This is a genomic window from Pseudomonas sp. LBUM1652, assembly GCF_059716105.1.
The window spans coordinates 5943630-6167129 of the sequence record NZ_CP166804.1 but is presented as its reverse complement, the minus strand read 5'-3'; the positions used below and the strand labels follow the sequence as shown (position 1 = coordinate 6167129).

General features: G+C 59.9%; 215 protein-coding genes, 1 other RNA gene and 1 pseudogene (2 of these 217 running past the window's edge). 122 read left to right on the top strand and 95 right to left on the bottom strand.

All coding sequences use genetic code 11. The features are described 5' to 3' along the window. Positions 1 to 411: the 3' portion of an SDR family oxidoreductase gene (locus ACA069_RS27980; RefSeq protein WP_497615610.1), read on the top strand. Its footprint begins 447 nt before the window's first position; 411 of the gene's 858 nt are visible here — the last part of the coding sequence; its start codon lies off the left edge, out of view; its stop codon occupies positions 409 to 411. Between the two features lie 137 nt (positions 412 to 548). On the opposite strand, the gene ACA069_RS27975 is transcribed toward ACA069_RS27980, so the two are convergent. The 6 genes from ACA069_RS27975 to ACA069_RS27950 all read right to left on the bottom strand — a co-directional run bounded on the left by ACA069_RS27975 (position 549) and on the right by ACA069_RS27950 (position 5854). Then, positions 549 to 1289, bottom strand: coding sequence for a putative periplasmic lipoprotein (locus tag ACA069_RS27975; RefSeq protein WP_401269773.1), 741 nt, complete (start codon positions 1287 to 1289; stop codon positions 549 to 551). A 69-nt stretch (positions 1290 to 1358) separates the two neighbouring features. Next, a complete protein-coding gene (locus tag ACA069_RS27970; RefSeq protein WP_003229509.1) occupies positions 1359 to 1739 on the bottom strand; it encodes a RidA family protein in 381 nt (126 codons plus the stop codon). A 24-nt stretch (positions 1740 to 1763) separates the two neighbouring features. Next, positions 1764 to 3869 (bottom strand): bifunctional GTP diphosphokinase/guanosine-3',5'-bis pyrophosphate 3'-pyrophosphohydrolase, encoded by a 2106-nt coding sequence (spoT, locus tag ACA069_RS27965; RefSeq protein WP_187680340.1) that lies wholly within the window; start codon positions 3867 to 3869, stop codon positions 1764 to 1766. Between the two features lie 57 nt (positions 3870 to 3926). Further along, entirely contained in the window at positions 3927 to 4190 is a 264-nt protein-coding gene (rpoZ, locus tag ACA069_RS27960; RefSeq protein ID WP_007894670.1) for a DNA-directed RNA polymerase subunit omega, read from the bottom strand. A gap of 167 nt (positions 4191 to 4357) precedes the next feature. Beyond that, positions 4358 to 4978, bottom strand: coding sequence for a guanylate kinase (gmk, locus tag ACA069_RS27955; protein WP_187680341.1), 621 nt, complete (start codon positions 4976 to 4978; stop codon positions 4358 to 4360). Positions 4979 to 4990: 12 nt separating this feature from the next. After that, positions 4991 to 5854: a YicC/YloC family endoribonuclease gene (locus tag ACA069_RS27950; protein ID WP_187680376.1), complete on the bottom strand. Its 864-nt coding sequence runs from the start codon at positions 5852 to 5854 to the stop codon at positions 4991 to 4993. A gap of 270 nt (positions 5855 to 6124) precedes the next feature. Between ACA069_RS27950 and rph the strand changes: the two genes are divergently transcribed. From rph to gltS, 3 genes are all read left to right on the top strand, one after another. Beyond that, positions 6125 to 6847: a ribonuclease PH gene (rph, locus tag ACA069_RS27945; protein ID WP_095187917.1), complete on the top strand. Its 723-nt coding sequence runs from the start codon at positions 6125 to 6127 to the stop codon at positions 6845 to 6847. A 28-nt stretch (positions 6848 to 6875) separates the two neighbouring features. Beyond that, positions 6876 to 7244: a DUF4870 domain-containing protein gene (locus tag ACA069_RS27940; protein ID WP_401272182.1), complete on the top strand. Its 369-nt coding sequence runs from the start codon at positions 6876 to 6878 to the stop codon at positions 7242 to 7244. Between the two features lie 391 nt (positions 7245 to 7635). Next, the gene (gene gltS / locus ACA069_RS27935) at positions 7636 to 8844 is read left to right on the top strand and encodes a sodium/glutamate symporter (RefSeq protein WP_187680343.1); all 1209 of its coding nucleotides are present in this window, start codon (positions 7636 to 7638) and stop codon (positions 8842 to 8844) included. A 95-nt stretch (positions 8845 to 8939) separates the two neighbouring features. On the opposite strand, the gene crc is transcribed toward gltS, so the two are convergent. Then, entirely contained in the window at positions 8940 to 9719 is a 780-nt protein-coding gene (gene crc, locus ACA069_RS27930; RefSeq protein WP_007920349.1) for a catabolite repression control protein Crc, read from the bottom strand. An 82-nt stretch (positions 9720 to 9801) separates the two neighbouring features. Between crc and pyrE the strand changes: the two genes are divergently transcribed. Next, positions 9802 to 10446 carry an orotate phosphoribosyltransferase gene (pyrE, locus tag ACA069_RS27925; protein ID WP_187680344.1) on the top strand — a complete coding sequence of 215 codons (645 nt, stop codon included), beginning with the start codon at positions 9802 to 9804 and terminating at the stop codon, positions 10444 to 10446. A 67-nt stretch (positions 10447 to 10513) separates the two neighbouring features. On the opposite strand, the gene argB is transcribed toward pyrE, so the two are convergent. The 4 genes and pseudogenes from argB to coaBC all read right to left on the bottom strand — a co-directional run bounded on the left by argB (position 10514) and on the right by coaBC (position 14738). After that, positions 10514 to 11419, bottom strand: a complete 906-nt coding sequence (gene argB, locus ACA069_RS27920; protein ID WP_003229488.1) for an acetylglutamate kinase — start codon at positions 11417 to 11419, stop codon at positions 10514 to 10516. A 17-nt stretch (positions 11420 to 11436) separates the two neighbouring features. Next, positions 11437 to 12840: pseudogene (locus ACA069_RS27915) on the bottom strand (phosphomannomutase/phosphoglucomutase); the annotation flags it as partial. A 228-nt stretch (positions 12841 to 13068) separates the two neighbouring features. Then, the gene (gene dut / locus ACA069_RS27910; protein WP_016985816.1) at positions 13069 to 13524 is read right to left on the bottom strand and encodes a dUTP diphosphatase; all 456 of its coding nucleotides are present in this window, start codon (positions 13522 to 13524) and stop codon (positions 13069 to 13071) included. A 5-nt stretch (positions 13525 to 13529) separates the two neighbouring features. Further along, positions 13530 to 14738: a bifunctional phosphopantothenoylcysteine decarboxylase/phosphopantothenate--cysteine ligase CoaBC gene (coaBC, locus tag ACA069_RS27905; protein ID WP_187680377.1), complete on the bottom strand. Its 1209-nt coding sequence runs from the start codon at positions 14736 to 14738 to the stop codon at positions 13530 to 13532. A 134-nt stretch (positions 14739 to 14872) separates the two neighbouring features. On the opposite strand from coaBC, the gene radC reads away from it, so the two are divergent. Then, positions 14873 to 15547 carry a RadC family protein gene (radC, locus tag ACA069_RS27900; RefSeq protein ID WP_489881440.1) on the top strand — a complete coding sequence of 225 codons (675 nt, stop codon included), beginning with the start codon at positions 14873 to 14875 and terminating at the stop codon, positions 15545 to 15547. Between the two features lie 130 nt (positions 15548 to 15677). Here radC and ACA069_RS27895 read toward each other — a convergent pair whose 3' ends face one another. Further along, entirely contained in the window at positions 15678 to 17264 is a 1587-nt protein-coding gene (locus ACA069_RS27895) for an ABC transporter substrate-binding protein (RefSeq protein ID WP_187680351.1), read from the bottom strand. Positions 17265 to 17712: 448 nt separating this feature from the next. On the opposite strand from ACA069_RS27895, the gene rpmB reads away from it, so the two are divergent. Continuing rightward, positions 17713 to 17946, top strand: coding sequence for a 50S ribosomal protein L28 (rpmB, locus tag ACA069_RS27890; protein WP_007920377.1), 234 nt, complete (start codon positions 17713 to 17715; stop codon positions 17944 to 17946). Between the two features lie 11 nt (positions 17947 to 17957). After that, positions 17958 to 18113, top strand: coding sequence for a 50S ribosomal protein L33 (rpmG, locus tag ACA069_RS27885; RefSeq protein WP_016772554.1), 156 nt, complete (start codon positions 17958 to 17960; stop codon positions 18111 to 18113). Positions 18114 to 18222: 109 nt separating this feature from the next. On the opposite strand, the gene ACA069_RS27880 is transcribed toward rpmG, so the two are convergent. Together ACA069_RS27880 and ACA069_RS27875 are read right to left on the bottom strand one after the other, a co-directional pair. Beyond that, positions 18223 to 18423 carry a hypothetical protein gene (locus ACA069_RS27880; RefSeq protein WP_401271974.1) on the bottom strand — a complete coding sequence of 67 codons (201 nt, stop codon included), beginning with the start codon at positions 18421 to 18423 and terminating at the stop codon, positions 18223 to 18225. Positions 18424 to 18509: 86 nt separating this feature from the next. After that, on the bottom strand, positions 18510 to 18869 hold the full coding sequence (locus ACA069_RS27875; protein ID WP_401271973.1) for a cupin domain-containing protein: 360 nt from the start codon (positions 18867 to 18869) through the stop codon (positions 18510 to 18512). A 236-nt stretch (positions 18870 to 19105) separates the two neighbouring features. Between ACA069_RS27875 and ACA069_RS27870 the strand changes: the two genes are divergently transcribed. Beyond that, complete coding sequence (locus ACA069_RS27870; protein ID WP_187680354.1) at positions 19106 to 20599, top strand: aldehyde dehydrogenase; 1494 nt, start codon at positions 19106 to 19108, stop codon at positions 20597 to 20599. A 261-nt stretch (positions 20600 to 20860) separates the two neighbouring features. Continuing rightward, positions 20861 to 22006, top strand: coding sequence for an MFS transporter (locus ACA069_RS27865; RefSeq protein WP_497615609.1), 1146 nt, complete (start codon positions 20861 to 20863; stop codon positions 22004 to 22006). 16 nt (positions 22007 to 22022) lie between these two features. Here ACA069_RS27865 and ACA069_RS27860 read toward each other — a convergent pair whose 3' ends face one another. Beyond that, the gene (locus tag ACA069_RS27860) at positions 22023 to 23591 is read right to left on the bottom strand and encodes a phospholipase D family protein (protein ID WP_497615608.1); all 1569 of its coding nucleotides are present in this window, start codon (positions 23589 to 23591) and stop codon (positions 22023 to 22025) included. 60 nt (positions 23592 to 23651) lie between these two features. Then, complete coding sequence (locus ACA069_RS27855) at positions 23652 to 25073, bottom strand: aminotransferase-like domain-containing protein (RefSeq protein WP_489880567.1); 1422 nt, start codon at positions 25071 to 25073, stop codon at positions 23652 to 23654. A 179-nt stretch (positions 25074 to 25252) separates the two neighbouring features. Between ACA069_RS27855 and ACA069_RS27850 the strand changes: the two genes are divergently transcribed. Then, positions 25253 to 25498: a DUF1127 domain-containing protein gene (locus ACA069_RS27850; protein WP_187680358.1), complete on the top strand. Its 246-nt coding sequence runs from the start codon at positions 25253 to 25255 to the stop codon at positions 25496 to 25498. A 60-nt stretch (positions 25499 to 25558) separates the two neighbouring features. Here ACA069_RS27850 and ACA069_RS27845 read toward each other — a convergent pair whose 3' ends face one another. Then, positions 25559 to 26848: an NAD(P)/FAD-dependent oxidoreductase gene (locus tag ACA069_RS27845; RefSeq protein WP_187680378.1), complete on the bottom strand. Its 1290-nt coding sequence runs from the start codon at positions 26846 to 26848 to the stop codon at positions 25559 to 25561. A gap of 138 nt (positions 26849 to 26986) precedes the next feature. Here ACA069_RS27845 and ACA069_RS27840 point away from each other — a divergent pair, with 138 nt between their 5' ends. Next, positions 26987 to 27340, top strand: coding sequence for a YkgJ family cysteine cluster protein (locus tag ACA069_RS27840; protein ID WP_187680379.1), 354 nt, complete (start codon positions 26987 to 26989; stop codon positions 27338 to 27340). 69 nt (positions 27341 to 27409) lie between these two features. Here the strand turns inward: ACA069_RS27840 and ACA069_RS27835 are convergent, their stop codons facing one another. Continuing rightward, on the bottom strand, positions 27410 to 27898 hold the full coding sequence (locus ACA069_RS27835) for an Lrp/AsnC ligand binding domain-containing protein (RefSeq protein WP_003177284.1): 489 nt from the start codon (positions 27896 to 27898) through the stop codon (positions 27410 to 27412). Between the two features lie 153 nt (positions 27899 to 28051). Between ACA069_RS27835 and dadA the strand changes: the two genes are divergently transcribed. The 6 genes from dadA to ACA069_RS27805 all read left to right on the top strand — a co-directional run bounded on the left by dadA (position 28052) and on the right by ACA069_RS27805 (position 34145). Next, positions 28052 to 29356 carry a D-amino acid dehydrogenase gene (gene dadA, locus ACA069_RS27830; protein ID WP_401271969.1) on the top strand — a complete coding sequence of 435 codons (1305 nt, stop codon included), beginning with the start codon at positions 28052 to 28054 and terminating at the stop codon, positions 29354 to 29356. Further along, complete coding sequence (locus ACA069_RS27825) at positions 29328 to 29681, top strand: RidA family protein (RefSeq protein ID WP_187680360.1); 354 nt, start codon at positions 29328 to 29330, stop codon at positions 29679 to 29681. The genes dadA and ACA069_RS27825 overlap by 29 nt, the downstream gene beginning before the upstream one ends. Positions 29682 to 29777: 96 nt before the next feature. Further along, positions 29778 to 30851: an alanine racemase gene (gene alr / locus ACA069_RS27820; RefSeq protein WP_497615607.1), complete on the top strand. Its 1074-nt coding sequence runs from the start codon at positions 29778 to 29780 to the stop codon at positions 30849 to 30851. Between the two features lie 88 nt (positions 30852 to 30939). Then, positions 30940 to 31488, top strand: a complete 549-nt coding sequence (locus ACA069_RS27815; RefSeq protein WP_187680362.1) for a cupin domain-containing protein — start codon at positions 30940 to 30942, stop codon at positions 31486 to 31488. A 182-nt stretch (positions 31489 to 31670) separates the two neighbouring features. Then, positions 31671 to 32087 carry a c-type cytochrome gene (locus ACA069_RS27810; RefSeq protein ID WP_187680380.1) on the top strand — a complete coding sequence of 139 codons (417 nt, stop codon included), beginning with the start codon at positions 31671 to 31673 and terminating at the stop codon, positions 32085 to 32087. Between the two features lie 135 nt (positions 32088 to 32222). Continuing rightward, positions 32223 to 34145: an acetyl-CoA hydrolase/transferase C-terminal domain-containing protein gene (locus ACA069_RS27805; RefSeq protein WP_497615606.1), complete on the top strand. Its 1923-nt coding sequence runs from the start codon at positions 32223 to 32225 to the stop codon at positions 34143 to 34145. A 124-nt stretch (positions 34146 to 34269) separates the two neighbouring features. On the opposite strand, the gene ACA069_RS27800 is transcribed toward ACA069_RS27805, so the two are convergent. Then, a complete protein-coding gene (locus tag ACA069_RS27800) occupies positions 34270 to 34842 on the bottom strand; it encodes a xanthine phosphoribosyltransferase (RefSeq protein ID WP_007920398.1) in 573 nt (190 codons plus the stop codon). A gap of 57 nt (positions 34843 to 34899) precedes the next feature. Further along, on the bottom strand, positions 34900 to 36909 hold the full coding sequence (gene rep, locus ACA069_RS27795; RefSeq protein WP_038359196.1) for a DNA helicase Rep: 2010 nt from the start codon (positions 36907 to 36909) through the stop codon (positions 34900 to 34902). A gap of 262 nt (positions 36910 to 37171) precedes the next feature. Here rep and ACA069_RS27790 point away from each other — a divergent pair, with 262 nt between their 5' ends. Continuing rightward, positions 37172 to 38845: a putative bifunctional diguanylate cyclase/phosphodiesterase gene (locus ACA069_RS27790; protein ID WP_497615605.1), complete on the top strand. Its 1674-nt coding sequence runs from the start codon at positions 37172 to 37174 to the stop codon at positions 38843 to 38845. A 182-nt stretch (positions 38846 to 39027) separates the two neighbouring features. Here the strand turns inward: ACA069_RS27790 and ACA069_RS27785 are convergent, their stop codons facing one another. Continuing rightward, positions 39028 to 40425, bottom strand: a complete 1398-nt coding sequence (locus ACA069_RS27785) for a NorM family multidrug efflux MATE transporter (RefSeq protein ID WP_497615604.1) — start codon at positions 40423 to 40425, stop codon at positions 39028 to 39030. 158 nt (positions 40426 to 40583) lie between these two features. Between ACA069_RS27785 and ACA069_RS27780 the strand changes: the two genes are divergently transcribed. From ACA069_RS27780 to ACA069_RS27770, 3 genes are all read left to right on the top strand, one after another. After that, positions 40584 to 41504, top strand: coding sequence for a LysR substrate-binding domain-containing protein (locus tag ACA069_RS27780; RefSeq protein WP_497615603.1), 921 nt, complete (start codon positions 40584 to 40586; stop codon positions 41502 to 41504). A gap of 181 nt (positions 41505 to 41685) precedes the next feature. After that, positions 41686 to 43662 (top strand): methyl-accepting chemotaxis protein, encoded by a 1977-nt coding sequence (locus ACA069_RS27775; RefSeq protein WP_497615602.1) that lies wholly within the window; start codon positions 41686 to 41688, stop codon positions 43660 to 43662. Positions 43663 to 43881: 219 nt separating this feature from the next. Then, positions 43882 to 45096 (top strand): aldose 1-epimerase family protein, encoded by a 1215-nt coding sequence (locus ACA069_RS27770; RefSeq protein ID WP_497615601.1) that lies wholly within the window; start codon positions 43882 to 43884, stop codon positions 45094 to 45096. Here the strand turns inward: ACA069_RS27770 and ACA069_RS27765 are convergent. Then, on the bottom strand, positions 45093 to 46586 hold the full coding sequence (locus tag ACA069_RS27765; RefSeq protein WP_497615600.1) for a YifB family Mg chelatase-like AAA ATPase: 1494 nt from the start codon (positions 46584 to 46586) through the stop codon (positions 45093 to 45095). The two genes, ACA069_RS27770 and ACA069_RS27765, sit on opposite strands and share 4 nt — an antisense overlap. 409 nt (positions 46587 to 46995) lie before the next feature. On the opposite strand from ACA069_RS27765, the gene ACA069_RS27760 reads away from it, so the two are divergent. The 5 genes from ACA069_RS27760 (at position 46996) to ACA069_RS27740 (ending at position 51010) form a co-directional block, all read left to right on the top strand. Then, the gene (locus ACA069_RS27760; RefSeq protein ID WP_497615599.1) at positions 46996 to 47316 is read left to right on the top strand and encodes a helix-turn-helix domain-containing protein; all 321 of its coding nucleotides are present in this window, start codon (positions 46996 to 46998) and stop codon (positions 47314 to 47316) included. Between the two features lie 30 nt (positions 47317 to 47346). Next, positions 47347 to 48327 (top strand): ABC-three component system protein, encoded by a 981-nt coding sequence (locus ACA069_RS27755; protein WP_497615598.1) that lies wholly within the window; start codon positions 47347 to 47349, stop codon positions 48325 to 48327. Between the two features lie 55 nt (positions 48328 to 48382). Then, the gene (locus ACA069_RS27750; protein ID WP_497615597.1) at positions 48383 to 48544 is read left to right on the top strand and encodes an ABC-three component system middle component 8; all 162 of its coding nucleotides are present in this window, start codon (positions 48383 to 48385) and stop codon (positions 48542 to 48544) included. Next, complete coding sequence (locus ACA069_RS27745) at positions 48531 to 50327, top strand: DUF2326 domain-containing protein (protein WP_497615596.1); 1797 nt, start codon at positions 48531 to 48533, stop codon at positions 50325 to 50327. Before ACA069_RS27750 ends, ACA069_RS27745 begins: the two co-directional genes overlap by 14 nt. Positions 50328 to 50740: 413 nt before the next feature. Continuing rightward, positions 50741 to 51010 carry a HigA family addiction module antitoxin gene (locus ACA069_RS27740; protein ID WP_401264569.1) on the top strand — a complete coding sequence of 90 codons (270 nt, stop codon included), beginning with the start codon at positions 50741 to 50743 and terminating at the stop codon, positions 51008 to 51010. On the opposite strand, the gene ACA069_RS27735 is transcribed toward ACA069_RS27740, so the two are convergent. Then, a complete protein-coding gene (locus ACA069_RS27735; protein WP_497615595.1) occupies positions 51005 to 51526 on the bottom strand; it encodes a BRO-N domain-containing protein in 522 nt (173 codons plus the stop codon). The genes ACA069_RS27740 and ACA069_RS27735 overlap by 6 nt on opposite strands. A 364-nt stretch (positions 51527 to 51890) precedes the next feature. Next, positions 51891 to 52151, bottom strand: coding sequence for an accessory factor UbiK family protein (locus ACA069_RS27730; RefSeq protein WP_497615594.1), 261 nt, complete (start codon positions 52149 to 52151; stop codon positions 51891 to 51893). 413 nt (positions 52152 to 52564) lie between these two features. On the opposite strand from ACA069_RS27730, the gene glnK reads away from it, so the two are divergent. The 4 genes from glnK to sutA all read left to right on the top strand — a co-directional run bounded on the left by glnK (position 52565) and on the right by sutA (position 55347). Continuing rightward, positions 52565 to 52903, top strand: coding sequence for a P-II family nitrogen regulator (gene glnK, locus ACA069_RS27725; protein ID WP_002555808.1), 339 nt, complete (start codon positions 52565 to 52567; stop codon positions 52901 to 52903). A 37-nt stretch (positions 52904 to 52940) separates the two neighbouring features. Further along, entirely contained in the window at positions 52941 to 54278 is a 1338-nt protein-coding gene (locus tag ACA069_RS27720; RefSeq protein WP_100846852.1) for an ammonium transporter, read from the top strand. Between the two features lie 215 nt (positions 54279 to 54493). Then, positions 54494 to 54919 carry a secondary thiamine-phosphate synthase enzyme YjbQ gene (locus tag ACA069_RS27715; RefSeq protein ID WP_100846853.1) on the top strand — a complete coding sequence of 142 codons (426 nt, stop codon included), beginning with the start codon at positions 54494 to 54496 and terminating at the stop codon, positions 54917 to 54919. A gap of 101 nt (positions 54920 to 55020) precedes the next feature. Further along, entirely contained in the window at positions 55021 to 55347 is a 327-nt protein-coding gene (gene sutA, locus ACA069_RS27710) for a dormancy-specific transcriptional regulator SutA (RefSeq protein ID WP_187678258.1), read from the top strand. 239 nt (positions 55348 to 55586) lie between these two features. Here sutA and ACA069_RS27705 read toward each other — a convergent pair whose 3' ends face one another. Genes ACA069_RS27705 through lptM form a run of 6 tightly spaced genes read right to left on the bottom strand, consistent with a single transcriptional unit; the run spans position 55587 to position 60196 of the window. Further along, on the bottom strand, positions 55587 to 56294 hold the full coding sequence (locus ACA069_RS27705; protein ID WP_497615593.1) for an HAD family hydrolase: 708 nt from the start codon (positions 56292 to 56294) through the stop codon (positions 55587 to 55589). Continuing rightward, positions 56291 to 57190 carry a tyrosine recombinase XerC gene (xerC, locus tag ACA069_RS27700; protein ID WP_497615592.1) on the bottom strand — a complete coding sequence of 300 codons (900 nt, stop codon included), beginning with the start codon at positions 57188 to 57190 and terminating at the stop codon, positions 56291 to 56293. The genes ACA069_RS27705 and xerC overlap by 4 nt, the downstream gene beginning before the upstream one ends. A 2-nt stretch (positions 57191 to 57192) precedes the next feature. Further along, a complete protein-coding gene (locus ACA069_RS27695) occupies positions 57193 to 57918 on the bottom strand; it encodes a DUF484 family protein (RefSeq protein WP_305440452.1) in 726 nt (241 codons plus the stop codon). 13 nt (positions 57919 to 57931) lie between these two features. Further along, positions 57932 to 58762: a diaminopimelate epimerase gene (dapF, locus tag ACA069_RS27690; protein ID WP_497615591.1), complete on the bottom strand. Its 831-nt coding sequence runs from the start codon at positions 58760 to 58762 to the stop codon at positions 57932 to 57934. Between the two features lie 3 nt (positions 58763 to 58765). Continuing rightward, the gene (lysA, locus tag ACA069_RS27685) at positions 58766 to 60013 is read right to left on the bottom strand and encodes a diaminopimelate decarboxylase (RefSeq protein WP_187678253.1); all 1248 of its coding nucleotides are present in this window, start codon (positions 60011 to 60013) and stop codon (positions 58766 to 58768) included. Positions 60014 to 60022: 9 nt separating this feature from the next. Next, on the bottom strand, positions 60023 to 60196 hold the full coding sequence (gene lptM / locus ACA069_RS27680; RefSeq protein ID WP_042561715.1) for an LPS translocon maturation chaperone LptM: 174 nt from the start codon (positions 60194 to 60196) through the stop codon (positions 60023 to 60025). Positions 60197 to 60516: 320 nt separating this feature from the next. Between lptM and cyaY the strand changes: the two genes are divergently transcribed. From cyaY to rnk, 3 genes are all read left to right on the top strand, one after another. Next, positions 60517 to 60849: an iron donor protein CyaY gene (gene cyaY / locus ACA069_RS27675; RefSeq protein WP_187678252.1), complete on the top strand. Its 333-nt coding sequence runs from the start codon at positions 60517 to 60519 to the stop codon at positions 60847 to 60849. Positions 60850 to 60853: 4 nt separating this feature from the next. Beyond that, positions 60854 to 61075, top strand: coding sequence for a DUF1289 domain-containing protein (locus ACA069_RS27670; RefSeq protein WP_497615590.1), 222 nt, complete (start codon positions 60854 to 60856; stop codon positions 61073 to 61075). Between the two features lie 128 nt (positions 61076 to 61203). Then, entirely contained in the window at positions 61204 to 61614 is a 411-nt protein-coding gene (gene rnk, locus ACA069_RS27665; RefSeq protein WP_187678250.1) for a nucleoside diphosphate kinase regulator, read from the top strand. 7 nt (positions 61615 to 61621) lie between these two features. Here rnk and ACA069_RS27660 read toward each other — a convergent pair whose 3' ends face one another. The 3 genes from ACA069_RS27660 to ACA069_RS27650 all read right to left on the bottom strand — a co-directional run bounded on the left by ACA069_RS27660 (position 61622) and on the right by ACA069_RS27650 (position 65388). Beyond that, on the bottom strand, positions 61622 to 64465 hold the full coding sequence (locus ACA069_RS27660) for a class I adenylate cyclase (RefSeq protein WP_497615589.1): 2844 nt from the start codon (positions 64463 to 64465) through the stop codon (positions 61622 to 61624). Between the two features lie 194 nt (positions 64466 to 64659). After that, entirely contained in the window at positions 64660 to 64905 is a 246-nt protein-coding gene (locus ACA069_RS27655; protein WP_401264557.1) for a TIGR02647 family protein, read from the bottom strand. Between the two features lie 192 nt (positions 64906 to 65097). Next, entirely contained in the window at positions 65098 to 65388 is a 291-nt protein-coding gene (locus ACA069_RS27650) for a hypothetical protein (RefSeq protein ID WP_489880577.1), read from the bottom strand. Between the two features lie 123 nt (positions 65389 to 65511). Between ACA069_RS27650 and ACA069_RS27645 the strand changes: the two genes are divergently transcribed. After that, positions 65512 to 66171: a glutathione S-transferase family protein gene (locus ACA069_RS27645; protein WP_497615588.1), complete on the top strand. Its 660-nt coding sequence runs from the start codon at positions 65512 to 65514 to the stop codon at positions 66169 to 66171. A 118-nt stretch (positions 66172 to 66289) separates the two neighbouring features. On the opposite strand, the gene argH is transcribed toward ACA069_RS27645, so the two are convergent. Beyond that, a complete protein-coding gene (argH, locus tag ACA069_RS27640; protein WP_187678246.1) occupies positions 66290 to 67684 on the bottom strand; it encodes an argininosuccinate lyase in 1395 nt (464 codons plus the stop codon). A 470-nt stretch (positions 67685 to 68154) separates the two neighbouring features. On the opposite strand from argH, the gene ACA069_RS27635 reads away from it, so the two are divergent. From ACA069_RS27635 to rsd, 7 genes are all read left to right on the top strand, one after another. Further along, positions 68155 to 68901: a LytR/AlgR family response regulator transcription factor gene (locus tag ACA069_RS27635; protein ID WP_187678245.1), complete on the top strand. Its 747-nt coding sequence runs from the start codon at positions 68155 to 68157 to the stop codon at positions 68899 to 68901. Between the two features lie 136 nt (positions 68902 to 69037). Beyond that, complete coding sequence (gene hemC / locus ACA069_RS27630) at positions 69038 to 69979, top strand: hydroxymethylbilane synthase (protein ID WP_401264548.1); 942 nt, start codon at positions 69038 to 69040, stop codon at positions 69977 to 69979. Then, on the top strand, positions 69976 to 70743 hold the full coding sequence (locus ACA069_RS27625; RefSeq protein ID WP_497615587.1) for a uroporphyrinogen-III synthase: 768 nt from the start codon (positions 69976 to 69978) through the stop codon (positions 70741 to 70743). The genes hemC and ACA069_RS27625 overlap by 4 nt, the downstream gene beginning before the upstream one ends. Positions 70744 to 70759: 16 nt before the next feature. Then, a complete protein-coding gene (locus ACA069_RS27620; protein WP_497615586.1) occupies positions 70760 to 71902 on the top strand; it encodes a uroporphyrinogen-III C-methyltransferase in 1143 nt (380 codons plus the stop codon). Then, positions 71899 to 73137, top strand: coding sequence for a heme biosynthesis protein HemY (locus tag ACA069_RS27615; RefSeq protein ID WP_497615585.1), 1239 nt, complete (start codon positions 71899 to 71901; stop codon positions 73135 to 73137). Before ACA069_RS27620 ends, ACA069_RS27615 begins: the two co-directional genes overlap by 4 nt. 218 nt (positions 73138 to 73355) lie before the next feature. Beyond that, the gene (locus ACA069_RS27610; protein WP_497615584.1) at positions 73356 to 73907 is read left to right on the top strand and encodes a disulfide bond formation protein B; all 552 of its coding nucleotides are present in this window, start codon (positions 73356 to 73358) and stop codon (positions 73905 to 73907) included. A gap of 182 nt (positions 73908 to 74089) precedes the next feature. Beyond that, positions 74090 to 74548: a sigma D regulator gene (gene rsd, locus ACA069_RS27605; protein ID WP_497618318.1), complete on the top strand. Its 459-nt coding sequence runs from the start codon at positions 74090 to 74092 to the stop codon at positions 74546 to 74548. Positions 74549 to 74603: 55 nt separating this feature from the next. On the opposite strand, the gene ACA069_RS27600 is transcribed toward rsd, so the two are convergent. Next, entirely contained in the window at positions 74604 to 75269 is a 666-nt protein-coding gene (locus tag ACA069_RS27600) for an FKBP-type peptidyl-prolyl cis-trans isomerase (RefSeq protein WP_187678239.1), read from the bottom strand. A 192-nt stretch (positions 75270 to 75461) separates the two neighbouring features. On the opposite strand from ACA069_RS27600, the gene ACA069_RS27595 reads away from it, so the two are divergent. Further along, positions 75462 to 76649, top strand: coding sequence for an AlgP family protein (locus tag ACA069_RS27595; protein ID WP_497615583.1), 1188 nt, complete (start codon positions 75462 to 75464; stop codon positions 76647 to 76649). Here the strand turns inward: ACA069_RS27595 and ACA069_RS27590 are convergent. Continuing rightward, a complete protein-coding gene (locus tag ACA069_RS27590; RefSeq protein ID WP_497615582.1) occupies positions 76646 to 77107 on the bottom strand; it encodes a TIGR02444 family protein in 462 nt (153 codons plus the stop codon). The genes ACA069_RS27595 and ACA069_RS27590 overlap by 4 nt on opposite strands. 50 nt (positions 77108 to 77157) lie before the next feature. On the opposite strand from ACA069_RS27590, the gene ACA069_RS27585 reads away from it, so the two are divergent. From ACA069_RS27585 to ACA069_RS27575, 3 genes are all read left to right on the top strand, one after another. Further along, on the top strand, positions 77158 to 79068 hold the full coding sequence (locus ACA069_RS27585) for an ATP-binding cassette domain-containing protein (RefSeq protein ID WP_497615581.1): 1911 nt from the start codon (positions 77158 to 77160) through the stop codon (positions 79066 to 79068). Further along, on the top strand, positions 79068 to 79649 hold the full coding sequence (locus ACA069_RS27580) for a mechanosensitive ion channel family protein (protein WP_187678235.1): 582 nt from the start codon (positions 79068 to 79070) through the stop codon (positions 79647 to 79649). Before ACA069_RS27585 ends, ACA069_RS27580 begins: the two co-directional genes overlap by 1 nt. Positions 79650 to 79715: 66 nt before the next feature. Then, positions 79716 to 80348, top strand: a complete 633-nt coding sequence (locus ACA069_RS27575; protein WP_187678234.1) for a LysE family transporter — start codon at positions 79716 to 79718, stop codon at positions 80346 to 80348. A 203-nt stretch (positions 80349 to 80551) separates the two neighbouring features. On the opposite strand, the gene ACA069_RS27570 is transcribed toward ACA069_RS27575, so the two are convergent. The 5 genes from ACA069_RS27570 to ACA069_RS27550 all read right to left on the bottom strand — a co-directional run bounded on the left by ACA069_RS27570 (position 80552) and on the right by ACA069_RS27550 (position 85323). Then, complete coding sequence (locus ACA069_RS27570) at positions 80552 to 81295, bottom strand: penicillin-binding protein activator LpoB (protein ID WP_401264528.1); 744 nt, start codon at positions 81293 to 81295, stop codon at positions 80552 to 80554. Positions 81296 to 81298: 3 nt separating this feature from the next. After that, positions 81299 to 81886 carry a penicillin-binding protein activator LpoB gene (lpoB, locus tag ACA069_RS27565; protein WP_016772610.1) on the bottom strand — a complete coding sequence of 196 codons (588 nt, stop codon included), beginning with the start codon at positions 81884 to 81886 and terminating at the stop codon, positions 81299 to 81301. A gap of 38 nt (positions 81887 to 81924) precedes the next feature. Further along, positions 81925 to 82299 carry a YcfL family putative periplasmic lipoprotein gene (locus tag ACA069_RS27560; RefSeq protein ID WP_497615580.1) on the bottom strand — a complete coding sequence of 125 codons (375 nt, stop codon included), beginning with the start codon at positions 82297 to 82299 and terminating at the stop codon, positions 81925 to 81927. Positions 82300 to 82314: 15 nt separating this feature from the next. After that, complete coding sequence (locus ACA069_RS27555) at positions 82315 to 83709, bottom strand: COG3014 family protein (RefSeq protein WP_401264524.1); 1395 nt, start codon at positions 83707 to 83709, stop codon at positions 82315 to 82317. A gap of 204 nt (positions 83710 to 83913) precedes the next feature. Further along, entirely contained in the window at positions 83914 to 85323 is a 1410-nt protein-coding gene (locus ACA069_RS27550) for a COG3014 family protein (protein WP_497615579.1), read from the bottom strand. A gap of 233 nt (positions 85324 to 85556) precedes the next feature. On the opposite strand from ACA069_RS27550, the gene ACA069_RS27545 reads away from it, so the two are divergent. After that, positions 85557 to 87452, top strand: coding sequence for an FTR1 family protein (locus ACA069_RS27545; protein WP_497615578.1), 1896 nt, complete (start codon positions 85557 to 85559; stop codon positions 87450 to 87452). Positions 87453 to 87553: 101 nt separating this feature from the next. After that, positions 87554 to 88009: a YaiI/YqxD family protein gene (locus tag ACA069_RS27540; protein ID WP_187678228.1), complete on the top strand. Its 456-nt coding sequence runs from the start codon at positions 87554 to 87556 to the stop codon at positions 88007 to 88009. Between the two features lie 154 nt (positions 88010 to 88163). Here ACA069_RS27540 and elbB read toward each other — a convergent pair whose 3' ends face one another. Then, positions 88164 to 88832, bottom strand: coding sequence for an isoprenoid biosynthesis glyoxalase ElbB (gene elbB / locus ACA069_RS27535; RefSeq protein WP_187678227.1), 669 nt, complete (start codon positions 88830 to 88832; stop codon positions 88164 to 88166). Between the two features lie 115 nt (positions 88833 to 88947). On the opposite strand from elbB, the gene ACA069_RS27530 reads away from it, so the two are divergent. Beyond that, the gene (locus ACA069_RS27530; protein WP_401264516.1) at positions 88948 to 90183 is read left to right on the top strand and encodes a sterol desaturase family protein; all 1236 of its coding nucleotides are present in this window, start codon (positions 88948 to 88950) and stop codon (positions 90181 to 90183) included. Here the strand turns inward: ACA069_RS27530 and ACA069_RS27525 are convergent. Continuing rightward, positions 90164 to 90814: a DedA family protein gene (locus tag ACA069_RS27525; protein ID WP_401264513.1), complete on the bottom strand. Its 651-nt coding sequence runs from the start codon at positions 90812 to 90814 to the stop codon at positions 90164 to 90166. The two genes, ACA069_RS27530 and ACA069_RS27525, sit on opposite strands and share 20 nt — an antisense overlap. A 207-nt stretch (positions 90815 to 91021) precedes the next feature. Here ACA069_RS27525 and hemB point away from each other — a divergent pair, with 207 nt between their 5' ends. Together hemB and ppk1 are read left to right on the top strand one after the other, a co-directional pair. Continuing rightward, positions 91022 to 92035: a porphobilinogen synthase gene (gene hemB, locus ACA069_RS27520; RefSeq protein ID WP_497615577.1), complete on the top strand. Its 1014-nt coding sequence runs from the start codon at positions 91022 to 91024 to the stop codon at positions 92033 to 92035. An 18-nt stretch (positions 92036 to 92053) separates the two neighbouring features. Then, positions 92054 to 94279 carry a polyphosphate kinase 1 gene (gene ppk1, locus ACA069_RS27515; RefSeq protein ID WP_187678223.1) on the top strand — a complete coding sequence of 742 codons (2226 nt, stop codon included), beginning with the start codon at positions 92054 to 92056 and terminating at the stop codon, positions 94277 to 94279. A gap of 45 nt (positions 94280 to 94324) precedes the next feature. On the opposite strand, the gene ACA069_RS27510 is transcribed toward ppk1, so the two are convergent. The 6 genes from ACA069_RS27510 to ACA069_RS27485 all read right to left on the bottom strand — a co-directional run bounded on the left by ACA069_RS27510 (position 94325) and on the right by ACA069_RS27485 (position 100251). Beyond that, positions 94325 to 95547 (bottom strand): IS3 family transposase gene (locus tag ACA069_RS27510; protein ID WP_497615576.1). Its coding sequence is split into 2 segments (ribosomal slippage): positions 94325 to 95196 and positions 95196 to 95547, totalling 1224 coding nucleotides; the frame shifts between segments, so codons are not numbered across the junction. Between the two features lie 226 nt (positions 95548 to 95773). Next, complete coding sequence (gene ppx / locus ACA069_RS27505) at positions 95774 to 97276, bottom strand: exopolyphosphatase (RefSeq protein ID WP_489880589.1); 1503 nt, start codon at positions 97274 to 97276, stop codon at positions 95774 to 95776. A gap of 128 nt (positions 97277 to 97404) precedes the next feature. Further along, complete coding sequence (locus tag ACA069_RS27500; protein WP_489880590.1) at positions 97405 to 98142, bottom strand: amino acid ABC transporter ATP-binding protein; 738 nt, start codon at positions 98140 to 98142, stop codon at positions 97405 to 97407. Beyond that, a complete protein-coding gene (locus ACA069_RS27495; RefSeq protein ID WP_187678220.1) occupies positions 98129 to 98779 on the bottom strand; it encodes an amino acid ABC transporter permease in 651 nt (216 codons plus the stop codon). Before ACA069_RS27495 ends, ACA069_RS27500 begins: the two co-directional genes overlap by 14 nt. Beyond that, positions 98776 to 99444, bottom strand: coding sequence for an amino acid ABC transporter permease (locus ACA069_RS27490; RefSeq protein WP_497615575.1), 669 nt, complete (start codon positions 99442 to 99444; stop codon positions 98776 to 98778). The genes ACA069_RS27495 and ACA069_RS27490 overlap by 4 nt, the downstream gene beginning before the upstream one ends. A 21-nt stretch (positions 99445 to 99465) precedes the next feature. Then, positions 99466 to 100251 (bottom strand): transporter substrate-binding domain-containing protein, encoded by a 786-nt coding sequence (locus tag ACA069_RS27485; protein ID WP_083353795.1) that lies wholly within the window; start codon positions 100249 to 100251, stop codon positions 99466 to 99468. Positions 100252 to 100507: 256 nt separating this feature from the next. Here ACA069_RS27485 and ACA069_RS27480 point away from each other — a divergent pair, with 256 nt between their 5' ends. The 7 genes from ACA069_RS27480 (at position 100508) to ACA069_RS27450 (ending at position 108670) form a co-directional block, all read left to right on the top strand. Continuing rightward, on the top strand, positions 100508 to 101215 hold the full coding sequence (locus ACA069_RS27480; protein WP_489880591.1) for a FadR/GntR family transcriptional regulator: 708 nt from the start codon (positions 100508 to 100510) through the stop codon (positions 101213 to 101215). A gap of 120 nt (positions 101216 to 101335) precedes the next feature. Next, complete coding sequence (trxA, locus tag ACA069_RS27475) at positions 101336 to 101665, top strand: thioredoxin TrxA (RefSeq protein ID WP_003206727.1); 330 nt, start codon at positions 101336 to 101338, stop codon at positions 101663 to 101665. A 249-nt stretch (positions 101666 to 101914) separates the two neighbouring features. Then, positions 101915 to 103174, top strand: coding sequence for a transcription termination factor Rho (rho, locus tag ACA069_RS27470; protein WP_042561678.1), 1260 nt, complete (start codon positions 101915 to 101917; stop codon positions 103172 to 103174). A gap of 141 nt (positions 103175 to 103315) precedes the next feature. After that, the gene (locus ACA069_RS27465) at positions 103316 to 105277 is read left to right on the top strand and encodes an acyltransferase family protein (protein ID WP_497615574.1); all 1962 of its coding nucleotides are present in this window, start codon (positions 103316 to 103318) and stop codon (positions 105275 to 105277) included. 80 nt (positions 105278 to 105357) lie between these two features. Further along, the gene (ubiD, locus tag ACA069_RS27460) at positions 105358 to 106824 is read left to right on the top strand and encodes a 4-hydroxy-3-polyprenylbenzoate decarboxylase (protein ID WP_187678215.1); all 1467 of its coding nucleotides are present in this window, start codon (positions 105358 to 105360) and stop codon (positions 106822 to 106824) included. Then, positions 106824 to 107792: a CDP-6-deoxy-delta-3,4-glucoseen reductase gene (locus ACA069_RS27455; protein ID WP_497615573.1), complete on the top strand. Its 969-nt coding sequence runs from the start codon at positions 106824 to 106826 to the stop codon at positions 107790 to 107792. Before ubiD ends, ACA069_RS27455 begins: the two co-directional genes overlap by 1 nt. Positions 107793 to 108001: 209 nt before the next feature. Next, positions 108002 to 108670, top strand: a complete 669-nt coding sequence (locus ACA069_RS27450) for a gamma-glutamylcyclotransferase (RefSeq protein WP_187678213.1) — start codon at positions 108002 to 108004, stop codon at positions 108668 to 108670. On the opposite strand, the gene glpT is transcribed toward ACA069_RS27450, so the two are convergent. After that, a complete protein-coding gene (gene glpT / locus ACA069_RS27445) occupies positions 108646 to 109995 on the bottom strand; it encodes a glycerol-3-phosphate transporter (protein ID WP_187678212.1) in 1350 nt (449 codons plus the stop codon). The two genes, ACA069_RS27450 and glpT, sit on opposite strands and share 25 nt — an antisense overlap. Before the next feature lie 226 nt (positions 109996 to 110221). Here glpT and ACA069_RS27440 point away from each other — a divergent pair, with 226 nt between their 5' ends. Further along, positions 110222 to 110851, top strand: a complete 630-nt coding sequence (locus tag ACA069_RS27440; protein WP_497615572.1) for a flagellar basal body-associated protein FliL — start codon at positions 110222 to 110224, stop codon at positions 110849 to 110851. A gap of 179 nt (positions 110852 to 111030) precedes the next feature. Then, entirely contained in the window at positions 111031 to 111645 is a 615-nt protein-coding gene (locus tag ACA069_RS27435) for an energy transducer TonB (protein ID WP_497615571.1), read from the top strand. A 72-nt stretch (positions 111646 to 111717) separates the two neighbouring features. Here ACA069_RS27435 and ACA069_RS27430 read toward each other — a convergent pair whose 3' ends face one another. Then, complete coding sequence (locus tag ACA069_RS27430) at positions 111718 to 112695, bottom strand: NADPH:quinone oxidoreductase family protein (RefSeq protein WP_162440464.1); 978 nt, start codon at positions 112693 to 112695, stop codon at positions 111718 to 111720. 150 nt (positions 112696 to 112845) lie between these two features. Here ACA069_RS27430 and ACA069_RS27425 point away from each other — a divergent pair, with 150 nt between their 5' ends. Further along, positions 112846 to 113253, top strand: a complete 408-nt coding sequence (locus ACA069_RS27425; protein WP_187678208.1) for a flagellar basal body-associated protein FliL — start codon at positions 112846 to 112848, stop codon at positions 113251 to 113253. A gap of 102 nt (positions 113254 to 113355) precedes the next feature. Here the strand turns inward: ACA069_RS27425 and ACA069_RS27420 are convergent, their stop codons facing one another. Continuing rightward, the gene (locus ACA069_RS27420; protein ID WP_187678207.1) at positions 113356 to 113805 is read right to left on the bottom strand and encodes an EVE domain-containing protein; all 450 of its coding nucleotides are present in this window, start codon (positions 113803 to 113805) and stop codon (positions 113356 to 113358) included. Positions 113806 to 114002: 197 nt separating this feature from the next. On the opposite strand from ACA069_RS27420, the gene ACA069_RS27415 reads away from it, so the two are divergent. Continuing rightward, a complete protein-coding gene (locus tag ACA069_RS27415; RefSeq protein ID WP_095186895.1) occupies positions 114003 to 114158 on the top strand; it encodes a hypothetical protein in 156 nt (51 codons plus the stop codon). A gap of 35 nt (positions 114159 to 114193) precedes the next feature. On the opposite strand, the gene ACA069_RS27410 is transcribed toward ACA069_RS27415, so the two are convergent. From ACA069_RS27410 to ACA069_RS27395, 4 genes are all read right to left on the bottom strand, one after another. Beyond that, positions 114194 to 114799 carry a 5-formyltetrahydrofolate cyclo-ligase gene (locus ACA069_RS27410; protein ID WP_401264492.1) on the bottom strand — a complete coding sequence of 202 codons (606 nt, stop codon included), beginning with the start codon at positions 114797 to 114799 and terminating at the stop codon, positions 114194 to 114196. Between the two features lie 81 nt (positions 114800 to 114880). Further along, positions 114881 to 115059: non-coding RNA, 6S RNA (gene ssrS / locus ACA069_RS27405), on the bottom strand. A gap of 30 nt (positions 115060 to 115089) precedes the next feature. Continuing rightward, positions 115090 to 115407, bottom strand: a complete 318-nt coding sequence (locus tag ACA069_RS27400) for a cell division protein ZapA (protein WP_007967943.1) — start codon at positions 115405 to 115407, stop codon at positions 115090 to 115092. Then, positions 115404 to 115613: a TIGR02449 family protein gene (locus tag ACA069_RS27395; RefSeq protein WP_016985919.1), complete on the bottom strand. Its 210-nt coding sequence runs from the start codon at positions 115611 to 115613 to the stop codon at positions 115404 to 115406. Before ACA069_RS27395 ends, ACA069_RS27400 begins: the two co-directional genes overlap by 4 nt. A 118-nt stretch (positions 115614 to 115731) precedes the next feature. Between ACA069_RS27395 and ACA069_RS27390 the strand changes: the two genes are divergently transcribed. From ACA069_RS27390 to gcvH, 9 genes are all read left to right on the top strand, one after another. Continuing rightward, positions 115732 to 116292 carry a YecA/YgfB family protein gene (locus ACA069_RS27390; protein WP_187678204.1) on the top strand — a complete coding sequence of 187 codons (561 nt, stop codon included), beginning with the start codon at positions 115732 to 115734 and terminating at the stop codon, positions 116290 to 116292. Between the two features lie 27 nt (positions 116293 to 116319). Further along, positions 116320 to 117654, top strand: coding sequence for a Xaa-Pro aminopeptidase (gene pepP / locus ACA069_RS27385; protein ID WP_489880598.1), 1335 nt, complete (start codon positions 116320 to 116322; stop codon positions 117652 to 117654). Then, on the top strand, positions 117651 to 118838 hold the full coding sequence (ubiH, locus tag ACA069_RS27380) for a 2-octaprenyl-6-methoxyphenyl hydroxylase (RefSeq protein ID WP_497615570.1): 1188 nt from the start codon (positions 117651 to 117653) through the stop codon (positions 118836 to 118838). Before pepP ends, ubiH begins: the two co-directional genes overlap by 4 nt. Then, entirely contained in the window at positions 118831 to 119316 is a 486-nt protein-coding gene (locus tag ACA069_RS27375) for a DUF4442 domain-containing protein (RefSeq protein ID WP_497615569.1), read from the top strand. Before ubiH ends, ACA069_RS27375 begins: the two co-directional genes overlap by 8 nt. Before the next feature lie 9 nt (positions 119317 to 119325). Next, positions 119326 to 120543, top strand: a complete 1218-nt coding sequence (locus ACA069_RS27370) for a 2-octaprenyl-3-methyl-6-methoxy-1,4-benzoquinol hydroxylase (protein WP_497618316.1) — start codon at positions 119326 to 119328, stop codon at positions 120541 to 120543. 110 nt (positions 120544 to 120653) lie between these two features. Beyond that, a complete protein-coding gene (locus ACA069_RS27365) occupies positions 120654 to 121658 on the top strand; it encodes an extracellular solute-binding protein (RefSeq protein WP_489880600.1) in 1005 nt (334 codons plus the stop codon). 151 nt (positions 121659 to 121809) lie between these two features. Continuing rightward, complete coding sequence (locus ACA069_RS27360) at positions 121810 to 123426, top strand: ABC transporter permease (RefSeq protein WP_489880601.1); 1617 nt, start codon at positions 121810 to 121812, stop codon at positions 123424 to 123426. Positions 123427 to 123581: 155 nt separating this feature from the next. After that, a complete protein-coding gene (gene gcvT, locus ACA069_RS27355) occupies positions 123582 to 124664 on the top strand; it encodes a glycine cleavage system aminomethyltransferase GcvT (protein ID WP_497615568.1) in 1083 nt (360 codons plus the stop codon). A 48-nt stretch (positions 124665 to 124712) separates the two neighbouring features. Beyond that, positions 124713 to 125096, top strand: a complete 384-nt coding sequence (gcvH, locus tag ACA069_RS27350; protein ID WP_401264480.1) for a glycine cleavage system protein GcvH — start codon at positions 124713 to 124715, stop codon at positions 125094 to 125096. Positions 125097 to 125246: 150 nt separating this feature from the next. Here gcvH and ACA069_RS27345 read toward each other — a convergent pair whose 3' ends face one another. Continuing rightward, the gene (locus ACA069_RS27345) at positions 125247 to 126389 is read right to left on the bottom strand and encodes a DegT/DnrJ/EryC1/StrS family aminotransferase (RefSeq protein ID WP_489880602.1); all 1143 of its coding nucleotides are present in this window, start codon (positions 126387 to 126389) and stop codon (positions 125247 to 125249) included. A 158-nt stretch (positions 126390 to 126547) separates the two neighbouring features. Here ACA069_RS27345 and gcvP point away from each other — a divergent pair, with 158 nt between their 5' ends. Continuing rightward, the gene (gene gcvP, locus ACA069_RS27340) at positions 126548 to 129421 is read left to right on the top strand and encodes an aminomethyl-transferring glycine dehydrogenase (protein WP_497615567.1); all 2874 of its coding nucleotides are present in this window, start codon (positions 126548 to 126550) and stop codon (positions 129419 to 129421) included. 66 nt (positions 129422 to 129487) lie between these two features. On the opposite strand, the gene ACA069_RS27335 is transcribed toward gcvP, so the two are convergent. The 4 genes from ACA069_RS27335 to ACA069_RS27320 form a co-directional block, all read right to left on the bottom strand. Continuing rightward, a complete protein-coding gene (locus ACA069_RS27335; protein WP_169843014.1) occupies positions 129488 to 129808 on the bottom strand; it encodes a DUF2388 domain-containing protein in 321 nt (106 codons plus the stop codon). 65 nt (positions 129809 to 129873) lie between these two features. Further along, the gene (locus ACA069_RS27330) at positions 129874 to 130254 is read right to left on the bottom strand and encodes an NfeD family protein (RefSeq protein WP_497615566.1); all 381 of its coding nucleotides are present in this window, start codon (positions 130252 to 130254) and stop codon (positions 129874 to 129876) included. Positions 130255 to 130319: 65 nt separating this feature from the next. Next, positions 130320 to 132104: a type IV pilus assembly ATPase TfpB gene (gene tfpB / locus ACA069_RS27325; protein WP_497615565.1), complete on the bottom strand. Its 1785-nt coding sequence runs from the start codon at positions 132102 to 132104 to the stop codon at positions 130320 to 130322. A 91-nt stretch (positions 132105 to 132195) separates the two neighbouring features. After that, entirely contained in the window at positions 132196 to 132534 is a 339-nt protein-coding gene (locus ACA069_RS27320) for an ACT-like domain-containing protein (RefSeq protein ID WP_497615564.1), read from the bottom strand. A gap of 126 nt (positions 132535 to 132660) precedes the next feature. On the opposite strand from ACA069_RS27320, the gene ACA069_RS27315 reads away from it, so the two are divergent. Beyond that, positions 132661 to 133131, top strand: coding sequence for an Lrp/AsnC family transcriptional regulator (locus tag ACA069_RS27315; RefSeq protein ID WP_007913818.1), 471 nt, complete (start codon positions 132661 to 132663; stop codon positions 133129 to 133131). 148 nt (positions 133132 to 133279) lie between these two features. On the opposite strand, the gene ACA069_RS27310 is transcribed toward ACA069_RS27315, so the two are convergent. Continuing rightward, positions 133280 to 134650: a CYTH domain-containing protein gene (locus tag ACA069_RS27310; RefSeq protein WP_489880605.1), complete on the bottom strand. Its 1371-nt coding sequence runs from the start codon at positions 134648 to 134650 to the stop codon at positions 133280 to 133282. A gap of 156 nt (positions 134651 to 134806) precedes the next feature. Here ACA069_RS27310 and argE point away from each other — a divergent pair, with 156 nt between their 5' ends. Together argE and argA are read left to right on the top strand one after the other, a co-directional pair. Then, the gene (gene argE / locus ACA069_RS27305) at positions 134807 to 135952 is read left to right on the top strand and encodes an acetylornithine deacetylase (protein WP_489880606.1); all 1146 of its coding nucleotides are present in this window, start codon (positions 134807 to 134809) and stop codon (positions 135950 to 135952) included. A 239-nt stretch (positions 135953 to 136191) separates the two neighbouring features. Further along, positions 136192 to 137493 (top strand): amino-acid N-acetyltransferase, encoded by a 1302-nt coding sequence (gene argA, locus ACA069_RS27300; protein WP_095186912.1) that lies wholly within the window; start codon positions 136192 to 136194, stop codon positions 137491 to 137493. 116 nt (positions 137494 to 137609) lie between these two features. Here argA and tauA read toward each other — a convergent pair whose 3' ends face one another. Further along, on the bottom strand, positions 137610 to 138599 hold the full coding sequence (gene tauA / locus ACA069_RS27295) for a taurine ABC transporter substrate-binding protein (RefSeq protein WP_497615563.1): 990 nt from the start codon (positions 138597 to 138599) through the stop codon (positions 137610 to 137612). 364 nt (positions 138600 to 138963) lie between these two features. Here tauA and ACA069_RS27290 point away from each other — a divergent pair, with 364 nt between their 5' ends. From ACA069_RS27290 to ACA069_RS27255, 8 genes are all read left to right on the top strand, one after another. Continuing rightward, positions 138964 to 140298, top strand: coding sequence for an OprD family porin (locus tag ACA069_RS27290; protein WP_497615562.1), 1335 nt, complete (start codon positions 138964 to 138966; stop codon positions 140296 to 140298). Between the two features lie 294 nt (positions 140299 to 140592). Next, entirely contained in the window at positions 140593 to 141231 is a 639-nt protein-coding gene (locus tag ACA069_RS27285; protein ID WP_187681058.1) for a peroxiredoxin, read from the top strand. Positions 141232 to 141564: 333 nt separating this feature from the next. Beyond that, the gene (gene ssuE, locus ACA069_RS27280; protein ID WP_187681057.1) at positions 141565 to 142158 is read left to right on the top strand and encodes an NADPH-dependent FMN reductase; all 594 of its coding nucleotides are present in this window, start codon (positions 141565 to 141567) and stop codon (positions 142156 to 142158) included. Positions 142159 to 142260: 102 nt separating this feature from the next. Beyond that, positions 142261 to 143241 (top strand): sulfonate ABC transporter substrate-binding protein, encoded by a 981-nt coding sequence (locus tag ACA069_RS27275; protein WP_497615561.1) that lies wholly within the window; start codon positions 142261 to 142263, stop codon positions 143239 to 143241. A gap of 25 nt (positions 143242 to 143266) precedes the next feature. Beyond that, complete coding sequence (gene ssuD, locus ACA069_RS27270; protein ID WP_187681055.1) at positions 143267 to 144415, top strand: FMNH2-dependent alkanesulfonate monooxygenase; 1149 nt, start codon at positions 143267 to 143269, stop codon at positions 144413 to 144415. 8 nt (positions 144416 to 144423) lie between these two features. Continuing rightward, complete coding sequence (gene ssuC / locus ACA069_RS27265; RefSeq protein WP_401264462.1) at positions 144424 to 145206, top strand: aliphatic sulfonate ABC transporter permease SsuC; 783 nt, start codon at positions 144424 to 144426, stop codon at positions 145204 to 145206. Next, positions 145203 to 146009 (top strand): aliphatic sulfonates ABC transporter ATP-binding protein, encoded by an 807-nt coding sequence (gene ssuB / locus ACA069_RS27260; RefSeq protein WP_401264460.1) that lies wholly within the window; start codon positions 145203 to 145205, stop codon positions 146007 to 146009. The genes ssuC and ssuB overlap by 4 nt, the downstream gene beginning before the upstream one ends. A 27-nt stretch (positions 146010 to 146036) precedes the next feature. Next, positions 146037 to 146252 (top strand): TOBE domain-containing protein, encoded by a 216-nt coding sequence (locus ACA069_RS27255; RefSeq protein ID WP_003229256.1) that lies wholly within the window; start codon positions 146037 to 146039, stop codon positions 146250 to 146252. A gap of 96 nt (positions 146253 to 146348) precedes the next feature. Here the strand turns inward: ACA069_RS27255 and ACA069_RS27250 are convergent, their stop codons facing one another. Then, complete coding sequence (locus ACA069_RS27250) at positions 146349 to 146975, bottom strand: TetR/AcrR family transcriptional regulator (protein WP_497615560.1); 627 nt, start codon at positions 146973 to 146975, stop codon at positions 146349 to 146351. Between the two features lie 258 nt (positions 146976 to 147233). Then, complete coding sequence (locus ACA069_RS27245) at positions 147234 to 148610, bottom strand: glutamine synthetase family protein (protein ID WP_007913842.1); 1377 nt, start codon at positions 148608 to 148610, stop codon at positions 147234 to 147236. Between the two features lie 278 nt (positions 148611 to 148888). Between ACA069_RS27245 and ACA069_RS27240 the strand changes: the two genes are divergently transcribed. The 8 genes from ACA069_RS27240 (at position 148889) to ACA069_RS27205 (ending at position 157702) form a co-directional block, all read left to right on the top strand. Next, positions 148889 to 149245: a gamma-glutamyl-gamma-aminobutyrate hydrolase family protein gene (locus tag ACA069_RS27240; RefSeq protein ID WP_489880611.1), complete on the top strand. Its 357-nt coding sequence runs from the start codon at positions 148889 to 148891 to the stop codon at positions 149243 to 149245. A gap of 95 nt (positions 149246 to 149340) precedes the next feature. Beyond that, positions 149341 to 150699 (top strand): glutamine synthetase family protein, encoded by a 1359-nt coding sequence (locus tag ACA069_RS27235; RefSeq protein WP_034151968.1) that lies wholly within the window; start codon positions 149341 to 149343, stop codon positions 150697 to 150699. A gap of 56 nt (positions 150700 to 150755) precedes the next feature. Further along, complete coding sequence (locus tag ACA069_RS27230; protein ID WP_401271620.1) at positions 150756 to 152120, top strand: aspartate aminotransferase family protein; 1365 nt, start codon at positions 150756 to 150758, stop codon at positions 152118 to 152120. Positions 152121 to 152291: 171 nt separating this feature from the next. Further along, positions 152292 to 153404 (top strand): polyamine ABC transporter substrate-binding protein, encoded by a 1113-nt coding sequence (locus ACA069_RS27225; RefSeq protein WP_187681049.1) that lies wholly within the window; start codon positions 152292 to 152294, stop codon positions 153402 to 153404. A gap of 187 nt (positions 153405 to 153591) precedes the next feature. Then, positions 153592 to 154689 carry a polyamine ABC transporter substrate-binding protein gene (locus tag ACA069_RS27220; protein ID WP_187681048.1) on the top strand — a complete coding sequence of 366 codons (1098 nt, stop codon included), beginning with the start codon at positions 153592 to 153594 and terminating at the stop codon, positions 154687 to 154689. 66 nt (positions 154690 to 154755) lie between these two features. Then, entirely contained in the window at positions 154756 to 155898 is a 1143-nt protein-coding gene (locus ACA069_RS27215; RefSeq protein WP_100846904.1) for an ABC transporter ATP-binding protein, read from the top strand. A 35-nt stretch (positions 155899 to 155933) separates the two neighbouring features. Continuing rightward, positions 155934 to 156815, top strand: coding sequence for an ABC transporter permease subunit (locus ACA069_RS27210; protein ID WP_401271625.1), 882 nt, complete (start codon positions 155934 to 155936; stop codon positions 156813 to 156815). After that, the gene (locus tag ACA069_RS27205) at positions 156812 to 157702 is read left to right on the top strand and encodes an ABC transporter permease subunit (RefSeq protein WP_187681046.1); all 891 of its coding nucleotides are present in this window, start codon (positions 156812 to 156814) and stop codon (positions 157700 to 157702) included. The genes ACA069_RS27210 and ACA069_RS27205 overlap by 4 nt, the downstream gene beginning before the upstream one ends. A gap of 144 nt (positions 157703 to 157846) precedes the next feature. Here the strand turns inward: ACA069_RS27205 and ACA069_RS27200 are convergent, their stop codons facing one another. Next, positions 157847 to 158488 carry an HD domain-containing protein gene (locus tag ACA069_RS27200; protein WP_489880613.1) on the bottom strand — a complete coding sequence of 214 codons (642 nt, stop codon included), beginning with the start codon at positions 158486 to 158488 and terminating at the stop codon, positions 157847 to 157849. 310 nt (positions 158489 to 158798) lie between these two features. Between ACA069_RS27200 and ACA069_RS27195 the strand changes: the two genes are divergently transcribed. Further along, a complete protein-coding gene (locus tag ACA069_RS27195; protein ID WP_497615559.1) occupies positions 158799 to 159764 on the top strand; it encodes a GlxA family transcriptional regulator in 966 nt (321 codons plus the stop codon). A gap of 69 nt (positions 159765 to 159833) precedes the next feature. Here ACA069_RS27195 and ACA069_RS27190 read toward each other — a convergent pair whose 3' ends face one another. Then, positions 159834 to 162242 carry a penicillin acylase family protein gene (locus ACA069_RS27190; protein WP_497615558.1) on the bottom strand — a complete coding sequence of 803 codons (2409 nt, stop codon included), beginning with the start codon at positions 162240 to 162242 and terminating at the stop codon, positions 159834 to 159836. Positions 162243 to 162345: 103 nt separating this feature from the next. Further along, positions 162346 to 162924 (bottom strand): DUF6436 domain-containing protein, encoded by a 579-nt coding sequence (locus tag ACA069_RS27185; RefSeq protein ID WP_187681042.1) that lies wholly within the window; start codon positions 162922 to 162924, stop codon positions 162346 to 162348. Between the two features lie 98 nt (positions 162925 to 163022). On the opposite strand from ACA069_RS27185, the gene bipL reads away from it, so the two are divergent. Next, positions 163023 to 163970: a phospholipase BipL gene (gene bipL, locus ACA069_RS27180; protein ID WP_497615557.1), complete on the top strand. Its 948-nt coding sequence runs from the start codon at positions 163023 to 163025 to the stop codon at positions 163968 to 163970. Between the two features lie 104 nt (positions 163971 to 164074). Here bipL and ACA069_RS27175 read toward each other — a convergent pair whose 3' ends face one another. Further along, positions 164075 to 164827 carry a DUF2059 domain-containing protein gene (locus ACA069_RS27175; RefSeq protein ID WP_401271600.1) on the bottom strand — a complete coding sequence of 251 codons (753 nt, stop codon included), beginning with the start codon at positions 164825 to 164827 and terminating at the stop codon, positions 164075 to 164077. A gap of 108 nt (positions 164828 to 164935) precedes the next feature. Here ACA069_RS27175 and ACA069_RS27170 point away from each other — a divergent pair, with 108 nt between their 5' ends. Continuing rightward, complete coding sequence (locus ACA069_RS27170) at positions 164936 to 165568, top strand: 2OG-Fe(II) oxygenase (RefSeq protein ID WP_187681039.1); 633 nt, start codon at positions 164936 to 164938, stop codon at positions 165566 to 165568. A 2-nt stretch (positions 165569 to 165570) separates the two neighbouring features. Beyond that, on the top strand, positions 165571 to 166056 hold the full coding sequence (locus ACA069_RS27165) for a 2-thiouracil desulfurase family protein (protein ID WP_497615556.1): 486 nt from the start codon (positions 165571 to 165573) through the stop codon (positions 166054 to 166056). 16 nt (positions 166057 to 166072) lie between these two features. Here ACA069_RS27165 and ACA069_RS27160 read toward each other — a convergent pair whose 3' ends face one another. Continuing rightward, a complete protein-coding gene (locus tag ACA069_RS27160) occupies positions 166073 to 166642 on the bottom strand; it encodes a transporter substrate-binding domain-containing protein (RefSeq protein WP_497615555.1) in 570 nt (189 codons plus the stop codon). Positions 166643 to 166776: 134 nt separating this feature from the next. Here ACA069_RS27160 and ACA069_RS27155 point away from each other — a divergent pair, with 134 nt between their 5' ends. Further along, positions 166777 to 167202 (top strand): DUF4399 domain-containing protein, encoded by a 426-nt coding sequence (locus tag ACA069_RS27155; protein WP_187681036.1) that lies wholly within the window; start codon positions 166777 to 166779, stop codon positions 167200 to 167202. A gap of 60 nt (positions 167203 to 167262) precedes the next feature. On the opposite strand, the gene serA is transcribed toward ACA069_RS27155, so the two are convergent. After that, positions 167263 to 168492: a phosphoglycerate dehydrogenase gene (gene serA / locus ACA069_RS27150; protein WP_064116317.1), complete on the bottom strand. Its 1230-nt coding sequence runs from the start codon at positions 168490 to 168492 to the stop codon at positions 167263 to 167265. A 206-nt stretch (positions 168493 to 168698) separates the two neighbouring features. On the opposite strand from serA, the gene ACA069_RS27145 reads away from it, so the two are divergent. The 4 genes from ACA069_RS27145 (at position 168699) to ACA069_RS27130 (ending at position 173045) form a co-directional block, all read left to right on the top strand. After that, entirely contained in the window at positions 168699 to 170093 is a 1395-nt protein-coding gene (locus ACA069_RS27145; RefSeq protein WP_305440361.1) for a D-2-hydroxyglutarate dehydrogenase, read from the top strand. Between the two features lie 41 nt (positions 170094 to 170134). After that, positions 170135 to 170800 carry a fumarylacetoacetate hydrolase family protein gene (locus ACA069_RS27140; RefSeq protein WP_497615554.1) on the top strand — a complete coding sequence of 222 codons (666 nt, stop codon included), beginning with the start codon at positions 170135 to 170137 and terminating at the stop codon, positions 170798 to 170800. Between the two features lie 286 nt (positions 170801 to 171086). After that, positions 171087 to 172010: an SdiA-regulated domain-containing protein gene (locus ACA069_RS27135; RefSeq protein ID WP_187679086.1), complete on the top strand. Its 924-nt coding sequence runs from the start codon at positions 171087 to 171089 to the stop codon at positions 172008 to 172010. Between the two features lie 117 nt (positions 172011 to 172127). Next, positions 172128 to 173045: an SdiA-regulated domain-containing protein gene (locus tag ACA069_RS27130; RefSeq protein ID WP_497615553.1), complete on the top strand. Its 918-nt coding sequence runs from the start codon at positions 172128 to 172130 to the stop codon at positions 173043 to 173045. An 84-nt stretch (positions 173046 to 173129) separates the two neighbouring features. Here the strand turns inward: ACA069_RS27130 and rpiA are convergent, their stop codons facing one another. After that, on the bottom strand, positions 173130 to 173804 hold the full coding sequence (rpiA, locus tag ACA069_RS27125) for a ribose-5-phosphate isomerase RpiA (RefSeq protein WP_100846912.1): 675 nt from the start codon (positions 173802 to 173804) through the stop codon (positions 173130 to 173132). 308 nt (positions 173805 to 174112) lie between these two features. On the opposite strand from rpiA, the gene ilvA reads away from it, so the two are divergent. Continuing rightward, positions 174113 to 175627 carry a threonine ammonia-lyase, biosynthetic gene (gene ilvA / locus ACA069_RS27120; RefSeq protein ID WP_497615552.1) on the top strand — a complete coding sequence of 505 codons (1515 nt, stop codon included), beginning with the start codon at positions 174113 to 174115 and terminating at the stop codon, positions 175625 to 175627. Between the two features lie 40 nt (positions 175628 to 175667). Then, positions 175668 to 176081, top strand: a complete 414-nt coding sequence (locus tag ACA069_RS27115) for a DUF2269 family protein (protein ID WP_187679083.1) — start codon at positions 175668 to 175670, stop codon at positions 176079 to 176081. 105 nt (positions 176082 to 176186) lie between these two features. On the opposite strand, the gene ACA069_RS27110 is transcribed toward ACA069_RS27115, so the two are convergent. Continuing rightward, complete coding sequence (locus ACA069_RS27110; protein WP_401271569.1) at positions 176187 to 176843, bottom strand: histidinol-phosphatase; 657 nt, start codon at positions 176841 to 176843, stop codon at positions 176187 to 176189. Positions 176844 to 176986: 143 nt separating this feature from the next. Between ACA069_RS27110 and ACA069_RS27105 the strand changes: the two genes are divergently transcribed. Both ACA069_RS27105 and ptsP read left to right on the top strand, forming a co-directional pair. Continuing rightward, the gene (locus ACA069_RS27105) at positions 176987 to 177466 is read left to right on the top strand and encodes an RNA pyrophosphohydrolase (RefSeq protein WP_003229203.1); all 480 of its coding nucleotides are present in this window, start codon (positions 176987 to 176989) and stop codon (positions 177464 to 177466) included. A 22-nt stretch (positions 177467 to 177488) separates the two neighbouring features. Beyond that, complete coding sequence (ptsP, locus tag ACA069_RS27100; protein ID WP_489879288.1) at positions 177489 to 179768, top strand: phosphoenolpyruvate--protein phosphotransferase; 2280 nt, start codon at positions 177489 to 177491, stop codon at positions 179766 to 179768. Positions 179769 to 179877: 109 nt separating this feature from the next. Here ptsP and ACA069_RS27095 read toward each other — a convergent pair whose 3' ends face one another. Continuing rightward, on the bottom strand, positions 179878 to 180624 hold the full coding sequence (locus ACA069_RS27095) for an NRDE family protein (protein WP_497615551.1): 747 nt from the start codon (positions 180622 to 180624) through the stop codon (positions 179878 to 179880). Positions 180625 to 180754: 130 nt separating this feature from the next. Here ACA069_RS27095 and ACA069_RS27090 point away from each other — a divergent pair, with 130 nt between their 5' ends. The 3 genes from ACA069_RS27090 (at position 180755) to ACA069_RS27080 (ending at position 183454) form a co-directional block, all read left to right on the top strand. Continuing rightward, positions 180755 to 181537 (top strand): sulfite exporter TauE/SafE family protein, encoded by a 783-nt coding sequence (locus tag ACA069_RS27090; protein ID WP_187679079.1) that lies wholly within the window; start codon positions 180755 to 180757, stop codon positions 181535 to 181537. Positions 181538 to 181616: 79 nt separating this feature from the next. After that, positions 181617 to 182432, top strand: a complete 816-nt coding sequence (gene lgt, locus ACA069_RS27085; protein WP_103304351.1) for a prolipoprotein diacylglyceryl transferase — start codon at positions 181617 to 181619, stop codon at positions 182430 to 182432. Between the two features lie 50 nt (positions 182433 to 182482). After that, positions 182483 to 183454: a thymidylate synthase gene (locus ACA069_RS27080; protein ID WP_187679078.1), complete on the top strand. Its 972-nt coding sequence runs from the start codon at positions 182483 to 182485 to the stop codon at positions 183452 to 183454. 125 nt (positions 183455 to 183579) lie between these two features. Here the strand turns inward: ACA069_RS27080 and cadR are convergent, their stop codons facing one another. Continuing rightward, positions 183580 to 184029, bottom strand: a complete 450-nt coding sequence (gene cadR, locus ACA069_RS27075; protein WP_008088440.1) for a Cd(II)/Pb(II)-responsive transcriptional regulator — start codon at positions 184027 to 184029, stop codon at positions 183580 to 183582. A gap of 84 nt (positions 184030 to 184113) precedes the next feature. Between cadR and ACA069_RS27070 the strand changes: the two genes are divergently transcribed. From ACA069_RS27070 to ACA069_RS27035, 8 genes are all read left to right on the top strand, one after another. Beyond that, on the top strand, positions 184114 to 186429 hold the full coding sequence (locus tag ACA069_RS27070) for a heavy metal translocating P-type ATPase (RefSeq protein ID WP_497615550.1): 2316 nt from the start codon (positions 184114 to 184116) through the stop codon (positions 186427 to 186429). A gap of 15 nt (positions 186430 to 186444) precedes the next feature. Next, complete coding sequence (locus ACA069_RS27065; protein WP_497615549.1) at positions 186445 to 187308, top strand: LysR family transcriptional regulator; 864 nt, start codon at positions 186445 to 186447, stop codon at positions 187306 to 187308. 528 nt (positions 187309 to 187836) lie between these two features. Further along, entirely contained in the window at positions 187837 to 188202 is a 366-nt protein-coding gene (locus ACA069_RS27060; protein ID WP_187679075.1) for a DUF6124 family protein, read from the top strand. Between the two features lie 194 nt (positions 188203 to 188396). Then, complete coding sequence (locus ACA069_RS27055) at positions 188397 to 189473, top strand: putative 2-aminoethylphosphonate ABC transporter ATP-binding protein (protein WP_401270348.1); 1077 nt, start codon at positions 188397 to 188399, stop codon at positions 189471 to 189473. Beyond that, positions 189473 to 191197: a putative 2-aminoethylphosphonate ABC transporter permease subunit gene (locus tag ACA069_RS27050; protein WP_497615548.1), complete on the top strand. Its 1725-nt coding sequence runs from the start codon at positions 189473 to 189475 to the stop codon at positions 191195 to 191197. Before ACA069_RS27055 ends, ACA069_RS27050 begins: the two co-directional genes overlap by 1 nt. Before the next feature lie 46 nt (positions 191198 to 191243). Beyond that, positions 191244 to 192269, top strand: coding sequence for a putative 2-aminoethylphosphonate ABC transporter substrate-binding protein (locus ACA069_RS27045; protein WP_093429804.1), 1026 nt, complete (start codon positions 191244 to 191246; stop codon positions 192267 to 192269). A 146-nt stretch (positions 192270 to 192415) separates the two neighbouring features. After that, complete coding sequence (locus tag ACA069_RS27040; RefSeq protein ID WP_497615547.1) at positions 192416 to 193549, top strand: TIGR03364 family FAD-dependent oxidoreductase; 1134 nt, start codon at positions 192416 to 192418, stop codon at positions 193547 to 193549. Next, entirely contained in the window at positions 193549 to 194106 is a 558-nt protein-coding gene (locus tag ACA069_RS27035; RefSeq protein WP_497615546.1) for a phosphonate degradation HD-domain oxygenase, read from the top strand. Before ACA069_RS27040 ends, ACA069_RS27035 begins: the two co-directional genes overlap by 1 nt. A gap of 103 nt (positions 194107 to 194209) precedes the next feature. Here ACA069_RS27035 and ACA069_RS27030 read toward each other — a convergent pair whose 3' ends face one another. Both ACA069_RS27030 and ACA069_RS27025 read right to left on the bottom strand, forming a co-directional pair. Continuing rightward, positions 194210 to 195586, bottom strand: a complete 1377-nt coding sequence (locus ACA069_RS27030) for a GTPase/DUF3482 domain-containing protein (RefSeq protein WP_497615545.1) — start codon at positions 195584 to 195586, stop codon at positions 194210 to 194212. Beyond that, the gene (locus tag ACA069_RS27025) at positions 195579 to 196952 is read right to left on the bottom strand and encodes a DUF2868 domain-containing protein (protein WP_497615544.1); all 1374 of its coding nucleotides are present in this window, start codon (positions 196950 to 196952) and stop codon (positions 195579 to 195581) included. The genes ACA069_RS27030 and ACA069_RS27025 overlap by 8 nt, the downstream gene beginning before the upstream one ends. Before the next feature lie 85 nt (positions 196953 to 197037). Between ACA069_RS27025 and ACA069_RS27020 the strand changes: the two genes are divergently transcribed. Further along, on the top strand, positions 197038 to 197550 hold the full coding sequence (locus ACA069_RS27020) for a dihydrofolate reductase (RefSeq protein WP_497615543.1): 513 nt from the start codon (positions 197038 to 197040) through the stop codon (positions 197548 to 197550). Between the two features lie 113 nt (positions 197551 to 197663). Here the strand turns inward: ACA069_RS27020 and ACA069_RS27015 are convergent, their stop codons facing one another. Continuing rightward, complete coding sequence (locus ACA069_RS27015; RefSeq protein ID WP_187679066.1) at positions 197664 to 199055, bottom strand: L-cystine transporter; 1392 nt, start codon at positions 199053 to 199055, stop codon at positions 197664 to 197666. A 241-nt stretch (positions 199056 to 199296) separates the two neighbouring features. Here ACA069_RS27015 and ACA069_RS27010 point away from each other — a divergent pair, with 241 nt between their 5' ends. Then, positions 199297 to 200358: an HAD family hydrolase gene (locus ACA069_RS27010; protein WP_497615542.1), complete on the top strand. Its 1062-nt coding sequence runs from the start codon at positions 199297 to 199299 to the stop codon at positions 200356 to 200358. 189 nt (positions 200359 to 200547) lie between these two features. Here the strand turns inward: ACA069_RS27010 and ilvD are convergent, their stop codons facing one another. From ilvD to ACA069_RS26980, 6 genes are all read right to left on the bottom strand, one after another. After that, entirely contained in the window at positions 200548 to 202389 is a 1842-nt protein-coding gene (gene ilvD, locus ACA069_RS27005; RefSeq protein WP_187679064.1) for a dihydroxy-acid dehydratase, read from the bottom strand. A 256-nt stretch (positions 202390 to 202645) separates the two neighbouring features. Further along, a complete protein-coding gene (locus ACA069_RS27000; RefSeq protein ID WP_497615541.1) occupies positions 202646 to 203878 on the bottom strand; it encodes an MFS transporter in 1233 nt (410 codons plus the stop codon). Further along, positions 203871 to 204848, bottom strand: a complete 978-nt coding sequence (locus tag ACA069_RS26995) for a diiron oxygenase (protein ID WP_497615540.1) — start codon at positions 204846 to 204848, stop codon at positions 203871 to 203873. The genes ACA069_RS27000 and ACA069_RS26995 overlap by 8 nt, the downstream gene beginning before the upstream one ends. Further along, on the bottom strand, positions 204845 to 205918 hold the full coding sequence (locus ACA069_RS26990; protein WP_497615539.1) for a SagB family peptide dehydrogenase: 1074 nt from the start codon (positions 205916 to 205918) through the stop codon (positions 204845 to 204847). Before ACA069_RS26990 ends, ACA069_RS26995 begins: the two co-directional genes overlap by 4 nt. 451 nt (positions 205919 to 206369) lie before the next feature. Beyond that, positions 206370 to 207566, bottom strand: coding sequence for a class I SAM-dependent rRNA methyltransferase (locus tag ACA069_RS26985; RefSeq protein ID WP_007913577.1), 1197 nt, complete (start codon positions 207564 to 207566; stop codon positions 206370 to 206372). 242 nt (positions 207567 to 207808) lie between these two features. Further along, positions 207809 to 208348: a type 1 glutamine amidotransferase domain-containing protein gene (locus ACA069_RS26980; protein WP_497615538.1), complete on the bottom strand. Its 540-nt coding sequence runs from the start codon at positions 208346 to 208348 to the stop codon at positions 207809 to 207811. A 228-nt stretch (positions 208349 to 208576) separates the two neighbouring features. Here ACA069_RS26980 and ACA069_RS26975 point away from each other — a divergent pair, with 228 nt between their 5' ends. The 3 genes from ACA069_RS26975 to ACA069_RS26965 all read left to right on the top strand — a co-directional run bounded on the left by ACA069_RS26975 (position 208577) and on the right by ACA069_RS26965 (position 210607). Further along, positions 208577 to 209389 (top strand): HDOD domain-containing protein, encoded by an 813-nt coding sequence (locus ACA069_RS26975; RefSeq protein ID WP_187679091.1) that lies wholly within the window; start codon positions 208577 to 208579, stop codon positions 209387 to 209389. A 12-nt stretch (positions 209390 to 209401) separates the two neighbouring features. Next, positions 209402 to 210214 carry a bifunctional DNA-formamidopyrimidine glycosylase/DNA-(apurinic or apyrimidinic site) lyase gene (gene mutM / locus ACA069_RS26970; protein ID WP_497615537.1) on the top strand — a complete coding sequence of 271 codons (813 nt, stop codon included), beginning with the start codon at positions 209402 to 209404 and terminating at the stop codon, positions 210212 to 210214. A 69-nt stretch (positions 210215 to 210283) separates the two neighbouring features. Next, entirely contained in the window at positions 210284 to 210607 is a 324-nt protein-coding gene (locus ACA069_RS26965; protein ID WP_497615536.1) for a multidrug transporter, read from the top strand. A gap of 135 nt (positions 210608 to 210742) precedes the next feature. Here the strand turns inward: ACA069_RS26965 and ACA069_RS26960 are convergent, their stop codons facing one another. The 5 genes from ACA069_RS26960 to ACA069_RS26940 form a co-directional block, all read right to left on the bottom strand. Next, positions 210743 to 210994 carry a YfhL family 4Fe-4S dicluster ferredoxin gene (locus ACA069_RS26960; protein WP_003195146.1) on the bottom strand — a complete coding sequence of 84 codons (252 nt, stop codon included), beginning with the start codon at positions 210992 to 210994 and terminating at the stop codon, positions 210743 to 210745. Positions 210995 to 211096: 102 nt separating this feature from the next. Next, positions 211097 to 211576 (bottom strand): pantetheine-phosphate adenylyltransferase, encoded by a 480-nt coding sequence (coaD, locus tag ACA069_RS26955; protein WP_003229157.1) that lies wholly within the window; start codon positions 211574 to 211576, stop codon positions 211097 to 211099. A gap of 115 nt (positions 211577 to 211691) precedes the next feature. After that, on the bottom strand, positions 211692 to 213287 hold the full coding sequence (locus ACA069_RS26950) for a GMC family oxidoreductase (protein ID WP_497615535.1): 1596 nt from the start codon (positions 213285 to 213287) through the stop codon (positions 211692 to 211694). A 117-nt stretch (positions 213288 to 213404) separates the two neighbouring features. Continuing rightward, a complete protein-coding gene (locus ACA069_RS26945) occupies positions 213405 to 213950 on the bottom strand; it encodes a twin-arginine translocation pathway signal protein (RefSeq protein WP_497615534.1) in 546 nt (181 codons plus the stop codon). Positions 213951 to 213982: 32 nt separating this feature from the next. Continuing rightward, the gene (locus ACA069_RS26940) at positions 213983 to 215413 is read right to left on the bottom strand and encodes a coniferyl aldehyde dehydrogenase (RefSeq protein ID WP_497615533.1); all 1431 of its coding nucleotides are present in this window, start codon (positions 215411 to 215413) and stop codon (positions 213983 to 213985) included. Positions 215414 to 215559: 146 nt separating this feature from the next. Here ACA069_RS26940 and ACA069_RS26935 point away from each other — a divergent pair, with 146 nt between their 5' ends. Next, a complete protein-coding gene (locus ACA069_RS26935) occupies positions 215560 to 216231 on the top strand; it encodes a TetR/AcrR family transcriptional regulator (RefSeq protein ID WP_187679053.1) in 672 nt (223 codons plus the stop codon). Positions 216232 to 216263: 32 nt separating this feature from the next. Further along, entirely contained in the window at positions 216264 to 217118 is an 855-nt protein-coding gene (locus ACA069_RS26930; protein ID WP_187679052.1) for a sulfurtransferase, read from the top strand. A gap of 33 nt (positions 217119 to 217151) precedes the next feature. Here the strand turns inward: ACA069_RS26930 and ACA069_RS26925 are convergent, their stop codons facing one another. The 6 genes from ACA069_RS26925 to ACA069_RS26900 all read right to left on the bottom strand — a co-directional run. Further along, complete coding sequence (locus ACA069_RS26925; RefSeq protein WP_497618313.1) at positions 217152 to 218150, bottom strand: hydrolase; 999 nt, start codon at positions 218148 to 218150, stop codon at positions 217152 to 217154. Positions 218151 to 218229: 79 nt separating this feature from the next. Further along, positions 218230 to 219735: a M16 family metallopeptidase gene (locus tag ACA069_RS26920; protein ID WP_497615532.1), complete on the bottom strand. Its 1506-nt coding sequence runs from the start codon at positions 219733 to 219735 to the stop codon at positions 218230 to 218232. After that, the gene (locus tag ACA069_RS26915; RefSeq protein WP_497615531.1) at positions 219728 to 221071 is read right to left on the bottom strand and encodes a M16 family metallopeptidase; all 1344 of its coding nucleotides are present in this window, start codon (positions 221069 to 221071) and stop codon (positions 219728 to 219730) included. The genes ACA069_RS26920 and ACA069_RS26915 overlap by 8 nt, the downstream gene beginning before the upstream one ends. 116 nt (positions 221072 to 221187) lie before the next feature. Continuing rightward, positions 221188 to 221790 (bottom strand): 16S rRNA (guanine(966)-N(2))-methyltransferase RsmD, encoded by a 603-nt coding sequence (gene rsmD / locus ACA069_RS26910; protein ID WP_401270302.1) that lies wholly within the window; start codon positions 221788 to 221790, stop codon positions 221188 to 221190. After that, positions 221790 to 223277: a M16 family metallopeptidase gene (locus ACA069_RS26905; RefSeq protein ID WP_497615530.1), complete on the bottom strand. Its 1488-nt coding sequence runs from the start codon at positions 223275 to 223277 to the stop codon at positions 221790 to 221792. Before ACA069_RS26905 ends, rsmD begins: the two co-directional genes overlap by 1 nt. Beyond that, positions 223270 to 223500, bottom strand: the 3' end of a protein-coding gene (locus ACA069_RS26900) for a M16 family metallopeptidase (RefSeq protein WP_489879315.1). The gene runs 1125 nt beyond the window's last position; the window shows 231 of its 1356 coding nt (coding positions 1126–1356); its start codon lies beyond the right edge, outside the window — the gene reads right to left on this strand; it ends in the stop codon at positions 223270 to 223272. The genes ACA069_RS26905 and ACA069_RS26900 overlap by 8 nt, the downstream gene beginning before the upstream one ends.

Sequence of the window (223500 nt, the reverse complement as noted above, 5' to 3'; positions counted from 1 at the left end):
GGTATCCCGGCGAGCGTCCTGCGTCTGACCGGTATCTACGGTCCGGGCCGTGAATGGCTGCTGACTCAGGTACGTCGTGGTTATCGGGTTGCAGTTGATCCGCCGCTGTATGGCAATCGCATACATGCCGATGACGCGGCGGGATTGCTGGCGTTCCTGCTGGATGCTGATCATCGAGGTGTGGCGCTGGAACAGTTCTATATTGGCGTCGATGATGCACCGGCACCGTTGGCCGAAGTGGTGGGCTGGTTGCGTGAGTACCTCGGTGTGACCGAGTGGGCGGAGGATGCCAGTGTGCGGCGTACCGGTAGCAAGCGGTGCAGCAATGCCCGGGCGAAGGCCTTGGGTTGGACGCCGAAATACCCGAGTTACCGCGAAGGTTACGCGGCGATCCTTGAAGGAAAATGCTGACTTAAAGACGCCAAAAACACCTGTGGGAGCGAGCTTGCTCGCGAAGGGGCAGGCACATCCAACATCATCGTTGACTGTTAAGCCGCCTTCGCGAGCAAGCTCGCTCCCACAGTGCTATGTGTTGCTCTCAGGAACGTTTACTGCTTCTCAAGCAACCACTTTCGTTCGCCTGGCGTGTACTGCGGCATTTCATCCGCCAACGCCGTGTTCACGGCCTGGAAGATTTCCAGTTCCTTGCCCTTGCGCGCAAAGATATAGGCATTGCCCTGACCGTTGAGTTGCAGCCACATGTTGTCATTGGTGCTGCTCATCGACGCGCAATCGCCCGCCAGGCACAACGCATAGCGATCGGCACCCGGCAAACCGGAGACCTGGCCATCGGCCTGGAACTGCACGGTGCCGCCTTCGCCTTGACCACTGGCAATTGTCCAGCTGCCGCCCATGTAGGCCGAATACAGTGCCCGTTCGAAACTGGCCCCGATCGGTGCGCCTTCCGGCACCGGAATCTGTGCGCGGTCGAAGACCTGTTCCGGTTCGTTTTCGCTGGCGGCTTGCTGCAGTTGCCCGCCGTCGCGTTTCAGCTCGCTGGCGGAGCTGCCATAGAAGTCGACTTTCCAGGCGCCGGACTGTTCGCCCAGCAGCCGTCCTTCGACGTTCTCAAAACCGTTGGTATAGCGGGCCTGACCGGCCTTGGTGTTGACGTCCCACTCCAGGTTCGGGCCGTAGGCCTGAAGCGCTTCGCGCAGGGGGCCGCCCTTGGCTGCAGCATCGATCGCCACCTGGTTGATCCAGGTGCCGCTGATGTCACGGTCGGCAGGGTTGCTGGCGCAGCCGCCGAGGAAAATGGCGAGCAGCGGGAGAGCTAGCGCTTTGCGCATGGTGGAATCCTTTCAAAACCTTTTCTTGCTGAGCAGTCGGCGCGGCGTCTTAAGGCCGCGCCGTGCGCATCACTCGATGACCAGAATGGCATCCATTTCAACCTGCGAACCCTTTGGCAGGGCTGCCACGCCGATGGCGGCGCGCGCCGGGTATGGCTGGTCGAAGTACTTGCCCATGATCTCGTTGACCTTGGCGAAGTGGCTCAGGTCGGTGAGGAAGATGTTCAGTTTGACGATGTCCTTGAACGAACCGCCGGCGGCTTCGGCCACGGCCTTGAGGTTCTCGAACACCTGGACGGTCTGGGCTTCGAAGCCTTCCACCAGTTCCATGGTTTTTGGGTCCAGAGGAATCTGGCCCGACATGTAAACGGTGTTGCCAGCCTTGATTGCCTGGGAGTAGGTGCCGATGGCAGCCGGGGCCTTGTCGCTGGTGATAACAGTCTTGGTCATGTATGACTCCTTGTAATGGTGGGCTCAGGCACGCATGCGGGTGATGCGGATCACTCCGGTCAGGGCGCGCAGTTTCTTGATCACACGGGCCAGGTGCACACGGTCGTGGACGCTGACCACCAACTGGACGACGCTGATGCGACCATCGCGTTCGTCCATGCTGATTTTCTCGATATTGCCGTCGGCTGCGTTGACGCTGCTGGCGAGCAGCGCAATCAGGCCGCGCTGATGTTCCAGCTCGACGCGCAGCTCGACGTTGAATTCGCCGGTGACATCCTTGGCCCAGGAGAGCTGAATGCATTTTTCCGGGTTGTGCCGGATTTCGCTGATGTTGCGGCAGTTGTCCAGGTGCACGACCATGCCTTTGCCCGCCGACAGGTGCCCGACAATCGGGTCGCCCGGGATCGGCGTGCAGCATTTGGCGTAGCTGAGTACCAGGCCTTCGGTGCCGCGAATCGCCAGCGGACCTTCAGGGCTTGGTAGTTGTTCGCCTTCGCCAAGCAGACGACGGGCGACCACGTAAGCCATGCGATTGCCCAGGCCAATGTCTTCCAGCAGGTCTTCGATCAGTTCGAGGCGATATTCGGCGAGCATCGCCGCGACGCGTTCGGCCGGAATTTTTTCCAGCGCGCTGTCGAAGCCGTTGAGCACCTTGTTCAGCAGGCGTTCGCCAAGGCTGATCGACTCGGAGCGGCGTTGCAGTTTCAGCGCATGGCGAATGTGCGTTCGCGCCTTGCCGGTGACCACAAAGTTGAGCCACGCCGGGTTCGGCCGTGCGCCGGGAGCGCTGACGATCTCGACCGTGGAGCCGCTTTGCAGCGGCTCGGACAGCGGTGCGAGACGGCGGTTGATCCGGCAGGCGATGCAACTGTTGCCAACATCGGTGTGCACCGCGTAGGCGAAGTCGACCGCCGTGGAGCCTTTGGGCAGCTCCATGATCCGGCCTTTGGGCGTGAACACGTAGACCTCGTCCGGGAACAGGTCGATCTTCACGCTTTCGATGAATTCCAGCGAGTTGCCAGCACGTTGCTGCATTTCCAGCACGCCCTTGACCCACTGACGGGCGCGGGCATGAGTGCCTTTCGGTTGCTCATCCCCACTGGATTTGTACAGCCAATGGGCGGCGATGCCGTTGTTGGCCATCTCTTCCATTTCGCGGGTGCGGATCTGGATCTCGATCGGCACACCGTGCATGCCGAACAGCGTGGTGTGCAGCGACTGATAGCCGTTGGCCTTGGGAATCGCGATGTAATCCTTGAAACGTCCCGGCAACGGTTTGTACAAATTATGTACAGCGCCCAGCACGCGGTAGCAGGTATCGACCTTGTCGACGATGATCCGGAACGCGTAGACGTCCATGATCTCGTTGAAGGCCCGACGCTTGCCGCGCATTTTCTTGTAGATGCCGTAGAGGTGTTTCTGGCGACCGCTGACTTCGCCCTGAATGCCGTCGATGGCGAGGCAATGCCCCAGGGATTCTTCGATCTTGTTGACGATTTCCTTGCGGTTGCCCCGGGCGCGTTTGACTGCCTGGTAGATCCGCGCGGAACGCATCGGGTGCATCGCCTTGAAACCGAGGTCTTCGAACTCGATACGAATGGCGTGCATGCCCAGCCGGTTGGCGATGGGCGCGTAGATTTCGAGGGTTTCCTTGGCGATGCGCCGGCGCTTTTCGCCGGACAGCACTTCCAGCGTGCGCATGTTGTGCAGGCGGTCGGCAAGCTTGACCAGGATCACACGAATGTCGCGTGCCATGGCCATGGCCATTTTCTGGAAGTTTTCAGCCTGGGCTTCGGCCTTGGTCTCGAAATTCATCTGGGTCAGTTTGCTGACCCCGTCGACCAGTTCGGCCACGGTTTCACCGAACTGCGCTTGCAGCGCTTCTTTGGCGATACCGGTGTCTTCGATCACGTCATGCAGCATCGCTGCCATCAGGCTCTGATGGTCCATGTGCATGTCGGCAAGAATATTCGCCACCGCAAGAGGATGCGTGACGTACGCCTCGCCGCTGCGACGGCGTTGACCGTCATGGGCTTGTTCGGCGTAGAAATACGCTCGGCGGACCAGGTTGACCTGGTCATTGCCGAGGTAGGTCGATAAGCGATCGGCGAGGGCGTCTATGCTCGGCATGATGACTCCTGCCGTTCGCTGTGACCCCGCGCCGTGCTACGTCGACCAGGCATAGGCTTAGACGGCCTCGTTGGACTCGTCCTCGAACGCTGCGAACAGCGGTTCGTCTTCGACGATTTCAGCGTTGGCGATGAACTCATAGCTCATCAGGCCTTCCGCGATTTCACGCAGCGCTACAACGGTAGGCTTGTCGTTTTCCCACTGAACCAGAGGCTCTTTGCCGCCGGTGGCCAGTTGACGGGCACGTTTGGTAGAGAGCATGACCAGCTCAAAACGGTTTTCCACGTGGTTCAGGCAGTCTTCAACGGTTACGCGGGCCATGGTATTCCTCGGAGCGAATGCAATATGCGCGCTGCCCGGTTGGGCGAGCGGACTCAACAGTTTAAAAAATCACCAGCGATTAGGGAAGCGCTGATTTTTTAACCAGACTCTTCAACGCGCTGCAAGTGCCAATGTAAAGCGCTTGCAGCGGTTTTGGGAAGTGCTGATTAGCCGAGCAATTCGGCCAGTAATTTACCGTGACGCTGTTGCTGACGCTTCTGGATCAGCTGATTGGCGCGGAAAATCGCCTGCAGATCGTCCAGCGCGTGGGCGAAATCGTCGTTGATGATCAGGTAGTCATAGTCGACGTAGTGGCTCATCTCGCTGACGGCTTCGCGCATGCGGCCATCAATGATTTCGTCGCTGTCCTGGCCGCGATTGGTCAGGCGCTGGTGCAGAGCCTGCAAGGACGGCGGCAGGATGAAGATCGAACGTGCCTGCGGCATCAGCTTGCGCACTTGCTCGGCGCCTTGCCAATCGATTTCCAGAATCAGGTCGTGGCCTTCGTCCAGGGTTTGTTGCAGGTGGCTTTGCGAGGTGCCGTAGAGGTTGCCGAAGACTTCGGCGCGCTCGAGGAAATCACCGTGCTCGATCATCTTCACGAACTCGTTGCGCTCTACGAAGTGATAGTTCACGCCGTTCACCTCACCCGGGCGCATGGCGCGGGTGGTGTGGGAGATCGACACACGGATCTCCGGGTTGGCGTCGGTCAAAGCCTTGACCAGACTGCTTTTGCCCGCGCCCGATGGCGCGGAAATGATGTACAGGGTGCCGGTGCTGTGGGTCATGTCGGGGTAGCCTTACTCAATATTCTGCACTTGTTCGCGCATCTGCTCGATCAACACCTTGAGGTTGACGGCGGCTTGGGTGCTGCGCGGGTCAAAGGCCTTGGAGCCCAGTGTGTTGGCTTCGCGGTTGAGTTCCTGCATCAGGAAGTCCAGGCGACGTCCGGCCGCACCACCGGACTTGAGCACCCGGCGAACTTCAATGATGTGGGTGCTCAGGCGATCCAGTTCTTCGGCCACATCGCTTTTTTGCGCGAGCATGACCATTTCCTGTTCAAGGCGCTGCGGATCCAGCTCGGCCTTCATGTCGGCGAAGCGGTCGAGAACCTTCTGGCGCTGTGTGGCGAGCATCTGCGGAACCAGTTCACGCAGGGTCACAACGTCTTCTTCGATGGAAGTCAGGCGATCGTTGATCAGTCGCGCCAGTTCTGCGCCTTCACGCTCGCGACCGGCCTTGAGTTCTTTCAGTCCTTGATTGAACAGAGCCAGGGCTTCGGCATTCAAGGCTTGCGGGTCACTTGCGTCAGCGACCAGAACCCCGGGCCAAGCCAGCACTTCCAGAGGGTTGAGGGCGGCAGGGTTCTTGATCAGGCCGGCAACGGTCTCTGCGGCGGCGACCAATTGTGCGGCGCGCTCACGATCGACTTGCAGCGGCTTGCCGGTGCTTTCTTCGGTGAACCGCAGGGTGCATTCCAGTTTGCCCCGCGACAGGCCCTGACGCAGCGCTTCACGTACGGCGCCCTCGAGCTCGCGAAAAGACTCCGGCAGGCGCAGATGCGGCTCCAGATAGCGGCTGTTGACCGAGCGCAGTTCCCAGCTCAGGGTGCCTTGGGCGCCGGCTTTTTCGACGCGGGCGAAGGCGGTCATGCTGTGCACCATGGCGGTGACCTCGCAATGCAGATCGGCGCAGAACATGTGTCCCGCAGGCGCGATATGAATGAATTTAAGCCGACTGGCAGCAAAGGCGCAGGATTGTAGCGCAGTGCGGCGAAGGCGCCCAAACACACGGTGTGACAAAGGGCTGCAGCCCGTCGGTAATGCGTGTTTCAGGGCTTTCGGTCGTCGGCCTGTTTTTTTAACGAGTGCCCAGTGGCGGTGCAGCGCTCTATAATGCTCCGCAGTTTTCCGTCCCCAGTACAGGTATCTCCTATGAAACGTCCAAGTGGTCGCGCTGCCGATCAGCTCCGCTCGATCCGCATTACCCGCAACTACACCAAGCACGCCGAAGGATCGGTACTGGTCGAATTCGGTGATACCAAAGTCATCTGCACCGTCAGCGTCGAAAACGGCGTGCCGCGCTTCCTCAAGGGTCAGGGCCAAGGCTGGTTGACCGCTGAATACGGCATGCTGCCGCGCGCCACCGGCGAGCGTAACCAGCGTGAAGCGAGCCGTGGCAAGCAGGGCGGTCGCACCCTGGAAATCCAGCGCCTGATCGGCCGCTCTCTGCGTGCTGCTCTGGACATGTCCAAGCTGGGGGACGTGACCCTTTACGTCGATTGCGATGTAATCCAGGCCGACGGTGGCACCCGCACGGCGTCCATCACTGGCGCCATGGTTGCCTTGGTCGATGCGCTGAAAGTGATCAAGAAGCGTGGCGGCCTGAAAGGCGGCGACCCGCTCAAGCAAATGATCGGCGCCGTATCGGTTGGCATGTATCAGGGCGAGCCAGTACTGGATCTGGACTATCTTGAAGATTCCGCCGCCGAGACTGACCTCAACGTGGTGATGACCAGCTCCGGTGGCTTCATCGAAGTGCAGGGTACTGCTGAAGGCGCGCCGTTCCAGCCTGAAGACCTGAACGCCATGCTGGAACTGGCCAAGAAAGGCATGAACGAAATCTTCGAACTGCAGAAGGCTGCACTGGCCGACTGAGCAGGTTCAAACCCGCAAGGAGGACGCGATGAGTGACGAGCAAGAGCTGCTACCCAAACCGAGCCAACAGGTTCGCCAATGGGCGATGTTTTGTCATTTGTCCGCCTTGTTGGGGATCTGGATTCCGTTTGGCAACCTGATAGGGCCGCTGATTCTGTGGCAGATGAAGCGTGAGACGGATCCGTTCATCGATGCGCAGGGTAAAGAAGCGCTGAATTTTCAGATCACCGTGGCGATTGCCTCGGCCATCTGCCTTTTGCTGATGTTGCTGATTATCGGCTTCTTCCTGTTGGGCCTGCTGGCCATCGGTGCGCTGGTCTTGACGATCATCGCGGGGGTGAAAGCCAATGAGGGATTCCCTTATCGATATCCGTTCACCTGGCGACTGATCAAATAACGATCAATACGAAGCCTCCGTGACCCGTAAAGTTTTAATACAAATGCCCTGACTTGTCAGGGCATTTGTGTTCTTGCAACCCTACTAATTACTCTTTCGTGTAGGACTGGTTCTACGCGCGACAATCGGTAGGCGATATTTTTATATATATTCAGCTCTTACACTTCTAGTCACAACTGCAATGCTTTAGAGCGATCTGAGTCCTTGGCAATAAGACTTGGCGATTGTTAAGGTTACTCCGCGCAACGTTGCTTCAGAAACATCTCGATATATTCAAGCCATCGAAGGTCTTTGAATTCCAAATCAATCAGTGTTGAGACAATCAGCCGATTCAATAGGCGTGCGCGGGTAAAAAGTACGCCTGGTGAATATATAGCCAAGAATAATCCCAATGATTCAGCTCGATTTTTATGGAACGCTCGTGGCCGCCTCTCTGGTGCTTTTACTGGGTCGCGGGCTTGTTGCACGAGTCGGTTTTCTACGTAATTACAATATTCCTGAACCCGTCGCCGGTGGCTTGGTGGTTGCGCTGGGTTTATTGATGTTGCGAACGTTTGATATAGAAATCAGATTCGATACGTCACTACAAACACCTTTGATGTTGGCATTCTTCGCCACAATCGGTTTGAGCGCAGACTTTGCCAGCCTGAAGAAGGGTGGTCGCGTAGTCGGCATCTTTCTACTGGCGGTTACCGGGCTTCTGGTCGTTCAGAACGCCATGGGCATCGGTCTTGCGACAATGCTGGGACTGGATCCGTTGATGGGGCTGCTGACGGGCTCGATTACCTTGTCGGGTGGCCACGGTACGGGTGCTGCGTGGGGAGCTGTGTTCAGCGAGAAGTACGGTCTGGCATCGGCCTCCGAGCTTGCGATTGCCTCGGCGACATTCGGCCTGGTCCTGGGTGGCTTGATTGGTGGGCCGGTGGCCCGGCTGCTCATCAAGCGCGTGCAAGTGCCGGGTTGCCAGCCTCAAGAAACGCCACGCTTGCCAAAGGGTTTCGAGCAGCCGAACAAAGAGCGCTCGATTACCCCCTTTTCGTTTATCGAGACACTGGCGCTGATCGCCGTCAGTCTATTGGCCGGCAATGTTCTCAATGGCCTGTTACAAGGAACCGCTTTCGAATTGCCGACGTTTGTCTGCGTTTTGTTCGTGGGTGTGGTGCTACGTAATGGGCTGTCGGCGCTGGGCCTGTATCAGGTGTTCGAGCGTGAAGTCTCGGTACTGGGCAATGTCAGCTTGTCGCTGTTTCTGGCGATTGCCTTGATGTCTCTGAAATTGTGGGATCTGGCCGCTCTGGCATTGCCGATCTTCATCATCCTGGCTACGCAGGCCTTGGTCATGGCGCTGTTTGCGATTTTCGTGACGTTCCGAATGATGGGCAGCAACTACGATGCGGCGGTATTGGCGGCAGGGCACTGCGGTTTTGGGCTGGGTGCGACGCCTACGGCCATTGCCAACATGCAAGCAGTGACGCAACGCTTCGGGCCTTCGCAGATTGCGTTTCTCGTGGTGCCGATGGTGGGGGCGTTCTTTATCGACCTCATTAACGTCATCGTGATCAAGCTGTACCTGGCCCTGCCGTTTTTCGCCGCTGTTTGAGCATTAAGCGTCAAGCCGCTTTCACCGTGGTCTGACGCATAAAAAATGCCCGTATCTTTCGATACGGGCATTTTTTTGTGTCTGCGAATCGACGCTTAGATGGTCAGCGTCCAGTCGTAGTCGACGATCAGCGGCGCGTGCTGCGAGAACCGCGGCTGACGTGGCAGGCGTGCGCTGCGCACGAAGCGCCGCAGGCCCGGCGTCAGGATCTGGTAGTCAAAGCGCCAGCCCAGATTGAGCATCTCGGCCTGCTCGTTGTCCGGCCACCAGCTGTACTGGTCGCCTTCGCGGCTGACTTCGCGCAGGGCATCGACGTAGCCCATGTTGCCGACAATCTCGTCCATCCAGGCGCGCTCTGGCGCCAGGAAGCCCGGGGATTGCTGGCTGTCGCGCCAGTTTTTGATGTCGAGCTTCTGCTGCGCCACGTACAGCGAGCCACAATAAATGTACTCGCGACGTTTGCGTCGCTGTTTGTCCAGGTACTTGCCGAAGTCGTCCATGAGCTTGAACTTCTGGTTCAAGTCCTCATCGCCGTTCATCCCAGAAGGAAGCAGCAAGGTGGCAATACTGACTTTGTCGAAATCTGCTTGCAGGTAGCGCCCGTAGCGGTCGGCCGTCTCGAAACCGAGACCGCTGATGACAGCCTTCGGTTGCAACCGCGAATACAAAGCCACGCCACCTTGGGCAGGGACTTCAGCATCGCAGGCATAAAGGAAGTAGCCATCCAGTTGGAAGGCTGGGTCATCCAGTTCAAAGGCGGAGGCACGGGTGTCCTGCAGGCAGATGACGTCGGCATTCTGTGCTTGCAGCCAACTGAGCAAACCACGCTCGACTGCAGCCTGAATACCATTGACGTTCACACTGATGATCCGCATAAATGGCCCCAAAAATCGCGTGCGTGTATGATACACGGCGTCAAGCTAATTAGCTAAATCCGTGGTATTTGGGGTTTTTTTCATGCAAGCGTATCAGCGCGATTTCATTCGTTTTGCCATCGATCGCGGCGTTTTGCGCTTCGGTGAGTTCACCCTGAAGTCCGGGCGTACCAGTCCTTACTTCTTCAATGCCGGCCTGTTCAACTCGGGTTCTGCCCTGGCGCAACTGGGTCGTTTCTACGCGGCGGCCATTGTCGAAAGCGGCATTGCCTTCGACGTGCTCTTTGGCCCAGCCTACAAAGGCATCCCGCTGGCGGCGACCACTGCCGTTGCGCTGGCCGAGCATCACGACCGTGACCTGCCATGGTGCTTCAACCGCAAGGAAGCCAAGGCCCACGGCGAAGGCGGCAGCCTGGTCGGCGCACCGCTGACCGGTGAAGTGCTGATCATCGACGACGTGATCACCGCCGGCACCGCGATCCGCGAAGTGATGCAGATCATCGCTTCCCAGGACGGCGCCAAGGCTGCCGGCGTGCTGATCGCCCTGAACCGCCAGGAGCGCGGCAATGGTGAATTGTCGGCGATCCAGGAAGTGGAACGTGATTTCGGTATTCCGGTCATCAGCATCGTTTCGCTGAATCAGGTGCTGGAGTTCCTCGCTGATGATCCGCAGCTCAAGCAGCATTTGCCGGCCGTCGAAGCGTACCGCGCCCAGTTCGGCGTCTGATCGCCGAAAGCAGGCAAAAAAAGACCCCGCTCAGTCAGGCTGAGCGGGGTCTTTTCGTTTGTGTAGCTTACGGACGCTTGCGATTGCTGATCAGCGTGCCCACACCGGTGTCGGTAAAGATTTCCAGCAGGATCGCGTTCGGCACGCGGCCGTCGATGATCAGCGAGCTACCTACGCCGCCCTGAACCGCTTCCAGTGCGCAGCGGATCTTCGGCAACATACCGCCGTAGATGGTGCCGTCGGCGATCAGGTCGTCGACCTGTTGGGTGCTTAGACCAGTCAACACCGTGCCCGATTTGTCCATCAGGCCAGCGATGTTGGTCAGCAGCATCAGCTTTTCGGCTTTCAGCGCTTCAGCGACTTTACCGGCCACCAGATCCGCGTTGATGTTGTACGACTCGCCATTTTCACCCACGCCGATCGGCGCGATCACCGGGATGAAATTGCCTTTGACCAGCAGGTTCAGCAGCTCGGTGTTGATCCCGACCACTTCGCCTACCTGACCGATGTCGATGATTTCCGGTTGAGTCATCTCCGGGGTCTGGCGGGTGACGGTGAGCTTCTTCGCACGAATCAGCCCGGCGTCTTTACCGGTCAGGCCGATGGCGCTGCCGCCGTGACGGTTGATCAGGTTGACGATGCTTTTGTTGACCTGACCGCCGAGAACCATTTCAACCACGTCCATGGTCGCGGCGTCAGTGACGCGCATGCCGTCGACGAAGTGGCTTTCGATCGACAGGCGCTTGAGCAGATCACCGATCTGCGGGCCACCACCATGAACCACGACCGGGTTGATGCCTACGGCTTTCATCAACACGATGTCGCGGGCGAAGCCGGTTTTCAGCTCCTCGCTTTCCATCGCGTTGCCGCCGTATTTGATCACCAGGGTCTTGCCGACATAACGTCGGATGTAAGGCAACGCTTCGGACAGGACCTGGGCGGTATGGGCGGCGGCTTCGCGTTCGAGGGTCATTCAGGGCTCCGGGTGGATCAGAACGGTAATTGGAGATCAGGTGCAACGCGTTTCAATTGGGCGTGGAACACATCCTTGATGCGCTGCAATTCAGCCTCGTCATCGGCCTCGAAGCGCAGCACCAGCACCGGAGTGGTGTTGGACGCGCGCACCAGGCCCCAGCCTTTGGCGTAATCGACTCGCACGCCGTCGATGGTGGTCAGGTCAGCGCCTGCGCCCCACTGTGCGTCGTGCAGTGCATCAATGATGCTGAATTTGCTCTCTTCGGTCACATGGATATTGATTTCCGGCGTAGAAATATCGTTCGGGAAGGTCGCAAACAACTCTTCTGCCGTGGATTTTTCCTTGCTGAGGATCTCCAGCAGCCGGGCGGCGCTGTAGATGCCGTCGTCGAAACCGAACCAGCGTTCCTTGAAGAAGATGTGCCCGCTCATTTCACCGGCCAACAGCGCGCCGGATTGTTTCATCTTCTTTTTGATCAACGAATGACCAGTCTTCCACATTAGCGGCCGGCCACCGTATTCCTTGATCAGCGGTACCAGGCGACGGGTGCATTTGACGTCGAAGATGATTTCCGCGTCCGGGTTGCGCGCCACCACGTCGCGGGCGAACAGCATCAGCAGGCGATCTGGATAGACGATGCTGCCGGTGTTGGTCACTACGCCGACGCGGTCACCGTCGCCGTCAAAAGCCAGGCCGAGGTCGGCGTTGGTTTCCTTGACCTTGGCGATCAGGTCGACGAGGTTTTCCGGTTTGCCCGGATCCGGGTGGTGATTCGGGAAATTGCCGTCAACTTCGCAGAACAGCGGGATGACTTCGCAGTTCAGCGCTTCGATCAGTTGCGGAGCAATCACGCCGGCTGCGCCGTTGCCGCAGTCGACCACGACTTTCAGGCGGCGGGCCAGTTTGATGTCCTGGACGATTTCGGTGTTATAGCGATCGAGAATTTCGACTTGAGTCACGCTGCCTTGGCCGCTGCTCAGATTGTTGGTCTTGATGCGCTCGTGCAGAACCTGGATCTGTTCGTTGGCGAGGGTGTCGCCGGCGATCACGATCTTGAAGCCGTTGTAGTTCGACGGGTTGTGGCTGCCGGTGAGCATCACGCCGGACTTGCCGGCCAGTACGTTGGCGGCGTAGTACAACGCAGGCGTTGGCACCAGACCGACATCGCTGACGTGGCAACCGCTCTCGGCAATACCGCGGATCAGTTCTGCGACCAGCTCCGGGCCGGACAAACGGCCGTCGCGGCCGACGGAAACGTTAGGCTCGCCTTGGGCCAGGCTCTGCGAGCCGATGGCGCGGCCGATCCAGTAAGCGGTTTCAGCATTGAGGAATTCCGGCACGGTGCCGCGAATGTCATAGGCGCGAAAGATGCTGTCGGGCAGCTTCGGGGCAATCTTGGCTGGGGTGCTCATCTGCGGAAATGCTCCATCTCGAAAGTGGTGGGTCACACCGACGATTCACTCGACGGCAGGCTCAAACTGAAGGGTATGACGGCGTTTTCCACAGAGAGTTCGTGGTATGAAAGGGCCATGACGCCTCGGCTGGCGTGGCTTTGGCCCGGCAAAACCTTGATTTGCGGCGGTAAATCTTTCAGATGAATCCGCACAAATTTCCCCTGTAGAAGCTGCTCCTACAGGGGTACCGGCTTATTTGGTGCCGGTATGCCCGAAACCGCCCGTGCCGCGTTCGGTTTCGACAAATTCTTCAACCATTTCGAAGTGCGCCTGTACCACTGGCACCAGCACCAGTTGCGCCAAGCGCTCGCCGACGGTCATGGTGAAGTCGGTCTGGCCGCGGTTCCAGCAGGACACCATCAGCGGGCCTTGATAATCGGAGTCGATCAGGCCAACGAGGTTGCCCAGCACGATGCCGTGTTTGTGGCCCATGCCTGAGCGCGGCAGGATCAGCGCTGCGAGGTTCGGGTCGCCGATGTAAACCGACAGACCGGTAGGGATCAGCACGGTTTCACCCGGTTTGATCACGATGTCCTGTTCCAGCATGGCGCGCAGGTCGAGGCCGGCGGAGCCTGGGGTGGCGTATTGCGGCAGCGGGAATTCGGTACCGATGCGTGGGTCGAGGATCTTGGCTTGCAAAGCGTGCATGTAAATTAAACCTGGTTCAGACGTTCGGCGATAAAAGTGACCAGTTGGCGAGCGATCTTGCTCTTGCTGGTCTGGGCGAAAACCGTGGCGTGCAGCTCACGGTCAATCACGCTGCAGGCGTTTTCTTCGCTGTTGAAACCGATGCTCGGGTTGGCGACGTCGTTGGCGACGATCAAATCGAGATTCTTGTCCTTCAGCTTGCGTGCAGCGTAGTCGAGCAGGTGTTCGGTCTCGGCGGCGAAGCCGACACTGAACGGACGGTCGGGACGGGTCGCGATGGTGGCCAGGATGTCCGGGTTACGCACCATTTGCAGGACGAAGCCGTCGCCGCTCGTAGGATCTTTCTTGAGTTTTTGCGGGGCGATGACTTCCGGGCGGTAATCCGCGACCGCTGCCGAGGAGATGAACACGTCGCAAGGGATTGCGGCTTCGCACGCCGCGAGCATGTCGCGGGCACTGACCACGTCGATGCGCGTGACGCGATCCGGGGTCGGCAGGTGCACCGGGCCGCTGATCAGGGTCACGCGGGCACCGGCCTCAACCGCCGCTTCGGCCAGGGCAAAGCCCATTTTTCCGGAGCTATGGTTGGTGATGTAGCGCACCGGGTCGATGTTTTCCTGGGTCGGGCCGGCGGTGATCACCACGTGTTTGCCGGTCAATGCCTGACGCTGGAAGCAGTCCGCCGCGCACTGCGCCAGATCGGTGGCTTCCATCATGCGGCCCATGCCGACGTCGCCGCAGGCCTGGCTGCCGGAGGCCGGGCCGAAAGTCTTCAGGCCACGGCTTTCAAGGAGTTGCAGGTTGGCCTGGGTCGCCGGGTCGCGCCACATTGCCTGGTTCATCGCCGGAGCGACTGCCACTACGGCGTCGGTGGCCAGCACCAGCGTGGTCAGCAAATCGTTGGCGATACCCTGCGCCAGACGGGCGAGCAGGTCGGCGGTGGCCGGGGCGATCAGTACCAGATCGGCCCATTTGGCCAGCTCGATGTGGCCCATCGCCGCTTCGGCGGCCGGGTCGAGCAAATCCAGGTGAACCGGGTGGCCTGACAGGGCCTGCATGGTCAGCGGGGTAATGAACTCGGCGCCGCCGTGGGTCATGACCACGCGCACTTCGGCACCCTGGTCGATCAGGCGACGAACCAGATCAGCGCTCTTGTAGGCCGCGATGCCGCCGCCGACGCCCAGAACGATGCGTTTCCGATACAGCCGCTGCATAGGTCTGCCTTTCAATTCGTTGATGACTGCGGTGCGATGCCCCCTCCCCAGGGATAAATCGACCGCAAAAAAGATGGGCTACGATATCACAGCGACCGCTACGGAACAGCGGCGCCCACAGACAAGGAATGTGTATGAGTATTCGCGATTGGCCGGAGGCGGAAAGGCCGCGGGAGAAGCTGCTTGAACAGGGTTCGGGGGCTCTCTCCGACGCTGAGTTGTTGGCGATCTTTTTACGAACCGGGGTCACTGGAAAAAGCGCGGTGGATCTGGCGCGACACCTGTTGAATCAGTTCGGCAGCCTGCGCGCGCTACTGGAGGCCGATCTAGTGGCGTTCAGCAAGCAATTGGGACTGGGGCCGGCAAAGTTTGCCCAGTTGCAGGCGGTGCTGGAGATGAGCCGTCGGCACTTGGCCGAGCGCATGCGTAAAAAACCGGCGCTGGAGAGTCCGCAAGCGGTTCGCGATTATCTGAAATCCATGCTGCGCCACGAGCCGCACGAGGTGTTTGGCTGCCTGTTTCTCGATTCCAAACATCAGGTTTTGGTGTTCGAGGCGCTGTTTCGCGGGTCGATCGATAACACCAGCGTGCATCCCCGGGAAGTCGTAAAGCGTGCCCTGGCAAACAACGCAGCGGCCGTGATCCTGTGCCACAACCACCCGTCGGGCAATACCGATCCCAGCCAGGCGGATCGACTCCTGACCAAGCGATTGCAGAAGGCGCTCGAACTGATTGATGTGCGGGTGCTGGATCACTTCATCGTTGGTGATGGCGAGCCACTGTCGATGGCGGAATACGGCTGGATGTAAATCTCAGGAAAACGCTACTCCCTGTGGGAGCTGGCTTGCCAGCGATAGCGGGCTGACAGGCCGCAGTTGTGCTGAATGTGCCGCCGTCATCGCTGGCAAGCCAGCTCCCACAGGTTTTGTGTTGTTGCGGTTATTTGAGGCTGACCTTCGAATAGTCCTGCCGGCCGAACGGGCTCACCGAATAGCCCTGCACATCCTTGCGGGTCAGTGCGTACGCGGTCGGATGCGCCAGCGGCAGCCAAAGCGCCTGCTGCTGAATCTGCGCCTGCGCCTGCTCATAGAGCTTGGTGCGCACCCCTTGCTCGCTGGTGGTCTTGCCAGCGCTGATCAGCTTGTCCAGGTCGGCGTTGCAATAGCGGGCGAAGTTGGTGCCGGACTTGACCGCCGCGCAGGAAAACTGCGGTGTGAGGAAGTTGTCCGGGTCGCCGTTGTCGCCGGCCCAGCCCATGAACAGCAAGTCATGCTCGCCCGCCTTGGCGCGGCGGATCAGCTCGCCCCACTCGATCACGCGGATCTCCGCCTGAATGCCGATTTCGGCGAGGTCAGACTGCAACATCTGTGCGCCGAGGCTCGGGTTCGGGTTGAGCAGGCTGCCGGACGGACGCGTCCAGATGGTGGTCTGGAAGCCGTCCTTCAAACCGGCCTTGGCCAGCAGTGCCTTGGCTTTCGCCACGTCGTGAGGGTAGCCCGCGAGGTTCTTCGCGTAGCCCCAGGTGTTCGGTGGATAAACCCCGTTGGCCGCTTCGGCAGTGTCTTCGAACACGGCTTTGATGTAGTTGGTCTTGTCGAAAGCCAGGTTGATGGCCTGCCGCACTTCTGGCTTGTCCAATGGCGGATGCTGGCTGTTGATGCCAACGAATGCGGTCATGAATGCGTCAGTCTTTTCGACTTTCAGCGTCGGTTCTTTCAGCGCTGCCTGTACGTCCAGGGGTTTTGGCGACAGGGCGATCTGGCATTCGTTACGCCGCAACTTTTGCAGGCGCACGTTGGCGTCCGGGGTAATAGCGAAGATCAGCGGGTCAACAGACGGCTTGCCGCCGAAGTAATCCGGGTTGGCTTTATAGCGAATCGCGGCGTCTTTCTGAAAACGGGTGAAGACGAACGGGCCGGTGCCGATCGGCTGGCTGTTGAGCTTCTCTGTCGCGTTGGCCTTGAGCAGCTTGTCGGCGTATTCAGCGGAATAGACCGAGGCGAAACCCATGCTCAGGGTGGCGAGGAAGGTCGAGTCCGGGTGATCAAGGGTGAAGCGCACGGTCAGCGGGTCCAGGGCATCGATCTTCTTGATCAGTGCCGGCAATTGCATTGACTGCGCGTGCGGGAAGCCGCTCTGGGCGACTTTGTGCCAAGGATTGGCTGGGTCGAGCATGCGGTCAAAACTGAATTTGACGTCTTCTGCGGTCAGCTCGCGGCTCGGCTTGAAGTAATCGGTGGTGTGAAACTTCACCTGCGGGTGCAGTTTGAAGATATAAGTCAGGCCGTCAGTGCTGACTTCCCAGCTGTCGGCCAGGCTCGGGACTACCTTGCCGCTGGCGGTGTCGAAGTCCACCAGGCGATTCATCAGCACGTCGGCCGAGGCATTGGTGGTGGTCAGCGAGTTGTATTGCACCACGTCGAACCCTTCAGGGCTGGCCTCGGTGCAGACGCTCAGCGCGGCGGCCTGGGCCAGGGGGCTCAGCAGGAGCGGGGCGAGCAACAGGGGTAGGGCAGCGAGGCGCATGGTCGGTTTCCTTTTACAGATCGAAGGCCCATCTGCAAGTGCAGTCTGGAAAAGTCCTACCCTAGAGGGCGCGATTGCAAATGACTATCCCCTTTTTGCATTTTTGGGGGCGGCCGTAGGCAGTTATGTGTGGCTGGTGGCGAGACGACGAGGGCGAATCGCGTGTATCAGCGGTTTTCTGCGACGAGCGGTAAAAACCGGTGCCGGCCTTTATCCAAAGCCCTTGCAGGCAGAATTTACGTGCTTTTATTGATTGATTGCACACCGAATGTTGTTGTACCCCGGTCTTTCTGGTATAAAGCAGCGCTCTTTTCTAGGGGCCCGGTTCCTTCACTGTAGGTGTAGCCGGTAAGACCTCTAAAGAAACGCGGCGCCTGGCGCCAAATGACTGAGAGATTAAGCGGCCAACCCATGCCGGGTTGGGCATGTGGTTTTAGAGGGCTGAGGCATGTCGAGAGTATGTCAAGTTACCGGTAAGGGTCCGGTGACTGGGAATAACATTTCCCACGCAAACAACAAAACCCGTCGTCGTTTCCTGCCGAACCTGCAGCATCACCGCTTCTGGGTTGAAGAAGAGAAACGTTTTGTGCGTCTGCGCGTATCTGCCAAAGGCATGCGTATCATCGACAAGCGTGGCATCACTGTCGTGCTCGCCGAACTTCGCCGCGATGGCAAGATTTAAGGGAGCTAATCATGCGTGAATTGATTCGTTTGATCTCGAGCGCCGGTACTGGTCACTTCTACACTACCGACAAGAACAAGCGTACTACCCCGGACAAAATCGAGATCAAGAAATATGATCCGGTTGTTCGCAAGCACGTGATGTACAAGGAAGGCAAAATCAAGTAATTGATTTTTCCCGACTTACAAAAAAGGCCCGTATCTCACGATACGGGCCTTTTTTGTTGCCTGGAAACCAGTTGGGATTTATCCCTCATGCCTCCGGTTTGAGTCGCTCTCAGCCAAAGTGGAACGACACGATGTTGCCTGTCAGATCCTGGTCGATGTTTAGTCGTTCGGGCCGATGATCAGTGGTGCCAACCGGTCCGCTACGGACATGCGTACGGCCCGTCAGTTCTGTGATGTAGGCCTCTACGCTCGGTACGTAGCGGGTACCGATCAAGTGGTGAATTTGTTGCAGTACTTCTTCATTGGGCATGTCGCATTTCCTTATGCGTAAGTTGGGTGCCCTTATTCGGGCCACTCGATTCTCTGATCAGTTTCGCCAACCCGTGCGGTATATAGTTATTTTTTCTCAAAGATCACATAAATCTTTCGGCACGCCTCCAGCACCTCCCAGGTGCCGCGGAACCCCGCCGGAATAACGAAACGGTCACCCACACGCAATGTCTTGGCATTGCCATCGCTGTCACGCAGCACCGAAACACCCTGCAGAATTTCGCAGTATTCATGCTCGGTGTAATTCACCGTCCACTGGCCCACCGCACCTTCCCACACACCGACGTTCATCTGCCCACAGGGGCTGTCGTATTGGTTGAACACCGCTTGCTCGGGATCCCCCTTGAGCACTTTGGTCGGGTCCGGGCGATAGCGCTCGGCTTCGCTGGTGGTCAGGCTGATGTCGACGACGTTCTGGATGTTCATTGTTGTTTTCTCCCGTAATGACGGCGCGATGTTGGAAAGGGCCAAAGTCTATGTTTATTAAATTGAACACCGCAAGGCCGTATAGCGCGCTTATGTCAAATATATTGAAACAACCCCGGCCGCTGGTTTAGGGTGGCGGGTGCCTTGGGCCGAAAAGCAGGCTGGCCAGGCAGAATTCCTGAGGACGCTGGCGACGATCGCGCGGCGCTCGTATTCAACAAGAGGAGGACACTTAAATGACCACCCTGACTCGTGCCGACTGGGAACAACGCGCCCGCGATTTGAAGATCGAAGGCCGCGCCTACCTCAATGGCGAATACACCGACGCCGTCTCCGGTGAGACCTTCGAGTGCATCAGCCCGGTCGATGGCCGTCTGCTGGGCAAGATTGCCAGCTGTGATGCCGCCGACGCCCAGCGCGCCGTGGAAAACGCCCGCGCCACCTTCAATTCCGGCGTCTGGTCGCGCCTGGCGCCGACCAAACGCAAAGCCACCATGATTCGCTTCGCCAGCCTGCTCAAGCAGCACGCCGAAGAACTGGCCCTGCTTGAAACCCTCGACATGGGCAAGCCGATCAGCGATTCGCTGTACATCGACGTTCCAGGCGCGGCACAAGCGCTGAGCTGGAGCGGTGAGGCAATCGACAAGATCTACGATGAAGTCGCGGCCACCCCGCACGATCAACTGGGTCTGGTGACTCGCGAGCCAGTGGGCGTGGTTGGCGCCATCGTTCCGTGGAACTTCCCGCTGATGATGGCTTGCTGGAAACTCGGCCCGGCGCTGTCGACCGGTAACTCGGTCATCCTCAAGCCGTCGGAAAAATCCCCGCTGACCGCCATCCGTATCGCGGCACTGGCCGTTGAAGCCGGTATCCCGAAAGGCGTTCTCAACGTGCTGCCGGGCTACGGCCACACCGTCGGCAAGGCGTTGGCCCTGCACAACGATGTCGATACCCTGGTGTTCACCGGTTCGACCAAGATTGCCAAGCAACTGATGATCTACTCCGGCGAATCGAACATGAAACGCGTGTGGCTGGAGGCCGGTGGCAAGAGCCCGAACATCGTCTTTGCCGATGCGCCGGATCTGCAAGCCGCCGCCGAATCCGCTGCCAGCGCCATCGCCTTCAACCAGGGCGAAGTGTGCACCGCCGGTTCGCGTCTTCTGGTCGAGCGTTCGATCAAGGACAAATTCTTGCCGATGGTCATCGAGGCGCTGAAATCCTGGAAACCGGGCAATCCGCTCGATCCGGCAACCAACGTCGGTGCGCTGGTCGATACCCAGCAGATGAACACCGTGCTGTCGTACATCGAATCCGGGCATACCGATGGCGCCAAACTGGTCGCCGGGGGCAAGCGCATTCTTCAGGAAACCGGCGGCACTTACGTTGAGCCAACGATTTTCGACGGCGTGAGTAACGCGATGAAGATCGCTCAGGAAGAGATCTTCGGCCCGGTGCTGTCGGTTATCGCTTTCGATACCGCCGAAGAGGCGATCCAGATCGCCAACGACACGCCTTATGGCTTGGCCGCAGCAGTGTGGACGCAGGACATTTCCAAGGCGCATCTGACTGCCAAGGCACTGCGCGCCGGCAGCGTGTGGGTCAATCAGTACGATGGCGGTGACATGACTGCACCCTTCGGCGGCTTCAAGCAGTCGGGTAACGGTCGCGACAAGTCGCTGCACGCGTTCGACAAGTACACCGAGCTGAAGGCGACGTGGATCAAGCTGTAAATCGTTAACGAAGGCCTGTCACGAGCAGGCCTTCCAGATGAAGCAGACCCCCTGTGGGAGCGAGCCTATGTGGTGAGGGGATTTATCCCCGATCGGCTGCGAAGCAGTCGCAAAACCAGTAAATGCGGTGTAGCTGATACGCCGCGAGTTCAGGTTTTGGGGCCGCTGCGCGACCCATCGGGGATAAATCCCCTCGCCACATAGGCTCGCTCCCACATTGGTTTTGAGATGAAAACAAGAATATCCACAGGAGCGTGGAACATGCGGTGGGCGACGTATTTCGCCGTGTTGGCGTCTGTCTTGAGTGTCGGCCTGGCCCTGGGGGTCAGCATGCCGTTGGTGTCGTTGCGTCTGGAGGGTTGGGGTTACGGGTCCTTCGCCATTGGCGTGATGGCGGCGATGCCGGCGATTGGTGTGCTGTTGGGCGCGAAGATTTCCAGTCATCTGGCTGCGCGTTTCGGCACGGCGAACCTGATGCGCCTGTGCTTGTGGGCCGGCGCGCTGTCGATCGGGCTGCTGGCGTTGTTGCCGAGCTATCCGATCTGGCTGGTGCTACGGCTGATGATCGGTGTGATCCTGACCATCGTCTTTATTCTCGGCGAGAGCTGGATCAATCAACTGGTGGTCGAGCAGTGGCGCGGGCGGCTGGTGGCGCTGTATGGCAGCAGTTATGCCTTGAGTCAGCTGTCTGGCCCTTTGCTGCTGGGTGCGCTCGGCACCGAGCATGACTATGGTTTCTGGGTGGGAGTCGGTTTGTTGCTGGTTTCGCCCTTGCTCTTGCTGGGACGCAGCGGTGCGCCAAGCAGTGAAGCGAGCAGCGTGACCTTCCGCGACCTGTGGAATTTTGCACGCGAGCTGCCGGCGATTGCCTGGGCGGTGTCGTTGTTTGCCGCGTTCGAGGCGATGATCCTGACGCTGCTTCCGGTGTATTGCCTGCAACAGGGGTTTACTGCAGAGATCGCCCTGGCGATGGTCAGCACCGTGGTGGTAGGTGATGCGTTGCTGCAATTACCGATTGGCGCACTGGCCGATTATCTGTCGCGGCGCACTTTGTTCACCGGGTGCGCGGTGGTGTTGATGCTGTCGAGTCTGGTGATTCCCGTGCTGCTCGATACTTTGCTGATCTGGCCGTTGTGGGTGCTGTTCGGCGCCAGTGCCGGTGGCTTGTTCACTTTGTCGCTGATCCTCATCGGTGAGCGATATCGCGACGATGCGCTGGTGCGAGCCAATGCACATATTGCGCAGTTGTGGGGTGTAGGTTGTCTGGTCGGGCCTTTGGCGGCGGGGGCGGGCAGTCAGTGGATCAGCGGGCATGCGCTGCCCTGGCTGATGGCGGCCGGGGCATTCGGGCTGGTGATTCTGCTGTCGCGTCAAGGTGCGTTCGGCACGGAGGCCGAGCCTGCCTGAATACCTCTCGCCGGGGCTACAACATCCGCTCCAGTCCCACGGTAGTGCTGAACCACGCATTGAAGCGTCGCCACCAACTCCCCGGTTCTTTGGCCAGCGTGTGCAGTTGGCCGTTGTCCTCGGTTACCCAGACGATCTGCCCATTCTCAAGCTTCGCCTCGTAACTCAGCGCCGGCGCCATGCCTTGCAGGGCCAGTTCGCGCACGTGCGTGGCCAGTTCAGGGCTGTCCACCAGCACGCCGACTTCGGTGTTCCACAGCACCGAGCGCGGGTCGAAGTTGAATGAGCCGATAAACGACTTCTGCCGATCAAAGATCATCGCCTTGCTGTGCAGGCTGGAATCCGACCCGCGAAACGACTTGCCGTAAAAAATATGCGGGCCGCTACCACCATCATCACCGGGCTGGCGGCGCAGTTCGAACAGTTTCACACCGTGTTCCAGCAATGCCTTGCGATAAGGCGCATAACCGCCGTGCACGGCTGGCACATCGGTGGCTTCCAGTGAATTGGTCAGCAGTTTCACCGACACACCGGCATCGGCACGTCCGGTCAGGTACACCAGCCCCGGCTGGCCCGGCACGAAATAGGCCGAGATCATGATCAGCTCTTTGCTGACGCCCGTAAGTTCCGGCGCCAGTTGTGTGGTCAGCAGCAACTGCGGATCAGGTTCACCCTTGGCCAGCACCTTGCTCGGTGCATCCCACAGCGCCTGACTCCAGGCCCAGATCAGCTCTTTGCGCCAGATGTCCATGCGCGGTTCGGTTTTGAAGGTCATCAACTGCTGATACAGCGCATGATTCTGCTTGCGGGTTTCTTCCAGTGATTCCTCCAGGCGCGTGCGGGTGTTCTGCAAATCCCTGGCCGAGGGTTTGCTGGAGAGGAATTCTTCGATGGGTTTGCTCAGGGCACTGTTCCAGTACTGGTCGAAGCTGTGCCCGAGTTGTTCGGCCACCGGCCCCACGCTGAGCATGTCGATATCGGTGAAATTCAAATTCGGTTCGGCATCGAAATACTCGTCGCCCAGATTGCGCCCGCCGACGATGGCCACACTGTTGTCCGCCAGCCACAGCTTGTTGTGCATTCGCCGGTGTTGCAGCGACAGGTTTAACAGGCGACCGGCCGCCCGGGTCACGCCCGTGCTGCGCCCCAGATGCAGCGGGTTGAACAGGCGAATCTGGATCTGCGGATGCGCTGCCAGCGTGGCAATGATCTGGTCGAGGCCGTCGCTGGTGGTGTCGTCGAGCAGGATTCGCACGCGCACGCCACGGTCGGCAGCCTTGAGCAGTTCCTCCACCAGCATCCGCGTGCTGACGCCGTCGTGAACGATGTAGTACTGCAAGTCGAGGCTGCTCTGCGCGTTGCGGATCAGCTCGGCGCGGGCGGTGAACGCCTCGGTGCTGTTGGACAGCAGGCGAAAACCGGAACGGCCCTGATACGGCGTGGCCTGAGCCTGGATCGAGCGGCCGAAACTTGAGTCGGAGGCGGGCAATGCCTGACTCGGTTCGCGCGGCACATTGAGACTGGCGCAGCCGCTCAGAAGCGCGGTGAGCATCAACAAAGCGAGTAGGGGCTGTCTGAGGCTCACGTAGGATCGTTCCGGTTGGCGGCAGGGGGTGGCATTTGGATGCTGGTCACTGGAAAAAGGTCAGTCGGCTTCGGCCAGCAGTTTGATTGCTGCCGCGCCGACCTTGCGTACCGCCTCTTCTATCAGCGGTGTCGGTTTGGCAGCGTAGTTCATCCGCAGGCAATTGCGGTACTTGCCCGAGGCGGAAAAGATGCTGCCGACGGCAATCTGTACGCCTTGATCGTGCAGCGCACGATTGAGTTTCAGGGTGTCGAAACCCTCCGGCAATTCAACCCACAGCATGAAACTGCCCTGTGGACGACTGGCGCGGGTGCCAGCAGGGAAGTAGCGCGTGACCCAGTCGATCATCATGTCGCGATTGCGCTGGTATTGCGTGCGCATCCGCCGCAAATGAGGTTCGAAATGACCGGACTTGAGAAATTCGGCAATGGCGATCTGCGGCTGTGGCGCGGTAGAGCCGGTGCTGATGTATTTCATGTGCAGCACCCGTTCCAGATAACGCCCCGGTGCGACCCAACCAATGCGCAGCCCCGGCGCGAGGGTCTTGGAAAACGAACTGCACAGCAGAACGCGGCCGTCTTCGTCGAAGGATTTGATCGTGCGCGGGCGCGGGTAGGTGTAGGCCAGTTCGCCATACACATCGTCCTCGATGATCGCCACGTCGAAACGCTGAGCCAGGTTGAGCAGGGCGCGTTTGCGTGCTTCCGGCATGATGTAGCCGAGTGGGTTGTTGCAGTTGGGCGTGAGCTGGATGACTTTGATTGGCCATTGCTCCAGCGCCAGTTCCAGCGCTTCGAGGCTGATGCCGGTGAGCGGGTCAGTGGGGATTTCCAGGGCTTTCATGCCCAGCCCCTTGAGCGTCTGCATGGCACCGTGAAAGCTCGGCGAATCCACCGCGACGATGTCGCCCGGCTCGCAGATCGCGTGGATGCTGGTCGACAGCGCTTCGTGACAGCCGGTGGTGACGACCAGGTCGGCGGCGCTCAACTGGCAGCCGGAATCGAGCATCAGCCGGGCGATCTGTTCGCGCAGTTCGAGGGTGCCGTGAATGTTGTCGTAATACAGACCGGGCATGTCCTGGCGGCGACTGATGCGCGCCAGCCCGCGCAGCAGCGGTTTCATGGTCGGCGAGGTGACGTCGGGCATGCCGCGACCGAGTTGCACCACATCCTTGCGGGGCACCGCGCGAATCAGCTCCAGCACCTGATCCCACTGCGAAATTTCCACCGGCCGCTGCGCCGGACGCCCGATGGCGGGCAGCTCCGGCAGTTCGCGACCGATCGGTACGAAATACCCCGACTTGGGTTTCGGCGTGGCCAGGCCGCTGTCCTCGAGCATGCGATAAGCCTGCTGCACCGTGCTGAGGCTGACGCCATGTTCTACGCTCAAGGCGCGCACCGACGGCAGCCTGTCACCAGGACGATAGAAGCCTTGTTCGATGCGCGTGCCGAGCAGTTCGGCGAGGTTCACATAAAGCGTCATGGCACTGCCTCGATGCAGGTGATTCGAAAAACCAGTACAGATGCGGCGTAAATCGACAATTCAGTAGCAGAAACAGCAAATCTGTATGGAGTTAATACAGATTGGTTGAATCTGTAATGCTTTTGCCGGCCCGCGCATCATGGAATCTCTGGCTACCCAAGTAAACAGGAGCGACAAAAATGAACGGCTTGAGCGATGTGCGGCTGACGTTACACAGTCAGGAATTGGCGGCAGGGCAGGAGGACAGTGCGTGGAATTCGGCCATGCGCAACGCGCCATCCGGCCTGAGCCGCTGGGGCCTGATCTGGCATCGTCTGCACACGCGCAAGGCGTTGTTGGGGTTGACGGCTGATCAGCTCAAGGATGTCGGGTTGACGCGTGAGCAAGCGCTGGAGGAGGGGTTGAAACCGTTCTGGCGGATCTGACTGCAACTGATCGTTCCTACGCTCTGCGTGGGAACGATCATGGAAGGCGGCACATATCCATCAGACCAACTCTTTAAGCCGATGCCACAACATCCCCAACGCCAACAACGGCGAGCGCAGATGTTTGCCGCCCGGGAAGGTGATGTGCGGCACCTTGGCAAACAGATCAAAGCCACCGCTTTGCTGCCCACTGATGGCCTCGGCGAGCAACTGACCCGCCAGATGCGTGGCATTCACGCCATGGCCGGAATAAGCCTGGGCGTAATACACATTCGGCTGATCATTGAGCCGGCCAATCTGCGGAAGGCGATTGGCGCCGATGCCAATCATCCCGCCCCACTGGTAATCAATCTTCACCCCGGCCAGTTGCGGAAAGACTTCGAGCATTTTCGGTTGCATGTACGCGGCGATGTCCTTTGGATCGCGCCCCGAATAATGGCAGGCGCCACCGAACAGCAAACGCCGATCCGCCGAGAGTCGGTAGTAGTCCAGCGCTACCCGCTGGTCACAGACCGCCATGTTCTGGGGCAAAAGGTTGTGCGCCTGTTCTTCGCTCAAAGGCTCGGTGGCGATGATGTAGCTGCCCGCTGGCAGCACCTTGCCGCTGAGTTGCGGGTTGAGATCATTGAGGTAAGCGTTGCAGCCCAGCACCAGCGTCTTGGCGCGTACCGAACCCTGCGCTGTATGGACCTTCACTTCGGGGCCGTAGTCGATGCGGGTGACTGCCGAATGCTCGAACAGTTTGACTCCCAGTTGCTGCGCTGCGGCCGCTTCACCCAGTGCCAGATTCAGTGGATGCAGATGCCCGGAACCCATGTCGATCAAGCCGCCCACATAGCGCTTGGAACCGACCACGGTGTGCATTTCATTGGCTTGCAGCAAGCGGGTTTCATAGCGATAACCGAGGCCGCGCAGCTCCTCGGCATCTTCGGCAAACCCTTCAAGGTCGGCAGGTTTGTTGGCGAGGTCGCAATAGCCCCAGGTCAGATCGCAGGCAATCTGAAACCGCTCGACCCGCTGGCGGACGATTTCCACCGCTTCCAGGCCCATGAGTTTCATCTGCCGCACGCCGTCGGCACCGATGACGTTGGCGAACTGATCGAGGCCATGGCCGACCCCGCGAATCAGTTGTCCGCCATTGCGACCGCTGGCGCCCCAACCGATCTTGTGTGCCTCCAGCAACACCACGCTGAGGCCGCGCTCGGCCAGTTCCAGCGCGGTGTTCAGCCCCGAAAACCCGCCGCCGACCACGCACACGTCGGCAATCACTTCACCTTGCAGCAGCGGATGATCCGGTTGCGGCAGACTGCTGGCGGCGTAGTAAGAGGCAACGTGAGGCATGAGTATCATCCAACGGCTAAGTGTCGAAAAAATTTGACGGAGCATAAGCCGCTCGCGCGAGGTCGGGCAACACTGGTCGGCCTGCAGTGTCTGGATCACGGCTTTTGCGGCACAATTGCGGCCTATTTCACCTTGGTCACCGCTTCGATGAGCTGCAACAGCGAAAAAATCCGCACCCTGCGCCAGCAGATCCCCACGTTCGATTGCGTGCCGGGCTGCCACGACTGCTGCGGGCCGGTAACCACTTCGCCCGAGGAGATGGCGCGCCTGCCGCGCAAGACCCGCGCCGAGCAGGATGCGGCGATGGAGGCGCTGAACTGTGTGCACTTGGGACCGAATGGCTGCACGGTGTATGGCGAGCGGCCACTGATTTGCCGGTTGTTCGGGACGACGAAGACGTTGCCTTGCCCGAATGGGCGGGGGCCGGTGGAGCTGATTCATCCGCGTGCTGAAAAGCAAATCTTCGAGTACATGGCGGCGAATCGGCAGGTGTTGGTTTAGCCTCTGCGTCCATTCTGGACCGAGTCATGATCGTACCCACGCAGAGCGTGGGTACGATCATTGTGGTGATCAATCCGGAATCGGCAGGCTCAAACTCTCCTTCACCTCTTCCATCACGATATAGCTCTTGGACTCGCGCACATGCGGCAGCTTGAGCAGGATGTCGCCCAGCAGCTTGCGGTAAGAGGCCATCTCGGAAATCCGCGCCTTCACCAGATAGTCGAAATCCCCTGATACCAAGTGACACTCCAGCACGTGAGGCAATTTCAGCACCGCGCGTCGGAACTCTTCGAAAGTGTCGCCGGATTTGTAGTCGAGGCTGATCTCGACGAACACCAAGAGACTACCCTTCAAGTGCTGCGGATTGAGCCGGGCGTTGTAGCCCATGATGATCCCCTCGCGCTCCAGTCTGCGCACCCGCTCGGTGCACGGCGTGGTGGAGAGACCGACCTTTTCCCCGAGTTCGGTAAAGGAAATCCGCCCGTCTGCTTGCAGGATCCGCAAGATATTGCGGTCGATCTTGTCCAGCTCACGTTTGGTCTGAGTGTTGGTACGCATAGGGGATGCGCCTCCGTGAAAAGGGTTTTTGCCGAGAATTGTCGCCAAATATAGGCGCTTATATAGTGAAAAGCACTGGCATTTATTTTTTACACTGCGCGCATCATTGCTCTGACAACACGTCGGCGATCCGCCGCGACGAGGGATACAAAAATGCGCGTTATGGTCTTGGGTAGCGGCGTCATCGGTACCGCCAGTGCTTATTATCTGGCCCGTGCCGGGTTTGAAGTGGTGGTGGTCGACCGGCAGCCTGCCGCGGCCATGGAGACCAGTTTCGCCAACGCCGGCCAGGTTTCGCCGGGCTATGCCTCGCCGTGGGCCGCGCCGGGCGTGCCGCTCAAGGCCATCAAGTGGCTGCTGCAACGCCACGCCCCGCTGGCGATCAAGGCCACCGCTGACATCGATCAATACCTGTGGATGGCGCAGATGCTGCGCAACTGCACCGCCAGCCGTTACGCGGTGAACAAGGAGCGCATGGTGCGTCTGTCCGAGTACAGCCGCGACTGCCTCGACGAATTGCGCGCGGAAACCGGCATCGCCTACGAAGGCCGCAGCCTCGGTACCACTCAGTTGTTCCGTACCCAGGCGCAACTGGATAACGCCGCCAAAGACATCGCCGTACTGAAAGAATCCGGTGTGCCATTTGAACTCCTCGACCGCGCCGGCATTGCCCGGGTCGAGCCAGCTTTGGCTGGCGTCACCGACATCCTCGCCGGTGCCCTGCGCCTGCCGAACGACCAGACCGGCGACTGCCAGATCTTCACCACCCGTCTCGCCGAAATGGCGGTGAAACTGGGCGTTGAATTCCGTTTTGGCCAGGACATCCAGAAGCTCGACTACGCCGGTGATCGTATCAACGGCGTATGGATCGACGGCAAGCTGGAAACCGCTGACCGCTACGTGCTGGCCCTCGGCAGCTACTCACCGCAACTGCTCAAGCCGCTGGGCATCAAAGCCCCGGTGTATCCGCTCAAGGGTTACTCGCTGACCGTGCCGATCACCAACCCGGACATGGCCCCGACGTCGACCATTCTCGACGAGACCTACAAGGTCGCGATCACCCGTTTCGACAACCGCATCCGCGTGGGCGGCATGGCCGAAATCGCCGGTTTTGACCTGTCGCTTAATCCGCGTCGGCGCGAAACCCTGGAGATGATCGTCAACGACCTTTATCCTCAGGGCGGCAATCTGGCCGAGGCGAGTTTCTGGACCGGCCTGCGTCCGACTACCCCGGACGGCACGCCGATCGTGGGCGCCACACCGTTCAAAAATCTGTTCCTCAACACCGGTCACGGCACGCTCGGTTGGACCATGGCGTGCGGTTCCGGTCGTTTGCTGGCTGACCTGATGGCGAAGAAAAAGCCGCAGATCAGCGCCGAAGGCCTCGATATTTCCCGTTACGGCAACAAGCCACAGGAGTCCGCAAAACATGGCAATCCAGCGCCAGCTCACCAATGAGCGCATGAGTCAGATCGTCAGCCACAACGGTACGGTGTACCTGTCCGGGCAGGTCGGTGACGACTTCGACGCCGGGGTTGAGCAGCAGACCCGCGAAGTGCTCGCCAATATCGAGCGCTTGCTGGATCTGGCCGGGACGGACAAACAGCATTTGCTCTCGGCGACGATCTACCTGAACAACATCGAGGCGCACTTCGCCGGGATGAACTCGGTGTGGGATCAGTGGCTGCCCAAAGGCGCCGCCCCGGCCCGCGCTACTGTGGAAGCGAAGATGGCCAAGCCGAGCATTCTGGTGGAAATCTCTATCGTTGCCGCGCTGCCGTAAACCTTTTGTAATGATCCCTCTCCCGGTGCTGTTGGCGGTTCACGCCGTCAGCCAGCGCCGGTTTTTCTTCCCATGACCGCCTAGAAGTCTGCCGCCATGCGTCCTGCCCGTGCCCTGATCGACCTCCAAGCCCTGCGTCACAACTACCGAATTGCCCGCGAAGTCACCGGTGCCAAGGCGCTGGCAGTGATCAAGGCCGATGCTTACGGCCATGGTGCCGTGCGTTGTGCCCAAGCGCTGGAAGCCGAGGCTGACGGTTTTGCCGTGGCCTGCATCGAAGAAGCGTTGGAACTGCGTGCTGCCGGCATCAAGGCTCCGGTGTTGTTGCTTGAAGGGATTTTCGAGGCCGATGAGCTGGCACTGATCGTCGAGCATGATTTCTGGTGTGTGGTGCATTCGCTGTGGCAGCTCGAAGCGATCGAGCAGGCGGCGCTGGGCAAGCCAATCACCGTGTGGCTTAAGCTTGATTCGGGCATGCATCGCGTCGGTCTGCATCCGAAAGATTATCCAGCGGCGTATCAACGGCTGCTGGCCAGCGGCAAAGTGGCGAAGATCGTGCTGATGAGCCACTTCGCCCGTGCCGATGAATTGCACGAGCAGAGCAGCGCCGATCAGGTGGCGGTATTTGAAGCGGCGCGTCAGGGTTTGGCCGCCGAGGTCAGTCTGCGCAACTCGCCGGCCGTGCTTGGTTGGCCGCAAATTCATAGCGATTGGGTGCGTCCGGGGATCATGCTTTACGGCGCGACGCCGTTCGAAGAAGCCAGCGCCGTGGCCGAGCGCCTGCAACCGGTGATGACGCTCGAATCGAAAGTCATCTGCGTACGCGAATTACCCGCCGGTGAGCCCGTTGGCTACGGTGCCAAATTCATCACCGACAAACCGATGCGCATCGGCGTGGTTGCCATGGGTTACGCGGATGGCTACCCGCGCCAGGCACCGACCGGCACGCCGGTACTGGTGGCCGGCCAACGCAGTCGCATCATCGGCCGCGTGTCGATGGACATGCTCTGCATCGACCTGACCGATGTACCGGAAGCCGGATTGGGTTCGACCGTCGAGCTGTGGGGCAAAAACATCCTCGCCAGCGAAGTGGCGAAGTGGGCGGACACCATTCCGTATCAGATTTTCTGCAACCTGCGTCGAGTGCCAAGGCTCTATTCCGAGGCTTGAGGCCGCTACGGAGCCCATGTGTTGTAAATACTGAACGCTGTCGCCATGATAACGCTCAATATTTCTACAATATCAGGAGGCTCCAGCCTTGGACGTCGGTGAACGACTGCAATCGATCCGCAAGCTCAAAGGGCTTTCCCAGCGTGAACTCGCCAAGCGCGCGGGCGTCACCAACAGCACCATTTCGATGATCGAAAAGAATAGCGTCAGCCCTTCGATCAGTTCGCTGAGGAAGGTGCTTGGCGGGATTCCCATGTCCATGGTCGAGTTCTTTTCCGAAGAAATCCTGCAGGAAAAACCGACCCAGATCGTCTACAAGGCCAACGAGCTGATCGACATTTCCGACGGCGCCGTGACCATGAAACTGGTCGGCCGCGCGCACCCGAGCCGGGCCATCGCGTTCCTCAACGAAATCTACCCGCCGGGCGCCGATACTGGCGAAGAAATGCTTACCCATGAGGGCGAGGAAACCGGGATTCTGGTGGAAGGTCGTCTGGAACTGGTGGTGGGTGTGGAAACTTTTATTCTCGAAGCTGGCGACAGCTACTATTTTGAAAGTACCAAGCCGCATCGCTTCCGTAATCCGTTCGATACACCGGCGCGGCTAATCAGCGCAGCAACACCGGCAAATTTTTAAACAAAGAGACGCCAAGCCATAACGGCGAAGGCATCCGAACCGTTTTTCCACAGCGCGGTATAACCCCTTTGTCTATGGGGTTGTTTCAGAGTGGCGGGCTACCCGCTATACTTGCGCCCGCCTGCGAACCGTGGCCGCAGGCGTGAATAGCCACCATTGAGGGTGAACGCGTGAACCTAATTATGAAAATGCTGGCCGCACCAGCAACCGTACTGGCCCTCTGGGCTGTCAGCGCTCAAGCTGCGACGAATGACGACATTGCCAAACGCCTTGAGCCTGTCGGCCAGGTGTGCGTTCAGGGTCAGGAATGCAAAGGGATGGAAGTGGTAGCGACCGCCGGCGGTGGCGGCGGTGCGAAAACCCCGGACGAAGTGATTGCCAAACATTGCAACGCTTGCCATGGCACCGGTCTGTTGGGCGCGCCGAAAATCGGTGACACCGCCGCCTGGAAAGAACGTGCCGATCACCAGGGCGGCCTCGACGGCATCCTGGCCAAGGCCATCACCGGCATCAACGCCATGCCGCCAAAAGGCACCTGTGCCGATTGCACCGACGCCGATCTGAAGGGCGCAATCGAGAAGATGTCCGGCCTGAAGTAAGGCGCGCTTCTGACGAAAAAAACCGTCTTCGGACGGTTTTTTTGTGCCTGCGATTCACGGCTTGGGCTGTCCTTTGCAGCAAAGTCGAGGCAATCTCGGTCTACCTCTATTCACGGAACGGGCGGGAGGCTTCAGATGGTGCAGTTGTGTTCGATCGAACAGGCAGTGGACGACGTGCTCGCGCGGTTGCCGGCGCATATCCACATGGGCTTGCCGCTGGGGTTGGGCAAACCCAACCACTTCGTCAACGCGCTGTACCGGCGCGTCAAAGAGCTGCCTGAGCGGCAACTGACGATGTACACCGCTCTGTGCCTCGGCCGGCCGAATCTTGGCGACGGTTTGCAGAAACGCTTTATCGAGCCTTTCGTCGAGCGCGTTTTTGGCGATTACCCGGAGTTCGATTTCCTCGCCGACCTGCAACGCGACACCCTGCCCGCCAACATCCGCATCCAGCAGTTCTTCATGCAGCCCGGCAGCCTGCTTCACAGCGCGCCGGCCCAGCAGGATTACGTCAGCAGCAATTACAGCCACGCCGCCCGCGATATCAACGCCGCCGGTCTGAATCTCGTGGCGCAACTGCTCGCCAGCAGCAGCGAACATCCCGACCGTCTGAGCCTGAGCTGCAACCCGGACATCACCCTCGACCTGTTGCCGATGATCGCCAAGCGCCGTGACGCCGGGGAGACCATTCTGCTGGTCGGCCAGGTGCACACCGATCTGCCGTACATGCCCGGCGATGCCGAGGTTGATATCGACACCTTCGACCTGCTGATCGACGAAAAGGACAGCAGCACGCTGTTTTCCACGCCGAATATGCCGGTCGGTTTTCAAGACCATTTCATCGGTCTGCACGCCAGCACCCTGGTGCGCGATGGCGGTACGTTGCAGATCGGCATCGGCTCGATGGGCGATGCGCTGACCGCCGCATTGCTGGCGCGCCAAGCCGATAATGCCGGGTATCAAGCGTTACTCGCCGACGTGAACCTCAGCCAGTGGGCGCAACTGATCGAGCGCGAGGGCGGCACCGCGCCGTTCGCCAAAGGGCTTTACGGTTGCAGCGAAATGTTCGTCAACGGCCTTCTGGTGCTGGCGGATGCAGGGATTATCCGGCGCAAGGTTTACCCCGACGTGCCGACTCAGGAGCAGGCCAACGCCGGCACCCTCGACGAGGCCGCGCAGACTGACGGCATCTCGGTGCACGGCGGATTCTTCCTCGGCCCGCGCAGTTTTTACGAGCGCCTGCGTGAGCTGCCGCAAGACAAACGCCTCGAATTCAACATGACCCGCATCAGCTACATCAACGAGCTGTACGGTCAGGATGAGTTGAAGCGCTTGCAGCGCCTTGATGCACGTTTCATCAACACCGTGTTCACCATGACGTTGCTTGGCGCAGGCGTGGCGGACCAACTGGAAGACGGGCGGGTGCTCAGCGGCGTCGGCGGGCAGTACAACTTTGTTGCCCAGGGCCATGCGCTGCACGATGCGCGCTCGGTTCTGATCCTGCGCAGTTGGCGCGAATCCGGCGGTGACGTCAGTTCGAACATCGTCTGGGAATACGGCCATTGCACGATCCCTAGGCACCTGCGCGACATCGTTGTCACCGAGTACGGCATTGCCGATCTGCGCGGCAAAACCGACGCGGCGGTGATCGAGGCATTGTTGAATATCAGCGACTCACGCTTCCAGCCGGGGCTGATCGAGCAGGCGCAGAAGGTTGGCAAACTGCCGAAGGATTTCCGCATCGATCCGCGTTTTGCCGAGAACACGCCGCAACGCTTGCAGGCGATTGCCGCGCGGCATCCGAACCTGTTTCCGGAATATCCGCTGGGCTGTGATTTCACGGTGATCGAGCGGGATGTGTTGCGAGCGCTGAACTGGCTCAAGAGCAAGTTCAAGCTGACCGAGATTCTGGAGTTGGGCAAGGCAGCGCTGGATGCGCCGGAAGCTTCGTTGTATCCGGAGCATCTGGAGCGGATGCAGCTGACGAGTCCAGAGGGCCTGAAGGAAGACTTGTCCCAACGCCTGCTGCTTACCGGCCTGAAGGCCACCGCGCAATAACTGCCCACCCCAAAACAACTGTAGGAGTGAGCCTGCTCGCGATAGCGGTGTATCAGTCACCGAAATGGTTGATTGACACTAAGCGATCGCGAGCAGGCTCACTCCTACAGGGGTAATGCGGGGTTTATTCGATGAAGGTTACAACGCCATCCTTCAGCGATTTGACACGCGCCAGCGACTCAACACGATAGCCCTGCGAGTCCAGCTCGGCGCGGCCGCCCTGGAACGATTTCTCGATGACGATGCCCAGGCCGGCGACGGTGGCGCCAGCCTGCTTGATGATCGAGATCAGCGCCTGGGACGCCTTACCGTTGGCCAAAAAGTCGTCGATGATCAGCACACGGTCGCTGCTGGTCAGGTGACGCGGGGAGATGGCCACGGTGCTTTCGGTCTTTTTGGTGAACGAATAAACGGTCGCCGACAGCAGGTTTTCGGTCAGGGTCAGGGACTGTTGCTTGCGGGCGAAGATCACCGGCACGCCGAGGTTCAGACCGGTCATGATCGCCGGGGCAATGCCCGAGGCTTCGATGGTGACGATCTTGGTGATGCCCGAATCCTTGAACAGCGAGGCGAATTCGTCGCCGATCAGCTTCATCAGGGCCGGGTCGATCTGGTGGTTCAGGAAGGCGTCGACCTTCAGGACCTGGTCGGAAAGCACGATGCCTTGTTCGCGGATTTTCTGGTGCAATGCTTCCATGAAGCTGTCCTCATTTGGCGCTTTGTGCGCCGAAGGTCTAGTAAAAAGTGGTCAATTCTAGCGCTTTAACATCGCGCGTATATCGGCCAATGCGTTGTTGCCGCGCACGGCTTTGACTTCGGTCGGTGTGTCGTCGTTGCCTTCCCACGCCAGATCGTCCGGCGGCAGCTCATCGAGGAAGCGGCTCGGCGCGCAATCGATGATCTCGCCGTACTGCTTGCGCTTGGCGGCGAAGGTGAAGGCCAGGGTCTGACGCGCGCGGGTAATGCCCACGTAGGCCAGGCGGCGCTCCTCTTCGATGGTGTCGGCTTCGATGCTGGAGCGGTGCGGGAGGATTTCCTCTTCCATGCCCATGATGAACACGTAAGGGAATTCCAGCCCCTTGGACGCATGCAGCGTCATCATCTGCACGCCTTCGGCGCCGTCCTCTTCTTCCTGCTGACGTTCCAGCATGTCGCGCAGGACCAGTTTGCCGATGGCATCCTCGACGGTCATTTCGCCTTCTTCGTCCTTTTCGAGGGTGTTTTTCAACGCCTCGATCAGGAACCAGACGTTGCTCATCCGGTAATCGGCAGCCTTGTCGCTGGAGCTGTTGGTGCGCAGCCAGTTCTCGTAGTCGATGTCCATGACCATGCTGCGCAGCGCCGAGATCGGGTCTTCGCCGGCGCACTGCTCGCGGACCTTGTCCATGAAGCGCTTGAAGCGCGACAGGCGATCGGTGAAACGGCTGTCCAGATGTTCGCCCAGACCGATTTCATCGGTGGCGGCGTACATCGAGATCTTGCGTTCGGTGGCGTAGTTGCCGAGTTTTTCCAGGGTGGTCGAGCCGATCTCGCGGCGCGGCACATTGATCACCCGCAGAAAGGCGTTGTCGTCGTCCGGGTTCACGATCAGGCGGAAGTAGGCCATCAGGTCCTTCACTTCCTGGCGGCCGAAGAAGCTGTTGCCGCCGCTCAGGCGATACGGCACCTGGTGATGCTGCAACTTCAGCTCGATCAGTTTGGCCTGGTAGTTACCGCGATAGAGGATCGCAAAATCGCTGTACGGCCGGTCGGTGCGCAAGTGCAGGCTGAGGATTTCCATGGCCACGCGCTCGGCTTCGGCGTCCTCGTTGCGGCAGCGGATCACGCGGATCTCGTCGCCGTGGCCCATCTCACTCCACAGCTGCTTTTCGAATTCGTGCGGATTGTTCGAGATCAGCACGTTTGCGCAACGCAGGATGCGGCTGGTGGAGCGGTAGTTTTGCTCCAGCATCACCACTTTCAGGGACGGATAGTCGTCCTTGAGCAGCATCAGGTTTTCCGGCCGTGCGCCGCGCCAGGCGTAGATCGACTGGTCGTCGTCGCCCACCACGGTGAATTGATTGCGCTTGCCGATGAGCATTTTCACCAGCAGGTATTGGCTGGCGTTGGTGTCCTGGTATTCGTCGACGAGCAGATAGCGAACCTTGTTCTGCCACTTTTCGAGAATGTCGGCGTGCTCTTCGAAGAGTTTTACCGGCAGCAGGATCAGGTCGTCGAAGTCCACCGCGTTGAACGCCTTGAGCGTGCGCTGATAGTGGGTGTAGACGATGGCGGCGGTCTGCTCCTTCGGGTTACGCGCGTTCTCCAGCGCCTGAGGCGGCAGGATCAGGTCGTTTTTCCAGGCGCCGATCATGTTCTTGATCTCGTCGACGCCGTCGTCGCCCGCGTATTCCTTCTGCATGATGTCGGTCATCAGCGCCTTGACATCCGTCTCGTCAAAGATCGAGAAACCGGGTTTGTAGCCCAGGCGCACGTGTTCCTTGCGGATGATGTTCAGGCCCAGGTTGTGGAAGGTGCAGACCGTCAGGCCGCGTCCTTCGCCGGCACGCAGCAGGGTGCCGACCCGTTCCTTCATCTCGCGCGCGGCCTTGTTGGTAAAGGTCATGGCGACGATGTACTGGGCGCGGATGCCGCAGTTCTGGATCAGGTGCGCGATTTTGCGCGTGATCACGCTGGTCTTGCCGGAGCCAGCACCGGCGAGCACCAATAGAGGGCCGCCGACGTAGTTCACGGCTTCTTGCTGCCGGGGATTGAGTCGGGACATACGAAAATTCGGGAGTCGTTGACGAAATGGGCCGGCATTTTAACAGGCTCAGCGATTTGTGCTGCTCTGTCCGACTTGTGACGCACCACGCGATTCAAATTTGCCGGTTTTGTTACTTTCACGCAGGATGCGTGGAGATTTTGCGGCTAATGTTCTCATTCGTGACACAAAATAACGTTTTGATAACCGTTGTCATTTGGTCATTGAACAGCGCAACGGCATAATGCCCCGCCCACATCATTGCAGAGTCTAGGGAGCTAGCTTGTCTACGCCTGTCGAACCCTTGCGTTTGCTGCTACTGGCCGAAGAGCCAGCGTGGACAGCGTTATTGCGCGAGTGTCTGGCTCCGATGGGGAGCGCGGCAGTGCTGATCAGCGCGCCGAACTGGGAGTCGGTCAGCAGTTTGTTCGAAGACAACCGCCACGCGGTGCTGTTGACCCTTCCCGCATTGCAACCCGCGCCGGGCCGTTGCAGTTTGCCGACGGTGCTGCTGCTGGATCACGAGCCGGCCACCGCGCCCGTTGGCGTCAGCGACTGGCTGGTGTTCGACGCCCTCGACGCCGACATGCTCCGCCGTTGCCTGCGCCATGTGCGCGAGCGCGGCGTGCTGGAAAACACCCTGCAACGCCTCGCCGAACAAGACCCGCTGACCGGCATCGCCAACCGCCAGGGTTTTCAGACCTTGCTGGCGGCGCGCCTCGCGGAAAACGACGGCCGGGGCCTTGCGCTAGGGCATCTTGATCTCGATAACTTCCGCCACGCCAACGACGCCCTCGGTCATCAGGCCGGCGACCGCTTGATTCTGCAAGTCGTCGCACGGCTGAAGAGTCAGCTCGAGGCCGGCGATCAACTGGCGCGGCTGGGCAGCGATGAATTCGCCCTGCTGATCGACACCCGCCGCGCACCGCAACGCGCCGAATGGATGGCCGAACGCATTACCGAAGCCCTGGCCGAACCTTACTGGGTCGATGGCGAAAGCCTGCTGATCGGCTCCAGTCTCGGCATCGCCCATGCCCGCGCACAGGGTGGCGCCGACCCACTGATGTGGCACGCGCACATCGCCATGCAGCAGGCGAAAAGCACCCAGGGCTGCACGTTTCATATCTTCAACGAACGCATCAACCGCAACGCGCGGAGCATGGCCGACCTCGAAAGCGAGCTGCGCCGGGCCTTGCGTCGCGATGAGCTGGAGCTGCATTACCAGCCACGTCTGAATCTTGAGGACGGCCAGATCGTCGGCCTCGAAGCCCTGGTGCGCTGGCGTCACGGCGAACGCGGCCTGCTGCCGCCGAGCGAATTCGTGCCGCTGGCCGAGCAGAGCGGTTTGATCGTGCCGCTGGGTTACTGGGTGATTTCCCGGGCCCTGCGCGATATGCAGGCTTTGCGTGAGCGCGGGCTGCCGGCGTTGCACATGGCGATCAACCTGTCGTTCCGCCAGTTTCAGGACAGCCAGTTGCTGCCGACGCTCAGCCGGTTGATTGCCGAGCGTGGCGTCGAGGCGCAGTGGCTGGAATTCGAACTGACCGAAACCGCTGTCATGCGCCGCAGTGATCTGGTCAAACAGACCATGGACGCCCTCGGCCGCCTCGGCGTGCGTTTTTCGCTGGATGACTTCGGCACCGGGTTTTCGTCGTTCGTGCACTTGAATAGCTTGCCGATCACTTTGCTGAAGATCGACAAGAGTTTCGTGGGCGGCATGGAGCAGCGCGAAGAGAACCGCAAACTGGTGCACGCGATGATCAACCTCGCGCACAACCTGCATCTGGAAGTGGTCGCCGAAGGGGTGGAAACCCCGGAGCAACTGGATCTGCTGCGTGGCTTTGGTTGCGATCAGGTTCAAGGGTACCTGATCAGCAAGCCGCTGCCGTTGGCGGAGTTGGTGGAGTACCTGACGTTTGGTTCGAGTCAGCATCCAGCCCTCGAAATCGTGAGCTAACTCCATAACTCAATTAGGAACAACATTGTGGCGAGGGGATTTATCCCCGATCGGCTGCGAAGCAGTCGCAAGACCATAGCACTGGATACATCTGATAGACCCCAGCTACCGGTTTTGGGGCGGCTTCGCCACCCATCGGGGATAAATCCCCTCGCCACAAAGGCTCTCTCCTACAAGGGATCTCAGTCGGTCTGGGCGACTGTGTATTGATTGGATGACGCAGGCTCACGCCGAATCATCCGCTTCATCTTCCATTCAAACGCCAGCGTCAGGCTCACCGCGGCAAACGCCAGCCCCAACACCAAGCCCCACCAGACCCCCGTCGGTCCCCAGTTCAGGTGGAACGCCATCCACCAGGCCGCCGGCGCACCGATCAGCCAATAGCAAGCGAGCCCGACCAGAAACGTGGTTTTGGCATCCTTGAGCCCACGGATGCAGCCCATGGCAATCGTCTGTGTACCGTCGAACAACTCGAACCACGCCGCCACTGCCAACAGACTGACCGCGAGGCGGATCACTTCGGCAAACGCCGGATCGTTGTGATCGAGAAACAACCCGACCAATTGATTCGGCAGCAGCCAGAACACCATCGCAAAACCCACCATCATCACCGCGCCGAACGCGATGCCGACCCGACCGGACATGCGCGCATCCAGCAACTGACCGGCGCCGTAATGTTGGCCGACACGCATGGTGATCGCGTACGACATCCCCGCCGGCACCATGAATGCCACCGAAACGATCTGCAGGGCAATCTGGTGCGCGCCCATTTGCGTGCTGCCCATGGTGCCCATGCACAACGCCGCGAAGGCGAACAACCCGACTTCCACCGCGTAAGTGCCACCAATCGGCAGACCGAGCCGCCAGAGTTCCTTGAGGTATTGCCGGTTCGGCCGCGACAGGCCGGCGCGCAACGGATACGCGTCATATGCGCGATGCCGGCGAATGTGCCAGGCCAACGCGAGCGCCATGCAGTTGGCGACGATCGCCGTCACCAGCCCGATGCCCATCAAACCCAGTTTCGGCAGGCCGAACATGCCGGTAATCAGCGCGTAATTGAGCAGGAAGTTGGCCACCGTGCCAGCAAGGCTGATCACCATCACTGGCGTCGCCCGGCCAATCGCACTGGTGAAACCGCGCAGTGCCATGAAGCTCAGATAGCCGGGCAGGGCGAAGGGCAGGGCGATCAGAAATTGCCCGGCAGCGATGACGTTGGTTTCGGTCTGGCCGAACAGCAGCAACACCGGTTTCAGGTTCCACAACAGCAAGCCTGCGCCCAGCGCCATCAGCCATGCCAGCCACAATCCCGCTTGGGTCAGGCGGGCGGCGCCAATGATGTCGCCGGCGCCCTTACGGATCGCCACCAGGGTGCCGACCGCGGCAATCACGCCGATGCAGAAAATCGACACGAACGAGTAAGTTGCCGCGCCCAAGCCGCCGCCGGCCAGCGCTTCGGGACTGATGCGCGCCATCATCACGGTGTCGGTCAGCACCATCAACATGTGCGCCAACTGTGAAGCAATCAACGGCCCCGACAGCCGCAGGATGGCCCAGAGTTCGGTACGCACAGGATGCTGCATGGTCTTCACCACTCATCAATAGAGGGAACAGGAGAGCGTCGATTCTCGACGCTTGGCAGGGAATGCACAAAGGGATAAAAAGGATGGGTTGCATGATTAAAACTCATCCTGAACAGATTCTGATAAGTTGGCCGCATCCCGCTATAGGAGCTTTCCGAATGTCTCGTCGTCTTCCTCCTTTGTATGCCCTGCGCGCATTTGAAGCGGCGGCGCGGCACAGCTCGTTCACTCGCGCGGCCGAGGAGCTGTCGATCACCCAGAGCGCGGTGAGCCGGCACATTCGTACGCTAGAGGAACATTTCGCCTGCCGCTTGTTTCACCGCAGCGGGCGCAATCTGCAACTCACCGAGTCGGCGCGCATGCTGCTGCCGGGCATCCGTGAAGGCTTCACTGCCCTTGAGCGCGCCTGCAACACTTTGCGCGCAGAGGACGACATCCTGCGCATGAAAGCCCCGTCGACTCTGACCATGCGCTGGCTGCTGGCGCGCCTCAGTCGCTTTCGTCATTTGCAGCCGGGTAACGAAGTGCAATTGACCAGTGCCTGGATGGACGTGGACTCGGTGGACTTCAACGATGAGCCCTTTGACTGCGCCGTGTTACTCAGCGACGGCCATTTTCCGCCGGACTGGGAGGCCAGCCTGCTGTTTCCCGAAGAGCTGATCCCGGTGGGCGCGCCCAACCTGCTGAATGACCAGCCATGGGACGTGGCGCGTCTGGCGTCCGCCGAATTGCTCCATCCCACTCCGGATCGCCGTGATTGGCGCAGTTGGCTGGAGCATATGGGGCTTTCTGATCAGGTGTCGCTCAAGGGCGGCCAGGTGTTCGATACGCTGGAGTTGGGGATGATTGCAGCGGCGCGCGGTTACGGCGTGTCGATGGGCGATCTGTTGATGGTCGCCGAGGATGTCGCGCAGGGACGTTTGAGTCTGCCGTGGCCCACCGCCGTCGCCAGTGGACTGAATTATTACCTGGTGTGGCCAAAAACCCGGCCGGGAGGTGAACGTTTGCGCCGCCTCAGTGACTTCCTGCAAGGCGAAGTCCGCGCCATGGTGCTGCCGGCCGTTACGCGCTTGAGCTGAAACGTTCGAGCCGTCACAATGCCGGCCTTGTGCCATAACCCTGCTGTTCGCTCAAGTATTCGGTTTTGCCGCCGAATACGTGCATGTGGAACCGTCGTGCCGGTATCCAGGATTCACCCCCATTAGAAAATTATCCGAGCTGCGATCAAGGAGGATCGGCAAGTTCGGCCAGGAGCTGTCCATGTCTCAACCTCGCGCTCGGATCGCCTCACAGCTGGGTCTCGCGCTCGCCGTGATACTGGCGATTGTCATCAGCGGCAGTACGGTGTTCGCCCTGCGTTCGCTGGATACAGCCAACCTCGCCACCCGTGAAGAGCACTTGGCCAGTGAGGCGCGTCTGCTCGCCGACCAATTGAGCACCTTCCACGGTACGCTGCGTGAAAGCACCCAGCGCCTGAGCGGGCTGTTCGAGAAGCGCTTCAGCGCAGGTTTGAGCATTCACCCGAGTGAGCCCGTGAGCGTGGCAGGCACCCAGACACCGGGCCTGCACCTGGGCAGCGAAGTACTGAACAACAACTTCAAGGAAGTCGACGAGTTCAAGCAGATGACTGCCGGTGTCGCCACGCTGTTCGTGCGCAGTGGCGAAGACTTTGTCCGTGTCAGCACCTCCCTGACCAAACAGGATGGCAGTCGCGCCATCGGCACCTTGCTCGATCACGCTCACCCGGCCTATGCGAAATTGATGGCGGGCCAGGGTTATGTCGGTCGCGCTCTGTTGTTTGATCGTTCCTACATGACTCAATACACACCGGTGCGTGATAGCAGCGGCAAGGTGATTGCGGTGCTGTTTGTCGGGTTCGATTACACCGACGCGCAGAACGCCCAGTTCGACAACCTCAAGCGCTTCCGTATTGGCCAGACCGGCTCGTTGGCGCTGCTCGATGAGCAGAGCAAATGGCTGGTGGCACCGGCGGGCGTACAAGCATTGGATCAGGCGGTTACGGTGATCGGCGGCTTGAGCAAAACCCCGGGCAAAGGCCAGTTCTGGAGCGACAAGGCTGAAGATTTCTACAGCGTTTCGGTGCCGTTCGACGGTGGGCCGTGGGCGGTCGTGGCGAGCATGCCGAAAGCCGAAATCCGTGCGGTGACCTGGAGCGTGGGTACGCAACTGGCCATCGGCAGTTTGCTGGCGATGCTGCTGGCGGTCGGTTCGGTGGTGTGGTTGCTGCGCAGCAAATTGGCGCCGTTGAGTGATCTGGTGCGTCAGGCCGAAGCCTTGGGCGCCGGTGATCTGAGCGTGCGTCTGAACGTGTCGAGCAACGACGAAATCGGTCAACTGTCCCGCGCGTTCAACCAGATGAGCCAGGCGTTGTCGACCATGGTCGAGCACATCCGCCGCTCCTCGGAAGAGGTCAACCGCCGCGCGCAGGCGCTCTCCGGTTTGTCCGGCGGCGCTTACGAAGGCATGGAGCAGCAATCCGGCGAGATCACCAGCATGGCCGGCGCGGTAGAAGAATTCAGCGCCACCTCGCTGGACATCGCCGACAACATGGGCGCCACCCAGCGACTGGCTCAGGAAAACGCGCAGCAGACGCAGATTGGTCGCAGCTCGATGGAAGAGGCGTCGTCTTCTCTGGAACAAATCGCCGGCGCGCTGAACACCACTGCCACCGTGATCAACACCCTCGGTCAGCGTTCCCAGGAAATCGGTGGCATCGTCAGCGTAATTACCTCGATTGCCGAGCAGACCAACCTGCTGGCGCTCAACGCAGCCATCGAAGCGGCGCGTGCGGGCGAGCAAGGTCGCGGCTTTGCGGTGGTGGCGGATGAGGTGCGTAACCTCGCGTCGCGTACTCGTCAGGCGACCGATGAAATCTCCGGCATGATCCAGAGCATTCAGCAGGAAACCGGCAACGCGATCAGCACCATGGAGCAGGGCAATGTGCTGATGCAGGAAGGCCTGTCGCGCAACGCCAACGTGGCATCTGCGCTGGCGCGGATTGACGAGCAGAGCCGTTCGGCGGGGCAGCAGTTTGCAGCGATCACCACGGCGACGCAGGAGCAGAGCAGCACCGCGACGTTGCTCAGCAGCAACCTGCAAAGTATTGCGTTGGCCAACAGCGAGCAGCGTGAAGTGGTTTCCAACCTGGCCGTGACCGCCAAGGAGCTTGAGAAACTGGCGGCGGACTTGCGTTCCGAGGTTGATCGCTTCCGTTGATGTGCGCCTGAAATAGCTATCGCGAGCAGGCTCGCTCCTACAGTGTCCGGTGCGAATCACAGATTTTGTGAAGACCCGGATCCCCTGTGGGAGCGAGCCTGCTCGCGATTGCATCACTGAAGATCTTCGGCAGAACATGCGATCTGTCGATCTAATACACTTGCTGAAACGTTTCCGCAGCGCTATAAAAATGGCACAACTCCAATAAAGGCTGCTGCCATGTCCCCGCTCAAACTCGTCGCCGCACTCGGCGCACTGTCCGCTGCCTCCCATGCCATGGCTTGGGATTACGTCCTTCTCGATACCAATAAGCCCGCGCAAAACTGGACCATCACCAGTGAGCAACTCGGCGTGAAAACCGACAAACCCTTCTCGGTAAGCCTGCGCACCTTGCATGGTGGGCGGCAGGAAGGTGTGAGCATCGTGGATATCGATAACGGCACGATGAAACTCTCGGTGGTGCCGACCCGTGGCATGAATGTCCTGCACGCCTCCGTTGGCAACGTGCGCATGGGCTGGGATTCGCCGGTCAAGGATGTGGTCAATCCGGCATTCATCGAACTCAACGGACGCGGTGGCCTGGGCTGGCTGGAAGGCTTCAACGAACTGGTGACCCGCTGCGGTTACGAATGGGTCGGCCATCCCGGCATGGACAATGGTGAGCTGCTGACCCTGCACGGGCGCGCCGCCAACATCCCGGCCAGCACTGTCACGCTGCACATCGATGAAGAACCACCCTACGCCATCAGTCTGCGCGGCGAACTGAAAGAGCAGGCGTTCAAGAAAGTCGACTTCACGGTCGTCACTGAACTGGTCACCGAGCCCGGCAGCGTGCGTTTCGCACTCAACGATAAGTTGACCAACAACGGCGATTATCCAAAGGAATATCAGGCGCTGTATCACAGCAACTTCAGTACGCCGTTCCTTGAGCAGGGCGCCCGTTTTGCTGCGCCGGTGAAACAGGTCTCGCCTTTCAACGACAAGGCCAAGGGCGATTTGCCCGACTGGCAGACCTACCGCGCACCGACCAAGGACTACGACGAAACCGTCTACAACGTCGTGCCCTATGCTGACGCCAAAGGTGAAACCCTGACCGTTCTGCATAACAAGGCCGGCAGCCTCGGTGTTTCCGTCGGCTTCAACACCCAGCAGTTGCCGGTGTTTTCCCTGTGGAAAAACACTGATACCCAAGGGCAGGGCTATGTCACGGGACTGGAGCCGGGCACCAGTTTCTCCTACAATCGCCGCTATCAGCGTCCGCTGAATCTGGTGCCGACCATTGCGCCGAAGGAACACAAACAGTTCCAGATCAGCTACAGCCTGCTCGCCGACAAAAATGCTGTGGATAACGCCTTGAAGCGTGTAACCGAAATTCAGGCCGGGCGCGCAACCGAAGTGCGGCAGGCACCACTGGTTGATCTGACCGAGCATTAAGGCGTCGCCGGCCGATACTGCAGCGCTTCGGCCAAGTGCTCACGCCTGATTGCATCGACTTGCTCAAGGTCTGCCAGGGTTCTGGCGACTTTGAGTAAACGATGGGCTGAGCGCAGCGACAACGTCAGTCGCTCACAGGCGGACTCCAGCCAGGTTTCGTCGGCTGTGGATAACTTGCAGTGCCTCTTCAGGCCCGGCAGATCAAGGAAGGCATTCGCACAGCCTTGACGCTTTTGCTGTCGTTCACGCGCCTCGGCCACCAACGCCGCTGCGCTGGCGCTGTCCTCACCTGGCTTTACCGCTGGGTTCAACGCCGTCGCCTCCCGCGCCACCGTCAGGTGCAAATCGATCCGGTCCAGTAGCGGCCCTGACAGTTTGTTGCGATAGCGCTGCACCATATCCGGTGTGCATGAGCACTTGCCGCTCGGCTCGCCAAGATATCCACAGGGACACGGATTCATCGCTGCCACTAGCTGAAACCGCGCCGGAAAACGCACGCGATCCTTGGCCCGGGCAATCACGATATGCCCGGATTCCATCGGTTCGCGCAGTACCTCCAGCACCTTGCGATCAAACTCCGGCAGCTCATCGAGAAACAGCACGCCGTGGTGGGCGAGGGTGATCTCGCCGGGTTGCGGTTTTGAACTGCCACCGACCAGTGCGGGGCCGGATGCCGAGTGATGGGGTTGGCGAAACGGTCGCTGCGGCCAATGGGTCAACGGCACGCCGCTGGCAACGGATTGAATGGCGGCCACTTCCAGCGCTTCGCATTCGGACAGCGGCGGCAGCAGCCCCGGCAATCGACTGGCCAGCAATGTCTTACCCGTTCCCGGTGGCCCGCTGAACAACAGGTTGTGCGCGCCCGCCGCCGCGATCAGCAGCGCACGTTTGGCTGCCAATTGCCCCTGCACTTCGTTGAGATCGGGATAGGGTCTGGCGGCATGAATCAAACCGTCCGATACATAAGGCTCCACTGGCGTATGCCCGTTGAAATGCGCCACCGCCTCCAACAGATGATCCACCGCAAACACCTTCAGCCCCGACGCCAGGCACGCCTCCTCGGCATTTGCGCGCGGTACCACCAGCGTCCGCCCGGCCTTGCGCGCCGCCAATGCCGCGGGCAACACCCCGCGCACCGGCCGCACAGCACCGGACAACGCCAGCTCACCGAGACACTCCACATCATCCAGCGTCAGACACGGCACCTGCACACTCGCCGACAGAATCCCCAAGGCAATCGCCAGATCAAACCGCCCGCCATCCTTGGGCAAATCCGCCGGCGCAAGATTCAAGGTGATCCGCCGCGCCGGAAACTGCAGCCCGGAATTGATGATCGCGCTGCGCACCCGATCCTTGCTCTCCTTCACCGCCGCCTCGGGCAGGCCGACCATGGTCAGCGACGGCAGGCCGTTGGCCAGATGGACTTCGACGGTAACGGCGGGAGCATCCACGCCAATCTGGGCGCGACTGTGGACGATGGAGAGGGACATGGTCGTTCCTTGAGCTGAATCGGGGGCCGCTTCCTGCGGGTTTTTTAAGGGTAGTTGGAAGAATATATTTGGTGGAGCTGCTGCGGAGGTAAACCTTCACTGGATGTTGCGGATTGTGGTTCGTTGAATTTTGGGGTTGAAGACGAGCTAGCAGAGATGTGATTTCGTACGGTTTTAAGCACTTGCTGCTCATACCTGAACAGGTATAGTGCTGGTCGGAAAGAAATTGCTGTGCCGGAAGTCAAATGTGGAGCGGAAATCTGAGAGATATTCCGGCCATTTGCTTACTGGAGCCTAGAGGCGTGCACCCTACCGACGACCGGACGATTCAATGCTATGCCGCAAGAGAGGTGGAACTGATAGTTGTCAGACGCGGAGTTCGCCGACGCAGAGCATTCAGAGGGAAATGATGAATCACAATGGCAATGCGCAAGACACCAGTAGCGATCTGACCACAAATGGCTTGGATGACGTAGAAGAACTGACAATAAAGGTTGCACTCTCGCTGAAGATCAATGAGTTAATCAATCAGCGCGGGCTAAGCCAGAAGGAAGCTGCGGCTATCATGGGTATGACCCAACCGAAAATTTCTCAAATACACCGCTATAAGCTTCAAAATATTTCGTTAGAGCGGTTGATGCAGGCTTTGGTGTCTCTGGATCAACGCGTCGAAATTATAGTGCAGCCTGCACACCGTGCGCGTTGCGCCGGTATTACCGTAGCTGCTTGAGTTGCATAATCCAACGATGAGATTTTAGGGATGAAATTTGCGTACGAGGACATGAGCGATGATCAGTTTGAGACATTGGTCGTACTCTTATGCCAGCGTCTGCTGGGCATTGCAGTTCAGGGGTTCGCTAAGGGCCCGGACGGGGGGCGCGATGCAAAATTTGTAGGTACCTCTCAAATGCACCCAAGCACATCGGCACCTTGGGTGGGAACGGTTATCATCCAAGCCAAGCACACAAATGGCTACAACCGTAGTTTTTCGGAACTTGATTTCTACAGCACAGCTAGTGACAACACGGTGGTTGGTAAGGAAGTTCCTCGTATTCAGAAATTGCGGAGCGCCAAGCAACTCGATCACTACATGCTGTTCGCGAACCGCCGCCTGACGGGTAATGCGGAAACAGATATACGCAATCACATTGAAACTGAGTGCGAAGTTCCCGCTGCGTCGCTCTACTTATGTGGCGTGGAACAGTTGGAAATTTTCTTAAAGCGTTTTCCTGAAGTAGCTAAGGAAGCGAATCTGGATGCGTTGGATTCTCCGCTGATCGTCAGTTCGGAAGATCTTGCGGCTGTCGTGGAGGCTCTTGCTCGTCAGATAGATGGCATCACGACGTTACTTGACGATCCGCCAACTCAGCGTGTGACCTATGAAGAAAAAAACGTCCTTAACAACATGACGGCGGAATATGCGAAGGTTCTTCGGCGTAAATATTTGAAGGAGACCGCCCCAATACGCACTTTTCTTGCGGCACCGGAAAATATCGATCTATTGCGATTGTATGAATCGGTGGCCGATGAATTTCAGCTAAAGATCATAGCGCGGCGTAAGAATTACCATACCTTCGACCAAGTCATGGAGTATTTGGTGGATCTTTTGTTTGGTCGAGATGCTGTGTTGCGACAGCTTGGTCACAAGCGACTAACACGTGCGGTGCTTTTCTATATGTATTGGAATTGCGATATCGGGGAGGTGGAAGATGCTTCGTCCGACAAAACACTCACACCCTGACCGAACCGTGATAAATGTGTCGATGCTTTTATTATGCCGATTGAAGAGTCGTCGCGTGGATGAATACGATATATTAAGAAAATATGCAAAAAAAACTGTTGTCGGCGGTGACGTGCTATTTTTACCAGCACTCAATTTTCTTTATTTGATGGGCTTGATTGAATATCGTCCGAAAACAGATGCTGTCGAATATGTGGGGCCAAATGAAACTTTCTAAACTTTATTGCGATAATCCCAGTGCGTTTGAACCTGTGGATTTTGTATCCGGGCTAAATGTGGTAATGGCGGAGATTCGCCTGCCAGAGAATCGCAACAAAGACACCCACAATCTTGGCAAAACGACGCTAGGTCGTCTGCTGGATTTTGGTTTTTTAGCTGGAAAGGATCCAAAGTTTTTCTTGTTTAAGCACCTAGAGTTGTTCGAGGGTTTCGTGTTTTTTCTCGAAGTTGAACTTGAGGACGCATCGTTCGTTACTATTCGGCGCAGCGTAAAGGATGCGACGAAGATCAGTTTCAAAAAACATGAAGCTGGTCATCAAGACTTTTCGAATTTGTCGCTGGCGGACTGGGATCATCAAAACGTACCGTTTGATCGCGCTCGTGATCTACTTGACGGCTTGCTCGACTGGCGAACTCTTAAGCCATTTTCCTATCGGAAGGCTTTGGGTTACCTGCTGCGCTCTCAGGAGGACTTTCGAGAAGTATTTCAACTTCGTAAATTTGCCTCTAAGCATGCAGATTGGAAGCCATTTCTTGCTCATATGCTGGGATTCGATGCAAAGATTGTTATCGAACATTATGAGAAAGAACAGGAGTTAAGCAAAAAGCAAGAAGTCGCTCAAACTATCAAAAAAGAATTGGGTGGTTCGGTAGAAGATAGTAGCAAGATCGAGGGTATATTGCTGCTTAAGCAGAAAGATGCTGAAAAAAAACAGCAGTTGTTGGATTCGTTCGATTTTCGAGAGCATGATAAGGATCGTACCAAGTCATTAGTTGACGACGTTGACGAAGGTATTGCAGCTCTTAATGCCAAGCGTTACTCCTTGAATCAGAGTAAGAAGAAAATTCAAGTTTCCCTTGGGGAAGATCAGATTCTGTTCAATCCAGACGAAGCAGAGCGACTCTTCTTAGAAGCCGGTGTTCTTTTTCAAGGGCAAGTAAAAAAGGATTTTCAACAGTTGATTGCTTTCAATCGTGCGATTACAGAGGAGCGTCGAGGTTATCTTAAAGAAGAGTTTGCTGAAATCGAGCTTGAACTGAAGGATGTGAACTCGCAGCTCAACGCTTTAGGGGAAAAACGGTCAGGTATGCTCACCTTTTTGAGTGCAACGGATGTATTCAAAAAGTATAAAGAGGTTTCCGATGATATGGTCAGCTTACGAGCGGATATCAGCTTGTTGGAAAGCCAGCGAGGTCATCTGCACAGACTTCAGGAACTGAGAACCCAAATTCGTGGCCTGACGGAAGAGTGCAGCCATCTTCAGGTTCAAATCGAAGCCGATGTCGAGAAACAAAACTCGGATCCGGATAGCCTATTTTCTTCGATACGAGTGTATTTCAGCGAGATCGTCGAGGAGGTTATTGATCGCAAAGCTTTGCTAAGCGTAGCTCCAAATCAACTAGGCCATTTGGAGTTCAAGGCAGAAATTCTTGATGGTTCTGGCAACGCAACTAGTGCTGACCTAGGGCACACCTATCGCAAGCTCCTATGTGTCGCTTTCGACCTCGCCGTCGTGAGGGCACATCTGAACGAAAAGTTTCCACTATTTGTGTACCATGACGGCGTGTTTGAATCTTTGGATGATCGGAAGAAAGAGAATCTGCTAGCGGTGATTAGGCGTTACTCTGATTTAGGACTGCAGTCGATTATTACGTTGATCGACTCGGATCTACCCGTGCGTACGGAAGATCCGGGTCCTATCTTTAGCCCTGATGAAGTTATTGTTTTGTTACACGACGAAGGCGATCAGGGTAGGCTTTTCAAGCTCAGAGGTTGGTAGATTTGGTCGGAGCTCAGTCCATCTCTGAAGTAGTCCCCCTCGGTTTTCTTTCCGGCTAACCTACCACTTGGTTCGAGTTCTTTACCGCACTTGACCGCTACCTCAATAAAACGACGCTGATTGGCTGAAATACCTCCGGCTAACCGAAGTGCTTCAGCGTGATATCCAACAATCTGTTCTAGCTTTGCCCTTCTCTTTTTGTCTTTCATTGAGGCCTCGTTTTTTGGGTGGCAGATGCTTGGTTGGCCACCGTAGTACAAGGAGGAAGAGTCGCGTAATCAGGCGCAGACGCTGATTTTTGTAGGGCCGTGCCCTAATAGTTGTAGGACGCCGGCGAAAGGGTTTCGACGGTCTTGTATCGCGGAGTCGGATGCTCCAGTTTGGCCGCTCAATGCAGCCTCTGGAGACTAGAAATGAACCGCAATGGTATGCGCCCGATTCATCCGGGCGAGGTTCTGAATAAGGAGTTTATGAAGCCGATGGGCATGACCGTCATGGATTTGGCCATGCCCACGAAATGGCCCGAAAGTGAGATCGAAAAGCTTGTGAAATGCCAGCTCAGGATCTGCGCCGACTTGGCAATCAGACTTGCCATTCATCTCAACACGACGCCTGAGTTCTGGATGAGTCTTCAGTCGACTTACGATTTGCGCAGGGCCCAGCTCAGGCATGCGGGCTTATAGCGATTGCAGCATCCGCGAAGCCCTTTTCCACCAAGGCCCCGTTATTGGGCGCTTCGGCTCTTCACGTTCCACCATCATCAACGGCACATCCTGCAACCGAATCCACGGCTGGTTATTCCAGTGCAGCAAACTCAATGTCATGTCCGGCCAGTTGAGTAGGCTCAGTTGTGGGCGTTCGCTTGTGGTGGGGTGTTGGGTGTCGCGCAGGGTGGGGATGACTTGGTGGGTGAGCCATTCGCGCAAGGCTCGGTATTCGGGGCAGTAGTGGTAGACGAGGAGGGCGTAGACGCCGGATTCGCTGATCAGCAGGGTGTTTTCGATTTGGTTGTGGATCAGGGTTTTGCGGGTTTGGTGTTGGTCGGAGTCGAGTTTTCGCAGCATGCGTTCGTTTAGGTAGATGTGCAGCAGGCGGCTCAGGTCTCGGGCGCAGAACCAGGGTTGGTTCTGGATGAGGAGGGCGTGGAGGGGGAGTTTGTGGCGGGTGAAGAGGTAAGGCTTTAAATAGGTTTCTTCCATGGTGCAGTTCTCAGGGTTGAGTGAAGAAACTGCCTCTAATCGTCGCCAAACGAAAAGGGTGGCAGCTATGCGCAGGTTGGCGAACCGGGAACCCCGAAATCCGGCAGACCCGAAGGTCTCCCACGCAAAGCCGCCATAACTCGAGAGGGGAAAAGCGCCCTGTACGAATGTGGTCGTCTTGCGTCGAGGATTTCCAGGTCGCCAAACCCGGTGCTGAACATTCAGCATCGGGTGAGCTTAGGAACCGGGGCTTTTCGACGCAATCGGACGGCGGTCACTCAGGTTGTAGGACGTTGCCGAGATGATTGAAGGGCTGAAGATCAAAAGATCGCAGCCTTCGGCAGCTCCTACAGGGGGAGCAGGGTTACTCGGCTGGCGGAGTCAGCTTCGCTTCCATATCGGCCACTTTCGCTTCGAGGCTTTCGAGGCGGGCGCGAGTGCGGGCCAGCACGACCATCTGACTATCAAACTCTTCCCGGCTCACCAGATCGAGTTTGCTGAAGGCACTTTGCAGCAGCATCTTGAACTGGCTTTCGATTTCGGCTTTCGGCAGCGGGGTGTCGCCGCTGAACAGGCGGGAGGCGGTGCCGCTCAAGGCGTCGAGGAAGTCTTTGGGTGCGAGCATGGGGAATGTCCTGAAAACAATGGCAGGCAGTGTATCACGCAGTGTCTATAGTCAATCTCGCAGGCAGGGATGCACGCTTTTCGCGCAGGCGGACGGACGGCGACGCACCGTTGTTGTGCGTATCCGCGACGCCTTTTGCACGGGAGTGCCTGCGGCAGCGGCCAAGGGATTGAAATCAGTGGGTTTTGGCGAGATGGCAAGGTTTCTGCTTAGTCACCTGTGACCCATGCACTGATGCAGTCGCTGTGACGAATGCAGTGCGGCAGGCGGAACGGGGAGTTTCGTCTGATGCGGTTAGCTGGCGTCAGTCGGGCGGTCAAGGCCGACGATGCGTTACAAAGCCAGGCACTGCGCTTAGACTTGAGTCGGGTTTGTTTTCCTGGGGCAAGTCCACCAATTCGGGAGAGAGTTTCATGAAGCTAGTCACTGCCATCATCAAGCCGTTCAAGTTGGACGACGTGCGCGAGTCGCTGTCCGAAATCGGCGTGCAGGGCATTACCGTTACTGAAGTCAAAGGCTTCGGCCGGCAGAAGGGTCACACCGAGCTGTATCGCGGCGCGGAATATGTGGTCGATTTTCTGCCCAAGGTGAAAATCGACGTGGCCATCGACGACAAGGATCTGGATCGTGTTATCGAGGCGATAACCAAGGCTGCCAACACCGGCAAGATCGGTGACGGCAAGATCTTCGTGGTCAATCTGGAACAGGCGATTCGTATCCGTACCGGCGAAACCGATACCGACGCGATTTAAAAGCCGCCACAAACCCAACGCCCCAGGAGAAAACAATATGACTCTGCGTAAATTCGCAGGGCTAGGAGCCCTGTTGTCCATCGTAATGCCAAGCCTTGCAATGGCGGCAGACGAAGTGGCGGCCCCAGTCCTCAATTCCGGCGACACCGCCTGGATGCTCACCTCCACAGCCCTCGTGCTGTTCATGACCATCCCGGGCCTGGCGCTGTTCTACGGCGGCATGGTTCGCTCGAAAAACATTCTTTCCGTGATGATGCAGTGCTTCGCCATTACCGGTCTGATCAGCATCCTGTGGGTCATTTATGGCTACAGCATTGCGTTCGACACCACCGGCATGGAGCAGGGCGTCGTCAACTTCAACTCGTTCTTCGGCGGCATGGGCAAGGCGTTCCTCGCCGGTGTCACGCCTTCGAGCGTGACTGGCCCGGCCGCGCTGTTCCCTGAGGCGGTGTTCATCACCTTCCAGATGACCTTCGCGATCATCACCCCGGCGCTGATCGTCGGCGCGTTCGCCGAGCGGATGAAGTTCTCCGCGATGCTGATCTTCATGGGCATCTGGTTCACCCTGGTTTACGCACCGATCGCGCACATGGTCTGGTCCGGCAACGGCGGCCTGATGTGGGACTGGGGCGTGCTCGACTTCGCGGGCGGCACCGTGGTGCACATCAACGCCGGTGTGGCCGGTCTGATTGCCTGCCTGGTGTTGGGCAAGCGCAAAGGCTTCCCGACCACCCCGATGGCACCGCACAACCTCGGTTACACCCTGATGGGCGCGGCGATGCTGTGGGTCGGCTGGTTCGGCTTCAACGCCGGTTCCGCTGCGGCGGCCAATGGCACCGCCGGCATGGCGATGCTGGTCACCCAGATCGCGACCGCTGCGGCTGCGCTGGGCTGGATGTTCGCTGAGTGGGTCACCCACGGCAAACCAAGTGCTCTGGGCATCGCCTCGGGTGTGGTTGCCGGTCTGGTGGCGATTACTCCGGCTGCCGGTACCGTGGGCCCGATGGGCGCACTGGTGATCGGTCTGGCGGCGGGCGTGGTGTGCTTCTTCTGCGCCACCACCCTGAAACGCAAACTCGGTTATGACGATTCCCTCGACGCATTCGGCGTACACGGCATCGGCGGTATCCTCGGCGCGATTCTGACCGGTGTGTTCGCGGCGCCGGCTCTGGGTGGCTTCGGCACCGTTACCGATATCGGTGCGCAAGTCTGGATTCAGGTCAAAGGCGTTGGCTTCACGGTGATCTACACCGCGATCGTCACCTTCATCATCCTCAAGGTTCTGGACGCCGTGATGGGTCTGCGTGTAACCGAGGAAGAAGAGTCTGTTGGCCTCGATCTGGCACAACACAACGAACGCGGCTACAACCTGTAAGTACGCGCACTAAAAAACTTGCCCGGTTCGCCGGGCATTTTTTTGTCTGGAATTTGTCATTGAAGGACAAGCTGAAAGGATTTTTCGTACGGCTTTGGTCGAGTTTACGAAGGGTGTTTTTCTGCGGGCAATGGCTTACACCGTTGCAGGAATATTAGGGCCTTTGTTTTTTCCCAGAGCGCGCTAGAATGCGCCCCGAATGTGCGGAGAACTGTATGTGGCAACAGACTCTGATAACCCTGCGGGCAAGACCCCGGGGCTTTCATCTGGTAACGGACGAGTTACTCGCCGGCCTGCCTGAACTCAAGGCATGTCGGGTCGGTCTGTTGCATTTGTGGCTGCAGCATACCTCGGCGTCGTTGACCATCAACGAGAACGCCGATCCGGCGGTTCGTCGCGACTTCGAACGATTTTTCAATCGTCTGATCCCACAAGGAGCAGACGGCTATGAGCATAACGACGAAGGCCTGGACGACCTCCCGGCGCACTTCAAGGCCAGCGTGCTTGGCTGCCAGATCAGTCTGCCGGTTTCGGCAGGTCGGTTGGCACTGGGAACCTGGCAAGGCGTTTATCTGGGCGAGCACCGTGATCATGGCGGTGCCCGTAAAGTCCTTGCCACCTTGCACGGTGAAGGGGCATAGCCGCTGGTCAGCAGCGGTGAATGATTTTTTAACGGCGACTTTCGACAGTTGCCAAAGCTGGTCTATAACTAATCTGCTTTTCGCAAGTCATGAGGTAGAACATGAGCGACGATGATCTGGAAACCGACGACCTCGAAGTAGGCGACGAAGACGAGGCCGAGGAAGGCCTGGAAGCAGCAGCGGAAGACGTTGCTGACGACGATGGCGGTGACGATGCGCCGGTCCCGGCTGCCAAAGGCAAAGCCAAGGCTGCGGTGTCGGTAGATGAGTTGCCGAGCATTGAAGCCAAGAACAAGGAGCGCGACGCCCTGGCCAAGGCCATGGAAGAGTTCCTGTCGCGAGGCGGAAAAGTGCAGGAAGTGGAGGCCAATGTGGTCGCCGATCCGCCCAAGAAGCCGGACAACAAGTACGGTAGCCGCCCTATCTGAGGCGTGCCGCTTGCTTGCTGAAAAAGCCCGCCGTCGCTGCGGGCTTTTTCATGCCTGGAATATCACATGAAGGTGATTGGGTGAGGCCCCTGTGGCGAGGGGATTTATCCCCGATGGGCTGCGCAGCGGCCCCAAAACGCAGAATACAGCGTTGCCCTGACACACCGCGCAAGCTGATTTCACGACTGCTTTGCAGCCGATCGGGGATAAATCCCCTCGCCACAAAAAGCGGTTTGGTGTCAGACGGAGGCAGCATTCCAACGCGCCAGCACCGCTGGCAAGTCGGTCAGGCTGCGAATCTCGGCATCCGGCTGACGCTCGGCTTCCCAGACCTTGCCCGCCGGGTTGAACCAGATCGCACGCATTCCGGCTTGTTGCGCCCCGGCAATGTCATCTCCCGGATGATCACCGATATGCACCGCGGTTTCGGCCGTGGCGCCACCGCGCTGCAACGCCTCGTGAAACAGTCGCGCATCCGGTTTGGCGATGCCGATGTCTTCCGCGCACAGGGCAAACTTGAAGTAATCCGCCAGCCCCAACCGGCGCACATCGGCGTTGCCGTTGGTGACAACGCCGAGGGCGTAATGGTTGGCGAGAATCTCCAGCACCGGCTCGACTTCGGGGAACACTTCGATCTGATGCCGCGCATGCAGGAACACTTCAAAGCCCTTGTCTGCCAGCTCCGACGCCTCGCCATGGCCGTAGCCAGACTCTTCCAGCGCATGGAACAGCACCCGCCGACGTAGCGCACTGATGCGATGTTTGAGTCCCGGCTCGTTGGCCAGCACCCGCTCGCGGATCGACCACAAATGCTCCACCGGCACCGCGCCCAGATTCGGCGCATGTTCGCTCAGCCATTCACGCAAAATCGCTTCGGCGCTGACGATCACCGGGGCGGTGTCCCACAGGGTGTCGTCGAGGTCGAAGGTGATCAACTGGATGCTCATGAATCGTCGCCTTTCATGCGTTTGGCCCGTGGGTGGGCGCTGTCGTAGACCGCCGCCAGATGCTGGAAGTCCAGGTGGGTGTAGATCTGCGTGGTCTTGATGTCCGAGTGCCCGAGCAGCTCCTGCACCGCGCGCAGATCTTGTGAGGACTCCAGCAAGTGGCTGGCGAAGGAATGCCGCAGCATATGCGGGTGCAGGTTCTGCCCCAGTTCACGCTCGCCGGCCAGTTTGACCCGCACCTGAATCGCCCGTGGCCCGAGGCGCCGACCTTGCTGGCTGACGAAAACGGCGTCGTCTGCCGGGTTGGTCATGGCGCGCAACGGCAGCCACTGTTCAAGGGCTTCGCGGGCCTTTCTGCCGACCGGCAGCAGACGGGTCTTGCTGCCCTTGCCGAGCACTTGAACCATGCCGTCGGCCAGATCGAGCTGATCGAGATTGAGCCCGGTCAGCTCCGACAGACGCAGGCCGGAGGAGTAGAACAATTCCAGAATCGCCTGATCACGCCGCGCGAGAAAATCGTCCTCGATCGCGCCTTCAAGCAATTGCAGCGCGCGGTCGGTGTCGAGGGTTTTCGGCAGGCGGCGTTCGCCTTTCGGCGGTGTCAGGCCGGTAGCCGGATCGTGGTCGCACAGACCTTCGCGATTGAGATAGTGATAGAGCCCGCGCACTGCCGAGAGCAATCGGGCGAGGCTGCGTGAGGATTGGCCTTGCGCATGCAGGCGAGCGATCAGGCTGCGCAGGCGCTGGATGTCCAGCGCGGCCCAACTGCTGATGTTCTGTTTGACGCACCAGCCGAGGACTTTATCGAGGTCGCGGCGGTAGGCCGACAGCGTGTGCGGCGACACCTGCCGCTCACTGCGCAAGTGTTCGCAGTAAGCGTCCAGTTGTCGTTCCATGTTCAGCGTACCGAGCGCAGGGAGCTGTTGACCCGTGGTAGCACGCGGCCCATGACTTCGGCGATGTAGCTGAGGAACAGCGTACCGACCGAACTCTTGTAGTGCTGCGGGTCACGGCTGGCGATGGCCAGAATCCCGTGGATGCCTTGGTGGCTGACAGCGACCACGGCGGTGGAACCGATCTGCTTGCGTTGTTCTTCGCCGAACAGAAAGTCCAGCTCATGCTCGCGCAGGGTGCCGCTGACACTTTTGCCTTCGGTGAGCAGGCCGCCGATAGCGACTTGTGCATCGGCGTGACTGACCCAGCGGCCAACGGGTGCCGGGTTGTCGCCGAGCAGGATCAGGCTGACAAAAGGCACCTGAAAGTCCTGGCGCAGGCTGTCTTCGACACTGATGACCACGTCTTCCAGGCTGGAGGCGTCCATCAGGGCGAGGATCAGGCGACGGGTCTTGTCGAACAGACGGTCGTTGTCGCGCGCCACGTCCATCAATTGCGAGAGGCGATGACGCATCTCGATGTTGCGCTCGCGCAGAATGGTCATCTGGCGCTCGACCAGCGATACGGTGTCGCCGCGCTGGTGAGGAATGCGCATGGCCGGCAGCAGTTCTTCGTGCTCGACGAAGAAATCCGGATGAGCCTCCAGGTACGCGGCAACCGCTGCCGCCTCCAGGCTCTCGGACGCTGATTCGTCGGACTGTCGGGCGGGTACCTGGGGCTTATCGGTCATGGTTTCTGCTCACTCAAAGACGCACTTGTCCTTCGTATACACGCACTGCCGGGCCGGTCATCAACACCGGTTGGCCAGGGCCTGCCCATTCAATGGACAGACGCCCGCCGGGCAGGTCGATCAACAGCGGCGAATCCATCCACCCCTGACTGATGGCCGCAACAGCCGCAGCGCAAGCGCCGGTGCCACAGGCCTGGGTTTCCCCGGCGCCGCGTTCCCAGACGCGCAGTTGCGCGCGGTTGCGGTCGATAACCTGGAGGAAACCGACATTGACCCGCGCCGGGAAGCGCGGATGGTGTTCGATTTTCGGCCCCAGTTCATGCACCGGCGCGCTGTTGATGTCCTGCACGCGCAGCACGGCGTGTGGGTTGCCCATCGACACGGCGGCCAGTTCGACCGTGGTGCCGTCGATTTCCAGTTGATAGCTTGCGGCCTGCGCCGGTGCTTCGAACGGAATGTCCGCCGGCACCAGGCGCGGGGCGCCCATGTTCACGCCGATCTGGCCGTCGTTACGCACGTCCAGTTCGATGATGCCGCCCTTGGTCTCGACGCGGATCTGCCGTTTGGCGGTCAGTCGCTTGTCGAGCACGAAGCGGGCGAAGCAGCGCGCACCATTGCCGCACTGCTCCACTTCGGAGCCGTCGGAATTGAAGATCCGATAACGGAAATCCACGTCCGGATTGCTCGGCGCCTCGACGATCAGCAATTGGTCGAAACCTATGCCGGTGTGCCGGTCGCCCCATTGTTTGGCGTGCTTGGGCTGAATATGCGCGTGCTGGCTGACCAGGTCGAGAACCATGAAGTCGTTGCCCAGGCCGTGCATTTTGGTAAAACGCAGCAGCATGGGTTACTCCGGCAGCAGGCTTTCGCCGGCAAACAGCTCAGCCACGGTTTCGCGGCGACGCACTTCAAAGACCTTGTCACCGTCCACCAGCACCTCGGCGGCACGGCCGCGGGTGTTGTAGTTGGAGCTCATCACAAAACCGTAGGCACCGGCCGAATGCACCGCCAGCAAGTCGCCTTCCTCCAGCGCAAGCTCACGGTCCTTGGCGAGGAAGTCACCGGTTTCGCAGATCGGGCCGACGATGTCGTATTTACGCGCAGCGGTGTCGCGGGGTTTGACCGCGGTGACGTCCATCCACGCCTGATACAGCGCCGGGCGGATCAGGTCGTTCATCGCCGCGTCGACGATGGCGAAGTCTTTGTGTTCGGTGTGCTTGAGGTACTCGACTTGCGTCAGCAGCACACCAGCATTGGCGACGATGAAACGGCCCGGCTCGAACACCAGTGCCAGATCACGACCGTCCAGACGCTCGCGCACGGCTTTGATGTAGTCACCGGCCAATGGCGGCTCTTCATCGCGATAACGCACACCCAAACCACCACCGAGATCGATGTGGCGCAGGTGAATGCCGCAATCGCCGAGGCGATCGACCAGATCCAGCAGACGGTCGAGGGCGTCGATGAACGGCGGCAATGTAGTCAACTGCGAACCGATGTGGCAGTCGACACCAATCACTTCCAGGTTCGGCAGATGCGCGGCGCGCACGTACACGTCTTCGGCGTCTGCGATGGCGATGCCGAACTTGTTCTCTTTGAGACCGGTGGAAATGTACGGGTGGGTGCCGGCATCGACATCCGGGTTGACGCGCAGCGAGACCGGCGCGCGAACGCCCAGCTCGGCGGCCACGACTTGCAGGCGCTCCAGCTCGTCGGTGGATTCGACGTTGAAGCAATGCACGCCGACTTCCAGTGCGCGACGCATGTCGTCACGGGTCTTGCCGACCCCGGAGAACACGATCTTGTCGGCGCTGCCGCCAGCGGCCAGGACGCGTTCCAGCTCGCCCCGGGAAACGATGTCGAAACCGGCGCCGAGACGGGCCAGGACATTCAGCACGCCAAGGTTGGAGTTGGCTTTGACCGCAAAGCAAACCAGATGCGGCATGCCGGCCAGCGCATCAGCGAAAGCCAGGTACTGGGCTTCGATGTGCGCGCGCGAGTAAACATAGGTGGGAGTGCCGAAGCGGTCGGCGATGGCGGACAGCGCCACACCTTCCGCGAACAGCTCCCCGCCACGGTAGTTAAAAGCGTCCATGGCGATCCCTTAGTAAACGTCGTGCTTGTGTGCTTTGGAAGCAGGCTGCTTTTGCGAAGACTGGGCTTGCTCGGCCGGGTCCTGATCGTCATCGGGCAGGTACAGCGGGCCTTTTTGACCGCAGGCCGAGACAAGGCAGGCAACCGCGACGAGCGCAGCAAGGGAAGAGATCAGGCGCTTCATGGCGAAATCCTTGAAAATGCGTTAATTGCGCCGGAGTATACCGGCCACCCGGCAGCTTGCCTATGCGACGGGGTTCCCGTCCGGCGGGGCTCCTGAGAAGTGCATCATTATTACCCGTGGGAGCGAGCCTGCTCGCGAAGGGGCCGGCAAGTTCAACAGGCTCGCTGCCTGACACACCGCTTTCGCGAGCAGGCTCGCTCCCACAGGGGCGTTGTTGGAAGGGCCAACAGGTACTTGGTCGTTATCCTTTGCAATCGGCAAGCAGCGTCCGTATCTTTCGGCGCTTGAGCCTGAGCAGACATTTTTTTGAGGTTGCCACAATGAGTTTGACCGAAGCCCGTTTTCACGATCTGGTCGATGCCACCCAGCAAACGCTGGAAGACATCTTTGACGAAAGCGATCTGGATATCGATCTGGAGAGCTCGGCCGGTGTCCTGACGGTCAAGTTCGAGAACGGCTCGCAGCTGATCTTCAGCCGTCAGGAGCCGCTGCGCCAGCTCTGGCTGGCGGCCGTGTCAGGTGGTTTCCACTTCGACTACGACGAAGAAAGCGAACGCTGGATGTGCGACAAGAGCGAAGAGCAACTGGGCGAGATGCTTGAGCGTATCGTCAAGCAACAGGCCGGCGCCGAATTCGACTTCGAAGGTTTGTGATTCTGTGACTGACACCGCTCCCGTTCGTCCGCCCAAGCCGCTTTACAGCAACATCAGCCCGGCGGTGCCTTCGCCGTGCAGCGGCGTGTGCCGGCTGGATGAACACAAGGTCTGCCTCGGCTGTTTCCGGCATGTCGAAGACATTCGCGAGTGGCGCTCGGCGGATGATGAGCGCCGGCGGGTGATCGTCACCCAGGCACAGCAACGCCGCACCACCGGGGCGTGACTTGTATATTTTTTGAGCTGTGATAGTGTCCGAACACGCCTCAACCCATCGAGGCCTGGTGAAAACCCCGTCTTTTTTGGCGGGGTTTTGCTTTTTTAGTGTGCAGAAGAAAGGAGTCTGCCCGGATCATGACCGCACCTTCCATCACCCTTACCCGTCTGGACGTGCAACGTCTGGAGCGCCTGATCGACAGCCTGGATGACTCGCTGCCGGGCGTGATTGCGTTGCAAACCGAACTGGACCGCGCCGATACCCTGGTCAGCCACGATGAAGTGCCCGCCGATGTCGTGACGATGAATTCCCGTGTTCACTGCCGCGAAGAAGGCAGCGGCAAGGACTATCACCTGACGCTGGTCTATCCCAAGGATGCCAACGCCGATGAGGGCAAAATCTCGATTCTGGCACCGGTCGGCAGCGCCCTGCTGGGCCTGAAAGTCGGTCAACACATCGACTGGCCCGCACCGGGCGGCAAGACCCTGAAATTGACCTTGCTCGAAGTCGAATCGCAGCCGGCCAACGGTGGCGCGTTTCCGGAATAACCCCGCCTCAGGCCTGTTCGAGTGCCTCGTTCAGGGCGCGCTCCAGGTCCGCCTTGTAGCGCAGATACAGATTGCTTGAACTCTGACCATCACCGAGCAGGCCCGAGAGGTCCAGGTCGGTGATGTAGCAGCGATAGCGTTCGGTCTCGCGGCGCTGCTCGACGATCTCCCGGGCGACCACGCTGAACAGTTGGTCGCCATGTTCCAGCTCGCTGAATTCCCGTTGATTGCAATACAAGGTGACCTGCACTTCCCCCGGTGCGGCTTTGCCGACAATCGCCTGCACGTCGTAGAACGGCTTGTTGACCGGTGTCTGCGGCGCTGGCCGTGCTTCGACCCGTCGCGCCCGTCCCGGGCCTGAAGGCAATAACTGGTAATACAACGTTTCGAGGCGGGCCGAGGGGGCGGCGTCCATCGGCAGTGAAGCTTCGCGCCGATACTGGATTGACTGCAGGAAACGCTGCAGCGGCACCAGCAGGCTTTGTTCGTCGTGATACGGCAAATGCTGTTGCCACAAGGCGTTGAACTCATCCAGCACATACAACTCGGCTTGCTGCTCGGTAATCCGGTAGAACACCTGAATGGATTCCGGCTGGCCCATCGGCAGGATCAACGCGAGGTCGTGATCTTCCAGCGCCATGGGGTCCAGATGCAGCGGGCTGTAGCGCGCCTGTTCTTCGCCGAGGTAATCGAGCAAGGCCGGCAGAGTCGCGAGGGCGACGTGGTTGACCTGGCCTGGCACCAATTCCAGCACGTGATAGTGCTGCTGCACCTGAATCAGGTAACGATGGTTCAATTCGCTGAGCAACAGGTTTTGCGCGGTATCGACGATTTCTTCCACGCGGCGGGCGATGAATTGCGCACGGTTGTGGCAGAAGCAGCGCACCTTCAACGACGGCTGTAACGGCCCGCGCGGCAAGTTGTTGAGGTAATCGCGCAGGCAATCGAGCAGGGCGTGGGGGCCGTCGAAACGGTTGACCAGCACTTCATTCCAGCTGTTGAGCGTGACCTGGTCCAGCGTCAGCACGAGGTTTTCGCGCACCCCGGCGTAACTCAGCGAATCGGTGCGCTCGGTGGTCATCAGGATGTTCAGGTCGCGGTGATGCTTGAGCGGATCAACCCCGACGTTGACCAGAATCAGCACCTCGCTTGGCACCGCGGCGCGCAGCAAAGGTTCTTCGGCAACGGTGGGCAAGGGCAGGGCAATGCTTTGTTGCAGGCTGCCGAGCAGGTTGAACAGTTCGAACTCGCTCAGGTCGCTGTTGCCGGGGTGCAGGGCCAGCCGGGTACTGCTGTCGATCACGCCGTTGCGGTGACACCATGTCATCAGTTCGAGCAATTCGCGGCTGCGCTTGATCGGCGCGAAATGTTCCCACTCCAGCGCCGTGAGGCTGCCGTTGTACAGGCCCCACTGGGTTTGCCCCGGCTCCTTCTTGTTGCGCGATTGCACCAAGGTCAGGGTGTCTTCGGCCAGATCCGGAGCGATGCCTGGGTTGATGAACTCGACCTTGTCAGCCTTGCGCTCGAACGCTGCATACAGCCTGCGACCGAGGACGTTGAGGTCACGTTTGTTGATCAGGCTGACGGTCTGTTCGGTGCGGGCGAACTGGGTCAGGAAGCGGTAGCTGTAATTGAGTTCGTTGACCAGCGCGCGGCGCTCGGCGCTGACCTGCCGGACTTTCCACTGGCTGCGGCTGTCGAGCAGCGCCAGTTGTCGTTGATCCCAATGCCACTCATTGGCCAGGCGCTCCAGCAGTGAACGCTGCCAGCCTTGGCTGCGACTGCTGCCGGTGAGCTTGCGGTTGACCTTCAGATACAGCGCGCGGCGCACCAGTTCCAGTCGCTCCGGCTCGTTGCGCGCAGTGAGGTATTCCTCGATGCGCCGATACACGACCATGTACGGGTCAAGTTCATCCAGATCGAGCTGGTTGGCGAACACCGCTTGCTTGTAGCGCAGGCTCAGGCACTGCACTTTCGGGTGCTCGCTGGCGTAGACCTCGGTCAGCAGCAGTTTGAGCACCGACTTGTAGGGCGACTCGATGCCCTTGAACAACTGCCACAAGCCGGCGCCGATGAACTCACCCGGCGGAATCGTCGCCAGATGCCCGAGGTCGAGGGTTTCGTCGGCGCGGATGAAACGCTTGGACAGCAGCGTGTGGGTGTACAGGTCGTAGGCGCTTTCTTCGTAAACCGGCACCAGCCACCAGATCGGCGTGCGCCCGGCCAGCCAGATCGCGGTGCGGTAGAACTCGTCCAGCAGCAGATAGTGCTGGGTGGAGCCACAGTTTTCCGAGCTGAGTTGGCTGTCGCGCTCACCTTTGACGAAACGCACCGGATCAATCAGAAAGAAGTGCGCCTCCGCGCCCTGGCTTGCAGCCCAGGTTTCGAGCAACTGGCATTTTTTGCGCAGCTCGGCGAGTTCGTTCTCGCTCAGGTCCGGCGCGTGGCAGACCCACACGTCCATATCGCTTTGATCTGCCTGAGCCAGCGTGCCGAGGCTGCCCATCAGGAACAGTCCGTGAATCGGTCGCGGCGGGTTGCTGCCGTGGCGCGGCTTGTAGGAGAACGAGCGGGTCAGGCGTTGGGCTTCGGCAAGGGTATTGGCATCCGGCTCATAATTCGACAGGCCGGCGGGCGTACTGCCCGAAACATAACCCGGCAGCAGCGGATGGTTGACGTGGAAGAACAGCGGCAGCAGCGTCAGTACGCCTTGCTGACGAGTCGACAAGCCTTCCAGCGCGCGGCCAAGACGAACTTCATTGAGTTTGAGAAAACGTGCGCGTAGCTGGCTGAGAACCTTGCGGTCGATTCCCTCGTCCAGATCGGGGCGGATTTCGTGGGTGCGCGTCATGTCAGCTCAAACCGGCTCGCAGGCTCGGACGAAGAGGGTCTCGGAATGGGGGGCAGTTTAGCCTTTGCGCAGCGGGAGTTTTAAGCTGAATTTGTTTTTTGACGTCAGATTTCTATCGCGAGGCGATAGTCGACGTCCGGACGGGCCCGCGGAAATCCCGTGACTGGGGTTCCCGTGGGCGAAGTCAGGAAGGATCAGGCTGTTTCTGGCTCTCTCAGGATCGTCAGCACGGTTTGCACATTTTGCGCAGCATCGCGACCCAGGCTGGTCAGATATCCACCATCGGGCTGATCGGTCAGTTCTTTAGCATAAAGGCGTTGGGCAGCAGCGATGTGCTTCGGGGCAGCGGTCTGATGAATTTTCAAACCTTCCTGGGAACTGTCCAGGGGAAAGAGTGCAAGGACTTCCAGTTCGGCAACCAGCTCAGGGGTAAGCGACATAAGGACTCCAGACTTTCTAGGAATTGGAACGCAGCGCCCCTAAGGTGAACCTGCCGGCGCGGACTGTCCAGTGTGCGCGTCAGGGTTTTCGTCTGGGGGCGGTTTCCAGTGTAGTCAGGGTCTGGGAGAAGGCTGGATGGATGGGTGACAAATTGTGTGGGAGCAAACCTGCTCCCACAGGTAGCGGCCCGGTTACGGCTTTTCCGGTGGCAACTCAGGCAATGCGCGCAGCGCCGCTTCATACCATTCGGTGTTGAACGGACGGTCTTCATCGAGCATCGCGTCAATCTCGTACGCCAGCACATGGGCCATCAGGTTGAGGATTTCTTCGCGCTCGACGCCCACCAAAGTGAGTTTGTTAAGCGTGGCTTTGGCCGCTGGCGGGTTGTCGCTTTCGATCTGGTTCTCGATGGCTTCGATCAACGTAGCCTCGGCGAACTCTTCTTCGTCAATGTCGTTGTCGATGTCTGTCGGCTCGCTCATGGCAGGCTCCTCAAGGAAAGGCGCCAGTTTACCCGCATTCAGCGGCGTGATGCTGCTGGCGGGATCAGCCACGGCGATCTATAAACAGACACCGCCCACCCCGCACGGCCCGGAGGCTATGTGATGCTCAAGCTCTACGGATTCTCAGTCAGCAACTACTACAACATGGTCAAACTGGCGCTGCTGGAAAAAGGCCTGCCGTTCGAAGAAGTCACGTTCTATCCGGGGCAGACCCCGGATTCACTGGTGATCAGTCCGCGCGGCAAAGTGCCGGTGCTGGGCGTTGACGCCGGTTACATCAATGAAACCGCGATCATTCTCGAATACCTCGAACAGACCCAGAAAGGCACGCCGCTGCTGCCGAGCGACCCGTTCGAGCGTGCGCAGGTGTTGGCAATTGCCAAGGAAATCGAGCTGTACATCGAACTGCCGGGCCGCGCCTGTTACGGCGAAGCGTTTTTCGGCATGACTTTGCCGGACGCGATCAAGGAAAAGACCAAGTCCGAGTTGCTGCTGGGTTTTGCTTCGCTGGGCCGCCACGGCAAATTCGCTCCGTATGTGGCAGGCGACAGTCTGAGCATTGCCGATTTGTACTTCCTGTACAGCGTGCCGTTGGCGTGCGCGGTGGGGCAGAAGTTGTTCGGGATTGATTTGCTGGCGGAGATGCCGAAGGCCAAGGCGCTGCTGGAGCGACTTGAGCAGAATCCGCATGTGCAGAGGATTGCGGCGGACAAGGAGGCTGCGATGCCGGCGTTTTTGGCGATGATCGCGGCGAAGAAGTAGGTTTTTAGCGTTCTGAAGTCAGTCATCGCGGGCAAGCCCGCTCCCACAGGGTTTTGCGTTGAAACACAATTGTGTGCTCGACGCAGAACTTGTGGGAGCGGGCTTGCCCGCGATGCTTTTAGCGGCTGGCGATCAGGGCCTGACCGCGCACAACCGCAGCCTTGACCTGCGCCGGCGCAGTCCCGCCGATATGGTCACGAGCATTCACCGAGCCTTCGAGGGTGAGCACGGCAAACACATCCTGCTCGATCTGGTCGCTGAACTGACGCAGTTCTTCCAGGCTCATTTCTGCCAGATCCTTGCCAGTGTCGACGCCGTACTTCACCGCGTGACCAACGATTTCGTGGCAATCACGGAACGGCAGGCCACGGCGCACCAGGTAGTCCGCCAGGTCGGTCGCGGTGGAGAAGCCACGCAGCGCCGCTTCACGCATGATCGCGTGTTTCGGTTTGATCGCCGGGATCATGTCGGCAAAGGCACGCAGCGAATCGCGCAGCGTGTCGGCGGCATCGAACAGCGGCTCTTTGTCTTCCTGGTTGTCCTTGTTGTAGGCCAGCGGTTGGCCTTTCATCAGGGTCAACAGGCCCATCAGGGCGCCGAACACACGGCCGGTCTTGCCGCGTACCAGCTCAGGAACGTCGGGGTTTTTCTTTTGCGGCATGATCGAGCTACCGGTGCAGAAACGGTCCGGCAGATCGATGAACTGGAATTGCGCGCTGGTCCACAGCACCAGTTCTTCGGAGAAGCGCGACAGGTGCATCATCGCGATGCTTGCGGCCGAGCAGAATTCGATGGCGAAGTCGCGATCGGAAACGTTGTCCAGCGAGTTGCCGCCGACGGCATCGAAGCCCAGTAGTTGTGCGGTGTACTCGCGGTCGATCGGGTAGGTGGTGCCCGCCAGCGCAGCACTGCCCAGCGGCATGCGGTTGGTGCGCTTGCGGCAGTCGACCAGACGCTCGTAGTCGCGGCTGAGCATTTCGAACCAGGCCAGCATGTGATGCCCGAAGGTCACTGGCTGCGCAGTTTGCAGGTGAGTGAAGCCCGGCATGATGCTCGCAGCTTCGCGCTCGGCTTGCTCCAGCAGGCCTTTTTGCAGGCGGGTGATTTCGGCCAGGATCAGGTCGATTTCGTCACGCAGCCACAGGCGGATATCGGTGGCAACCTGATCGTTGCGGCTGCGGCCGGTGTGCAGTTTTTTGCCGGTGACGCCAATGCGGTCGGTCAGGCGCGCTTCGATGTTCATGTGCACGTCTTCGAGGTCGATGCGCCAGTCGAACTGGCCGGCCTCGATTTCGCCCTGAATGGTCTTCAGGCCCTCGATGATGCTGTCGCGCTCGGCATCGGTCAGCACGCCGACCTTGGCCAGCATGGTGGCGTGGGCGATCGAGCCCATGATGTCGTGGCGATACAGGCGCTGGTCGAAAGTGACGGAGGCGGTGAAGCGGGCGACGAAGGCGTCGACGGGTTCACTGAAGCGGCCGCCCCAGGACTGATTGGTCTTGTCAGTGCTCATGAATTCGCTCGTATCGGCTTGAAGAAAAAAGGCGTGAAACGCTGGCGCGGATAATAACAGGGTTGCCAATCCTGTCGCTGACACCGGTCGATACGTTTTTTTCTCATCGTGTCATCCATAGTCGGCGCGTTCTCCCGGGAATTTGCGCAACGATATTTTTCGATTGAGCAATAACGTTCCGACGAGCGTCTACAGTTGGACATAAGGGTCGGTGCAAGTCAGATCGCGCAAAGGTCTGGCTGCCGACTATAAGAAGAGGGGGTGGGTGGATTGTCCATGGACAAACACCGCGCAAAGCGCAGGAAACAGCGGGCTTCGAGCAGTACGACCCGGACACTGGCAAATATTGCTGGCCGACGTACGGCACTTTTTGGCGCTCGGGCTAGTCTTAGCGTGGATCGCGGTGACGGACGTCACTTCACCTGTCTACGCTATCCTTGTGCGAGACTCACGCAGGAATCCAGCGCAATATGAATGTCCTGATCGTTGATGACGAACCACTGGCTCGCGAGCGCCTCAGCCGAATGGTGAGCGAACTCGAGGGTTACACAGTCCTGGAGCCCAGCGCCACGAATGGCGAAGAGGCGTTGGTGCTGATCGACAGCCACAAACCGGATATCGTGCTTATCGATATCCGCATGCCGGGCCTGGATGGCCTGCAGGTTGCTGCCCGTCTGTGCGAGCGCGAAACACCACCGGCCGTGGTGTTTTGCACCAGTCCCGATGAATTTGCCGTGGAAGCCCTGCAGGCCAGCGCCGTGGGCTATGTGGTGAAACCCGTGCGAACCGAACACCTGCATGACGCCCTGAAACGGGCTGAGCGTCCCAACCGGACGCAACTCTCGGCCCTGACCCGCCCCGCCGCCGAAAGCGGCAATGGCCCGCGCAGTCACATCAGCGCCCGTACCCGCAAAGGCATTGAACTGATCCCGCTGGATCAGGTGGTCTACTTCATTGCCGACCACAAATACGTGACCTTGCGCCATGAAACCGGCGAAGTGCTGCTGGACGAACCGCTCAAGGCTCTGGAAGACGAATTCGGTGAACGCTTCGTGCGCATCCACCGCAACGCGCTGGTCGCCCGCGACCGCATCGAACGTCTGCAACGCACGCCGCTGGGACATTTCCAGCTGTTCCTCAAAGGCCTTAATGGTGACGCGTTGATTGTCAGCCGTCGGCATGTGGCGGGTGTGCGCAAAATGATGCAGGGCCTTTAACCCGGTCATTCCGGGTTGCTTTCATCTCGTTACCAGGCATTGCAGGCCAGGGAGGCCACGCCGTTTCTGATTCAAGTCAAAGTGGATTTGGCTGAGCTGTTATTATCCGCCGTATCTATTCAGTACGGATTGATCCATGTCCTCTCGCGAAATCCGCATCGCCACCCGTAAAAGTGCGCTGGCCCTCTGGCAGGCCGAATACGTCAAAGCCCGTCTGGAAGCGGCCCATCCGGGTCTGCTGGTGACGCTGGTGCCCATGGTCAGTCGCGGCGACAAGTTGCTCGATTCGCCGCTATCGAAAATTGGCGGCAAGGGCCTGTTCGTCAAGGAACTGGAAACCGCACTGCTGGAAAACGAAGCCGACATCGCCGTCCACTCGATGAAAGACGTGCCGATGGACTTTCCCGAAGGCCTTGGCCTGTTTTGCATCTGCGAGCGCGAAGATCCGCGTGATGCCTTCGTTTCCAATACCTACCCTAGCCTTGAGGCATTGCCGGCCGGCAGCATCGTCGGCACCTCCAGCCTGCGTCGTCAGGCGCAGTTGCTGACTCGCCGCCCGGATCTGGAAATCCGCTTCCTGCGTGGCAACGTCAACACCCGTCTGGCCAAGCTTGATGCCGGCGAGTACGACGCGATCATCCTCGCGGCAGCCGGTCTGATCCGTCTCGGTTTCGAAGACCGTATCACCTCGGCCATCAGCATCGATGACAGCTTGCCGGCCGGTGGCCAGGGCGCAGTCGGTATCGAATGCCGCAGCGTCGACAGTGAAATCCACGCCTTGCTGGCTCCTCTGCATCATGCGGACACGTCCTCGCGCGTCACTGCTGAACGCGCCCTCAACAAGCATTTGAATGGCGGCTGCCAAGTGCCAATCGCTTGCTACGCGGTACTCGAAGGCGAGCAATTGTGGCTGCGTGGTCTGGTGGGCGAGCCGAGTGGCGGCCGACTGATCAGCGCCGAAGCTCGAGCTCCGCGCGCCGATGCCGAAGCGCTGGGTGTGAAGGTTGCCGAGGATTTGCTCAGCCAGGGCGCTGAAGAAATTCTCAAGGCAGTTTACGGCGAGGCAGGCCACGAGTGACCGGTTGGCGCCTGCTGCTGACGCGCCCTGCGGACGACTGTGCGGCGCTCGCCGAAACGTTGGCCGGGCAGGGGGTTTTCAGCAGTTGCCTGCCGCTTTTGGAAATTGCACCGTTGCCGGTCTCTGACAAAATACGTCAGGCGATTACACGGCTGCCCGTTTGCAGCGCCGTGATCGTGGTGAGCAAACCGGCGGCACGCATTGCGGTGGATCTGATCAAGGCTCATGGCTTGCAGTCACTGGCGAACCCTTGGTTTAGCGTCGGTGCAGCGACGGCGCAGATTCTCAAGGATCATGGTCTCGACGTGAGCTTCCCGGTCGAGGGTGATGACAGCGAGGCGTTGCTGCAGTTGTCGCGTCTGCGTGAGGCGGTGGCCCGGCCCGGTGCGCAAGTGTTGATCCTGCGCGGGGAGGGCGGTCGCGAGCTGCTCGCCGAGCGCCTGCGTGAGCTTGGTGCTAGTGTCGAGTATCTGGAATTGTATCGACGCGACCTGCCAGCTTATGCGCCGCAAACATTGCCGCGGCGGATCGAAGCGGAACGCTTGAACGGGCTGGTGGTCAGCAGTGGACAGGGTTTCGAGCACCTGCGTCAGATGGCCGGCGATGCCTGGCCTGTGATTGCGCAGTTGCCGTTGTTTGTACCAAGCCCGAGGGTCGCCGAGCAGGCACGTGCCGCCGGGGCCCAAACAGTTGTGGATTGCCGCGGCGCGAGTGCCGCGGCTTTGCTGACGGCGTTACGGGAGCAACCCGTGCCCGTTTTCTAATGCAAAGGATGGATACGTGAGCGAAACAGCCTTGCCTAAAGATGACGTCCAACCTGTGATTGATGCTCAGGTTGAAACTCCACCGCCGGCCAAAGAGCCGCGCCGAGGCAATGGACTGGCCATTGTCGCCCTGTTGCTCGGCGCTGCCGGCGTGGCGATCGGTGGCTGGGGTGTCTGGCAGGTGCGTCACCTGCAAACCAACACTCAACAACAGTCCGGCCAGGTCCAGGCGTTGAACGATCAGGCGCAGAGCCTGAAGCTCAACGAACAGCGCCTGACCGAGCGCCTCGCGCAGTTGCCGGGGGCCGACGAGCTCGCCGATCGCCAGCGTCTGGTGACGCAGCTTCAGGGCGATCAGCAGCGCCTCAATCAACGTCTGGAAACCGTCCTCGGCGCCAGCCGCAAGGACTGGCGACTGGCTGAGGCCGAACATCTGCTGCGTTTGGCCAGCCTGCGCCTTTCGGCCTTGCAGGACATCAGCAGCGCCCAGGCCCTGGTGCAAGGCGCTGACGAAATTCTTCGCGAACAGAACGACCCCGGCTCCTTCGCTGCACGTGAACAAGTGGCGAAAACCCTGGTCGCGCTGCGCAGCACCGCACAGCCGGATCGCACCGGGTTGTTCCTGCGCCTGGGCGCTTTGCGTGATCAGGTTATTGACCTCACCGAACTGGCGCCGGAATACAAGGATCGCGGCGAGTCGCTGCTCGGCCTGACTGCCGATGGTGACGGCGCCAGTCGCTGGGCGCAGTGGTGGGATCAGGTCTCGCGTTACATTCGTATCGATTTCAACGCGGACAAGAATGTGAAGCCGCTGTTGGCCGGACAGAGTCTGAGCCAAGTGCGTCTGGCCTTGAGTCTGGCGCTGGAGCAGGCGCAGTGGGCGGCCCTCAATGGCCAGGCGGCGGTGTACACCCAGGCAATGGCCGAGGCGCGCGACGTCCTGAAAGGCAATTTCAATCCGGACAATCCGCAAAGCAAAGTGATGCTGGAACAAGTCGGCGAGCTGAGCAAGGAACCGGTCACCGTCAACACTCCGGATTTGACCGGCACGTTGAGTGCGGTTCAGGCCTATCTGGAACGGCGTAACGTCAATGCCGAAGAGTCGGTGAAACCTTTCGCCAAACCTGCCGCCAACACCGCGCAGGAGGCCACGCCATGAAACGCCTCTATGTGATCGTGTTTCTGGTGATCGCCGCGACGGCGGCATTGGGCCTGGCGATTGCCGAGCATTCCGGTTACGTGCTGGTTGCTTACAAGTCCTTCCGTTACGAGTCGAGCCTGTGGGCGACTCTGGCGCTGATCGCGGTGCTGTGGCTGCTGATCTGGGGCATCAAGGCTTTGGTCGAGCTGATCATGGCCTCCAGCGGCGTGGTCAATCCATGGTCGCGGCGCAACCGCAGCCGCCGTGTGCAGGTGGCCATCGAGCATGGTCAGTTGGACTTGGCTGAAGGTCGTTGGGCCAGCGCCCAGCGTCACCTATATCGAGCCGCTGAGGCCGAACGCCAACCGCTGCTGTATTACCTCGGCGCTGCCCGCGCAGCGAACGAGCAAGGCAATTACGAGGAATCCGATCATCTGCTCGAGCGGGCGCTGGAGCGTCAGCCGCAGGCAGAGCTGGCGATTGCCTTGAGCCACGCACAATTGCAGACCGATCGTGGCGATACCGACGGTGCGCTAGTGACTTTGCAGGCGATGCACGAGCGTCATCCACATAATGTGCAGACGCTGCGCCAGTTGCAGCGTCTCTATCAGCAGCGCGGCGAATGGTCTGCGGTGATTCGTTTGTTGCCCGAACTGCGCAAGGACAAAGTCCTGCCAGCTGCCGAACTGGCTGAGCTTGAGCGTCGTGCCTGGGGTGAAAACCTTTCACTGGCTGCACAGCGCGAAGAGGACGGCACAGTCGGCTTGCAGTCGCTCAACCGGGCATGGCAACAGCTCACCTCGGCGCAACGTCAGGAGCCGCCGCTGGTGTTGGCCTATGCCGAGCAACTGCGCCAGCTGGGTGCTCAGGTCGAGGCGGAAGAAGTGCTTCGCAATGCGCTCAAGCGCAAGTACGACAGCCATCTGGCGCGTCTTTATGGTTTGGTGCGCGGCATTGATCCGGCACGCCAGCTGCAAATCGCCGAAGGCTGGCTCAAGGATCATCCGCACGATCCGAGCCTGCTCCTGACGTTGGGGCGTCTGTGTCTGCAAGCCAGCCTGTGGGGCAAGGCGCGGGACTATCTTGAAAACAGCCTGCGCGTGCAGCGCAATCCGGAAGCTTGTGCGGAACTGGCGCGCTTGCTCGCACAGTTGGGCGATACCGAGCGCAGCAATCAGTTGTTTCAGGAAGGTCTGGGTCTGCTCGATGAGCGCCTTTTGGCCGCGCCGCTGCCGGTTCCGGCTCACGTTTGAAGTCGCGAGGGAGGTTGCTCCCTCGCTCACTTTTCGTGGCCCTAAATTCAACTTCAGTGAGTGCCAGGGGCAAAGTCCTACAGCGGACTACACCAATTCCTCTCGAACCTGTCGGGTTTTCCCTACACCTCTGGTGAACTGTCGGCAGGGTGTCGCCTTGAAAGGCTGACACGCTTTCCTCTACCGTAACCGCCTGTCTCTACTGTTACGGAAAAGCCATGTCGTTGGCCTGCTCACGCTCCTTGTTCTTCATGGCTTTCACTGCGGGAGCCTTTGCTCTGGGAGCTTCCTATTATCTTGAATACGTGGTCGGCCTTACGCCGTGCAGTCTCTGCCTGGTGCAGCGGCTGTTCCTGACGTTGCTGTCGGCATTCTGCGGTCTGGCGGCGATCCACGGACCCAAACGTGTCGGCCTTTCGCTTTACTGGCTGCTTGCGCTGCTGACGAGCCTCGGCGGCACCACGGCGGCCTGGCGGCAGGTGCTGATACAAAGCGATCCGGTGCTGCAATTGTTGAATTGCTCACCGGCGCCCGAGACGCTGTTCAGCGGCTTTCCGTGGCTCTGCGCGCTGCAAAGGATGTCTAACGGTGGCGCAGACTGCGCGGAAATTTCCTGGACGCTGTTCGATCTGAGTGTCCCGGAGTGGAGTCTGTTGTTCTTTGTCGCGGTGTCGATTCTTGCCATTTATCAATTGTTGCGCCTGGGCTGGGGCGCTCTGCAGCGACCGCCCAGCGGCGAAGCGTCGCACTCAGCGCTGGTCCGGGATTAAACACTTGTATGAACTTTATCTCCTGCGTACCTTGAAGCCATAGGCGTGCGGGCATAATCTGGCCCGCATGTGTCATTGGATTTATGTTGCTCGATGACGCTCTGCCCGACCGTCCCCCAAGCCAAACCAGAAGCGGGACGCGGGTGTAGAGCAGCATGACCCACAAGGGAAGAGAGATCGCCATGCTCGAAAGTTGTCAGAATGCTCAGGAACGTTGGGGTGGAGTTCATCTGCTGATCGACCGCTGGTTGCAAGAGCGGCATGAACTGGTTCGGGCCTATGATGCTCTTGGTGCGAAACCTGAGAAGTTGAGCGAGGACCGCAAGCCCTTGCAGGAATTCTGCGGTGTGCTGGTCGACTACGTCTCAGCCGGGCACTTCGAAATCTACGAACAGCTAACCGGTGAAGCCAAGGCGTTCAACGACAAGCGCGGCCTTGAATTGGCCGAGACAATTTATCCGCGCATTGATGTCATCACCGAAAAACTCCTCGCGTTCAACGACCTTTGCGACGAAGGCAAATGCGTTGCGGAGAAATTCAAGGAACTCGGTGGCCTGCTTCACGAACGTTTTGAACTGGAAGACTGCTTGATTGAAGTGCTGCATACGGCACACAAGGAAGAAGATTCGGTTCAGGCCTGACTGACGCTTTCAACAAAAAACGGTGCGCTCATGCGCACCGTTTTTTTATGCCTGATCAACTCGTCGCGCCACGTAATTCGACTTCAAAAACCAGCGGTGTAAACGGTGCGATCAGGTCGCCGGCACCGTCGGCGCCATAAGCCTGATCCGATGGAATCACCAGTCGCCATTTCGCACCCACCGGCATGTTTTGCAACGCGGTGCGCCAACCGGCGATCACGCTGTCGAGGTTGAACCATTGCGGCTGAGTGTTCTGATCGAACACGGTGCCGTCCGGCAAGCGACCGATGTACAACACCTGGACTTTTCCATCAGGGCCTGCCTTGGCGCCGGTGCCTGGCGTCAGCTCGGTGAGCAGGATGCCGTCGGCCAGTTGCTTCACTCCCGGTTTGGCTTTTTCAGCCGTCAGGAAACGCTGCTCGTTTTCCATTGCGGCGTCGCTCGAAGGCATCGCGGCGTGTTCGGCATTTTGCGATTCATGGTCGGCCAGAATCTGTTCGATGCGCGCTTCACTCAGCGCCAGCGGCTTGCCTTGATAGGCCTGCTGCAAGCCTTCTACCAGTGCCTGGATCTGCAACTGCGGGACTTCCTGACGCAAGCGTTCGCCCAGGCTGGCACCGAGACTATAGGCCAGATCATGAGCGTCGTTCGCCGTGGTTTTTTCGTCGGCGTGGGCCGCTGAAAAAATCACGCAGAGGGATAAAAAAAGGTAGCGCGACATGAGCTCTCTCCGTCCTGAATTGCGGTGGATTATGCCAGCGCGAACGTCTGTAACGGTGAACTGCTTTTGACTTGTTGAAGAACATTTTCACTTCGTTGCAACGCAACGGTTTCGATACTGTCAAGATGACCTAGCGGCGGTAACTGCAGAGGTCTAGTATGAGCCGCACTCACGTCAGCCAGGAGGTAAACCATGTCGGCCACCAAGAAGCCTGTAAACACTCCGTTGCACTTACTCCAACAACTCTCGGGCAGCTTGCTCGAGCATCTGGAAAACGCTTGCTCCCAAGCCTTGGCTGATGCTGAAAAACTGCTCGCCAAACTGGAAAAGCAACGCGGCAAGGCGCAAGAAAAACTGCACAAATCCCGCACCAAATTGCAGGACGCAGCTGCCGCCGGCAAAGCCAAGGCGCAGACCAAAGCCAAAGGCGCAGTGAAAGAACTTGAAGACCTGCTCGATGCGCTGAAAGAGCGTCAGTCCGACACTCGCAGCTACATTCTGCAACTCAAGCGCGATGCCCAGGAAAGCCTGAAACTGGCCCAGGGTGTTGGTCGTGTCCAGGAAGCAGTGGGCAAAGTATTGTCGTCCCGCTCGGCCAAACCAGCGGCGGCACCTGCCAAGAAAGCCGCAGCCAAACCTGCTGCAGCCAAGGCGCCGGCGAAAACCGCTGCTGCAAAACCAGCCGCTAAAGCCGCCGCCAAACCAGTGGCCAAAGCGCCCGTGAAAGCTGCAGCAAAAACCGCTGCCAAGCCTGCGGCAAAAAAACCGGCTGCGGCGAGCGCTGCGAAACCGGCGGCTAAAACCACTGCGGCAAAACCTGCTGCCGCCAAAACTGCTGCGGCAAAACCCGCTGCAAAAACAGCCGCAGTCAAAGCAACCCCAGCTAAAACCGCAGCTGCAAAACCGGCCGCTAAAACTGCAGTCAAACCAGCCGCTAAAACTGCCGCTGCAAAACCTGCCGCCAAGTCTGCCGCCAAACCAGTTGCTGCTAAAGCGGCTGCAAAACCAGCTGCCAGAGTCGCCGCAAAACCAGCTGCCAAGCCTGCTGCAAAACCTGCAGTGAAAGCCGCCGCCAAGCCTGCTGCAAAACCAGCAGTCAAGCCAGCCGCTAAACCGGCCGCCGCTGCCAAACCTGCTGCTGCAAAACCGGCTGCCAAGCCCGCAGCAAAACCAGCTGCAAAACCAGCCGCGAAAAAACCAGTTGCTGCCAAACCAGCCGCTGCCAAACCGGCCACCGCGACAGCTGCCAAGCCTGCCGCACCGGCAACCTCGGCCTCGCCAGCAGCACCTGCGCCAGCCGCTACTACCTCGACTTCTACGACTGCGCCAACGCCAGCCGCTGCGTCGAGCGTCACCAGCAACCCGACCAGCGCTTCCTAAGTACCGGTCGCCGCGATGCGCAGCACTTGCAGCGCATCGCGGTTCGGGCTGGCCCTTGGGCCTGCCAGCGCCTCCAGCCATGCCATCGACCCCGATACATTGCGCGCCCACATCTGCGCAATCCCCTCCAGCCGTGACAACAACGCACGCTCAGCCTCAAGCTCCAGCGCCTTGACTTGTTCACGCATGCCTTTCAACACCGCATCCTCCACAGCCCCCGCCTTCCATTGCACACGCAATGCACGCAGCGGTTGCACGACCTCGATATCCCAAGGCTCGGTCAACGCCTGAAGCTGTTGCACGCGCTGTTGATCGCAGGCCACGCCACGTTGCTCCAGCCATAAACCGCACAGCAGCAGGCACACATTGGCCCCCGCCGTTTGCAATTGCAGGCAGGCGTCTTCCACGCCCGGGCGGGCGTAGGTGGCAAGGGAAAAGCTCCACAGGTCAGAGGACATCGTGCTACTCGCGCCAGTTGTGAGCGAAGCTGGTAGACTCCGCCGCCATTATGATCCGACTTCAGAACCTGACTTTACAGCGTGGCCCGCAACGTCTGCTAGAAGACGCCGAGCTGACCCTGCACGCCGGCCACAAAGCCGGCCTCATCGGTGCCAACGGCGCCGGCAAATCCAGCCTGTTTGCCTTGCTGCGCGGCGAGTTGCACCCGGATTCGGGCGATTGCCTGCTGCCGGCTGACTGGCGGATCGCGCACATGCGTCAGGAGGTCGATACCCTCGAGCGCCTGGCGGTCGACTATGTGCTCGATGGCGACCTGCGTCTACGTGAGGTGCAACGCGACCTTGCAGTGGCCGAAGCGGCCCATGACGGCGTGGCGCTGGCTCGCCTGCACGCCGAACTCGACAGCGCTGACGGCTACACCGCCGACGCGCGGGCGCGCAAGTTGCTCGCCGGTCTGGGTTTCACCAATGAGCAGATGGATCGCCAGGTAGGAGATTTCTCCGGTGGATGGCGGATGCGTCTGAATCTGGCGCAGGCATTGATGTGCCCGTCGGACTTGCTGCTGCTCGACGAACCGACCAACCACTTGGACCTCGACGCCATCATCTGGCTCGAAGAGTGGCTGAAGAGCTATCCGGGCACCTTGCTGCTGATTTCCCACGACCGCGATTTCCTCGATGAAGTCGTCGACCATGTTGCCCACGTCGATCAACGCAAAATCACCCTGTACCGGGGCGGCTACACCGCGTTCGAACGCGCCCGTGCCGAGCGTCTGGCCCAGCAGCAACAGGCCTACGAGAAGCAACAGGCGCAGCGTGCGCACATGGAAAGCTACATCGCCCGCTTCAAGGCTCAGGCCACCAAGGCCCGTCAGGCCCAGAGCCGGATCAAGGCGCTGGAGCGCATGGAAGAGTTGTCGGCGGCTCACGTCGATTCGCCGTTCGACTTCGTGTTCCGCGAGTCGACGAAGATCTCCAGCACGTTGATTGATTTGTCCGATGCGAACCTGGGCTACGGCGACCGAACCGTGCTGGAGAAGGTCAAGCTGCAACTGACCCCCGGCGCGCGGATCGGTCTGCTCGGGCCCAACGGTGCGGGTAAGTCGACGCTGATCAAGAACCTCGCCGGTGAGCTGCAACCGCTGGCCGGTCGCCTGACCCGAGGCGAGAACACCGTGGTCGGCTACTTCGCCCAGCATCAACTCGACTCACTGGACTCCAAGGCCAGCCCGTTGCTGCACTTGCAGCGTCTGGCGCCGACCGAGCGTGAGCAGGCCCTGCGTGACTTCCTCGGTGGTTTCGACTTCCGTGGCGCGCGGCTCGACGAGCCGGTACTGAATTTCTCCGGTGGCGAGAAGGCGCGTCTGGCCCTGGCGTTGATCGCCTGGGAGCGGCCGAACCTGTTGCTGCTCGACGAACCGACCAACCACCTCGATCTGGAAATGCGCCTGGCGCTGACCATGGCGTTGCAGGAGTTCAGTGGCGCTGTTCTCGTGGTCTCTCACGATCGTCACTTGCTCAAGAGCACCACCGACAACTTCTATCTGGTCGCCGACGGCAAGGTCGAAGAATTCGACGGCGACCTCGAAGACTATGCGCGTTGGCTGGTGGAATACCGTCAACGCAATGCGCCGGTCAGCAACACCCCGGTGAACCCGGACAAAACCGACAAGAAGGCTCAGCGTCAGGCCGCTGCTGCGTTGCGTCAGCAACTGGCACCGCACAAGCGTGAAGCCGACAAGCTTGAAGCCGAACTGGGCAAGCTCCACGAAAAACTGGCCAAGGTCGATGCCAGTCTCGGCGACAGCGAAATCTACGAGCCGGCACGCAAGAACGAGTTGCGTGATCTGCTGGCCGAGCAGGCCAAGCTGAAAGTGCGCGAAGCGGAACTTGAAGAGGCGTGGATGGAAGCCCTCGAAATGCTGGAAAGCATGCAGGCGGAGCTGGAGGCGTTGTCCTGATGGAAGCGTTCAAGCTGCCGCTGCCGGCCATGTGGGTCGAGCCGATCTGGCTCGGCGTGCAGATTCTGCTGATCCTGCTGGCCGGTTACATTGCCCAGCGCTTTGTCGCCAAATGCCTGACCCGTCTGGGCGAGCGTTACCCGTTTCCGCCGCAACTGCTGATGCCGCTGCGTGGCGTGTTGCGCTGGCTGATCATGGGCAGTGCGGTGATCTTTGTCCTGCAGCGCCTCGGCGTCTCGGCCACGGTACTGTGGACCGCGCTGTCGGGTTTCGTCGCGGTGGCGGCGGTGGCGTTCTTCGCGATGTGGAGTGTGCTGTCGAATCTGCTCTGCGCGATTCTGATCTTCACCGTCGGGCCGTTTCGCCTCGGTGATGTGGTCGAGCTGGTCGACACCACCGACAAGCCCGGCGTCAAAGGACGGGTGGTGGCGATCAATCTACTCTACACCACGTTGATCGAGGCTGAGGAGCTGGGCACCGGCAGCGCGATGGTGCAGGTGCCGAACAGCTTGTTCTTCCAGCGTTCGGTGCGGCGTTGGCGGGGGACGGATGTGTTCCCTTCGAGCGGTTTCGAGAAGTAAGGCTTTTCAAGATCCATAGATCGCATTAGCTTGGACGTCTGTCACGAGTCAGAGTCGAGGTGTGCGATGGAGCTACAAACATGGCTGGCGTTCTTCGCCGCCTGCTGGGTGATCAGTCTTTCCCCGGGCGCTGGCGCCATTGCGTCGATGTCCAGCGGTCTGCAATACGGCTTCTGGCGTGGTTACTGGAATGCCTTGGGCCTGCAAATCGGCCTGGCCGTGCAGATCGCGATTGTCGGCGCCGGTGTCGGCGCGATTCTTACCGCTTCGGCCACTGCGTTCCATGCGATCAAATGGTTTGGTGTGGCCTATCTGGTGTATCTGGCGATCAAGCAATGGCGCGCGCTGCCCATGGACATGAGCGATGACGCAGCGGTGCGGCCGATCGGCAAGCCGTTGGCGCTGGTCTTCCGCGGTTTTCTGGTGAATATCAGCAACCCCAAGGCATTGGTGTTCATGCTGGCGGTGCTGCCGCAGTTCATCAATCCCCACGCGCCGCTGCTGATCCAGTATCTGGTGATCGGCGCGACCATGATCTTTGTCGACCTGATTGTCATGGCTGGCTATACCGGTCTGGCGTCGAAAGTGTTGCGCCTGCTGCGCACGCCAACACAACAGAAACGCATGAACCGCACGTTTGCCGGGCTGTTCATCGGCGCGGCGGCGTTTATGGCGACGTTGCGTAAAGCGGCGGTATAAACCCCGCAGGCACAAAAAAGGCGACCTCATGAGGTCGCCTTTTTTATTAGTGCTGAGGATGTTTTTGTGGCGAGGGGATTCATCCCCGATGGCTCGCGAAGCGGGCCCCTCTTGATCTTGAAATAAAGGGGGCTGCTATGCAGCCCATCGGGGATAAATCCCCTCACCACAAAAGTCCACTGCAGATTTGTGCAGGCCTGCAATCAGCGCAAAATCACCGGCGCGGTATCGCGCGGCAGGTTGTTACGCTGCTGCGGCTCGCGCGGCTGCTCGTAACCGCCGCCTCCGAGCTGTTGGCTCAGTTGTCCGGCCACGTCCTCACCCAGCGCCTTCGACACCTCGCGCACCACCCGTGGGCGGTTCAGCGAGATCTTGATGTCGCGGTGGTTCACCAATTTGGTGTCCTGCGCTTCACCCATCGCCGTGAAGGCCGACGTGATTTCGAAGGTCTTGGTGTTGATCAGGCTGAAGTCCGCCACCAGCGTCAGGCCCAGTACCGCCGAATAGCTGTCGGTGTGCGCCAGCTCGTTCATGTCCTGGGTGAAGTCGATGTCTGACACGGTGCCAAACAGAACATAGTCGGCACCCTTGAAGTTGCCGGCCTTGATCCGCTTGATCACGTCGTAGATGTCACCCTTGGACGACGCGGTGTACGGCGTGCCCTGCACCAGCTGGAACATACCGGTACGCAGAATTTCACCCTTGATGTCGCCGGTGAATTTGCGCAGCTCGGTCTGCTCGATGTAGCTGGTGGTCGCTTCGATCTCGTTATAGCTCGAAGAACCGCTGGAGCTGTAGTAACCCTCGCGGTAATTGTTCTGCGCCGAAACGATGTGAATGTATTGCTCCACACGTTCCTGATACGCCAGATCCGTCACCGCGACTTTCGGGGCCGCTTGCGCGCCAAACGCGCAAGCCAGGGCCATCATGCCAATCCATGTGCGCATCGATTAACGCTCCGTGGTTTTGCGGATCTCTTTTTCGTCCATCCACTCGGCCAGACCGCTTTCAACGTCGATCAATTGCAGGCTGAACTTGTAGAAGACGTCCTTGTAATCGCTGCTGCGCTTGACGATCGAGCTGATCGAACCTTCGATGCGGTACTTGGCGGCAACCATGTTGCCAGTCTTGGCCACGGTGCTCTTCTTGTACAGGCCGCTCTGGTTTTGCAGCTTGAGCTGGTCAACCTGGCTCTGCATCGCATTGTTGTCGCTGGCGAAGCGCGCAACGCCGGTTTTCATCAGCTGAGTCTTGATGCTGGTGGTGATTTCGCGGGTATCGATGTACTCGCTGGTCTTGTTCTTCACGTCGTAGACCTGAACCACCGGGCGGCCCTGCAGAATGCCGGACTGGGCCAGGGAGCGGGTCATCGACTCGGCGATCATTTGCAGGTCAGTCGAACCGAATTCGTTGGTGACGGTTTCAACAGCCTTGGTGTCGCCGTAGCTGATGTTCTTGCTGCCCAGGGTTGGCGAGGTGTTGGCGCAACCGGAAGCTAGCAGGGCGATAACGGCGATGCAGGAAAAGCGTGCAAACATGACAGTGCTCTCTAAAACAGGAATAGGGGGAAGCGGACTTAAGGCGTCTTGATTTCCAGACGGAAATCCACCGCTTTCGGCGTCGGGGCGATAGCCTGGACGAAGCTGGTCTGCGCGCCGTACATCATCTGGCTTTTCCAGACTTCTTCTTCCGCGACCGGGAAGCCTTCAGGGCCGAGCCAGGCGAAGCGGTAGTAGAAAATCTTGTTGCTGTTGAGGGTGTTGCTCAACTGCACATTGACGGTCATGAAACCGTTTTCGCGGGCGACGCGCATGGCGCCGACGACGATGTGTTTTTGCGGCCCCATGGCCACGACTTTGCTCGCGGCGCTGCCCGGCTCAGGAGGTGGCGGGGTGGCGCAGCCGCTGGCCAGCACGGCGAGGGCGGCGACGGCGATGAATTTGAAGCGCATGCAAAGACTCCGTTCTTAAGGTTGTTTGAGGCTGGCGACGTTGGTCGCAGCGGCGCTCGGGATCACGTGGGCGGCGAGACCGCCAGCAAACACCTGATTGCCCACGGCACGCAGGCTGATCACCTGATAACGCTGATCGACGGTGACCTTGACCACCGAACCGCCCACAGCGCTCGGCAGAGTGACTTGGTGTTCACCTTTCTTCAAGCGCAGACGCACCACCTGGGTGTTGTCCGGCAGCGTGCGCCACGTACGGGTATCGGCACCTTCGAGCACAGCTGAAGAGATACCCACGGCCAGACCGGCCAGTGGATTGGTTTCGTTGATCTGCTTCTGCGCCACGCCTTTGGTGATCGCGCGCACGGTGGTGCGCAGGATAATCCCCGGCATGTCGTCGCGCAGGGCGCGGCGAGACATGGCGGTGGTGCTGTTGAGGCCGGTCAGGTTGACTTGCTGGCCGTCGACACCGATCTGCGCGAACGGCGCGGTGGAGGTGTCAGGCTTGATGATCGGGAACGACAGCGGCGTGATCACCACGTTGTTGGAGATTGGCAGCGGCAGTGGCACGCGAATCGAATCGCGGGACGGCGCCAGACCGCTTTGCACCACGATCAGGATGTCGCTGTCATCGCTCTTGGTCGGCTTGTCGAGGTTGACCAGCGCCTGTTCCAGCAGCGGCGTGTTCGGGCGCAGTTCTGCGGCCTTGCGGTAGCCCGGTGCAGCCAGGTCTTTTTCGCCAAGGGCTTCGTAGACGAAACCGGCCAGGTAATGGCTGAACGCACTCTGGTAGCTGTTTTTCAGGCCGACCACTTCCGGCGCATCGAGGCTGGCGACCGGATAGCCCTGCAGATCCTTGTACTGAGTCTTGATGCCTTCTTTCTCGGCCTCTTCCTCGCTCTTGAGGTATTCCTTGTCGCGCAGGTCGGCGATCACCGCTTCACGTTCGTGAGTCTTCTTGATCGCAGTGCGCGCGCCGTCGAAGTCATTGACCGCCAGCAGGTTCAGGGCCATTTGCGTGGTCAGCATGACTTTTTCGTAGTCGTAGCCTTCGTAGCGGCGAACCTTGTCGTTGACGATGAAGCTGCCGAACTGGGCCAGGTATTTGCCGGTGTCGAGCTTGACCGCGTCTTCCCACTGACCCACCACCTGGTCGGCGCTGGTCCAGGCGTTCTGGCTGCCGGACAAGTCGCCCTTGGCGCGCAGCAGTTCACCTTTCTCGAAGTAATAGAGCAGGTCTTTGTCGGCGCTGGTGTTGTTCTTTTCCAGCAGGGTCAGCGCGGCATCGACATTGCCGGAAGCCAGTTGCTGGTTGGTCTGGGCCAGTTCGGAGTCGTAGTTGCGAAACGCCGAACAGCCGGACAGCAGAGTGACGGCGCTGAGCGCAATCAGAGTGGGGGCGCGGAATGCCATGGGGGTACTTCTTCCCTGGAGTAACTACAGCCGCGGATGCTGGTCGGGCTGGTGTGACCCATCGACAGTGGCGTTGGCCTCCTGCCAATTCCTCATAACCAGAGGAGCTTTTATGCCGCATCGCGATAGCGAGGGCGCGGCATTATAAGCGGGTGCTAGTGGCTATGTAATAGCTTTTTAATTGCATCGGTTAGTTAGGTGCCATTACTGCCCGGGACTGCCAACGTTAGCAGGCTCTGGTACTTCGGGTAGCACCAGCGAAGACCCCACGTAGTAGTTCATGCCCATGAATACCCGAAGGTTGAACACCTGATGGTTCTGGTCGACACGCACGGTGAACCCGTCCGCTGCACGCAAGTACGGGAAGCTCACGCGATGCAGACCTTTTTTCAGGCGTAGACGGGCGACCAGGGTTTTGTCCGGAAGGGTGCGCCAGGTGCGCGTATCCGCCTCTTCGAAAGGATCGTGTTCAGTAACCACCAGCGAAGCTGTGGCCGGATTGCGTTCATTCTTTTGAGCCTGACTGATGGCGGCCATGTTGGCGCGGAACATCGCGCGAGAGATGATCGCCGGCATGTCATCGCGCAAGGTACGCATGGCCATGTCAGTAACGCTGTTGATCATCGTCAATGGGTATTGTTTGCCGTCGACGAGCACACTCGGAACAGGCGGTGTGATCGTATCGGGCACCATCACCGGAAACGAGATCGGCGCGACAATCGTCAGGTTTTCGTTCAGTCGCACCGGGATCGGCACTTGCACCGAACTGCGCACCGGCGCGAAACCGGCCTGGACAACGACCAGGATCTCGCTTTCATCCGCTGCCGGCGCGGGCTTGTCCAGATTGCGCAAGGCTTTCTCGAGAAACGGTACGCCCGGGCGTAACTCAATGGCCTGGCGATAACCCGGTGCCGCGAGCGTGCGTTCGCCCAACGCTTCATAGGTGAAGCCCGCCAGGTAATGGCTGAATGCACTCTGATAGCCGTTCTTCAGTTCAACCACTTGCGGGGCGTCGAGGACAGTGACCGGATAGCCTTGCAGATCCTTGTAACGCAACGTGATCCCTTGGCTTTTGGCCTGTTCTTCAGCTTCTTCGTATTGCCGTTCCCGCTGGCGCGCAATCAGGGTTTCGCGTTCGTGGGTTTTCTTGATGTCGGCGCGCGCACCGTCGAAATCGTTCTCCGCCAGTTGGTTGAGCGCCATCTCGGTGGTCAGCATGACTTTTTCGTAGTCGTAACCTTCGTAGCGCAGCAACTTGTCGTTGACCAGCATGGTGCCCATTTCATTGCCGAACCGGGTCAGCAGCTTCATGCCTGCGGAGGGGACGGCCTCTTCGCGCTGGACAATCATCCGGTCAGCCGTGCGCCAGGCTTCCTGACTTTTTGGCAGGGCCGTGCCGGCACTGAGAATGGCGCCTCTTTCCAGGTAATACAGCAGATCCTTGTCTTCCCAGGGATTATTCAGCTCCATCAGGTAGAGCGCTTCGTTGAGATTGCCCGCCGACATCTGATCGATGGTCTGCTGCATCTCTGCATCGTAATTGCGGTAAGCGGCGCAACCGTTCAGTTGCATGAGGGCGCTGAACAACAGGCAAAACGGCAGGCTACGGCGCATGGAGGCAGGTTCTTCCTTGAACGGCAAGGGCGGGAGGTGACGCAGTATAAGGGCTGTTTGCCCCGGCATGTCGCACTCAAGGTGCAGGTGTTCGTCGAGTTCATGCACGCACATTACCGGACAAAAGCTGCACCGTTACGCTGAAAAAAACGACCGCCGCGCTGACAAAGCTTGAGGGAATCTCATTGGAAGTGAACAATGTGTTACTTCGTATTACCAATTGAGATTCGTTCATGACTGCGCCGTCCCGTTTTCTGGCCTGGCTGTTGTTCCCGTTGTGCGCCCTGAGTTGCTCAAACCTGTTGGCCGATACGGTGGAAGGCGCGCCGCAAGCGCTGCACATGCTCGATTACATCAGTGCCGACTATCCGCCGACGGTGGAAGCGGGCAAAGTCGTCGACGACTCTGAATACCGTGAGCAACTGGAATTCATTCAGGTGTTGCAGGGGCTGATCGCGGATTTGCCGGTTAAACCGGAAAAGGCTGGGCTGGAGCAAGGTGTGATTGCCTTGCGCGCGGCGGTCACCGCTCGGCAGGACGGCGCGGAAGTTGCCCGTCAGGCGCGGCAACTGGGGGCGAAACTGGCCGTGGCCTATGAGGTCAGCCAGGCGCCGGTCATCACGCCCGATCCGGCGCGTGCCGCACCGCTCTTCGCCCAGCACTGCTCGGTGTGCCACGGTGAAACCGGCGCGGGCGATGGCCCGGCCGGTGTCGGCCTGACACCGCCCCCGGCCAACCTGCGCGACGCCGCCCGTCTGGATCACCTGAGCCTATACGCGATCTACAGCACCCTCGGTCAAGGCGTCGAAGGCACCGACATGCCGTCGTTTGCCGATCAACTGGATGATCGCCAGCGCTGGGACATGGCGACATACGTCGCCGGGCTCAGCGCCGATGCCTCGGCAGCCAAATCCGAGCAGGCCTACAACATCGCCGATCTGGCCCGCCAGACCCCGGCCGAAGTGCAAATTGCCGAAGGCGCGCAAGCCGCCGCCACGTTCCGTGCCCAGCGTGCGCAGCCGCCGCAGGTCAAGCGTGGCCCGGCGCAGTTGCTCGACTACACCGCTGCAACGCTGGACAAGAGCCTCGCGGCTTACCGCGCTGGCGACCACGATCAGGCTTACGACCTGTCGGTGGCGGCGTATCTGGAAGGCTTCGAACTGGTCGAGAGTTCGCTGGATAACGTCGACGCGAATGTGCGCAAGGACACTGAAAAATCCTTGATGGCTTATCGGCAGTCGTTGCAGGACGGGTTACCGGTGGCCCAGGCCGAACAGCGTCTGGACGCGGCAAAGGCCAAACTCAAGGAATCCGCCGGTCTGCTCGGCAGCGATGGTTTGAGCTGGTCGCTGAGCTTTATCTCCGGTCTGCTGATTTTGCTGCGCGAAGGGCTGGAAGCGATTCTGGTGCTGGCGGCGATCCTTGCGTTCCTGCGCAACACCGGTCAGCAATCGGCGGTGCGTAGCGTTAACGTTGGTTGGGGCCTGGCGTTGCTGGCCGGCCTGGGGACTTGGGCGCTGGCGGCGTATGTGATCGATGTCAGCGGCTCGCAGCGTGAATTGCTCGAGGGCGCTACGGCGCTGTTCGCCAGTGTGATGGTGTTGTGGCTCGGTGTGTGGATGCACGACCGCCGTCACGCAGCAGCCTGGCAGGATTACATCAAGAGCAGTCTGGTCGGCGGTGGCGGGCGTTTTGGCTTCGCGATCCTGGCGTTCTTCTCGGTGTATCGCGAGCTGTTCGAAGTGATCCTGTTCTACGAAACCCTGTGGTTGCAGGCCGGTCCTGCCGGACACAACGCGGTACTGGCAGGCGGTGCGACGGCGCTGGTGCTGCTGGTCGGTCTGGCCTGGGTGATCCTGCGCGGTTCGGCAAAACTGCCGCTGACGCTGTTCTTCAGCATCAACGCCGCGCTGCTGTGTGCGCTGTCAGTGGTGTTTGCCGGGCATGGCGTGAAGGCGTTGCAGGAAGCGGGGATTTTCGGCACGCGGCCGGTGGCGTTCTTCGATTTCGACTGGCTGGGGATTCATGCCGATGCCTATTCGCTGACGGCGCAGGCGGTGGCGATTGTGGCGATCATCGTGCTGTATAGCCGTAGTCGGCTGGCTGAGAAGAAGCGAGTCGCCGCCTGACGGCATTCGCTGCGCTCATAATCGCGAGCAGGCTCGCTCCCACATGGATGGCGTATATCCTGTGGGAGCGAGCCTGCTCGCGAATTTTTTGGAGGTTGAAAATGCGTGTATGGATCGATGCCGACGCCTGTCCACGGGCGGCGAAGGATCTGGTGGTGAAGTTCGCGCTCAAGCGCCAGTTCGAAGTGGTGCTGGTGGCGGGGCAGCCGCAGACCAAACCGGGGCTGGCCATCGTCAAGTTGATCGTGGTGCCCAGCGGCCCGGATGCGGCGGACGATTATCTGGTCGAGCACGCCGTGCCCGGTGAGCTGGTGATCTGCAGCGATATTCCGCTGGCCGATCGGTTGGTGAAAAAGGGTGTGGCGGCGCTTGATCCGCGAGGCAAAGAGTTCGATGCGCAGAACATGGGCGAGCGCCTGGCCGTGCGCAATCTGTTCACCGATCTGCGTGAACAAGGCCAGATGAGCGGCGGCCCGGCGCCGTTTGGCGAGCGCGAGAAGCAGGCGTTTGCCAATGCGCTGGACCGAATCCTCACCCGTCTTTCACGCCAATCCTGATTCATCCGAATATCTGTGGCGAGGGGATTTATCCCCGATGGGCTGCGCAGCAGCCCCTTGCATCTTGAAGAGCGGGGCCTGCTGCGCTGGCCGTCGGGGCGGTGCGACGTTTCGCTAAATCCCCTCACCACAAAAGCTCTTCAGCATGATCGGATCAGGCGTCGTTCTCGTGAGTCAGCTCAAGGACGCGGTCGACCAGTTTGTTAATCCCCGAAGCCGCTTCACTGATGTTCTGAGCCAGCATATAAGCCGGGGTCGTCACCAGTTTGCGTGCCTTGTCTTCGATGATGTCGGTCACTGCGCACTCTTCGTGAGTGGCGCCCATCTTGTTCATCGCGGTGGCGGTGTCGGCATCGTTGCCGATGGTGCAGGTCACGCCCGGGCCGTAGATCTTTGCCGCGAGTGCCGGCGAGATGCAGATCAGCCCCACTGGTTTGCCTGCTTCGGCAAACGCTTCGGCCAGGGCCAGAACGTCTGGCTGCACGGTGCAGCCGGCGCCTTCGATGGCGAAGTTCGACAGGTTCTTCGCCGCCCCAAAGCCACCCGGCACGATCAGCGCATCGAAGTCGTCGACGTCGGCCTCACGAATGTCCTTGATGTTGCCCCGGGCGATGCGCGCCGACTCCACCAGCACGTTGCGCGACTCGGGCATTTCTTCGCCGGTCAGGTGATTGATTACATGCAATTGCGCAATGTTCGGGGCGAAGCACTGTACCTGCGCGCCGCGTTGATCAAGGCGTAGCAGGGTGATGACGCTTTCCTGGATTTCTGCTCCGTCGTAAACGCCACTGCCGGACAGGATCACTGCAACTTTTTTGCTCATGGGTTTCTCTCCAGTTTCATGGCGCTAAATGTCCACTAATTTGTCGCGCGTTGCCATAGGGTAAATTCGCGCTCAGGCCTACGATCTGTTGCATGGAATTGGCTCGGAACACGTCATGAACTTCATTCTGTATGCGGTGCCGTTTTTCTTCGTTTTGATTGTGGTGGAGCTGATCGCCGACCGTTGGCGCGGGGTCAGCCACTATCGCCTGGCCGATGCGGTGAACAGCATCAGCACCGGCGTGCTGTCGACCACTACCGGGCTGCTGACCAAAGGCGTCGGCCTTGTGACCTATGCCTTTGCCCTGGAACATCTGGCTTTGCTCAGGCTGCCGGCGCAGAGCCTCTGGGTCTGGGTGTTCGCTTTCATCCTCTATGACTTCTGCTATTACTGGCTGCACCGCATGGGCCATGAACGCAACATCCTCTGGGCGGCGCATTCGGTGCATCACCAGAGCGAGGAGTACAACCTCTCGACGGCGTTGCGCCAGACCAGCACCGGATTTCTGCTGAGCTGGATCTTCTACCTGCCGATGGCCGTACTTGGCGTGCCGCTGCTGGTGTTCGTCAGCGTTGCGGCGCTGAATCTGCTCTATCAGTTTTGGGTGCACACCCAGCACATTCCCAAGCTTGGCTGGTTCGAATGGTTTTTCGTCACGCCATCCAATCATCGGGCTCACCATGCACAGAACGCTCTCTACATGGATCGCAACTACGGCGGGGTGTTCATTATTTGGGATCGACTGTTTGGCTCGTTCCAGGAAGAGGACGACAACGAACCGGTGATTTTCGGCGTGACCACGCCATTGGCGAGCTGGAATCCGTTGTGGGCCAACCTGCAGTTTTATGCGCAGTTGTGGGATGACGCGCGGCGCACGGAGAGCATGTGGGACAAGCTGCGGATCTGGTTTATGCGCACCGGTTGGCGTCCGGCGGATGTAGCGGCGAAGTACCCGCTGAACAAGCCGGACCTGACCCGGTTTCGCAAATTCGACATACCGCTCGAGAGCCGCCAGCAGTGGTACGTGGCGGCGCAATTCTGCGTCTATATCGCGCTGGGCAGTTACCTGATGAATCTGGAAACCACTCTGCCGAGCGCCGCGCTGGTGCTCGGTTGGGGGGCGGTGGCGTTCGGTCTGTTTGCGTTGGGCGTGGCCCTGGAGAATCGCCCGTGGGCGCTGAAGGTCGAGCTGTTGCGGTTGGCGTCGAATCTGCCGCTGGTGTGGCTGGCGCCGCTGGTCGGGCTGTGGCCGGCCAGCCCGGTGGCCTGGGCTGGCTTGCTCGGTTACAGCCTGCTCAGTGGCATCGGGCTGTATGGCGTTCGCCAGCGAATTACTCGTTTGGCGTCTTAGGGTCGGCGACTTTGGCCTGCTCGATCTGATGCAAGTGCGCGGCTTTCGCTGCCTGCTCGTCGGCGTAAACCTGCTTCGCCAAACGGGCATTCTTGAAGCGGCGGCGCAGCCACAGGCCAACACCCAGCACCAGCAACGCGCCGAGTACCCACAGCTCGTATTTCTTGATGCTGCCGAGCATGCCTTCGAGCACAGCGCCGAAATGGTAAGCGGCAGCAGCCAGTGCGGTGGCCCAGATCGCTGCGCCGATACCGTTCAGCAGCAGGTAACGTCCCGGTGGATAACCCGACAAGCCGATCGCCACGGGCATCACCGTGCGCAACCCATAAACGAAGCGGAAGCTCAGAACCCAGATGTCCGGATGCTTACGGATGTGCTCCAGCGCCCGGTCGCCCATCAATTGCCAGCGCGGTTTGCGTGCAAGCAATTTGCGCCCGTGCTTGCGCCCCAGGAAGTACCACAACTGATCGCCGGCATAACTGCCGAAGAACGCCACGACCACGACCAGGTTGATATCCATGTATCCGCGAAACGCGAGGAAACCCGCGAGCACCAGGATGGTTTCGCCTTCGAAGAACGTGCCGAGAAAAAGGGCAAAGTAGCCGAAGTCATGCAGAAATTGTTGGAGCATTGTCTGGGTGCTGGCGAAATGAACGCGCAGCCTAACCCTTCAAACACATTCAGGAAAGTGTCCAAATGTGTCTCGACGTGAACATTTCCTACACAGACAATGGAATGCGGCTACATGTCACGGGGTGCGCACAACTGTAATCTGTTCGTCATAATGGCCGTCTATAACTGTCACGCTCGCCCGTTTGCGCGGGCTCAGGAGTCTGCCGTGAGCTTTACCCCTGCCAACCGTTTGTTCCCCGCCACCCGCCTGCGTCGCAATCGCCGTGATGATTTTTCGCGTCGGCTGGTGCGGGAAAATGTACTGACGGTCGACGACCTGATCCTGCCCGTCTTCGTGCTCGACGGTGAAAACCGCCGCGAAGCCGTGGCTTCGATGCCGGGTGTAGAGCGCTTGACCATCGATTTGCTGCTTGAAGAAGCCGCCAAGTGGGTCGAACTGGGGATTCCGGCGCTGGCATTGTTCCCGGTCACGCCTGCAGAACTCAAATCCCTCGACGCCGCCGAAGCCTGGAATCCCGAAGGCATCGCCCAGCGCGCCACTCGCGCCCTGCGTGATCGCTTCCCGGAACTGGGCGTGATCACCGACGTCGCGCTCGACCCGTTCACCACACACGGTCAGGACGGCATTCTCGACGAAGCAGGCTACGTACAGAACGACATCACCGTCGATGCGCTCGTGCGCCAGGCGCTGTCCCACGCCGAGGCCGGCGCTCAGGTCGTTGCCCCGTCGGACATGATGGACGGGCGCATTCAGGCGATCCGCGAAGCGCTGGAAATCGCCGGCCACGTCAACGTGCGGATCATGGCCTACTCGGCCAAGTACGCCAGCGCCTATTACGGGCCTTTCCGCGATGCCGTGGGTTCGGCCTCGAACCTTGGCAAGGCGAACAAGGCTTCTTATCAGATGGATCCGGCCAACAGCGACGAAGCGCTGCACGAAGTCGGCGCGGACTTGTCTGAAGGCGCGGACATGGTCATGGTCAAGCCGGGCATGCCGTACCTGGACATTCTTTTCCGGGTAAAAGATGCCTTCAAGGTGCCGACCTTCGTCTATCAGGTTAGCGGCGAATACGCCATGCACATGGCGGCGATCCAGAATGGCTGGTTGAGCGAGGCGGTGATTCTCGAATCACTGACCGCCTTTAAACGTGCCGGTGCTGATGGCATCCTGACTTATTTTGCTGTCCGCGCCGCTCAATTGTTACGAGAGCAGAAATAGCCCTCCCAGGAACATTCAATGAATACCGAAGGACTCACTGAAGTTGCAGTAAAAGAAGCTCAGCCGGTGGTGGAACAAATCACCGAAACCCCGCCGGAGCTGGAGCCAGCGCCACCCGCGCCGGTCACCGAACCCGCTGCGGCGGTGCCGGCGATTGCGATTCCAGGCCTGGATGACAGCAGCCTGTACATCCACCGTGAGCTCTCGCAACTGCAGTTCAACATCCGCGTGCTGGAACAGGCGCTGGACGAGTCCTATCCGTTGCTGGAGCGGCTGAAGTTCCTGCTGATCTTCTCCAGCAACCTCGACGAATTCTTCGAAATCCGTGTTGCCGGCCTGAAAAAGCAAATCACCTTTGCCCGTGAACAGGCCGGTGCCGATGGCCTGCAACCGCATCAAGCCCTGGCGCGGATCAGCGAACTGGTTCACGGTCACGTTGATCGCCAGTACGCGATCCTCAACGACATCCTGCTGCCAGAGTTGGAAAAGCATCAGGTGCGCTTCATCCGTCGCCGCAACTGGACGACCAAGCTCAAGACCTGGGTTCGTCGTTATTTCCGCGACGAGATCGCGCCGATCATCACCCCGATCGGCCTCGACCCCACGCACCCGTTCCCGTTGCTGGTGAACAAGAGCCTGAACTTCATCGTTGAACTCGAAGGTATCGACGCCTTCGGTCGCGACTCCGGTCTGGCGATCATCCCGGCACCGCGCCTGCTGCCGCGCATCATCAAGGTGCCGGAAGAAGTCGGCGGCGCTGGCGACAACTATGTGTTCCTGTCGTCGATGATCCACGCTCACGCCGATGACCTGTTCCAAGGCATGAAGGTCAAGGGCTGCTACCAGTTCCGTCTGACCCGAAACGCCGACCTGGCGCTGGATTCCGAAGACGTCGAAGACTTGGCCCGCGCTCTGCGTGGCGAGTTGTTCTCGCGTCGCTACGGTGATGCGGTGCGTCTGGAAGTCGCCGACACCTGCCCGAAACACCTCTCGGACTATCTGCTCAAGCAGTTCAACCTGAGCGAGACCGAGCTGTATCAGGTCAACGGCCCGGTCAACCTGACGCGACTGTTCAGCATCACCGGCCTGGACAGCCATCCGGAGCTGCAATACACGCCGTTCACCCCGCAGATCCCGAAACTGCTGCAAAACAGCGAGAACATTTTCAGCGTGGTGAGCAAGCAGGATATTTTGCTGCTGCACCCGTTCGAGTCGTTCACCCCGGTGGTCGATCTGCTGCGTCAAGCCGCGAAAGACCCGCATGTTCTGGCCGTGCGCCAGACGCTGTATCGCTCCGGCGCCAACTCGGAAATCGTCGATGCGCTGGTGGATGCCGCGCGTAACGGCAAGGAAGTGACGGCGGTCATCGAGCTGCGGGCGCGCTTCGACGAAGAGTCCAACCTGCAACTGGCCAGCCGTCTGCAAGCGGCCGGGGCAGTGGTGATCTACGGCGTGGTCGGCTTCAAGACCCACGCCAAGATGATGCTTATTCTGCGTCGCGAACAGGGCGAGATCGTGCGTTACGCGCACCTCGGCACCGGTAACTACCACGCCGGCAACGCCAAGCTCTACACCGACTACAGCCTGCTGACCTCCGATGACGCCTTGTGCGAAGACGTCGGCAAACTGTTCAGTCAGTTGATCGGCATGGGCAAGACGCTGCGCATGAAGAAGCTGTTGCATGCGCCGTTCACTTTGAAGAAGGGCATGCTCGACATGATTGCCCGCGAGACCCAGTTCGCCGTCGAAGGCAAACCGGCGCACATCATCGCCAAGTTCAACTCGCTGACCGATCCGAAGATCATCCGCGCGCTGTACAAGGCCAGCCAATCCGGCGTGCGTATCGATCTGGTGGTGCGTGGCATGTGCTGCCTGCGGCCGGGCATTGCCGGGGTTTCGCACAACATTCATGTGCGCTCGATCATTGGTCGATTCCTGGAACACACCCGAGTGTTCTATTTCCTCAACGGCGGCGAGGAGCAGATGTTCCTCTCCAGCGCCGACTGGATGGAGCGCAACCTCGACAAGCGCGTCGAGACTTGCTTCCCGGTGGAAGGCAAGAAGCTGCTGACCCGGGTGAAGAAGGAGCTGGAGCTGTACCTGACCGACAACACCCACAGCTGGAGCCTGCAATCGGATGGCCGTTACATCCGTAACACACCAACCGGTAATCAGAACCCGCGCAGTGCGCAGGCGACGTTGCTGGAGCGGTTGGGTAGCCCGATTTTGCCGGTGAGCAGCTGACCTTCAGCTGTCTAGTCCTGAAATAGGTTTACACCTGTTTCAGCCTCAAAACGCCCGATGCACCGCATCGGGCGTTTTGTATTTCAGCGACAGATGAGGCCGCTCGTTGTTATAGATCTGCACCGACTCGTCCACCATCCGGATGGCCTCTGCAAAATCTTTGGGGCGATGCAGCAATAACTCGTTTTTCAAAATCCCGTTCACACGCTCAGCCAACGCATTTTGGTAGCAGTCGTAGCCATCGGTCATTGAGCAGGTGATGCCGTATTTGGCATGCAGCCGCTGATAAAGCTCGGAGCAGTATTGGACGCCTCTGTCCGAGTGATGCACCAGACGTTGTTCCGTTGTCCGCTGCTTGAGGGCTTTGTTGAACGCTTGGATCACCGATTCGGTGTGCAAGCTTTCATGTACATGGTGCCCCACGATTTTTCGGGAGTACGCATCGGTGACCAAACTCAGATAAGCCACACCCGTTTGCGTCGGTAAGTAGGTGATGTCCGCAACCCATACTTGCTCTGGCGCCTTGGCGACTACCTGAATCGGTCCATCTTTGAGCAGGTTTGGATGCCGGCGAAAGCGATGATGGCTGTCTGTCGTTTTGTGATACGCCCGTCTGCGAGGAACCAGTTCGCGCCGATCTCGCAAGATATCGAATAAACGGTCTCGACCAACCTTTACGGACACTTCTGGCTCAGTGCGCATTAGATTGTGAAGTTTTCGGGTGCCAAGGCGCGGTTGCCTAAGTCGCTTTTCCCTCACGAATCCCATCACTTCCTGGGCATGACGGGCCCGGGCATCACACGCCCGGTTGCGCTTGTAATAAGCCTGACGGGAAATCCCCATGAACTGGCAAGCCCTACTGATGCTCAGGCCTTGGATCTGCCCTTGGGAGAGGACTTGCCGGATCGCTTTTTTACGACAGAAACACCGAAGTCGTTCTTCAAAACGTCAACGACGGCCTCGAAAAACTGAGCTTTCTGGTTGGCTTGGGCAAGCTTTTCTTCAAGCTCTTTGATTCGCTGTTCGGGTGTCAGGGGTTTATCGGGCTCATCCATGGAACGGGGTCTCTTGGAGCGAATGGACGCGCCTTGACTCCAGTCCTGCCGACCATGCCTGCGTAACCAGTTCAGTACGGTCGTTTTACCCTGAATGCCATAGCGCTCTTGAGCCTCTTTATAACTCAACTCGCCTTTTTCGACCTGATCGACAACCGACAATTTAAAGGTCAGCGTGTAATCACGCTGACTGCGCCTTTCTCCCGTATTCATTACTCCCTCCTGAGAATGGGTCAGAAGGTGTAAACCTTATTCAGGACGGGACAAGCCCAATAAAAAAGGCGATCCCATGGGATCGCCTTTTTTGTACCTGCATGCAGTCATTCGTGGTGAGGGGATTTATCCCCGATGGGGCGCGAAGCGGCCCCGGTCTTTTTCGCCAAGAATGTTGGGACTGCTCCGCAGCCCATCGGGGATAAATCCCCTCGCCACAGGGTGATCAGTGGACGGTGAGGGCGATGCCAACCCGCGTCAGCCAATCGGCTTCGAGGCCGAAATCCGCTTGAGTCAGCTGATTCTCATCCAGCCAATTCTCGGGGAACTCCACATCAAGGTTGTCGCCCTTGGCATGCAGCACCACTTGCGGCATCGCCTGGGTGCCGCGGATGTGGTGGAACAGGATCGCAAAGCGCAGCAGTACGCACAGGCGGATCAGCTTGTCGCCGTCTTCGCCAAAATCGGCGAATTTGTCCTTGGGAATATTGCGGCGATGGCCGCGCACCAGCAGGGCGAGCATTTGCTGGTCTTCGCGGGAGAAGCCGGCCAGATCCGAGTGTTCGATCAGGTAGGCGCCGTGCTTGTGGTAGTGATAGTGGGCGATGTCGAGGCCGACTTCGTGCACTTTCGCCGCCCAGCCCAGCAATTCGCGCCAGATACCGTCATCCAGTTCCCAGTCCACGGCCACCTGATCGAAGGCGTGCAGGGCTTTGCGTTCAACCCGCGCCGCTTGTTCCAGGTCGACGTGGTAGCGCTCCATCAGCGAGGTCAGGGTGCGTTCGCGCACGTCTTCATGGTGATGGCGACCCAGCAGGTCGTAGAGCACGCCTTCTCGCAGGGCGCCTTCGCAGTGATCCATGCGTTGCAGTTCGAGCGCGTCGAAAATGGCTTCGAGAATCGCCAGGCCGGCCGGGAAAATCGCCCGGCGGTCGGGCTTGATGCCGTCGAAGTCGATTTTGTCGACGTCGCCGAGCTTGAACAGTCGACGCTTGAGCCACGCAAGGCCTTCAGCATTCACTTCACCTGTGCCATGCCCGCCGGCCTTCAGTGCCAGACCGATGGCGCGGATGGTGCCCGAGGAGCCGATGGCTTCATCCCAGGTCAGGCGATGCAGGGCGTGTTCGATGCTCATGATCTCCAGCCGCGCCGCCGTGTACGCCTGAGCATAACGGGCCGGGGTGATCTTGCCGTCCTTGAAGTAGCGCTGGGTGAAGCTGACGCAGCCCATTTGCAGGCTTTCGCGCAGCAGTGGTTCGAAGCGCTGACCGATGATGAACTCGGTACTGCCGCCGCCGATGTCGGCGACCAGACGTTTGCCCGGGGTGTCGGCGAGGGTATGCGACACGCCCAGATAAATCAGGCGCGCTTCTTCACGGCCGGAGATGACTTCCACCGGATGGCCGAGGATTTCTTCGGCGCGGTGAATGAATTCGAGGCGGTTGCGCGCTTCGCGCAGGGCGTTGGTGCCGACGATGCGCACGGCGCCCAGCGGCATACCGTTGATCAGTTGGGCGAAACGCTTGAGGCAATCGAGGCCACGTTGCATCGATTCTTCGTTGAGCTTGCGCTCATCGTCGATGCCGGCGGCCAGTTGAACCTTCTCGCCGAGGCGCTCGAGAATGCGGATTTCGCCGTTCTGGGCCTTGGCCACGACCATGTGAAAGCTGTTCGAGCCCAGGTCGATTGCGGCGATCAGGGACAGATTCTTGGCTTGGGATTGCGGCATGGTCAGGGGGTCTCGGTCGATAACCCCGCCATCGTGCCACGATCAAACGCTGGCGCCAACGCGCAGAGCTCAAAGCCTTGATCCAGAGCACCCGGGCTGCATTCCCACGCGGAGCGTGGGAATGATCGTTAACCGGCGGCTTCAACGGTCCCAATAAAATTCGCCAGCTCCGCCGTCTGCGGATTGGCAAACAACACCTTCGGGTCCCCCACCTCATGCACCTTGCCGTGATGCATGAACACCAACTTATCCCCCACCTCGCGGGCAAAACGCATTTCGTGGGTGACCATGATCAGCGTCATGCCCTCCCTGGCCAATTGACGAACCACGCTGAGAACCTCGTTGACCAGCTCTGGGTCCAGCGCCGAGGTGATCTCGTCGCACAGCAGCACCTTCGGCGACATCGCCAAAGCCCGGGCAATCGCCACCCGTTGCTGCTGCCCACCGGACAGCCGATCCGGAAAGGCATCAAACTTCTCGCCCAGCCCCACACGCTCAAGCATCTTGCGCGCCAGCTCCGCCGCCTTGGCCTTTGGTACTTTCTGCACCACTTGCGGCGCGAGCATCACGTTTTCGCCAACCGTCAGGTGCGGGAACAGGTTGAACTGCTGGAACACCATGCCGACCTTCTGCCGCAAGCTGCGCAAGTCGGCGCGTGCGGCGTCGAGGTATTCGCCGTCGACTTCGATCACCCCGTCGTTGATCGACTCCAGACCATTGAGGGTGCGCAGCAGGGTCGATTTGCCCGAGCCACTGCGGCCGATGATCGCCACCACCTGGCCTTCCTCGACGCTGAGGTCGATGCCTTTGAGTACGTGGTGATCACCGTAGTATTTATGCAGGGCGGAAATTCTAAGCAGAGGCATGCAGTCTCCTTTCCAGGTAGCGCGCACTGAGGGACAAGGGGTAGCAGAGCAGGAAGTAGCCGAGGGCGACGAGGCCATAGACCATGAACGGTTCAAACGTGGCGTTGGCGAGCATGCCGCCGGTCTTGGTCAGCTCGGTAAAGCCGATGATCGAGGTCACAGCGGTGCCTTTGACCACTTGCACCGAGAAGCCCACGGTCGGCGCCACGGCGATGCGCAGGGCCTGTGGCAGGATCACGTAGCGCAATTGCTCCAGCGGATTGAGCGCCAGACTCGACGAAGCTTCCCACTGACCGTTGGGAATCGCCTCGACGCAGCCGCGCCAGATCTCTGCCAGATAAGCGCTGGTAAACAACGTCAGCGCAATCGCTGCCGCCATCCACGGCGAGATTTCGATCCCGGCCAGCGCCACGCCGAAGAACACCAGAAACAGTTGCATCAGCAGCGGCGTGCCCTGGAACAGCTCGATCCAGGTGCGCGCGATGCTGCTCGGCAGGGCGTTTTTCGAGATGCGCATGATCAGGATCAGCAGCCCGACCAGCCCACCGCCGATAAACGCCACCAGCGACAATGCCAGTGTCCATTGCAGGCCGATCAGCAGGTTGCGCAGGATGTCCCAGAACGTGAAGTCGCTCATTGGCTGCTCCTGGAGATGTAGCGGCGACCGAGCCAGTTGAGCAGTTGGCGGATCAGCAGCGCCATGCACAGGTAGATCAGTGTGGTCAGCGCATAGGTTTCAAAGGCGCGGAAGTTGCGCGACTGAATGAAGTTGGCAGCAAAGCTCAACTCTTCGGTGGCGATCTGCGAGCACACCGCCGAACCGAGCATGACGATGATGATCTGGCTGCTCAGGGCCGGCCAGACCTTGCCCAGCGCCGGCAGCAGCACCACGTGGCGGAACGCCTCGAAGCGACTCATTGCCAGCGCTGCTGCGGCTTCCAGTTGTCCTTTGGGAATCGCCTGGATGCCGGCGCGGATGATCTCGGTCGAATACGCGCCGAGGTTGATTACCATCGCCAGCACCGCCGCCTGCCACTCGGAAACCTGTACGCCGAGCGACGGCAGACCGAAGAAGATAAAGAACAATTGCACCAGAAACGGCGTGTTGCGGATCAACTCGACGTAGACGCCGAAGATCGCCGAGAACGGGCGAATGTTCCACGCCCGCACCAGCGCCCCGACGATGCCCACGCCCACCCCGAGCACCGCACCGATGGCCGTCAGCTCAAGGGTGAACAGCGCCCCGCGCAACAGCAGGTCGGTGTTCTGCACCACTGGCATGAAATCGAACTGATAAGCCATGAAGGTCTCCCGCGCAGTCGATCAGAGATCGGCCGGCAGCGGCTCTTTCAGCCAGGTCTGTGAGTTCTTTTCCAGCGCGCCGTCAGCCTTGGCGGTGGTCAGGATGTCGTTGACCTTGGCCAGCAGCGCCGCTTCGTTCTTGTTCACGCCGACATAGACCGGCGAGTCCTTGAGCTTCACTTTCAGGGCCGGCACACGCTTCGGGTTCTTCTCGCTGATCGCAACCATGACCACGTTGCCGCTGGCGATCAGATCGACTTGGCCGGCGAGGTAGGCGGCGATGGTCGAGTTGTTGTCTTCGAAGCGCTTGATGGTCACGCCTTCGGGGGCGACTTTGCTCAATTCGATGTCTTCGATGGCGCCACGGGTGACGCTGATGGTTTTGCCCTTGAGGTCGTCGAGGCTGGTGATCGCAGCGTCTGGTGGACCGAACACGGCGAGGTAGAACGGTGCGTAGGCGCGGGAGAAATCGATTACTTTCTCGCGCTCAGGGTTCTTGCCGAGGCTGGAAATCACCAGGTCGACCTTGCCGGTGGTCAGAAACGGAATACGGTTGGTGCTGTTGACCGGGGTCAGTTCGAGTTTGACCTTCAATTGATCGGCCAACAGTTTTGCCGTGTCGATGTCCAGGCCGCGGGGTTTCATGTCCGGGCCGACCGAACCGAACGGCGGGAAGTCCTGAGGCACGGCGACTTTCAACGTGCCGCGTTTGACCACGTCGTCCAGACCGTCGGCGTGGGCGGGGGCTTGGCACAACAGCAGGCCGGCAAACAGGGAAGCGAGGAGGGCGCTGTAACGCTGGGTCATGGACAATCTCCGGATCGGCGGGAAGTGATTTCTGCGATCGGACAGAGCATGGGCCGTGCCAATACGTGGGTTTTGCCTCGGCAGGCCGCGGTTTCAGCGGTTTTGTTCGGTCTTACTGGTCTGAACAGTCAGGTTGTTTTTCGCACTGCGATGGCGCATCGGCCGAAATCGCCGAACCCCGCTGGGGCACGACTTGCCGGACTCGGCGAATAGCTTTACAACTAGCCGCACATTGGCCTGGTGCGTCTGAAAAACCATGAACTCGATCTCCCGCGCGGTACCCGAAGTGGCACTGCAAGCGATCCGCAAACTGATCACCGAACAAGGTTTCGGCGCGGGCGATGCCTTGCCGTCGCAACGGGATCTGGCGTTGCAGTTGGGCGTCAGTCGGGCTTCGTTGCGTGAGGCGTTGTCGTCGTTGAGTGCGCTCGGCGTGGTAAGCATTCAGCCGGGCAAGGGTGTTTTCGTGCAGTCGCCCGTGGAATTGTCGCGCGGTGAGAGCGCGCCGGGCTGGTCGTTCGCAGCGCAGGCGTCGCCGCTGGATATCTTTCAATTGCGCTACGCGCTGGAGGGCTTTGCGGCGGGGCTGGCGGCAGTAACGTTGAGCACGTTTGATCTGGATGCGCTGGAAGACAACGTCGCGGCCATGCGCGAGCAACTGAAGGCCGGCGACTTCGAGGCGGCGGCGAAGCTGGATTTCGAATTCCACCGGCGAATCCTGCTGGCCAGCGGCAATCAGGCGATGCTCAGCATCCTTACCGCCAGCGCGGAAATCTTTCTGGAAAGCCAGAAACTACCGTTCATCCGCGCCGAGCGCGCCATGGAAACCTGGCAGGAACACCGCAAGATCCTTCGTGCTTTGGCCCGTCGAGCCTCCGGTGCCGCGCAAAAAGCCATGCAGGAACACGTGCGCAACGCTGCGTTGCGCACCGGAATCGCCTTCATCGCCCCCGCCACGGCGTGACTTGAGCTATACCCAAACTCATAGGGCACCATAGCAAGACTCAATCATCTGCGGCTTCCTGAACGGGGGAAGGGCGGATATGATGGGCCACGTTTTTTTGCTTACAACCTGGAGAATTCCATGAGCAGCGATCTTATCAAACACGTTAGCGACGCTAGTTTCGAAGCCGACGTACTCAAGGCCGAAGGCGCTGTACTGGTCGACTACTGGGCTGAATGGTGCGGCCCTTGCAAAATGATCGCTCCGGTTCTGGACGAGATTGCCGAGACTTACAAAGGCAAGCTGACCGTTGCCAAACTGAACATCGACGAGAACCAGGAAACCCCGGCCAAGCACGGCGTGCGTGGTATCCCTACTCTGATGCTGTTCAAGAACGGCAACGTTGAAGCGACCAAAGTCGGCGCCCTGTCGAAGTCGCAACTGGCTGCTTTCCTCGACGCCAACATCTAAGCGTCGCAGTAAAGTGCCTGAAAAAAAGCCCCGCAACCAGCGGGGCTTTTTGCGTATTCAGGGCTAGACGCTCCGAAATTCAGGTGGTACATTCGGCCCCGCACTGGTTTCTCCATTGCCCCCTGCTAGCCGTCGCCGACGCACTCCTTTTCGAATTAGTTCGCGATCCTGTCGCCTTCTCTGCGGCGCGGCCTCATTAAGCCAAAAGCTTAATTTCCCCCCCTCCATAAATGATTACGTCATTCCTATATGAATCTGACTGAACTCAAGCAAAAGCCGATTACCGAACTGCTCGAATTGGCCGAACAGATGGGCATAGAAAATATGGCCCGTTCGCGCAAGCAGGACGTGATTTTCTCCCTGCTGAAAAAGCACGCTAAAAGCGGCGAGGAAATCTCCGGTGATGGCGTGCTGGAGATTCTCCAGGACGGCTTCGGCTTCCTGCGCTCCGCTGACGCTTCCTACCTGGCCGGCCCGGACGATATCTACGTCTCGCCAAGCCAGATCCGCCGTTTCAACTTGCGCACCGGTGACACCATCGTTGGCAAGATTCGCCCTCCGAAGGAAGGCGAGCGGTATTTCGCCCTGCTCAAGGTCGACACGATCAACTTCGATCGTCCCGAGAACGCGAAAAACAAGATTCTCTTCGAGAACCTGACCCCGCTGTTCCCGACCGTGCGCATGAAGATGGAAGCCGGCAACGGTTCCACCGAAGACTTGACCGGTCGTGTGATCGACCTGTGCGCCCCGATCGGCAAAGGCCAGCGTGGTCTGATCGTTGCACCGCCGAAAGCCGGTAAAACGATCATGCTGCAGAACATCGCAGCGAACATCGCCCGTAACAATCCTGAAGTTCACCTGATCGTTCTGCTGATCGACGAACGTCCGGAAGAAGTGACCGAAATGCAGCGCACCGTGCGCGGCGAAGTGGTTGCCTCGACCTTCGACGAGCCGCCGACCCGTCACGTACAGGTTGCCGAAATGGTGATCGAGAAGGCCAAACGCCTGGTCGAACACAAGAAAGACGTGGTGATCCTGCTCGACTCCATCACTCGTCTGGCCCGTGCCTACAACACTGTGATCCCGAGCTCCGGCAAGGTACTGACCGGTGGTGTCGATGCTCACGCCTTGGAGAAACCAAAGCGTTTCTTCGGTGCTGCGCGAAACATCGAAGAAGGCGGCTCGCTGACCATCATCGCCACCGCGCTGGTTGAAACCGGCTCGAAGATGGACGAAGTGATCTACGAAGAGTTCAAGGGTACCGGCAACATGGAGCTGCCTCTGGATCGCAAGATCGCCGAGAAGCGTGTGTTCCCTGCGATCAACATCAACCGTTCCGGCACCCGCCGCGAAGAGTTGCTGACCGCCGATGACGAACTGCAGCGCATGTGGATCCTGCGCAAGCTGCTGCACCCGATGGACGAAGTGGCGGCCATCGAGTTCCTGATCGACAAGCTGAAGACGACCAAGACCAACGATGAGTTCTTCTTGTCGATGAAGCGCAAGTAATACGAAAGCTGTTTAAAAAGAGCGCTCCCGAAAGGGGGCGTTTTTTTTTGCGCCGGATTATTTGTATCTGGCTTGAAATGGACGCTGCTGATAACTTTCGCGCTTTCAGGGACTTTGTATCCAAAAGAAGAAAGGTTTTTCATGCATACGTTTGGCAATCGCCGTGATATCGACGGATTACGGGCATTGGCGGTTATTCCCGTCGTACTGTTTCATTTCGGCTTCAATACATTCAGTGGCGGTTTTGTCGGGGTTGACGTCTTTTTCGTCATTTCCGGCTTCCTGATCACCACTATCCTGTTCCGTGAAATCAGTGCGCAGCGTTTCAGCTTCCTTGATTTTTGGGGGCGCCGCGCCCGTCGCATCCTGCCCGCCTTGACCGTGGTGGTCGTGGTAACGCTGGCGCTGGGTTGGCTGTTGCTGACGGCCAAAGACCTTTCCGAGCTGGGGCGCACGATTCGTTACCAGTCGTTGTTCATCTCCAACATCCTGTTCATGCGTGAAGATGGCTACTTTGCGCCGGCGTCCGAGCTCAAACCGCTGCTGCATACTTGGTCGCTGGCGGTGGAAGAGCAGTACTACATCTTCTTCCCGCTGATGATGGTGTTGCTGATGCGCTATGTCCGGCATTGGCGCTGGATGTTGTTCGCCGTGCTACTGGTGTCGTTCGGCCTGAACATCGTCTACATCGAGCGTCGGCCCGAGTTTGCGTTTTTCTCATTGCCTACCCGCGCCTGGGAGTTGCTGTGCGGCGCCATGCTGGCGGTGGTACCTGCGCCGAAGCAGGCCCCACGCGCATGGCTTCGGCAGTCTGTCGGCCTAGCCGGATTGGCTGCGGTGCTGGTGGCGATCTTCACCTTTGACCGATCCACGGTGTTTCCGGGCTGGGCAGCATTACTGCCGGTATTGGGCACGACGGCGCTGATCTGGTCGGGCGCGCAGGGCGCGACATGGACTAGCCGGCTGTTGAGTATGCAAGTCCTGGTGTGGATCGGCCTGCTGTCCTATTCGCTTTATCTCTGGCATTGGCCGGTCTATGTGTATGCCAATGCGATCTCGATCGACGGCATCCAGCCGCTTGAGGCGCTGGGCTGGATGGCCCTGGCGCTGGGCCTGGCCTGGTTGAGCCTGCGCTATATCGAGCTTCCGTTTCGTGAAAAGCGTGTGTTTGCCAGCCGTAACTCGGTATTGGTCGGTGGTTTGGTGTCGATCACCGTTCTGGCGATCACCGGTTCGGCGATTCGCTCGGCAGACGGTGTTCCACAGCGTCTGAGCGGCAAGGCGCTGGAATACGCGCAATCCCGGGAATGGAACGCCGGGCAGTCGAACTGTATGCATTTGAGCACAGACAAGGCGCTGACCAAGTCATGTCTGGTGGGCGGCGATCCGGAGAGTGGGGCGACAAAGTTGTTCTGGGGCGACAGCCACGCCGCCGCATTGTTGCCGGCCATCGAAGGCAACACCGGTCGTAATGTCCAGCCGGCGTGGCTGTACAGCTTGACGGGTTGCCCGCCGATTATCGATGACAAGCTGCGCCAGCAGTGCAAAGACTTCAATAAGCGCAACATGGACCGCGTCATCAGTCTGGGGATCAAGGACGTGGTGCTGGCAGCGAACTGGAGCCTGTACGTTTATGGTCGTGAAGACGGCGACGGCGACCTGCAGTTCCTGCTTGATCGCAAAGACAATCCACGCCAGGCAGAGCAGCGCATGGCCGCCGCCATCAAGGCGCAAGTGGCTGAGCTGCGTGAAGCCGGTGTGCAAGTCTGGCTGTTCAAGGAAGTGCCGCTGCAACACAAGAGCTTCATCGACCGCCTGACCAGCCTGGCGCGTATCGGCCGTTCGGCAGAAGGTCTCGGTCGCCCGCTCAACGAACACTTGGCTCGCCAGCAGTTTTTCACTTCGCTGTTTGGCTCGATGAGCGCCGCCGATCCCGGCATTCATGTCATCGATCCGACGCCGCTGATGTGCAAGGACGGCTTGTGCGCGATCGATGTCGACGGCCACTCACAGTACAAGGATGCGGATCATCTTTCGGACGTGGGCAGCGCCCGACTGAGCCCGTTGTTTGCGCCGTTGCTGTTGGGTGCTAGTCAAAATTGAGCGATGCCAGGCTCTGACGGGCTGCTGTTTGCCCGTCAGAGCAGGTAGGATGTACGCCTATTTTGAGGGTGCCATCGTCAATGAAATTCAAGGATCTTCGGGATTTCGTGCAGCAGCTTGAGCAGCGCGGAGAGTTGAAACGCATCCAGATTCCCGTCTCGCCGGTGCTGGAGATGACTGAGGTGTGCGACCGCACGCTGCGGGCCAAGGGCCCCGCGCTGCTGTTCGAGAAGCCGACGGGCTACGACATTCCGGTGCTCGGCAACCTGTTCGGCACCCCCGAGCGGGTGGCCATGGGCATGGGCGCCGAGTCGGTCAGCGAACTGCGCGAAATTGGCAAGCTGCTGGCCTTCCTCAAGGAGCCGGAGCCGCCGAAGGGCTTGAAAGACGCGTGGTCGAAACTGCCGATCTTCCGCAAGATCATCTCGATGGCGCCGAAAGTCGTCAAAGACGCGGTGTGCCAGGAAGTGGTCATCGAAGGCGACGACGTCGATCTGGCGATGCTGCCGGTGCAGACCTGCTGGCCCGGAGACGTCGGCCCGCTGATCACCTGGGGCCTGACCGTCACCAAAGGTCCGAACAAAGAGCGGCAGAACCTCGGCATTTACCGTCAACAAGTGATCGGCCGCAACAAGGTGATCATGCGCTGGCTCAGCCACCGAGGTGGCGCGCTGGATTACCGCGAGTGGTGCGAGAAGCACCCGGGCCAGCCGTTCCCGGTGTCCGTGGCCCTTGGCGCCGATCCGGCGACCATCCTTGGCGCTGTGACGCCAGTGCCGGACAGCCTTTCTGAATACGCTTTCGCCGGTCTCTTGCGCGGCAACCGCACCGAACTGGTCAAGTGCCGTGGCAATGACCTGCAAGTGCCGGCCACTGCCGAGATCATCCTCGAAGGCGTGATCCACCCGGGCGAAATGGCCGATGAAGGCCCTTACGGCGATCACACCGGTTACTACAACGAAGTTGACAGCTTCCCGGTGTTCACCGTCGAGCGCATTACCCACCGGATCAAGCCGATCTACCACAGCACCTACACCGGCCGTCCGCCGGATGAGCCGGCGATATTGGGCGTGGCGCTGAACGAAGTGTTCGTGCCGATTCTGCAGAAGCAGTTCCCGGAAATCACCGACTTCTACCTGCCGCCGGAAGGCTGCTCGTATCGCATGGCCATCGTGACCATGAAAAAGTCTTATCCGGGGCATGCGAAGCGCGTGATGCTGGGTGTCTGGTCGTTTTTGCGACAGTTCATGTACACCAAGTTCGTTATTGTCTGTGACGACGATATCAACGCTCGGGACTGGAACGATGTGATCTGGGCCATCACCACGCGCATGGACCCCAAGCGCGACACGGTGATGATCGATAACACGCCGATCGACTACCTCGACTTCGCCTCGCCGATTTCCGGCCTGGGTTCGAAAATGGGCCTGGATGCCACCCACAAGTGGCCGGGCGAAACCACTCGCGAGTGGGGCCGCGTGATCGTCAAGGACGACGCCGTCACCCAACGGATCGATGCCATCTGGAATCAGTTAGGAATAGATTGATGCGTGTAACCCTGCAGCCCTCCGGAGCGGTGCTTGAGATACAGCCCGGTGAGCGAATTCTCGATGGTGCACGGCGCCTGGGCTACGACTGCCCGCAAAGCTGTCGCAACGGCAATTGCCACGTGTGTGCGGCGCTGCTGGTGGAAGGCCGGGTCGAACAGGCGGGCAAGGTGCATGACCATGGCGAGTTCTACACTTGCATAGCCGAGCCGCTGGAAGACTGCATCCTGCTGTGGGATGGCGTGCTCGCTTTGGGAGAACTGCCGGTGCACAGCCTGTCGTGTCAGGTCATCGAATGCCGGGACGTGGGTGGCGACACCTGGCGTGTGCGCCTGCGAGCCCCGGCCGGTAAACCGCCGCGCTATCACGCCGGGCAGTATTTGATGATCGAGCGCGAGAGCGGCGAGAAGTCGGCGTTCTCCATGGCCTCGGCCCCGCACGGTGGACGTGACCTGGAAATCCACGTGCTGGCGCGTGAAGCCAGTGCGCTGAGCCTGATCGAGCAACTGCAACGCAACGCGATGGTGCGCGTCGAGCTGCCGTTCGGCGATACCCACCTTGCCGAATTGCCCGACGGGCCACTGGTGCTGATTGCCGCCGGCACCGGCATGGGCCAGATTCACAGCCTGATCGAGCACTGCCGCGCTGCGGGCTTCAAACACCCGGTGCATCTGTATTGGGGTGTGCGCCGTCCGGAAGACTTCTATGACATCGAACATTGGGACGAGTGGCTGAAGCTACCCAATCTGTTCCTGCACAAAGTCGTCAGCGACCAATGCGGCTGGGAAGGGCGTTGCGGGATGCTGCACGAGGCGGTCTGCGAAGACTTCCCGGATCTCAAGCCTCTGAACGTCTACGCCAGCGGCTCGCCGGCCATGGTCTACGGCACGCTGGACGCGCTGGTGGAAGCGGGGATGGATGCTCATCAAATGCGCGCCGACGTGTTCGCCTACGCACCTCGCTCTTGAGCCGCGTGGCTGATTCTTTATAACTCCCTATATAGCCGATCGGTATTTATGCAATGGCGTAAATATCGGTAGGTTATATATCCATCAGGCAATTAATTAAGAACTGTGCCATGGCACTTAAATTGCCTTAAAACATATGTGCCTTATTGTTACAGCGGTGCGTTCTATTAAGTAATTCTTTACCCGCGGGGAGCTGAACGCTATTCGCCATGAGCGCCATTGAAAACGCTTTTCTGAATTTGAATTACCCTCCGCGGCTCGATCTTGGGCCGCAGCTGACGCACGAACAACTTCTCGCCTCGATGCAATCGACAATGGCGCGCCATAAGGGCGGGCCGGTGTGGCTGTTCGCCTACGGTTCGCTGATCTGGCGCCCGGAGTGCTCAGCGGTGGAGCGAGTACGTGGACGCGTGCATGGCTACCATCGCGGTTTGTACCTGTGGTCGCACGAGCACCGGGGTACGCCGGAAATGCCGGGGCTGGTGTTTGGTCTGGATCGTGGCGGCTCGTGCAGCGGCTTCGCCTACCGGTTGCCGGAAGACAATCTCGATAGCGCGCTGTATGCCCTGTGGAAACGCGAGATGCCTGTGCCGTCGTATCGGCCCCACTGGCTCAACTGCCGGCTCGAAGATGGCACTCAGGTGCAGGCGTTGGGATTTGTTTTGGAGCGACACCTGCCCAGCTATGCCGGCAACTTGCCGGATCATGTGCTGAGCCAGGTGTTCGAAAGCGCGAGAGGGCGTTACGGCACCACTCGCGATTATGTCGAGCAGACCGCCCACGCCCTGCGCAGCCACGCCATGCCAGACCGGAATCTGGAGGCGCGGCTCAAGCGCTGTCAGTCACAAGCCGATCAGGCGACGGCTTCGCGGCTCTGACTGGCGACTTGCTTGTGCCATAGCGTCGGGGCAAGGAAGGCCATCGCCAACAGGCAAGCGCCCACCAGCAGGACGAAACCGCCGTCCCAGCCGAAATGGTCGACGGTGTAGCCCATGGCTGCACTGGCCGCCACCGAACCACCCAGATAACCGAACAGTCCGGTGAAGCCCGCAGCGGTGCCGGCGGCTTTTTTCGGTGCCAGTTCCAGCGCTTGCAGGCCGATCAGCATCACCGGGCCATAGATCAGGAAGCCGATCGAGAACAGCGCGATCATGTCGACGGTCGGGTTGCCGGCCGGGTTCAGCCAGTAAACCAGCGTCGCGACAGTCACCAGCGCCATGAACACCATGCCGGTCAGGCCACGGTTGCCACGGAAGATCTTGTCCGACATCCAGCCGCACAGCAGCGTGCCCGGAATACCTGCCCACTCGTAGAAGAAATAGGCCCACGAGGTTTTATCCACGGTGAAACCCTTGGCTTCCTTGAGGTAGGTCGGCGCCCAGTCCAGCACGCCGTAGCGCAGCAGGTAGACGAAGACGTTGGCCATGGCGATGTACCAGAGCATTTTGTTGCGCAGCACGTATTTGACGAAGATTTCCTTGGCGCTGAATTCGTCTTCGTGGCTGGCGTCGTAGCCTTCCGGATAGTCGTTTTTGTACTTCTCGATCGGCGGCAGGCCGACCGATTGCGGGGTGTCGCGCATGGTGATGAAGGCAAACACCGCCACGCCCAGCGCCACCGCTGCCGGTACGTAGAATGCCGCGTGCCAGTCGTTGAACAGGCCCATGCCGAGCAGGAACAGCGGGCCGATCAGGCCGCCGCCGACGTTATGCGCCACGTTCCACACCGAAACCACACCGCCACGTTCCTTCTGCGACCACCAGTGCACCATGGTGCGTCCGCTCGGCGGCCAGCCCATGCCTTGGGCCCAGCCGTTGATGAACAGCAGGATGAACATCATGGTCACGCTGGACGTCGCCCAAGGCGCGAAACCGAAAACGAACATCACCCCGGCCGATACCAACAGGCCGAACGGCAGGAAGTAACGCGGGTTGGAACGGTCGGAGACCAGGCCCATGAGGAATTTCGACAAGCCATACGCGATGGCAATGGCCGACATCGCCAGCCCCAGATCACCGCGGCTGTAGCCTTCGTCGATCAGGTACGGCATGGCCAGGGAGAAGTTTTTGCGCAGCAGGTAATAACCCGCGTAGCCAATGAAAATGCCGGCGAAGATCTGCCAACGCAGGCGTCGGTACGTGCTGTCTATTTTTTCTTCAGGCAATGGAGCCTGATGTGCGGCAGGACGAAAGAAAGCAAACATTCAAGAGCTCCAGATTTCTTGTTTTGACTGCGGATGCGAATGTTACAGTTTCGTTACCGAAAATAGCACCGGTTCGCATCGACCAAACAGCGGAAAATGTTGGAAGTCGCATGTTCCTTTACGAACCTGTCGCTCAGCTGTAAGAACAGGGCGTTTTTGAAGCGGTCGACGATGGCTGTCATAGACTCGTGATCAGTCACTCCGACTGAGTCAACCGAGATAAATAATGGACTTGAAGGTTCGCATGTTGCTGCCGCGATTGTTGGTGGCAGTAGCCCTTACCGTTTCTGTTCTGGCATTGAGTTTCGCGCAAGGTTCTGTTGCACCGGGGCTGCGCAATGTCACGGTGCTGATCGTCCGGCATGCGGAAAAACCCGATGTCGGCAGGGAGCTCAATGCCCGCGGTGAACAGCGCGCCGCCGCCTATACCGACTACTTCAATCCGCTGAAACTGGCTGGCGAGGCACTCACGCCCCAGCGCCTCATTGCTACCGCCGACAGCCCGGAAAGCATCCGCCCTCGTCAGACGCTGATCCCTCTGTCACAACGTCTGCAATTGCCGATCGAACAGCCATTTGCCAATAGCAAGGTCGATAAGCTGGTGAGTCTGTTGCGCGAGAGCAATCAGGCCAAGACAGTGCTGATTGCCTGGCACCATGGGCACATCAACAAACTCATCGCAGCTTTCGGCGGTGATGGCCCGGCACTGATCGGCCAAGCGAAATGGCCAGTGGATACCTATGACTGGCTCATCGTGCTGCGCTTCGATGACAAGGGACAACTGATGCAGTCCCGCAGTCAGAAGATTCAGGAGCACCTGCTGCCGGGGGATGTTGGCTCCACCAGCGGAGGCTAAATGACCGTCAGAAAAATTACCTGCGAACGGCCACACGGCGTTTTTGCCCGTTTTACCGTATGGGTTTAGGAAATGTCCTGCGCATAAAGGCGAAGCAGCGCCATTCAGTTAAAAACCATTGCTCCGTAACCTTTGAGCTGTTGCCTGGAAGGGCATTTCAGTAGTGAAGGGGCGGGATCATGCGATGGTTTTTTGCTTTGTGTTTGTTGGCGGTTGCTGGTTTTGCGCAGGCTTCAGAGGTGTTGTTGATACCCGAAAACAATCCCGTACCGATTTATCCAAAAGCACTGTCTAGGGCGGGTGTTACGGGTGAGGTGAAGGTCCGTTTCAACGTCAGGGCGGATGGCTCGGTCAACGAGATCGCCATTGTGCAAAGTGATCACCCCGATATGGCCGAAGCGGTCAGGGTCGCGGTAGCACAGTGGCGTTTCAAGCCTTGGGCGGTTGATGCGGGCAAGCCCGCTGAAAAGACACTCCTCGCACCGATGGTTTTCCGGCTTGATCTGGACCAGCCGATTCATGTCAACCAGCAGCTGAAGGCGCTGAGATGCCGTGCGATTAACGAAAACCTTGCAAACATTGACGAGTATTCGTGGATCGATTCGCCGGTGTTTGCGCAGACTCGCGCTTATCTTTCGAATGTATTCCACAAGAAACAACTACCGGATGAGCAGCGTCTGGCGATGATCGCCAAGATGAACAAGCGCGTGCCCGCGATTGTGCGGGGCTGTCGGGACAGTCCGACACGTAAATACATGAGCCTGTTGCCGGTGGAAATTCGGGAGTTGCTTTGATCTCGGGTCTGCGCATCTAAAGAGAGGCCAGAACTACCGCGCGGACAGTTCTGGCTTTTTTAAAAAGAAAACTCAGCGCACCTGCACCACGACCTTGCCCACAGCTTTGCGCTGTCCAAGATCATTGATCGCCTGCGCCGCATTACTCAGCGGGTACACCTGCGACACCAGCGGTTTCAGCTTGCCTTCGGCGAACCAGCCGAACAGCTGCTGGAAGTTGGCCGCGTTGTCCTGCGGCTGACGCTGGGCGAACGAGCCCCAGAACACGCCGACCACCGCTGCGCCCTTGAGCAGGGCGAGGTTGACCGGCAGTTCGGGAATGCGCCCGCTGGCGAAACCGACCACCAGCAGTCGGCCGTTCCAGGCGATGGCACGGACGGCCTGGTCAAACAGGTCGCCACCAACCGGGTCATAGATCACATCGGCGCCTTGGCCATCGGTGAGGCGTTTGATTTCGTCCTTGAGGCTGGTTTCGCTGTAGTTGATCAGTTCATCGGCGCCGGCAGCCTTGGCCACGGCGAGTTTTTCCGCGCTGCTGGCGGCGGCGATGACCCGCGCGCCCATGGCTTTGCCGATTTCCACCGCCGCCAGGCCGACGCCGCCGGAAGCACCGAGCACCAGCAGGGTTTCGCCCGGTTGCAGGTTGCCGCGCTGCTTGAGCGCATGCATCGAGGTGCCGTAGGTCATGCTGAAAGCGGCGGCGGTGTTGAAGTCCATCGATGGCGGAATCGGCAGCACGTTGTAGCCGGGCACCGCGACCTGTTCGGCGAAGCTGCCCCAACCGGTCAGGGCCATGACCCGGTCGCCGACTTTCAGATGGCTGACCTTTTCACCCACAGCGCTGACCACACCGGCCGCTTCACCACCCGGAGAAAACGGGAAGGGCGGCTTGAACTGGTATTTGCCCTCGATGATCAGCGTGTCCGGGAAGTTGACCCCGGCGGCGTGCACGTCCAGCAGGATTTCGTTCTTCTTGGCGACAGGACTGGCGACGTCTTCCAGCACCAGCGATTCGGCAGGGCCGAAGGCTTTGCACAGCACGGCTTTCATCAGGGCTATTCCTTTGGGAGTGATGGCCGATAAGTGTAGGTGTGTCAGTCAACGGGTCAACGAGCATGCCCGGCCCTGATAGTCAGCCATAAGCTTGTGCTTGCGCGGCGGGTCGTTATGCTAGGCCGCAAACCGGATAAGGAGCGAATTGTGAAAGCGTGGATCATGTTGTTGCTGGCCCTGTCTCTGCCTGTGGCAGCGCAGGCCGAAGAAGCCAAAGAAGGCGAGGCGCCGAAGGTCAACTACATCACCCTGAGCCCGCCGTTCGTGGGCAATTACGGGTTGGACGGCACGCCAAAACTGAAGGTCTACAAGGCCGACGTGGCGCTGCGCGTGACTGGCGAAGAGGCGACCAAACTGGTCAAGGCAAACGAGCCGCTGATCCGCAATCAACTGGTGGCGCTGTTCACCCAGCAGAGCACCGAGGCGATGGGCAGCATCGAGGGCAAGGAAAAGCTGCGTCAGGAAGCGCTGAAGCAGACTCAGCAAGTGATGAATGACGAGACCGGCAAACCGGTGGTTGAGGATCTGTTGTTCAACAACCTGATCATTCAGTAATACAAATTCTGAAAGTCAAAAGATCGCAGCCTTCGTCAGCGCCTACATTGGAATGCGTTCCCCTGTAGGCGCTGACGAAGGCTGCGATCTTTTTTGTGGCCGTTACCGCAATCCCAGCACCGCCGCCCACTGCTCCGCCGTCACCGGCATCACCGACAGCCGCGAACCCTTCTGCACCAGCGGCATTTGCGCCAACGCCGTCTGCTGCTTCAGGTAATCGAGCTTCAATACCCGCCCAAACGTCTCGACATGGGCGACATCGATCGCACTCCAGGCGTTTTTCTCGGGGGTAGCCTTCGGGTCGAAGTAGTGGCTTTCCGGTTCCAGTGCGGTGGGATCCGGGTACGCCGCTTCGATTATTTTTCCAATTCCGGCAATCCCCGGCTCCGGGCAGCTGGAATGATAGAAAAAGAACTCATCGCCAACTGCCATCGTCCGCAGGAAATTGCGCGCCTGATAGTTGCGAACCCCGTCCCAGCGCGCTTTACCGAGTTTTTCCAAACCTTTGATCGAGAGTTCGTCCGGCTCGGATTTCATCAGCCAATAGGCCATGGTCTTTGCTCCTGAAGCGTTCTTTGGGCAAGTTGTCGGGCAATTTTATGACAAACCGACAGTCGGTTGACGTCAGCGTTTGCGCGCAGGTTCACGTTGTCGCAAAATGCCGGCCTTTAAAGCTTGACGCTGCTGCACGGCCTACGAACGGAAACCGCTGCTGTCATCGTGATGATGTGCCTTGAGGGGGGCAATCGATGAAACGCAAACCGGATTTGCTATGGACTTTGGTTATTTTGTTCGGCTTGGGCGTCGTGACCACCGGTTATGCGCAGAGCCTGTGGTCCAACAAGACCGACGCGCCGATTGAAGTGGCGCAACAGGTTCAACAGTCGACAGCCTTCAAGCGCTGAAACTGCTCTCCCGACGCCGCTGTACCCTGCGGCGTCTATCCCGCGAAATACCACGCCTTGTCAGTGACCGTGCCTTGTAACGGCACATCCCAGCTCGCCTGCGCCAGTCGTTCGACCTTCTGACATTCATGGGCCAGGCCCAATAGCGTCGGCTTGCGCCAGTTCTTGCGCCGCGCCAGATACGCCAGGCTACGATCATAGAAACCGCCGCCCATCCCCAGCCGTCCGCCGACGTCGTCAAATCCCACCAGCGGCAACAACACCAGATCCAGCGTCCAGATCTTGCGCTGGCGAGCCAGATTGGCGCGAGGCTCGAGAATGCGGAAACGGTTGGGTTTGAGTTTTTCGCCTGGATGGATGCGCTGAAAGACCATTTTGGTTCGCGGCCAGGCGCTGAGCACCGGCAGATACGTGGCCTTGCCCCGACGCTGCGCTTCACGCAGCAGCAAGCGCGGATCGATTTCACCGTCGGTAGGCAGGTACAGGGAGATATGTTTGGCCCGACGAAAGTGCGGGTCTTGCGCCAATTGCCGAAACAGCCCTTTGGCGGCCTGACGTTGTTCACCGGGAGTCAGTGAGCGGCGCGCCTTGCGCAGCAGGCGGCGGAGTTGCGGGCGGGGCAGCAGCGAGGGTTCGGTCATGGTTCGGCTTCGGCAGGGTGGGTGCAAAAACGTACGCATAAAAAATCCGATGTCGGCATACACCGACATCGGATTCGAATCAGGCTCCCCGGATGAACCGCTGTCAACTTAGCCCTTGAACCCGAAAGTTCAAGGTGGAAGATGCAGTAGACTTTAAGGCTTTCCGTCTGGCGGACATGCACACCAGCCCAACGTGCAACTTCCAGGGTAGTGCGAATCGGCTCAGGGACATCGTCAACTGGCAAGCACCCCAGGGAGTGCCGCGAGTATACCTCAAGCGGTCTGGCGAATCAGCCCTTGCTGATGTCCGGATCGTCGGCGAGGACCAGATCGACACGATCAAGCAAGTCGCGCACCTGTTCACGGGTCGAGCCGCTGGCCTGGATGTCCGGACGCTCTTCTTTGTGCAAGAGGTCATGGGTAATGTTCAGTGCGGCCATCACGGCGATGCGGTCGGCACCGATGACTTTGCCGCTGCTGCGGATCTCGCGCATCTTGCCGTCCAGGTAGCGCGCGGCACTGACCAGGTTGCTGCGCTCTTCCTGCGGGCAGATGATCGAATATTCTTTGTCGAGGATCTGCACGGTAACGCTATTGCTTGAACTCATGAGTCTTGCTCCAGGGCCTTGAGGCGCGAAATCATCGATTCGACCTTACGCCGGGCGATTTCGTTTTTTTCAATGAGGTGAGCGCGTTCCTCGCGCCAGGTCTTTTCCTGAGCTAGTAAGAGTGCGTTTTGACTCTTTAGTTGCTCGACTCGGCCAATCAGCAGCTCGAGTCTGGCCATCAGCGCTTGCAGGTCGTTGTCTTCCATTGGGTTCACTGTCTGATGGGTTAGCTGGCGGACAGCCTTTAATAGTCTTGGCGAGTCTGTCGATGTAGGATACAAGGCCTTCATTCTAGACATAGCGCCGTCTGGCGCCTAGCTGCCCATGACCATTGCGAATTCCCCGTACCAAGCCTTTGCCACCCTGCTGACCTCCAGCGGCCACAACGTCTCGCCTGCCGAACTGCATGGCCAGTTGCTCGGACGCAGTTGCGCCGGTGCCGGCTTCGATAACGAAGGCTGGCTGATCGACGCCGCCGAACTGCTCGAAGGCGACATTCAGGACAACGTCCGCAACGCCCTGATCGGCCTGCAAGAGATGGTCAAAGGCGAGCTGACCGGCGACGACGTCACTGTCGTCCTGCTGCTGCCAACCGATGACGCGCCTCTTGCTGACCGCGCCGCTGCACTGGGCGAATGGTGCCAGGGCTTCCTCAGCGGGTTCGGCCTGAACTGCCGCGACAGCAGCATGCTCAGCACCGAAGCCACCGAAGTGCTGCAGGATCTGGCAGCAATTTCCCAAGTGCAAGACGCCCTGGAAGAATCCGAAGACGGCGAAACCGACTACATGGAAGTCATGGAGTACCTGCGCGTTGCGCCGTTGCTGCTGTTTTCGGAAACCAAAAAAGCCGACGTGCCGCCAGCCGCCAAGCCGTCGCTGCATTAATCGCGAGCCAGGGAAAGCCATCTGCCCATGACCCATATCCCGAAAGCGGAATACAGCCGTCGCCGCAAGGCCCTGATGGCGCAGATGGAACCCAACAGCATCGCGATCCTGCCTGCCGCCGCAGTTGCTATCCGTAACCGCGACGTCGAGCACGTCTACCGTCAGGACAGCGATTTTCAGTACCTCAGCGGGTTCCCCGAGCCGCAAGCCGTCATCGTTTTGATGCCCGGCCGCGAGCATGGGGAATACGTGCTGTTCTGCCGTGAACGCAATGCCGAACGCGAATTGTGGGACGGCCTGCGCGCAGGGCAGGAAGGTGCAATCCGCGACTTCGGTGCCGACGATGCTTTCCCGATCACCGACATCGACGACATCCTGCCGGGCCTCATCGAAGGGCGCGACCGGGTGTATTCGGCAATGGGCAGCAACCCTGAATTTGATCGACACCTGATGGACTGGATCAACGTGATCCGCTCCAAAGCGCACCTCGGCGCCCAGCCGCCGAATGAATTCGTTGCCCTGGATCATCTGCTCCACGACATGCGCCTGTATAAGTCGGCGGCAGAAGTGAAGGTGATGCGCGAGGCTGCGCGAATCTCGGCCCAGGCCCACATCCGCGCGATGCAGGCCAGTCGTCCCGGGCTCTACGAGTACAGCCTGGAGGCCGAACTCGATTACGAATTCCGCAAGGGCGGGGCGAAAATGCCGGCTTACGGCTCGATCGTCGCCGCCGGGCGCAATAGCTGCATCCTGCATTACCAGCAGAATGACGCGTTGCTCAAGGACGGTGATCTGGTGCTGATCGACGCCGGTTGCGAGATCGACTGCTACGCCAGCGACATCACTCGCACCTGGCCGGTAAACGGCAAGTTTTCGCCCGAGCAGAAAGCGATCTATGAATTGGTATTGGCTTCGCAGGAAGCCGCATTCGCCGAAATCGCCCCGAACAAACACTGGAACCAAGCGCACGAAGCCACGGTGCGAGTGATCACCACCGGGCTGGTGAAACTGGGGCTGTTGCAAGGCGACGTCGACGAGTTGATCGCGACGGAAGCCTATAAAGCCTTTTACATGCACCGCGCCGGCCACTGGCTGGGCATGGATGTACACGACGTCGGCGAGTACAAGGTTGGCGGCGAATGGCGCGTGCTCGAGGTCGGCATGGCGCTGACCGTGGAGCCGGGCATCTACATCGCCCCGGACAATCAGAACGTAGCGAAGAAATGGCGCGGCATTGGCGTGCGCATCGAGGACGACGTGGTAGTGACCAAGACTGGCTGTGAAATCCTGACCAACGGCGTACCGAAAACCGTCGCCGACATCGAAGCACTGATGGCGCAAGCGCGGACACACGCGGCATGAGTCGAGTCAATCTGGCAATCATCGGTGGTGGTCTGGTCGGCGCCAGTCTGGCGTTGGCCTTGCAGGCCGGGGCCAAGGCCCGTGGCTGGAAAATCGTCTTGATCGAACCGTTCGCCCCCGGCAACAGTTGGCAGCCGAGCTACGATGCGCGCTCTTCGGCGCTGTCCTTTGGTTCGCGGCAAATCTATCAGCGGTTGGGCGTGTGGCAGGAAATCTCCCGCCGCGCCGAGCCGATCAAACAGATTCATGTCTCCGACCGTGGCCGCTTCTCCACCGCGCGTTTGTCGGCGATGGAAGAGGGTGTGCCGGCGCTTGGCTATGTGGTGGAGAACGCCTGGCTCGGCCAGTGCCTGTGGCAACACATTGATAAAGATGTGATCACTTGGCGCTGTCCGGCAGAAGTCACGCGCATGGAGCCGCTGCCTGACGGTTATCGCCTGACCCTCAACGATGAAACCACCATTGAGTGCGACCTCGCGGTGCTCGCTGATGGCGGCCGTTCGGGGCTGCGCGAGCAGTTAGGCATCAATGTGCGCAAACGTCCGTACAACCAGAGTGCGCTGATCGCCAACATCACCCCGAGCGAAGCGCACAACGGCATGGCCTTCGAGCGCTTCACCGACGACGGGCCGATGGCACTGCTGCCGCTGCCGGAAAACCGCTGCGCATTGGTCTGGACCCGTTTGGGTATGGACGCGCAACGTCTGGCCGACTTGAGTGAGCGCGATTTTCTCAGTGAATTGCAGGGCGTGTTCGGTTACCGCCTCGGCACCCTGAAACAAGTCGGCGCGCGGCATTTGTATCCGCTGTCGCTGGTGGAAGCTGAAGAGCAAGTGCGTTCGCATCTGGCCGTGCTCGGCAACGCTGCGCACAGCCTGCATCCGATTGCCGGGCAGGGTTTCAACCTGTCCCTGCGCGATGCCGATGCTCTGGCCGCCGCGTTGCTGGCCAGCGACAAACCGCCCGGCGACTTCGCCACGTTGCAGGCGTATCGCGAGCGTCAGCGTCTGGATCAAGACCTCACCGTGGGCTTCTCCGATCAGGTCACGCGCCTGTTCGGCAGCACCCAGCCGCTGGTCTCGCTGGGTCGCAACATCGGCCTGCTCGGTCTCGATCTGCTGCCGCCGGCCAAGCGCTGGTTCGCCCGTCAGGCCATGGGCCTGGGAACACGCCCGGATGCGTAACTGGCTGATCCGTACGTTCGGCAAGGCGCGGTTGATGCGTTGGATCATGACGTTCTATCCGCCCTACCTCGGCGCCGGCGTGCGTGTGCGACACATCAGTGATGACTTTCGCGATGTACAGGTGTCGATGGGCCTGGGCTTGTACAACCGCAACTACGTTGGCACCCAGTTTGGCGGCAGCCTGTATTCGATGGTCGATCCGTTTTTCATGCTGATGCTGATGGAAAACCTCGGGTCGCGTTACATCGTCTGGGACAAGGCCGCCGACATCGATTTCATCGCGCCGGGCAAAGGCCCGGTGTTCGCCCGGTTCAACATCGACGAGACCTTGCTCGACGAGGTCCGCCGGCAGACCGCCAATGGCGAGAAATACCTGCCGCAGTTGCAGGTCGATATTCATGACGGCGCCGGCAACCTTGTCGCGCGGGTCGGTAAAACCCTTTACGTGCGGCTCAAGCCGCAAGCGAGACAGGCTTAAAGCATGGAAATGCGCGCAGATCTGCTGATTGTCGGAGCCGGAATGGTCGGCAGCGCCCTGGCGCTGGCGTTGCAGGACAGCGGGCTGGAAGTCCTGCTGCTCGACGGCAGCCCTTTGAGCGTCAAACCGTTCGATGCTCAAGCGCCATTTGAGCCGCGTGTCAGTGCGCTGTCGGCGGCCAGCCAACGCATTCTCGAACGCCTCGGCGTGTGGGACGGCATCGCCCAGCGACGCAGCAGTCCGTACACCGACATGCACGTCTGGGACGGCAGCGGCACCGGGCAGATTCACTTTTCGGCGAGCAGTGTGCATGCCGAGGTACTCGGCCATATCGTCGAAAACCGCGTGGTGCAGGATGCCTTACTCGATCGTTTGCACGATTGCGATCTCGGCATGCTGGCCAACGCGCGGCTGGAGCAGATGCGCCGCTCCGGTGACGACTGGCTGCTGACCCTGGCCGATGGTCGCAAATTGCGCGCGCCGCTGGTAATCGCGGCGGATGGCGCCAACTCGGCAGTGCGCCGCCTGACCGGCGTCGCCACCCGCGAGTGGGATTACCTGCATCACGCCATCGTCACCAGCGTGCGCAGCAGTAAACCGCATGAGATGACTGCGTGGCAGCGCTTTACCGATCACGGGCCGCTGGCATTCCTGCCGCTGGAACGCGACGGGCAGCAGGATTGGTGCTCGATCGTCTGGTCGACCACGCCGAGCGAAGCCGAGCGTTTGATGGCGCTGGGTGAGGCGGACTTCTGCCGTGAGCTGGAGCGTGCCTTTGAGGGTCGCCTCGGCGAAGTCGTCAGTGCTGATCCGCGACTGTGCGTGCCGCTGCGTCAGCGTCACGCCAAGCGTTATGTGGCCGAAGGGCTGGCGCTGATCGGCGATGCGGCGCACACCATTCACCCGTTGGCGGGGCAGGGGGTGAACCTTGGATTCCTCGATGCGGCGGTGCTGGCGGAAGTGCTGCTGCAAGCGGCCGAGCGTGGCGAGCGACTGGCGGATGTGAAGGTGCTGAGCCGTTACGAGCGTCGGCGCATGCCGCACAATTTGGCGCTGATGGCGGCGATGGAAGGCTTCGAGCGCTTGTTCCAGGCTGATCCGCTGCCGGTGCGCTGGTTGCGTAATGCCGGGTTGAAGCTGGTGGAGCAAATGCCTGAGGCCAAGGCGTTGTTTGTGCGCGAAGCCCTCGGGTTGACCGGCGACCTTCCGGCGCTCGCTAAACCCTGAGGTCTGCATTTGTGCAACATCTGGTAACTCCTTGAGGAAGTGTTCGATTGAGAAGCTAAATGTGAGTCCTTATCATTTGACCCACATTTCCCGACCGAGAGACCACTCCCATGTTGGCACCCAAGCGTCTTCTGACCGCACTGGCCCTGACCCTGATTGGCAGCACCGCCGCCCAGGCCGCCGATGAGGTAGTGGTTTACTCCTCGCGTATCGATGAACTGATCAAACCGGTGTTCGATGCCTACACTGCCAAGACCGGGGTGAAGATCAAGTTCATCACCGACAAGGAAGCGCCGCTGATGCAGCGCATCAAGGCCGAAGGCGAAAACGCCACCGCTGACCTGCTGCTGACCGTCGACGCCGGCAACCTCTGGCAGGCCGAGCAAATGGGCATTCTTCAGCCGTTCACCTCGAAAACCATCGACACCAACATTCCCGCGCAATACCGCTCGTCCACTCACGCCTGGACCGGTCTGAGCCTGCGCGCGCGTACCATCGCTTACTCCACCGAGCGCGTGAAGCCGGGCGAGTTGACCACCTACGAAGCGCTGGCCGACAAGAACTGGGAAGGGCGCCTGTGCCTGCGCACGGCGAAAAAGGTCTACAACCAGTCGCTGACCGCGACCATGATCGAAGTCCACGGCGCCGAGAAGACGGAAAAAATCCTCAAGGGCTGGGTCAACAACCTGTCCACCGATGTGTTCTCCGACGACGTCGCGGTGCTGGAAGCGATCAACGCCGGGCAGTGCGATGTCGGCATCGTCAACACTTACTACTACGGCCGCCTGCACAAGCAGAAGCCGGAGCTGCCGGTGAAACTGTTCTGGCCGAACCAGGCGGATCGCGGCGTGCACGTCAATCTATCGGGTATTGGCCTGACCAAACATGCACCGCACCCTGAAGCGGCGAAGGCTTTGGTCGAGTGGATGACCACGCCCGAAGCGCAGAAAATCTTCGCTGACGTGAACCAGGAGTTCCCGGCCAACCCGAAGGTTGCGCCTTCGGAAGAAGTGGCGGCGTGGGGCAAGTTCATTGCCGACACCTTGCCGGTGGAAGTGGCGGGCAAGCGTCAGGCCGAGGCGATCCGGATGATGGATCGGGCGGGTTGGAACTGAGGCTTTGCGTATAATTTGATCGTTCCCACGCTCCGCGTGGGAATGCATCCCTCGACGCTCCGCGTCGATTCGCTGAAACCGTGACGAGCAGCGTCACAGGATGTGTGCCCACGCAGAGCGTGGGCACAATCATTTGAACGAGATAGTTTCCTTGGCCCACCCCGCCCAACGCCGCTGGTACCCCATCGTCTTCGCCATCGCCGCGTTGGTGCTGTTGCCCCTGAGCGTTCTGCTGCTCTCATGGCAAACCATCGATCAACAGATCTGGTCGCACCTGTGGGAAACCCAGATGCCGCGCCTGTTGGGCAACACTCTGACGCTGGTACTCGGCGTCGGCATCGGTGTGACGCTGCTCGGTGTCAGCCTCGCCTGGCTCACCAGCCTCTGCGAATTCCCCGGCCGACGCTGGCTCGACTGGGCGCTGATGCTGCCGTTCGCCATTCCTGCCTACGTGCTGGCGTTTGTCTTCGTCGGCCTGCTGGACTTCGCCGGCCCGGTGCAAACCCTGCTGCGCGAATGGTTCGGCACTGGCCTGCGCCTGCCACGCGTGCGCTCCACCGGCGGTGTGATCGTGGTGCTGGTGCTGGTTTTCTATCCCTACGTCTACCTGCTGGCGCGCACTGCGTTCCTTGCTCAAGGCAAAGGCCTGATGGAAGCCGCGCGGGTGCTTGGCCAGTCGCCGTGGCAAGCGTTCTGGCGTGTGGCGTTGCCGATGGCGCGTCCGGCCATTGGTGCGGGTGTGGCGCTGGCGCTGATGGAAACCCTCGCGGATTTCGGTGCGGTCTCGGTGTTCAACTTCGACACGTTCACCACCGCGATCTACAAAACCTGGTACGGCTTTTTCAGCCTGTCGAGCGCGGCGCAACTGGCCAGCCTGTTGCTGCTGGTGGTGATGCTGGTGCTCTACGGCGAACGTCGCGCACGCGGGGCCAATCGGGCTAGCAACGAGCGGCCGCGAGTCAAGGCGTTGTATCACCTGCGCGGGTTAAAGGCGTTCGCGGCAATGAGCTGGTGCGGATTGGTATTCGCCTGCGCCTTCGTCATTCCGCTGCTGCAACTGATCGTGTGGTTCTGGCAGCGCGGTCGCTTTGATCTGGACGAGCGCTACGCCGGGTTGATCCTGCATACCTTGTATCTGGGCGGGATGGCTGCGCTGATCACCGTCAGCGTCGCGTTATTGCTGGCCTTCGCCCGACGGCTGGCGCCGACCCGGGCGATCCGCTCAGGCGTCAGTGTGGCCAACCTTGGCTACGCCTTGCCGGGGTCGGTTCTGGCGGTGTCGATCATGCTCGCATTCAGTTATCTGGATCGCGAACTGGTGATCCCGCTTTCCGGCTGGCTCGGTGGTGCCGGCAAACCGCTGCTGCTCGGCAGTCTGGCGGCGTTGCTGATGGCGTATCTGGTGCGCTTTGTTGCCGTTGCATATGGCCCGCTGGAAAACAGTCTGGCGCGTATACGGCCGTCTTTGCCCGAAGCGGCACGTAGCCTGGGTGTCAGTGGGCCGCGACTGTTTTTCAAAGTGTATCTGCCGCTGTTGCTACCCGGCACCCTGAGTGCGGCGTTGCTGGTGTTCGTCGATGTGCTCAAGGAAATGCCTGCGACCCTGCTGATGCGCCCGTTTGGCTGGGACACGCTGGCGGTGCGCATCTTTGAAATGACCAGCGAAGGCGAGTGGGCGAGGGCTTCGCTGCCGGCATTGACGCTTGTCTTGGTCGGACTATTGCCGGTCATTGGCCTGATCCGCCGCTCGGCGCATCGAAACACTTAGTCGTCAGTCCTGAATCATGCGGCTACAATGCGCGGCATTCGGTGCGGTTCGTCTGACAGATCTGTTCGCTGGGATTGGCTGAAAGCCCTCTATTTCAAGGCTTTCACCCGTGCAGCGGCTGTCCGCACCCTCGCCACGCCCGGAAGGAGAAACCCATGGGACAGCGTACGCCTCTGTATGACCTGCATCTCGCCCTTGGCGCGAAGATGGTCGATTTTGGCGGTTGGGACATGCCACTGCATTACGGCTCGCAGGTCGAGGAGCACCACGAAGTGCGCCGCGATTGCGGGGTGTTCGATGTTTCCCATATGACCGTTATCGACGTCACCGGTGCCCAGGCCAAAGCCTGGCTCCAGCATTTGCTGGCCAATGACGTCGAACGCCTGCACCGCCCCGGCCGTGCCTTGTACAGCACCATGCTCAACGAGCGTGGCGGCATCGTCGACGACATGATCGTCTACCGCCTCGACGACGGTTATCGCCTGGTGGTCAACGCCTCCACCCGCGATCAGGATCTGGCGTGGATGCAGGCGCAGCTCGGCGGTTTCGACGTGCAATTGCACGAACGCTCGGAGCTGGCGATGCTGGCCATTCAGGGGCCGCAGGCCCGGCACAAGATTGCCGAGCTGGTGACCCAGTCCCGCGCCGCGCTGATCCAGCACCTCAAGCCTTTCGAAGCCCACGCCGACGGCGACTGGTTCATTGCCCGCACCGGCTACACCGGTGAAGATGGTCTGGAAATCGCCCTGCCGGCCGATCAGGCGCCGGCGTTCTTCAACGATCTGGTCGGTGCAGGCATTTCCCCGATTGGTCTCGGCGCTCGGGACACCCTGCGGGTGGAAGCCGGGATGAACCTCTACGGTCAGGACATTCATCAGGATGTTTCGCCGCTGGCTTCGAACATGGCCTGGAGCATTGCCTGGGAGCCAGTCTCGCGTCAGTTCATCGGCCGCGCCGCGCTAGAGGCGGAAAAAGCCGCCGGCATTGCGCACAAACTGGTCGGTCTGGTGCTGGAAGAGCGGGGTGTTTTGCGCGCTCATCAAGTGGTTCGCATCGCCGATGTTGGCGAAGGGGAGATCACCAGTGGTAGTTTCTCTCCTACGCTAAGCAAATCGATTGCTCTGGCGCGTGTTCCGATGGCAACCGCCGACCGCGCCGAAGTGGAAATCCGTGGCAAGTGGTATCCGGTACGAGTGGTCAAACCGACCTTCGTTCGCCATGGCAAAACTTTGATCTAACCTTTCCCGGCGGGCACGACCGCTGACAATTTCTCGAGGACACCGAAGATGAGCGATATCCCTGCCGAACTGCGTTTTGCCGAAAGTCACGAATGGGTACGTCTGGAAGCCGACGGCACCGTCACGGTGGGCATCAGCGATCACGCGCAGGAAGCGCTGGGTGATGTGGTGTTCGTCGAGCTGACCGAAGTGGGCAAAGTGTTTGCTGCTGAAGATCAGGCCGGTGTGGTCGAGTCGGTGAAAGCCGCTTCCGATATCTACTCGCCAATCGCCGGTGAAGTCATTGCAGTCAACGAAGAGCTGAGCGGCTCACCGGAACTGCTCAACTCCGACCCTTACGGCGCGTGGATCTTCAAGCTCAAGCCAAGCAACACCGCTGATCTGGAAAAACTGCTCGACGCCGCCGCCTACAAGGCTGCCATCGGCGAGTAAGCCTGTGGCGAGGGGATTTATCCCCGATGGGGGCGAAGCCGCCCCCAAGTGCTGCATCGGATTATCAGGCAGACCCAGTGCGGTGGATTACGACGGCTGCGCCGCCGATCGGGGATAAATCCCCTCGCCACAGTTGCGTGTGCCTGCCTGTCAGGCGTGGTGCAGTACGGCTTTTACGGCGGCCACCGAGCGCTCGACATCGTCTCTGCTCATGGCCGTGAACATCGGCAGCGACACAATCAGCCGTCCAACCCGTTCCGCCACCGGTAACATACCTTCCTTGAAACCGCGTTCGCGGTACAGGCTCAACAAATGAATCGGCGGGTAGTGATAGCCGATCCCGATTCCCCGCGCCTGCATCTGCTCCATGAACGTCGCCCGCGCCGGCAGGCCATCCTTGCGCTCCGGCAAGAGCAACTGAAACAGGTGCCAGTTGCTGTTCTCGAAATCCGCCGGCGGCAGTTGTGCGCCATAGGTGCTTTCGAAGTCCTCGCCGAAACATTTGAAATAGTGCCGGGCCAGTTCACGCCGATGGGCGGTCAACGCATCGATATGGGCAAATTGGCCAAGGCCGATGGTGGCTGCGATATCGGTCATGTTGAACTTGCCACCCAGCACATCAACGTCCAGACCGTCGAAGCCATTGCGGGTGACGCCCTGCAAGCGGTATTTCTCCGCCAGCCTTGCTTCCTCGGGCGTGTTCAGCACCAAGCAACCGCCCTCGGCGCAGGTCACGTTCTTGTTCGCCTGAAAGCTGAACGACACGAAGTCTCCAGTGGCGCCGATGCGCTGGCCATTCCAGCCCGAACCCAAGGCCTGCGCCGCGTCTTCGACAATGCGCAGATTGTGTTTGCGGGCGATGGCGTACAGGCGATCCATGTCCACCGGCAAACCGGCCAGATACACCGGAATAATCGCTTTGGTGCGCGGTGTGATGGCTGCTTCCAGTTGGTTCAGATCGATGTTGCGGGTCACCGGGTCGATATCGGCAAACACCGGTGTGGCTCCGACCTCAAGAATCACGTTGGCGGTGGCCACCCAGGAAATCGGCGTGGTGATCACCTCGTCGCCCGTGCCGATGCCGGCGATGCGCAAGGCGATTTCCATGGTGCAGGTGCCGGAGTTGAAGGTGCGAACCGGACGCCCGCCGAAATATTCCGACAACTGCGCCTCAAAGGCCTGAACCTTGGGGCCGCTGGTGATCCAGCCGGAGCGCAGCACCTCGCCCACGGCGGCAATCGTGGCTTCATCAATGACCGGTTTGGAAAATGGCAGAAAGGGCAATTGGCTCATCGTGCATTGATCGTCCGCTGGTTGGGTGCCTGGGGCCGGCGCGCCACAGCATGGCCCGAAACCGCCGCTCGCGCCAAGCCGTGCGCACCGATATCGGCTGCTATGCTGGTTTGACCGTGCTGCATTGACGCCGAGCGCCAGCCAAGAGAGAGCCCGTCATGTCCCAGTTGCCGTCCCTGAGCCAGTTACGTGATCCCGAAGCCTTCCTGCGCCGTCATCTCGGCCCCGATGCCGCCGAGCAACAGGCGATGCTCGACAGCCTCGGCCTCGGCAGCCGGGCCGAGCTGATCGAACAGACGGTGCCACCGGGCATCCGCCTCAATCGCGCACTGGATCTGCCGCCAGCGTTGGATGAGCAAGCCGCGCTGGCGAAACTGCGCGGGTATGCCGAGCAGAATCAGGTCTGGACCAGCCTGATCGGCATGGGCTATCACGGCACCCTCACGCCGACCGTCATCCTGCGCAACGTGCTGGAAAACCCCGGTTGGTACACCGCGTACACGCCCTACCAACCGGAAATCGCCCAAGGCCGGCTCGAAGCGCTGCTGAATTTCCAGCAACTGACCATCGACCTCACCGGCCTCGAACTGGCCAATGCCTCGCTGCTCGATGAAGCCACCGCCGCCGCCGAAGCCATGGCGCTGGCCAAGCGCGTTGCCAAGTCGAAGAGCAATCTGTTTTTCGTCGATGAGAACTGCCATCCCCAGACCATTTCCGTGGTGCAGACCCGCGCCGAAGGCTTCGGTTTCGAAGTGATCGTCGACGCTGTCGATAACTTGAGGCAGCACCAGGTGTTCGGTGCGCTGCTGCAATATCCTGACAGCCATGGTGAGATCCGGGATTTGCGGCCATTGATTGATCATTTGCATGCGCAGCAAGCGCTGGCCTGTGTTGCCACCGATCTACTGAGTTTGCTGTTGCTCACACCGCCAGGCGAACTGGGCGCCGATGTGGTGTTCGGTTCATCCCAACGCTTTGGCGTGCCGATGGGCTACGGCGGCCCGCACGCCGCGTTTTTCGCCAGTCGCGAGGAATACAAACGGGCAATCCCCGGGCGGATCATCGGTGTGTCGAAAGACGCTCGGGGCAATGTGGCGCTGCGCATGGCCCTGCAGACCCGCGAGCAACATATTCGCCGCGAAAAAGCCAATTCGAACATCTGCACGGCGCAGGTTTTGCTGGCCAATATCGCCAGTTTCTATGCGGTCTATCACGGGCCGGAAGGCTTGAAACGCATCGCCCAGCGCGTGCATCGGCTGACCTGCATTCTGGCTGCCGGTCTTGAGCGCCACGGCATCAAACGGGTCAACGCGCAGTTTTTCGACACGCTGACGCTGGAGGTTGGCGGCGCGCAAACCGCGATTATCGAAAGTGCCCAAGTCGCACAGATCAACCTGAGAATTCCGGGCCGTGGTCGAGTCGGCCTGAGCCTCGATGAAACGTGCGATGAGAACACCGTGGCGAAGCTGTTTGATGTGTTGCTCGGCGCTGATCATGGGCTGATCGTCGACGATCTTGACGCTGAAGTGCTGGTTTCAGCTATTCCGGAAAACCTCCAGCGCAATACGCCTTATCTGCGCCATCCGGTGTTCAACGCCCATCACAGCGAAACCGAGATGCTGCGGTATCTCAAGCAGTTGGAGAACAAGGATCTGGCGCTTAATCAGTCGATGATCCCGCTGGGCTCCTGCACCATGAAACTCAATGCCACCAGCGAGATGATCCCGATCACCTGGCCGCAGTTCGCCCATCTGCATCCGTTTGCGCCGCGAGAGCAGGCGGTCGGTTACACGTTGATGATCGAAGAACTGGAGCGTTGGCTGTGCGCGATCACCGGGTTCGATGCGATCTGCATGCAGCCAAACTCCGGCGCACAGGGTGAGTACGCCGGGTTGCTGGCGATCCGCAAATATCACGAGAGCCGCCAGCAGGGTACGCGGGACATCTGCCTGATTCCGTCCTCGGCCCACGGCACCAACCCGGCCTCGGCGCAGATGGCGGGGATGCGTGTGGTGATCGTCGAGTGCGATGAAGCGGGGAACGTCGATCTGGAGGATTTGAAGGCGAAGGCCGCCGAAGCCGGGGCCCGGTTGTCGTGCCTGATGGCGACCTATCCATCGACCCACGGCGTGTACGAGGAGGGCATCAGCGAAATCTGCGAGGTTATCCACCAGCACGGCGGTCAGGTTTACATGGACGGCGCCAACCTCAACGCACAAGTCGGGCTGGCGCGCCCGGCCGATATTGGCGCCGATGTCTCACACATGAACCTGCACAAGACGTTCTGCATTCCCCATGGCGGCGGCGGGCCGGGCATGGGGCCGATCGGCATTCGTGCGCATCTCGCGCCCTTCGTCGCCAATCACCCGGTGGTACCGATTGACGGGCCGCTGGCGCAGAACGGCGCGGTCAGCGCGGCGCCGTGGGGTAGCGCAAGTATTCTGCCGATCAGCTGGATGTATATCGCCATGATGGGCCCGCAACTCGCGGACGCCAGTGAAGTGGCGATTCTGGCGGCGAACTATCTGGCGCAGCATTTATCTGGAGCGTTCCCGGTGCTTTACACCGGGCGCAACGGGCGGGTGGCCCATGAATGCATCCTCGATCTGCGGCCGTTGAAGGCACAGACCGGCATCAGCGAAGAGGACGTCGCCAAGCGTTTGATGGATTACGGTTTCCATGCGCCAACCATGTCATTCCCGGTGCCGGGGACATTGATGGTCGAACCGACCGAGAGTGAATCGAAGGCTGAACTGGACCGGTTCATCGGCGCCATGTTGAGCATTCGTGCAGAAATCACCGAAGTTCAGAACGGCAACTGGCCGGCGGAAGACAACCCGCTCAAACGTGCGCCGCACACGTTGGCGGATGTCACCGGAGTCTGGGAGCGGCCCTACAGCATCGAGCAAGGCATCACGCCGGATGCGCACACCAAGGCTCACAAGTATTGGCCGGCGGTGAATCGGGTGGATAACGTTTATGGGGATCGCAATCTGTTTTGCGCTTGTGTCCCCGTGGACGATTACCGCTAAAGATCTTTTGATTTTGCTCCACAAAAAATGCCGCTCATATGAGCGGCATTTTTGTGGGCGAAAGGCTTACTCGGAAGCCACGGCATTCTTCGCCAGAATCGCATTCGCCAGTTCCATGTCCGTCGCTTGCAGGCCCGGGTTGTCGGCGCGGACTTTCTGCATCGCTGCTTCCAGATACGGCCCACGAATGCCGCCATCGCTGGCAACGAAGCTGCCGGCATCATCCTGCGCAGCGACGATCAGCTTGTGATCCTTGAAGGTCAGGTAAGTCGAGCCAGTGGTAGCGCCGGACGAAATGACGTTACGCCAAAAGCTGTCGGCCATCGCTGAACCAACGGGAAGGGACAGCAAGGCCAGAGTGGCGACAGCAAGTTTGAGACGCATGATTTAGGTGACTCCTGGGGGTTAACTACGGCGTTGGATCGTCATTTACCGATCCGGTTCCATGCACACTAATCGGCACGTTCCACCAGGAATATCGCGCCTTGTTGTCCCGTTACGCGAACGCGCTCGCCGACCGGTGTGTCAGGCCCACGGGCAATCCAGACGCCATCTGCAACTTTGATTTTGCCGCGGCCGTCGACGATCGCCTCGCTGACCACAAACACTTTGCCGATCAGCTCCTGGCCCCGCAGATTCAGATTCGGTTGATCGCTGCGGCGCACCGCAGTGCGTTGGCGTCGCCACCAATACAGCGCGGTCAGGATCGAAAACAGCGCAAACAGCACCAGCTGGATTTCCCACGGCAGCGTCGGCAGGACAAACGTCGTGACGCCGACTGCAGCGGCGGCCATGCCGATCCACAACAGGTAACCGCCAGCAGCACACGGCATCGATCTGTACCGTGGCGTGTATAACGGCGTGGCCCGGGGTTAAGAACCGCTTGATGGCAATTTGGCTATTTCTGCTCGCTTTGCGGCGTCACCCGCAACACCTCCTCAATCGTCGTCAGCCCGGCCGCAACTTTCTGTGCACCCGAAAGACGCAAGCTGCGCATACCCTCCTTGAACGCCTGGCGACGGATCGCCGTGAGGTCGGTGTCGGGGGTGATGAAGGCCTTGAGGCTGTCACTCAGTTGCATGATTTCGTAGACCCCGGCGCGGCCGCGATAACCGGTGTCGCGGCACTCCACGCAGCCGATCGCGCGTTGTGCATTGTTCGGCAACGGCGCCTGCCAAGGGCGGGTCAGGGTTTGCCAGTCTTCTTCGTCCAGGGTCAGCGATGCCTTGCAGTGCGGGCACAAGGTGCGCACCAGTCGTTGCGCCATCACCCCGAGAACGGTGGCTTTGATCAGATAGTGCGGCACGCCGAGTTCCAGCAAGCGGCTGATCGCGGAGGGGGCGTCGTTGGTGTGCAAGGTCGATAGCACCAGGTGACCGGTCAGCGCCGCCTGAATCGCCATTTCGGCGGTTTCGAGGTCGCGAATCTCGCCGATCATGATGATGTCCGGGTCCTGCCGCATCAGTGCGCGGACTCCGGCGGCGAAACTCAGGTCGATGTTGTGCTGGACCTGCATCTGGTTGAAGGCTGGTTCGACCATCTCGATCGGATCTTCGATGGTGCAGAGGTTGACCTCCGGCGTCGCCAGTTTTTTCAGCGTGGTGTAGAGCGTGGTGGTCTTGCCCGAACCGGTGGGGCCGGTAACCAGAATGATGCCGTTGGGCTGGCGGGTCATGTCTTGCCAGCGGCGCAGGTCGTCAGTTGAAAACCCGAGCTGATCGAAGTCCTTGAGCAGCACTTCGGGGTCGAAGATCCGCATGACCATTTTTTCGCCGAACGCGGTGGGCAGGGTCGACAGGCGCAGCTCGACTTCGCCACCGTCCGGGGTCTTGGTCTTGACCCGGCCGTCCTGGGGTTTGCGCTTCTCGGCGACGTTCATCCGGCCGAGGCTTTTCAGGCGGCTGACAATCGCCATGGTCACTTGCGGCGGGAATTGATAGACGTTGTGCAATACGCCGTCGATGCGAAAACGCACGGTGCCTTGCTCGCGGCGCGGCTCGATATGGATATCGCTGGCGCGCTGCTGAAAGGCGTACTGGAACAGCCAATCGACGATGTTGACGATGTGCGCATCGTTGGCGTCCGGCTCCTGATCACTGGCGCCGAGGTTGAGCAGTTGTTCGAAGTTGCCGAGATTGCCGCTCTGCTGATCGGCGTTGCTGGCGCCGCTGACCGATTTGGCCAAGCGGAAAAACTCGACACTGAAACGCTGTATGTCCGCCGGGTTGGCCACCACCCGCTTGACCGGCAGCTTCAGGACGTGAGTCAGGTCGGCTTCCCAGCCATTCACGTAGGGCTGGGCGCTGGCCACGGTCACCGAGTCGCGGTCGACGGCGACGGCGAGAATCTTGTGGCGTTGGGCAAAGGCATAGGACATCAGCGGCGTGATGGCGGCGACGTTGATCTTCAGCGGGTCGATGCGCAAATACGGCTGCCCGGCCTGTTGCGCCAGCCACAGGGTCAGGCTTTCCAGATCGAGGTGTTTGCCCGGTCGGCTGAGGTCGTCCAGTTGTTGGCCGGCGATGAACTCCAGCGGATGCTTCTGGCCATGTGCGGCGTGGCGACGACGGGCATTCAGCGCCTGTTCCGCCGAGTCCTGGCTGATAAAGCCTTGGGCGACCAGTTCACGCAATACATCGTTGAGTTCCAGCCAGCGGTCCTGAGTGGCGAGTTGAACGGACATGCGGGCTTCCTTTTGAGCGACATTGCGCAAAGGATAGTCGTGGCCCCGCAGACCGTTGGGCCACTACCCGACGAAGCCGTTGCCGGATTTTTCAGCCGGCCGCTTGCGCCGGCGCGTCCCACGCTGTGTCGGCGCTTTGCAGATTTACCGAGCAGACGCTGATCAGGTTACGAAGTTTTTCCGCAATCACTTGTGCGCGATGCCAGCTCAAACCGCTCATCACCAGGTCGATCGACAGCATGTCATCCAGCCGCTGCACGTTGACCTGCTCGGGCGTGAGGAATTGCAGCGCGAATAAATTCAGCACCCGCACCAGCACATCCGGCTCGGCCTCGGCGAGGATCTGATACTGCGCCAGGCAGTGGGCGTTGCTGACGTTCCAGACGTCGGCGCGGGTCGGACTGGTGTTGACGGCTTCGAGGTGGGGCATGGCAGGTCTCCAAAATCACAGGAGGAATTTTTACATTCGGTGCCGGGTATTTCTTATCTATGATGGGCGTTATTGGCGAATGATCGAATTGATCAATTCGTAAGATGGTTAATTAGAGGTTTTCCTATGCATAGCGAGCTGGACAGCTACGACCGCAAGATTCTCGCCCTGCTGCAAGAGGACGCTTCTCTTTCGAGTGCGCAGATCGCCGAGCAGGTGGGACTGTCGCAATCGCCGTGCTGGCGGCGGATTCAGAGGATGAAAGAAGAGGGGATCATTCGCGGGCAGGTGACGTTGCTGGATCGCAAGAAAATCGGCCTGAACACGCAGATTTTTGCCGAGATCAAACTCAATGCGCACGGGCGTTCGAACTTCACCGAATTCACCGAGGCGATTCGTGGGTTTCCGGAAGTGCTGGAGTGTTATGTGCTGATGGGCGCGGTGGATTTTCTGTTGCGCATCGTCGCGGCGGACATCGAGGCGTATGAGCGGTTCTTCTTCGAGAAGCTGTCGCTGGTGCCGGGGATACAGGAAGTGAATTCGATTGTGGCGTTGTCGGAGATCAAGTCCACCACCAGTTTGCCGGTACTGCGCTGAAAGCCTTTGTGGTGAGGGGATTTACTGTGGTGAGGGGATTTATCCCCGATGGACTGCGGAGCAGTCCCAGCTTTCTAATAAAAGCGGGCCGCTTCGCGACCCATCGGGGCGGTGCGACGTTTCGCTAAATCCCCTCACCACAAAGTAATCACATACGCAGCAGCATTTTCCACGCACGATTCTGATAAACGGCAATCGCCTGCTGCTTGCGCGCATCGAGCAGTTCGTCAGTGATCGTCGGCTCGTTGGCCAGTTGTGCCAGTTTGTTCAGCTCGCCGTACAGGCGATCCATTTCCGGGATCTCCAGCACGTTACGCGCGTGGTGCAGCCAGACCTGAATGCGCTCGATACGCGGCAGTTGCTCAGCCAGATCTTCCGGCTGCTGCTGATAGCGCTGCAATTGCAGGGAGGTGGCTTCTTCGCCCAGCATACGCGGCAACCAACTGTGCAGTTGCGCGGCGCCCTGACGGTTGCCACGAGTGTTGCGCTCGGCAGTCCAGGTGCGAGCCAGTAACCAGCGGGACGCGTTCAGCGAGAACAGGCCCCAGCGTGGGTCTTCCAGTTCTTCTAGGAATTGCTCCGGCGCGGCTTTGCGCACGTCTTCATCTTCGATACCGACCTGAACCAGCGGGCGCCAGTCTTCCAGCAGTGCATCGAGGGCCACACGCAGGTCGTGGGTCGACGGACGCGGTGCGGCCTGGCCGAGGCTGCTGAGCAGGGCGCGCATTTCGGCGAGGTTCTCGACCCAGTCCAGCAGCAGACGCCAGTGACCGTTGAAACGGTATTGCTCAGCCAGACGCTGGCTGCTACCGAGCAAATGCCAGCACAGCGCGGCGAATGCATCGTCCAGCTGGGTTTCGGTCGTCAGTTGTGGCGCCGGCAGGCTCAGCGAGTAGCTGTTGGCGTCGTAAAGACGATAGCCGCGCTCGGCCTTGCTGATGTCGCACGGCATCAGGGCCAGGGTTTCAGCCAGTTCGGCGGCCAGCTCCAGCAGCGCGGCAGGCTCGCCTTCGCGCAATTCCAGTTCCAGCTCGCAGATTTCTTCTTTCTGTTTGCCGACCACGACGTGGCCCAGATCCAGAGCGGCTTCGATGACCACTTTGGCCTTGCCGCGGCCCCAGGCGATTTCGGCGCGCTCGCGGACGAAATCGGTGGTGAAGATCGGCTTCAGGGTTTTCTTGTCCAGCTCGGCCAGCGACTCGGGCCAGCATTCGCCGTCGAGTTTCTTCACGTCGAGTTTGGCTTTGGGCAATTTCCAGTCGTACTCGTTACGCTCGGACAGACCGGCGACGCTTTGGCCGCGAGTTTTGAGGGTCTGAATCACCTCATCGCCATCCTTGCGCAGGCGCAGGGCGACTTTGGCCTGGGCCAGGTCACGCTCTGGAGTGTCGAAGTACTGGTTCATCAACTCACGGCGTTCCCAGCCATTTTTGTTGCGTTTTTTCAGTAACGGGTGCTCGCGCAGGGCAGCGAGGGTTTCGCGGCTGACGCGGAGTTTGATTTCGGTTTCTTTCTGCATGGCCGGAAAATCCAGGATCGGGAGCGCAGCCGGGGGAATGTGTGGCTGCCAAGGCCGTGCAGTGTACAGGACTGATTCGTCCTACGCCCTGCGGCGGTTTATTCCTGGCGCCGGATGGTTCTATGATGGACCTCAATTCGGGAGTTGGAGTCAGCGATGCCTTTGCCGTCCATGAAAGACCAGTTCGCCGCGCTGATTGCTGCGCCGTCGGTCAGCTGCACGCAACCGAGCCTGGATCAGTCCAACCGGCCCGTGATCGATTTGCTCGCCGGATGGTTGGGTGATCTGGGCTTCAGTTGCGATATCCAGCAGGTCAGCCCCGGAAAATTCAACCTGCTCGCCAGTTTCGGCAGCGGCCCCGGTGGGCTGGTGCTGGCCGGGCACAGCGACACGGTGCCGTACGACGACGCGCTGTGGCAGACCGATCCGTTGAAACTCACCGAAGTCGATGGCCGTTGGGTTGGCTTGGGCAGTTGCGACATGAAGGGCTTCTTCGCCCTGATCATCGAGGCCGTGCAACCGCTGCTCGATCAGCCGTTCAAGCAACCGCTGCTGATCCTCGCGACCTGCGATGAAGAAAGCTCGATGTCCGGCGCCCGTGCGCTGGCCGAGGCCGGACGTCCGCTAGGCCGTGCTGCAGTGATCGGCGAGCCGACCGGGCTCAAACCGATCCGCATGCACAAAGGCATCATGATGGAACGCATCGACATTCTCGGGCAGAGCGGCCACTCGTCGGATCCGCGCCTGGGCCACAGCGCCCTCGAAGCCATGCACGATGCCATCGGTGAACTGCGTGGTCTGCGCCTGCTGTGGCAGCGCGAATTCAACAATCCGCAATTCAGCGTGCCGCAACCGACGATGAACTTCGGCTGCATCCATGGCGGCGATAACCCCAACCGCATCTGCGGCCAGTGTTCCCTGGAGTTTGACTTGCGACCGCTGCCGGGCATGGACCCGAAAGTCCTGCGTGCCGAGATTCTGCGCAAGCTCAAACCGGTTGCCGAGCGGCATCAGGTGAAGATCGATTACAAGCCACTGTTCCCCGAAGTGCCGCCGTTCGAGCAGGCTGAAGACGTTGAACTGGTGCGGATAGCGGAAAAACTCACAGGCCACAAGGCTGAAGCGGTAGCGTTCGGCACCGAAGCGCCTTATCTTCAGCGCCTTGGCTGCGAAACCATCGTGCTCGGCCCCGGCGACATCGCCTGTGCGCATCAGCCCGGCGAGTACCTTGAAATGTCACGTTTACAGCCTACCGTGCATCTATTGCGACAGCTGATTGAACATTACTGCCTTAAGAATTGAACGCATTCCTTGTAGGAGCTGCCGAAGGCTGCGATCTTTTGGTTTTGTTTTGAAGATCAAAAGATCGCAGCCTTCGGCAGCTCCTACAGGGGCAAGCCGTTAAATTAGCGGTTACCCAACCCGTATTCATGAGGAGAGCGCGCGTGTCGCCAAGCCTGTTCCGACGATAACCATCAGCCCGCTGTGCGTTTTCCGTTTCGCCCTTTTTCCCGGCTGCTCTTTATTACAGGCCCAGGTTCATGCCCGAATACGTCAATTGGCTTCGTCACGCGTCTCCTTATATTAATGCCCATCGCGACTGCACCTTTGTCGTCATGCTGCCCGGCGATGGGGTGGAGCATCCGAACTTCGGTAACATCGTTCACGACATCGTGCTGCTGCACAGTCTCGGCGTGCGTCTGGTGCTGGTACACGGATCGCGCCCACAGATCGAAACCCGCCTCGCCGCGCGTGGCCTGACCCCGCATTACCACCACGGCATGCGCATCACCGATGCCGCGACCCTTGAGTGTGTGATCGACGCGGTTGGCCAGTTGCGCATCGCCATCGAAGCACGGCTGTCGATGGACATGGCCTCATCGCCAATGCAGGGCTCGCGCCTGCGCGTGGCCAGCGGCAACCTCGTCACCGCGCGCCCGATCGGCGTACTTGAAGGCGTCGACTATCACCACACCGGCGAAGTGCGTCGGGTCGATCGCAAGGGCATCAATCGTCTGCTCGACGAGCGCTCCATCGTGCTGCTGTCGCCACTGGGCTACTCGCCGACCGGTGAGATTTTCAACCTCGCCTGCGAAGACGTCGCCACCCGCGCCGCCATCGATCTGGGTGCCGACAAGCTGCTGCTGTTCGGCGCTGACCTCGGCTTGATCGACGAGAACGGCAGGCTGGTGCGCGAACTGCGCCCACAGCAAGTGCCGGCGCATTTGCAGCGTCTGGGCAGCAGCAACTATCAGGCGGAACTGCTGGATGCCGCCGCCGAAGCTTGTCGTGGCGGCGTGGCGCGCAGCCACATCGTCAGCTATGCCGAGGACGGCGCGCTGCTGACCGAACTGTTCACCCGTGATGGTGGCGGTACGCTGGTGGCCCAGGAGCAATTCGAACTGGTGCGTGAGGCGGCGATTGAAGACGTCGGTGGCTTGCTCGACCTGATCAGTCCGCTGGAAGAGCAGGGGATTCTGGTGCGTCGTTCGCGCGAAGTGCTGGAGCGCGAGATCGAGCAGTTCAGCGTGGTCGAGCGTGAAGGCATGATCATCGCCTGTGCGGCGCTCTATCAGATTGCCGATTCGGATGCCGGTGAGCTGGCCTGTCTGGCGGTGAACCCGGAGTACCGTCATGGCGGTCGTGGTGATGAACTGCTGGAACGCATCGAGACGCGTGCCCGTGCGCAGGGTTTGAAGACGCTGTTCGTCCTCACCACCCGCACCGCGCACTGGTTCCGTGAGCGCGGGTTCGAACCGAGCAGCGTTGAACGTCTGCCTGCGGCGCGGGCGTCGCTGTACAACTATCAGCGTAATTCGAAGATCTTCGAAAAAACCCTTTGATCCTGATCAGGAGCTCTGTAGGCGCTGTCGAGTGAAACGAGGCTGCGATCTTTTGACCTTGTTTATAAAAAGACAAGATTAAAAGATCGCAGCCTTCGGCAGCTCCTACAGGTTTTTTATTCAGCTACGAACTTCGCGCTGACATAAGGCGAGTAATCCGTCAGCACCGTCTCAACCTTGCCCTGTTCCTTCAGAAACTTCGCCGTCTCCCCGATCGCCTTCGCCGTGCCGCCGTCCAGCAGCGCAGTAGTTTTCTGTGCCTTGGCATCAGGAAATGCAGAACCGGCCAGTAACTCAGGAACATCAACCGCGTTGGCACCGGTCAGTTTGGCGATTTTTTGCACAGGCTCGGAGTCAGCCGTCCAGCTGTCTTTATGCGCCGCATAGTCAGCGAACGAGTCCAGTGTGACCTTGGCAAATTTGGCCACGACCTCAGGATGCTTCTCGGCGAAGTCCTTTCGCGCGACCCAGACTTCGAAGGTTGGAGCACCCCACTGGCCGACCTGTGCGGCATCGGTCAGGGTCTTGCCGGTCTTGCGGATTTCACCCAGTGCCGGCGACCAGACAAAGGCGCCATCAATATCCCCGCGCTTCCAGGCCGCCGCGATTTCCGCCGGTTGCAGGTTCACCACTTTGACTTTTGAAGTGTCCAGGCCCCAGTGCTTGAGTGCGCCGAGCAGGCTGTAGTGAGAGGTGGACACGAAGGGCGTGGCGATGGTTTTGCCCACCAGATCCTGCGGGTTGTTGATGCCGCTGCCGTTGCGCACCACCAAGGCTTCGGCGGCGTTGATCTGTGCCGACACGATGAAGGCAACAATCGGCAAGTTGCGCGAAGCGGCTGCAGCGAGGGGGCTGGAACCGAGGTTGCCGATCTGCACATCACCGGAAGCAATGGCTGTCACAACTTCCGGGCCACTGTTGAAACGACGCCAGTCGATCTTCTCGCCAATGGTTTTCTCGTAGACGCCGTCGGCCTGAGGGACTTTGCTCGGGTCGATCCCGGTCTGGTAACCCACAGTAAGGTTGGCGGCGTGAGCGGAAAAAGAAATCAGTGCTGACACACAAACTGTAACAAATTGACTAGATAGTGCGCGTTTGGCCATCATGGCGTCGCCTTTTCGATAGGGTTTGACGTGTTTGGGTTGCGCCAAAGCTAATCGATCTAAAAAAAGGCTAACAAATACCATTTAGGAATGAGCTTAGTCGCCGATACGCTGTATCCCGGCATTGATGGCCACTTACTGGCCATATTCCGAAATGATATGAAAAAGAATGAATAAATTCTTTTTGGGTTTATCAGGAAGTCTTTACCCTGCACGGACCAAATCACTGCGATTAGACCTTGGTCGTAGACACACAAGGTTACGATTGACTTGTCAGTCACGGTCTGGCGCTAATCGCGCATCTTAGGACTCAGGGCATCAGATCCCGGGCCAGGAACACAAGAATTAGAAACGAGAGGAGCTTTACATGAACAAGTCCACCTTGGCCCTGGCTGTGGCCGTAGGGGTTATGGCGCAGCAGGCAGGCGCCGCCGGTTTCATCGAAGACAGCAAGGCAACTTTGGGGCTGCGTAACTTCTACATCAACACGGATAACCGTAGCGGCCCAGGCGCCAACAAGAACGAAGAATGGGGTCAAGGCTTCGATCTGCGTTTCATATCGGGTTACACCCAAGGCACCGTAGGCTTCGGTCTCGATGCAATCGGCCTGCTGGGTGTCCGTCTGGATTCGGGCGGCGGCACAAACGGTGCGAGCAACAACTCGTACGGTGGCACCGTATTTCCGAGCAAGTCCAACGGTGAAGCCGTTGATAACTTCTCCAGCCTGGGCCTGACTGCGAAAGTCAAGGTTTCTCAGACTGAATTGAAGCTGGGTACCCTGCAGCCAAAACTGCCGGTTATCGTGACCAACGATGGTCGCCTGCTGCCGCAAACCTGGCAGGGTGGGCAAATCACTTCCGGCGAGATCAAGGACCTGACTCTGGTCGGCGGTCAGATCGAAGCTGTGAAAGGTCGTAACTCCAGCAACAACGAGAATCTGTCGATCGGTGGTGCCAGCGCGCGTACCGCCAACAGCAACAAGTTCATCTACGGCGGTGGTGACTACAAGATCACCAAAGACCTGACTGCCCAGTACTACTACGGCAACCTGGAAGATTTCTACAAGCAACACTTCCTGGGTCTGGTACACAACTGGGCCATCGGTCCAGGTGTATTGAAATCCGACTTCCGTTATTTCAACAGCTCGGATGACGGCGCTAACAGCAACACCCCTGCTTATTACAGCAACGGTAACTACAGCAGCACGTCGAATGGCAAAGGTAAAGTCGACAACAACCTGTACAGCGGCCTGTTCCTGTACACCGTTGCGGGTCATACCTTCGGCGGCGGTTACCAGGTTTCCAATGGTAGTAGCGACTTCCCTTGGCTGAACCAGGGCGACGGTTCGTCGAACTACACCATCACCGACATGCAGATCCAGAAGTTCGGTCGTGCTGGCGAGAAAACCTGGCAAGCACGCTACTCGTATGACTTCGCGAAAGTCGGCGTGCCTGGCCTGACAGCGGGTATGGTCTATCTGCGTGGTGACGATATCGACACCAACAGAACCTCTTCCGCACCTGCTGGCACTAACAGCTCCGAATGGGAACGCGACCTGACCGTTGGTTACGTTGTACCGGAAGGCCCGCTGAAGAACGTTGGCGTCATGTGGAAAAACGCTACTTGGCGCACCAACATTCCGGGCGTTCGCGACCAGGATGAAAACCGCCTGATCGTCAGCTACTCGATCCCGCTGCTGTAATAGCGCGCTCAAGTATCTGGAGTAAAAAAGCCCCGTCCGGCATCGCGCCGGACGGGGCTTTTGCGTTTTCGAGTCAGGCCCACCCCCGTAAGCCCTCCCCGAATTTCCCTCTTTACAGCAACTCAAGGCCTTCTCGAACCTTGCGACCGATGTTCGTCGGGATGCGGCCGGGCGTCCAGTGAACAGATCTTTAATATTCTTTTAAGATCTAGATATCTATTTATTTATTCTTTTTCAGAAGATCAAAAGCCAAGCTACAGTTGAGGTCTCCAACAACTCATCAGGAGCAGCACCATGAGCCTCAGACTCGGCGACATCGCCCCCGATTTCGAACAAGACTCCAGCGCCGGCAAGATTCGTTTCCACGAATGGCTGGGCGATAGCTGGGGCGTGCTGTTCTCCCACCCGGCGGACTTCACCCCGGTGTGCACCACCGAGCTGGGTTTTACCGCCAAGCTCAAGGATGAGTTCAGCAAGCGCGGCGTCAAAGCCATCGCGCTGTCGGTCGACCCGGTGGACTCGCACCACAAGTGGATCGAAGACATCAATGAAACCCAGAACACGATCGTCAACTTCCCGATCCTGGCCGATGCCGATCGCAAGGTTTCCGATCTTTACGACCTGATCCACCCGAATGCCAACGACACCCTCACCGTGCGTTCGCTGTTCGTGATCGATCCCAACAAGAAGATTCGCCTGACCATCACCTACCCGGCGAGCACCGGGCGCAACTTCCACGAGATCCTGCGGGTGATCGATTCGCTGCAACTCACCGACAACTACAAAGTGGCCACGCCGGCCAACTGGCAGGACGGTGAGGAGGTGGTGATCGTGCCGTCGCTCAAGGATGAGGAAGAGATCAAGAAACGCTTTCCAAAGGGGTATCGCGCGGTGAAGCCATATCTGCGCCTGACGCCGCAGCCGAACAAATAACCTTTTGAGGCGATCGTTCCCATGCTCCGCGTGGGAATGTCGCCCGTGACGCTCCGCGTCACAGTGAACGCGGAGCGTCCATGGATTCATCCCCACGCAGACGGTTTGACGCCTCGACGTGGGAACGATCAGCGTGTAGCCACAAAGCAGGGGATTTCGGGCCGTTTCGACGGCCTTTTTTTCGCCCGAAAAAAGGTAGAACGTATATCTCTAAAATGCATAACTAAATGAATAAATATGATTTATGGATATATAAATCAACTGGTAAGGTCACTCCCATCGAAGCGAGATCGCAACCCGCGAATCGCCTGTAACGCTCAAGGAATCGTCTGAATGCTGGTTGTCTCACTCGGTGGCAGTCCTAGCCAACGCTCCCGATCCGGGGTGTTGCTGGAGCGCTCGCAACGCTGGTTGCAGGAGCAAGGGGTGGAAGTGGTGAGTTATCAGGTGCGGGACTTCCCGGCCGAGGATTTGCTCCACGCCCGTTTCGACAGCCCCAAGGTGCTCGACCTGCTCGCTCAGATTGAAAGCGCCGATGGCCTGCTGATCGCCACGCCGGTTTACAAGGCTTCGTTCTCCGGCGCCCTGAAGACTCTGCTGGACCTGCTGCCCGAGCGTGCCTTGAGCCACAAGATTGTTTTGCCGATGGCCACCGGTGGCAGCATCGCCCACATGCTGGTGGTCGATTACGCCCTCAAGCCTGTGCTGTCGGCACTGAAAGCCCAGGAAATGCTGCAAGGGATTTTTGCCGAGGACAGCCAGATCGCGTATGGCGAAGGCAGTGCCGCGGCACAACTGGCACCGGCGCTGGAGCAGCGTCTGCATGAAGCGCTGGAGCAGTTTGTCAGCGCCATGGCCCGCCGGCCTAAACCGCTGGAGCCGGGCCTGTTGAACGAACGTTTGTTGAGTGCTCGCTGGAGCATTTGAGCCTGCTTTTCAGTTACACCGGAATTTGAAGTACTCACCTTACTCAGCCGCCAACGGCCCAGCAGGTGCAGCCAAAACCCAACAGCAAAAAAGGAGAGCGCTATGCGCACTGTATTTTTGCGTCGTGGTCTGGTCGCTCTGTTTGCTGCGGCTGTGTCTTTCGGCGCCATCACTCAAGCTCAAGCCGAGACTTTGCGGATCGGTTATCAAAAGTACGGCACGCTGGTGCTGCTCAAGGCCAAAGGGACGTTGGAAAAACGTCTGGCCGCCCAAGGCGTGGACGTGCAATGGACTGAATTTCCCGGTGGCCCACAACTGCTCGAAGGCCTGAACGTCGGCTCGATCGACTTCGGCGTGACGGGCGAAACCCCACCCGTATTCGCCCAGGCTGCCGGCGCCGATTTGCTCTACGTCGCCTACGAGCCGCCAGCGGCTAACAGCGAAGCGATCCTTGTGCCGAAAGACTCGCCGATCAAATCCGTCGCGGATCTGAAGGGCAAGAAAGTCGTGCTGAACAAAGGCTCCAACGTCCACTACCTGCTGGTGCGTGCGCTGGAAGACGCCGGCCTCAAATACACCGACATTCAAACCGTATTCCTGCCGCCGGCCGATGCCCGCGCCGCGTTCGAACGGGGCAGCGTCGACGCCTGGGTCATCTGGGATCCGTACCAGGCGGCCGCCGAGAAACAACTGCAAGCGCACACCCTGCGTGACGGCAAAGGCATCGTCGACAACCACCAGTTCTATCTGGCGACCAAACCTTACGCGCAGAAAAATCCCGAGGTGATCAAAGCCCTCGTTGAAGAAGTGCGCGCTGTCGGCGAGTGGTCCAAAGCCAATCCTGAAGACGTGACCCAGCAGGTTGCGCCTCTGCTCGGTCTGCCGGCGGATATCACCCTGACCTCGGTGAAACGCCAAGGCTACGGCGCGCTGTTCCTGACCCCGGAAGTGGTCGCCGCGCAACAGAAAATCGCTGACACCTTCTTCCAGCTCAAGCTGATTCCCAAGCCGTTGAGCATCAAGGATGTGATCTGGACACCACCGGCCGCTGTGGCCCAAAGCTCAGTCACCCAAGCCCCGTAATTCGAATCCCCAAGGAGACCACTCCATGAGCCTCAATATCTTTTGGTTCCTGCCTACCCACGGCGACGGCCATTACCTTGGCACCGCCGAAGGTGCGCGCGCCGTCGACCATGGCTATCTGCAACAGGTCGCGCAAGCGGCGGATCGTCTGGGCTTTGGCGGTGTGCTGATTCCCACTGGCCGCTCCTGCGAAGATTCGTGGCTGGTGGCCGCGTCGCTGATTCCGGTGACCCAGCGTTTGAAGTTCCTTGTCGCCCTGCGCCCCGGGATCATTTCCCCGACGGTGGCGGCGCGTCAGGCTGCAACCCTGGATCGCCTGTCCGGCGGTCGTGCGCTGTTCAACCTGGTGACCGGTGGCGATCCGGAAGAACTGGCCGGTGATGGTTTATTCCTCAGCCACGAAGAACGCTATCAGGCCTCGGTGGAATTCACCCGCATCTGGCGTCGCGTGCTGGAAGGCGAAACCGTGGATTACGACGGTCAGCACATCAGCGTGAAAGGCGCCAAATTGCTCTATCCGCCGATCCAGCAACCGCGTCCGCCGCTGTACTTCGGCGGTTCGTCGGAGGCGGCGCAGGACTTGGCTGCCGAGCAAGTTGAAATGGTCCTGACCTGGGGCGAACCGCCAGCCGCAGTGGCCGAGAAGATCGAGCAGGTGCGTGCCAAAGCCGCCAAGCTCGGCCGCACCGTGCGCTTCGGCATCCGCCTGCATGTGATCGTCCGCGAAACCAATGCCGAGGCGTGGCAAGCGGCGGATCGGCTGATCTCGCACCTGGACGACGAAACCATCGCTCGTGCTCAAGCCTCGCTGGCGCGTTTCGATTCGGTCGGCCAGCAACGCATGGCGGCCTTGCATGGCGGCAGTCGCGACAATCTGGAAGTCAGCCCGAACCTGTGGGCCGGTGTCGGTCTGGTGCGCGGCGGTGCCGGTACGGCGCTGGTCGGCGATGGCCCGACTGTGGCCGCTCGCGTGAAGGAATACGCCGATTTGGGCATCGACACCTTCATCTTCTCCGGTTATCCACACCTCGAAGAGTCGTATCGCGTCGCCGAACTGTTGTTCCCACACCTCGACATTGAGCGCCCGGAACTGCCGAAAAGCACCGGTTATGTCAGCCCGTTTGGCGAGATGGTGGCCAACGACATTCTTCCCAAAGCCGCGTCGCAGAGCTGAGGCGCGCCATGAAGAAAATTATCCACAGCCTCGCGCCGTGGGCGTTGCCGGTGTTGCTGCTGGCGGTGTGGCAGTTGTCGGTGTCGGCGGGATGGTTGTCGACACGGATTCTGCCGGCGCCGGTGGCGGTGATCGAGGCCGGCGTCAGTCTGGTGCGCAGCGGCGAGATCTGGACGCACCTGGCAATCAGCGGCTGGCGCGCAGCACTGGGTTTTATCATTGGTGGCGGCATCGGTCTGGCACTGGGTTTTATCACTGGCCTGTCGAAGTGGGGCGAACGCTTGCTCGACAGCTCGGTGCAGATGATCCGCAATGTGCCGCATCTGGCGCTGATTCCACTGGTGATTCTGTGGTTCGGCATCGACGAGTCAGCGAAGATTTTTCTGGTGGCGTTGGGTACGTTGTTCCCGATTTACCTCAATACGTATCACGGCATCCGCAACGTCGATCCGGCGCTGGTGGAGATGGCGCGCAGTTATGGCCTCTCCGGTTTTAGCCTGTTCTGGCAGGTGATTCTGCCGGGCGCGCTGCCTTCGATTCTGGTCGGCGTGCGCTTCGCGTTGGGCTTCATGTGGCTGACGCTGATCGTCGCTGAAACCATTTCCGCCAGCTCCGGCATCGGCTATCTGGCGATGAACGCCCGGGAGTTCTTGCAGACCGACGTGGTGGTGCTGGCGATCCTGCTTTACGCGGTGCTCGGCAAGCTCGCCGACCTCGCAGCACGAGGACTCGAGCGTGTGTGGCTGCGTTGGCATCCGGCCTATCAGGTTGCCAAGGGAGGTGCGGCATGACCGCTCAACAACCTCCGCGCCTGCTGCGCGGGATTCCGCTGGCGGTGCGCAATCTGCAAAAGACCTTCGGTACGCGCCAGGTTTTGCGTGACATCGATCTGCACATTCCGGCGGGGCAGTTCGTCGCTGTGGTCGGGCGCAGTGGTTGCGGCAAAAGCACCTTGCTGCGCTTGCTTGCCGGCTTGGATCAGCCCACTGGCGGCGACTTGCTCGCAGGTGCAGCGCCGCTCAGCGATGCGCGGGAAGACACCCGGCTGATGTTTCAGGAAGCACGGCTGCTGCCGTGGAAAAAGATCATCGACAACGTTGGTCTCGGCCTCAGGGGCAACTGGCGCCCGCAAGCACTGGACGCGCTGGAAGCAGTGGGGCTGGCGGATCGCGCCAACGAATGGCCGGCAGCTTTGTCGGGTGGCCAGAAACAACGTGTCGCTCTGGCGCGAGCGCTGATCCATCAACCGCGTCTGCTGTTGCTCGACGAACCGCTCGGCGCGCTGGATGCGCTGACCCGGATCGAGATGCAGCAACTGATCGAACGCCTCTGGCAGCAGCATGGTTTCACCGTGTTGCTGGTGACCCACGATGTCAGCGAAGCGGTGGCGATTGCCGATCGAGTGATTCTGATCGAGGACGGCGAAGTCGGTCTCGATCTGCCTGTGGAACTGCCACGGCCGAGGGTGCGAGGTTCGCACCGGTTGGCCGCGCTGGAAACTGAAGTGCTCAACCGCGTTCTGTCCCTGCCCGGCGAACCGCCGGCGCCGGAACCTGTTTCACCACTGCCTACGCAACTGCGTTGGGCTCAATAACTCAAGCAAACGACAGGAATCATTGCCATGACTATCAAAGCCATCAACGTCCGCAACCAGTTCAAAGGCTCGATCAAGGAAATCGTTCTCGGTGACGTGCTTTCGGAAATCGACGTGCAGACCGCTTCCGGCATCGTCACTTCGGTGATCACCACTCGCTCGGTCAAGGAGCTGGAACTGGTGGTCGGCAGCGAAGTGATTGCCTTTGTGAAATCCACTGAGGTTTCCATCGCCAAGTTGTAAGGCTGTGGATAAAAACAACCCCGGAGGGTATGAGCCCTTCGGGGTTTTTTTGTGCCTGGCGATCGTTCCCACGCAGAGCGTGGGAACGATCATGTCTCAACGCTTGGGTAAATACGTCGGCAGATACAGCCCGATATAAGCATCAAACACCCGCATCCCTTCTTCAGCCATGCGCGGCGTAATCTGCCCGTGCTGCTGCACCGAGCGCGCATAGACGCGGTCGCCCAGCTCCATGGCGAGAGCAAACACATCGACATCATCCGGCAGCCTCGGCAGTTCGAAGTGATGGTCGAACAGCTTGTGCATCAGGTCGCCCAACTCGATGTCGTGCTGACGGTCAGCCTGGGTGACTTCAGTGAGCCCGTGCTGGGCGAGGATCAATTGGCGGGCGGCAGCGTCTTCGTCGTAGATCTCCAACATCCGCTGTTCAACCAGTCGTGACAGGTCGCGCCAGTCGCGCAGGGCCTCATGATCGATCGGCGCTTGCAGGCAGGCGCGGAATGCCGCGTGCACATCCGCCGTCAGTGCTTCGAGCAGCGCCGGGACGCTGGCGAAGAAGTGATAAACCGAGGAGGGCGGAATCTGTGCGCGCTCGGCCACGCTGTAGATCGACAGACTGGCCACGCCCTCGGTTGCCAGCAAAATACGCGCGGCGTCGAGTATCGAATCGATCCGTGCCTGACTGCGGGCGCGGGGTTTGCGAAGGGGGGCGGGTCGCGTCATGGAAGTCTCCTGCGGGGCAGCGGGCATTGTACGAGGCGGGTTCGGTGTTGTCTGCCGACCTGTGGCGAGGGGATTTATCCCCGATGGGCTGCGAAGCGGCCCCAAAGCCATTCAGCTTGGTGTATCAGGAATAACTGGTTCTCAGGGTTTACGGCTGCTGTGCAGCCCATCGGGGATAAATCCCCTCGCCACAGAGGCCATAAAAAAACGCCGTGGGCTGAATCAGCCAACGGCGTTTTTTCTGAAGCTGCAATCCGCTTAAACGGTATGCAGGTACCAGTTGTACTCGAGGTCGGAGATGGAGTGTTCGAACTCCTCCAGCTCGCTCTCTTTACAGGCGACGAAGATATCGATGTATTTCGGATCGATGTACTTGGCCATCACCTCGCTGTCGTCCAGCTCACGCAGGGCATCGCGCAAGTTGTTCGGCAGGCTTTGCTCGTTCTGCTCGTAGCTGTTGCCTTCGACAGGCGCGCCCGGCTCGATCTTGTTGGTCAGGCCGTGGTGCACGCCGGCCAGAACCGAAGCCATTAGCAGGTACGGGTTGGCGTCGGCGCCGGCTACACGATGCTCGATACGCACGGCATCGGACGAGCCGGTCGGTACGCGAATCGCCACGGTGCGGTTGTCCAGGCCCCAGCACGGCGAGTTCGGCACGTAGAACTGTGCACCGAAACGGCGGTACGAGTTGACGTTCGGGCACAGGAACGCCATTTGAGCGGGCAGGGTCTCCAGCACACCGCCGATTGCGTGACGCAATGCGGCGTTCTGCTCGGGATCCTCGCTGGCAAAGATGTTCTTGCCTTCTTTGTCCAGAATCGAAATATGCACGTGCAAACCATTACCTGCCTGGCCCGGGTAAGGCTTGGCCATGAAGGTGGTGTCCATTTCATGGTCGTAGGCGATGTTTTTGATCAGACGCTTGAGCAGTACCGCGTAGTCGCACGCCTTGATCGGGTCGGCGACGTGGTGCAGGTTCACTTCGAACTGCGCCGGGGCACTTTCCTTGACGATGGCGTCGGCCGGGATGCCTTGCTCTTTTGCACCTTCCAGAATGTCCTGGAGGCAGTCGACGTATTCGTCGAGGTCGTCGATCAGGTAGACCTGAGTCGAGTGCGGGCGTTTGCCGGAGATCGGCGAGCGTGGCGGCTGTGGACGCCCGTTCACGTTTTCCTGGTCGATCAGGTAGAACTCGAGTTCGAAAGCGGCGCAGATGGTCAAGCCGAGCTCGTCAAACTTTGCAACAACTTGACGGAGTACTTCGCGCGGATCCGCAAAGAACGGGTCGCCTTCGAGTTCGTGCATGGTCATCAACAGTTGCGCGGTAGGGCGCTTCTGCCATGGCTCGTTGCACAGGGTATCGGGGATTGGATAGCAGATACGATCGGCGTCGCCGATGTCCAGGCCCAGGCCGGTGCTTTCCACCGTAGAGCCATTGATATCCAGAGCAAATAGAGAGGCCGGCAGGTTGATGCCTTTCTCGTAAACCTTGTGGAGGCTGGTGCGTTCAATGCGCTTGCCGCGCACCACACCATTCATATCCGCAATCAGAAGGTCAACGTACAGAACCTCAGGATGTTCCTTAAGGAACGCGTTCGCTTCGTTGAGCTGAACGGCACGCGGGGGTACCGACATGATGCAACACCTTTGTTGTTAAAAATATCAATCATTGATCTTTTCTGGTTTCAGTCAACCCGAACGGCCTGCCGAAGTCAAGCAAGGCCTTTTTTGCCCTAAAAAAGCGCTGTGAGGGCATTTATGGGGCAGTTTTGGGCATTTTTTTGTCCTTGGGAGACTTGGCACCCGCGGGCTTGAGCAGGCCGTGTTGTATTTTTTACGGGGGTGTTGTGTAAAAAAATGAACAAGGCTAAGCTCCGATCAAACCCATAACAGCAATAATACCGGGGTGCTTCATGTCTCGCCTGCCGATAATCGGCGTCACCGACTGCTCGCAACAGTCCGGTCTGCATGCTTATCCCATCAGTGGCGAATCGTCCGTACAGAGTGCAGCCTTTGAGGCTCGCAGCCTGGCGACGAAGTTGTCGTCAGCCGCAGCCAAAACGGCAGCGTCCGATATTCTGGACGCACGACAAGGCATCCGCTTTATGGCGTCTCCTTTCAATATAGATCTCTTTCTCTCCCAAAGCCCGTGCCGCTCCGCAAAGCGTGCTCATGATTCTGCACGCCATGAGTTTGCACAGGAAATGCAACGCCAGCGTAAAGGGCAGGTAAGCTCCTCTTTCATTGTCTATGCGCGGTGCCGGGCGTAAGCCGGTACTGCGCGCAAGCAAGCCCCCTTTAACGCGACGCCCAGGCGTCAAACTTTGCCTGACACCCTGTCAGGAGACTCAGCCCAGAGGCATTTATGAGTAACAACCTCGACCAGCTCACCGATTGGTTGAAAGACCACAAGATCACAGAAGTCGAATGCATGATCGCCGACTTGACCGGTATCACCCGGGGCAAGATCTCGCCGACCAACAAGTTCATCGCCGAAAAAGGCATGCGCCTGCCAGAGAGCGTGCTGCTGCAGACCGTGACCGGCGACTATGTCGAAGACGACATCTATTACGAACTGCTCGACCCGGCCGACATCGACATGATCTGCCGCCCCGACCAGAACGCCGTGTATCTGGTGCCATGGGCCATAGAGCCGACTGCCCAGGTGATCCACGACACCTATGACAAGCAAGGCAACCCGATCGAGCTGTCGCCGCGCAACGTCCTCAAGAAAGTGTTGAAGCTCTACGCCGACAAAGGCTGGCAGCCAATCGTGGCGCCGGAAATGGAGTTCTACCTGACCAAGCGCAGTGACGACCCGGACTATCCGTTGCAGCCACCGATCGGCCGTTCCGGGCGTCCGGAAATCGGACGTCAGTCGTTCTCTATTGAAGCAGCGAACGAATTCGACCCGCTGTTCGAAGACGTCTACGACTGGTGCGAATTGCAGGAGCTGGACCTCGACACGTTGATCCACGAAGACGGCACGGCGCAGATGGAAATCAACTTCCGTCACGGCGACGCGCTGTCGCTGGCCGATCAGATTCTGGTGTTCAAACGCACCATGCGTGAAGCCGCGCTCAAGCACGACGTGGCCGCGACCTTCATGGCCAAGCCGATGACGGGCGAGCCGGGCAGTGCCATGCACTTGCACCAGAGCATCATCGACATCGAAACCGGCAAGAACGTTTTCTCCAATGAAGACGGGACCATGAGCCAGTTGTTCCTGCACCACATCGGTGGCTTGCAGAAACTGATCCCCGAGCTGTTGCCGCTGTTCGCGCCGAACGTCAACTCGTTCCGCCGCTTCCTGCCGGACACCTCGGCGCCGGTGAACGTGGAGTGGGGCGAAGAGAACCGCACCGTGGGCCTGCGCGTACCGGATGCCGGCCCGCAGAACCGCCGTGTGGAAAACCGCCTGCCGGGCGCCGACGCCAACCCGTATCTGGCGATTGCCGCGAGCCTGCTCTGCGGTTACATCGGCATGGTTGAAGGCCTCAACCCGAGTGCGCCGGTGGTCGGTCGTGGCTATGAGCGCCGCAACCTGCGCCTGCCGCTGACCATCGAGGACGCGCTGGAGCGTATGGAAAACAGCGCAACCATCGAGAAATATCTGGGCAAAACTTTCATCACGGGCTACGTCGCGGTCAAGCGGGCCGAACATGAAAACTTCAAGCGCGTGATCAGTTCGTGGGAGCGTGAGTACCTGCTCTTCGCCGTCTGATACGCCGGGCGCGGTGCTCAGGCGCCGCGTCTTCACCGATAACAAGGAGAATTGGCATGACCAGCAACAACCCGCAAACCCGTGAGTGGCAAGCGCTGAGCAGCGACCACCACCTGGCCCCGTTCAGCGACTTCAAGCAATTGAAAGAGAAGGGCCCACGGATCATTACCAACGCCAAGGGCGTTTACCTGTGGGACAGCGAAGGCAACAAGATCCTCGACGGCATGGCCGGTCTGTGGTGCGTGGCCATCGGTTATGGTCGCGATGAACTGGCCGACGCCGCCGCCAAACAAATGCGCGAACTGCCTTACTACAACCTGTTCTTCCAGACCGCGCACCCGCCGGCACTGGAACTGGCCAAGGCCATCGCCAACGTCGCGCCAGAAGGCATGAACCATGTGTTCTTCACCGGTTCCGGCTCCGAAGGCAACGACACCATGCTGCGTATGGTTCGCCATTACTGGGCGATCAAGGGCCAGCCGAACAAGAAAGTCATCATCAGCCGCAAGAACGGTTATCACGGTTCCACCGTGGCTGGCGCGAGCCTGGGTGGCATGACTTATATGCACGAACAGGGCGACTTGCCGATACCGGGCATCGTCCACATCGCTCAGCCGTACTGGTTTGCCGAAGGCGGCGACATGTCGCCGGAAGAGTTCGGTGTCTGGGCGGCCAATCAACTGGAAGAGAAAATTCTCGAAGTCGGCGTCGACAACGTCGGTGCCTTTATTGCCGAGCCGATCCAGGGTGCCGGTGGCGTGATCATTCCACCAGACAGCTACTGGCCGCGTATCAAGGAAATCCTCGCCAAGTACGACATCCTCTTCGTCGCCGACGAAGTGATTTGCGGCTTCGGCCGTACCGGTGAGTGGTTCGGTAGCGATTTCTACGACCTCAAACCCGACATGATGACCATCGCCAAAGGCCTGACCTCCGGCTATATCCCAATGGGTGGCCTGATCGTCCGTGACTCGGTGGTGGCCGTGCTCAACGAAGGCGGCGACTTCAACCACGGCTTCACCTACTCCGGTCACCCGGTGGCGGCGGCGGTGGGGCTGGAAAACATCCGCATTCTGCGCGACGAAAAAATTATCGAGAACGTCCACAACGAAACGGCACCGTATTTGCAGAAACGTCTGCGGGAACTGAACGATCACCCGCTGGTGGGTGAAGTTCGCGGAGTCGGTCTGCTGGGGGCGATCGAGCTGGTGCAGGACAAAGCCACTCGCAAGCGTTACGAAGGCAAGGGCGTCGGCATGATCTGCCGGCAGTTCTGCTTCGATAACGGGCTGATCATGCGTGCCGTGGGCGACACCATGATCATCGCGCCGCCGCTGGTGATCAGCAAAGCGGAGATCGATGAGTTGGTTACAAAGGCACGCAAGTGTCTGGACCTGACCCTCAGTGCATTGCAGGGCTAGGTGCTAGGCTTTGAGCGGGGGAGCTGCGGCGCACTCGCTCGAAGCTGTCAGAAAGGCTGGTCTTTTCTTGAAAGACCGCCTCGGATCTTGCCAGACTAGCCGCGGTTCCAGTTGTCCGGGTTCGGCCGCTGAACAAAGTGGTTCAAAAAAGAAAAATTTGGAGCATGACGCATGAAGGCATTAGGTAAAAAGCTTGCTGGCAAGACACTTCTCGCGCTGTCCATGGCGGGCATGATGGCGGGTGCGGTTCAGGCGGACGACAAGGTATTGCACGTCTATAACTGGTCCGACTACATCGCGCCGGACACGGTCGCCAACTTTGAGAAGGCCACCGGGATCAAAGTCGTCTACGACGTATTCGACAGCAACGAAACCCTGGAAGCCAAGCTGCTGGCCGGTAAATCCGGTTACGACATTGTGGTGCCTTCCAACAACTTCCTCGCCAAGCAGATCAAGGCCGGTGTTTACCAGGAGCTGGACAAGTCCAAGCTGCCGAACTGGAAGAACCTCGACGAAGACCTGCTCAAGGCCGTTGGCGATGCCAGCGACCAGGGCAACAAGCACGCGTTCCCGTACATGTGGGGTTCCATCGGGATCGGCTACAACCCGGCGAAGGTCAAGGCTGCGTTGGGCATCGACAAGATCGATTCCTGGGACATCGTGTTCAAGCCTGAAAACATCGAGAAACTCAAAAGCTGCGGCGTAAGCTTCCTCGACGCCCCGACCGAAATGATTCCGGCGGCTCTGCACTATCTGGGCAAACCGACCAACAGCAAGGACAAGGCTGACCTGAAAGCCGCCGAAGATCTGTTCCTGAAGATTCGTCCTTCGGTTGCCTACTTCCATTCCTCCAAGTACATCTCCGATCTGGCCAACGGCAACATCTGCGTGGCGGTCGGTTACTCGGGTGACCTGGAACAATCCAAGACCCGCGCCCAGGAAGCTGGTGACAAGGTCAAGCTGGCCTACACCATTCCGAAAGAAGGCGCCGGTACTTTCTACGACATGGTCGCCATTCCCAAGGATGCCGAAAACGTCGAAGCCGCTTACAAATTCATGAACTACCTGCTTGAGCCAGAAGTGATGGCCGGGATCACCAACGCCGTACGCTTCCCGAACGGCAACAAGGCGGCCACGCCGCTGGTGGACAAAGACATCACCAGCGATCCGAGCATCTATCCGTCGGCTGAAGTGAAGAAACAGCTCTACGCGATCAGCGATCTGGATGCCGCCACCCTGCGCCTGATCACTCGCAGCTGGACCAAAATCAAATCCGGTAAATAAGCCGGTTTGAAGCAGCAACCGCTGGCCGTCGTCCCCGCGAGGGCGGCCAGCGGGATAATTAAATGACAGAAAGTTTTGCTGGAACGGTTTTTCGAGGGTAAGTTGCGCGCCGGTTTTGTTGCCGGGCAGCCATGGCTGTCATGCAGCGCGGGGCAACTTGGGCCCAACTAATTTAGAGGACCTCCACTTGCCTATTTTTTCTTCTTTGCGCAAAGCCCTGCTGGCCACTGCCGGCCTGACGATTGCTGTCGGTGCCCAGGCCGCCGGTACGGTGCATATTTATAACTGGTCCGATTACATCGGCGAGACCACTCTGGCCGACTTCGAAAAAGCGTCCGGGATCAAGCCGGTCTACGACGTGTTCGACTCCAACGAGACCCTGGAAGGCAAGCTGCTGGCCGGGCGTACCGGTTACGACGTGGTCGTGCCGTCGAACCATTTCCTTGGCAAGCAGATCAAGGCGGGCGCGTTCCAGAAGCTCGACAAGACGCAGCTGCCGAACTATTCCAACCTCGACCCTGTGCTGCTCAAGCGTCTGGAGCAGAACGATCCGGGCAACCTGTACGCTGTGCCTTATCTGTGGGGCACCAACGGCATCGGTTACAACGTCGATAAAGTCAAAGCCGTGCTGGGCGTCGACAAGATCGATTCCTGGGCCGTGCTGTTCGAACCGGAAAACATCAAGAAGCTGCACAGCTGCGGCGTAGCGTTCCTCGATTCGGCCGATGAAATGATGCCGACCGTGCTCAACTACATGGGCCTGAACGCCAACAGCACCAACACCAAAGACTACGAAAAAGCCACCGCCAAACTGCTCGCGGTGCGCCCTTACGTGACCTACTTCCACTCGTCCAAATACATCGGCGACCTGGCCAACGGCGACATCTGCGTAGCCATCGGTTTCTCCGGTGACATCTTCCAGGCCAAGAATCGCGCTGAGGAAGCCAAGAAGGGCGTGAACATCGCCTACTCGATCCCGAAAGAAGGCGGCGCGCTGTGGTTCGACATGCTGGCGATTCCCAAGGACTCGTCCAACGTCAAAGAAGCCCACGCCTTCATCAATTATTTGCTGAAACCTGAGGTGATCGCCCAGGTCAGTGATTATGTCGGTTATGCCAACCCCAACCCGGGTTCGGACAAGCTGATGGAGCAGTCCATTCGCACCGACGAAGCGGTTTATCCACCGCAAGCAGTCCTCGACAAGACCTACGTGTCGACCGAGTTGCCACCCAATATTCAGCGTTTGATGACCCGTAGCTGGACCAAGGTCAAGTCGGGCAAATAAGGCACAACTATCCTGGGTTCGTCCGCATTGGGCGAACTGCACTCTTTTTTTCTGGGAGTTTCGTAAATGGCAGTTGCCTCCGGCGCCTACAAGAAAGCCCTCGAGGGCGACCAGACACCTAAACAGGTGCTGGTCAAAATCGACCGGGTCACGAAGAAGTTCGACGAGACGATTGCCGTGGACGATGTGTCCCTGGAAATCAAAAAGGGCGAAATTTTCGCCCTGCTCGGCGGTTCGGGATCGGGCAAATCCACTCTGCTGCGGATGCTGGCAGGGTTCGAACGGCCCACGGAGGGGCGCATTTTCCTCGACGGCGTCGACATCACCGACATGCCGCCGTACGAACGTCCGATCAACATGATGTTCCAGTCCTACGCTTTGTTCCCGCACATGACCGTGGCGCAGAACATCGCCTTCGGCCTGCAGCAGGACAAGATTCCCAAGGCTGAAGTCGAAGCCCGTGTGGCCGAGATGCTCAAACTGGTGCAGATGAGCCAGTACGCCAAGCGCAAGCCGCATCAATTGTCTGGCGGTCAGCGTCAGCGTGTGGCGCTGGCGCGTTCGCTGGCCAAGCGGCCGAAGTTGCTGCTGCTCGATGAGCCGATGGGCGCACTGGACAAGAAACTGCGTTCGCAGATGCAACTGGAGCTGGTGGAAATCATCGAGCGCGTCGGCGTGACCTGCGTGATGGTGACCCACGACCAGGAAGAGGCCATGACCATGGCCGAGCGCATTGCGATCATGCACCTGGGCTGGATCGCCCAGATCGGTAGCCCGATCGACATCTACGAAACCCCGACCAGCCGCCTGGTCTGCGAATTCATCGGCAACGTCAACATCTTCGAAGGCGAAGTGATCGACGACGCCGAGGGCCACGCGACCATCACCTGCAAGGATCTCGACCGGCAGATCTACGTCGGCCACGGCATCAGCACTTCGGTGCAGGACAAATCCGTGACCTACGCGATCCGTCCGGAGAAGCTGCTGGTCACTGCCGATCAACCGACCTGCGAATACAACTGGTCGAGCGGCAAGGTGCACGACATCGCCTACCTCGGCGGGCATTCGGTGTTCTACGTCGAATTGCCGAGCGGCAAACTGGTGCAGTCGTTTGTCGCCAACGCCGAGCGCCGTGGCGCCCGTCCAACCTGGGGTGATCAGGTTTACGTGTGGTGGGAAGACGACAGCGGCGTGGTACTTCGCTCATGAACATGCGCAAGTTCAAACGACGGCTCAACCGAATAATTCCCAATGGCCGCCAATTGGTCATCGGGGTTCCGTTCATCTGGCTGTTCCTGTTCTTCATGTTGCCGTTCTTCATCGTCCTGAAGATCAGCTTCGCCGAAGCCGACGTGGCCATTCCGCCGTATACCGAGATCTACACGTTTGCCGAGCAGAAGCTGCAACTGCTGCTGAACCTGGGCAACTACGCGATGCTCGGCGACGACGAGCTGTACATCGCCGCCTACCTTGGCTCGCTGAAGATGGCGCTGATCAGCACCGTCCTCTGCCTGCTGATCGGCTACCCGATGGCCTACGCCATCGCCAGCGCCCGTAAAGAGCTGCAAACGGTGCTGGTGCTGCTGATCATGATGCCGACCTGGACGGCGATCCTGATCCGCGTTTACGCGTGGATGGGCATCCTCAGCAACAACGGTCTGCTCAATGGTTTCCTGATGAGCATCGGCCTGATCGACGAGCCGCTGCAGATCCTCAATACCAACCTCGCGGTATACATCGGCGTGGTCTATTCGTACCTGCCGTTCATGATCCTGCCGCTGTACGCCAACCTGGTGAAGCACGACAACAGTCTGCTGGAAGCGGCTTCCGACCTCGGTTCGAGCACCTTCAACAGCTTCTGGAAAATCACCATTCCGCTGTCCAAGAACGGGATCATTGCCGGCTGCATGCTGGTGTTCATCCCTGTGGTAGGCGAGTTCGTGATCCCGGAACTGCTCGGCGGCCCGGAAACCCTGATGATCGGTAAAGTGCTCTGGCAAGAGTTCTTCAACAACCGTGACTGGCCGGTGGCGTCTGCCCTGGCGGTGGTGATGCTGGCGATCCTGATTGTGCCGATCATTCTGTTCAACCGCAGTCAGGCCAAGGAAATGGAGGGTAAAGAATGAAGCGCATCCGTTTCTCCAGCCTGATGCTGGTCGTTGGTTTGGTGTTCATCTACCTGCCGATGCTGATCCTGGTGATCTACTCGTTCAACGCCTCGAAACTGGTGACGGTGTGGGGCGGCTGGTCGATCAAGTGGTACGTCGGCCTGCTCGACAACAGCCAACTGATGGGCTCGGTGCTGCGCTCGCTGGAAATCGCCTGCTACACCGCGGTTGCCGCGGTGGCGCTGGGCACGCTGGCCGCGTTCGTGCTGACTCGCATCACCCACTTCAAGGGCCGCACGCTGTTCGGTGGTCTGGTCACTGCACCGTTGGTGATGCCGGAAGTGATCACTGGTCTGTCGCTGTTGCTGCTGTTCGTGGCCATGGCGCAGATGATCGGCTGGCCGCAGGAACGTGGCATCGTCACCATCTGGATCGCCCACACGACGTTCTGTGCGGCGTATGTGGCGGTGGTGGTGTCGGCGCGTCTGCGTGAGCTGGACCTGTCGATCGAAGAAGCGGCGATGGACCTGGGTGCGCGGCCGTGGAAGGTGTTCTTCCTGATCACCATCCCGATGATCGCGCCGTCGCTGGCGGCGGGCGGCATGATGTCGTTCGCACTGTCGCTGGACGACCTGGTACTGGCGAGCTTCGTCTCCGGCCCGGGTTCGACGACCTTGCCGATGGAAGTGTTCTCGGCGGTGCGTCTGGGCGTGAAGCCTGAGATCAACGCCGTGGCCAGCCTGATTCTGCTGGCGGTATCGATCGTGACGTTCCTGGTTTGGTTCTTCAGCCGCCGCGCCGAAGAAGCCCGCAAGAAAGCCATCCAGCAAGCCATCGAAGAAAGCGCTGCCGATTCGTGGAAACAACCGGACGCGCGCCGCGCGCCTGCGCCGGAAGCGGCTTAAAGCAATATCGGGATGGCCTCGGTCTTGAGGCCAACCACAAATCGAAATGTGGGAGCGAGCCTGCTCGCGAAGACGGAGTATCAGTCGACTCAAATATTGACTGATACACCGCTTTCGCGAGCAGGCTCGCTCCCACCTTTCGTTTTATGCAGTCCAGGGTGATTGGCGGATGACCTCGACAAAGTTCATCGGCTTGAACCCCGGTTCCTGATCCTTCAACACATCAGTCTTCACATTGCCGAACGTGGTCTGCGGACGATGGCGCAGCCCATCGGCAAAGGCGCAGATGATGCACTCCTTGAAACCTTCCCCCCGTGGATGCGCATGCACCACCGCTTCACGCTGCACGCTGCTGAACGCCGCGTAGTCCATGCCCAGCACATCCATTTCCACGCCTGCCGTCACCAGCGCCACGGTCGGGCGCAAATGCTTGGGCACGCCCGGCGTGGTGTGCAGGGCAATCGACAGCCAGACCTGTTCGATGTCGTCATCGCTCAACCCGTAAGGCTTGAGAAACGCCGCTGCGGCGTTGGCGCCGTCGACCTCGAAACGTTCGTCATCGCTGCGGTGACCTTCGACCAGACCAAGGTCATGAAACATCGCGCCGACGTACAACAGCTCCGGATCGTAGGCCAGTTGCTGACGCTCACCGCTCAATGCACCGAACAGAAACACCCGGCGCGAGTGGTGATAGAGCAGGTCGGATTCGATGTCGCGGATGTACTCGGTGGTCGCGCGGGCCAGGGCGCTGTCAGGGATTTTGATGCCGGCAATGGTGGTGCTCATGAGAGTTTCCTCTTGAAAAACGCCGGTGTGGCGCCGATGAGGAAAGTCTGTTCCCGCGCTGCAAAACGAACAATCGACCCATGGCTGCGATCCTTGCCAATCGACCTGCAAATCGTGCCAACTCACCAGTGGGAGAGATATCGCGATACTCATTGTGGTGAGGGGATTTATCCCCGATGGGTTGCGCAGCAGCCCCAGAACCTGCTGATTAGGCTTATCAGTTAAAACGCGATTACAGGATTTACGACTGCTGCGCAGCCGATCGGGGATAAATCCCCTCGCCACAGGTTCAGAGGAGTTTGCGAGAGAGATGAACAAAACCGTCGCCATTGTGGTGTTCCCCGGTGTGCAATCGCTGGACGTCAGCGGGCCCATGGATGTGTTTGCCGAGGCCAACCGTTTTCTTGCGCCAGAGGATCACTATCGCCTCGACGTGATCGGTGTCGAACACGGGCCGATGGCATGCTCCAACGGCCTGACCCTGAATGCTCACCGACATTTCAGCGCAGCGCTTGAGGCCTATGACTTGCTGTTGGTGGCTGGCGGGCCGACCTTGCCGTTCATGGAGTTCGGCAAGACCTTCGATGCCTGGCTGCGTGAAGCCTGTGCGCGGGCACGGCGTTTCGGGTCGATCTGCAACGGCGCGTTCATGTTGGCGCGGGCGGGATTGCTCGAGGGGCGCACGGTCACTACGCACTGGAACGATGCCGACGCCCTGGCGCAGTTGTGCCCATCGACGCAGGTGGAGGCGGATCGCTTGTATGTCGAGGACGGCGCGCTCTACACCTCGGCCGGGGTGACGGCGGGGATTGATCTGTCGCTTTACCTGCTGGCCCGCGATCACGGCGCGGAGGTGGCGCTGAGCGTGGCCAAGCGGCTGGTGGTGTTCACCCAGCGTTCGGGCGGGCAGTCGCAGTTCAGCCCGTTCCTGACGCCCCACGCGGAGCCGACGTCGGCGGTGGCGATGGTGCAGTTGTACGTGCTGGCCAATCTCACCGGGGATCTGACCATTGCCGATCTGGCGAATGCGGCGAACATGAGTGCGCGTAACTTCTCGCGTGTGTTTGCGCGGGAGGCGAAGGTCACGCCGGCGGAGTTCGTTGAGCGAGCGCGAGTGGATGCGGCGCGGGTGATGCTCGAAAGCACCACGGCGCCGCTGAAGACTGTGGCGTATCAGTGCGGATTTCGCGATGCGCAGCATATGCGCGGTGTGTTCAATCGAAGGTTGGGCGTGACGCCGCAGCAGTTTCGGTTGAATTTTGCGGTGATGGTTTGAGGCCTTAATTGATCTGAAGGGCCCCATCGCGAGCAGGCTCGCGATGGGGTCAGTTCAGTCAGCACAAAGCTATTGCGCAGCCCGCGCCGGCAGCAGCTTCAAGGTACTGCGCGTATTCGCCATCACCTCTTCCTCACTGAAATGCGCCTGTACATAAATCCCGTCGACATACGCCTCTGCCTGATCGTCATAGTGACTGTTGAACGGTACGCCACTCTGGCCCACCGGGTTGATCGTCAGGCTGTGCGCCGGGTCGGCGAAGTCCACCAGGCGCCGCGTCGAAGGCCCATAGGTCACCGGCCATGGCGCCGGGCCAATCTTCGCCGAGAGGTTGTTCGGCACTTCATGACTGCCCGGTGCAGCAAACGGGCCGACGTTGAAAATGCGATCCAGCGGCTTCTGCTGCCCCAGCGGATGACCATGGGTCAGCGTGTGCGCCGTGCCCCATTTCCAGGTGGAGGCATCCTCTCCGAGGGTCAGTTTCAGGTGCTTCATACTCGCCTGCCAAGCCGCGCGCACGGTGTCGGCACGGGTCTCTTTGTCTGGCGTGGCGCGGTTATCCCACCACGCTGAATCGGCGTTTGCCGCCAGTCGTGGCAGTGCCGAATCAATCACCCGCGTCGACAGCAGCGTCTCGAAAAAGTCATTGCCCAACTCGTCGCGCATTGCCGCATCGGCGAGGTCGTAGAGGAACTGGTTGAACACCGTCGCACTGACCGAGTCCAGCGGATAGTCGCCTTGCCACTGTGCCAGTTGCTCGACCAATTTCAGTTGCGCCGGATCGCTCACCACTTCGCGCAGCACTGGCAACAGCGGCGCCAGCAGACGCGGGCCGTAACCGGTGGTGGTGCCCAGTTGCAGCTTCTGGTTGGCTTCGTTGTTCCACTTCACCGTCTTGTCGCTGAGCTGGCGGTTGAGCTGCTGGCCACGGTCGGCGAGGTTGTAGTAACCCGGAATTTCCATGCCGGTGGGCGAAACGGGTTGAAAGTTGGCCGAGACGATATAGCCGCGCGCCGGGTTCTCTTCCTGCGGGTTGGCGCTGAACGGGTAGAAGCCGTCCTTGTCCGCCTGATTCGTGCTGCCGTCGAGAATGAAACCCGGTTTCACCCCGGTCGGCCGCTTGGGCAGCAATGCCGAAGCCCACCAAGCGATATCGCCCTTAGCGTTGGCGTAGACAAGATTGAGCCCCGGCGCCTGCACTTTGGCCGCAGCGGCGCGGGCCTTGGCCAGGGTATCGGCGCGGTTGAGCTGGTAGAAGCCTTCGAGGATCGGGTTCGGTGTTTCGAGGAACGCCCACCACATGGCGATCGGTGTTTTGCCGGCAGCCGTGCCGAGGGCGTCGTTGACGATCGGGCCGTGAGGCGATTGACGCAGGGTGATCGTCACCGGCGCCTGGCCCTTCACATTGATCTGCTGCTCGGTCCTGACCATGTCGGTCCACTGGCCGCGATACCAGACCTGATTCGGGTTGTCCGGGTTGACCTTCTCGGCGATCAGATCCAGATCGTCGTTCTGGAACATCGTCAGGCTCCAACCGAAATCCAGGTTATGCCCAAGGAACGCGAACGGCACCAGCGCCTGATGATGCCCGTAGAGTTCAAAGCCCGGCGCAGACAACTGCGCCTCGTACCACACCGACGGCACGGAGAACCGAATATGCGGATCGCCGGCCAGCAGCGGTTTGCCGCTCTGGCTGCGGCTGCCGGCAATCACCCAGGCATTGCTGCCTTCAAATTGCGGCAGGCCGTTGTCGATCAGCGCCTGCTCACTGAGGCGGGCGAGGGCGTTGAGGTCTTTCCAGTCGCCGGCCGCGAGCGCCGGAGCGGGGTTGCGGCCCTTGGCCAATACGCCTTTTGGCTGCCAGTCGAGGTCGAAGACGTTGAGGTAATCGGCACCGAGTTGATCGCGCACGTAGGTCAGCAGTGGCTCGGTGCGAAACGCAGCGGCAAAGCTGTAAGCCATGTAGCCGGCGACACTGATGCTGTCCTCGGCGGTGAACGGCCGCTTGGGGATGCCCAGCACGTCGAACTCGACAGGCGCGGCGTGGGTGTCCTGATATTGGTTGATGCCATCCAGATAGGCTTGCAGGCCCTTCCACGCCGGGGATTGTTTATCGAGGCTGGCGACGTAACTGGCCGCGCGTTCACGGATGCGCAGGCTGCGGAACAGTTTGTCGGTGTCGAGCAGTTTCGGCCCGAGCACCTCGGCCAGTTCGCCGCGTGCAAGTCGGCGCATGGCTTCCATCTGGAACAGGCGATCCTGGGCATGCACATAGCCGAGGGCGCGATAGAGGTCGGTTTCGTTCTCTGCGCGGATGTGCGGCACGCCGCGCTCGTCATAGCGCACAGTCACCGAACCTTGCAGGTTGCGCAGTTCAATCTGGCCCTGACGCGTCGGTTGCTTGCTGTAGACGTACCAGCCCGTGCCAGCGAGCAGGACGACGATGAGCAGGGCGAGAACGGTGAACACGCGCTTCATGGTGACTCCTTGTGCAGGCGGGATTGCCGCCCCGTCGGGCTGCAAACAATTAGCACAGACCTTCTGTGCCGTGCATCGCTGTCCTCGAAAAGTCCGGAATGCCTTACTGCGGCTCCACCGGCCATGGGCAATAGCAGCCGACCGCCAAGGTGTGTGTGGCGTTGACCGGGCGATCATCTGTCAGCGCATTCAGGATCGGTTCGATAAAACTGTTGCTGGAGTTGCAGGTCAGGCCTTCGCTGTAGGGGCCGAAGTACGCCAGTTTGCCGTTGCGATCCCAGATCGCCACCGCCGGGCTGGCGGGGACCTGCTCGGAGCCGGGCAATACCGTGATGGTTTTCAGCGTGCTTAACGTGGTGGGCAACTGGCCGTGGCTACCGACCTTTTGCACGGCAAAAAACTCCACGCCTTTGGCGCTGAACTGCTCGACCATTTCGGTCAGGTGCTGTTGATTGCCGACATTGCAGGGGCATGCCGGGTCCCAGAAATGCACCAGACGGATATTGCCGGGGCCGGCGAGATCATCGGGCAGGCGCAGCGGGTCGCCGGAGAACACCGCGGTGTGTTCACTGAACGCCCGCAAATAGCGGCCCTGAAACCAGTCGTACGCCGCCCACAGCACCCCTGCACACACGAGCGCAAGCAGGCTGGCAAACAGTGCGGTGCGGTAGGGCGAGCGCATGGATTTGTGTCCTCAGAGGCCGGCTAGCTTGCCATGCTTGTCGCGACAGATGAATATCGCAGGCCGATAAAGTCTGTTCACCGTTCTGGAATTGCCTCATGCCTGCCATTTTCGATCCCGATCATTTACGCGCCAGCCTCAAGCCTTTGGCCGAGTGGCAGCCGTTGTCGGAGGAGGCCAAGGCCTATCAGCAGTTCTACAAAACCGACTTTTCCGAGCGCGATGTCTGGCGCGGCATGGGACGGTTTTCAGTGGACGGTTACGAACTGGTCAGCCATTGCTGGTGGCCGGAGAAGGTCAAGGGCACGCTGTTTCTGTTGCACGGCTTCTACGATCACACCGGGCTGTATCGACATGTGATCGAGTGGGCGCTGGATCAGGATTTTGCGGTGATCGCCTGTGATTTGCCGGGGCATGGTCTTTCCAGCGGCGCGCGGGCGAGTATTCGTGATTTCTCCGAATATCAGGACGCTCTGCAAGCCTTGTTCGCCGAGGCCCATTCGATTGCGCTGCCGCAGCCGTGGCACCTGTGCGGGCAAAGTACCGGCGGGGCGATCGTGGTCGATCATGTGCTAAATCATGGCGAGAACAGTCCGGCGCAGGGTCAGTTGATTCTGCTGTCGCCGCTGGTACGGCCGCGAGCGTGGGGCTGGTCGCAACTCAGTTATTACCTGCTGCGGCCGTTCGTGCGGGGCATTGCGCGGCGCTTTAGCGAGAACTCCAATGATCCGGATTTCCTGCCGTTTCTGCTGGCCGATCCGCTGCAGCCCAAGCGCCTGCCCACCGCATGGGTCGGCGCCTTGTCACGTTGGATCAACCGAGTGGAATACGCGAAGAAAAGCCCGCGGCGGCCGCTGATCATTCAGGGGCAGGCGGACATGACCGTGGACTGGCAACACAATTTGCAGGTGTTGAAATGGAAGTTTGATCGGCCGCAGATCTTGCTGCTGCCCCAGGCGCGGCATCATCTGGCCAATGAGACGGCTGACATGCGCGAGGAGTACTTCGAGTTCTTGAGCAAGCGGATCAAGGGCCGGAACCTCTAGCGTCTGTCAGGGCCTCTTCGCGAGCAGGCTCGCTCCCACAGGGGCACGCGTTCCCAAATGTGGGAGCGAGCCTGCTCGCGAAGACGGCGGTCAGACAGCGCAGATCATTGGTTGAGGTTCGAAGTATTCTGCCCCACCGCCAACCCGGCCCGAATTGCCGCCAACGCGGCCTGATAGTAAGCCTTGCCCTCGGTCGACTCGGCAAACGTCGCAAACTCTTCCAGCTCTTCATCCGACAAGTCGCGATACACGTAGAGCAGCGTGTTGTTCATGTCCGCGCCGATCTGATCCATCAGGCGTTGGCGCTGGCCGTTCAACATGCCTTGCGCTTGTCCACCACCGAGCAGTCCCGGAATCATCGAACTCAAACTGTCCGCCGCCACGCCGGCAATCGCCAGACTGACTTCTGCGCCGGCTTCACGGGCGGGCAGGGCTTGAGCCAGATGGCCGATGATCAGCAAGCGGCTGTCACTGGCCGGCATCTTCGGCAGGCCTTTGGCATTCTTTGCCAGTTGATCGCGGCGGGTCGCGAGCAATTCGGCGGCGACGATTTTCTTGCCCAGCGGCGACTGGAAAAAGGACAGGGCCGGTTTGGGATCGGCGAGGTTCTGCCGCAGTTGGGCTTCGGCGCGTTGATCCATGGCCTGTGGGGCGAAGCGCTGATTGCTGTTGTTGACCAGCGCTTGAAAGACGGCGGGTGGCAGGCTGTTTTGATAGCGCTGCTGCGCGGCACTCAAGGCGTCATTGAAATGCGCACGTTGATCTGGCCAGCCGGCGACCTTGTACAACTGATCGTAGCCGTCCGCCCAGGCGGGCAAAACGCAGAACATCAACAGTGAAAAAAGCAAACGGCGCATAGGGACTCCTGTCAGCAGCGCACTATTCTCCGTGCGGTGCCGGTACTTGTCGAGAATTCGTATCAAGCCGCCGCGTGGCTCTGTCGGATTTTTTGCCGCCGACATACTATGCGCGCCATGCAAATATCCTCTGAACACCCGCTGCTGTTACGTATCGTCGACGACTTGGCCGAGCACGGCTGGTCGCAGCAGAACATTTTCCTGCCCGCGGGTTTGACCCGCGAGCTGGCGGACGAGTGCCGTAAACGTGAGGCCGAGGGTGAACTGGCGCCGGCGGCGGTCGGCCGTGGGCCGTTTTCAGAGATTCGCGAGGGGATTCGCGGCGATCATATTCAGTGGATCGATCCCGGTCAGGCCGAGGCCAGCGACCGATACCTGAGCCTGATGGACAGTCTGCGCGAGTCGCTCAATCGGGGTTTGTTCCTCGGTCTTGAAGACTTCGAATGCCATTTCGCGCTGTATCCGCCGGGGGCTTTTTATCGCAAGCACGTCGACCGCTTCCGTGACGACGACCGGCGCATGGTTTCGGTGGTGGTTTACCTCAACGAAGCGTGGTTGCCGGAGGATGGCGGTCAGTTGCGCATGTACTTGGGTGATGATCGCGTTCACGACGTGCAGCCTACCGGCGGCTGCCTCGTGGTGTTTCTTTCCGGCGAAGTCCCCCATGAAGTGCTGCCGGCCAATCGCGAGCGCTTGTCGCTGACGGGTTGGTTCCGTCGCCGTGGCAACGAGCCTTTCTGATCATGGAAAAGATTCTGGTCAGCCGCTGCCTGTTGGGCCACCGCGTGCGTTATGACGGTGGGGCCAGCGGGCCGTTTGATGTGCTGGAACAGTGGATTGCTGAAGGTCGGGTGGTGCCGTTGTGTCCAGAGGTGGCCGGTGGTTTGCCGACCCCGCGTGCGGCGGCGGAGATTCCGGGCGGGCAGGGTGGTGAGGTGCTGGATGGCGTTGCTTCGGTGATCACCACCGACGGCGAGGATGTCAGTGCGCAGTTTCTCGATGGGGCGCGGCAGGCGCTGGCGTTGGTGCAAAGGCACGGCATTCGCGTCGCGGTGCTCAAGGCCAACAGTCCTTCTTGCGGGAATCTGCTGACCTATGACGGGACGTTCAGTGGGGTCAAAGTCAGTGGCGAAGGCGTGACGGCTGCACTGCTCAAGCGCCACGGCGTGCAAGTCTTCAGCGAGCTTGAATTGCCGCAAGCCGCACAGGCCTTGATCCAGCTCGATTAAAACCCAGATTTCATTGTTACTTGGGTTGGGTGAACCACTTCTCGGACAACGCCGCCAACCGCCCATCCGCCTTGATCCGCTGCAACGCACCTTCAAGGCTGGCGCGAAACGCCGGATTACCCTTCTGAAACGGAATCGCCAAATCCACTGGCGCACCCACTGCTGGCTTCTCCTCAGTCAACGATTGCACCAATACCATCGGCCGCGGCTGCTCATCTTTCTTCGCCAGCAACTGCGAATCGATCTGGCTGTAAGGCTCGCTGAAGTCGAAACGATCCTTTAGTTCGGCTGTCAGTGCTATGTGGTTGAGCGCGACGTCGTACTTGCCGCTTTCAACGCCCTGGAGTAGATCGCCCTCGTCGGTGACGATGAAGTCGGCGCGAACATCCAGCTCCTTGGCCAGCAGTTGCCCAAGCTCGACCTCGAACCCCGTGAGTGTGTCGCCGTCCTTGTAATTAAAGGGCGGTGTATTAGCCTCAAGAGCAATACGCAACTCGCCACGGTCGTTGACGTCATCAATCAGTTCGGCGTGAGCCAGCGGGCTCAGAAGGGGTAGCAGGCAGATCAGGCCAGGCAGAAAACGCATGGTCACTCCTTTGAAATCATTATCGCGGCCAGATTTTCTGGCTCGCTTTGCTATGGTTGTCGAGTGCCTTCGACAACGAATGGTCATGAAGTTGTCATGACCACGCGGATTTTACGGAAAAACTGGAGAAGAAAATGAAAAGCTTTATGTCACGTGCAGCGTTGGCGGGTGTGCTGATGGGCGTTTCGGTGCTGGCCAGTGCGGCCACCCCGGCTCCAAAGGGTGCCGAAGTGTTCATCGTTTCTCCCGAAGACGGGGCGACTGTATCGCAAACCTTTACCGTCAAATTTGGCGTCAAGGACGTCTCGCTGGCACCGGCGGGCGATGTCACCAAACACTCCGGTCACCATCATCTTTTGATTGATGTCGACAAGTTGCCGGCGGCCGGTGCGCCGATTCCCAACGATGCCAACCACATGCACTTCGGCAAGGCGCAGACTCAGGCCGACATCAAGCTGGCCCCGGGCAAACACACCTTGCAGCTTGAACTGGGTGACAGCGGCCACATGCCGTTCGATCCACCCATCGTGTCGAAGAAGATCACCGTCAACGTCGAATAACTTGCGGCGTGTATGAAAAAGGGAGCCCGAGGGCTCCCTTTTTTGTCGCTCAGCGTTCGATCAGAACAACACGCGGCTGCGGATGGTGCCGTTGATGTGCTGCAGCTTCTCTTGCGCCAGATCCGAATATTCGGCGTCGACGTCGATCACCACGTAACCAACCTTCTCGTTGGTCTGCAGGAACTGACCGGAGATGTTGATGCCGTTTTCGGCGAAGACCTTGTTGATCTCGCTCATCACACCCGGGATGTTCTCGTGGATGTGCAGCAGGCGGTGCTTGCCAGGGTGAGCCGGCAGGGCCACTTCCGGGAAGTTCACCGACGAAACGGAAGTACCGTTGTCGCTGTACTTGACCAGTTTTTCCGCCACTTCCAGACCGATGTTGGCTTGCGCTTCAGCGGTCGAACCACCGATGTGCGGGGTCAGGATCACGTTGTCGAGGCCACGCAGCGGGCTTTCGAACTCTTCGTCGTTGGAGCGTGGCTCCACCGGGAACACGTCGATGGCCGCGCCGATCAGGTGCTTGTCCTTGATCGCGTCCGCCAGGGCGTCCAGCTCGACCACGGTGCCGCGTGCCGCGTTGATCAGGATGCCGCCCTTCTTGATGGCGCGGATTTCCTTCTCGCCGATCATCCACTGGGTCGCAGCGGTTTCCGGAACGTGCAGGGTGACGATGTCGGACATGCCCAGCAGTTCGTGCAGGTTGCCGACCTGAGTGGCGTTGCCCAGCGGCAGCTTGGTCACGGTGTCATAGAAGAACACCTGCATCCCCAGACCTTCAGCCAGAACCGACAACTGAGTACCGATCGAGCCGTAGCCGACGATGCCGAGTTTTTTGCCGCGGATCTCGAAGGAGTTGGCCGCGCTCTTGATCCAGCCGCCACGGTGGCAGGAAGCGTTTTTCTCCGGAATGCCGCGCAGCAGCAGGATCGCTTCGGCCAGCACCAGCTCGGCTACGGAGCGAGTGTTGGAGTACGGCGCGTTGAACACGGCAATGCCGCGCTCGCGGGCTGCACTGAGGTCAACCTGGTTGGTGCCGATGCAGAAACAGCCTACAGCGACAAGCTTCTTCGCGTGATCGAAGATCTCTTCGGTCAGTTGGGTGCGAGAACGAATGCCGATGAAGTGAGCGTCAGCGATCTTTTCCTTGAGCTGGGCTTCCGGCAGAGAACCTGTGAGGTACTCGATGCTGGTGTAGCCCGCCGCCTTGAGGACGTCGACAGCCGATTGGTGGACGCCTTCGAGAAGAAGGAACTTGATCTTGCTCTTATCGAGAGAAGTCTTGCTCATCTGCGTAAACCTGTATCCCGGAGAAAAATGGCAGGGAGGGGAGCAGCTTGGAGCTGACCCGAACGGCAGGAAAGCCGTCGCCGCAGAACTGGCCTTGGGCACTGTTCTGCGGGGTCGGTATGCTAGCATAGCCACCCCGCTAAACACTCATTCCTGCGACGTGAAGCGTTCTCAGGATGACCATGAATTGTTCGAGAGTTCTGTCGATGACCAATCCTGCCCTGATTGATGAACTGAAGACCCTGGTCGAGCCTGGCAAGGTCCTGACCGACGCCGACTCCCTGAACACGTATGGCAAGGATTGGACCAAGCACTTCGCCCCGGCGCCCAGCGCCATCGTGTTCCCCAAGACCATCGAACAAGTACAGGCCGTTGTGCGCTGGGCCAATACCCACAAAGTCGCGCTGGTGCCATCGGGCGGGCGTACCGGTCTTTCCGCCGCCGCGGTGGCCGCCAATGGCGAAGTGGTCGTGTCGTTCGACTACATGAACCAGATTCTCGACGTGAACCTCACTGATCGCACCGCCGTTTGTCAGCCGGGCGTGGTCACCGAGCATTTGCAGAACGTCGCCGAAGAAAAGGGCCTGTACTACCCGGTGGATTTCGCTTCTGCCGGATCGAGCCAGATTGGCGGCAATATCGGCACCAATGCCGGCGGGATCAAGGTGATTCGCTACGGCATGACCCGCAACTGGGTCGCTGGCATGAAAGTCGTCACCGGCAAGGGCGACGTGCTGGAGCTGAACAAAGACCTGATCAAGAACGCCACCGGTTACGACCTGCGGCAACTGTTCATCGGCGCCGAAGGCACCCTCGGTTTCGTCGTCGAAGCGACCATGCGTCTGGATCGCGCGCCGAAAAACCTCACCGCGATGGTCCTCGGCACCGCCGATTTCGACTCGATCATGCCGGTGTTGCATGCCTTCCAGGGCAAGCTCGACCTGACCGCTTTCGAATTCTTCTCCGATAAAGCCCTGGCCAAAGTGCTGGGCCGCGGTGATGTGCCGGCACCGTTCGAGACCGACTGCCCGTTCTACGCACTGCTGGAATTTGAAGCGACCACTGAAGAAGTGGCCAACAGCGCGCTGGAAACCTTCGAACACTGCGTCGAGCAGGGCTGGGTGCTGGACGGCGTGATGAGCCAGAGCGAAACCCAGTTGCAGAACCTGTGGAAGCTGCGCGAGTACATCTCCGAAACCATCTCGCACTGGACGCCCTACAAGAACGACATCTCGGTCACGGTTTCGAAAGTGCCAGCGTTCTTGAAGGAAATCGACGCGATCGTCGGCGAACACTACCCGGACTTCGAAATCGTCTGGTTCGGCCACATCGGCGACGGCAACCTGCACCTGAACATCCTCAAGCCGGAAAACCTGAGCAAGGACGAGTTCTTCGCCAAGTGCGCCACCGTCAACAAGTGGGTGTTCGAAACCGTCGAGAAGTACAACGGTTCGATTTCCGCCGAGCACGGCGTGGGCATGACCAAGCGCGATTACTTGACCTACAGCCGTTCGCCGGTTGAGATCGAATACATGAAAGCGGTCAAAGCGGTGTTCGACCCGAACGGCATCATGAACCCGGGCAAGATCTTCGCGGTTTGATCTGTAATTCTTGATGAATCAATGAAGGCAGGAGTCGGTAAATGAGCTATCAGCACCAGTACGTCGACGGCACGCGCATTCACTTCCCGATCGGGAAAGTGGTATGCATCGGCCGTAATTACGCCGAACACGCCAAGGAACTGGACAACCCGGTGCCTACCGAGCCGCTGCTGTTCATCAAGCCGGGCAGTTGCGTGGTGCCGCTCGAAGGCGGCTTCAGCATTCCGACCGAGCGCGGTTCGGTGCACTACGAAGCGGAAATTGCCGTGTTGATCGGCAAGCCGTTGTCGACCAAGCCGAGCCGTGAAGAAGTGCTGGACGCGATCTCCGGTTTCGCCCCGGCGCTGGACCTGACCTTGCGGGACAAGCAGGCCGAGCTCAAATCCAAGGGCCTGCCGTGGGAAATCGCCAAGTCGTTCGACGGCGCGGCAGTACTAGCGCCTTTCGTGGTCGGCAGCACCTTCGCGGATCTGGCCGACATCGGCATTCGCTTGACCATCAACGGCGAAGTCCGCCAGGACGGCAACAGCAGCGCGATGCTCAACCCGATCGTGCCGATGATCCAGCACATGGCCGGCTGTTTCTCGTTGCAGGCCGGTGACGTGATTCTCACCGGTACGCCAGTGGGCGTTGGCCCGCTGAACGTCGGCGACGACATCGTGCTGGAACTGGTTGGCGCCAGCAGCTTCAGCAGCAGCGTGCGCTGATTCAACGCATACCCCTGATGAAATGAGCTTTTGTGATGAGGGGATTTACCCCGATGGACTGCGCAGCAGTCCCCAGTTTGTTGGGGCCGCTTTGCAGCCCATCGGGGATGAATCCCCTCGCCACAAGAGCCCCATTTGTTTTGTGTCGCGCCACGCAACGCACACGACAATCGCGCCATTTGCCGTTTTTTTCACATCCCGTCCGGATAATTTCCGCAATTCTGGCGTCTTAGCCGGCCTCTTTGTGCTATTACCCATAGCCTGAATTTTCGGAACGCGTCCCTCGATGTCATCTCAAACTCAGCTCAAATCCCCTCGCCGCTCACGTTTTGCCCTGCGCTGGTATGCCTGGCTGCTGTTGGCGATTGCTGCGGCGTATGGGTTGGCGTTCGCCATGCATTGGGATGATCGGGGCGTGCTGTGGGTGCTGGAGCGCTTCGAAAGCACGGCAGAGCAAAAGGAAAGCATCTGGCTGCCGGACTACCGGGCGGTGATCGATGCCAAGCCGCTGGCAGGCATGGAGAAGGACGAAGCTTCGGACCTGGCTTACAACCCGCAAACCAAAACCCTGTTCTCGGTGATGGGCAAAAACCCGTTCCTCGCCGAGCTGACGCTGCAAGGCGATGTGCTGCGCAAGATGCCATTGGTGGGCTGGAGCAATCCGGAAGGCCTGACCGTCATGGAAAACGGCCTGATGGCGATCGTCGACGAGCGTCAGCACACGCTGTCGATTGTCAAAGTCGATGCTGACACCCGTGAGCTCAACATCGCCAATTTCCCCAAATACGACCTCGGCCCGTCGAAAGACCAGAACAAGGCTTTCGAAGCCATCACCTGGGACTCGCGCAATCAGCAACTGTGGCTGGGCGAGGAGCGACCGCCGGCGCTGTTCACCTGGAAGAGTGATGGTAGCCAGGCCCTGAAGGGCGACAAGCAGAAGCTGGCCAGTGATGAACTGGATATCCGCAATCTGTCTGCTCTGGCGATTGATCCGCGCACCGGCCATATGCTGGTACTTTCCGCCGATTCGCACCTGCTGCTGGAGCTGGACGAGAAGGGCGAGCAAGTCAGCTTTATGACTTTGCTTGGCGGTTTCAACGGCTTGAAATCGACCATCCCCCGCGCTGAAGGCGTGACCATGGATGAGTCTGGCACGCTGTATATAGTCAGTGAGCCGAACCTGTTCTATCGCTTCGAAAAACAGAAGTAACTTTCCCTACGGCAATTGCAGAATTGTGCAGTTGTCGTCGCAGGCAAGTGGCCATTAAGCTTCAGTTCAGACGGGCGTGATATTTCATCCGCCTGTTTTGATTCCGAGCCCGCCCGAATGCGTCGACTTGCCCGTCCCAAGCCTCTGGTTATCCTCCTGTCGGTGATTGCCCTGATCGCGTTGATTGCGATCGGCCAATACATGCGCCTGTTCGAGCGCGCCTGGTTCAATCTGCACTTGCTCTGGCAGCCGCTGAGCAGCGAAGCGATCGATCTGGATCAATATCGTGTGGACATCGAAGCGCGCGTCATTGATGGGCTGGACGACGATGTGTCGGCGCTGACCTACGATCCGGTGCGCAAAAGTCTGTTTACCGTGACCAACAAGAATTCCGAACTGGTCGAGCTATCGCTGGAGGGCAAGATCCTGCGCCGCATCTCACTGATCGGCTTTGGCGACCCTGAAGCCGTGGAATTCATCAGCGCCGATACTTACGTGATCACCGATGAGCGCCAGCAGCGGCTGATCAAGATCCACCTGGAAACAGACACCACGTACCTCGATGCCGCCGACGCCGAGCAGATGACACTCGGCGTGCACATGAGCAGCAACAAAGGCTTCGAAGGGCTGGCTTATGACTCGGTGGGCAAGCGCCTGTTTGTTGCGAAAGAGCGCGATCCGATGCTGATCTACGAAGTGCACGGTTTTCCGCACTTCAACCCGGAAAAGTCCTACGCGGTGCATGTGATCAACAACCCCAAGCGTGATGCCGGGATGTTCGTGCGTGACCTGTCGAGCCTGCAATACGACGAGCGCAGCGGACATTTGCTGGCGCTGTCGGACGAGTCGCGGCTGATTCTGGAGCTGGATGTGGACGGGCGCCCGTTGAGCACCATGTCCCTGAACAAGGGCCGGCAGGGTTTGCAGAAAACGGTGCCGCAGGCGGAAGGCATTGCGATGGATGACGACGGGACGTTGTATCTGGTGAGTGAGCCGAATCTGTTTTACGTGTTCAAAAAACCAACGCCGAACTAACCAACACCACAAAACACTGTGGGAGCTAGCAGGCTAGCTCCCACAGGTTTATTCGTCTGCCCACAAATGTGTGGGTGACGGGGCTTACTCAGCCTTCAGCGTCTTCACACCTTCACTCGTACCCAGCAGCAGCAAATCCGCCGGGCGCGCCGCGAACAGACCATTGGTGACGACACCGACAATCGCATTGATCTGCGCTTCCAGCTCCACCGGGTTGGTGATCTGCATATTGAACACGTCGAGGATGATGTTGCCGTTGTCGGTCAGCACGCCTTCGCGGTACACCGGGTCACCGCCCAGTTTCACCAGTTCGCGAGCGACGTGGCTGCGAGCCATCGGGATCACTTCGACCGGCAGCGGGAACTCGCCCAGCACCGGCACCAGTTTGCTGGCATCGGCGATGCAGATGAACGTCTTGGCCACGGCCGCGACGATCTTCTCGCGGGTCAGGGCCGCGCCGCCGCCCTTGATCAGGTTCAGATGCGCGTCGCTTTCATCGGCGCCGTCGACGTAGAACTCCAGGTCGCTGACGGTGTTCAGCTCATACACCGGAATCCCGTGGCCCTTCAGGCGTGCGGCGGTGGCTTCGGAACTGGCGACTGCGCCATCGAACGCACCCTTGTGCTGAGCCAGTGCATCGATGAAGCAGTTGGCGGTGGAGCCGGTGCCGACCCCGACGATGCTCTTGTCGTCGAGTTTCGGAAGGATGAAGTCGACGGCGGCCTGAGCCACTGCCTGTTTGAGTTGATCCTGGGTCATGCGGGCTCCGGAAGCGGGCAAGGTAAGAACGGAAAGGTCGGCATTATAGCCCCATGCCTGGTTAAAACCTCCTGTGGCGAGGGGATTTATCCCCGATGGAGTGCGAAGCGCTCCCCCGGCATTCTTTCAGAAATAACTTGATCTCAGTTTTGCGACGGCTGCTCCGCCGGTCGGGGATAAATCCCCTCACCACAAAGGTTCTCCATCACCAGTGTCCGGGTTATGACCACACTGTTTAGTGTGGTCGCACGGGCAAAAGCCGGGTTAGACTCCATGGCCCTGCACAACCCGCTCAGTGATGCTTTCCGATGCTCGAACAGTACGTCAAAAAGATCCTCACCTCGCGCGTTTATGACGTTGCCGTAGAAACCCCGCTGCAGAACGCTCGCCAGCTCTCCGAGCGGCTGGGCAATGACATCTGGCTCAAGCGCGAAGACTTGCAGCCAGTGTTCTCGTTCAAGATTCGCGGCGCCTACAACAAGTTGACCCAGCTGACCGAAGAAGAGCGCGCCCGTGGCGTGGTCACCGCGTCGGCGGGCAACCATGCGCAGGGTCTGGCCCTGGCGGCGAAAGTGCTGGGCGTCAAAGCGACTATCGTGATGCCCAAGACCACCCCGGAGATCAAGGTCGAAGGCGTGCGTTCGCGCGGCGGCAAAGTGGTACTGCACGGCGATTCGTTCCCGGAAGCGCTGGCCTACTCGCTGAAACTGGTCGACGAAAAAGGCTACGTCTACATCCACCCCTACGATGATCCGCACACCATTGCCGGGCAGGGCACTGTGGCAATGGAGATTCTGCGCCAGCACCCGCAGCCGCTGGACGCGATTTTCGTTCCTGTTGGTGGTGGCGGTCTGATCGCCGGCATCGCGGCGTATGTGAAATACCTGCGCCCGGACATCAAAGTCATCGGCGTCGAGCCCGACGACTCCAACTGCCTGCAAGCGGCGATGGCTGCCGGTGAGCGCGTGGTGTTGCCGACCGTGGGCATCTTCGCCGACGGCGTGGCCGTGGCACAGATCGGTCAGCACACCTTCGACATCTGCAAAGACTATGTCGATGAAGTGATCACCGTCAGCACCGACGAGATCTGCGCGGCAATCAAGGACATTTACGACGATACCCGCTCCATCACCGAGCCCTCCGGCGCCCTGGGCGTGGCCGGGATCAAAAAGTACGTCGAACTGCGCGGCGTCACCGGTCAGACCTTCGTCGCCATCGATTCTGGGGCCAACGTCAATTTCGACCGTTTGCGTCACGTTGCCGAACGCGCCGAGCTGGGCGAGGGCCGCGAAGCGATCATCGCCGTGACCATCCCCGAGAAGGCCGGCAGCTTCAAGGCGTTCTGCGAGGCCATCGGCAAGCGCCAGATCACCGAATTCAACTACCGCTACAACACCGGCAGCGAAGCGCACATTTTCGTTGGCGTGCAGACCCACCCGGAAAACGACCCGCGCAGCGCATTGCTGGCGAGCCTGACCGAGCAAGGCTTCCCGGTGCTCGACCTGACCGACAACGAACTGGCCAAGCTGCATATTCGCCACATGGTCGGCGGCCACGCGGCGCATGTGATCGATGAAGTGGTGTTCCGCTTCGAGTTCCCGGAGCGTCCGGGTGCGCTGTTCAACTTCCTCAACAAGCTCGGCGGGCGCTGGAACATCTCGATGTTCCACTACCGCAACCACGGTGCGGCGGATGGCCGGGTGGTCGCAGGCCTGCAAGTACCCCATGACGAACGTCATCTGGTGCCGGCGGCGCTCGAGGAAATCGGCTACCCATACTGGGATGAAAGCGAGAACCCGGCCTATCAGCTGTTTCTTGGCTGAACGGCTACGCTGATGGGCATGACCCAAGGAAGAGAAACACATGGAAACCCTGACCACCCTGAAAGTCCTTCACGTCGCGGCTACCGTGGTGATCCTGGTGAGCGGGCTGGGGCTCGCCGCGCTGTCCTGGCGTAATCGCAGCGAAGGGCCGGCGAGCACGATGCAGCGTCCGTGGTTGTTTGTCTGGTGTTTGATGCTGCTCGGCATGTTCAGCATGCCGTTCACCGGCTGGTGGTTGGTACACCTGGTGGGCTGGCCGTTAGGGCAGTTGTGGATTCTGGGTTCCAGCGTGATCTATGCCGTGGCCACGTTCAGTGCGGTCTGGCTGCTTGTTCGGCTGAATCGGCTGTGGACAACAGGGGTTGGCAACCGGACATTCAATCTGGCTCTGGCGATTGTCAGCGGCGTTGGGTTTCTCGCCATTGCGGGGTTGATGGGGGCCAAGCCTGTCTAGGGCTTGAGAGCGAGTCGGCCCTATTCGCGAGCAGGCTCGCTCCCACAGGGGATTTGTGAATGACACAGATCCAATGTGGGAGCGAGCCTGCTCGCGAAGGCGATATTAGTCGCGCAGCGTGATGACCGGCCAGCCACGCTTTTCGGCTTCAGCGCGCAGATTCGGGTCCGGATCCACCGCCACCGGGTTCGCCACCTGCTCCAGCAACGGCAAATCGTTCATCGAATCGCTGTAGAAATAGCTGTCATCCAGCGAATAACCAGTCTCTGCCAGCCAACGATTCAGGCGCGTCACCTTGCCTTCGCGGAAGCACGGAATGTCGGTGCTGCGTCCGGTGTAACGACCGTCGATCATCTCGCACTCGGTGGCGATCAGGGTTTCAACGCCCAGACGCACGGCAATCGGCGCGGTAACGAAGCGGTTGGTCGCGGTGATGATCACCAGTTTGTCGCCGGCATCGCGGTGCTTTTTCAGCAGTTCCAGCGCCTTGGGTAGCACGATGGGCTCGATGCAATCGCGCATGTAGTCGCTGTGCCATTGATTGAGCACGGCCATTTCGGTGCGGCCGAGGATCTCCAGGCAGAAGTTCAGGTAAGCAGCGTTATCCAGCTTTCCGGCCAGGTAATCCTGATAGAACTCGTCGTTGCGCGCCTTGTATGCGATCGGGTCGAGGAAGCCGCGTTCGCACAGATAGTCGCCCCAAGCGTGATCGCTGTCGCCGCCCAGAAGGGTGTTGTCCAAATCGAAGAGTGCCAGGCGCATTGCAGTTACCCGCTGATAAGTCAGTAAAAAGGCGACAAGAATACGGTCTTTTCACAAGAGTGCACATAAGGTAGGAACCTTCGTTGCCGCCTTATCAAGCTTTGTGGAACAATGCGGCGACATGCGTTTGCGAGGTTGTTGCCGTGATCGACCCCGATGGTTTCCGTCCCAATGTCGGGATCATTCTGACGAATGACGCCGGCCAGGTGCTATGGGCTCGCCGTATCAATCAAGATGCCTGGCAGTTTCCGCAGGGGGGAATCAACCCCGAAGAGACGCCGGAAGACGCCTTGTACCGCGAGCTGAACGAAGAAGTTGGCCTGGAACGTGAAGATGTTGAAATACTCGCCTGTACTCGGGGCTGGTTGCGCTATCGTTTGCCGCAACGTCTGGTGCGTACCCACAGCCAACCGCTGTGCATCGGCCAGAAACAGAAATGGTTTCTCCTGCGCCTGATCTCCAACGAGCAGCGGGTGCGGATGGATTTGACCGGTAAACCGGAATTCGATGGCTGGCGCTGGGTCAGCTATTGGTATCCGTTGGGCCAGGTGGTGACATTCAAGCGCGAGGTGTATCGCCGCGCCCTCAAAGAGCTTGCCCCGCGCCTTTTAGCGCGCGACTGACGACGGAGTTCGACCCCGAGCCATGCTCAATACGCTGCGCAAGATCGTCCAGGAAGTTAACTCCGCCAAGGATCTCAAGGCGGCGTTGGGGATTATTGTGTTGCGCGTCAAAGAGGCCATGGGCAGCCAGGTCTGCTCGGTCTACCTGCTTGATCCCGAGACCAATCGCTTCGTCCTGATGGCCACCGAGGGCTTGAACAAGCGCTCGATCGGCAAGGTCAGCATGGCACCCAACGAAGGTCTGGTCGGTCTGGTCGGCACGCGTGAAGAACCCCTGAACCTTGAAAACGCCGCGGATCACCCGCGCTATCGCTACTTCGCCGAGACGGGCGAGGAGCGCTACGCCTCGTTCCTTGGCGCACCGATCATTCACCACCGCCGCGTTGTCGGCGTGTTGGTCATCCAGCAAAAAGAACGCCGCCAGTTCGATGAAGGTGAAGAAGCCTTCCTCGTGACCATGAGCGCGCAGCTCGCCGGCGTTATCGCCCACGCCGAGGCCACCGGTTCGATCCGGGGTCTGGGCCGTCAGGGCAAAGGCATCCAGGAAGCCAAGTTCGTCGGCGTGCCGGGCTCGCCGGGTGCGGCAGTGGGTACCGCAGTGGTCATGCTGCCGCCAGCCGATCTGGACGTGGTGCCGGACAAGACCATCACCGACATCGATGCTGAGCTGGGGCTGTTCAAGACCGCCATCGAAGGCGTGCGCGCCGACATGCGCGCGTTGTCCGCCAAACTGGCAACCCAGCTGCGCCCGGAAGAGCGCGCGCTGTTCGACGTCTACCTGATGATGCTCGACGATGCCTCGCTGGGCAGCGAAATCACCACCGTGATCAAGACCGGCCAATGGGCTCAGGGCGCACTGCGCCAAGTGGTCACCGAGCACGTCAACCGTTTCGAACTGATGGACGACGCCTACCTGCGTGAGCGCGCGTCGGACGTCAAAGACCTCGGCCGCCGCCTGCTCGCCTACTTGCAGGAAGAGCGTCAGCAGAATCTGGTCTACCCGGAAAAAACCATTCTGGTCAGCGAAGAGCTGACGCCGGCCATGCTCGGCGAGGTGCCGGAGGGCACGCTGGTCGGTCTGGTGTCGGTACTCGGCTCGGGTAACTCCCACGTCGCGATTCTGGCCCGGGCCATGGGCATTCCGACGGTGATGGGTCTGGTTGACCTGCCGTACGCCAAGGTCGACGGCATCGAGATGATCGTCGATGGCACGCGCGGCGAGGTCTACACCAACCCCAGCGACGTGCTGCGCAAGCAGTTCTCCGAGGTGGTGGAAGAAGAGAAACAGCTGGCGCTGGGGCTCGACACCCTGCGCGACCTGCCGTGCGTAACCCTCGATGGCCACCGCATGCCGCTGTGGGTCAACACCGGCCTGCTGGCGGACGTGGCGCGGGCGCAGAAGCGCGGCGCCGAAGGCGTCGGTCTGTACCGCACCGAAGTGCCGTTCATGATCAACCAGCGCTTCCCGAGCGAGAAGGAACAACTGGCGATCTACCGCGAACAGCTCGCCGCGTTCCATCCGCAACCGGTGACCATGCGCAGCCTCGACATCGGCGGTGACAAGTCACTGTCGTACTTCCCGATCAAGGAAGACAACCCGTTCCTCGGCTGGCGCGGCATTCGCGTCACCCTCGACCACCCGGAAATCTTCCTGGTGCAGACCCGCGCGATGCTCAAGGCCAGCGAAGGCTTGAACAACCTGCGGATTCTGCTGCCGATGATCTCCGGCACCCACGAACTCGAAGAAGCCCTGCACCTGATCCACCGGGCCTGGGGCGAAGTGCGCGACGAAGGCACCGACGTGCCGATGCCGCCGATTGGCGTGATGATCGAGATTCCGGCAGCGGTGTATCAAACCAAGGAACTGGCGCGGCAGGTGGACTTCCTCTCGGTGGGCTCCAACGACCTGACTCAATACTTGCTGGCGGTTGATCGCAACAACCCGCGGGTGGCCGACCTCTACGACTACCTGCATCCGGCGGTGCTGCAAGCCTTGCAGAACGTGGTGCGCGACGCCCATGCCGAAGGCAAACCCGTGAGTATCTGCGGCGAGATGGCCGGTGATCCGGCGGCGGCAGTGCTGTTGATGGCGATGGGCTTCGACAGCCTGTCGATGAACGCCACCAACCTGCCGAAGGTGAAGTGGATGCTGCGCCAGGTGAACCTGAGCAAGGCCAAGGAATTGCTGGCGGAGTTGATGACCATCGATAACCCGCAAGTTATCCACAGCTCGCTGCAATTGGCGCTGAAGAACCTTGGGTTGTCGAAGATCAATCCGCCGGCGGTCAACAAAGCCCTCTAACACCCTTAGGGCCCCTTCGCGAGCAGGCTCGCTCCCACAGGGGATTTGTGTCGATCACAGATCCAGTGTGGGAGCGAGCCTGCTCGCGAAGGCGTAAGTTCGAGCACCACTAAATGATGATCTCCACTTCCCCCAAATGCCCGCCATACGGCCCAAAACTGCGCTCCACCATCCGCCGCGTCCCATCCGCCTGCACAATCAACGCCGTACTCGCCCGAGTCCCGTAACTCTGGCTGGCAATAAACACACTCGACAGCAATGATTCAGTTGCCAATCCCACGCCGGTATCCGGCAACTCGTTGAATGGCGCCGTCTGCGCATCACTCAACAATCCCATCAAGCGTTCAGGCTGCGGATCCTCAAGCACTGCGCTTAACGCGGCCTTGGCCTTGAGCAACTTCGGCCACGGCGTATCCAGCCCGGCATTGGATAACCCGTAGACACCCGACGCGAGCATCACCGGCTCCGACATCCGCGCATTGAAATGCCACAGCTCATGGCTGTTGCCGAGCAGCAAATTGAACCCGGCGTATTCCGGCGAGCGACCGACCACATCGATTAAATAATCATCAATCGACAGATCACCGGTGAGAAACCGCGCCACCAGCTCCCCCCGCGATTTGCGCGCCGGCGGCTGATGCGGATCACGAATATTGGTCAGTGCGGCAAAACGCCCATTGGCGCCAATCCCCAGCCAGGTCCCACCGGCCTCAAGATCACGCCCGGCATGCACCTGCGGCGCTTCCGGCCATTGCGCCAGCGGCAGGCTCGGCCGGGCGTAAAACTCGTCACGGTTGGCCGCGACGATCAGCGGCTGGGCATGGCCCGGGCGCCAGGCAAAAACAATCAGGCACATAAGGTGGTCCTTGTGTGTTTTTTGCCCACTCTACGCATCCGGCGTCCGTGCATCCATCGCAAGTGGAGCAGGAGGCCATGCATCCGTTACCATGCCGCTCCGGTTTTGGGGATGCGTCTGGGAGACGGTCATGGAATTTCTGCTCTATCTGGCGCTGGGCGCCTGTGCGGGTGTGCTGGCCGGGCTGTTCGGGGTTGGTGGCGGGATCATCATTGTCCCGGTGCTGGTGTTCAGTTTTACCTTGCAGGGCTTTGACCAGTCGATTCTCACCCACTTGGCGGTGGGCACGTCGCTGGCGACGATCATCTTCACCTCGGTCAACGCGGTGCGTGAGCACCATCGTCGTGGCGCGGTGCGATGGCCGATCTTCATGTGGATGACCGTGGGCATTTTGCTCGGCGCCGGTTTTGGTGCGCTGACAGCCGAAGCGATTTCCGGGCCCAACCTGCAAAAAATCATCGGTGTTTTCGCCCTGGTGATCGCTGTGCAGTTGGCGCTGGACGTCAAACCCAAGGCCAGCCGAACCGTGCCGGGCAAACTCGGTCTGACCGTGGCCGGCAGTGTGATTGGCTGGGCGTCGGCGATTTTCGGCATTGGCGGCGGCTCGCTGACCGTGCCGTTCCTGACCTGGCGCAGCGTGCCGATGCAGCAGGCCGTGGCGACATCATCTGCCTGCGGTTTGCCGATCGCCCTGGCCAGTGCATTAAGTTTCATGATTCTGGGGTGGCATGATCCGTTGCTGCCGGCCCATAGTCTCGGTTTTGTCTATTTGCCGGCGCTGTTGGGCATCGCTCTGACCAGCATGGTATTCGCCCGTATCGGCGCGCGATTGGCGCACAAATTGTCGCCGCGCTTGCTGAAAAGACTGTTCGCCGCTTTGCTGTTCACCGTGGGTTTAAGCTTTTTGCTTTGATCGCGTCGCAATCCTGACTTAATCCTGAGGTGGCAGCGTCGCCCGGGAATTCTGCTTTCAACTCTAACGAGGAGTCGCAATGCTGCCTTACCCGCAGATCGACCCGGTGGCCCTGGCCATCGGTCCGCTGAAAATCCACTGGTACGGCCTGATGTACCTGATCGGCATCGGCGGTGCGTGGCTGCTGGCGTCGCGCCGGCTCAACCGCTTCGACCCGACCTGGTCCAAGGAGAAGCTCTCCGATCTGATCTTCTGGCTGTCGATGGGCGTGATTGTCGGCGGACGTCTGGGCTATGTGCTGTTCTACGACCTGAGCGCTTACCTGGCCAACCCGACGCTGATTTTCGAAGTGTGGAAGGGCGGCATGTCGTTCCACGGCGGCTTCATCGGTGTGATGCTGGCGGCCTTGTGGTTCGGCAAGCGCAATGGCAAGTCGTTCTTCCAGCTGATGGACTTCGTCGCGCCGATGGTGCCGATCGGTCTGGGCGCCGGACGTATCGGTAACTTCATCAACGCCGAATTGTGGGGCAAGGCGACTGACGTGCCGTGGGCCATGGTCTTCCCGCCGTTCAGCGACCCCGCGCAACTGCCGCGTCACCCGTCGCAGCTGTATCAGTTCGCGCTCGAAGGCGTGGCGCTGTTCCTGATCCTGTGGATCTTCTCGCGCAAACCGCGCCCGACCATGGCGGTTTCCGGCATGTTCGCGCTGTTCTACGGCATCTTCCGTTTCATCGTCGAGTTCGTCCGCGTCCCGGACGCGCAACTGGGCTATCTGGCCTGGAACTGGCTGACCATGGGCCAGGTGCTGTGCGTGCCGATGATCATCGGCGGGCTGTTCCTGATCTGGCTGGCCTATCGTCGCGCGCCGGCGGCACCGCTCGCTCCGACGGCTTAAACTACGAACCCCGGCGCGCGACGCCGGGGCTCAAAGGACACAGGTAACTCATGAAGCAATATCTCGAACTGGTCTCGCACGTCATCCAGAACGGCACCAAACAGGCCAACCGCACCGGCATCAACACCATCAGTTTTCCGGGGGCGATGCTGCGTTTCGATCTGCAGGAAGGTTTCCCGGCGATCACCACCCGCAAGATGGCCTTCAAATCGGCCATCGGCGAGATGTGCGGCTTTCTGCGTGGCGTGAACAATGCCGCTGAATTCCGTGAGCTGGGCTGCAAGGTATGGGACCAGAACGCCAACGAAAACGCCCAGTGGCTGGCCAACCCGTTCCGTCAGGGCGACGACGATCTCGGCGAAATCTACGGCGTGCAATGGCGCAAATGGCCGGCGTACAAGCAGATCCCGCTGAGCAACACAGCGGCCATCGAACAAACGTTGAGCAACGGTTACAAGCAGATCGCTCAAGGCGAAGAAGACGGTCAGGCCTACGTGGTGCTGTACAAAGCCATCGATCAGGTTCGCCAGTGCGTCGACACGATCATCAAGGATCCGGGCAGCCGCCGCATCCTGTTCCACGGCTGGAACTGCGCCCAGCTCGATGAAATGGCCCTGCCGCCATGCCATCTGCTGTACCAGTTCCACCCGAATGTCGAGACCAAGGAAATTTCCCTGACCCTCTACATCCGCTCCAACGATCTGGGCCTGGGCACGCCGTTCAACCTCACCGAAGGCGCCGCACTGCTGAGCCTGATCGGTCGCCTGACCGGCTACACGCCGCGCTGGTTCACCTATTTCATCGGTGACGCCCACGTCTACGAAAACCACCTGGACATGCTCAACGAACAGCTCAAGCGCGAGCCGTTCGCCATGCCGAAACTGAAAATCTCGGATCGTGTGCCGGAGTTTGCCAAGACGGGCGTGTATCAGCCGGAATGGCTGGAACTGGTCGAGCCGAGCGACTTTTCGCTGGAAGGCTACGAGCACCACGCGCCAATGACCGCGCCGATGGCGGTTTAAGCCACCACGCGATACCCATGTGGGAGCGAGCCTGCTCGCGAAGAGGATGTGTCAGTCATAGAGATACTGGCTGACACACCGCATTCGCGAGCAGGCTCGCTCCCACATTTCGATTTGTGAAGGGCTCAGTGGCCGTGACTGCGGCCCACATGGGAGTGTTCAACCTCCGTCGCCACCACCCCGCCACTCACTTCCAGCCGCTGCAAAATCCCGCATTGATCGGCCCCCGGCCCTTCGCCACAGCGTTGGCGCAGGTCGAGCAGTTGCGTCTGCAAGGCTAGCAAGCCATCAATCCGCGCCTTCACATGCTGGATGTGCTCGTCGATCAGCGTGTTCACGCTTTCACATTGATCCTGCGGGCTGTCACGCATGGCCAGCAGGCTGCGAATTTCTTCGAGGGTCATGTCGAGGGTGCGGCAGTTGCGGATGAAGGTCAGGCGTTCGGCGTGGGCCTGGGTGTAGACGCGGTAGTTGCCGTCGCTGCGGGCCGGTTCCGGCAGCAGGTTTTCGCGCTCGTAGTAGCGGATGGTTTCCACGGCGCAATCGGTCAGTTTGGCCAGTTCTCCGATCTTCATGACGACAATCTCCAAAAGGGTGCTTGACCCTATAGTGGCTACAGGGTCTTTACTTGGCAACAGGCACCTTCATGGACGCGACCAATGAGCGATTCCCAGCACACCCACAAGCCCGGCGACGGGCACGATCATAACCACAGCCCAAAATTGCAGCCTGTGCATAAGCACGACCATGGCGGCGATTCCTGCTGCGGGTCGAAAGCCGCTGCGCCTGCGCCAGTTCAAACGAGCGCAGATTCATGCTGCTCGACGAAAGCGACCGCGCCTGCGCTGGTGCAACTGAGCGAGGCGAAAAGCGCGGACGCCCGGTTGAGCAGTTTCCGCATCGAGGCGATGGACTGCCCGACCGAGCAGACGCTGATCCAGAACAAACTCGGCAAACTGGCGGGCGTTGAGCAACTGGAATTCAACCTGATCAACCGCGTACTCGGCGTGACCCACACGCTGCCGGGCACCGAGCCGATCACCGAGGCGATCAAATCCCTCGGCATGCACGCCGAGCCGTTGGAGGCTGGCGTCGAAGCTCCGGCCCCCGCGCCAGTGAAAAAACACTGGTGGCCGCTGGCGTTGTCCGGCGTCGGTGCTCTGGTGGCGGAAGTCATCCACTTCACCAACGCCGCGCCGACCTGGGTGGTGGCGATCATTGCGCTGGTGTCGATCCTCAGCGGCGGCCTGACCACCTACAAAAAGGGCTGGATCGCCCTGAAGAACCTCAACCTCAACATCAATGCGCTGATGAGCATCGCGGTGACCGGCGCCATCCTCATCGGCCAGTGGCCGGAAGCGGCGATGGTGATGTTCCTGTTCACTGTGGCCGAGCTGATCGAGGCGCGCTCGCTGGACCGAGCCCGCAACGCCATCAGCGGGTTGATGCAAATGACCCCGGAACAGGCCACCGTGCAGCAGGCCGACGGCAGTTGGCTCGAGCAGGACGTGAAAGTCGTCGAACTCGGTGCCCGCGTGCGGGTGAAACCCGGCGAGCGCATTGCACTGGACGGCGAAGTCGTCATCGGCAACTCGACCATCGACCAGGCGCCGATCACCGGTGAAAGCCTGCCGGTTGAGAAAGCCGTGGGCGACAAAGTCTTCGCCGGCACCATCAACCAGGCCGGTTCGCTGGAATACGCGGTCACCGCGGCGGCGAACAACTCGACCCTGGCGCGGATCATCCACGCCGTCGAACAGGCACAAGGCGCACGCGCACCGACCCAGCGCTTCGTCGATCAATTCTCGACCATCTACACCCCAGTAGTGTTCGTGTTGGCCCTGGCCGTGGCGATCATTCCGCCGCTGTTTATGGGCGCCGTGTGGTTCGATTGGATCTACCGCGCGCTGGTGTTGCTGGTGGTCGCGTGCCCATGTGCCTTGGTGATTTCCACTCCGGTGACCATCGTCAGCGGCCTCGCGGCGGCGGCGCGCAAAGGCATTCTGGTCAAGGGCGGCGTGTACCTGGAGGGCGGTTTCAAGCTCGACTATCTGGCGCTGGATAAAACCGGGACGATCACCCACGGCAAACCGGTGCAGACGGACTACCTGTCCCTCGACCCGACCGCCGACGCCACGGCCCCGGCAATTGCTGCCGCACTGGCCGGTCGCTCCGACCACCCGGTGTCGCTGGCCATCGCTAAGAATGCTGTGGATAAAAACTTCGCCGCGCTGATTGTGGATAACTTCGCAGCGCTGGCCGGGCGTGGCGTGAAGGGTGATATCAACGGCCAGACCTATCACTTGGGCAACCATCGCCTGGTTGAAGAGCTGGGCCTGTGCTCGCCGGCACTGGAAGAAAAGCTCTTTGCGCTGGAGAAACAGGGCAAGTCCGTGGTGTTGCTGCTCGACAAGTCCGGCCCGCTGGCGTTGTTTGCTGTGGCCGACACCGTTAAGGAGACCAGCCGCGAGGCGATCCGTCAGTTGCATGCACTGGGCGTGAAAACCCTGATGCTGACCGGTGACAACGTCCACACCGCGCAGGCGATTGCCGCGCAGGTCGGCATCGACCAAGCCAAGGGTGACTTGCTGCCGACCGACAAGCTGCAAGCCATTGAAGAGCTTTACGGTAAAGGTCATCGCGTCGGCATGGTCGGCGACGGCATCAACGACGCCCCGGCGCTGGCCCGCGCCGAGATCGGTTTTGCCATGGCCGCCGCCGGCACCGATACCGCGATTGAAACCGCTGATGTCGCCCTGATGGACGATGATCTGCGCAAGATTCCGGCATTCATCAGCCTGTCGCGCGATACTGCGAGCATCCTGAAACAAAACATCGCGTTGGCACTGGTGATCAAAGCGATCTTCCTTGGAGTAACCTTCGCCGGACTCGCCACCATGTGGATGGCGGTGTTTGCCGACATGGGCGTGAGCCTGTTGGTGGTGTTCAACGGTTTGCGCCTGCTGCGCAAATAAACGAGAGGGACGGGTGTGCTGAGTGCCGAGCTGAAGGCGTTTTACATGGTGGCCCGCTTGGGCAGCATCACCCTGGCGGCGAAGAAACTCGGCCTCAGCCAACCGACCGTGACCACGCAGATCCGCAATCTGGAAAGCCAGTATTCGGTAGAGCTGTTCTACCGGGGCGGTCGCCGCCTCAGCGTCAGCGACGAAGGCGCGCGGTTGCTGCCGATGGTCAAGGCGTTGTTGCAGCAGGAGGCCGATATCGAGTTCTTCCTGCGCAACAGCGGCCAGGTGCAAGGCACGCTGCGCATCGCCGCCACCGCGCCGTATTACATCCTTGATCTGGTGAAGACCTTCCGCGAGCGTCTGCCGCAGGTGGAAGTGTCGGTGGAAATCGGCAACTCGCAGCAGGTGCTGGAAGCGCTTGAGGATTACCGGGTGGACGTCGCCGCGTCATCGCAGTTGCTCGATGACGCGCGGCTGATTCGCCGGGTGCTCGGCACCGATCCGCTGGTGCTGGCGGTGCATCGCAATCATCCGTTGGCGGTGCATGAGCATGTGACGTTGAGTGCGTTGGCCGGGCATACCTTGCTGATGCGCGAGTCCGGTTCGACCACGCGGCGCTTGACCGAAGAATTGCTGGCCAGCGCCGGGGTGAGTTTCGGCCCGTTGCTGGAGATCGGCAGCCGCGAGTCAATTCGTGAGGCGGTGCTGCGCAACATCGGCATCAGCATCATTGCCCGCCAGGAAGTGCCGCATGATCCGCAGTTACGCGTGCTGACCATCGAGAATGCGCCGCAGATTCCGGAGTATCTGTACTGCCTCAAGGAGCGCAAGAGTGCGCGGTTGCCGGCGGCGTTTCTGGGGTTGGCGCAGGAGATGTCTCCGGCCTGAATGCTGCGGTGAATGGCCGGGCCTCTTCGCGAGCAGGCTCGCTCCCACATAGGGTCTGTGGTGAACACATAATTTGTAAACACCCAAAATCCCCTGTGGGAGCGAGCCTGCTCGCGAAGGCGTCAGTCGCCGCAGCAAAATCCGACAGGCAAATCCACAATCCCTGTAGTGCAATAAACCCTTTCCAGCACAGGTGTTTAAAGACACTCGGTGTTACGCCCGACAGCCTACAAATCCTTGCGCCGCTGCCTACGCATGCACCAGAATCCGCCGGCTTGTGCGCCTTGGGCGGGCTGCGTAACTTGGTTCGCATCACTGATTCCCAGTGATCGGGTTTAGCAGCCCGTGGTTAATCTAAGGGTGCACATACATCATCAGTCAGGCTCCGTGCCTGCACTCGATGGCGGCTGTGCGCAGGGCGCTTCGGCGCGCCGGCTTCCTTAGGTTCCCCGGTCTGCTAACCTGCGTTCAGCTGCCACCCTTTCTTTTAGCAGAGAAGCGGTTCCAGCTTAATTTCGGAACCTGAAGATGATTAAACCAACGCCAAACCCGCCGGTCACCGACCCGGGCTCCCCCTACGAATCGCCCGATTCAAAGAAATTCCACGAAGCCGCCGAGCGCGCCCTCGACCACTATCTCGGCCCGCCAACTGCAGCCATCATGGCCGCACCTTACAAACCCAACACGCTGTACATGGCGCACCCCGAGGCTGACACCGAATCCCTGATCGCGGACGCCAGTGAAACCCTCGGCTCGGCCATCGTGTTGCTGCACAACCATGTGGCAATGGTTGAAGGCACGCACCGCAAAACCCTGCAAGGCATCGCCCAAGTGGTGATGCTGGCAGAGCTGGCGGTCAATCGGGTGTTGGATAAGTTAGTGCCGACGGAGTGATCAACGCACTCAGCGGCGCCTGTGCAGGTGCCGCTGAGTGCGGTTGGCCGGGCTTACCCGGTCTGGGATTTTCATATGATCGGGGGTGAACCCAAATCCCCGAATACCACTATCAGCCGTTTTTGCCTCACTGCCACATGACGGACGCATTACAACTCTAGGATTGGCCTCATCTGCTTGATGAGGTCTGTCCCATGAATCCTGCAATCGCAACTGCCCTGACCAACCCCGGTGCGCCGATGAAAGTGCGCGGCGTGCAGAAGCGCTTTGGCGCGTTCACTGCGCTGGATAACGTCTCCCTCGACGTCGCGGCCGGCGAGCTGGTCTGTCTGCTCGGCCCCTCGGGTTGCGGTAAAACCACGCTGCTGCGCTGCATCGCCGGGCTGGAAAAGCAGGACAGCGGCGAGTTGTACCTCGGCGCCCGCGACGTCTCGCACCTCGCCCCGCAAGCCCGGGACTACGGGATTCTGTTCCAGTCCTACGCGCTGTTCCCCAATCTGACCGTCGAAGCGAACATTGCCTACGGCCTCGCCGGCAGCGGTCGCGATGAAGTGCGCCGCCGGGTGGGTGAGATGCTTGAGCTGGTCGGCCTCACCGGCAGTGAGAAAAAGTACCCGGGCCAGTTGTCCGGCGGCCAACAGCAGCGGGTTGCACTGGCTCGCGCTCTGGCACCGGCACCGTCGCTGTTGTTGCTCGATGAACCGATGTCGGCCCTCGACGCCCGGGTGCGCGAGCATCTGTGTACCGAACTGCGTCAACTGCAACGTAACCTCGGCATCACCACCCTGATGGTCACCCACAATCAGGACGAAGCCATGCTGATGGCCGACCGCATCGCCGTGATGAACAACGGCCGCGTCGAGCAGTACGCCACCCCGCAGGAAATCTACAACCGCCCGGCTACGCCGTTCGTGGCCGAGTTTGTCGGTCAGGGCAATTGGCTGCCGTTCCAGCGCAGCAGCGACAGCCACGCCCGGGTTGGCGGGATGGATGTGCGTCTGGCTGATGGCAGCGTCAGCGGCGCCTCGGGTCGACTGTTCTGCCGCCCGGAAGCGATCAGCGTCAATCCGCTGGTGCATGAGGAAAATCTGTTCCCGGCCAAGGTGCGCGAGATCACCTTCCTCGGCAATCGCTGCCGCATGAGCTTCGAACTCGATCAACTGCCGGGCCATGCGCTACTCGCCGAACTGGCGCCGGAAGCCATGCCGCGCCTCGGCGCCCAGCAGATCATGGTCGCGTTGCCGCCGCGCAGCTTGCAGGTGTTTGCCTGATGAACAGCAACCTCGCGCTGCCGCTACCGCACAAGCAGGTGCGGCAGACTTCCCGTGCCGAAGTCGGCGACCGGATTTTTGTGGTCGGCGGCAAACTCTTGCTGCTGGTGTTGCTCAGCGTCGCGGTGTTGCTACCGTTGCTGGCGATCTTCTGGCGTGGCTTCAGCAGCGAAGCGGGGCAGGGCGGTGGCTGGGTCGCGGCGAAGGAGCTGGTGACCAGCGAGAATTTCCACTGGCTGCTCGGCAACAGCCTGAAAGTTTCCCTCAGCGTTGCGGCCATCGTAGTACCGCTGGCCTACCTGTTTGCCTACGCCCTGCAACGCACATTGATTCCGGCGAAGGGCATCTGGCGCGGGATTTCCCTGCTGCCGCTGATGGCGCCATCGATGCTGCCGGGGATTGCGCTGGTTTATCTGTTCGGCAATCAGGGCATGTTGCGTGGGTTGCTCTCGGACAACATCTACGGCTTCTGGGGGATTGTGCTGGGTGAGGTGATTTACACCTTTCCCCATGCGCTGATGATTTTGCTCTCGGCGCTGTCGCTGGCCGATGCGCGGCTGTTCGATGCGGCGTCGAGCATGGGCGCCAGCCCGGCCAAGGCGTTTCGCAGCATCACTTGGCCGGCAACCCGGCAGGCTGTGTTCGCCGCGTTCTGTCTGGTGTTCACCCTGACCATCACCGATTTTGGTGTGCCGGTGGTGGTCGGTGGCGACTATCAGGTGCTGGCGCTGGAAGCCTATAAAGCCGTGGTCGGCCAGCAGCAATTCGGTCGCGGCGCGTTGATCGGCATGGTGCTGTTGCTGCCAGCGCTGTTCAGCTTCGGCGTCGATGCCTGGTTGCGCCGACGTCACGGCGATTCCATGAGTGGCCGCGCTCAGGTGTTCAAACCGGCACCGTCGAAACTGCGCGATGGCTGTTATCTGGTGATCGTCCTGCTGATCTGCGCGGCGTTGCTGCTGGTGTTCGGCATGGCGGTGTTTTCGTCGTTGGTGAAGTTCTGGCCGTACAACCTGTCGCTGTCGCTTAACCACTACCAGTTCAACGAAACCGCCGGCGGTGGATGGTTGGCCTACAGCAACAGTTTGAAGATGGCGCTGGGCACGGCGCTGATCGGCAGTGTGCTGATCTTCACTGGCGCGTATCTGATGGAAAAGACCCGCACCCAACGTGGCCTCAACCTGGCCCTGCGCATGCTCAGTTTTGTGCCGATGGCGGTGCCGGGGCTGGTGCTCGGTCTGGGTTATGTCTTCTTTTTCAACCTGACCGGCAACCCGCTGCACGTGCTGTACGGGACGATGACGCTGCTGATCGTCTGCACCATTGCGCATTATTTGACCACCGCACAAATGACCGCGACCACCGCGCTGCGTCAGCTCGACGCCGAGTTCGAAGCCGCCGCGCTGTCGCTCAAGGCGCCGCTGTACCGGCATTACCTGCGCGTGACCGTGCCGATCTGCCTGCCGGCGCTGCTCGACATCGTGCGCTACCTGTTCGTCTCGGCGATGACCACCGTGTCGGCGGCGATCTTCCTCTACAGCCCCGACACCATCCTCGCGGCGGTGGCGGTGCTGAACATGGATGACGCCGGCAACGTCGGCGGCGCGGCGGCGATGTCGACCCTGATTCTGTTCACCTCGGCGGGCGTGTCCTTGCTGCTGGCGTGGGCTTCGCGCGGCTTGCTGCGCCGTTCCCAGGCCTGGCGGCAAACCGCGCCCGGTCACTGATTTGCACCTTCAACTGCCCTTCAACTCAAAAGACAGGAAAACGATCATGTTCAAGCCTATGGCCCTGGCCGCTGCTGTGCTCGCTACTTTCAGCCTGAATGCCTTTGCGGCAAAAACCGAGTTGACGGTGTACACCGCCCTCGAAGCCGAACAACTCAAGTCCTACAAAGAAGCCTTCGAAAAGGCCAACCCGGACGTCGAGATCAAGTGGGTGCGCGATTCCACCGGGATCATCACCGCCAAACTGCTGGCCGAAAAGGCCCGCCCGCAAGCTGACGCCGTGTGGGGCCTGGCCGCTTCCAGCCTGGCGATCCTCGATCAGCAAGGCATGCTGCAAAGCTACGCGCCGAAGGACCTGGGCAAGATCGGCGCGAACTACCGCGACGCCGCCAACCCGCCAGCCTGGGTCGGTATGGATGTGTGGGCCGCAACCATTTGCTTCAACACCGTCGAGGCCGAGAAGCAGGGTCTGAGCAAACCGGTGAGCTGGCAGGATCTGACCAAGCCTGAGTACAAAGGCAAGATCGTCATGCCGAACCCGGCGTCCTCCGGCACCGGTTTCCTCGACGTCAGCGCCTGGTTGCAAACCTTCGGCGAAAAGCAGGGTTGGGCTTACATGGACGGCCTGCACCAGAACATCGGCCAATACGTTCACTCCGGTTCCAAGCCTTGCAAACTGGCGGCGGCGGGGGAGTTCCCGATCGGCATTTCCTTTGAATACCCGGCGGTACAGCTGAAGCGTCAAGGTGCGCCTTTGGACATCATCCTGCCGAAGGAAGGCCTGGGCTGGGAGATCGAAGCGACCGCCGTGATCAAAGGCACGCCGCATGAAGAAGCCGCGAAGAAACTCGCCGACTTCTCCGCCAGCGCCGAAGCGATGGATCTGTACAAAGAGAACTTCGCCGTTCTCGCCCAACCAGGCATCGCCAAACCGCAGACTGAATTGCCGGCGGATTATGAGCAGCGTTTGATCAAGAACGACTTTGCCTGGGCCTCGAAGAACCGCGACGAGATCCTCACCGAGTGGCGCAAGCGCTATGACGGCAAGTCCGAGAAAGTCGTCGCCAAGTAAGATCTTTATCGACTGACAGGGCCCCTTCGCGAGCAGGCTCGCTCCCACATTGGATCTTCAGTGAACACAAAGTCCGTGGGCACCAAAAATCCCCTGTGGGAGCGAGCCTGCTCGCGAAAGCGGTCTCTCATTCAGAGCACCTCTAAATGACACAACACAAAGACCTGCTCATCATCGGCGCCGGCATTCTGGGCCTCTCCCACGCCTACGCCGCCGCCAAGCGCGGCCTGAAGGTTACGGTTTTCGAACGCACCGCCACGCCCCTCGGCGCTTCGGTGCGCAACTTCGGCCAGGCACTGGTCACTGGCCAGCCACCCGGCCCGATGCTCGAACTGGCCAAGGCCAGCCGCGAGATCTGGGGTGACTGGGCGCAACTCGCCGGCCTGCAAATCAAGCGCAACGGCTCGTACCTGTTCGCCCGAACCGAAGCCGAAGAGCACTTGCTTGAGGCCTTCTGCGCCGGCCGCGCCGTGGAACACGGTTACAACGTGGACTTGCTGCGCGGCGCCGCATTGCGCGATCTGTACCACGGCCAGTTCAGCCATCACCGCGCCGCACTCCACGGCATGGATGATCAACAGTTGTACTCGCGTGAAGCGATTCCGGCGCTGATCGATTACCTGCACCGCGACCTCGGCGTCGAGTTTCACTTCTCCACGCTGGTGCGCGATGTCGAACCGGGGCGCCTGCACAGCACGGCCGGGATCTTCACCGCCGAGCAAATCATCGTCTGCTCCGGCCACGATTATCAGACGCTGCTGGCCGAGCCGATTGCCGCACTCGACCCACAAATCTGCCGCCTGCAAATGCTCCGCGCCAAACCGCAAGTCGAACTGAACTTGCAACACGCCTTGCTCACCGGCCTGAGTTGCGTGCATTACGGCGCCTTCGCCGATTTGCCAGAGGCGGCGGCAGTACAGGCGCAGATCCTGCGTGAACAACCGCACCTGCATGAAAACGGCATTCACTTGCTGATCAGCCCGACACCCTACGGCGAACTGATCATTGGTGACTCGCACCATTACGGTAGTGATCCGTCGCCGTTCAACGCCGAGCGAGTGGATGACTGGATGATTGAACTGGTCGAGCAGACGCTGGGCTGCAAGGTGCAAGTGGTCGAGCGCTGGCAGGGCGTCTATGGTTCTCGGGGACCGGGGCCGTTTTCATTCTTGCGCCCGGCACCGGGGCTCAGTGTGGCGCTGATGCACACTGGTGTCGGCATGAGCGTCGGCCCGGCGATGGCCGAGCGCAATGTGGCGCAGTTGCTGGAGGAGGTTTGATGGCAGGTCACGAGCATGTCGTTGATCGGGTGTTTGCCCTGTATGAACGCTTTGGCAGCAGCGATTACATCGGCGAGCCGGTGTCGCAGGTCGAGCACATGTCTCAGGCTGCGCAGTTGGCGATGGCTGAAGGGTTTGATGATGAAGTGGTGCTCGCAGCGTTCTTCCACGACATCGGCCATTTGTGTGCCGAGGGCGCGGAGAACATGGGCGGCTATGGTGTGGTCAGCCATGAACGGCTTGGCGCGGAGTATTTGCGTGAGGCGGGATTCGGCGAGCGGATGGCGCGGTTGGTGGAGTATCACGTGCAGGCCAAGCGCTATCTGACGCTCAGGGAACCGGGGTATTTCGAGCGGTTGAGTGAGGCGAGTCGCAGGACGCTGGACTATCAGGGCGGGGTGATGACGGAGGCGGAGGCGGATGCTTTCGAGCGTGATCCCTTGTGTGCTGTCAGTCTGCGGATGCGCCAGTGGGATGAGTTGGCGAAGGAGACGGCGGTGCCGGTGATGGATCTTCGGGTGTTGAAGGAGAAAGCGGTGCGACTTCTTGCTGCTTGAGTCTTTGGACCGAGGTGCGACTATCGCGAGCAGGCTCACTCCTACAAGGTGAGCGCGATCCACTGTAGGAGTGAGCCTGCTCGCGATAGCGCCAGATCAGCCGCTACAAATCCTTGGCCAAAGACTCAATCTGCTCCTGCCGCTCAGCCTGATTCAACTTCGGATGCGGATTCAGCGACGACCACTGCGGATGTGCCCGCGCCTTGCTCAACGCTTCAGGCAACTTGCCCTCACGCCAGGTCTTGTCCTGCGGTGTCGCCACCTGAACCGCATCCATCGCCGCATGCCCGCGCTGATCGAGCGCCAACAGCAACTGCCGCTGCCGCAACGCCAACAGCCGCAACACCCCATCGTCCACCGTCAATTCCCGCTGCCCCTTGATCTTGCCCAGCAAGCGGCTGCCATAACTGCGTGCGGTTTGCAGCGCGCCACCGGCAATCGCACCCGCCAACGCGGCAGCACCGAGGGTGATTCCGCCCACCAGCAAATCGACGCCAGCCCCGGCAGCCGCACCGGCAGCGATCCCACCGCCCACCCGCACACCGAGTTGCTTCAAGGTTTCCGGGTTGAACAGGTCATCGCCCCAGCGCCCGTCGAGCAACGGCAAATCACTGGCCGCTGCATCCTGCGGGCGAAACGCATAGAGCTTGAGCAACGCCTCGACGCACTTCTGCTCACGCTGACGCACAGCCTTGCGCAATTCGCTGATGGCTTGCTGTTCCTGCTCCGCCTCGCTGACCACACTGCGTCGGCACGCGGCGCAGTCGATCAGCAGTTCGGCGATCAACCGTGCTGCACTTTGCTGACGGGCGAGTCGCTGCGCTTGCTGATCAGCAATCAAGCGTTCCAGTTGCGGCCGGGCATTTTCCAGCAGCAGCGCGAGGCTTTCATACAGTCGCCGCTCGCCATCCTCCGGCGGTGCGATGCTGTCGAAACGCACCAGCGCATGCAGGCCCAAGCGCGCCAACGCCTCACGCCAGTCCGGCTCACGGTGGTTGGCGCTGCTGACGAAGTTCAGCACCGGCAACAGCGGTTTGCCGCAACTGGCCAGCACTTCCAGTTCATCACGATATTTCGCCAGCACCGGCTCGCGGGCGTCGATCACATACAGACCGGCGTCGGACGCGAGCAGTTGCCGCAGCACTTTGGCCTCCTGCTCGAAACGCTGACGCGCCTCGCTGCCGTCGAGAAACCGCGCCAATCGCGCCGGGCCATCGAGGCGTTCGCCGGGACGCTCCAGGCGTTCGAGAAAATCCAGCAGGGCGATGGCGTCTTCCAGCCCCGGCGTGTCGTAGAGGTCGAGCAACGGCTCGCCGTCCACCGACAACCGCGCGCCCTCGACATGTCGGGTGGTGCTCGGCCGATGTGAGACTTCGCCGAAGCCAACGTCGCGAGTCAGCGTGCGCAGCAGCGAGGTTTTGCCGACGTTGGTGTGGCCCACCACCGCGAGTTTCAGCGGCGCTTTGAAGGCATCAGTCATGACCGTTCTCCAGCCAGTTCAACGGCGCGCAGTCGGCGAATGGCAGATCCAGTTGTTGCAGCGCGACGTGCCAGTCACCGAGGCGTTCAGCGTCCAGCGCTTCGCCGGGTGGCGCCTGTAGCAGCCAGACGCGGGTGGCGCTGGCGTTGCGCGCCAGTTCGGCGATCAGCGCAAGGCTGCCGCGATCCGGCGAGCGCCGTGGATCGCAGGCAATCGCCAACCGTGCCGGGGGGAAGCGGCTGAGTTGTTCGAGCAGTTTGTTACGCGATTCGCGGCTGTCGAGGACGCCGGCATTGCTGACGTTTTTCGGCAACGCGGGCGGCCATGGGCGTTGCTCGTCGAGTTCGATGGCCACCAGCAATGCGCCGTCGCTGGCGTGTTCGCTGACGCTGCTTTCGACGCGGTGCAGGTGCTCGGGCGCCGCGTCGGTGACACCGAGGCGCTCGCTGGTCGGCATCAGGCGTTCGCGCAGTTGGGCGTAGCCGGGCAGGTTCAGGTCAAGGCGCAGCGCCGATTTGCCACTGCTCCAGCGCCAGAAGCACAACAGCGCCAGCAGCAGGCGCGGCAGCACGCCGTAAACCACCAGCACGCCCACCAGCCACGTCGCCCAGGCCTGACGCGCGCTTTCGATATCGAGCGCACCGTCACCGCTGGCGCGGATCATTTCCACCGTCGGCACATTGAAACCGAGCAGCGCCGGCAGCGAGCCGAGGGCCTGGGTCATGTTGATGAACGTGTCGGCGCTGAGAATGGTGGTTTCCCAGACGAAGCCGTAGCGCCGGGTCGCCATCAGGGTCAGCAGCAACAATAACGCGCTGAGCATCGCCAGCAGCCACAGGCCGTTGACCATTGCGCCGAGGGCCCAGCGATTGAGTTTCTTGCGTTGCAGCATCAGCAGCAGGGCCGGCGCCAGTTGCGCGGCTTTGGCATCGCGGGCGAGTTTTTCGCTGAGCCATAACCAGAGGCGCCCGAGGGTGGCGCCGTGTTCGCCGGCAAAGATCAGCCCTAGCGCCCAACTCAGCAGCAGAATCAGATTCAGCCCGAGCAGGCTGCCCAAGGCCCAGAACACATTGACCGGGGTTTGCCCGAGCGCGGCGAAGGCCAGTCCGGCGCCGCTCAACACGGCGAAAACCATCAGCAGCACCAGCGCCAGACGCGCGCCTTGCAGCCAGTGTTTGAGAGCGTTGGTCAATCCGTCACGCTCGGCCAGCCACAGGGCACGGCGCTGAATCCGGCTCGGCAGATCACCGCCGGCCGCGCGGGCCAGACGATTGGCTTCCAGATCTTCCAGGGGGCCTGCGTGCTCTTCGCGCAGGCGCACGGTTTCGGTTAACCAGAGGTTTTGCAGTGGAGTCAGTTGTGTCACGCGGCATCCCGTCGCTCAATTGAGCCGTGAGCATAACCGCTGTGGCGCTTATCGGGTCAAGCGAGGCTCTGGTATCCTCGCCGGCATGACTAAATCACTCCCCCTCAGCCTGATTGCAGCCCTCGGTGAAAACCGCGTGATCGGCGTCGACAACAGCATGCCCTGGCACCTGCCGGGGGACTTCAAATACTTCAAGGCCACGACCTTGGGCAAGCCGATCATCATGGGTCGCAAGACCTGGGACTCGCTCGGTCGTCCGCTGCCGGGCCGGTTGAACATCGTGGTCAGCCGTCAGCAAGACCTGGTACTGGAAGGTGCGGAGGTTTATCCGTCGCTGGAAGCTGCGGTGGTTCGCGCCGAAGAATGGGCGAAAGAGCAGGGCGTCGATGAGTTGATGCTGATTGGCGGCGCGCAGTTGTATGCGCAGGGGCTGGCGCAGGCGGATCGTCTGTATCTGACCCGTGTGGCGCTGAGCCCGGAGGGCGATGCGTGGTTTCCGGAGTTTGATTTGAACCAGTGGACACTGGTGTCGAATGTGCTGAATCCGGCTGAAGGCGACAAACCGGCGTACAACTTCGAAGTCTGGGAAAAAGCTTAAGAGCTTCGTCGGAACGCCGCCCGGAGCAGGCTCGCTCCCACAGAGGATTTGTGTCGATCACAGATCCAATGTGGGAGCGAGCCTGCTCGCGAAAGCGGTCTTTCAGGCGCTACTTAAGCCTGCGCCAACTCCGCATGCTCATCCGCATCCAGCAACTCTTTATCGGTCTGCTGCATCACCTGGCTGGTAATCGCACCTGCGGTAATCGAACCACTCACGTTCAACGCCGTGCGACCCATGTCGATCAGCGGCTCGACCGAAATCAGCAACGCCACCAGTGAAACCGGCAAGCCCATCGCCGGCAGCACGATCAGCGCGGCAAACGTCGCACCGCCACCCACGCCCGCCACACCGGCCGAACTCAGCGTGACAATCGCCACCAGCGTCGCGATCCACAGCGGATCCAGCGGGTTGATGCCCACGGTCGGCGCCACCATCACCGCCAACATCGCCGGGTACAGACCCGCGCAACCGTTCTGACCGATGGTCGCACCGAACGAAGCCGCGAAACTGGCCACCGATTGTGGAATACCCAGACGACGCGTCTGCGCTTCAATGCTCAGCGGAATGCTCGCGGCGCTGGAACGACTGGTGAACGCAAACGTCAGCACCGGCCAGATCTTGCGGAAGAAACGCAGCGGGTTGATCCCGGCCGCCGACACCAGCAAGCCGTGTACAACAAACATCAGGCCCAGACCGAGGTACGACACCACCACGAAACTGCCGAGCTTGATGATGTCTTGCAGGTTGGATCCGGCGACCACTTTGGTCATCAGCGCCAGCACGCCATACGGGGTCAGCTTCATCACCAGGCGCACCAGACGCATCACCCAGGCTTGCAGGGTGTCGATGGCGTTGATCACTTTCTGACCTTTCTCGACGTCATCCTTGAGCAGTTGCAGCGCGGCAACCCCCAGGAACGCGGCGAAGATCACCACGCTGATGATTGAGGTCGGCTTGGCCCGCGCCAGATCGGCGAACGGGTTCTGCGGGATGAACGACAGCAACAGTTGCGGCACATTCAGGTCGGCGACCTTGCCGGCGTAGTCGTTCTGAATGGTTTGCAGACGGGCCATTTCCTGAGTGCCGGCGACCAGACCTTCGGCGGTGAGGCCGAACAGGTTGGTCAGGCCGATGCCTATCAGCGCCGCAATCGCCGTGGTGAACAGCAGCGTGCCGATGGTCAGGAAGCTGATCTTGCCCAGCGACGAAGCGTTGTGCAGACGCGCCACGGCGCTGAGGATCGAGGCGAACACCAACGGGATGACGATCATTTGCAGCAACTGCACGTAACCGTTGCCGACCAGATCGAACCAGCCGATCGAGGCTTTCAGCACCGGGTTGCCGGCACCGTAAATGGTGTGCAGAGCCACGCCGAACGCTACGCCCAACACCAGCGCGAGCAGGACTTTTTTCGCCAGGCTCCACGAGGTGTGGCGGGTTTGCGCCAGACCGAAGAGCAGGGCGAGGAACACCAGCAGGTTGAGAATCAGCGGTAGATTCATGAGATCTCCAGGAAAGACTTTGCCAGCAGCCTTCCGGGGCTGCTGCGAACCGGCAAGCCTAACAGTTTGATTTCCAATGAATTAATACCAAAAACGTATGGTGATAGTCGCTTTTGGAATAAGCGGATGTCGCTCTCGGCAATGCATCTGGCGCGATGGGGACGTGGACAGTCGCTGACAGACGAGGGCTGTCACACTTATTTGTTAGCGTCGATGTCTTTAGCTCAGGGAGAAAGCATCGATGAAATTCGCACCGAAATTTCTGGCTGTCGCACTGACGGTAGGTTTGGGCCTGGCCGGTCAGGCTTTCGCCACTGACCTCAAACACTGGCCGGCCGATCAGGCCAAGGCACTGGATGCGATGATCGCCGCCAACGCCAACAAGGGTAACTACGCGGTGTTCGACATGGACAACACCAGTTACCGCTACGACCTTGAAGAATCCTTGCTGCCGTTCATGGAAAACAAGGGCCTGATCACCCGCGAAAAACTCGATCCTTCCCTGAAACTGATGCCGTTCAAGGACACCGCCGACCACAAGGAAAGCCTGTTCAGTTACTACTATCGTCTGTGCGAAGTCGACGATATGGTCTGCTACCCGTGGGTGGCGCAGGTGTTCTCCGGCTTCACCCTCAAGGAACTCAAAGGCTATGTCGATGAACTGATGGCCTCGGGCACGCCGGTGCCGGCGACGTATTACGAAGGCGATGTGGTCAAGAAGCTCGACGTCAATCCGCCGAAGATCTTCACCGGTCAGCAAGAGCTCTACAACAAGTTGATGGAGAACGGCATCGAGGTCTACGTGATGACCGCCGCCTCCGAAGAACTGGTGCGCATGGTCGCGGCCGATCCGAAGTACGGCTATAACGTCAAACCGCAGAACGTCATCGGTGTGTCGCTGCTGCTCAAGGATCCGAAGACTGGCGAACTGACCACCGCGCGCAAGCAGATCACCGCCGGCAAGTATGACGAGAAGGCCAACCTCGGCCTCGAATTGACCCCGTACCTGTGGACCCCGGCGACCTGGATGGCCGGCAAGCACGCGGCGATTCTGACCTACATCGATGAGTGGAAAAAACCGGTTCTGGTAGGCGGCGATACGCCAACCAGTGACGGCTACATGCTGTTCCACGATGTCGATGTGGCCAAGGGCGGCATCCACTTGTGGATCAACCGCAAGGACAAATACATGACCCAGCTAAACGGCATGATGGCCAAGCACGCGGCAGCGCAGGCCAAGGAAGGTTTGCCGGTGACGGCGGACAAGAACTGGGTGATCGTCAAGCCTGAAGAAATCCAGTAACCCACACAGATCGAATGTGGGAGCGAGCCTGCTCGCGAATGCGTTGTGTCAGTCACCATCTTCGTTTCTGACATACCGCATTCGCGAGCAGGCTCGCTCCCACAGGGGATTTACAGTGTTCAGTAGCTCGTGTCAGGCAAAAAAATGCCCCGCACTTGGCGGGGCATTTTTTTGTTCGGCAGCTAAGACTTACAACCCGTCGAGCATCGCCTTGTTACGCACAGCACCCTTGTCGGCACTGGTCGCCAGCAGGGCGTATGCCTTAAGCGCGGTGGTCACTTTACGTGGACGCACTTCAACAGGTTTCCAGCCCTTCTTGTCCTGTTCGGCGCGGCGTGCAGCCAGTTCTTCGTCGCTGACCAACAGGTTGATCGAGCGGTTCGGAATGTCGATCAGCACTTTGTCGCCGTCCTGCACCAGACCGATCGCGCCGCCGGCCGCAGCCTCTGGCGAAGCGTGGCCGATGGACAGACCCGAGGTGCCGCCGGAGAAGCGACCATCGGTGAGCAGGGCGCAATCTTTGCCCAGGCCTTTGGATTTCAGGTACGAGGTCGGGTAAAGCATTTCCTGCATGCCCGGGCCGCCTTTCGGGCCTTCGTAGCGAATGATGACGATGTCACCCGCCTTCACTTCGTCGGCGAGGATGCCGCGTACGGCGCTGTCCTGGCTTTCGAAGATCTTCGCGTTGCCTTCGAAGACGTGGATCGACTCGTCGACACCGGCAGTTTTCACCACGCAGCCGTCCAGGGCAATGTTGCCGTACAGCACGGCCAGGCCACCTTCTTGCGAGTAAGCGTGTTCGAAACTGCGGATGCAGCCGTTTTCACGGTCATCGTCCAGAGTTTCCCAGCGAGTTGACTGGCTGAACGCGGTCTGGGTCGGGATGCCGCCAGGACCTGCCTTGAAGAAGTGATGCACCGCTTCATCGGTGGTCTGGGTGATGTCCCACTTGGCGATGGCTTCTTCCATGCTGCGACTGTGCACGGTCGGCAGGTCGGTGTGCAGCAGGCCGCCACGGGCCAGCGAACCGAGGATGCTGAAGATACCCCCAGCGCGGTGCACGTCTTCCATGTGGTACTTCTGGATGTTCGGCGCAACCTTGCACAACTGTGGAACGCTGCGCGAGAGACGGTCGATATCGCGCAGGTCGAAATCGATCTCGGCTTCCTGGGCAGCCGCCAGCAAGTGCAGGATGGTGTTGGTCGAGCCGCCCATGGCGATGTCGAGCATCATTGCGTTCTCGAACGCCTTGAAGTTGGCGATGTTGCGCGGCAGAACCGATTCATCGTTCTCACCGTAGTAACGCTTGCACAGCTCGACGATGGTGCGGCCGGCCTGCAGGAACAGTTGTTCGCGGTCGCTGTGGGTGGCGAGGGTCGAACCGTTGCCCGGCAGTGCGAGGCCCAGGGCTTCGGTCAGGCAGTTCATCGAGTTGGCGGTGAACATGCCGGAGCACGAACCGCAGGTCGGGCAGGCGCTACGCTCGTATTCAGCGACTTTCTCGTCAGAAGCGCTGGAGTCGGCGGCGATCACCATGGCGTCGACGAGGTCGAGGCCGTGAGAAGCGAGTTTGGTCTTGCCGGCTTCCATCGGACCGCCGGAAACGAAGATCACCGGAATGTTCAGGCGCAAGGCAGCCATCAACATGCCGGGGGTGATCTTGTCGCAGTTGGAGATGCAGACGATGGCGTCGGCGCAGTGGGCGTTGACCATGTATTCGACGGAGTCGGCAATGATCTCGCGGCTCGGCAGCGAATAAAGCATGCCGTCGTGACCCATGGCGATGCCGTCATCCACGGCGATGGTGTTGAATTCTTTTGCAACGCCACCGGCGCGCTCGATTTCGCGAGCAACCAGCTGGCCCAGGTCTTTCAGGTGGACGTGGCCCGGCACGAACTGGGTGAAGGAGTTGGCAATGGCGATGATCGGCTTTTTGAAGTCGTCATCTTTCATCCCGGTGGCACGCCACAGTGCGCGGGCGCCGGCCATGTTGCGGCCGTGGGTGGATGTTTTCGAGCGGTAATCTGGCATGGAGCACTCCGGGCGGCTAATCAGGTATCAAAGGGGAGTGAGCTTCTATTGACGTCTGGAACACTCAGAAATGGCCGTGTGTCCTGAAGTTGCCGATGACTTTGCGGGATCGCCGCTTGCCTCAGCCTGAGCTCATAAACCCGCCGGGGGATGAATGGCGATGAATCAGGCGATTCTACACCGCTGGCGTCTGGAGGGAATGGCGCAAAGCGTTGTTCCAGTGCCGACGGTGCGTGTGGGATGACGACCGGCAGGTTTAATCGCTACCGGTCTGCGCGATCGCAATGGCCTGCAGGTTCCTGGCGCGCTGGCTGATCCGACTGTTGAGCATCAGCGCGATGCTGCTGAGCAACACGAAGCTGTAGCCCAGCGTCGATTGCAGATTGGTCGGGCTGAGGCTGATCAACGCACTGATCAGTCCGCCGCAGATGAAGATGATCGTGCTGCCGGCCGAGGCTGAAGTGCCGGCATTTTCGGGAAACAGACCCATGGCCCGTGAGGTGGCAGCCGGGCGCGCAATGGTGGTGCCGGCGGTGCAGATCAGCATCGGAATCAGCACCGTCGCGGGGGCCAGTACATGGTTGGCCGCCAGATACAGCATCGCCAGTCCCGACAGCAGGATCAGGCTTAGCCCGGTGATGATTTGTCGGCCCGGCGTGATACGTCGATTCAGTAAGGTGGCGATGATGCCCCCCACGACATACGCGGCGCCATACGCCAGCAGGATCAGCGAAAAGTCATAGGCCGACAATTGCAGCTGGTCCATGAATATCAGCGGTGAAATGACGATAAACGAGAAATGGCAGGCGAACGCAAAGGCTGAAATCAGCCAGTAGCCGACGAAGTCGAAATCTCCCAACACCCGTCGATAGGCCTTGAGGAAACTCAGGGGAGGGCCACTGGCCGCGGGGCGGGTGTTCTCCAGGAAAACCCAGGCCTTGAGCAACACCGCGGCAGCCAGCGCAGTGAACACCCAGAAGCTGCCGCGCCAGCCGAGGGTGGCTTGCAGAAAAGTGCCGGCCAGCGGCGATACCGAGATGAAAATCCCGGTAGCCGTGACCATCAGGATACGCAGGCGATCACGCTCCTCACCCTCGAACAGATCCTGCACCAGTGCCTGGGACAGCACGAAGCAGCCGCACCCCACGGCCTGTACCACCCGGAACATCAGGAACAGCGTGTAATCACTGGTTATCACGCAACCGACGGCACCGAGCATCGATACGCTCATGCCGGCGAGCAACAAGCCCTTGCGCCCGATCACGTCGGACAGCGGGCCGATCAACACCTGGGCAAACGCGATACCTACGGCGAACAGACTGATCGACAGCGCGATGTCCGCCGGTGTGCTGCGAAAGTGCGCCGCCAGTGCCGGAAACGAAGGCAGCAGGACATCCAGTGGAAACACGCCGAGCAGCACCATTGCGAGCAACAGGCTGACAGCCCCGCGACGTTGACGGGCGGTTGCCACGGATTTTCCTTTATCCATCGATCAGTCCTGCCTTGGCAAAAAGTGTCTGGTTATGGGGCGTGGCGAAAAATCCCGCCTTGCGCAATGCATCCAGCGTAGCGACGCAACCTGATCGTGCACGCGCGCGGTTGGCTTGCACCGTCGCCATGCTGCCGACAATCTCCATCACGTCACTGTCCGCGATGCCCGCGCCACGCAGGCTCTGTTGCAGCCAGCGTTCGTCGACCTCGAAGAAAATCCCGATGATCTCCAGCAGTGTTCTGCTCACGAACGTGCGCTGGCGGCTGTTCATGGACAGCCAGCAGTAGTGGAACACTTCGGCAAAGTAGCGACTGTGGCGGGCTTCGTCGGCCAGATGGTCGCGCAGCATGTCGTTCACGCTGGACACCAGAGTGTCGCGGCAGATGTCCAGCAGCTCTCGGGCAATGATGGTCTCCGAGACGAAGCCGAGCAGAAACCATGCCAGTGCACGGTTCTTCTCCGGGGTACGGGCGATCAGTGCGTTCATGCGGGTGATCCGCTTGGGGATCGTCGGCCGTCCGGTGATTCTGTAAAGCCCGGCGATCTGCTCCGCGAGACGATTGGAGAACAGCGCGTGGTAACCCTCGTCGGTGTAGAGCTGCAGCGCTGCGTGTTTCATTGGCAGCGGCACGTAAATGGGCAGCTCCCGATGCGCGATGACTTCAACCGCACGATTGACGATGCGGTGTTCGAGCAGCGTGGTGTAGTCGAGAAAATTCACCAGGTGATTGGCCGTCAGCCGATGCAATACCTCGCGCCCCGCGGCCTGAATCGCTGGGTGAGCCAGATAGGGCAGGAAGGCGGGTGGGAACCAGTAGCGGCTTTGCAGTTGTTGCTGCACGTCGTCCGGCAATTGATAGTCGTGGGTGCTGCTGCGTACCGAGGCTCGACTGTCCCAGTCCCCCAAGGTGAACTTGAGCGCCCATGACACCGGTACTTCGTGCGGATCCGGGATCAGCAGGGTCATGTCTGGACCTCGCGCAACAGATCGCGCATTTCCTGGCACATTGCCTGTCCATCGCTTTTCCCGCAGCCGACAAAGAACAGTGGCTGTTCCGCACTCTCCTCAAGTTTGAGCAGTGTTTCGACCTGCTTGTCGGCAAACGCGCCGGTCAACCAGGTATTGAAGCCAAGCGCGGTAGCAACCAGTTGAAAGGTTTGTGACAGATGGCCGGCCTCGACGAATGCCATGCGGTAGGCCCGTGAGTGCTCGTACTTCCACCAGAGCCGGTCAAATCGGGCCGTGATGAACAACCCCAGCGGCAGGTTGTTGATGAAATGCTGGCCGCCGAGCAAATCGCCCGGTGCCGCTTGTGGCAATGGATTAACCCGGCTCAGGGTGTGTTCCGCCGGGTGATAGGTGTAGATGCCGGGCTCCAGATCCTCGACATTCTGCACCAGCAGAAAGCCTTCGCATGCGTTCAGACCGCCACCGGAGGGACTGCTGCGACGTGCGCCGAGGTCTTGGGCGATGGTGTCGTCGCGATCAATGTCGCGCTCGAGGAGATAACCGAGTGAAAGATAAAGCAGGGTGCCGACGTCGCTGAGCGTCATTGCTGCATCGGTAAAGGAACGACAGGTCTTTCGCTGGAGCAGCGCGTTATTCAGGCTATCGTTGCTCAGTGCGCAGGGAACGGGCAGGGCGATGCGCGGTGCAGATTCATGCTGCGGGCGTTCTGTCGCGGGAGCCGGGCTAGCCAATACTTCGTTGCAGTGCGCCAGATATTGTCTGGACCACTCATGAATATTCTGAGGGGCGTGTTCGCAGGGAATGTTTTGGGTGCCGATATGATAGATCTTTGATAATTCATCCCAGCCCCATTGCGGGGTGTCGATTTTTGAAATGGTTAGAATGCCCGCGCTGAGTAATTGTGTGTCTATTATGTTGTGTGTGTCGAACAAGTCTGGATTGTTTATTAGTTGGGCAAGGCGCGATGAATAGTTAATATCCAGTTCATATTGAGTATGTTCTTTGTAATTCCATACTATTTGATTTGGCGAGCGCGGCAATATAAACAGGTAAGGATTGATGTGCATGGGGTTATTCACTCTGGCTGAAGTCGGAAGGACGCTGAGTTGCCGGCACTCCCCAGCGTCCTGACTTACTTAACGGGTTTTAGCAGCAACCAGAAAAGCCAGGTTTGCGATTTTGTTGGTTTCCAGAGAAATTTTTTTCATGATGTGAACTCCTTGTTCGTTGAAAGTTTAAGTCGCCTCGTGGCGACAACTTCATAATAGTTTGTAATGGATTATTGGCAAGTGGATATTAAGTAGGAATGCTCCAGTAATTTTGTCGGAATAATCTTTAGCTGGAGATGGACTTTGTAGGGCAAGTTTCAATAATTAAAAGACGTAAGGAAATATCCTGCACGTCCATGGGAAGGCAAGTGTAGGAAGTCGTAAGCGTCGGAAGGAGTAAAAGGCGCCGAATGAATGCCAGGGCCAGGCGCAAACGGGGAGCCTGCAGGCTCCCCGTTGTCCGCATTGATCAGCTGTTAGGCAGCAGGCGGCAGGTGATGCTCTTGATGTAGCGAGTTTCGGCAATGGCCGGGTGGACAGGGTGATCCGGGCCCTGACCGCCGCGCTCCAGCAACTGGATGTTGCGATCCAGGTGACGGGCACTGGTCAGCAGGATGTTCTGCAGATCGTCTTCCGGCAGGTGCATCGAGCACGAAGCGCTGACCAGGATGCCGTCCTTGTTGAGCAGGCGCATGGCTTGCTCGTTCAGACGACGGTAGGCGCCTTCACCGTTTTTCATGTCTTTCTTGCGTTTGATGAACGCTGGCGGGTCGGCCACGATCACGTCGAAGCGCTCTTCGCTGGCTTTCAGCTCTTTCAAGGCTTCAAAGACGTCGCCTTCGATGCAGGTCATCTTGTCGGCAAAACCGTTCAGCGCGGCGTTGCGCTCGACACCGTCAAGGGCGAAGGCCGAGGCATCGACGCAGAACACTTCGCTGGCGCCGAACGCGGCCGCCTGTACGCCCCAACCACCGATGTAGCTATAGAGGTCGAGTACGCGTTTGCCCTTGGCGTAAGGGGCCAGGCGCGCGCGGTTCATGCGGTGATCGTAGAACCAGCCGGTTTTCTGACCCTGAATGACCGGGGCTTCGAATTTCACGCCGTTCTCTTCCAGTGCGACCCACTCCGGCACCAGACCGAACACGGTTTCGACGTAGCGGTTGAGGCCTTCGGCGTCACGCGCGGCGGAGTCGTTCTTGAACAGAATGCCGCTTGGCTTGAGCACTTGGGTCAACGCGGCGATCACGTCGTCTTTGTGCGCTTCCATGGTTGCCGAGGCAATCTGCACCACGAGGATGTCGCCGAAACGGTCGACCACCAGACCTGGCAGCAGATCGGAATCGCCGTAGACCAGGCGATAGAAAGGCTTGTCGAACAGACGCTCGCGCAGCGACAGGGCGACGTTCAGGCGATGCACCAGCAGCGATTTGTCCAGCGCAACTTTAGTGTCGCGCGACAGCAGGCGGGCGCAGATCAGATTGTTCGGGCTCATGGCCACGATGCCCAGCGGTTTGCCGCCGGCAGCTTCGAGGATCGCCTGATCGCCAGCATTAAAGCCGTGCAGTGGCGTGGCGGCCACGTCGATTTCGTTGCTGTAGACCCACAGGTGACCGGCGCGCAGGCGACGGTCGGCGTTGGCTTTGAGGCGCAAGCTAGGCAGGGACATGACGTCGCTCCGGAAAAAAGAGCGGGAGTATAGCGTGTTGGGCCCGGTGATTGGCCCGCGAATGGACATATGGCTGAAGGAGAGAAGTCCTGTGGCGAGGGGATTTATCCCCGTTGGACGGCGTAGCCGTCCCAAATCAGTCAGCAGGGGTGTTCAGGGAGACCGTGCTGTCTGGTTTGCGACTGCTGCGCAGCCGAACGGGGATGAATCCCCTCGCCACAATGGTTCATGGTGGATTTGGATCAGGCCGACAAGGCGTCGATCAACTCACGACTGAACGCCGGAATATCATCCGGCTCACGGCTGCTGATCAAGTGACCGTCTCTGACCACTTCTTGATCGACCCAGTTGGCACCGGCATTGACCAGATCATCCTTAAGCGTCTTGTAACTGGTCATGGTCTTGCCATTGACCAGCCCCGCCGAAATCAGCAGCCAACTGCCATGGCAGATCACCGCAATCGGCTTGCCGGCGGAGGTGCCGGTCTTGACCAGGTGCTGGGCGTCCTGATCGATTCGGATGGTGTCGGAATTCTGCACGCCGCCGGGCAGGACGATCGCGTCGTATTGCTCGCTGCTGGCAGCCTGGAAAGTCTGGTCGACCGTGAAGTCGTCCGCCGGTTTGTCGTGGTTCCAGCCTTTGACCTTGCCTGCCTCCGCCGAAAGGATATCGACCTGGGCACCGGCCTCTTCCAGGGCCTGTTTGGGGCCGGTCAATTCAACCTGTTCGAAACCATCGGTTACCAAAAAAGCGACGCGCTTGCCGTTGAGGGAAGTGGCCATCAATAAGCTCCTGAGTCTGTGGGAATTTGCTGCCCCGTGGGACCGAAATCATCCGTCGGGTATTACAGAGTCCGAAGCCTTGGCTTGAATGAAAGTTCCTGACAATTGCCCACTGGTGTGTCGTCCTGCGGTTTTTAGGGGTTAGAATCGCCGCCTGTCCCAGAGTGTGTACTTATGTCCCAAGAGCTGACCACCGAACAGATTCAACAATCCCTGCAAGGCATCAGCGTGCCCGCGCAGCCGCAGATCATGGTGGATCTGCAAATGGAGCAGTACATGCCCGACCCGGACCTGGAGGTGATCGCCAAGCTGATCGCTCAGGATCCCGGCCTGTCCGGCGCGCTGCTGAAAATCGTCAACTCGCCGTATTACGGCTTGAGCAACAAGATCACTTCGATCCAGCGTGCGGTGAATCTGCTGGGCAGCCGTTCGATCATCAACCTGATCAACGCGCAATCGATCAAGGGCGAGATGAACGACGACACCATCGTCACCCTCAATCGTTTCTGGGACACCGCCCAGGACGTGGCGATGACTTGCCTGACCCTGGCCAAACGCATCGGCACTCAGGCAGGCGATGAAGCCTATGCGTTGGGGCTGTTTCACGATTGCGGCGTGCCGTTGATGTTGCAGCGTTTCCCCAATTACATGTCGGTGCTGGAAACGGCCTACGCCAATGCCAGCGCTGAATGTCGAGTGGTCGACACCGAAAACGCTGAGTTCAACACCAACCACGCGGTGGTCGGTTATTACACCGCCAAGTCCTGGCGTCTGCCGGAGCATGTCAGCACGGCCATTGCCAATCACCACAATGCCCTGGCGATTTTCAGCGACGAGTCGTCGCGCAACAGTCAAATGAAAAACCTGTTGGCGATCCTCAAGATGGCCGAGCACATTTGCGCCTCGTATCGCGTGCTGGGCAATCAGACCGAAGACTACGAATGGAGCAGCATCGGCCCGTTGATTCTCGATTACGTGGGGTTGTCGGACTACGACTTCGAAACCCTCAAACAAACGATCCGCGACCTCGGCGCGCATTGATTCGAGGACGCCATGCCTGAACTGCCGGAAGTCGAAACCACTCGCCGGGGCATCGCCCCGCACCTGGAAGGCCAGCGCGTCAGCCGGGTAATCGTGCGTGACCGTCGGCTGCGCTGGCCGATCCCCGAAGACCTTGATGTGCGCCTGTCCGGGCAGCGCATCGTGTTGGTCGAGCGACGGGCCAAGTATCTGTTGATCAACGCCGAGGTCGGTACGTTGATCAGTCATTTGGGTATGTCGGGCAATCTGCGTCTGGTTGAGGCCGGTCTGCCGGCGCTCAAGCATGAGCATGTCGATATCGAACTGGAGTCGGGCCTGGCCCTGCGTTACACCGATCCACGGCGGTTCGGCGCGATGTTGTGGAGCACCGATCCGCACAATCACGAATTGCTGATTCGTCTCGGGCCGGAACCGTTGACCGATCTGTTCGACGGCGAGCGCTTGTTTCAGCTGTCGCGCGGGCGTTCGATGGCGGTCAAGCCGTTCATCATGGACAACGCGGTGGTGGTCGGGGTCGGCAATATCTATGCGACCGAAGCGCTGTTCGCCGCCGGCATCGATCCACGCCGCGAGGCCGGGGGCATTTCCCGGGGGCGTTATCTGAAGCTGGCGATCGAGATCAAACGCATCCTCGCCGCTGCCATCGAGCGTGGCGGCACTACGTTGCGTGATTTCATTGGCGGCGACGGGCAGCCGGGGTATTTCCAGCAGGAACTGTTTGTTTATGGCCGAGGCGGTGAACACTGCAAGGTCTGCGGCACCGGTCTGCGCGAAGTGAAGCTCGGCCAGCGTGCCAGTGTGTTCTGCCCGCGCTGTCAGACCTGAGGCAAAGCGCCGAAAAAGTCCTACGGTCTATAGTGAGTTGTCTCACTGTTCAGCCCGAAGGATCGTGCCATGAAATCCTTGCAAATCCTCTTCTTCACCCTGCTGCTGTGTTCCTGCATGGCTGTTCAAGCCACGGAAAGCGGCAGCGGTGATCCGCGCTACACCATCCAGAACCCACCGGCCTACGCGATGATAGGCGACTTGCTGATTGCCCGACCTTTGCTGGTTGTGGCGACAGTGATCGGTGCAGGGGCGTTTGTGGTGTCGCTGCCGTTTACCGCGCTAGGCGGCGGGATTGGTGATGCGGGGCAGGCGTTGGTGGTCGATCCGGCGAAAGCGGCGTTTGTGCGGTGTCTGGGGTGTATCGGGGAAGGGTTTGAGCAGCGGGAGTGAGCTGATCCGGATATTGCAGTATTGCTGATGGTCTTATCGCCAGCAGGCTGGCTCCCACAGGGGATTTGTGATTGGCACAGATCCAATGCAGGAGCCAGCCTGCTGGCGATAGGGCCCGAACAGGCGCTGAAGGACTCAGGCCTTGCCGGTGATTTTGCGGTACTTCTCCATCAACTGTTCTTCAGTCTCCGGATGGGCTTCGTCCAGCGGGATGCAATCCACCGGGCAAACCTGCTGGCACTGCGGTTCGTCGTAGTGGCCAACGCATTGGGTGCACAGGTTCGGGTCGATCACATAGATCTCTTCGCCCTGGGAGATGGCGGCGTTCGGGCACTCGGGTTCGCAGACGTCGCAGTTGATGCAATCGTCGGTGATGATCAGGGACATGCTAACTCCAGCCGGGGCGGCAGGCCCGGGCGCTATAAATCAATGCGCGCAATTGTGCCGCATTGGCGCCCGCAGTGCACGCGGGCGCCGTTTGAACGGTCGTTACTTCTTGAAGCGCAAGGTCAACGCGTCGGCCACGGCCGGGTGGACGAACTTGCTGATATCGCCGCCCAGTGCGGCGATTTCGCGGACCAACGTCGACGAAATGAACGAATAACGCTCCGAAGGGGTGAGAAACAGACTCTCCACATCCGGGGCCAACTGGCGGTTCATGTTGGCCAACTGGAATTCGTATTCGAAGTCCGACACCGCACGCAAACCACGCAGGAACACATTGGCGTTCTGCTCTTTGGCGAAATGCGCCAGCAGCGTCGAGAAGCCGACCACTTCCACGTTCGGCAGGTGTTTGGTGACCTCGCGAGCCAGTTCAACCCGTTGTTCCAGCGGGAACAGCGGATTTTTCTTCGGGCTGGCGGCGACCGCAATGATCACGTGATCGAACAGGCGCGAGGCGCGTTCGACCAGATCGCCATGGCCCTTGGTAATAGGGTCGAAGGTACCTGGGTACAACACTCGGTTCATCGCGTCGTCCTGGCGGGAGTCCGTTGGGGAGTCGGATGGTATCGCAGCCGTCCCGGTCGGCCAAGTCGCCTTTTGGGTAAGAAAGCACTATAGACGATAGGAATAATCCGCTTTTTCATGGGTTTTTCAGCCGATCGGCGAGGGACGTCGCCAATTGTGCGGTGAGACCATACACCGACAACTGCGGGTTGGCGCCGATGCTGGTGGGGAACAGCGAGCCATCGTGAATCGACAGATTGCTCAGTTGATGATGGCGGCCGAGGCTGTCGGTGACGGCGGTTTTCGGCTCTTCACCCATCGCACAGCCGCCCATGACGTGGGCGCTGCCCAGTCGTGTGCGATACAGCTCCAGGCTCAAGCCATCGATCAGCGTGCGCGCCTCGGCCAGGGTTTTCACGTAGCGGGCGTCGGCATGCATTGGCATCACCGCTTTGGCGCCGCCGGCGAACTGGATCTCGGCCATGCTGTGGAAGGCGCGGCGCAGGCCTTCCCAAGCGTAAGGCGAAACCTGGTAATCGAGCACCGGCGAGCCGTCGCCGCGCAATTCGACGCTGCCGCCCTGGCTGTCGGGGTGAAAGCCGTCGCGCAACAACGCCAGCATCGCGTGGGTGTGCGGCAGATCGGCCATGTGCTCGGCGTTCTGCTGGCCAAAACCACCGAGTAAAGTCGCCGCCAGCGCCGGGTGCAGCGGTGGCACTTCGAGCTTGTAGCCCATCGGCCCGGTCGCCCCGTCTTTCCACTGGAAATAGTCCGAGTAGATCGACTGTGGCGCGCCGTAGAACGGGTTGATCACCTCGTCGAAGCGTCCGGCGGACATGTTCACCAGATGCAGAAACGTGCGTTTGCCGAGGGTTTTATGCGGATCCGGCGCATCCGAACGCAGCAATAATGCCGGGCTGTTGATGCCGCCGCCGGCCAGCACGTAATGCCGCGCCTTGACGGTGATTTTGCGGCCGGTCGGTTCGACGCAGCGCTCGTCCATGGCCACGCATTGCAGGCCGGTGATTCTATCGCCGCTGATCAGCAGCTTTTCCGCTCGGGCCAGATAGAGCAACTCGCCACCCTTTTCCAGCGTCGCCGGAATGGTCGTGACCAGCATCGATTGCTTGGCGTTGGTCGGGCAGCCCATGCCGCAGTAGCCGAGGTTCCAGCAACCGCGCACGTTGCGGGGGATCACGTGCCAGCTATAACCGAGTTGCTCGCAGCCTTTGCGGATCACGTCGTTGTTGGCGTTGGGCGGAACCATCCACGGCGCGACGCCGAGGCTCTGCTCCATCTTTTCGAACCACGGGGCCATATCTTCAGCGCTGTGGCCTTTCACGTTGTGCTCTTTGGCCCAATGTTCCAGGGTCGGTTGCGGCGTGCGGAAGCTTGAGGTCCAGTTGATCAGCGTCGTGCCGCCGACGGCGCGGCCCTGCAGGATGGTGATCGCGCCATCCTTGCTCATGCGGCCGATGCCTTCCTGATAGAGGCTGCTGTAGGCCTGTTCTTCGAGCATTTTGAAGTCGGAGCTGGTTTTCAGCGGGCCTTCTTCGACCAGCAGCACTTTATAGCCGGCGGCGCTGAGGATTTCTGCCGTAGTGCCGCCGCCGGCGCCGCTGCCGATGATGGCGACGTCGGCTTCGAGGGTCAGGTCGTCGGTCAGCTGGGCGCCGTTGTAGGTTTTCCAGCCTCGGGCGAGGCCTTCGCGGAACGGGTCGGGTACGGGCATGTTCAGGCTCTCTTGTTTTTGTTGTTCTTGCGGGCCTCTTCGCGAGCAGGCTCGCTCCCACATTTGAAATGCAATCCCTGTAGGAGTGAGCCTGCTCGCGATAGGCGCGACTCGGTCTCAGACCGAAGGCGGGCCGGGATAGCCGCAGTGCGCCCAGGACTCGGCGCGGGTGTACCAGGCCATCATCACCATTTGCTGCAAGGAGCTATGGCCCATGCGCAGCAGGTTCAACGAACTGTTTTGCCAACGGTCGAGGAAGTGACGCATCGCTTCGGGACTGGCGTTTTCCCAACTGCCCCAGATCCCGGTGAGCGGGCCACGGGTCACGGCCATGCCCAGCACGTCGAACAGTTGTCGGGTGAGTTTGAGCATTTCCGGCGACAGGTGATCGAGGCTGTAGTCCAGCGACTTGAGGGTGCCAGCCACCGCGTCCGGCATCTTCTCGGCGACCACGGCGCCATCAAGCATCACCGGAATCAGCGCGCGCAGAAACAGCAAATCGCCGTCGCGCAAAGTCACGAAACCATTGGCCGTGACGCTCGACGAACAGCCGCTGAGGCTGGCGCCGAGACCGGCGGTGGCGAGGAAAGCCGTGGCGCCGAGGCTGAATTTCAGCAGGCCACGACGTGACAGTGCAGGTGTATCGGTCAGGCTTGGGTGCATTGTTTTTATTACCCGGCGGCGATGACGAATATTTAGCGGATGAACAGCTTCTGGATCAGTTTCTGAATCGATTTTCCGTACGGCGGGTAAATCAATCTGGCCGCGTTGAAGCGCTGTTTAACCAGCACGCCTTTGGCTTTGCTGAACGTCAGAAAGCCTTCGTGACCGTGGTAATGACCCATGCCCGAAGCGCCGATGCCGCCGAAGGGCATGTCGTCTTGCGCCACATGCAGCAGCGTGTCGTTCAGGCACACGCCGCCGGAATGGGTTTCGTGCAGCACGCGGTTCTGTTCGCGTTTGTCGTAGCCAAAGTAGTAAAGAGCCAGAGGACGTGGCCGCTGATTGATGTAAGCAAATGCTTGCTCCAGATCCCGATACGGCACGATCGGCAGCAGCGGGCCGAAGATTTCGTCCTGCATGACGGTCATGTCGTCGCTGACATTCAGCAGCACGCTGTGCGGCATGCGTCGGCCCTGACCCTGATCGAACAGCGGAATCAGCAGCGCGCCTTTGCTGGTGGCATCGCTGACGTAGCCGTTGAGCCGCGCCAACTGGCGTTCGTTGATGATTGCGGTGTAGTCGGGGTTGTCGGTGAGGGTCGGATAGAAGCCCTGCACGGCCTGGCGATAGGCTTCGACGAAACCACCGATGCGGTCTTCCGGGACCAACACGTAGTCGGGGGCGACGCAGGTCTGCCCGGCATTGAGGGTTTTGCCGAAGGCGATGCGTTCGGCGGCATCCTTCAATGGCACGTCGCGGGAGACGATGGCCGGGGACTTGCCGCCCAGCTCAAGAGTGACCGGGGTCAGGTTTTCCGCCGCTGCGCGCATTACGTGTTTGCCGATGCTGGTGGCGCCGGTGAACAACAGATGATCGAAGCGCAAACGGGAAAACGCGACTCCGATATCGGCTTCGCCGAGCACCACGCAAACCAGATCTTCGGGGAAGATTTGCGCCAGCAACTCCTTGAGCAGCAGGCCGGTGGCCGGGGTCGATTCGCTGAGTTTGAGCATCACCCGATTGCCCGCCGCCAAGGCGCCGACCAGCGGGCCGATGGCCAGATAAAGCGGGTAATTCCACGGCACGATGACGCCGACCACACCCAATGGCTGATAAACCACTTTCGCTGAAGCCGGCTGGAATGCCATGCCGACCTTGCGCCGCGAAGCTTTCATCCAGCCCTTGAGATGACGGCTGGCGTAGTGAATGCCGTGCAGGCTTGGCATCAGTTCGGCGAGCAGGGTTTCGTCGGCGCTGCGATGGCTGAAGTCGGCGCTGATCGCCTCGATCAAAGCCTGACGCTCGTTGCTCAGCAAATCGCGCAGTGCCTTGAGCCATTGCTGGCGCAGGGCGGCGGGCGGCATCGGGTTGGCGGCATACGCAGCCCGTTGCGCCGCGAACTGCCGATCAAGCGCTTCCAGGGGCAATTGCAGCGTCTGCAGGTAGGCAATGTCGGCAGTCATGGTCGGCTCCGTATTTATTGTAGTGAAGAACTTTTTAGAGTCTATGCTCTAGAAAGTCAATCAACATCCATGCACAGCAGTGTTTTATCCATTTCCGGTTAGGTCGTAAGATGCCCGTCAACGCACTCTGAATTAAAGCCCAAGCCATGGCCCCACGAATAAAAACCAGCGAGCGTATCGTGCTGAACAGCCTCGAGCTGTTCAATCAGCAGGGCGAGCGCAGCATCAGTACCAATCACATTGCTGCCCACATGGAGATTTCTCCGGGCAACCTGTACTACCACTTCCCCAACAAGCAGGCGATCATCGCCGTGTTGTTCAGTGAGTACGAAAGCCTTGTCGACAGTTTCCTGCGCCCGCCGCAGGGGCGCGCCGCGACCGTTGAAGACAAGCGCTTCTATCTCAAGGAGCTGCTTTCGGCGATGTGGCGCTACCGCTTTCTGCACCGCGATCTCGAGCATCTGCTCGACAGCGATCCGGAACTGGCCGCGCGTTATCGGCGCTTTTCCCAGCGATGTGTGATCCAGGGCGCGGCGATCTACGAAGGTTTCGTGGCGGCCGGGATCCTCGACATGGATCGGGTGCAGATCGAATCGCTGACCCTCAATGCCTGGATCATCCTGACGTCCTGGGTGCGCTTTCTGTGCACCACCCGGGAAAACTCCAACCACCTCAGCGAGCAAGCCATTAAACGTGGCGTGTATCAGGTGCTGGTGCTGGAAGCCGGATTTGTCACCGAGCAGGCGCGCGAGCAGGTCAATGCGCTGTTCGAGGAGTTCTACGTGCCACTGGCCCAGGCCCTCGAAGATGTGAAGTAAACCGTTCCGTTGAAATCCCACAGGAGCCCGTTATGCCGATTGCGCAACTGATCAGCCCCAACGCACTGGATGCCCGCAAGGAGCAGCCCGGGCTGGTGATTCTGGATTGTCGTTTTGCCCTCGAAGACCCGGACTACGGTCAGCGCAGCTATGCCGAAGGGCACATTGCCGGGGCGAGTTTTGCCGATCTGGAGCGTGACCTCAGTGGCAAAGTGGTCAAGGGCGTGACCGGGCGTCATCCGTTGCCTGAGCCGGCAGAGCTGATCGAGCGTCTGCAAGCCTGGGGCATCAATGCCGACAGCGACGTGGTTTTGTACGACGACGGCCCGGGAGCCTATGCGGCCCGAGCATGGTGGCTGCTGGCGTGGCTGGGCAAGCGCGACGGTGTGTTCATTCTCGACGGCGGACTCAAGGCGTGGCATGCAGCTGGCCTGCCGCTGAGCTTGGATGCGCCGACCGTCACCCGTGGCCATTTCAGCGGCCAGTCAGACATGAGCCTGTTGCTCAGCGCCGAACAATTGCAGCAACGTCTCGGCCAACCCGAACTGACCCTGATCGACGCCCGGGCCTTGCCGCGCTTCAAAGGGGAAGTGGAGCCGATCGACCCGATTGCCGGGCACATTCCCGGCGCGCAATGTGCGGCGTTTACCGACAACCTTGGCAGTGACGGGCGATTCTTGCCGGCCGATCAGCTCAAACAGCGCTTTGCCGCGAAGCTGGGCGAGCGCTCGCCGTCAGAACTGGTCGCGTATTGCGGCTCGGGCGTGACGGCGTGCCACAACCTGTTTGCACTATGCCTGGCGGGGTATCCGTTGGGTTCGCTGTATGCGGGGTCGTGGAGTGAGTGGATCAACGAGCCGTCGCGCGGAGTCGCTACCGGCGAGTAATCACCACACCCTTGTGGGAGCGAGCCTGATCAATCATGACGTCAGGCCTGCCAGCCACTGCGGGATGCGCCGTTCCAGGTAATAACCCGGCTGGCGCAACGAGCCATCGACGAAGCCGACGTGGCCGCCGCGAGCCTGCAATTCGAATTCGGTGAGGTCTGACAGCTCGCTGGCCTGGGGCAGGCTGTGCGGAAACACGAAAGGATCGTCCGCCGCTTGAATGATCAGGGTCGGCGTGCGGATCTCACCGAGAAAATACCGGCTCGAGGCGCGACGATAGTAATCCTCGGCATCGGTAAAGCCGTGCAGTGGCGCGGTGACCCGGCCATCGAAATCCCAGAACGTACGCATGTTCTCCAATGAGCCGAGCGCTGCCAGTGCGGCTACACCATCATCGCGCCCGTCGTGCTGGAACTGGCGTTGCTTGTTCTTGATGTAAGCGACCATCTCGCGCATGAAATGCGCTTGATAGACCCTGGAAAATCCCTGACCAATCCGATCCGCGCACTGGTCGAGGCGAAACGGCACCGACACTGCCACCGCACCGCGCACGCCGCTGGCACTCCCGGTCTCGCCCAGATGCTTGAGCAACACATTGCCGCCAAGGGAATATCCGACCGCATACAGCGGTGCCAACGGACGCTTCGCACGCAGATGGCGGATGGCTTCGGCGAGGTCTTCGCTGGCGCCGGAGTGATAACTGCGCGGCAGCAGGTTCGGTTCGCCCGAGCAGCCGCGCCAGTTCAATGCAACACTGGCCCAGCCTTGCGCGGCGAGCGCGGATTGGATGCCGGCAACGTAAGGTGAGTTAGAAGAACCGGTCAGTCCATGCAGCACCAACACCAGCGGAGTCTCGGCGCTGTGCGGGCCATGCCAGTCGAGGTCGAGGAAATCGCCATCATCAAGCCACAGACGTTCGCGCTGACGATCAAGGTGAACGGTTTTGCGCCACAGCGGCCCCCACAAGGTTTGCAGGTGTGGGTTACCCAGGCCGAAGGCCGGTGCAAAGCGGGGGCTGGGAATAGGGTTCAGTGACTGCACGGCAAATCTCGACAGGTCTTGCGCAAAGCGGCAGGTGCTTCAGGCATCTGCCGCTTTTGTGTGAAAGAACCTAACTTGCCACAAAGCCTGCTTCGGCGCGACACATGCTCTCGGATGACGTGCCAGGCGGTGTCGGCGCGGGGGCGGGTAGCGCCTGCTGCTCGACGGTGGCCCCGACTGTCACCACGCGCCAGCGGTCGGCGGTCAAATGCCGATTCAGCGCCTCATGGATTTGTTTGAGTGTCAGGCGTTGCACCTGTTGCACGGTGTGGTCGAGGTCGAGTGGCAGATCATGGCGATTGATTGTCACCAGTTGCTTGAGAATCTGCCTGTTGCTGGAGCTGTTCAGTGCACTCCTGTTGGCGACTTGAAGCTTGACCTGATCGAGCTCCTGTTGTGTCGGCCCGTCGCGCAGGTAGTCACTGAACAGCGACCGGGTCAACGCCAGCGTAGCCTGGCTGAATGCTGGATTGACCTGCAGGGAAATGGTCAGCAAACCCGCCGTGGCCCAAGGGGCGTTTTCTGAATAGACGTCGTACACCAGCCCGCGCTTTTCCCGTAGTTCGCTCATCAGTCGGCTGTTAGTCGTGCCGCCAAAAATCAGGTTGGCGGTGTACAGCGCGGCATAGTCCGCATGGCTTCGCGACACGCTGGGCTGGGCGAGTATCAGGTTGATCTGGGTCAGTGGCTGTTCCTCGTGCAGGGTTCGTTCGGTGCCAACGGGTTTGTGCCCGGGCATTGGCATGACCACGGTGCCTGCCGGCATGACCGGTAAGGCGTTGCTGATTTGCAGACTGATCGCCTTTGCCTGCGCCAGCGTCAGGTCACCGACCAGGGTGATTTGCGCCTGACTGGCGCTGTAGAAACGCTGGTGGAAATCTTTTACCTCCGTCCCGGTCAGCGCCTGCAACCCTTGAACCGTGCCATAGAACGGCAGCGAGTAGGGGCCGTGCGGCGCGAGCAGTGTCTTGACCAGATGCTCTGGCGAATTTCCTGCATCCTGCGCGGCGGCAGTGAGGCTGTCGCGCAGCTCGATTTTCACCCTCTTCAGCGCATCGTCGGTCAGTGTCGGCGCGCCTAGAATCTGCGAAAACAGCTGCAACGCCGGAGCACGTTTCTGTTCATCGCTCAAGCTGCGCAAAGCCAATGTGGCGCGGTCATGATCGATGCTCATGTCGAGTTGCGCGCCCAGACCGTCAAAGACTTCAACGATGGCGGACAGGTCTTTGCCCGGTATGCCTTCATTGAGCATGCTGAACGTGGCGGCGGCGAGGCCCGGCGTGTTGCCATCTCGCGCGCTGCCTGCGGCGAAGCTGACATGCAGATCGAACATCGGCAGCTCTGTGGTGCGGATGAACAACACTTTGGTGCCGGTCAGGGTTTTCCAGCCTTTGATCGACAGTGCTCGCGCAGTGCCGGCGACAGGAACCGGCTCCAGTAGCGATTGCAGACGTGGCGCGGGGTAATTTGCCGGTGCGACCGTCACGGTATCTGCCAGCGTTTGAACGCCCGTCAGGCCTGCTACGATTCCCAGCCCGAGCAAAACGCCCCTTGCCTTCCGAAGGCTATTATTCATGAGCCGCCTCCGCCAATACATGCGCAACCGTCAGGCGTTCGCGGGTCAAAAACGTTGACGCCGCCTGCTGGATGTCAGCCGGTGTCACCTGTGCTAGCTCGTCTGAGTCCTTATCCATCAACTGCCAGGGCAGGTCGATACTCGCCAATGTGGCCAGCTCGTGGGCCTGCTCGACGATGGAGTCTTGTGTATAGATCTGTCGGGCAATCAATTGAGTGCGTGCGCGCTCCAATTCTTCGGCTGTCGGCGGGTGGGCATGCAGTTCTTCAATCAGTTGCCAGACCCGTGCCTCGGCCGCGTCCAGATCGTCAGCGTGGGCGCTGGCGAGTTCGGCCGTCATGAATAGAAGACTGTCGCCGCGTGTGAGCGCGTCATAAGAAGTACTGACGTCGCTGAACAACTGTTCGGTGAATTCCAGGCGTTTTTTCAGGCGTGCACTTTGTGTCCCTCCCAGTAATGCGTCGATCAGGCGCAGGGCGTGTACAGATCGCCGATTTTCGGCGGTGGCAAGCCCCGGCACGTTAAAGGCCATGATCAGTTGGGGGGTCGGGACGGCCAGAGACAGCGTCAGTTTGCGCTCACCTGCCAGTGCCAGCTCAGTGGGCCGTAGCAGGCGAGGAACAGGGCGCGCTGGCAAGGGGCCAAAGTGGCGCTGCGCCAACCGTTTGACCTGATCGAGCGTCACATCACCGACAACCACTAGCGTGGCGTTGCCAGGTGAGTAGCGAAGCGCATACCAGTGGCGCAGATCGTCGGCATTCAAACGGTGCAGGTCATGCATCCAGCCAAGAATCGGTGTGCGATAGCTATTGGCCAAATGCGCCACACCGGTCAGACGCTCCATTGCCAGATCATGGGGGTCATCGTCGGTGCGCAAGCGCCGCTCTTCGCGTATCACCGCCATTTCCGGGGTCAAGTCCGAGGTGCGCAAGTGGGCGGTCGACATCAGATCGGCCATCAACTCGAATGCCACGCCCATATACCTGGGTGCCAGGGTTTGGTAATAGGCGGTGGCATCTTTGCTGGTGAAGGCGTTTTCCCGGGCACCGAGTGTTTGCAAAATGGCCGAGGCCTCGCCGGCGCAGGTTTTGCTGCTGCCTTTGTAGAGCATGTGTTCGAGCGCGTGGGAGATTCCGCTCTGGCCGGGCGCCTCGTCGGCAGAGCCAACCTTGAACCAGAGTTGTGAGGTCACCAGCGGTGCACGATGGTCTTCGCGCACAAGCACGTTCAGACCATTGTCCAGGGTGAATTGATGAGTCGGTGGGGGTGCGGCGGCCAGGGACATCAGTGGCGCCAGGCAAAGAATGAGCAGCATCCTGCTGCATAACGTATCCATACATGAATCGTCCGAAGTGGTTAACGCAGATTGCGGTAACCACTTTGGCGAGATGCGAGGAGCGATGTGCGGTATCTATTTATTGCTGATGCATTGAGCGCACATCAAACCCGGGATCAGGCGCTGCGTTGCCACAACGCGTAATACACGCGCCCGGATTTCTGTTCGCGGTGCAAGCGCCAGTTGGCCGGGAAGCCGAGGGTCGATGGTGCCGTTTCGCTTTCGGTATACACCCAGGCGTCGTCGGCCAGCCACTGACGCTCTTCGAGCAACGTGCACACGGCTGGCAGCAGGTTCTGGTTGAACGGCGGGTCGAGGAATACCAGGTCGAACGGCGTAGCGGTCTGGGTTTCCAGGTAGCGCAGGGCGTCGGCAGTCTGCACCTGACCGTTGGTGCAGCGCAGCGTGCCGAGGTGCTCTTTAAGGCTGGAAACCGCGATATTGCTGGCGTCCAGCGCCTGCCCCATGGCCGCGCCACGGGACAAAGCCTCGAGAAACAGCGCGCCGCTGCCGGCGAACGGGTCAAGGACCTTGGCGCCGGCCACGTAGGGTGCGAGCCAGTTGAACAGGGTTTCACGCACGCGATCCGGCGTCGGGCGCAGGCCCGGGGCGTCGGGGAAGCTCAGCTTGCGGCTGCGCCATTCGCCACCAATGATGCGTAACTGATTCACGCCGTTATGCACGTTTTGCGCAGGTTTTTTCGGTGCTCGAGTAGCCATTAATGCTCCGGAACCCCGAGCGGTTGCTCGGCAGGTTTATCAGATGGGGCCGGTAACGGCTTTTGCGGCACGGTCGGGCCAGCGGTGACGATGACCATTTTATCCGTGCTCAAGTGTTTGTTCAGCGCGTCGCGGACTTGTTCCACGGTCAGGCTCTGGGACTCACGCATGAAGTCATCCAGATAACTCAGCGGCAGATTGTAGAAGCCCATGGCGCCGAGTTGGCCGACGATGTCGGCGTTGCTCGCGGTGGACAGCGGGAAGCTGCCGGCCAGTTCGCGTTTGGCGTCGTCGAGTTCTTTCTGGGTCGGGCCGGTTTTCAGGTAATCGGCGAGAACGTCCTGCACCAGTTTCAGGGTGCCCTCGCTCATTTCCGCGCGGGTTTGCAGGTTGATCATGAACGGGCCACGGGCCTGCATCGGGCTGAAGCCGGAGTACACGCCGTAGGCCAGGCCACGCTTCTCGCGCACTTCGCTCATCAGGCGCGTACCGAAACCGCCGCCGCCGAGGATCTGGTTGCCCATCGACAGTGCGGCGTAGTCCGGATCGTCGCGATCGATGCCCAGTTGCGCGAGCATCAGGTTGGTTTGCTTGGACGGAAACTCGATATGGCCAACGCTGGCTTTCGGCTCTTGCGGCTGAGCGATCTTCGCCAGCGCCGGACCCTTCGGCAGGGCGGCGGACACCTGATTGGCAATCGACTCGGCATCGGCGCGGGACAAGTCACCCACCAGCGCGATCACTACATTGCCCGCCGCGTAGGCCTTGGCGTGGAATTCGCGCAGCTGTGCCACGGTGATTTTCGGCACACTTTGCGCACTGCCATCACTCGAGTGCGCGTAGGGGTGATCGCCGTACAAGCGCTTCATCAGTTCCAGGCTGGCGAGTTTGCCGGGGTTCTGTTTCTGGTATTCGAAACCGGCGAGCATCTGATTCTTGATGCGTGCGAATGAGTCGGTCGGGAAGGTCGGTTTGCCGATCACTTCCGAGAACAGTTTCAGCGCGGGTTCACGTTGTTCGGTGGCACTCAGGCTGCGCAGCGAAGCCAGCGCCATGTCCTTGAAGGCACCGTTGCCGAAATCTGCACCAAGACCTTCGAAACCCTGCGCGATGGCGCCGACGTCCTTGCCCGCAATGCCTTCGTTGAGCATCGCGTTGGTCAGTACTGCCAGACCCGGCGCATTGCCGTCCTGACTGCTGCCGGCAGCGAAAATCAGGCGCATGTCGAACATTGGCAACTCGTGGGCCTCGACGAACAGCACCTTGGCACCTTCGGCGGTGTTCCAGGTCTGCACGTCAAGCTTGCGGCTGGCTGGAGCCTTGCCGTCGAGTTCGGCCAGCGATTGCAGTTTCTGGCTGGACTTGGCGCTGTCCAGCGCTTCGCTGGCGTCGGTTTTCGCGCTGGGAGTCAGATAAAACGCGGCGGAACCGATGACCGCTAAGGCGATCAGGCCGAGCAACAGGCGTGGGGTCTTGCGCTTACTCATGAGTCGTCTCCAGTGGCAGGACGTGGGCGACGCTGAGACGTTCGCGGGTGAAATACAGCTTGGCGGCGTTCTGGATGTCTTGCGGGGTTACGCTTTCCAGATCGGCGAGTTCGGTGTCCATCAGTTTCCATGACAGACCGACCGTCTCCAATTGGCCGATGGCAGTGGCCTGGCTGGTGATCGAGTCACGCTCGTAGACCAGGCCGGCAATCACTTGAGCCCG

What these genes read in the sequence shown, in the direction of transcription:
- ACA069_RS27975 (WP_401269773.1), bottom strand. Translation starts at nt 1,289, where the DNA reads ATGCGCAAAGCGCTAGCTCTCCCGCTGCTCGCCATTTTCCTCGGCGGC.
- ACA069_RS27970 (WP_003229509.1), bottom strand. Translation starts at nt 1,739, where the DNA reads ATGACCAAGACTGTTATCACCAGCGACAAGGCCCCGGCTGCCATCGGC.
- spoT (WP_187680340.1), bottom strand. Translation starts at nt 3,869, where the DNA reads ATGCCGAGCATAGACGCCCTCGCCGATCGCTTATCGACCTACCTCGGC.
- rpoZ (WP_007894670.1), bottom strand. Translation starts at nt 4,190, where the DNA reads ATGGCCCGCGTAACCGTTGAAGACTGCCTGAACCACGTGGAAAACCGT.
- gmk (WP_187680341.1), bottom strand. Translation starts at nt 4,978, where the DNA reads ATGACCCACAGCACCGGCACCCTGTACATCATTTCCGCGCCATCGGGC.
- ACA069_RS27950 (WP_187680376.1), bottom strand. Translation starts at nt 5,854, where the DNA reads ATGGTGCACAGCATGACCGCCTTCGCCCGCGTCGAAAAAGCCGGCGCC.
- rph (WP_095187917.1), top strand. Translation starts at nt 6,125, where the DNA reads ATGAAACGTCCAAGTGGTCGCGCTGCCGATCAGCTCCGCTCGATCCGC.
- ACA069_RS27940 (WP_401272182.1), top strand. Translation starts at nt 6,876, where the DNA reads ATGAGTGACGAGCAAGAGCTGCTACCCAAACCGAGCCAACAGGTTCGC.
- gltS (WP_187680343.1), top strand. Translation starts at nt 7,636, where the DNA reads ATGATTCAGCTCGATTTTTATGGAACGCTCGTGGCCGCCTCTCTGGTG.
- crc (WP_007920349.1), bottom strand. Translation starts at nt 9,719, where the DNA reads ATGCGGATCATCAGTGTGAACGTCAATGGTATTCAGGCTGCAGTCGAG.
- pyrE (WP_187680344.1), top strand. Translation starts at nt 9,802, where the DNA reads ATGCAAGCGTATCAGCGCGATTTCATTCGTTTTGCCATCGATCGCGGC.
- argB (WP_003229488.1), bottom strand. Translation starts at nt 11,419, where the DNA reads ATGACCCTCGAACGCGAAGCCGCCGCCCATACCGCCCAGGTCCTGTCC.
- dut (WP_016985816.1), bottom strand. Translation starts at nt 13,524, where the DNA reads ATGCACGCTTTGCAAGCCAAGATCCTCGACCCACGCATCGGTACCGAA.
- coaBC (WP_187680377.1), bottom strand. Translation starts at nt 14,738, where the DNA reads ATGCAGCGGCTGTATCGGAAACGCATCGTTCTGGGCGTCGGCGGCGGC.
- radC (WP_489881440.1), top strand. Translation starts at nt 14,873, where the DNA reads ATGAGTATTCGCGATTGGCCGGAGGCGGAAAGGCCGCGGGAGAAGCTG.
- ACA069_RS27895 (WP_187680351.1), bottom strand. Translation starts at nt 17,264, where the DNA reads ATGCGCCTCGCTGCCCTACCCCTGTTGCTCGCCCCGCTCCTGCTGAGC.
- rpmB (WP_007920377.1), top strand. Translation starts at nt 17,713, where the DNA reads ATGTCGAGAGTATGTCAAGTTACCGGTAAGGGTCCGGTGACTGGGAAT.
- rpmG (WP_016772554.1), top strand. Translation starts at nt 17,958, where the DNA reads ATGCGTGAATTGATTCGTTTGATCTCGAGCGCCGGTACTGGTCACTTC.
- ACA069_RS27880 (WP_401271974.1), bottom strand. Translation starts at nt 18,423, where the DNA reads ATGCCCAATGAAGAAGTACTGCAACAAATTCACCACTTGATCGGTACC.
- ACA069_RS27875 (WP_401271973.1), bottom strand. Translation starts at nt 18,869, where the DNA reads ATGAACATCCAGAACGTCGTCGACATCAGCCTGACCACCAGCGAAGCC.
- ACA069_RS27870 (WP_187680354.1), top strand. Translation starts at nt 19,106, where the DNA reads ATGACCACCCTGACTCGTGCCGACTGGGAACAACGCGCCCGCGATTTG.
- ACA069_RS27865 (WP_497615609.1), top strand. Translation starts at nt 20,861, where the DNA reads ATGCGGTGGGCGACGTATTTCGCCGTGTTGGCGTCTGTCTTGAGTGTC.
- ACA069_RS27855 (WP_489880567.1), bottom strand. Translation starts at nt 25,073, where the DNA reads ATGACGCTTTATGTGAACCTCGCCGAACTGCTCGGCACGCGCATCGAA.
- ACA069_RS27850 (WP_187680358.1), top strand. Translation starts at nt 25,253, where the DNA reads ATGAACGGCTTGAGCGATGTGCGGCTGACGTTACACAGTCAGGAATTG.
- ACA069_RS27845 (WP_187680378.1), bottom strand. Translation starts at nt 26,848, where the DNA reads ATGATACTCATGCCTCACGTTGCCTCTTACTACGCCGCCAGCAGTCTG.
- ACA069_RS27840 (WP_187680379.1), top strand. Translation starts at nt 26,987, where the DNA reads ATGAGCTGCAACAGCGAAAAAATCCGCACCCTGCGCCAGCAGATCCCC.
- ACA069_RS27835 (WP_003177284.1), bottom strand. Translation starts at nt 27,898, where the DNA reads ATGCGTACCAACACTCAGACCAAACGTGAGCTGGACAAGATCGACCGC.
- dadA (WP_401271969.1), top strand. Translation starts at nt 28,052, where the DNA reads ATGCGCGTTATGGTCTTGGGTAGCGGCGTCATCGGTACCGCCAGTGCT.
- ACA069_RS27825 (WP_187680360.1), top strand. Translation starts at nt 29,328, where the DNA reads ATGGCAATCCAGCGCCAGCTCACCAATGAGCGCATGAGTCAGATCGTC.
- alr (WP_497615607.1), top strand. Translation starts at nt 29,778, where the DNA reads ATGCGTCCTGCCCGTGCCCTGATCGACCTCCAAGCCCTGCGTCACAAC.
- ACA069_RS27810 (WP_187680380.1), top strand. Translation starts at nt 31,671, where the DNA reads ATGAAAATGCTGGCCGCACCAGCAACCGTACTGGCCCTCTGGGCTGTC.
- ACA069_RS27805 (WP_497615606.1), top strand. Translation starts at nt 32,223, where the DNA reads ATGGTGCAGTTGTGTTCGATCGAACAGGCAGTGGACGACGTGCTCGCG.
- ACA069_RS27800 (WP_007920398.1), bottom strand. Translation starts at nt 34,842, where the DNA reads ATGGAAGCATTGCACCAGAAAATCCGCGAACAAGGCATCGTGCTTTCC.
- rep (WP_038359196.1), bottom strand. Translation starts at nt 36,909, where the DNA reads ATGTCCCGACTCAATCCCCGGCAGCAAGAAGCCGTGAACTACGTCGGC.
- ACA069_RS27785 (WP_497615604.1), bottom strand. Translation starts at nt 40,425, where the DNA reads ATGCAGCATCCTGTGCGTACCGAACTCTGGGCCATCCTGCGGCTGTCG.
- ACA069_RS27780 (WP_497615603.1), top strand. Translation starts at nt 40,584, where the DNA reads ATGTCTCGTCGTCTTCCTCCTTTGTATGCCCTGCGCGCATTTGAAGCG.
- ACA069_RS27775 (WP_497615602.1), top strand. Translation starts at nt 41,686, where the DNA reads ATGTCTCAACCTCGCGCTCGGATCGCCTCACAGCTGGGTCTCGCGCTC.
- ACA069_RS27770 (WP_497615601.1), top strand. Translation starts at nt 43,882, where the DNA reads ATGTCCCCGCTCAAACTCGTCGCCGCACTCGGCGCACTGTCCGCTGCC.
- ACA069_RS27765 (WP_497615600.1), bottom strand. Translation starts at nt 46,586, where the DNA reads ATGTCCCTCTCCATCGTCCACAGTCGCGCCCAGATTGGCGTGGATGCT.
- ACA069_RS27760 (WP_497615599.1), top strand. Translation starts at nt 46,996, where the DNA reads ATGAATCACAATGGCAATGCGCAAGACACCAGTAGCGATCTGACCACA.
- ACA069_RS27755 (WP_497615598.1), top strand. Translation starts at nt 47,347, where the DNA reads ATGAAATTTGCGTACGAGGACATGAGCGATGATCAGTTTGAGACATTG.
- ACA069_RS27745 (WP_497615596.1), top strand. Translation starts at nt 48,531, where the DNA reads ATGAAACTTTCTAAACTTTATTGCGATAATCCCAGTGCGTTTGAACCT.
- ACA069_RS27740 (WP_401264569.1), top strand. Translation starts at nt 50,741, where the DNA reads ATGAACCGCAATGGTATGCGCCCGATTCATCCGGGCGAGGTTCTGAAT.
- ACA069_RS27735 (WP_497615595.1), bottom strand. Translation starts at nt 51,526, where the DNA reads ATGGAAGAAACCTATTTAAAGCCTTACCTCTTCACCCGCCACAAACTC.
- ACA069_RS27730 (WP_497615594.1), bottom strand. Translation starts at nt 52,151, where the DNA reads ATGCTCGCACCCAAAGACTTCCTCGACGCCTTGAGCGGCACCGCCTCC.
- glnK (WP_002555808.1), top strand. Translation starts at nt 52,565, where the DNA reads ATGAAGCTAGTCACTGCCATCATCAAGCCGTTCAAGTTGGACGACGTG.
- ACA069_RS27720 (WP_100846852.1), top strand. Translation starts at nt 52,941, where the DNA reads ATGACTCTGCGTAAATTCGCAGGGCTAGGAGCCCTGTTGTCCATCGTA.
- ACA069_RS27715 (WP_100846853.1), top strand. Translation starts at nt 54,494, where the DNA reads ATGTGGCAACAGACTCTGATAACCCTGCGGGCAAGACCCCGGGGCTTT.
- sutA (WP_187678258.1), top strand. Translation starts at nt 55,021, where the DNA reads ATGAGCGACGATGATCTGGAAACCGACGACCTCGAAGTAGGCGACGAA.
- ACA069_RS27705 (WP_497615593.1), bottom strand. Translation starts at nt 56,294, where the DNA reads ATGAGCATCCAGTTGATCACCTTCGACCTCGACGACACCCTGTGGGAC.
- xerC (WP_497615592.1), bottom strand. Translation starts at nt 57,190, where the DNA reads ATGGAACGACAACTGGACGCTTACTGCGAACACTTGCGCAGTGAGCGG.
- ACA069_RS27695 (WP_305440452.1), bottom strand. Translation starts at nt 57,918, where the DNA reads ATGACCGATAAGCCCCAGGTACCCGCCCGACAGTCCGACGAATCAGCG.
- dapF (WP_497615591.1), bottom strand. Translation starts at nt 58,762, where the DNA reads ATGCTGCTGCGTTTTACCAAAATGCACGGCCTGGGCAACGACTTCATG.
- lysA (WP_187678253.1), bottom strand. Translation starts at nt 60,013, where the DNA reads ATGGACGCTTTTAACTACCGTGGCGGGGAGCTGTTCGCGGAAGGTGTG.
- lptM (WP_042561715.1), bottom strand. Translation starts at nt 60,196, where the DNA reads ATGAAGCGCCTGATCTCTTCCCTTGCTGCGCTCGTCGCGGTTGCCTGC.
- cyaY (WP_187678252.1), top strand. Translation starts at nt 60,517, where the DNA reads ATGAGTTTGACCGAAGCCCGTTTTCACGATCTGGTCGATGCCACCCAG.
- rnk (WP_187678250.1), top strand. Translation starts at nt 61,204, where the DNA reads ATGACCGCACCTTCCATCACCCTTACCCGTCTGGACGTGCAACGTCTG.
- ACA069_RS27660 (WP_497615589.1), bottom strand. Translation starts at nt 64,465, where the DNA reads ATGACGCGCACCCACGAAATCCGCCCCGATCTGGACGAGGGAATCGAC.
- ACA069_RS27655 (WP_401264557.1), bottom strand. Translation starts at nt 64,905, where the DNA reads ATGTCGCTTACCCCTGAGCTGGTTGCCGAACTGGAAGTCCTTGCACTC.
- ACA069_RS27650 (WP_489880577.1), bottom strand. Translation starts at nt 65,388, where the DNA reads ATGAGCGAGCCGACAGACATCGACAACGACATTGACGAAGAAGAGTTC.
- ACA069_RS27645 (WP_497615588.1), top strand. Translation starts at nt 65,512, where the DNA reads ATGCTCAAGCTCTACGGATTCTCAGTCAGCAACTACTACAACATGGTC.
- argH (WP_187678246.1), bottom strand. Translation starts at nt 67,684, where the DNA reads ATGAGCACTGACAAGACCAATCAGTCCTGGGGCGGCCGCTTCAGTGAA.
- ACA069_RS27635 (WP_187678245.1), top strand. Translation starts at nt 68,155, where the DNA reads ATGAATGTCCTGATCGTTGATGACGAACCACTGGCTCGCGAGCGCCTC.
- hemC (WP_401264548.1), top strand. Translation starts at nt 69,038, where the DNA reads ATGTCCTCTCGCGAAATCCGCATCGCCACCCGTAAAAGTGCGCTGGCC.
- ACA069_RS27615 (WP_497615585.1), top strand. Translation starts at nt 71,899, where the DNA reads ATGAAACGCCTCTATGTGATCGTGTTTCTGGTGATCGCCGCGACGGCG.
- ACA069_RS27610 (WP_497615584.1), top strand. Translation starts at nt 73,356, where the DNA reads ATGTCGTTGGCCTGCTCACGCTCCTTGTTCTTCATGGCTTTCACTGCG.
- rsd (WP_497618318.1), top strand. Translation starts at nt 74,090, where the DNA reads ATGCTCGAAAGTTGTCAGAATGCTCAGGAACGTTGGGGTGGAGTTCAT.
- ACA069_RS27600 (WP_187678239.1), bottom strand. Translation starts at nt 75,269, where the DNA reads ATGTCGCGCTACCTTTTTTTATCCCTCTGCGTGATTTTTTCAGCGGCC.
- ACA069_RS27595 (WP_497615583.1), top strand. Translation starts at nt 75,462, where the DNA reads ATGTCGGCCACCAAGAAGCCTGTAAACACTCCGTTGCACTTACTCCAA.
- ACA069_RS27590 (WP_497615582.1), bottom strand. Translation starts at nt 77,107, where the DNA reads ATGTCCTCTGACCTGTGGAGCTTTTCCCTTGCCACCTACGCCCGCCCG.
- ACA069_RS27585 (WP_497615581.1), top strand. Translation starts at nt 77,158, where the DNA reads ATGATCCGACTTCAGAACCTGACTTTACAGCGTGGCCCGCAACGTCTG.
- ACA069_RS27580 (WP_187678235.1), top strand. Translation starts at nt 79,068, where the DNA reads ATGGAAGCGTTCAAGCTGCCGCTGCCGGCCATGTGGGTCGAGCCGATC.
- ACA069_RS27575 (WP_187678234.1), top strand. Translation starts at nt 79,716, where the DNA reads ATGGAGCTACAAACATGGCTGGCGTTCTTCGCCGCCTGCTGGGTGATC.
- ACA069_RS27570 (WP_401264528.1), bottom strand. Translation starts at nt 81,295, where the DNA reads ATGCGCACATGGATTGGCATGATGGCCCTGGCTTGCGCGTTTGGCGCG.
- lpoB (WP_016772610.1), bottom strand. Translation starts at nt 81,886, where the DNA reads ATGTTTGCACGCTTTTCCTGCATCGCCGTTATCGCCCTGCTAGCTTCC.
- ACA069_RS27560 (WP_497615580.1), bottom strand. Translation starts at nt 82,299, where the DNA reads ATGCGCTTCAAATTCATCGCCGTCGCCGCCCTCGCCGTGCTGGCCAGC.
- ACA069_RS27555 (WP_401264524.1), bottom strand. Translation starts at nt 83,709, where the DNA reads ATGGCATTCCGCGCCCCCACTCTGATTGCGCTCAGCGCCGTCACTCTG.
- ACA069_RS27550 (WP_497615579.1), bottom strand. Translation starts at nt 85,323, where the DNA reads ATGCGCCGTAGCCTGCCGTTTTGCCTGTTGTTCAGCGCCCTCATGCAA.
- ACA069_RS27545 (WP_497615578.1), top strand. Translation starts at nt 85,557, where the DNA reads ATGACTGCGCCGTCCCGTTTTCTGGCCTGGCTGTTGTTCCCGTTGTGC.
- ACA069_RS27540 (WP_187678228.1), top strand. Translation starts at nt 87,554, where the DNA reads ATGCGTGTATGGATCGATGCCGACGCCTGTCCACGGGCGGCGAAGGAT.
- elbB (WP_187678227.1), bottom strand. Translation starts at nt 88,832, where the DNA reads ATGAGCAAAAAAGTTGCAGTGATCCTGTCCGGCAGTGGCGTTTACGAC.
- ACA069_RS27530 (WP_401264516.1), top strand. Translation starts at nt 88,948, where the DNA reads ATGAACTTCATTCTGTATGCGGTGCCGTTTTTCTTCGTTTTGATTGTG.
- ACA069_RS27525 (WP_401264513.1), bottom strand. Translation starts at nt 90,814, where the DNA reads ATGCTCCAACAATTTCTGCATGACTTCGGCTACTTTGCCCTTTTTCTC.
- ppk1 (WP_187678223.1), top strand. Translation starts at nt 92,054, where the DNA reads ATGAATACCGAAGGACTCACTGAAGTTGCAGTAAAAGAAGCTCAGCCG.
- ppx (WP_489880589.1), bottom strand. Translation starts at nt 97,276, where the DNA reads ATGCCGCAATCCCAAGCCAAGAATCTGTCCCTGATCGCCGCAATCGAC.
- ACA069_RS27500 (WP_489880590.1), bottom strand. Translation starts at nt 98,142, where the DNA reads ATGCCTCTGCTTAGAATTTCCGCCCTGCATAAATACTACGGTGATCAC.
- ACA069_RS27495 (WP_187678220.1), bottom strand. Translation starts at nt 98,779, where the DNA reads ATGAGCGACTTCACGTTCTGGGACATCCTGCGCAACCTGCTGATCGGC.
- ACA069_RS27490 (WP_497615575.1), bottom strand. Translation starts at nt 99,444, where the DNA reads ATGGCTTATCAGTTCGATTTCATGCCAGTGGTGCAGAACACCGACCTG.
- ACA069_RS27485 (WP_083353795.1), bottom strand. Translation starts at nt 100,251, where the DNA reads ATGACCCAGCGTTACAGCGCCCTCCTCGCTTCCCTGTTTGCCGGCCTG.
- ACA069_RS27480 (WP_489880591.1), top strand. Translation starts at nt 100,508, where the DNA reads ATGAACTCGATCTCCCGCGCGGTACCCGAAGTGGCACTGCAAGCGATC.
- trxA (WP_003206727.1), top strand. Translation starts at nt 101,336, where the DNA reads ATGAGCAGCGATCTTATCAAACACGTTAGCGACGCTAGTTTCGAAGCC.
- rho (WP_042561678.1), top strand. Translation starts at nt 101,915, where the DNA reads ATGAATCTGACTGAACTCAAGCAAAAGCCGATTACCGAACTGCTCGAA.
- ACA069_RS27465 (WP_497615574.1), top strand. Translation starts at nt 103,316, where the DNA reads ATGCATACGTTTGGCAATCGCCGTGATATCGACGGATTACGGGCATTG.
- ubiD (WP_187678215.1), top strand. Translation starts at nt 105,358, where the DNA reads ATGAAATTCAAGGATCTTCGGGATTTCGTGCAGCAGCTTGAGCAGCGC.
- ACA069_RS27455 (WP_497615573.1), top strand. Translation starts at nt 106,824, where the DNA reads ATGCGTGTAACCCTGCAGCCCTCCGGAGCGGTGCTTGAGATACAGCCC.
- ACA069_RS27450 (WP_187678213.1), top strand. Translation starts at nt 108,002, where the DNA reads ATGAGCGCCATTGAAAACGCTTTTCTGAATTTGAATTACCCTCCGCGG.
- glpT (WP_187678212.1), bottom strand. Translation starts at nt 109,995, where the DNA reads ATGTTTGCTTTCTTTCGTCCTGCCGCACATCAGGCTCCATTGCCTGAA.
- ACA069_RS27440 (WP_497615572.1), top strand. Translation starts at nt 110,222, where the DNA reads ATGGACTTGAAGGTTCGCATGTTGCTGCCGCGATTGTTGGTGGCAGTA.
- ACA069_RS27435 (WP_497615571.1), top strand. Translation starts at nt 111,031, where the DNA reads ATGCGATGGTTTTTTGCTTTGTGTTTGTTGGCGGTTGCTGGTTTTGCG.
- ACA069_RS27430 (WP_162440464.1), bottom strand. Translation starts at nt 112,695, where the DNA reads ATGAAAGCCGTGCTGTGCAAAGCCTTCGGCCCTGCCGAATCGCTGGTG.
- ACA069_RS27420 (WP_187678207.1), bottom strand. Translation starts at nt 113,805, where the DNA reads ATGGCCTATTGGCTGATGAAATCCGAGCCGGACGAACTCTCGATCAAA.
- ACA069_RS27415 (WP_095186895.1), top strand. Translation starts at nt 114,003, where the DNA reads ATGAAACGCAAACCGGATTTGCTATGGACTTTGGTTATTTTGTTCGGC.
- ACA069_RS27410 (WP_401264492.1), bottom strand. Translation starts at nt 114,799, where the DNA reads ATGACCGAACCCTCGCTGCTGCCCCGCCCGCAACTCCGCCGCCTGCTG.
- ACA069_RS27400 (WP_007967943.1), bottom strand. Translation starts at nt 115,407, where the DNA reads ATGAGTTCAAGCAATAGCGTTACCGTGCAGATCCTCGACAAAGAATAT.
- ACA069_RS27395 (WP_016985919.1), bottom strand. Translation starts at nt 115,613, where the DNA reads ATGGAAGACAACGACCTGCAAGCGCTGATGGCCAGACTCGAGCTGCTG.
- ACA069_RS27390 (WP_187678204.1), top strand. Translation starts at nt 115,732, where the DNA reads ATGACCATTGCGAATTCCCCGTACCAAGCCTTTGCCACCCTGCTGACC.
- pepP (WP_489880598.1), top strand. Translation starts at nt 116,320, where the DNA reads ATGACCCATATCCCGAAAGCGGAATACAGCCGTCGCCGCAAGGCCCTG.
- ubiH (WP_497615570.1), top strand. Translation starts at nt 117,651, where the DNA reads ATGAGTCGAGTCAATCTGGCAATCATCGGTGGTGGTCTGGTCGGCGCC.
- ACA069_RS27375 (WP_497615569.1), top strand. Translation starts at nt 118,831, where the DNA reads ATGCGTAACTGGCTGATCCGTACGTTCGGCAAGGCGCGGTTGATGCGT.
- ACA069_RS27370 (WP_497618316.1), top strand. Translation starts at nt 119,326, where the DNA reads ATGCGCGCAGATCTGCTGATTGTCGGAGCCGGAATGGTCGGCAGCGCC.
- ACA069_RS27365 (WP_489880600.1), top strand. Translation starts at nt 120,654, where the DNA reads ATGTTGGCACCCAAGCGTCTTCTGACCGCACTGGCCCTGACCCTGATT.
- gcvT (WP_497615568.1), top strand. Translation starts at nt 123,582, where the DNA reads ATGGGACAGCGTACGCCTCTGTATGACCTGCATCTCGCCCTTGGCGCG.
- gcvH (WP_401264480.1), top strand. Translation starts at nt 124,713, where the DNA reads ATGAGCGATATCCCTGCCGAACTGCGTTTTGCCGAAAGTCACGAATGG.
- ACA069_RS27345 (WP_489880602.1), bottom strand. Translation starts at nt 126,389, where the DNA reads ATGAGCCAATTGCCCTTTCTGCCATTTTCCAAACCGGTCATTGATGAA.
- gcvP (WP_497615567.1), top strand. Translation starts at nt 126,548, where the DNA reads ATGTCCCAGTTGCCGTCCCTGAGCCAGTTACGTGATCCCGAAGCCTTC.
- ACA069_RS27330 (WP_497615566.1), bottom strand. Translation starts at nt 130,254, where the DNA reads ATGCCGTGTGCTGCTGGCGGTTACCTGTTGTGGATCGGCATGGCCGCC.
- tfpB (WP_497615565.1), bottom strand. Translation starts at nt 132,104, where the DNA reads ATGTCCGTTCAACTCGCCACTCAGGACCGCTGGCTGGAACTCAACGAT.
- ACA069_RS27320 (WP_497615564.1), bottom strand. Translation starts at nt 132,534, where the DNA reads ATGCCCCACCTCGAAGCCGTCAACACCAGTCCGACCCGCGCCGACGTC.
- ACA069_RS27315 (WP_007913818.1), top strand. Translation starts at nt 132,661, where the DNA reads ATGCATAGCGAGCTGGACAGCTACGACCGCAAGATTCTCGCCCTGCTG.
- ACA069_RS27310 (WP_489880605.1), bottom strand. Translation starts at nt 134,650, where the DNA reads ATGCAGAAAGAAACCGAAATCAAACTCCGCGTCAGCCGCGAAACCCTC.
- argE (WP_489880606.1), top strand. Translation starts at nt 134,807, where the DNA reads ATGCCTTTGCCGTCCATGAAAGACCAGTTCGCCGCGCTGATTGCTGCG.
- argA (WP_095186912.1), top strand. Translation starts at nt 136,192, where the DNA reads ATGCCCGAATACGTCAATTGGCTTCGTCACGCGTCTCCTTATATTAAT.
- tauA (WP_497615563.1), bottom strand. Translation starts at nt 138,599, where the DNA reads ATGATGGCCAAACGCGCACTATCTAGTCAATTTGTTACAGTTTGTGTG.
- ACA069_RS27290 (WP_497615562.1), top strand. Translation starts at nt 138,964, where the DNA reads ATGAACAAGTCCACCTTGGCCCTGGCTGTGGCCGTAGGGGTTATGGCG.
- ACA069_RS27285 (WP_187681058.1), top strand. Translation starts at nt 140,593, where the DNA reads ATGAGCCTCAGACTCGGCGACATCGCCCCCGATTTCGAACAAGACTCC.
- ssuE (WP_187681057.1), top strand. Translation starts at nt 141,565, where the DNA reads ATGCTGGTTGTCTCACTCGGTGGCAGTCCTAGCCAACGCTCCCGATCC.
- ACA069_RS27275 (WP_497615561.1), top strand. Translation starts at nt 142,261, where the DNA reads ATGCGCACTGTATTTTTGCGTCGTGGTCTGGTCGCTCTGTTTGCTGCG.
- ssuD (WP_187681055.1), top strand. Translation starts at nt 143,267, where the DNA reads ATGAGCCTCAATATCTTTTGGTTCCTGCCTACCCACGGCGACGGCCAT.
- ssuC (WP_401264462.1), top strand. Translation starts at nt 144,424, where the DNA reads ATGAAGAAAATTATCCACAGCCTCGCGCCGTGGGCGTTGCCGGTGTTG.
- ssuB (WP_401264460.1), top strand. Translation starts at nt 145,203, where the DNA reads ATGACCGCTCAACAACCTCCGCGCCTGCTGCGCGGGATTCCGCTGGCG.
- ACA069_RS27255 (WP_003229256.1), top strand. Translation starts at nt 146,037, where the DNA reads ATGACTATCAAAGCCATCAACGTCCGCAACCAGTTCAAAGGCTCGATC.
- ACA069_RS27250 (WP_497615560.1), bottom strand. Translation starts at nt 146,975, where the DNA reads ATGACGCGACCCGCCCCCCTTCGCAAACCCCGCGCCCGCAGTCAGGCA.
- ACA069_RS27245 (WP_007913842.1), bottom strand. Translation starts at nt 148,610, where the DNA reads ATGTCGGTACCCCCGCGTGCCGTTCAGCTCAACGAAGCGAACGCGTTC.
- ACA069_RS27240 (WP_489880611.1), top strand. Translation starts at nt 148,889, where the DNA reads ATGTCTCGCCTGCCGATAATCGGCGTCACCGACTGCTCGCAACAGTCC.
- ACA069_RS27235 (WP_034151968.1), top strand. Translation starts at nt 149,341, where the DNA reads ATGAGTAACAACCTCGACCAGCTCACCGATTGGTTGAAAGACCACAAG.
- ACA069_RS27230 (WP_401271620.1), top strand. Translation starts at nt 150,756, where the DNA reads ATGACCAGCAACAACCCGCAAACCCGTGAGTGGCAAGCGCTGAGCAGC.
- ACA069_RS27225 (WP_187681049.1), top strand. Translation starts at nt 152,292, where the DNA reads ATGAAGGCATTAGGTAAAAAGCTTGCTGGCAAGACACTTCTCGCGCTG.
- ACA069_RS27215 (WP_100846904.1), top strand. Translation starts at nt 154,756, where the DNA reads ATGGCAGTTGCCTCCGGCGCCTACAAGAAAGCCCTCGAGGGCGACCAG.
- ACA069_RS27205 (WP_187681046.1), top strand. Translation starts at nt 156,812, where the DNA reads ATGAAGCGCATCCGTTTCTCCAGCCTGATGCTGGTCGTTGGTTTGGTG.
- ACA069_RS27200 (WP_489880613.1), bottom strand. Translation starts at nt 158,488, where the DNA reads ATGAGCACCACCATTGCCGGCATCAAAATCCCTGACAGCGCCCTGGCC.
- ACA069_RS27195 (WP_497615559.1), top strand. Translation starts at nt 158,799, where the DNA reads ATGAACAAAACCGTCGCCATTGTGGTGTTCCCCGGTGTGCAATCGCTG.
- ACA069_RS27190 (WP_497615558.1), bottom strand. Translation starts at nt 162,242, where the DNA reads ATGAAGCGCGTGTTCACCGTTCTCGCCCTGCTCATCGTCGTCCTGCTC.
- ACA069_RS27185 (WP_187681042.1), bottom strand. Translation starts at nt 162,924, where the DNA reads ATGCGCTCGCCCTACCGCACCGCACTGTTTGCCAGCCTGCTTGCGCTC.
- bipL (WP_497615557.1), top strand. Translation starts at nt 163,023, where the DNA reads ATGCCTGCCATTTTCGATCCCGATCATTTACGCGCCAGCCTCAAGCCT.
- ACA069_RS27175 (WP_401271600.1), bottom strand. Translation starts at nt 164,827, where the DNA reads ATGCGCCGTTTGCTTTTTTCACTGTTGATGTTCTGCGTTTTGCCCGCC.
- ACA069_RS27170 (WP_187681039.1), top strand. Translation starts at nt 164,936, where the DNA reads ATGCGCGCCATGCAAATATCCTCTGAACACCCGCTGCTGTTACGTATC.
- ACA069_RS27165 (WP_497615556.1), top strand. Translation starts at nt 165,571, where the DNA reads ATGGAAAAGATTCTGGTCAGCCGCTGCCTGTTGGGCCACCGCGTGCGT.
- ACA069_RS27160 (WP_497615555.1), bottom strand. Translation starts at nt 166,642, where the DNA reads ATGCGTTTTCTGCCTGGCCTGATCTGCCTGCTACCCCTTCTGAGCCCG.
- ACA069_RS27155 (WP_187681036.1), top strand. Translation starts at nt 166,777, where the DNA reads ATGAAAAGCTTTATGTCACGTGCAGCGTTGGCGGGTGTGCTGATGGGC.
- serA (WP_064116317.1), bottom strand. Translation starts at nt 168,492, where the DNA reads ATGAGCAAGACTTCTCTCGATAAGAGCAAGATCAAGTTCCTTCTTCTC.
- ACA069_RS27145 (WP_305440361.1), top strand. Translation starts at nt 168,699, where the DNA reads ATGACCAATCCTGCCCTGATTGATGAACTGAAGACCCTGGTCGAGCCT.
- ACA069_RS27140 (WP_497615554.1), top strand. Translation starts at nt 170,135, where the DNA reads ATGAGCTATCAGCACCAGTACGTCGACGGCACGCGCATTCACTTCCCG.
- ACA069_RS27135 (WP_187679086.1), top strand. Translation starts at nt 171,087, where the DNA reads ATGTCATCTCAAACTCAGCTCAAATCCCCTCGCCGCTCACGTTTTGCC.
- ACA069_RS27130 (WP_497615553.1), top strand. Translation starts at nt 172,128, where the DNA reads ATGCGTCGACTTGCCCGTCCCAAGCCTCTGGTTATCCTCCTGTCGGTG.
- rpiA (WP_100846912.1), bottom strand. Translation starts at nt 173,804, where the DNA reads ATGACCCAGGATCAACTCAAACAGGCAGTGGCTCAGGCCGCCGTCGAC.
- ilvA (WP_497615552.1), top strand. Translation starts at nt 174,113, where the DNA reads ATGCTCGAACAGTACGTCAAAAAGATCCTCACCTCGCGCGTTTATGAC.
- ACA069_RS27115 (WP_187679083.1), top strand. Translation starts at nt 175,668, where the DNA reads ATGGAAACCCTGACCACCCTGAAAGTCCTTCACGTCGCGGCTACCGTG.
- ACA069_RS27110 (WP_401271569.1), bottom strand. Translation starts at nt 176,843, where the DNA reads ATGCGCCTGGCACTCTTCGATTTGGACAACACCCTTCTGGGCGGCGAC.
- ptsP (WP_489879288.1), top strand. Translation starts at nt 177,489, where the DNA reads ATGCTCAATACGCTGCGCAAGATCGTCCAGGAAGTTAACTCCGCCAAG.
- ACA069_RS27095 (WP_497615551.1), bottom strand. Translation starts at nt 180,624, where the DNA reads ATGTGCCTGATTGTTTTTGCCTGGCGCCCGGGCCATGCCCAGCCGCTG.
- ACA069_RS27090 (WP_187679079.1), top strand. Translation starts at nt 180,755, where the DNA reads ATGGAATTTCTGCTCTATCTGGCGCTGGGCGCCTGTGCGGGTGTGCTG.
- lgt (WP_103304351.1), top strand. Translation starts at nt 181,617, where the DNA reads ATGCTGCCTTACCCGCAGATCGACCCGGTGGCCCTGGCCATCGGTCCG.
- ACA069_RS27080 (WP_187679078.1), top strand. Translation starts at nt 182,483, where the DNA reads ATGAAGCAATATCTCGAACTGGTCTCGCACGTCATCCAGAACGGCACC.
- cadR (WP_008088440.1), bottom strand. Translation starts at nt 184,029, where the DNA reads ATGAAGATCGGAGAACTGGCCAAACTGACCGATTGCGCCGTGGAAACC.
- ACA069_RS27070 (WP_497615550.1), top strand. Translation starts at nt 184,114, where the DNA reads ATGAGCGATTCCCAGCACACCCACAAGCCCGGCGACGGGCACGATCAT.
- ACA069_RS27060 (WP_187679075.1), top strand. Translation starts at nt 187,837, where the DNA reads ATGATTAAACCAACGCCAAACCCGCCGGTCACCGACCCGGGCTCCCCC.
- ACA069_RS27055 (WP_401270348.1), top strand. Translation starts at nt 188,397, where the DNA reads ATGAATCCTGCAATCGCAACTGCCCTGACCAACCCCGGTGCGCCGATG.
- ACA069_RS27050 (WP_497615548.1), top strand. Translation starts at nt 189,473, where the DNA reads ATGAACAGCAACCTCGCGCTGCCGCTACCGCACAAGCAGGTGCGGCAG.
- ACA069_RS27045 (WP_093429804.1), top strand. Translation starts at nt 191,244, where the DNA reads ATGTTCAAGCCTATGGCCCTGGCCGCTGCTGTGCTCGCTACTTTCAGC.
- ACA069_RS27040 (WP_497615547.1), top strand. Translation starts at nt 192,416, where the DNA reads ATGACACAACACAAAGACCTGCTCATCATCGGCGCCGGCATTCTGGGC.
- ACA069_RS27035 (WP_497615546.1), top strand. Translation starts at nt 193,549, where the DNA reads ATGGCAGGTCACGAGCATGTCGTTGATCGGGTGTTTGCCCTGTATGAA.
- ACA069_RS27030 (WP_497615545.1), bottom strand. Translation starts at nt 195,586, where the DNA reads ATGACTGATGCCTTCAAAGCGCCGCTGAAACTCGCGGTGGTGGGCCAC.
- ACA069_RS27020 (WP_497615543.1), top strand. Translation starts at nt 197,038, where the DNA reads ATGACTAAATCACTCCCCCTCAGCCTGATTGCAGCCCTCGGTGAAAAC.
- ACA069_RS27015 (WP_187679066.1), bottom strand. Translation starts at nt 199,055, where the DNA reads ATGAATCTACCGCTGATTCTCAACCTGCTGGTGTTCCTCGCCCTGCTC.
- ACA069_RS27010 (WP_497615542.1), top strand. Translation starts at nt 199,297, where the DNA reads ATGAAATTCGCACCGAAATTTCTGGCTGTCGCACTGACGGTAGGTTTG.
- ilvD (WP_187679064.1), bottom strand. Translation starts at nt 202,389, where the DNA reads ATGCCAGATTACCGCTCGAAAACATCCACCCACGGCCGCAACATGGCC.
- ACA069_RS27000 (WP_497615541.1), bottom strand. Translation starts at nt 203,878, where the DNA reads ATGGATAAAGGAAAATCCGTGGCAACCGCCCGTCAACGTCGCGGGGCT.
- ACA069_RS26995 (WP_497615540.1), bottom strand. Translation starts at nt 204,848, where the DNA reads ATGACCCTGCTGATCCCGGATCCGCACGAAGTACCGGTGTCATGGGCG.
- ACA069_RS26990 (WP_497615539.1), bottom strand. Translation starts at nt 205,918, where the DNA reads ATGCACATCAATCCTTACCTGTTTATATTGCCGCGCTCGCCAAATCAA.
- ACA069_RS26985 (WP_007913577.1), bottom strand. Translation starts at nt 207,566, where the DNA reads ATGTCCCTGCCTAGCTTGCGCCTCAAAGCCAACGCCGACCGTCGCCTG.
- ACA069_RS26980 (WP_497615538.1), bottom strand. Translation starts at nt 208,348, where the DNA reads ATGGCCACTTCCCTCAACGGCAAGCGCGTCGCTTTTTTGGTAACCGAT.
- mutM (WP_497615537.1), top strand. Translation starts at nt 209,402, where the DNA reads ATGCCTGAACTGCCGGAAGTCGAAACCACTCGCCGGGGCATCGCCCCG.
- ACA069_RS26965 (WP_497615536.1), top strand. Translation starts at nt 210,284, where the DNA reads ATGAAATCCTTGCAAATCCTCTTCTTCACCCTGCTGCTGTGTTCCTGC.
- ACA069_RS26960 (WP_003195146.1), bottom strand. Translation starts at nt 210,994, where the DNA reads ATGTCCCTGATCATCACCGACGATTGCATCAACTGCGACGTCTGCGAA.
- coaD (WP_003229157.1), bottom strand. Translation starts at nt 211,576, where the DNA reads ATGAACCGAGTGTTGTACCCAGGTACCTTCGACCCTATTACCAAGGGC.
- ACA069_RS26950 (WP_497615535.1), bottom strand. Translation starts at nt 213,287, where the DNA reads ATGCCCGTACCCGACCCGTTCCGCGAAGGCCTCGCCCGAGGCTGGAAA.
- ACA069_RS26945 (WP_497615534.1), bottom strand. Translation starts at nt 213,950, where the DNA reads ATGCACCCAAGCCTGACCGATACACCTGCACTGTCACGTCGTGGCCTG.
- ACA069_RS26940 (WP_497615533.1), bottom strand. Translation starts at nt 215,413, where the DNA reads ATGACTGCCGACATTGCCTACCTGCAGACGCTGCAATTGCCCCTGGAA.
- ACA069_RS26935 (WP_187679053.1), top strand. Translation starts at nt 215,560, where the DNA reads ATGGCCCCACGAATAAAAACCAGCGAGCGTATCGTGCTGAACAGCCTC.
- ACA069_RS26930 (WP_187679052.1), top strand. Translation starts at nt 216,264, where the DNA reads ATGCCGATTGCGCAACTGATCAGCCCCAACGCACTGGATGCCCGCAAG.
- ACA069_RS26920 (WP_497615532.1), bottom strand. Translation starts at nt 219,735, where the DNA reads ATGAATAATAGCCTTCGGAAGGCAAGGGGCGTTTTGCTCGGGCTGGGA.
- ACA069_RS26915 (WP_497615531.1), bottom strand. Translation starts at nt 221,071, where the DNA reads ATGGATACGTTATGCAGCAGGATGCTGCTCATTCTTTGCCTGGCGCCA.
- rsmD (WP_401270302.1), bottom strand. Translation starts at nt 221,790, where the DNA reads ATGGCTACTCGAGCACCGAAAAAACCTGCGCAAAACGTGCATAACGGC.
- ACA069_RS26905 (WP_497615530.1), bottom strand. Translation starts at nt 223,277, where the DNA reads ATGAGTAAGCGCAAGACCCCACGCCTGTTGCTCGGCCTGATCGCCTTA.